Below are 226613 nucleotides of genomic sequence, written 5' to 3'. Positions count from 1 at the left end.
GCGCATCTCGCCCCCCTCCATCAACTGCCGCAGCACCTGGATCATCACCACCTCGAACAGGCGGTTGACCATCACCGTGCGACCGCAGCGCTGCTCGAATGCCTCCTCGAACAGCAGCTCCAGGGCGGCATGGCCGCCATACAGTTCGGCCAACGGCAGGCAGATGAAATCGGGCAGCGCGGCACTGATCGGGTTGAGCCTGCCGCCCTCGAAATGGAGATTGGCGCAGGCCATGTCCGCGCCATGCTGAGGATCGGTGTGGAAGCGGTGTGGCAGCGGGCGCGGATACAGCAGCAGGCTGGGAACGTCGACCTGCACCGTCTGCGTGCCATGACTGACCTGCAACGGACCGCGCCGCACCAGGTGCAGCTGGCCGGCCTCGCCCTCTCCTTCGAGACTGTTGATGCCACACAGCGCGCCGGCATGAAACACCGAGGCGGTGACCGCGAAGCGTTCGAGCAGGATGGCGAGGCGATCGACCATGACGGGACCCCAGATCAAATGGAAGGGAGCAGATACGGCAGATCGTATCGAATTCGATTGCATTGCGTCAGGGGCTAGCCACCGTGCAGGGGCAGCGCTATACAGGCGGCACCTTCCGCGCAGACCGCACCGGCCAGGGCAAAGACCATGATGCGAACCTTCCACCGGCTGGTCCTGGCACTGGTCCTGCTAATTCCGCACGTGTCGCAGGCCGCCGCGCCGCCCGCCCCGCCACGCACCTCCAGCGGTGAGCTGCAGGGCGCGCGCTGGCGCCTGGACGTGCCCGCCGGCTGGAACGGCGAACTGGTGATGCTGGCGCATGGCTATGAACCGGTCGGCGTGCCGCAGCCATCACCGATGCCGGCCAACGACAGCACCGCCAGCCTGCTTGCAGCGGGCTATGCCGTGGCGCAGAGCGCCTATGCCAGCCAGGGCTGGGCGGTGTCAGATGCGATCGTGGACATGGAACGCCTGCGCGCCCACGCCGTGTCCGAATTGAAGGACGTGCGTCGCACCTGGATTCTCGGCTTTTCGATGGGCGGTGCGGTGGCCATCGCCACCCTCGAACGCCTGCCACGTCACTACGCCGGTGGCGTGTCGCTGTGCGGGGCCAACCTGCCTGGCGAACAACTGGCCAATGACCTGCTGACCACCCTGGTGGCGTTCGACTATTTCTTCCCCGAAGCCAAGGGACTGCCCCGGCAGGGCCTGGCATCGGCGGAAGCTGCGGCACTGCCGCAGATGGAGCTCTATCAAGGCATCGCCGCCGCGCTTCAGACCCGGCCGGCCGTGGCTGCGCAACTGGCTGTACGGCTGCAGGTAAGCGTGGAGGCATTGCCGGGCACGATCAGCCTGCACGCGATGATCCTGCACGAACTGGCCACGCGCGCCGGCGGCATGCCGGTCGGCAACGTTACGACCGTCTACCGCGGATTCGGTGACGACAAGGCGTTCAACGCGGGCGTGCAGCGGCTGGCACCTGCTGCGCCGGCACAGCGATACGTGCGCGAAAAGCTGGCGTTGACCGGCGCGCTCAAGCGACCGCTGGTGATCCAGTTCAACAACAACGACCCGAGCATCGTGCCGCGCATGCAGGCGGTGTATCCGCAGCTGGCCGAGCACGCTGGCGCCACGCCATTGCCGCGCGTACTGCCTGCGGTGGGCGAAGGCCACTGCGGCTTTGCGGATTCACAGGTGGTCGAGGCGTTGAAGGCAGCAGCGGCTCCCTTCCGAGTCGCCGACCGCATCAGTGGCCGAGCGTACCCATGGTGAAGGTATAGCCGGAGCGCATGAGGAAGTCGCGCATGCGCAGTTCGGCGCGGCGCGGAGACGGAAGATCCGGCGGGCCATACAGGGCATAGACCACGCCAGCGCCCTCGATACTCTCCCGGCGCACATCACAATGACGGCTCTCCGAGGCGACGACCCAGCCATCCTTCAGTTGATCGGGGCCGATGGACTGCCCGTTCTTCAGCCGGAATGTAAGCCAGCGCACATCTGCGGTTGACCTGCTCATTGCCGACCAGCCGCATCGTGCATGCGGCCCCTCATGTCCTTGCCTGCCATTGCTGCTCCCGAAGACCAGGACTCCGACCATACCCCGTCGCAATGTCGTGGCCGGCTGAGACTGCCAGCGGCGCGCGGCGGGCCTCAGGCGTGTACGTCGAACAGCCTGCGGAATGCCTCCTGCCCGGCAGGTGTGACCTGCAGGTCGCGCCGCCCCGCGAGGCGACGCAGCCAGTGGTTCTGCAGGAAACTCTCCAGCAGTGCTTCACCCACCATGCCGGCCATGTGCGGGCGCCGCTCGGTGCAGTCCAGGCAGCCGCGGCAGTATCGCGCGGGCGTCACCTGTGGCGATCGCGCGATCAACGCTTCCAGCGGCTGCCCCACGGCGCGCAGGATGGAGGCGCCATGGGACGTCATCTGCCAATGGTCTGCAGCCGTGGAGATCGCCCCGGTGCTCAGCAGGTGGTCACAGATGGCGACAGCGTATTCACCCGCCAGGTGCCGGTAGCAGGTGCGCGCCCGGCGGAAGCCGGCATCAACTCGTACCGCTCGTGGAGAAAGCGATGGCCGTTGATCGCTGAAACGCAGGATGCCTTCCAGCATGTCGGCGACCTCGGTCGAGGCAATCCGGTGATAGCGGTGGCGTCCCTGCACCTCCACGGCCAGGATGCCGCCATCGAGCAACCGCCGTAGATGACTGCTTGCCGTCTGCGGCGAGATGCCAGCCACGCCGGCCAGCTCGGACGCCGTGTGCGCCCGGCCATCCATCAACGTCAACAGCATGGCCGCGCGTGCATGGTCACCGACCAGCGTGCCGACATGGATGAAGGAGCGGGACGTCTGGACCATGGCCGCATTGTGGCATGCCGCTTTCCGCGCATCGTTCGACCCGGATCGAAGCATGCGCGCCCCTGCAGAGGGCACAGTCATCGCCCGCACCCCACGAGCTCAGGCATGTCACCGGAAGACCTCCAACGCCGCTGCATCACCCCCTCCGTGCTCTACCCGGGAACACCGGTGGTGCTGATGACCACGTTGAATGAAGACGGCAGTGCGAACATCAGCCCGCTTTCGTCATTCTGGGCGCTGGGCGACCGCGTGGTGCTCGGCATCGGCGAACAGGGCCAGGGCTGCAGCAACCTTCTGGCACGCGGCGAATGCGTATTGAACTTCGCAGATGCCACGCAGGCGGCGCAGGTTGAGGCCATCGCCCGCGCCACCGCTCGTACCCCGGTGCCGGAGTCGAAGCGCGCCATGGGGTACGTGCATGTGCCTGACAAGTTCGCACTGGGCGGCTTCAGCCGCGTCGATTCGGTGCAGGTGGCACCGCCGGCGATTGCCGAATGCCCGCTGCAGGTGGAGGTCACGCTGCTCGCCTCGCACCGGCCCAGCGGAACGCAGGATCAGGGCTTCATGATCATCGAAGGACGGATCTGCCGGGTGCATGCGCACGAGGCGATCACCGTTGCCGGAACCCAGCACATCGACGTGCAGCGCTGGGCACCGTTGATCTACCTGTTCCGCCACTATGTGGGCACCACCACGCCGGTGGCGCGCAATTTCCGCGCTGACGATCCTTTGCCATTGCCTGCCTGAACCCTTGGCTGCGCACTGCGAACCAGGGGTTGAAGAAGCCGCTGATTCAGACGCGGGATCGACGCAGCTCCAGCGCAGCGAAGGTGTACCAGCCGAACGCCGGCAGCAGCGCGATGCGCTGGGTGAGGCCGCGATAGGGCTCCGGGTCGAATCCGGAAAGCATCAGCCACAGATAGGCCATCCCCAGCAGCGAGATGGCACGCGCAATCCAGGCCATCCGCGTCGACGCAGCAGGGCCCAGCTCAGCCAGGAACAGCAGCGGGGTCAGGATCGAGAAGATGCCGATGCCATAGAGGCCATGCAGCGGGCTGCCCGTGGTGAAGACGCCATTGCTGACCATGGACACCCCGAACAGGGTGGAGGTGAGCACCGTGAGCGCGAAACGGCGGCTTTGTGCGAGCAACGCAAGGCTGAAGACGATGATGGCCGAGCCACTGACCACCGCGCCGACCTGCACCGCCTTGGCTGGCAGCCCCGGCATCAGGCCCAGCTCGCTGAGATGCTGGGAGAGCGGGTGGTAGCCGGGCACGGTGAATGCAAAAGCGATCAGCGCCAGCATGGCGCCGAGGGGAACGTACACCGCCTGCTGGATGGCCAGGTTCCGCACTGCAGTCACCACCGCTGAAGAGAAGTGCGGCGACGTTAGCAGCCGGTCCCGCCGGGTCGCATGTGCAGTTTGGTACCCCTGCTGGCGCCAGGGGTCCGCACAAAGAAAAAAGCCCTGACCGGAGTCAGGGCTTTTCAATTGGAGGCCTCAAGCGGAATCGAACCGCTGTAAACGGATTTGCAATCCGGTGCATAGCCACTCTGCCATGAGGCCAACGTACTGCGATCAGGAACGACGCCCCTGACATGACAAAACCCCGCGATGGGGCCTGTCGGAACATGGAGCGGGAAACGAGACTCGAACTCGCGACCTCAACCTTGGCAAGGTTGCGCTCTACCAACTGAGCTATTCCCGCATAAGCCGTCATGGTACCGGAAGCCCGGGACACACACCAGCCATTTCACAACAGTTTTCACTTTTCTGACTGCGCGAAGAGCCTTGTGGCTCAACGTGCCCCGCCTTGCCGTGGCGGGAGAAAAACAAGGCCCCAACCGGGGCCCTGTGCAATCTGGAGCGGGAAACGAGACTCGAACTCGCGACCTCAACCTTGGCAAGGTTGCGCTCTACCAACTGAGCTATTCCCGCAGATTCTCCGACCTGCGTCGAAGGAGCGCTATTGTGTCCAAATTCCTTCACGCCGTCAACAGTCCGCAGCACCGATGAACCCGCCCACGAGACCTCGTTTCGCCCGCCTGTGCTGGAGCCTTGTCGCCCTGGCCTGGCTTGCGGTGATTGCTGCACTGATCAATGCAGGCTTCACCCCGGACTATTGGATGCTGCGCCACTTCGAAGGCGCAACCCTGCCCTACCCCACCGGCGCGGTCATCCAGTTCGCTGTACTGGCCGGAGCGGAACTGTTGGTCACCGTGCTGATCGTGCGTCCCTGGAAACCAGGGCGCCTGTGGCTGCGGCTGCTGATAGCCCTGGTGCTGCTGCTGGCCTGGTCGTTCCCGTGGCTGGCCGCTGCCCTGCACCAGGCGCCGGTGCAGGGCATGCACCTGCTGTGGCTGCTGCTTCTGGATGTGGGATTGCTGCTGGCGCTGTGCGTGGTGTCGCTGGCCAGTGCGTGGCGGGCGTACGGGAGGCCAACAATCGGCAAGCACGCAGGTTCGCGCTGAGTTGATGAACGCGACGCTTCGGTCGAGAAGGCGAATCGGTCATGGCAGATTTTCGGAATAGTTGCATGGCCCTGTAGCGAATGAATAACGGACAGTATGCGACCCGAGCATCTGGCGCCGGCCATGTCCCTGTTGACCAAGCGCGCCCTGATCTCCTTCTGATCAAGGACCGTCCATGCAGCAGCCGAACAACCAAGTCGCATCGATTGGACTCAACTGTGCGGAGATCGAAGCACTACATGAGGTACTGCCGGCCACTCTCCGGGGTTTGCTGATCCGGCGCGGGCGATCCATATTCAGAAATGGACGAATCCAGCTATGCCATCCCCAGGATCTTGCGATGGTGATGGACCAGATTCTGGCGCATGACGTGGATCTTGCTCCTTCCGACACGCATGCCTATGCATACTCCGCGTTCGGTACCATCTACTTCGTCCACGGGCTGCATGGCGCAGGTCAGATCGACCTTTTGAACGGTACGATCCTCTGCAAGCGATTGGCTGAGGGGCCATCCTCATCGTGCGATATCGGCCAAAGCGCGACCACTCCGTTCCGACTCCCCGACGACACGCTGGACCTCATCAGCCATGAAGGCCAGCCATTGTTCGACGCTGCCACTCTGAAGCATGGGGCCTTGGATGTCGGGCAGTGCTTTGGATTCTTTCCTGCACTTGGAATGGGCGGCATTGCGCACCTTGACTCTCTGCAGGCGGTGAACGCGCCGATTCATTTTTCAATTCTTGCCCAACTCGCCGACTTCCAACTCGTCCGCGAAGACTCGAATGGGAAGCTCTCCCCGGTAACACGACGACCATCACTACCGACTCCACATCAGATCGTCACGCGGCTTTCCCCGGAATGCCCATTCCGGATTGTTCGATACGCGGAGATTGCTGATGAAGTACCTGAGGACTCGATTTATAGCAGCAGGCGGCAACCTGCCGAGAAGCTGGATGAACTGGTCCTTCTCGCCGATGGAGACCTGATCCTCGACACCTTGGACCTGGACGACCCGCTGGCTCCATGGCGGAATGGAAACATAGGCGAGCATGCATGGTTCATCTTCGTTCGCGGCAACATGACGATCACCCGGCACATTCACAGCCTGGAGACCGACGGCGCATGTGGACTGATTGTCTCGGGTGATCTAACGACCACCAATGCCATCGTCAGCGGACAAGAAATCCGAGTCGGCGGAAATCTCCGTGTCCATGAATTGTTCTGGGGCGACTACAACCACGGACGCCTGCACGTTGTCGGAAGTACCGAGGCCGCGCTCTTCATCCAGACCGACTATTGCGTGGAGCTTGATGGCCCGATTCAGTTCCTGCGCAGGATCGACGATGTCGAAGCCATGGATGGCGATGAACTGGCGCAACTCATCGAGCCGGACTGTCTGTTCAAAGAGGACGCTCATCCAGACAGTAGTTGGTCGCTGAGTGCGGAAACGATAGTCGAAAGGCTGAAATCAGGGAAAGGCGTCATCCGGAGGCAGGGCCTGTCAGCGGCGGATCCCCTGCTGTGCACACTCAACTTGTTTGGTGATACCAATGTCAGCCCAGTGAACTTCCTGAGAGTTTGTGGCGAGGACATGTTGCCGATGGAAACTCGTGACTATCAGTTCATTCGCAGCGGCATTTCACTTTACGTGCAAGTGGACACCGAACATCCGGAAGCTGCCGCCTACATGGTGCAGATGGAAGATCTGTCACAGAGGATTGGCGCCCGCTTCGTAATGGAGCACGTTGAGACCGACGTCGGCGTGATTGATCGCCTCATGGGCCGCCGACCTGGGAAGAGTTGGGGCCTGTGGAAATACGTCTGCAATGATACGAGTCAGGACAAGGCGGAATGGAGACAAGTCGAAGCGAATGAAATCCAACCACCCCATGTTGCGCTGGTCCTCGAGGGCTGGCGATTCCTTCAGGAAGGAACGTCCAGTCGCCATTGGACAACGCAGATCATTTCGCCGCAGGACATCCGCCATCTCCTGGCGCTGGCGATATGCCAACCTTACGATGACTACGACGATGAAGATCGGTGCGGATTCTGGGTCGGCCACTGTCACGCGGCGTTTCGCCAGCAGAAGAGTGCTCCAGCCACTGAAGAACCCATACTTCGCTTGTCCCAGGAACTGCATCAACCTAACGGAACCAGCGTTATCGAGAGCTACTACTACGACATTGAGACGTGCATGGACGGAAAGGAACGGGTCCGTATCCGCCACAAGGCAGACCAGGACGCAGAAGAGGCGCCGGTCCAGATCGATCCTGTCGGAGGACCTGAATTGGCCGCCGCTTTACGGTTGTTCAAGCTCGGCGCTCGGGAAATGCGTCGCACCAACGCCAAGCTGCTCGACGGTGAGACGCCCTGGTTTGCGGATGAAGATGCGTTCGCGATGGACTATTGGAAGCAACAGGGTTACCTGACCAGGTAGATGAAGCCATCTTTCCACCAACCAGCCGCATCCCGAATCTTCTGGCTGCTTGCATTTATTGTGTGGCTGCTGATCTTCTGCGAGCTTATCCACGCTGGCTTCCAACCAGACCATTGGCCGCTGCGTCACATCGAGTCTGGTGCTCTGCCCTACCCCACAGCGTCAGTCATCACTTTCGCTCTGATCGTCCTTTTGGAGATCGCAGTGCTAGGGCTGATCGTAAGGCCATGGCGGTTCCGCCGTTTGTGGCTGCGGATGCTGATCGGCGTCTTTCCGTGGTTGGGATGGACCGCTCTTTGGGGCATGACCGCCATGCATCAATCCCTGGTGCGCGACGTGCACCTTAACTGGCTACTGGCCGTTACCGTTTTCTACCTGCTGGCGCTGCTCGTGATTGTTCCGGCCTCGGTCTGGCCACGCCTGCGAAGCTGGCTCAGCAGCTGACCCGGCACCCTACCTGTGGAACTCCACCCGCACATGCTGGCCGACGCGCGCCTTGGCGGCGCTCTCGAATTCCAGCACGCACTCCACCACCTTGGCCACGCCGCGCCCTGCGTCTTCGGGCAATCGTGCCTGCGCGAACACCGGGCTGATGCGGACCACACGTGCCACCGGCAGTGGCTTGCCCTCTGCACCATCGCTATCGATCACCACCGTCGCACGCATGCCAACCTGCACGGCATCGGTGTAGGCCGCACTCAGCTCGGCACGCACCTGCAACGGTCGCGCCGGCAACAGTGACATCGCCGGCTTGCCGGCCTGCACGAACGCACCCACGCCCGGTACCTGGCCGACCACGGTGCCGGCGTCCGGTGCGGTCAGCGACATCTGTCGCAGCTTGAGCCTGGCGTGCTCCAGCTTGTGCTGGGCCAGGTCGACCTGCGCTCCGGCCACATCCACATCGGCGCGGACGCCGGCCAGCTGCTGCCTCGCTGCGTCGGCCTGCTGGCTGGACGACACGCCTTCACTGGCGCCGGTGGCCAGGCGGGTGGCGTTGCGCTCCAGTTCGCGCAGCTGCGCCTGACTGCCCTTCAGCCGATCGGTGGCCAGCGCGAGATCGGCATTGGCCATGCCCACCTCCTGTTCAAGCAGTGCGCCATCCAGGGTGAGCAGGACATCGCCCTTGCGCACCACCGCCCCTTCCTTCACCGGCGCGGTGCTGACCGAACCATCCATCGCTGGTACCAGTGCAATCAGCCCGCCTTCCACATCGATGATGCCGCGCGCGACGGCGACGTTGTCCGCGCTGGCGGCCGTGGCAGCGGTCGGCTGCGCGGGTACGGGTGCATCCTTGCTGCAGGCACCCAGCAGCAATGCCGCGCCCAAGGAGAAGCTGAGGGAGAACAACGGCGGCATTCTGGTCATGGGCTGGGCTCTACGGTTTTGTTCTGGCGGCGGTCATCGCGGACCGTGCCGTCTTCCATGGCGATCACCCGATCCGCATGGCGGATCAGGCGTGGATCGTGGCTTACACACAACACCGTGGCCTGATGCGCGCGTGCATAGCGGTGCAGGATGTCGATCACGCGCTGGCCGTTCTCGGCGTCCAGTGCGCTGGTGGGCTCATCGGCGAAGATCAGTGTGGGTGACTTGGCGAACGCACGGGCGACGGCTACGCGCTGCTTCTCGCCGCCGGACAGCTGTGCCGGGCGCATGTGGCTGCGGTGCGAGAGGCCGACTTCGTCCAGCGCCTGCCGCGCCAACGGCTCGCTGTCGCGGTTGCGCATGCCGCGATAGCCCAATGGCAGCTGCACCTGCTCCAGCGCCGTCAGCGCCGGGAACAGGTTGAAGCCCTGGAACACGAAACCGACGTGGTGCAGACGGAAGCGCTCCACCTCGCTGCGGGTCATGTGGCTGACGTCCTGGCCAAGCGCATGCACGCGACCGCCATCAGGCGTTGAGAGCCCGGACATCAGCGACAGCAGCGTGCTCTTGCCGCAGCCGGAGGGGCCCGATACCAGGGTCAATTCGCCGGGATAGATGTCCAGCGACAGGCCACGCAGCACGGGCACATGCACATCGCCGGACACGAAGCCCTTTTCGAGTGCGTCGGCACGCAGGGTCGGGATCGCGATGGGAGCATTCGTCATCGGTGGCCCCTCAACGCAACAGCAGCGATGGATCGGAACGGACGACGCTGCGCACCGCCATGATGCTGGACAGCATGGCCATCACCGCGACCAGCCCCACGCAGCCAAGAACCACCGTCGGCGTGAGCTGTACCGGTACGCGCTGGGTCTGCGCGACCATCAGCACCACCGCGCTGAAGGCAGCGGCCAGCAGCATGCCGACACCACCGATCAGCACGGCCTGTTCGAACACCACACGGGCCAGCGCGTAGCGGCCTGCGCCGAGCGCATTGAGGGTGGCGTACTCGCGTACCGACCCGGCCACCACTGCGGCAAATGACTGGTTGGTGATCACCGCGCCGACGAAGCAGACAATGACCGCCATGAACAGCACTGCGATGCCGGCGCCGGTATCGAACAGCCAGTATTGCTGCGAACGACTGGCGAACTCCGGCGCTGTCCAGAACTCGACGGGCGTGGCGCGGCCCGTCGATGCACCGAGTCGATCACGCACGCGCGCGGCCAGCTCCGGTGAGCGCGTGCCCGCCACGAAATAGGTGCTGCCTTCATGCGGATCGGTTCCGGCGATGGCACGCGCGGTATCCAAAGACGCCAGCACGTTGACGCCGCCAAGGCCACGCAGGCCGGGTTGCGCGGCAACCACACGCACGGCCTTGCCATTGATCCACGCGCGGTTGCGGTGCAGATCGACGCCCAGCGTATCCAGGTCCGCGCTGTCGACGATCACCGCACCGGGTTCGCGCAACCGGGCACGCAGATCGGGCGACAGGATGCGCGAGAACATCATCGCGTCGCCTGCCGTGGAGATGCCGGACAGATAGACCGACACGTTGCCGGCACCCTGTGCGCTGGAGCGCCACTCGCCATCGACCCACTCGTAGGGTTCGACGCGGGTGACATCCGGGTCCATCCGCAGGCGATTCTCTACATCCGCACTGATCGCATGACCGTAGTTCACGCTCTGCGTGCCGGCAAAGCCCGCCCAGACATCGGCGCTGGATGCCTTCACGTAGATCGCGGCGGTGCCGAAGATGCCCAGCACCAGTGCCGCCTGCACGATCAGCAGCACGCCGGCGAAACACATGGCCAGCACTACCGGCAGGAAACGGCGCCACTCGTAAACCAGGGTCTTGCGGGCAAGCGCGATCATTGCGCGTCGCCTTCAGGCTCGGCTGGCAAGGGAGCACCGCCCACTGCGCGATAGAGCGATGCGAATGCAAGTACGCGAGCACCCTGCGCGCCGATCAGGTCGGCCTGCGCGGACAGCGCGGCACGCTGGGTTTCCAACCCGTCGAACTCACTGGAAAGACCAAGCTGCACCTGCCGGGCCTGTCGTACGACCTGCTGCCGGGCTGCTTCGTCGGCCACCTGCAGCGACTGGATGCTGCTGTCCTGGCGGGCAAGGCTGCCCAGTGCACCTTCCACTTCCGCCACGCCCTGCAGCACTGCCTTGCGATACCCCAGCAAGGCTGCATCCAGCTGCTTGTCGTCGGATTGATAGCGCGCACGACGTTGGCCCCAATCCCACAGAGGGATATCGATGTAGGGACCGATCGATGGGCTGGAATCGGAATTGGAGCGAGCGTTCTGGGTCAGGTTGTAGGCGTACAGGATGGAACCGCCCAGGCTCAGCTTCGGGAACATCGACGCGCGTGCACTGCCCTTTTCGGCGGCAGCCTGCAGCACATCGGCCTCGGCCAGCAGGATCTGCGGGCGGTGGCGCAGCAGATCGGCGGGTACCTGCTGCAGGGTGAAGGCGCTCAACTGCGGTGGCGTGCGGTAGGCATTCCAGGCCGGATCCGGACCATCGCGACCCAGCAGCAGTGCCAACGCGCGCGAGGCGTTGCCCGCGTTCTCATTCGCCTGTGCAATGGCCGCGCGCGTGGCCGCCCGCCGCGCGCGCAGGCGATCCAGTTCACCGGGCTCGTCCAGATGCAGGCGCTGCCGCACCAGGCCCAGTTGCTCGCCACGTGCGTCAACGGCCTGCTGCCTGCCCAGCAGATCCACCTGCGCCTGCGCGACGGAAAGATCCAGGTAGCTGCGCACCACATCAGCGATGACCGCCACCTGTGCCGCATCGCGCAGTGCTTCGGCATTTCCGTTGGCCGCCTGCGCGCCTAGACGGGCACTCTCCGCTGCGCCAAACAGGCCAAGATCCCAGATCGCTTCGACGCCTGCGTGGAAATACGTGTCGACCGCTGCGGCGTCCTGCACCTGCTTGGCACTGGCGGAGATTTCCGGACGGAAGCGCGCATCGGAGGTGCCCGACAGCAGGCGTACCGCCTGCAACCGCAGGGAGGCCTGGCGCAGGTCCAGATTGCCGGCGACGGCCTCGTCCACCAGCGCGTTCAAGCGCGCATCGGCCAGCACCTTCCACCACTGCCGCGCGTCGACCGCTACGCCCTGCCCTGCCGCGGTCTGACTCCAGACTGCTGGTACGCGATCAGGCAGATCGGGAACCGGCACCGACATGCAGCCCACCAGCATCATGCTGGTCAGCAGCGCCCCGGTACCCAGGACGATGCGTGGGACGACGGCATTCCGTTGCGCGAACGCTGCCGGGAAAGTGATGCGACTGGCCACCCGCCCGCCTTCGTGGAGAGAGAAGCCGAGGAGGCTACGCCGCGATTGTGGAGTGGACATGGAGAATCGGTCGGAGGTGCGTTACAGCGCGTGTGCGGTGCATGCATTGCGAACCCTCGGCCTTTCCACAGCCTTTCATCGGCGCCGCCAAGCTGAACGCTGGACTGTCCGCGGGCGCTGCGGCACATTGTCCTGAACGCTTCCACCGGCAGGCAATACGCTTGAAATCCGCCCTTCGCCGCACGCTCGGCATCTTCGCGACCGTACTCATCGTGGGCACGACGGCGATCTGCCTGACCACTCCGTTGGCGTCGAACGCGGCCATGCTGCTGATGGACCGCAGCAACTTCATTCCCGCGCAGTCGTCGATCTTTTCCTTCGAGCCCTACGTGATCAACGAGGGCTCGTCGAACTACTGGTTGTACGGCCAGGACCGGAACTACTACTACCACTTCACCTACCAGGCCGACGCCCCGTATCTGTACATCCCGCGGAAGAACGCCTGCGCCGGCTTCGATCGTGCGGACGTGCGAACCTGGTGCGGTGCGGGCCGAGGCAGCCCGCGCTAGCGCGATCGCAACCCCTTTCCAGTGCGCAAACGAAAAACGCCCCCTTGCGGGAGCGTTTTTCTGAATCTGGAGCGGGAAACGAGACTCGAACTCGCGACCTCAACCTTGGCAAGGTTGCGCTCTACCAACTGAGCTATTCCCGCAGATTCCGTTCGACCTGCGTCGAAGGAGCGCTATTGTGTCGGGATTGCTGCACGGCGTCAACAGGATTCTGCTGCCCCCTCATGAAGCAGCGTTCAGCTTCAGGATCACATCCGCACGCCCCGCCGATGGAAGTAGATCTGCTCGGCCAGCCGGCGCATCGGGCCGGTACGCAGCAGCGCATTGACCGGCCAGTCCCGCTGCAGGTGGTCCATTGCCCAGCGCAGCATGCGCTTGCGGTGAAAGGTGGGGGCGGCCTGACGCGCCACCTGCTCTGCGGCCGGCCCCTTGCCGCGCCGGTGCAACCCGATCGCATCACCGACCGCCCAGCCATGCCGCCATGACGAGTGGATGCCGCCGGCCGACAGCGGCGAGACGACACCTGCCGCATCACCGGTCAGGATCACGCCCGGCGCAGTGATCGGGCCATCCGGCAACCCGCAGGGCACCAGGCCCGCGCGGGTGCCGGCAACCTGGGCCGAGTGCGGAAGTCCCACAACGTCGCGCACGTGTTCAAGGAATCCCTCGATATCCGGCGCGCGTGCATGTGCGGGATCATGCCGCAGCGCCAATCCCACCTGCACGCCGGTGGGATTCTGCGCGGCCCAGCCGATGTAGCCGGGTGCGAACCGGCGGCTGACAAAGCAGTGCAAGGCATCGCCTTGCGGCAGCTGCACGCCGGCAAACTCGCGCTCGACGCCATACAGATTGTCGCGCACCTGGCCCAGGCCGGTACGCTGGGCAACACGTGATCGTGCGCCATCAGCGCCGACCAGACAGGCCGTGCGCCCCACCCCTTCAACCTGCCACGCGTCGCCGTCGCGGCAGGCGTCGGTGAACGACTGCTGCAGCCGCAGGTCCACGCCACTGGCACGCAGTTCGCTGGCCAGCCAGCGCATCAGGTTCGGCGTATCGGTGGTGAGGAAGTAGTAACCCGGCGCGGTCAGCAGCACGTTGTGCAGGTTCGGCGCATACAGGCGCACGCGTGCGACGCGTTGCACGAGATGATCGGGCATGCGCCCCAGCCAGGTCTGTTCCATCGCCTCCTTCACCACGATACCGGTGGTGTGCAGGCGTTCGCCGGGGTCGGCCTTGCGCTCGAGCACGCAGACGCGCAGGCCGTACTGAGCGGCGGCAAGTGCGCAGGCGGCACCGCCAAAGCTGGCGCCGACAATGACCACGTCGTAGTCGTTGGCAGGGGGAGTGTGAGGCATCGCGGCATCACCTTGCTGGATCCGGGAGTACAGCGTGGGATCGGCAGATGGTGAGGCGATGGAGTGGCGGTGAAGTGGGGATGAAGCCGCTCCGGCCAAACGAAAAACGCCCCCTTTCGGGAGCGCTCTTCTTGAATCTGGAGCGGGAAACGAGACTCGAACTCGCGACCTCAACCTTGGCAAGGTTGCGCTCTACCAACTGAGCTATTCCCGCTTGGGAGGCGAAATTCTACCTGTTCTGCGCAACGCGTCAAGGCCTTTTTTTCAGGCAGTTCGAGAGGTCATGGAATGCGTCATCCACGCATGGCGTGGATCTACCGCAGGCCACATTCCAGGCGATCCACGCCATGCGTGGATGAGGGATCACGCGAAGCCCCACACAGTTCATGCATGCCCAGTAGATCCACGCCATGCGTGGATGATGGCAGCGATGGGGTCAGAGCCCTTTCCTGCGGAAAGGGATCCGACCCCGGTGCTCAGTTGCCCAGCTTCTTCTGCCGCGAACGCTCGCGCGCGGCGCGCTCGTCGTCACGCAGGCTGGGCCAGGCGGCGTGCAGGTACTGCAGGCCCGACCACAGGGTCAGCACCGCGGCAATGGCCAGGGTCCAGTCACCGATATGGAATACCGGCGGGCCCATCCAGATGTCGTCGACCGGCACGTTCGGCGCCACCGAATACAGCAGGCACAGCAGCGCGACCATCTGCGCGGTGGTCTTGACCTTGCCGATCATCGCCACCCGCACCTTGGCACGCTGGCCGAGTTCGGCCATCCACTCGCGCAGCGCCGACACCGCGATCTCGCGGCCGACGATCACCGCCGCCCAGAACGCCATCCACGGGGTCGGATGACCCTGCACGATAAGGAACAGCGCCACCGCCACCATCAGCTTGTCCGCCACCGGGTCGAGGAAGGCGCCGAACGCCGACTCCAGGCCGTAACGGCGCGCGATCCAGCCATCGAGCCAGTCGGTGATCGCGGCCAGGCCGAAGATCGCCGCCGACGCGAAGTTGGTCCAGGTGTAGGGCAGGTAGAACACCAGCACCAGCACCGGGATCATCACGATCCGCAACAGGGTCAGCCAGGTGGGCAGGGTCAACGTCATGCGGCTTTATTCTCTCTCTACTCGGCCGGATCCGGCGCGGCCAACCCGTGCAGGTTAGCGTAGATGCGCGCTGCGAGGGCGTCATTGATGCCTTCCACCTTGGCAATTTCCGCTTCTCCGGCCGCTTTCAGGCCGACCAGACCGCCAAAATGCTTCAGCAGGCTGGCGCGCCGTCGCGGCCCGATGCCGGGGATGTCTTCCAGTTTGCTGGTCATCCGGGCCTTCTGCCGGCGCCCGCGATGGCCAGTGATGGCGAAGCGGTGCGCTTCATCGCGCACCTGCTGGATGAACTGCAGGGCGGGATCGGCCGCACCCGGGCGCAGTTCGCGACCATCGGGCATCACCAGCGCTTCGTGGCCGGCACGGCGTTCCACGCCTTTGGCCACGCCCACCAGCAGCACGTCTTCCACGCCCAGATCGGCCAGCGCCGCCTGGGCCTGTGCCAGCTGGCCGGCGCCACCGTCGATCAGCAGCACATCCGGCAGCACGCCCTGCTCTTCCACTGCACGGCGGAAGCGGCGATCGATCGCCTGGCGCATCGCGGCGTAGTCATCGCCCGGCTCAATGCCACTGATGTTGAAGCGGCGGTACTGCGCACGCACCGGGCCGGCAGCATCGAACACCACACAGGAGGCCACGGTGGCTTCGCCCATGGTGTGGCTGATGTCGAAGCACTCCACCCGCTTCACCGGTTCGGCCAGCCCCAGCATCACCCGCAGCGCTTCGCTGCGCGCGTGCTGCGCGGTGCGGCTGTTGATCTCGGTGGCCAGGGTCAACTGCGCGTTGCGGCTGGCCAGTTCCAGGTAGCCGGCGCGCTCGCCGCGGACGTTCCATTTCAACTGCACCTTGCGCTCGGCCGAGGCCGACAGCGCAGAACCGATCAGATCGGCATCGGGAATTTCGCGGTCAAGCAGGATCTCGCGCGGCGGCTCGAATTCGATGTAGTACTGCGAGACAAAGGCCGCCAGCACTTCATCCGGGCTTTCCTCGCCGTTGGTGCGGGGAAAGAACGGGCGGGTGCCCAGGTTGCGGCCATCACGGAAGGCCAGCAGCATCACGCAGGCCTGCGAGCCCTGCATGGCCACCGCCAGTACGTCGAGGTCGGCCGCGCGGCCGTCCACGTACTGGCGGGTCTGCATGCTGCGCAATGAAGTAATCAGATCGCGCAGTCGCGCGGCCTGCTCGAATTCCAGCGCTTCGCTGGCCGCCTGCATCTGCTCGCCGAGCTCCCGGGTCAGCTCATCGCTCTTGCCTTCCAGGAACATCGCCGCGCGGCGCACCGACTCGGCGTAGTCCGCTGCTGGCACCAGTTCCACGCACGGCGCGCTGCAGCGTCCGATCTGATACTGCAGGCAGGGCCGCGAGCGGTTACGGAACACGCTGTCTTCGCAGCTGCGCAGCTTGAACAGCTTGTGCATCAGGTTCAGCGTCTCGCGCACCGCGGTGACGCCGGGATACGGCCCGAAATAGCGGCCAGGAATGGCACGTGGACCACGATGCAGGGCGATGCGCGGCCAGTCTTCGCGGGTCAGCAGCACATGCGGATAGGTCTTGTCGTCGCGCAGGGACACGTTGTAGCGCGGCGACAGCGACTTGATCAGCTGGTTTTCCAGCAGCAGCGCTTCGGCTTCCGAGCGCGTTACGGTCACATCCATGCGCACGATCTGCGAGAGCATCGACATGATGCGCGCGTTCTTCGGACTGCCGTTGAAATAGCTGCCCACGCGGTTGCGCAGCGCGCGGGCCTTGCCGACGTACAACAGCGTGTCGTCGGCCGCGTACATGCGGTACACGCCCGGGGCGGTACTCAGCTGGGCCGCGAATGCCTTGCCATCGAAGGTCGGGACAGGAACAACGGTCATTCGCTGATCGGCACTTCGCTGAGCACGCCGCTGTCAGGGTCCAGGCGCAGTACGGTGTGGGAATCGGTTTCGGCGATCCACACCGCGCCGGCACCGACGGCCAGGCCGGCGGGGCCATGCAGACGCCGCGGCAAGGGCTGGGTGGTCAGTTCGCCGCCGCCCAGGCGCAACGTGCGCAGGCGGCCATTGCCGGTGTCGGCGATCCACAACAACGGGGCATCCGGGCTCAATGCGATCGCCTGCGGGAACTGCAGGCTGGCCTGCGCACGCGGGCCATCGTCCTCGCCGAAACGCCAGGTGCCCTGCCCGACCAGGGTCTGCACCAGGTCACCGCGCAGCTGCAATGAACGGATCGAAGAGCCCAGCGCATCGGCCACGTACAGCACCTGCTGGACCACGGCCACGGCGGTGGGCTGGGCGAACGCGGCCAGATGGCCACTGCCATCGCGCTCGTCGATGGCGCCGCTGCCGGCGCGCCACTGCAGGCTGCGCTGGCCGAGGTGGTAACTCCAGATGCGGTTGTCGCCGGCCATGGCGATGTGCAGCTGGTTTTCGGCGATGGCCAGGCCCACCGGATGATCCAGCGACACCTGCCGTGGCTGCGTCACCGGCCCTTCCACGGGGGCGCCCGGACGGCCGTTGCCGCACAGGGTGTCGACCAGCCCGGTCAGCAGGTTGATGCGGCGCACCGCATGATTGCCGGTGTCGGCCACGTACAGCGACTCGCGCTCCAGCGCCAGCGCCTGCGGCCGGTGGAAAGCGGCTTCGGCGAGGTTGCCGTCCATGAAGTCGGCGGTACCCAAGCCGAACTGACGCAGCACGCGGCCGCCATGACTGCATTCCAGGATGCGGTGGTGGCCGCTGTCGGCGATGTACAACCGTTCCTGGTTCACCGCCAGACCCATCGGGAATCGCAGCGCCTGGCGCGGTTCGGGGTGCAGCTCGCTGCCGCCACGCGAAGGGGCTGACGGCGCACCCTCGCAGAGGGCATTCAGGGCCCGCTCCAGCTCGCCGGGCACGCCCTGGCCGATCAAGCGCTGCTGTTCGCGACCCTGCGCGTCCAGCAGCACCATGGTCGGCCAGGCGCTGACGCCGAAGCGGCGCCAGCCATCCCAATCGGCATCAAGCAGCACCGGCATGGTCAGGCCCTGGCGGCGCAGCAGTTTCAGCGCAGCCGTGGCATCACGCTCGAAGTCGAAGCGCGGCACCTGCAGCACCAGAGGTTGCAGCTTGCCGGGGTGGCGTGACAGCCACTGGCTGAACTCGGCCAGCCGTTGCGCGCTCCATGCGGAAGCCGCGTTGACGAACAACAGCGCGACCGGCCGGCCACGCAGTTCGGTCAGGGTGCAGGGCGCGGCATTGAGCCAGGCGGCGAACTCGGGCAGGTCCGGGACGGGCTGGATGTTCATGACCCGATTATGCCGGAGTCGGCGTGATGCAACAGGCGTGCCACGGTGCGCTCGGCAGCAGCGTCGACCAGCGACCAGACCTGTTCGAAATGATCGCTGCCACCGGTATAGGGATCGGGAATCGCACGTTCGCCCTGCCCGCCCGACCACGGCAGGTACAGCGCCAGGCGCTCGCGCTGGGTGGCAGTGGCGAGGCGTGCGGCGTCACGCAGGTTGGCCTCGTCGGCGCACAGGATCCAGTCGAAAGCGTCGAAGTCCTGCCGCTGCAACTGCCGCGCGCGCAGGCCGCCAAGGTCCACCCCGTGTCCGGCCGCGCATGCAATGGCACGCCGGTCGGGTGGCTGGCCCACGTGCCAGTCGCCGGTACCGGCCGAATCGACCTGTACCCGCCCAGCCAGCGCCGAGGCATCCAGGCGGGCACGCAGCGCGCCTTCGGCCATCGGCGAGCGGCAGATGTTGCCGAGGCAGACGACCAGCAGCCTCATCGCGCGGCCATCGCCTGCAGCAGCGTTTCGGCGCGCTGCAGATCTTCAGGGGTGTCGATGCCCGGCGGGAAGGGTTCGGGCGAGATCGCCACGGCAATCGGGTAGCCCGCTTCCAGCACGCGCAACTGCTCCAGCGATTCCACCTGTTCCAGCGTGCCCGGCCGCATCCAGGCGAACTGCTGCAGGAAACCGGCACGGTAGCCATAGATGCCGATGTGGCGCAGCCACTGATGGCCTTCGGGCAGGGTGTCGCGGCTGCGGGCGAAGCCATCGCGATGCCAGGCGATGGGCGCACGGCTGAAGTACAGGGCCTCGTTGCGCACGTTGCGCACCAGCTTGACCACGTTGGGGTCGAACAGCGTGTGGGCATCCTCGACCGGCGTGGCCAGGGTCGACATCGGTGCGCTGCCCGCCACCAGTGCCTCGGCCACGGCGCGGATGCCGGCAGCCGGCGCGAACGGTTCATCGCCCTGCAGGTTGACCACCACGGTGTCATCGGACCAGCCCGCGATGCGCGCGCACTCGGCCAGGCGATCGGTACCCGAGGCATGCGAGGCAGCGGTCATCGCCACTTTCACTTCCGCCAGGCCGGACAATGCGTCGGCAATGCGCTGGTCGTCGGTCGCGACCCATACCTCACCTGCGCCGGCCTGCAGCGCGCGGCGGGCCACATGCAGCACCATGGGTTCTCCGCCCAGCAGGCGCAGCGGCTTGCCCGGCAGCCGCGAAGCGGCATAGCGGGCCGGGATGGCAACAACGAAGTCGGTCATGCGGGCGGTACTCGGCAGGCGCGATACAGCAGGAATGCGGCCGGCGGCGTGCATTTGCAAGCGCCGCACGGCCCCTCAGTTCGGTCGCAGCTTGTCCAGGCGATCGGTCAACGCGATCCAGAAAGCAGCAGGCATCTCGGCACGCAGCGGCACCGCGTACTGCCAGTCATTGGCGAACGCGCGGCACTTCACGGCATCCTTTTCGGTCATCAGCACCGGCAACTGGCTGCCAAAGGACAGATCCTGCGGCTGGTAGGCATGATGGTCGGCGAAGGCGTGCGGCACCACGCCGATCGCACGCGCGCGCAGCATGTCGAAGAAGCGTTGCGGATGGGCGATGCCGGCCACGGCATGCACGCGCTGGCCCGCGAAGTACGAAAGGGGACGTGCGCGCCCGCCGGCCAGCGGCTGTGCACTGTCGATGTGCAGGGCCATCGGCCATTGGCCGAAGCCACAGGCCTGGGCAGCCGCCGCTCCATCCGCCTGGCCCAGGTTGACCACCCGGAAATCGCATTCCGCTGCGCGGCTGACCGGCTCGCGCAGCGGGCCGGCGGGAATCATCCGGCCATTGCCATAGCGGCGCTGGGCATCAACCACCTCGATCTCGATGTCGCGCGCCAGCCGGTAGTGCTGCAGGCCGTCATCGCAGACGATCACGTCGCAGCCGGCGGCGATCAACGCCTTGCCCGCTGCCACGCGGTCACTGTCCACGCGTACCGGCACGCCGGTTTTCCAGGCGATCAGCACCGGCTCGTCGCCCCCCAGGGCGGTTGGCGTATCGGCTTCCACCCAACGTGCCTTGTCCGCTTGCTCACGGCCGTAGCCGCGGCTGGCGACACCGGGCTTCCAGCCTGCGGCCCGCAGGCGCTCGACCAGGGCGATGGTCAGCGGCGTCTTGCCGGTGCCGCCGGCGGTGATGTTGCCAACCACGATGACCGGCACCGCCAGCGCATGGCGCTTGCGCCAGCCACGCCGGTACAGGCGCCGGCGCAGCGCGGTGACGCCGGCATACAGCGGCGCCAGCAGTCGCATCGGCCACGGAGCCGGGCTGCCGTCGTACCAGTACGGCGGGGTCTGGGTACCTTTGCCCGCCATCAGTCCTGCCTTTCGCGGAACTGCATGTTGTGCAGGTGCTGGTACAGGCCGCCCATCGACAGCAGCTCCTGGTGGGTGCCGCGTTCAACGATGCGGCCATGGTCCATCACCAGCACCTGGTCGGCATGCTCGATGGTCGACAGGCGATGCGCGATCACCAGCGTGGTGCGCTCGGGCATCAAGCGCTGCAGCGCATCCTGCACCAGGCGCTCGGATTCGTTGTCCAGCGCCGCGGTGGCCTCGTCCAGGATCAGGATCGGTGCGTCGCGCAGGATCGCGCGGGCGATCGCCAGGCGCTGGCGCTGGCCGCCGGACAGCAGCGCGCCATTCTCGCCTACCGGCGTCTGCAACTGCTGCGGCATGCGTGCGATGAACTCCCAGGCATTGGCCGCCTCGGCAGCCGCACGGATCTGCTCGTCGGTGGCATCCATGCCATAGGCGATGTTGGCCGCGATGGTGTCGTCGAACAGCATGACCTTCTGGCCGACGATGGCCACCTGCCGGCGCAGATCGGCCAACGGATACTCATCCAGGGCAACGCCGTCGAGCAGGATGCGGCCACCGTTGGGTTCGTAGAAGCGCGGCACCAGCCGGATCAGGCTGGTCTTGCCGCTGCCGGAACGACCGACGATGGCGGTGACCGTGCCCGGCCTGGCAACGAAGCTGATGTCGTCCAGGGCGATGCCACTGTCTTCACGGTAACGCAGCATGACGTGCTCGAAGGCCAGTTCGCCGCGTACGCGCTGCACCGCGTGCTTGCCCTCGTCGCGCTCGACCGGCATGTCGATGATGCCGAACAGGCGCTCGGCCGCAGCCACACCGCGCGAGATCGAAGTCTGCACGCTGGTCAGCCGCCGCAGCGACGGAATGATGGCCATCATCGACGTCATCAGGCCCATGAACTGGCCCGCATTGAGCTTGCCGGCCAGTGCCTCGCGGGTGGACACCCAGACGATGACTGCCAGCGCCAGCGCCGCCAGGAACTGGACCACGCTGGAGGCCGCCGCGCGGGTCACTTCCACCTTCATGTTCAGCGCCAGCATGCGGTTGGCCAGGCGCGAGTAGCGCGAGATCTCGTGCTGCTGGGTGCCGTGCACCTTCACTTCCTGCTGCGCGGCCAGCGACTGCTCGGCAGTCTGCGCCATGGTGCCCATGCCGTCCTGGATGCCGCGGCTGATGCGCCGGTAGCGCTTGCCCACGTAGGACACGATCACGCCGATCAGCGGCACCACCACCAGCATCGCCAGGGTCACCTTGACGCTCATCTGCAGCATCACCGCCAGCATGGCGATGATGGTCAGGGTATCGGCCACCACGGTCTTCAGCGCATCGGCACTGGCCTGGGTGACCTGTTCGGTGTCGAAGTTCAGGCGGCTGACCATCACCGGCGTCGCCTCGGCATCGAAATGCGAGGACGGCAGATGCAGGTACTTTTGCAGCACCTGTTCACGCAGGTCGCGGACCACGCTGCGGCCGGTCTTGGCCAGCGTGTAGTCGCTGACCCAGGTGGCCACGCTGCGCATCAGGAACAGGCCGAGAATGGTCAGCGGCAGGATCACCGCCATGCGCGGCTCGGGGTTGACGAACCCGCGGTTGACCAGCGGCTCCATCAGCTTGGTGAAGTGATAGCCGGCCAGGGCTTCGACCACCATGGCGATGACCGCGCCGATCATGAACACCCAGTAGGTGCGGGTATAGCCCAGCAGACGTTTGTAGATCGGCCACACTGGCGCGTGATGGGAACTCATGGACGCACCTCTGGCGCTGTTGCAATGGCGATACGACGGAAGCCGAGCTGGCCCAGCGCGTCCTGCGCGGTGACCACGGCCTGGTAGGGAGTGCGCGCGTCGGCACGCAGCAGCACGGTCTGTTCGCGGTCGCTGCCGGCGACGGCCGCAATGGTCTGCTTGACCGACTCGACGTCGCTGCGCAGCACTTCCTGATCGTTGACGAAGTAGCGGCCGTCAGCGTTGATCAGCACGCTCAGCGAGCGCGGCGGCTCGTTGGTCTGCTGCTGGCTGGCGGTCGGCAGCTGCACCTGCAGGGTCGATCGCGCGTCGAAGGTGGTGGTGACCACGAAGAAGATGATCAGCACCAGGATGACGTCGATCAGCGGCACTAGGTCGATATGCGGCTCATCCTGGGACCGGTCGTTGCCGATACGCATCGATCAGGCCTTTGCCGTAGCGGCGGAAGACGCGCGCGCAGCGGGGGCCGGGGTCATCACCCCGGGGCGACCGTCCAGCGTATCCAGCAGCGCGCTGGCTTCCTGCTCCATCTCCACCACGTAGCCGTGGATGCGGCCCTTGAAGAAGCGGTGGAACATCAGCGCCGGGATCGCCACGATCATGCCGGTGGCGGTGCACACCAGTGCCTTGCCGATACCGCCGGCAAGCTGGTTCACATCACCCACGCCGTGGTCGAGGATGCCCAGGAACATCTGGATCATGCCGACCACGGTGCCCAGCAGGCCCAGCAACGGGCCGGCCGAGGCGATGGTGCCCAGCGCGTTGAGGAAACGCTCCATGCGGTGCACCAGATGGCGACCGGTGTCCTCGATGCGCTCGCGGATCTGGTCGCGCGGGCGGTTGCGCGCTTCCAGCGCGGCGGCCAGCAGGGCACCCAACGGTGAATTGGCACGCAGGGTCTGCAGGTGCGCCGGGTCCAGCTTGCCGCGCGCGGCCCAGTTGCGGACCTCCTGGCCCAGGCCAGGCGGCAGCACCTCGTTACGCCGCAAGGACCAGAAACGCTCCAGGACGATCGCCAAAGCCAGTACGCCCAACAGCAGCAGCGGCACCATCGGCCAGCCACCGGCCTTGACCAGTTCCCACACGTTTCAACCCTCCGGCCCAGCGGCCGCTTGTTCGATCGGCGATAGGATAGCAGCCGACCGCGCCCGCCCAGCGGCATCCCACCACCGGGCGGCGTGGATACGCTGTTCACGCAGCTGCAGGCCTTGTGCGCCAAGCCATACGCGGATCGCGCCGGACTCGGCGGTGGACAGCACTTCGGCGCCCGCCGCCTGCCAGCGCCGCACCACGTCACGTTTCGGGTGGCCAAAGTGGTTCCGGTGCCCGGCCGAGACCAGCGCCAGCTGCGGCGCTACCGCCTTCACCCAGTCCGGCGTGGAACTGCCTCCGCTGCCGTGATGGGGTACCAGCACCACGTCCGCACGCAGCATATCGGCAGCGCCCGCCAGCAGCGCCTGTTCGCCTTGCCGGCCGATGTCACCGGGCAGCAGCACCACCCCGTGCGCGCCAGCAACCCGCAGCACGCAACTGGCTTCGTTGTCGGCGCCCTTCCCGCCAACGGCAGGGAACGCGGCGGGCGGATGCAGCACCTGGAAATCGACCCCGTCCCATTGCCAGCGCAGGCCCTGTTGGCAGCTGCCGGCCGTGGCAATCGCACTGCCCAGTGGAGCCAGTACGTGCAGACCCGGCAATTGCCGGCGCAGCGCGGCGAGGTTGCCGCTGTGGTCTAGGTGGTCGTGACTGATCATCACCTGTGCCGGCGGCTCCTGTCCCAACGCCCGCAACGTCGGCAGCAGCATCCGCTCCTCGCCCTCGCTGCCGGCTGGCGGGCCGACGTCATACCAGAGTGCGTGCTGGGCGGTCCGCAGCAGCACCGCCGCGCCCTGGCCGACATCGTGCACCACCAGTTCCAGCTCACCCTGCTGCGGCCCCGACCGTGCCGGCCACAGCAACGGCAGGCACAGCAGAGAACCGGCAAGCCCGGCCCCGGCACCGCGTGGCAACAGCCACCAGAACACCCCCAGCAAGGCCGCCGGCAACGCCCAGGCCGGCGCCTGCGCCAGCCACCACATCGCCTGTGGGTGCTCGGCCAAGGGTTGCAGCAGCTGCCAACTGGCCTCGAACACCCAGGCAGCCGTGCGCCAAGGCCACTGCCCTGCCCCGGTGCGCAGGGCCTCCAGAGCGGTTCCCAGCAGAGCCAGAGGCACCACCAGCAGGCTCCACAGCGGAATGATCGGCAGGTTCACCAGCGGCCCCAGCCGTGCGCTGCCACCGAACAGTGCCACCGCCAGCGGCAGCAGAGCGACGCTGGCCACCCCCTGCCCTGCCAGAGCGCCACGCAGCATCGCGGCGAACCCCTTCGGCCGCCCGTGCGGCAGGCACCACAGCAACCACAGCACCCCACCGAAACTGAGCCAGAAGCCCGCAGACAGCACCGACAGCGGTGCCGGCAGCAGCATCGCCAGCGCGGCCAGCGCCAGCCCCTGTGCTACCGTCACCGGACGGCGGGCAACGCGCGCCAGGGCCAGCACCGCGATCATCAGCGCAGTACGCACGGTCGGCAGCTCGCTGCCTGCAACAACGGCATAGCCGGCTGCTGCCACCGCCGCCGCACAGGCCGCCGCCTGCGGTCGTGGCCAGAACCGGGCAAGCCCCGGCCAGGATCGCCAGAGCGCAGAACACAGCAATGCGGCGAAGCCCGCGACCAGGCCGACATGGAAGCCGGAGATGGCGATCAGGTGGGTCAGGCCCAGCGCGCGCAGCTGCGCCCAATCGACGTCGGACAGGCCACGCGTATCGCCCAGTGCCAAGGCCTGGATGAACCGCGCCGACGGGTGTGCGATCTGCCTGGCAATGGCGGCACTGGTGCGCTCGCGCCACGCAGGTAGACCATGCGCAGGGCGCAGCTGTCGCGTGGAATTCGAATCGCGCACGCTGGCGTTCCCTGCCAGCCCACGCAGCAGCGCTTGCCGCTCGCCATCGAAGCCCCCCGGATTGATGCGTGAACGTGGTGGTCGCACGCGCAGCGACAACTGCCAATCCGCCCCGGCGTGCAGGAGACGTCTCTGATCAAGCCCGGCGTCGGTCGGCCCACCCCGTGGCGCGTGCCAGAGCACCTGCAGCCGCTTTCCACGCAGCGTCGGCATCGCATCGGACGCATCCACCCGGAACTCGAAGCGGGTGTGTGCAGGCGTTTCCTTCGGCAGATCGATGACCTGCCCCCGGACGAGCACATCCCGCGCGGCAGAACCGGCCGGCAGCTGCGCCTGCATTGCCCAATACCCGTGGCAGCAAGTCCAGGCCAAGCCGAACAGCAGCGCAGCCACCGCGCGTCCGCGCCAGCGCAACACCCAGCCCAACGCGGCCACGACGGTCGCCGCAACAGAAGCCCACAGCGGTGGCAACACCGGCAGCAGCACGCAGACCAACGCACCGGCAACCAGAGCGGCAGCGCACGCGAGGCCAAACAAGGGCGACAAGGTCCGATCGGCTGCCATCGACACAGCGTGCCGAGGCGCGGCCTCACCCAGCCATCAGGCAACACCGTGTGGCGTTGTCAGCGCCCGGCTAGCGACGCACGCTGCCGCGGTGGAAGTTGACCCGGAAGCTCGCGCCGCCCCCAACGGCCTCGCCCACGCTCACCGTGCCGCCGTGGTGCTGCACGATCTCCTTGACCAGATGCAGGCCGAGGCCGCTGCCACCGCCAGCAGCACGCAGGCGGTGGAACGGCTCGAAGATCGCCTCGCGGTCACCGACCGGCACGCCGGCGCCCTGGTCGCTGACTTCCAGCAGGCCCTGCAGGTCCAGACGCACGCAGATGGTGCCGCGCCCGCCGCCATGGACGATGGCGTTGTGCACCAGGTTGGCGATCACCCGCCCCAGGGCGAGGCCATCGCCATGGATCCATACCGGCGTCTCCGGCGCATCCACTTCAAAGCCGTAGCCGGCGCCAACCACCAGGGGCGCAAGGTCGGCGGCCGCTTCGCGCACGACATGCGCCAGGTCCAGGCGCTGCAAGGCTGCGACGTTCCGGTCCAGGCGCTGCAGGTCGAGCAGGTGCTCGGCGACGTTGCCGAGACGGGCGACATCGGTCAGCAGCTGCGATTTGAGCTCCCCCTGCGGCAACTGCGACAAGCGCGCCTGTACCACCGCAATCGGTACCCGCAGTTCATGGGCGGCGTCGGCCAGGAATTTATCGCGTGCTGCGTAGCCCTGCTGCACCTTGTCGATCGCATCGTTGAACGCTTCGACCAGAGGCGCGACCTCGGTCGATACCAGCTGCGCGTCCAGGCGCGCACCGGGCTGGCCGATATCCAGCTCCTTGGCCTGCTGCGCGGACCGGCGCACGCCACGCATGGCGCGATGGATCACCGTCGGCATCACCAGCAGCGTGACCACGATCAACGGCAGGAAGAACCACAGGCCGATCAGCCGCAGCACCATCAATGCGCCATCCAGCAGGCCGCCCTTCGGCGCCCCGCCCACCATCACCGTGATGCGGCGGCCGTCTTCGTTGCGGATCATCACGCGCGCCACATCCAGGTACGGCGGTACCAGCGAACCCAGCTCGGTGGCACCCAGTGTCGGCAGGCGGGCCAGCAGCGGCGCGTGGATGGCAGGCAGCGTGCCGCGCTGCAGCCATGCACCGCGATCGTCCACCGCCGCGAACCACAGGTTGCCACCGGCACGCGCATCGAGCTTCTGCCAGCGTGCTTCGTCCAGCACCAGACGGCCGCCTTCGCTGTGCACCGCATTGGCTGCGCTCTCGGCCATGAACATGTCCATACCCCAGGTGTCCTTGTCGCCCCAAGTCAGGATCAGCGCGACGACGGCGAACAACACCGTGAAGGCCTGCGCCAGGAACAGCCGCCACGCCAGTCCAAGGGTGATCGAACGAATCGGTCGTGCCATCTCAGGCCTCCGCCAGCAGATAGCCGACGCCGCGGATCACGTGGATCTCCACGCCTGCCCCGGCCTGCTGCAGCGCCTTGCGCAGTTTTGAAATATGCGCATCGAGCGCATTGGACTGGATCTCATCATCGAATCCGTACACCGCCGATTCCAGCGCGCTGCGGGTGACCGTGCGCCCCTGCCGCATCGCCAGCGCCTGCAGCACCAGCACCTGCCGCCGCGGCAGCGCAACCGGCTGGCCGTCCACCTGCGCCTGCAGCGATTCGAAATCGAACTCCAGCCGGCCCAGCCGCAACCGGGGGGTCACCATCGCCGACGGTCGACGCGAGACGGCGCGGATGCGCGCCATCAGCTCTTCGATCGCCACCGGCTTGACCAGGTAGTCATCGGCACCGACATCCAGCCCCTCCACCTTGTCCGACAGCCCACCCTTGGCAGTGAGCATGATCACCGCCAGGTTCGGCCGCAGCGCACGGGCAGTCGCCACGAAGCCCACGCCATCACCATCGGGCAGCTGCCGATCGAGCAGCATCAGCTGATGCACCGGCTCACGCAGGGCGAGCGCAGCCTCGGCCAGGCTGCCGACCACGTCGGCGACCACACCCTGGCGCTCAAGCCCGGACTGCAGGGCTCGCGAGAGATCGGGGTCATCTTCGACCAGGAGAATGCGCATCGGGGGCTCGGCAACCGGAAACGGTGCCGATCATAGTGCCTTCGGCGTGCAGGTGGCGGCGATGCCAGCAGATTGCGCCTGCGCAATGTTCCGACAATGTTGCGCGCGCAGCATGCATCGCCATCCCTGCAACGCACTACATCGATGACCTCACTGTCCCCCACCCTGCTGCGCCCCCTGCTGTGCACCGTCGCTCTCTCCACGCCGCTGCTGGCCTCCGCGCAGGAACAGGCTCCGGGGGTACAGGCCGGCATCACCTTCGGCGCGACCACTGGCGCCTACGCGCACTATGACGACAAGCCGCTGGTGCTGCCGGCGCTGTCCTGGCAGGGCAAGCGCTTCTTCGCCAGCCCCGGTTCGCTTGGCATGAACCTCTACAAGGCCGACGGCCTGCGCCTGTCGGCGGTGGCGACGCCCTACACGTTGCGCTTCAAGACCGACGACGTGAACGATCCGCAGCTGCGCCGCCTGCACAGCCGGCAGATGTCGGCGATGGTCGGCATCAACGCCGACTACAGCGCCGACTGGGGCGCGGTGGCGGCCAGCGTGAAGCGCGAAGTAAGCGGGCACGGCGGCGGTGTTGAATCCAGCCTGCATTACAGCTATCCGATCCAGGCCGGCCGCTTCACCTGGGTGCCGCGCGTGGGCGTGGTGCACTCCAGCGCCCGCCTGCTCGACTACTACTACGGCATCAGCGACGAGGAAGCACTGCGCTCCGGGCTGGCGGCCTACAAGCCCGGCAGTGCCACCTCGCCGAGCCTGCAGATCGCGGTCAGCACGCCCCTGGGTACGAAATGGCGCGCAACTGGCGTCGTCGCCAACCAGTGGTTCGGTGATGCCGTCGAAGACAGCCCGATGGCACGGCGCAGCAGCCAGACCTCCGCTTTCATCTCGCTGATGCGCGCGTTCTGACCGAACCTGCATCCGCCCCACGGACAACAAGGATCCCGCATGGCCGCTGTCACCCCCACCGCCGATGCCAACGCGATCCTGCGCGCGCCGGATCTGGATAGCGCCGAGCGCGCCTACCTGGGCCTGCTGCCGGACATGGATCATGTGGACGCGTTGACCCGACGTGCACTTGGCCTGTCACGCGCTGCCGATGCTGCGCGCGGATACGCACTGTCGATGACCCTGGTCGGCCTGCGCCTGCAGGAGCTGGAAATGGGCGAGCCGTGTGCGGCCGAATATCGCCAGGCGACGCTGCGCAGCCTGCGCCAGGCCTTCACTGCGGCCTGAGCGTCCCGTCAGCGGAAGGTCGTCCAGGCCAGCACCGCAGACAGCAGTGCGACCCAGATCACGGCCTTGAAGGTGCCTTCCAGCATGTTGCCGCCGAACAGCAGTTCGATGATCGGGTTAGGCCGGGAAACGGGAGCATGGTCACTCATGGTGGCGTCCTGAGGTTTGGGAACTGCGTCACCGATGATACAAAAGCTTGACATTCCTGTTGCTGTTTCCGGTATGGTCGATGCAACGCGGCGTTCAAGGATGATCGATGCTCAAGCGTGCACTGTTTCCCGTAGTCGCCCTGCTGCTGGCCGCACTGGTCATCATGCTCTCCTGGCAGAACCGCCAGTTGCGGCAGGTCAACGAACAGATGGCGGCGCAGCTGCAGCAGACGCAGCTGGACGCGCATGGTCTTGCCACCGGCACCCGGCCTGAACTGTTGACCCTGCGGACGACGCAGCAGACCCATGTCGATATCGGTGGCGCGCGCGGCGTGCCGCAGATCCTCTACTTCTTCTCTACCGCCTGCCGTTACTGCCTGGCCTCGGTGCCACAACTGCAGCAGATCGCGGCTGCGCGAGGCAGTGCCGAGCTGGTGGGCGTGGGCCTGCCACCGTACGACCAGCTTGCCGACTACGCAGGCAAGCACGCGCTGGCGTTTCCGATCGCCGTCGACGATCAGGGCGAAGTCTCCAAGCGCTACCGCGCCACGCTGACACCGATGCTGATGGTGCTGGCCGCAGATGGCAGCATCGCCTACAAGCATGTCGGCCAGCTCGACACCGGGACGGTGCAGGCCGTCGCCAACGCAATGAATCCGGGAAGCCACACCAACTGAAGGAGATACACATGATCGGGAAGAAAACGCTGTTCTCGTCCGTCGCCGGTATCGTCATCGTTGCTGCAATGTCATTCGGGGCCGCACAGGCCTTCGCCACACCGGTGAAGACCGGCTTTGCACCGGGTTGCGTGGATACCCCCGGATGCATGTTCGGCGGCAATGGCCGCGCCGGCGGCACGCGCATCTGCTGCGTCGCCAACTGATCCCGCTTCGACACCGCCCCGCACGCGGTGACTTCATGTTCCATCGCCATTCCAAGGAGATACACATGATCGGAAAGAAGAAGCTGTTCTCGTCCATTGCCGGCATCGTCGTCGTGGCCGCCATGTCATTCGGCGCCGCGCAGGCCTTCGCCACTCCGGTGAAGACCGGCTTCGCGCCGGGCTGCAAGGAACATCCGAGCTGCCCCTATGGCAACGCAGGCTCCCACGGCCTGCTGGTCTGCTGCGACCCCATGTAACCCGCCTCGAAGCTCTGCAAAGGAGATACAGATGATCGGAAAGAAGAAGCTGTTCTCGTCCATTGCCGGCCTCGTCGTGGTGGCCGCCATGTCATTCGGTGCCGCGCAGGCCTTCGCGACCACCCCGGCCAAGGCCGGGTTCGCACCGGGCTGTGAGTACACGCCGGGCTGTCCTTACGGCGGCAACGGCCGCTGGAGCGGCGGACGCGTCTGCTGCCAGGTTCCCTGATCCACCCCATCCAGCGCAGGACCTGACTTCGGCTTCCCGGCCACAGTTCCTGCATGGATGAGGCGCCCCGTCTGCACTGGGCGTTGCACCGGGCCGTCCGATTGGGCGGCCCTTTTTTCTGCGGCCCGGATTCATCCTTGCAGACGGCGCTTGGCACGCGCTTTTCCGGTCTTCGTCGCATGCCGATTTCACAGCGCAGGCCACAGTGCAACGCTGGGCTCCCTTCTCCGGAGCACCGTGCCATGCCGATGCTTGCCCTGCTGCTGTTGATGGCCGGTCTGTGCAACCGCGACGGCGGTACCGGAAGCGATTCGCTGCGGATGCAGATCCTGCAGGCCGACGCCCAACGTGCCGCCCGCGCGCCTGCCAGCTACGGCCAGACGGACAGCCAGAGCGTGCAGATCCTGCGCCTGAGTGCGGATCGCGTACTGCAGGTGGCCCACGCTCGCGTGCACGGTGATGCCGACGGTAAACAGCGCGGGCAATCGCACGCCCGGGGAATGCTGCAACTGTGGCAGCGTGTGAATGGTCATTGGCAGCTGCAGCGCAGCGCCAGTGTCGAGCAACGCGGTTGACGCTGGCAGCAGCCGGCCAGGCTGGAACGAGCGCGGATCGCAGGCACAAAAAAACCGGCCCAGGGCCGGCTTTCATCGTTTCCACCGCTGCTCCGGCCATGCCGGGAACCGGTGGTGGGCGGTACAGGGTTCGAACCTGTGACCCCTACCATGTCAAGGTAGTGCTCTACCGCTGAGCTAACCGCCCAAATATTCCGTGCAGCCCGCAGGCTGGTGCTTCTACGTAAAAACCCGGCGCCAGGGCCGGGCTTTTCATGCTCACGACAGCCCCCTGGGGGACTTCGTGGTGGGCGGTACAGGGTTCGAACCTGTGACCCCTACCATGTCAAGGTAGTGCTCTACCGCTGAGCTAACCGCCCGTTTGTTGCTTCTGCAGCGCCGCGATTGCGTCGGTGCAGGCCGCGTATATTACGGACGACGACCGGCAAGCGCAATACTTTTGTGAAGAAAAGCCGCATTACCGCGTTCAGCCCAGGCTGGCTTCCTTCAGCTGCCTGATCTGGTCGCGCACCCGGGCGGCATCCTCGAATTCCAGGTCCTTGGCATGCTGGTACATCCGCTGCTCCAGGGCCTTGAGGCGAGCGGCCAGCTGCGCCGGACTGAGCGAACGGTAGTCGACCGTGTCCTCTGCCACCCCGGAACGGCCTTTGCCCTTGCCCTTGCGGGACTCCTTCTCGGCGGCGTCCGAGCGTGCGCCCTCCAGCACGTCGACGATCGGCCGCGCCACGGAGCGCGGAGTGATGCCGTGCTCCAGGTTGTACTCGACCTGCTTGGTGCGGCGGCGGTCGGTCTCATCGATCGCTGCCTGCATCGAACGGGTGATCTTGTCCGCATACAGGATCGCCTTGCCGCGCACGTTGCGCGCCGCACGGCCGATGGTCTGGATCAACGAGCCGGTCGAGCGCAGGAAGCCCTCCTTGTCCGCATCCAGGATCGCCACCAGCGAGACCTCGGGCATGTCCAGCCCCTCGCGCAGCAGGTTGATGCCGACCAGCACATCGAACTTGCCCAGACGCAGGTCACGGATGATCTCCACGCGTTCAACGGTATCGATGTCCGAGTGCAGGTAGCGCACGCGGATGCCGTGCTCGGTCAGGTACTCGGTGAGGTTTTCGGCCATGCGCTTGGTCAGGGTGGTGACCAGCACGCGGTCACCGGCCTTGATCCGCTCGTTGGCCTCGCTCATCAGGTCATCGACCTGGGTGCCGACCGGGCGGATCTCCACCACGGGGTCGATCAGGCCGGTCGGGCGCACGACCAGCTCGGCCATGTCCTCTCCGGCCTCGCGGAATTCATACGGACCCGGTGTCGCCGACACATAGATGCTGCGCGGGCAGCGCGCCTCCCACTCCTCGAAGCGCAGCGGACGGTTGTCCAGCGCCGACGGCAGGCGGAAGCCGAACTCGACCAGGGTTTCCTTGCGCGACCGGTCACCCTTGAACATGGCACCGATCTGCGGAATGGTCACGTGCGATTCGTCGATCACCAGCAGCGCATCAGCCGGCAGGTAATCGAACAGGGTCGGCGGCGGCTCGCCCGCGTTCTTGCCGGTCAAATGCCGCGAGTAGTTCTCGATGCCGTTGCAGAAACCGACTTCGGCCATCATTTCGAGGTCGAACTGGGTGCGCTGGGCCAGGCGCTGCGCCTCGACCAGCTTGTTCTGCGCGTACAGCTGCTCCAACCGCTCCTTCAGCTCGACCTTGATGGTCTCCACCGCCGCCAGCACCCGTTCACGCGTGGTCGCGTAGTGGGTCTTCGGGTACACGGTGAAGCGCATGAGGTTGCGCATGGTCTCGCCGGTGAGCGGATCGAACATCGTGATCTTTTCCACCTCGCCATCGAACAGTTCGATGCGCAGGGCCTCACTGTCCGACTCCGCCGGGAAGACGTCGATCACTTCACCGCGCACGCGGAAGGTACCGCGCTGCAGCTCGTATTCGTTGCGCGTGTACTGCAGCTGGGTCAGGTGATTGATCAGGTCGCGCTGGTCGATGCGCTCGCCCTTGGACAGGATCAGGCGCAGCGACAGGTAGTCTTCCGGCGCACCCAGGCCGTAGATGGCCGACACGGTCGCCACCACGATCGCATCCGGCCGTGACAGCAGGGTCTTGGTCGCCGCCAGCCGCATCTGTTCGATGTGCTCGTTGATCGAACTGTCCTTCTCGATGAAGGTGTCCGACGACGGCACGTAGGCTTCCGGCTGGTAGTAATCGTAATAGCTGACGAAGTACTCCACCGCGTTGTGCGGGAAGAACGCCTTGAACTCACCGTACAGCTGCGCTGCCAGGGTCTTGTTCGGCGCCATGATCAGCGTCGGCTTCTGTACCTGCTGGATGACGTTGGCGATGGTGTAGGTCTTGCCCGAGCCGGTGACGCCCAGCAGGGTCTGCTTGGCGACGCCGGCCTCGAAATTGCTGGTCAGCTTGGCGATGGCATCGGGCTGGTCTCCCGCCGGCGAATACGGCGAGACAAGTTGAAAACTGTCGCTCATGGTGTTGCCAGGTCTCGGGGAAGGTAAGTATAGGGGGCGTCCGGTGACGGTCGGCTGAGGGGAAGCCGGGGAGACCGGCAGGGGGATGCCCGATGGCGACCCCCATTGAAAGGGGCGACGCTCGCTCCATGACCGCGCCCTTGAAACGCCCCCCTGTCCCCGGCCCCGCCCTTGGCATGCAACTGATTGAACTGGTGACGATTATTGCCGTCCTTTCGGTATTGCTGGCGGCAGGATGGCCGACGTTGCAGTCAACACTGCTGCGCCACCGCGCCGACGCACTGCAGCTGACGCTGCATGCCAGTCTCTCCAGCGCGCGCAGCCAAGCGCTGATCCGGCGTGAACTGATCGGCGTGTGCGCCAGCGAAGACGGGCATCAGTGCACGGACGACTGGAGTGCCGGCTGGATCATCTATCGCAGTGGCCTGCGGCGGGGCCCACCAGCAACGCCGGAAGCCATCCTGGCCCATCACCGTGGCCGCGACGATGTCTCGATCCTGGCACACGCCAGCAGCGGACGGCCGCTCCTGTTTTTCCAGGCGGATGGGCGAAGCCCCGGCGCCAATCTGACCCTGCGCATCTGCGCTGGCAGACACCTGCACGGCAAGCTGGTGGTCAACAATGGCGGGCGTACCCGCAGTGAACGCAGCAACCGCGATCTGCCGTGCTGAACAGAGCAAAGAAAAGCAAAAAGCCGCGATTTCTCGCGGCTTCTGCAGTATCTGGCGCCCGAAGTTGGACTCGAACCAACGACCCCCTGATTAACAGTCAAGTGCTCTAACCGGCTGAGCTATTCGGGCGGGGAGGCGCATTGTACTGGTCGAATCCTGGAAGATCAACACCCACTACCAACAATCGGAAACCGCTCCTTCCGAGGTCTTCCGGTTGGCCTGGTCGAGGGTCAGCTTGCCGCAGCTGTCCTTGACCTGCGTACCCGAAGGAGACGCCGTGATCGTGAACGTGGAACCATCGCCCTTGTAACTCAGGTCGTATCGCGTCGCCCCGCCCTCGCGTGGCGAGACCTTGCTGGGCAGGGTGTAGCCCGAGTAGGAATTGTTGCTGGAGTGATAGCGCTCCGCACGTTGCGCGTACTCGGCCAGGTCCGCTTTGGCTACTGCACGGTGTGATCGAAGTACGTACTGCTGGTACGAAGGAATGGCGATGGCCGCCAGGATGCCGATGACGATCACCACGATCATCAATTCGATCAACGTAAAGCCCGCTGAGCGATGAGGCGCACGGAAAGACTGCATGGATGTGGATCCTCGCACAGGGGTCACTGGAGCTGCCGCCAGGACTGGCGACCGCAGGGATAAGGCAGATACAGCGACTGGCTGCCGGCGGCGCCTACCACCATCCAGCAAGAGCTGCCCCCGGGCGGACCTTCCTTGCCACTACCCAGACGCGGTATGACCGACAGGGATACGTCCTTGACCGGCGCGGTTCCCTCGGTCTTCAACGACAGGCCCGCTGTACCCGACGCCGGCTTGACACCCGTGGGTGAACCGGTCCGGACATTCTCCAGGGCAGGCGCACCGGTCAGCGAGGAAAGACCAAACAGCCAGTTCGAACCACTCGTCGAACAGCCAACGGTTTCCAGATTGGGGACATAGGTCGGCATGAACATGATGCCGCTGACCAGCAGTGGATTACCAACGAACCGTTCACCGTTGCTCGCAGGCAGGTTGATCATCCACCCTCGCGCATTGGCCGGCGCAGTCCCTGCCACAATCCTGCGCGCCTCGGCGCCCGTCGCCGGAGCATCCGCGGTATAGGGCGCCAGATTGGCCGAGGTCAAGGTCGATGTGACCCTCTTCCCGCCAATGTCATTGACCGCATACAACGCCTGTCGCGAGGTGTCGTCCTTGTCACTGTAGAACGAGAAGCTGCCCGTACCGAAATACAGCATCACACCACCCGATGGACCGGTCGCAGCGGTCATGCCACCCGTGATCGGCTGGCGGAAGTTCCGCGCGCTGCTGTCCTGGCTGACCTGGGTGGTGAATACGGGAACGGTCAGCGCCGTGTCGGAGCTATCGGTGAGGTCGAATTTCCAGATGGCGCCACGTTGATCGGCGGCGTAGACGGTATCGGCAAGACCATCGCGACCGCGCAGGTCCTGGCTGTCGCCACGCCAGCGATCCACCACCACCACGTTGCCCAACCCATTGTCTCCGGAGATATTGGCTCCCGAGGCATTGCTCTCTACCGCCTCGATCATCCGCGTGGCGCCAGACGCCATATCCACGACGAACAGTACGGCCTTGCGGCTGGCACTGTTATAGCCGTTGCCGAAGATCGCCTTCCATGCAACCGTCTTGCCTTCCTTCACCGGCACGATCACCGGCTTGCCCAGCACGAAGCCGATGTTGTTGCGCACGCCCTCGGCCAACGACATGTTCAGATCGCTGATCTCCCAGAGCGCTTGACGCGTGGTAAACGCTGCCGGGTCACTCACGTCCAGCGCAAATACCGAACGACCACCAGCGCCAGCCGTACCGACCAGTCCCGTCTGCCATGTGCTGCCGACGAGCATGTCCGAGATGGTGATTGCACCGTCGACGAAATAGCGATGGCGGAAGGTCTGATCAGCGGTATCCGGTTTGTACGGGAACAGCAGGTTGGCCATATGGCCCAGCGAGGTTGAGGGAATGTACGCAAAGCGCTCGGTCCCTCCCGTACTGTCCATCTCACCCGATGCCCCCATGCCACCATCGAAGGCATGCAGCATGCCGTCATTGGCACCGACGTACACCGTGTAACGACCACTCTTCGCCTTGGTGTCCAGGTACTTGGCATAGCTGACGGCATAATCTTCGCCGAGCTGGCGATAGCCGTAGTCATCGGTAGGCGAACTGACCACCGGCGCCGAATTGACGATATCGCCCAGCGGCGTGGTGCGGTCGCGGTACTTGCCGCCGCTGCGCTTTTCCATCGTCGTATCCGCTTTCAGATAGCGGATGGCCGTGTCGATATCAGCATCAATGGACTTCAGCTTGTCAGTAGAGCACACCAGCATCTCTGCGTACTTGCCATCCGGCTTGCTGCACAGATCGGCCAGGCTGATGTCGGCCGAACCGAAGTCAACCAGCGTACCCGCTTTGTTGGCCACGATGCGGCGACCCGTTGAAGCGAGTTTCGTTGACGCCTCCCAGGCCTCGCTGAACACAGCGACCTGGTCACTGTTGATCTTCACGGTCGACGCCTTCAGCTTGCTCGACCAATCGGTCGCACCATTGCGGATGTCATAGCTTGGCGTCACCGACAGCGAACCTGCGCCAATGCGGGCGCCGGTCATGCCAATGGTTCCCGACGACGACTTGCCGCCGGAAATCGAGGCCAACACACGTCGCATCGCCTCGGTTACATCGGCAGGCGTCTGCGCATTGATGAATTCACCACGGCTGTTGAGTGCGGCGTGCCAGATCTCATCGATGACCGTTCCATCGTCCACCGTCGACGGATCAGGGCTGCCGTTCCAGTTCGGCGGATTCTTGTACGGATCCGCCGTGGCGGCAGCATTCACGCCGTAAATCCGCCCCTGAGCACCAAGCGTGACACCGTAGAAATTCATGTGCAGATCGGCCTGGCAGTCCAGTCGCTTCCACTCCGCGCTGCCTTGGGACAACGTGCCGCAGCGCTCGTCCACCGGCACCTGCCCCTTGGGGAAGCCGGTATCGGAACGAAGCGGCGTCTTGCTGCCCGAGTAATAGGCCGCAGTGATGTCGGCCATCGTATTGCTGTAATTGTCGGCGAAGGGCAGTGTCGGCAGATTCACGGTATTGACCGCGTCCGCGTTGGCGAACGAGCCATTCGGATAGTTCTTGGAATTCGTGTAGCCATCCGTGAACAACATGCCGCCATTGCGCTGGCAGGCGCGGATGACGGGCGCGCCGTCATCGGTACGGCGGAACTGTTCGGCCAGATACTCCACAGCACGACGGTTGGGCGTGCCGCTGATCGGCTTCAATCCGTAGATCTGCTGATAGAGATCGGCGCGGTTGGTCACCAGATCATGCATCTTCACGTTCTTCAGGTCATTGATCGTGAAGTAACCCACCCGCATGTTGTCGACGCCGTACAACGCCTCGGTGGACGCACCGACAATGGCCAGCGTGCGGCTGCGGTGATACTGGAACCAATTGGCGAAGTTCTGCACCGCAGTATCGTAGGCACCATCGATGCTGTAGTTGTCCTTCTTGATCTGATAGCGGCGCAGATTGCACTTGGGCCCACAGGCCCCCTGGATCACCGGTCGATTCGCATCGTCCGACTTGTATCCGTACGGCGCCGGGGAATTCTCCGGCAGGTAGAAGGTCGCCGGGAAGTACTGCACGCCATATTGCACCGCAGAGCCGATGTCACGCGAAGCGGTGCGCCAGGCGTTGTTGCGGTAATACGCATTGTCGGTTCCCGTGAGATCGGGAATCTTCATCCCGTCGACGAACTGGAATCCCTCACCGCTGCTTGAACGGACACTGGTCATGTTGTACGTGATGTCATACCCCGCAAATCCGGAGCGCGGGTCGACACGCGCCGCCGTGGTACTGGCGGGGTTCCAGCGGGTTCCATCGGCCCTCAGCCACGGCTTGTAGCTGACTGACGGGTTGTAGTAGCTGGCGTTGTAGACGTGCGAGCGGGCGAAGCCGAAGATATCCAGCGGCGGGATCGCACGACCATACGAATAGCGCTCGTTGTAGTTGTTGTGCGCGTAAAGGTAAAGATAGCAATCGACTGAACCGGAGTTGCAGTCCTGCCCAACGCTGTAGAAGCTGCCATTGTTGTTGAAGAAGCTGCCAGTCGACGTGCTGAAGATCAACCGCCCGTCACCGCCCGGGAACATGCGCTCGAAGGTCATCGAATTCGAGTCATCCACGGCCATGATGAACGCAGGCGGTGTCTGCACCTGCACGTTCAAGGGCTCCTGCGCCAACACACCCTGCGCCTGCGCGGCCATCAGGGTATGCACCAGGTAGCCGCCAGCGGCGACAACGGCAAGGCCTACGCCCGCCAGGATCCTGCGATTTCGCGTGTTCATGGGTTCCCCACCCTCACAGCTTGAATACGGTGTCGACCGCCGAGCGCGATGTCGCGTCGGTGGCCGTGTCGCCGGCGTACGTCGTGATCTGGTAGACCGGTGTTGCGGCCTCCAACGGCTTGCCCATGTCCAGCGCCCCTTCTCCCTGGATGCAGCCCTGGATCTGCCGGACCTTCACTGCCGGCTTGCTGCCCAGCTTGGTCTTGGCGACCCAGTCCGATGGATCGAAGCCATCGTCGCAGCGTTGATCGATGTCGGCCGAGGTAACCGTCGGGCTGTCACCCGGCGACTGGCGATTGGCAATCTTCTCCACGGCATTCTCGGCACTGCGGGCGGCGCCCTCGGCACTCTGGAAGGCTACGTTGCCGGCACGGTAGCCCGATGCCATGCGCTCCTGCATGCCGGCTACCTGCATGCCTATCACGCCCAGCAGCGCCAGCATGATCAGCAGCATCAGCGCGACGTAGAGCACGGCACCACGCTGCCGGACAGGGGCAGAGAAGGTGCGGCGCGAAGACATCTTGATGGAGCGCATGGTCGTCAATTCCCGAACAGGCGGTTGCGCAACGCAACGGAAACTTCATAGGCGCCACGGTGGCGCTGGTCATAAGGATCGCCCGGCGCGATGGTCACACCAAGCACCCCCAGGTAGGTGGCTGCCGAACCCGGAGCCTGCGCCGACGCCCGCTGCGGGCTGCGCGCAAGCAGCCCCACCTGCACCATGCCGACGCGGCGCCATGCGCCAACAGCGGTCGCATCCGTCGCGGTGCTGACGGCATTGGCAACACGCTGGTCGACGATGCGGCCACTGGGCGGGGTGGAAAGCGAAATATCCGGCGTTGCGTCAAGGCCGTACAGGAGCTGCATGCTCTCGATGCCCTCCACCAGCTCCTCACCGTCACCGTAGCCACCGGCTCCGTTGGCGCGGGCGCGGTACAGGGCAGGCTCATTGTTGCCGTTGCTCGCGATGTAATACACCAGGCCATCGGCGCGATACAGCATCGTCATCGCGTTGTTGACCGAATAGCCGGTCAGATCCAGTTTCTCGATCTTGACGGTGGATCCACTGATGGTGGCCGGGAACACATCGGCGCGGGTGCAATCGGCCAGCGCGAACACGGTCGGAGTGCCGGCAGCACCCGCCTTCAGGCGCGCCATCCCTTCACTGGACACCGTCACTGTGGTTGTAGTGCCATCCACACCGACGCCTGTCACAACCGCCCCTTCCGGGCTCAACAGGCGGAGCACAAGCACATCACTGCCGGGCAGTGGCGCCGGCTTCAGGTTGATGATGCTCTTGGGCACGGATATCGCCGCACTCCACGTGCGCCCCAGGGTCAGTGTATTGGTCGGGGCGGTGCCTGCGGCCTCATACCCCTGCACCGGCACCGAGAAATCCAGCGGATCTCCACTGCCAGCGGCGATACCAAGGTTGTAGCGGACATCGCCGGTGTTCTTGATCACATGCGCCTGGTCGTTCACGCAGCCAAAGTGACCCGCCATGCGCAGGTCACGCTGCAGGAAGTCCAATGCGAAACGTGCATTCTCCTGGGTCCGGGCAGCCCCCTCGGACAGGCGTGAAGCCGCGCGGGACGCGATGAAGATCTGCGTGATGCCCAGCAGAAGGACCAGACCGATGACCATGGCGATCATCAGTTCGATCAGCGACAGGCCGCGGGCTCGTGAAGACGGACTCATGGACGCGCTCACAGGAAAGTGGTCAGGCCGAAGGTGGTGAGGCTGTCGGGCTCCTTCGGATCCCAACGCTGATCACCCCAGGTAATGGCCACGCTGACCCGGCCGGTGCTCTGGGTAAACTGGACCTCTGCGCTGGCCTTTTCACCGAGTGTCTTCACAACCTCACATTGCCAGCGTGCCACGTTGGTCTTCGGCGTCACCGCCGCGCCGGTCGGCCAGGCACAAGCACCATTGGCCGTCACCGCTCCGGCAGCGAACGAGGCCGAAGAGTAGGCCCCGCCGGCAAGCGTATCGGTGCGCTGGGCGCGCATCAGTTCGATCAGGTCGTTGGCCAGGTTGGTCGCCTGGGTCCGGTAATTGGCACTCTGTACGAAGCGCACGCTCGTGGTCTGCAGCAAGGCAAAGCCGAGCAGCCCGAACGCAAGGATCAACAACGCCACCATCACTTCGATCAGGCTGAAGCCACCCTGGGACGAACGCGGAGAGGCAAGGTTGCGGCGATTCATGAGCAGGTTCCCTTGGTCACCCGGACCTGGCCGGACTTGTTGATCGTCAATGTGCTGCGCTGTTCGCCGGCCTTGCAGGACGCCGGGGACAGCACCACCGTCTGATCGTCCGCGGCCTTGCGACGGCCACGGCCATCAAAGGCGATGGTCGCTCCCGGGGGACCAACCACGCTCAATTGCGGGTTGCCCAGGGAGAAGCGCAGCACGCTGTCATTGCTGCCCAGCACGCCATCAGCGTCGAGATCGGACCAGGCCAGCAGCCCCTTGGACCATTCACCGTCACACGCCTGGCCATCGGTACTGCCACAGAGGCCACCACCACGGTTGTTGCGGATGGCCTCGCTGCGCGCGAGGTTGGTCAACGCGATCACTTCGTTGTTGGCAGTTGCCAGCCGGTTCGAACGAATCATGCTGCGGAAGCTCGGATAGGCGATCGACGCCAGGATCACGAAGACGGTCAGGGTGACCATCAACTCAATCAGCGTGAAGCCGTTTTGCCGGCGCAAAGACATTGGACGCTCCCCAGCGTGTTGGTGGCCACGATGGCGCACCGGCCTGCCGCCGGCAAGCGGCGGCAGGATGAACGGTCAGATCCGGGCGACGGGCGTCAAACCCTTGACATCCCGCCCTCCCCCACCGGTCCGGCGCGGTCCCCGCCGCGCCGTCCAGCCACCCTCGCCTCGCTTATGCCAGTACCTGGTAGCAGGGCTGGTATTCGCCAGAGATCTTCATCCGGCGCTGCTCGACGAAGGCACGCAGCAGCGCGTCCAGGGCCTGCATCATGTCGGGGTCGCCATGGATCTGGAACGGCCCGAACTCCTCGATGCGGCGCATGCCGTCTTCCTTCACGTTGCCGGCGACGATGCCCGAGAAGGCCCGGCGCAGGTCGGCTGCCAGCGCGTGCGGCGCACGCCCGTGGTGCAGGTCCAGCGCCGCCATCGCCTCGTGGGTCGGCACGAACGGCTGCTGGTATTCCCACGGAATCTCGATGGACCAGTTGAAGAAGAACGAATCCTTCTGCGCCAGGCGATGCTCACGCACGCGCTTGATGCCGGCCGACATCTTCTTGGCCACCGCCACCGGGTCACCGATGACGATTTCGTAGCGCTCGGCCGCGGCGTCGCCCAGGGTCAGGCGGATGAAACGGTCGATCTGCTCGAAGTACGGCGCAGCGACGGTCGGGCCGGTCAGGATCAGCGGGAACGGCAGGTCCTTGTTCTCCTCGCGCAGCAGGATGCCGAGCAGGTACAGGATCTCTTCGGCGGTACCCACGCCACCGGCGAACACGATGATGCCGTGGCCGATGCGGACGAAGGCCTCAAGGCGCTTCTCGATGTCCGGCATGATCACCAGGTGGTTGACGATCGGGTTCGGCGACTCGGCGGCGATGATGCCCGGCTCAGTCAGGCCTATGTAGCGCGTCACGGTCCGGCGCTGCTTGGCGTGGGCGATGGTGGCGCCCTTCATCGGGCCCTTCATCGCGCCCGGGCCACAGCCGGTGCAGATGTCCAGGCCACGCAGGCCCAGCTCGTAACCGACCTGCTTGGTATACAGGTACTCGTCGCGCGAAATCGAGTGGCCGCCCCAGCAGACCACCAGGTTCGGGTCACCCGGGTTGAGGATGCGTGCGTTGCGCAGCAGCCCGAACACCGCATTGGTGATGCCCTCGGACGACTCCAGCTCGGCCGCGTAGGCCGGGCCCATCTCGATGGCCATGTACGCCAAGTCACGGACCACCGCGAACAGCAGCTCGGCCACGCCGCGGATGATCTCGCCATCGACGAACGCCATCGCCGGCGCATTGGCCAGGTCGATGCGCACGCCGCGATCCTGCTGTGCGACCTGGATATCAAAATCGGGGTAAAGATCGCGCGCGGCGCGCGGATCATCGGACGCACTGCCACTGGTCAGCACGGCCAGCGCGCAGCGGCGCAGCAGCTCGTGCATGCCACCACTGGAGGCGTCGCGCAGGCGCGCAACCTCGGCCCGCGACAGCACATCCAGGCCACCACGCGGGTAGATCCGCGCGTCCTGCACCGGCAGCGTCCGCGCTGCCTTTTCATTCGTTGTCATATCCACTTTTCTGCTTCCTTTAAGGTGTCCGACTGTACTGCCGCCCCCTTAAAAAGCAAAACGGCCGGGAAGCCCGACCGTTGGATAGGTGCGTCCCGCGTTCGCCGCTCCGGGACCGCTTCGGCGGCATCTGCGCCGCGCACGTGTCTGGATGCTACGCCGATGCACAACCTCCCGCAAGGACTTTCGCCTGAACGGGAAACGGCCGGGTTTCCCCGGCCGTTTCCCTTTACTGCATCAGGCTCTGACGGATCAGAACTTGTACTTCAGGGTCAGCTGCATCGACCAGCGCGACACACCGGTGTTGCCCTTGTCGTTGTTGTTTTCCTGGATGGTCGGGGTATCGGTGGCGCCGGTGAAGTTGTAGATGTACTTGCCGGTTGCCGGATCGATACCCGCGTAGCTGGCCACGCGGGAGGTGGAGTTGAAACCGTAATCTTCAATACGGCCCCACTTCTTGTTGAGCAGGTTGCCGACATTCATGATGTCCAGCGCCAGCTCACCCTTGTGCTCCTTCACGAAGCCCGGGAATTCCTGGGCGATGTGCAGGTCGAAGCTGTTCACCCACTTGGTACGGAAGGCGTTTGCCGGAGCAATCTCGCCGCGGTACTTCTCCAGCTGCGGGTTGGCGGCAAGCCAGTCGAAGAAGGCCTTCTCCATCGCCGCACCGCCGGTGAACTTGACGTCGCCCGGGCCATTCGGCACGTAGAACAGGTCGTTGAAGTAACCGGCGCCAGTGGTGGCGGCGGCATCGCCGTTCATGTCGTTGTAGTAGATGTAGCTGAACGGACGACCCGAACGACCTTCGTAGAACAGGCCCACGGTGGTGTTGTAGTTGCCGAAGAACGCCTTCTTCCAGTTGATCGAACCGGTCACGCGGTCCTTGATCGCGTAGCGCGAATCATAGGCCACGTTCTCGTTGGCGGTACCGATCAGGGTGCTGCCCCAGTTGGAGGTGTTCTGCGAGCTGGTCAGCGGGCTGACTTCCTTCGCGGCGGTGTAGGTGTAGGCCAGCGACCAGCCCCAGTTCTCGGTCAGCGGCTTGTTCAGACCGGCGGTGAACTGGCGGCTGCTGCCCTTGTCGGTGTTCTTCATGAGCAGCACGTCGCCCATGTCAGAGGGACGATTGAACTTGCCGCCCGCACCATTGCTGCCTTCACGGATGGAGCAGTTGGCGCCGGCACACGGCACGTAGCCTGCGTCATTCCAGTACAGCTCGCGACCATCCTGGCCGATGCGGGTCGCTGCAACGCCCGAAGCGTTGTACAGGTCCAGGCGCTCGAAGTAGATCGCGCTCTTGACCTTGGTGTACAGGAACTCAGCCGACGCAACGATGCCATACCACGGCAGCTCGTGATCGAAGGCGATGTTGGACTTCCACACCGACGGCAGCTTCAGGTCAGGCGCAGCGATGTCCACGTTCTGACGAGCACCGGCACCCGCAGCCGGGATGTACGGCGGATTGGTGTTCGGGGTGAAAATGCCGGTCTGGTTACGAACGGTGTACTCGGTGTAGTTCAGGCCGGTGTTCTGGTAGGCACCTGCCAGCCACACGTTCGGGGCCGCGCCACCGAACAGGCCCACGCCGCCGCGCAGCTGGGTCGGACGATCGCTGTCGAAGGTGTAGTTGAAGCCGAAGCGCGGCTGCACCAGCTTGCTGTCGGGCAGCTGGGTGTTGTCGTAGCCGTACAGTTCCATGATGCGCGGGTTGTACAGCTTCTGCGTGCCGAAGTCCGGCATGTCGACGCGGACGCCGGCCTGCACGGTCAGGTTGCTGTTGATGGCCCAGCTGTCCTGGATGAACAGACCGGTGTTCTTCAGCGTGTACTTGGCCGGGATGTCGTCGTAGCTGCCGCCGGCGCGCGGCGCACGCACAACGTACTGGTTGACGCGACCTGCAGCGAAATCGCTGAGGTTGTTGAACACATACGCGCCGTTGACGTTACGACCGTAGTAGTTCAGCAGGTCGTTGTCGGAGTAGTCGAAGCCGAACTTGACGGTGTGGTCGCCGACGTACCAGGTGGCGGCACCGAAGGCGCTCAGCTCCTTGCTCTCGACCGCGTTGACGTGCGAGTTCTGCTCGGTACCGAAGTACAGCGAGTCATTGCCGCTGGCGCCAAAACCACGGATCTGGATCTGCGGCAGGCTCGACGGCGTGGTACGGACCGAGGTGTATTCCTTGTGCGAGATCTTGAACTCGGTCGAGAAATTCTCGGACCAGTCGCTGAACAGCTCGCCCATCCAGGATTCATAGGTCTTCGGCTGCTGGTACCAGAAGGTGCTCAGCGAAACCGCGCTGTTGCTGATCTGCGGGAAGCGGACAACATTCTGCTCGAGCTTGTTGTAACGCACCGCGGCACGGTGGTTCTCGTTGATGTTCCAGTCGATCTTCAGCGCGTACTCTTCGACCTCGGTCTTGTTGGCCGGGGCGTTGAGCGAACCTGCGTCGAAGCCGTAACCGGTCGCGATCTGCTGCGCGCGGGTGATGTCGGCATCGGTGATGGTGCCCTTGCCATACGGCGAATCGGTCAGGCTGACGCCCGGGGCCGAACGCTCCATCTTTTCGTAGTTGGCGAAGAAGAACAGCTTGTCCTTGACGATCGGGCCGCCGAAGGTCATGCCGTAGGTCTTTTCGTCATCAAAACCGTTGAAGCGGACATCGTCCAGGTTCTTGCGGACCATGTCCTTGTCGCGGTACGCGTAATACACGGTGCCGCCGAAGTTGTTGGTACCCGACTTGGTCACCGCATTGATCACCGCGCCCGTACCGCCGGCAATGGTGGTGTCGTAGTTGGCGATGTCGATGTTGATTTCCTGGATCGCATCCATCGACACCGGCTGACGCTCGGTCGGCAGGTTGTTGGATTCCAGGCCGAACGGATCGCCGGCACCGATGCCATCGATGCGGATCGCGTTGTAACGGGTGTTCTGGCCACCGACCGAGATCGCACCGTCGGCCTTGCTGACCTGCGAGATGCGCGGATCGAGGCGGATGTAATCCTGGATGTTGCGGTTCACCGACGGCAGCGACTCCAGCGTTTCGCGGTTGACGTTGGTGCCGGTGCCCATCTTGTAGGCGCTGAACAGGTCGCTGCCCACTGCGGCAGCCACGACCTGGACGGCATCCAGATTGGTGGCGGCGACATCGCCGGCCAGGTTGGCGTTGACCGTGTTGACCTGGTTCAGGTTGAGGTACACGCCCTCTTCGGTCTTGGTGCCCTCACCCGGCTTGGTGATGGTGATGGTGTACGGACCACCCACGCGCAGGCCGCGCGCGTTGTAACGACCCGACGCATCGGTGGTCGCACGCGAAACGGTGCCCGATTCGGTGTGGGTGATGGTGACTTCAGCACCAGCAACAGGCGCGCCCGCATTGGACACGACCTGGCCGCCGACACCGGCAGAGGTGCTCTGGGCGAAGGCGGGAGCGGCGGCGAGCGCAGCCACGAGACCAAGGGTGAGCTTGGACATCCGGAATGGGTGAGTCATTGTTCGGTAGCCTCGATGCGAGTTGGCGATGGCGGAAAAAAAGCGCATCCAAGCAGCCTTGCGGGCGGCTGTTCGGACATTTATCTGGGGTTCCCTACCGTGAACGGCAGCTGCCGCAACGGTTAACACTAGATTAACACGCTACGCTTTCAATGTGACGGTTGTGCGACAAACGGCACCGGATCGCAACGCTATCGTGACGGAATCTTCATTCCGCTTTACGAACGTCTTCACTCGTCGATGGCGGATTGCCCGCATCGAGCACCTGCCCGCGCCACGCCAGTCCGGCAGCGGACAACAGGGTCACGGCCGCTGCAGCGGCGGCCTCGGGGCCGCATGCGGCCGGGTCCTGGTCGATCGAATAGGCCCGCGCACGCAGGGCGGTACGCAAGGGGCCGGGATACAGGCCACTCACCCGCACCGGGCTGCGGGCCAGCTCGTCATGCAGGCTGCCGATCAGCCCGCGCAGGCCGTGCTGGGCGACACCGTAGCCGCCCCAGTACGCCTGCCCCACCCGCTCAGAGGCATCCACGGTGAATACCAGCGCCGCGTCTTCACGCTGGCGCAGCAACGGCAGGCAGGCCTGGGCCAGCCAGGCCGGAGCGGTCAGGGTGACGTGCACGGCGCGGGCGAAGCTGGCCGGGTCGGCCAGCTCGAACGGGGTCAGGCCGGGAAAGTGGGCCGCGCAGACCAGCAGGCCATCAAGGCGCCCCAGCTCCTGCGCAACCGCCTGGGCCAGTTCGGCATAGTCGTCGGGACCGGCACCTTCCAGGTCCAACGGGTACAACAGGGGCTCCGGCCCAACCGCCTGCACCTGGGCGTAGACCCGGTCCAGCCTTCGTGGCTTGCGCCCCAGCAGGACCACGGTCGCCCCCGCCTCGGCGGCAGCCACGGCGGCGGCACTCCCCAGCCCACCACCGGCGCCGACAACGAGCACTACGCGATCCTGCAATGGGCGGCCATCAAGCGCCCCGTCTGCCGGTGACGTCGATGGCCAGGCGCTCATCCCTGCGCAGCCTCTTCGACGATGCGCTTGAGCTCGCCGGCTTCGAACAGTTCCATGACGATGTCGCAGCCGCCGATCAACTCACCGTTGATGAACAGCTGCGGGAAAGTGGGCAGATTGGAGAAGCGCGGCAGATTGGCGCGGATCTCCGGCTCTTCCAGCACATTGACCGTGCGCAGTGCGACGGCGCCTGCGGCCATCAAGGCCTGCACGGCGCGGCTGGAGTAGCCGCACATGGGGTATTGCGGGGTGCCCTTCATGAACAGCACGAGCGGGTAACGATCCACCTCGGCCTGGATTTGCTGCATTACCGCCACACCTCACTCCTTGCTTCGCCGGACAAACCAACCGCGATGGTCGGCTAGACTGCCCACGGTAGCTCCCATTGTAAGCCGATGGTACCGGCTGCCGCCGCCCCCTGGCCACGAACCTGTCCATGCCCGTCGAACTGCCCGCCCTGCCCTACCTGCCCTCGTCCCTGCAGCCGCACCTGTCGGCACAGACCGTGGAACTGCATCACGGTCGCCACCATCGCGCCTACATCGAGGCGGTCAATGCCGCCATTGTCGGCACCGAATGGGAAGAAGCCACACTGGAGGACATTGTCCGCCACGCCCAGGGCGCGCTGTTCGATGCCGCCGCCCAGGCGTGGAACCACGGCTTCTACTGGCAATGCCTGCGCCCGCGCGGCGGTGGCGAGCCGCAGGGCCGCCTGGGCGAACTGGTCAAGCGCCAGTTCGGCGACGGCCAGCGTCTGCGCGAAGAGTTCAATCGAACCGCGCTTGGCCTGTTCGGCTCCGGCTGGGTGTGGCTGGTGCAGCACCCCGGCGGGCAGCTCGGCCTGCAGGCCACCCGCAATGCGGGTACGCCGCTGACCGGCGACAGCACGCCGCTGCTCTGCTGCGATGTCTGGGAGCACGCGTACTACACCGACTACCAGAATGATCGTGCACGCTATCTGGAAGCATTCTGGCAACTGGTGAACTGGGAATTCGCCGAGAGCCAGCTGCGCTGAGACCGACGGGCATCCGTATCCGCCGGGCATGGCCCGGCGCTACCGGCATCACGCCTGGCCGTGGTGGATGCCCATCCTGGTCGGCCCCGCTCTGGTAAATGCCCACCTTGGTGGGCCCTGCTCTGGTAGATGCCCACCTTGGTGGGCGTTGCTCTGGTAGATGCCCACCTTGGTGGGCGTCGCCGGCCAGCGGCCGGCACTACCGGGTTCAGCGGCGCCTGCCGGCCGACGGCCGGCAGGCCTTCGGTCAGCCGTTACGCAGCGCGTGTACCGCAGGGGCCACCTGGGCCTGGCGGTCGAGCTCCAGGCCTACCTGCTCCAGCGCATCAGCCAGTGCATCGGCATCATCATCACGCAGGGTGGCGTGACCCACCTTGCGGCCGTCACGCGATTCCTTGCCGTAATCGTGCCAATGGCCACTGGCCTGCTGCAGCACCGGCGTCGGGTCGGGCATTGCCCCCAGCCAGTTCAGCATGCAGGCATGGCCGAGCATGCGGGTACTGCCCAGCGGCAGGCCGAGCACCGCACGCAGGTGGTTCTCGAACTGGGAGGTTTCGCTGCCTTCGATGGTCCAGTGCCCGGAATTGTGCACGCGCGGCGCCATCTCGTTGGCCAGCAGTTCACCGTCGCGGCAGAACAGTTCCAGCGCGAACACACCCACGTACTGCAGGTGTTCGGCAACACGACGGGCATAGCCGATCGCTGCTTCGTGCTCGACAGCGGACAGCACCGCCGGTGCCACGCTGGCCGACAGCACGCCGTCGACATGCCAGTTGCCGGTGACCGGCCAAGCCTGGAAGCTGCCATCGCGGCCGCGCACGGCCACCACGCTGACTTCGCGCTGGAAGGCAACAAAGCCCTCGAGGATCAGGCCGGTGCGCTCGACCTGCGCCCCCAGGGCCTGCCATGCCGCATCGATGTCCGCTTCGCTGCGCAGGCGGAACTGGCCCTTGCCGTCGTAGCCCAGGCGGCGGGTCTTGAGGATGCACGGCAGGCCGAATTCGGCGGCCCTGGCAGCCAGCTCATCGCGGCTGCGGATATCGGCGAAGGCCGGCAGCGGAATGCCCAGCTGCTGGAACAGGGTCTTCTCGCTCAACCGGTCCTGGGCCACCGCCAGCGCCGACGGCGGCGGGTAGACCGGCACACGGTCGGCCAGCCATTGCGCGCTGTCCGCCGGCACGTTCTCGAAATCGAAGGTGATCACATCGACTTTGGCGGCGAAGTCAGCCAGTGCCTGGCGATCATCGAAGGCACCGACGGTGAGCGGTGCCAGCGGGCCACTGCAGGCGTCGGCCGCCGGATCATACAGTTCGAAGCGCAGTCCCAGCGGCGCACCGGCCAGGACCATCATGCGGGCGAGCTGGCCGCCGCCGAGGATGCCGACGGTCAGGCTCATTGGCGCGGATCGTCGTGGGCCATCACGTCTTCGGTCTGGCGCGCGCGGAAGCTGTCCAGCGCCTGGCCGATGGCCGGCTGGTCGCTGGCCAGCATCGCGGCGGCAAACAGTGCGGCATTGGACGCACCGGCATTGCCGATGGCGAAGGTGGCGACCGGGATGCCGGCCGGCATCTGCACGATCGACAGCAGCGAATCCATGCCGTTGAGGGCCTTGGACTGCACCGGCACGCCCAGCACCGGCACCGCGGTCTTGGCCGCGATCATGCCCGGCAGATGCGCGGCACCGCCGGCGCCGGCGATGATCGCGCGCAGCCCGCGCGAACCGGCCTGCTCGGCATAACTGAACAACACATCCGGCGTCCGATGCGCGGACACCACCTTCACTTCGAACGGAACACCCAGAGCTTCAAGCTTCTGGGCGGCGTGCTGCATGGTTTCCCAGTCGGAGCGGGAACCCATGACGATGCCGACAAGCGGCGCGATCGGGTTGGGGGTCATTGGCCGTCACCTGCCTTAAAGACGTATTCTAGCCATCTTCCACGCAAGACGAAGAACCATGGATCGCAAGCTGCTCGACCTGCTGGTATCGCCCGACACCCGCCAGCCCCTGTCCCTGCTGGATGGCAAGGGCCTGGAAGCCCTCAACCGGGCGATCGCCGCCGGTTCCGTCAACCGCGCCGATGGCAACCCGCTGGCGCAGCCGCTGCGCGAAGCCCTGGTCACCCGCGACCGCAAGCAGGTGTTCCGCGTCGACGACGGCATCCCGGTGCTGCTGGCCGAAGAAGCCATCCCGACCGCACAGATCGCCGACTTCCCGGCCGCATGAGCGCGCTGCCGACGCCGGATCCAGCCGTCGTCGCGGCCGATGTCGCCCGCGCGTTGGCCGAGGACCTGGGCAGCGGTGACGTCACCGCCGCCCTGCTGCCCGATCAGCCCGACAGCGCCTACCTGCTGTGCAAGCAGGATGCGGTGATCGCAGGCCGTGCGTGGTTCGATGCCACCCATCGCGCACTCGATGCGGACGTACAGATCGAGTGGCGGGTGGCCGAAGGCGACAGCGTCAGCGCCGGCACCGTGCTGGCCCTGCTGCATGGGCGCAGCCGCAGCCTGGTCAGCGCCGAACGCACCTCGCTGAATTTCCTGCAGACCCTGTCCGGCACGGCCACCACCACGGCCCGCTACGTGGCTGCGGTGGAAGGTACAGGCACGCGCATCCTTGATACCCGCAAGACTCTGCCCGGCCTGCGCCTGGCGCAGAAATACGCGGTGCGGTGCGGGGGTGGCGACAACCACCGCTTCGGCCTGTACGACACGGTGATGCTGAAGGAGAACCACATCCGCGCGGCCGGTTCACTGGCTGCCGCTGTGTCGGCCGCCCGCCAGCAATGGCCACAGCTGCCGCTGGTGGTCGAGGTCGAGGACCTGGAACAGCTGCGGCAGGCGCTGGAAGCCGGCTGTGAACGCATCCTCCTGGACGACTTCAGCCCGGAACTGCGGCGCGAAGCGGTGCGCATCACCGAAGGCCGCATTCCACTGGAGGTGTCCGGCAGCGTCGGCCTCGGCGGCCTGCGCTCGATCGCCGAAGATGGGGTGGACTGCATTTCCATCGGCGGCCTGACCAAACACGTGCAGGCAATCGACCTGTCGTTGAAACTGGGTCCGCCACCGGGTTGAGGGTGGATTCGCGGGTCGTGATGTTGCCGGCCAACGGCCGGCACTACCGTTCTCACACCCGGCGTTCACAACGGCGCTGCGACGCTGCGGCCATCCCCCACAGGAGCCGCGCATGCGCCGGATGCTCTTGCCTGCCTGCCTGCTGCTGGCCGCGTCGCCTTTCTCGGCCGCCGCTGCCGAAGCCTGCGATGTCCCACCGCGTTTCGGCCTGAGCCCATTGGCGGTCGCCATCCGCAACACCGCCTGCAACGAGCATCGGCTCTGGTATCGCCCCTTCATCGACCGCGACGGCCGCGCCGCCAGCCTCAGTGTCACCGAGGCCGAAGGCGATCATCTGGCCGACAACGGCCTGATCGCCTGGCAACGGGTCACCAGCTACTGGCGCGAAAGCGGCACGCTCAACGCGCTGGGCAGCCAGCCCGGCGCCAGCAGCTGCCTGGCGCCGCTGGGCACGCGTTACACCGACAGCGATTGCCGCGCCTTCCTGATCGACAATCCGTGGTCGGCGGCCTTCATTTCCTGGGTGATGGTGCGTGCCGGCGTACCCGGCTTCAATACTTCCCCACGCCATATCGACTACATCCGCGCCGCCTACCAGGCGGGCCCTTCCGGCGTGCCCTACCGCCTGGTGGACCCGGCCACCGCCAAGCCTGCGCCGGGCGATCTGCTGTGCTTCCTGCGCGACCGCAGCAGCACGCTCAGTTACAGCGGATTGGTGCAGGCCCTGGGCAACGGCTCGGTCGGCCATTGGAAATCGCATTGCGAAGTGGTGGTGGCAGCCAACCTCGGTGGCGACCAGACGCTCTACCTGGTGGGCGGCAATGTCATGAACACCGTGGCGATGCGCCTGCTGCAACTGGATCGCACCGGCACGATCAAGCTGCCGCCGCCGCGCGAGCGCGACACCACCGGCATCGACCCGACCTGCACACCGGGCCGTGAGGACGAATGCAGCTTCAACCGGCAGGATTGGGCCGCGCTGCTGCAGTTGAATGCCACTGCGCCGCGGGTCGCACCGCTTCCGCCGGCGATACCCGCTGCGCCGACACCGGTGCCGCTGCAGCCGACAACGGAGCCTGGCAACAATCGCTGAGCAGATGCCGCTTGATCCGGTCGCCATTCGTCGCCATCTTTGGCGGATCGACACCTGACGGCTGATGCCATGCCCACCCTGCTGTTCCTGCTCATTGCCGGCGGTATCGTCTACTTCTTCTGGAACGCAGCGCGTTCGGCCGCCGAACGTGCAATCGAGCTGGGCCGCAACGCCTGCCGTGCCGCCGATGTGCAGTGGCTGGACCAGGCGGTGCACGCCACGGGCCTGCGCTTGTCGCGCGGGGAAGACGGACGCCTCGGCTTCGAACGCACCTTCAAGTTCGAGTATTCCTACGACGGCATCGATCGCCATGTCGGCCGCATGGTGCTGCGCGGCGACCAGCTGGTTTCATTTACCGGCCCGGGCGCGGCACGGATCAGCCAGATCCGTGCGGACAACGAAGAGGCCGAGGATGTGTAGGGGCTGAAGGTGTGCCGACCAACGGTCGGCCCCACCATTACTTGACCACGCGCAGCGTCGGACGGCCTTTCGGCGGCGGACCAGCGGGCGGCGTGTCGTCCGGCGGCGTCTGCTCATCGTCGTGCAGCAGCTCATCACTGGCCGGCGCCGGCTCGCCACCGGGAATGTCATCCGGCAGGGCCATGCCCTGCCCGGTTTCGCGGGCATATACCGCCAGTACGGCGCTGATCGGCACCTGCACCGGATAGCTGGTGCCGGAGAAGCGCGCCGAGAAGCTCACCGACTCGTTATCGATGACCAGCCGTACCACCGCGCGTTCGGCGATGTTGAGCACCACCCGGCCATCCTTGATGGCTGAAGGCGGAACCTGCACGCCGGGAACGCCGGCGTCGACCAGGATGTGCGGCGTCAGCTGGTTGTCATTGATCCATTCCACCAGGGCCCGCAACAGGTACGGTCGGTGGCTGGTCATGTGGAAGAAGTCTTCGGTCATGCGTGAAGTGTAGCGCCCGACGCCCCGGCCGGGGCGGATCGCCTGCACGCCGGTCGGCGTGCAGACGGGAAAGCGGATGGCGGATCAGCCCGGCAGATCGCGCAGTTTCTTTTCCTGATCGGTCAGGCTGCGGACGAAACCGGGGTGGCGGAAGATCCGGTTGCCATAGTCCTCGATCGCCTTGCCGTCCTTCGGCAACGGCACATCCAGCGACTGCAGACGCCAGATGATCGGCGCCATCGCGCAGTCGGCCAGGCTCATTTCCGGGTTGAGGAAGAACTTGCTGGCCTTGAACAACGGCAGCGAGGCCGTCAACAGTTCCTTCAGCCGCTTGCGCCCTGCCTCGGCCTGGGTCTTGTTGCCCAGCTGGATCGCCTGCACCTGCGGCACCCAGTCGTGCTCGATACGCAGCATGGCCAGGCGGATGCGCGCGCGCGACAGCGGGTCGACCGGCATCAGCGGCGGATGCGGATAGCGCTCGTCCAGATACTCGCTGACCACCGACGCGGCATACAGCACCAGCTCGCGCTCGACCAGGGTCGGCACCGAGTGGTACGGATTGAGATCGATCAGATCTTCCGGCGGGTTCTGTGGATCCACCGGTACGAAGTCGAAACTCACGCCCTTGGCCGCCAGCACCAGGCGCACACGGTGGCACAGTACATCGTCGTTCGAGGAAAACAGCGTCAGTGTATTGCGCATGCGTACGCTCGCCGCCATCAAAGGCTCTCCTACGACAGGAGACCGCCTGCCGTATCGGCGCCGCCAGCACCGTGCTGACGGTCGACTCCTCCCCGAGTGTGCAACCGACCATCACAAAAGCCAATAGGCCCGTTGCGATGGCCGGCCCTGGATCAGTGCACGTCCTTCCAGTATTCCTTCTTCAACAGGTACACCAGGAAGGTCAGCAGGGCCAGGAACAGGATCACCCAGACACCGAGCTGCTGCCGCTTCAGCGCGGCCGGCTCGCCGGCGTATTCAAGGAAGTTGGTGATGTCGCGCACGGCCTGGTCGTACTGCGCCGCATCGACCGAACCCGGGCTTTCGATGCGCAGGCCCGTCACCGGCGGGTCCATGCCCGCTGCTTCGGCCTTGCCATGTACCGCATGCTGCAGGCCCTGCATCTCCCACAACGGATTGGGCATGGATGCGTTGGCGAACAGCGCATTGTTCCAGCCCAGCGGGCGGCTGCTGTCCAGGTAGAACGACTTCAGGTAGGTGTAGATCCAGTCGCTGCCGCGCACCCGGGAAATCAGGCTCAGGTCCGGCGGCATCTTGCCGAACCACTTTTCGGCCTGCTCCTTGGGCATCGCCACCGGCACCGGATCGCCGATCGCCGAGCCGGTGAAGTTGAGGTTGTTCATCACCTCTTCCTCGCTCAGCCCCAGGTCCTCGCCCATCCGCGAATAGCGCAGGTACTTCAGTGCATGACAGCCACTGCAGTAGTTCATGTACAACTGGGCGCCGCGCTGCAGCGACGCCCGGTCACCCAGGTCGTTACCGGCCTGCAGGAGCTTGGTGCCGCCCTCGGCGGCCATGGCCAGGGTACTGCCCAGCATCAGGGCGGCCGCCAGGGCCAGCCGGACCATCCAGCGCTCAGTCATGCGTGGTCACCCTTTCCGGTACCGGCTTGGTCTTGTCCAGCCTTGTCCATATCGGCATGGTGATGAAGAAGGCGAAGTACAGGAAGGTCAGCACCCGCCCGACATAGGTCTCGTGTGCATCGGTACCAGGACCGGAACCGATCACCATCAGCCACGCAAAGCACACCACGAACATGCCCAGCAGGCCGCGCGACAGCCAGCCGCGGTAGCGGTAGGACTTGACCTTGGCCCGGTCCAGCCAGGGCACCAGGAACAGGATGGCGATGGCCGAGAACATCACGATCACGCCACCCAGTTTGTTCGGCACCACCCGCAACATCGCGTAGTACGGCGTGTAGTACCAGACCGGCTTGATGTGCTCGGGGGTGACCAGGCGATTGGCTTCGGTGAAGTTGTCGTGTTCCAGGAACAGGCCACCGAAGGCCGGTGCGAAGAAGATGATGAAGGCCGCGATGATCAGCAGGAAGCCCGCACCGACGCCGTCCTTGAGTGTGTAGTAGGGATGGAACGGGATGCCGTCGGTCGGCGCGTTCGGCGACCAGCGGTTGCCCTTCGGGCCCTTCTTGATCTCCACGCCATCGGGATTGTTCGATCCCACTTCATGCAGCGCGCCCAGGTGCAGCACCACCAGCAGCAGCAGGACCAGCGGCAGCGCGATCACGTGCAGTGCGAAGAACCGGTTGAGCGTGGCGTCGCTGGGCAGGTAATCGCCCATGATCCATTCGGTCAGGCCGTTGCCGATCACCGGAATGGCGCCGAACAGCGAGATGATCACCTTGGCGCCCCAGAACGACATCTGGCCCCACGGCAGCACGTAGCCCATGAAGGCTTCGGCCATCAACACCAGGTAGATCAGCATGCCCAGGATCCACACCAGTTCGCGTGGCTTCTGGTAGCTGCCGTACAGCAGCCCGCGGAACATGTGCAGGTAGACCACGATGAAGAACAGCGAGGCACCGGTGGAGTGCATGTAGCGGATCAGCCAGCCCCACTCCACGTCACGCATGATGTATTCGATGGAGGCGAATGCTTCGGCGGCATTCGTCTTGTAGTGCATGGTCAGGAAGATGCCGGTGACGATCTGGTTGACCAGCACCAGCAGCGCCAGCGAGCCGAAGTAGTACCAGATGTTGAAGTTCTTCGGCGCGTAGTACTCGCTGACGTGCTTGCGGTAGATCGGCATCAACCCCGGCGCGCGGGCATTGACCCAGTCGGCCACGCCGGTGGCGGTACGGCTGAGGATGTTGGACATCAGGCAGCCCCCTGCGGATCGACACCGATGATGATGGTGTTGTCGTCCTGGTAGTGGTGCGCGGGCACCTTCAGGTTGATGGGTGCGGGCACGTCCTTGAAGACGCGGCCGGACATGTCGAAGCGCGACTTGTGGCAGGGGCAGAAATAGCCGCCCTTCCATTGGGGGTCGTAGGGCTCGGGGCGGATTTCACCCACCATTTCCGGCGAACAGCCCAGGTGCGTGCAGAGACCGACCAGCACCGAGATCTCGGGCTTGATCGAGCGCAGCTCCGGGTTCTGCTTGAGCACGTACTCCGGCTGCTGGTCCTTCTCGCCGGACTCGGGGTCCTTCAAGCGGCCATCCAGCCCATGCAGCGCGTCAAGGATCGCCTTGGACCGTTTGACGATCCAGATCGGCTGGCCACGCCATTCCACGATCAGGCGTTGGCCTTCCTGCAGGGCGCTGATGTCGGCCACCACCGGTGCGCCGGCAAGCTTGGCGCGGGCACTGGGGTTCCAGGATTTGATGAAAGGAACAGCGGTGAATCCGACGCCGACGGCGCCCACCACGGCTGTGGTGGCAGTAAGAAAACGCCGACGTCCGGTGTTGACTGGATCGTGTACCCCATCGTTGGCCATCCGGCACTCCGATATTGATTAGGTAGCTTTAAGGCTGCCAGCGGTTCCGGTGGGGGCCAGAGCCGCATTGAATCTCGGTCGAGTGTAGCGGAACCGTTGCGCGCCACACAACGCATTGCAACAACATAGTTTGCGGGGTTGCCGGCCAGCGGCCGGCACTACCTGTTAACGGTGTGCCGACTGACAGTCGGCACCTACCTGTTCAAAGGTGTGCCGGCCAACGGTCGGCACCTACTGCTTGGTCAGGGCGGTGCGATAGCGCTCGGCCAGCTGGCCGACCCGGCGCACGTAATACTGGGTCTCGCTGTAGGGCGGCACGCCGCGATGGCGATCGACCGCGCCCTCGCCTGCGTTGTAGCCGGCAGCCGCCAACGTCAGATCACCGTTAAAGCGCTTCAGCAACCACGCCAGATACTGCACACCGCCACGGATGTTCTGCCCCGCGTCGTAGGAATCGCTGACGCCGAAGCGCGCGGCGGTGGGCGGCATCAGCTGCATCAGGCCCTGGGCGCCGGCACGGCTGAGTGCGGTCGGGTTGTAGGCCGACTCGGCATGGATGATCGCGCGTACCACGGCCTCTTCCACCCCGAATTCGCGTGCGGCCGAGGTGATCTCGCTCTGGAAGGCCGTGGTGTTCAGGCGCACGCTGCCGAAATCGACGCGCGGATTGACCCCGCAGGCGTAACAGCGCTCCATGAAGCTGTAGCGGATGGTCCGCACCGGGCCGAGGTTGGCGACCTGGGTCGGGCGTGCGCTGGTGTAGTGGCGCACCCCGTCCTGCATGTACGAATAGACCTGTCCGCTGACCATCCTGCCGCCGCGTGGACTGGCCGGCGTAGAGGTCGTTGCGGGTGCCGGGGTCGCTGCGACAGCGGGACTGGCCGCAGCGGCGGCGACCGCGACCGGATTACGCTCGGCGCTGGCCACCACTGCAGCAGGTGCCGCAGGTGCTGGTAGCGGCGCCGGCGCCGGTGTGGCAACGGGAGCACGCGCTGCCCTGCCCGCGCTGCGGGTGTAGCTGATGGTGCTGCATTGGGCACCGGCCACCCGCTTGCTGACATAGCTGGTGACACCGTCGGCGCCGAGGCACTTGTACAGGGTACCGGCGCTGGCCGGCGCAGCGGTCAGCGCAGCGATGATGATCGCCGTTATCCCCAGTCTCCCCTTCATGGCCGCGAGTGTCCCAGCTTCGCTGCGGCTTGCCAAGGGCGCCGGCTCAGACCGTGACGGCGGGCACGGCCAGGACCTGGCCAAGCCCGGCCAGGCGCTGGGCCAGTTCCTCGCGCAGCTCGGCCGGCGTGGTCCACACCGCCACCGGCAGGCGATCCAGGCTGAGGATCTGCGCCAGCATCATGCCGCGGCTCTCCGCGCCCATCCGCAACAGGCAATGTTCTGGCCCGTCGGCCTCCAGCACACCGCACCAGGGCGGAATGCGCCCGGTCAGCTCCGCCTCGCTGCCAGCCAGGCGCAGGACGGCCTGCAGCGCGAACGGCGCCTGGCTGACCGCCTGCCGCACCATCACATCCGGTGGCGCCGGAGTGCGCCGATGCAGGCCAGGCTCTGGCAGCGGACGCACTGCGCCCATCCTGTCCACGCGCAGCGTGCGCCAATCCTGCCGCCCCAGGTCCCAGGCCAGCAGATACCAGCGCCGTCCGTAGTTGACCAGGTGCTGGGCCTCGACTTCCCGTTGCGTCACCGCGTCCTGCGCGCTGCGGTATTCGAAGGCCAGCCGCGCGGCCTGCCGGCAATGCTGGGCCAGCCGCCCGAGCAGGCGCGCGTCGGTGGACGGCAGGTCGGAGAGGGTTGCGGTGGCGGCATGTACTTCGCCGGCCTGCTGGCGGCGGCGCGCCGGCACCAGCGGGTCGAGCTTGGACAGCAGGCCGCGTGCGGTGTCGTCGATGCCGGACACCGTGGCCGACGCCGCGCGCAGGGCAATCGCCAGTGTGGTGGCCTCCTCCTCATCCAGCAGCATCGGCAGCACCGGCGCACCGGCGCCCAGCCGGTAGCCGCCACCTACACCGGCCGAGGCCTGTACCGGATACCCCAGCTCACGCAGGCGCTCGACATCGCGACGGATGCTGCGCCGATCCACGCCCATGCGCTCGGCCAGCTCGGCGCCGGACCAGTGACGGCGGGCCTGCAGCAGGGAAATCAGGCGAAGCAGGCGATGGGCGGTATGGCGCATGACGGATCGCGGACAGAAGTCGTCCGCAATTGTGCCCCAGCATGGGCCCCACTTCACCACCACCTGCAGGGAGCAATGCCATGACGTCACGCCAGATCACCCTCTACCACGCCGCCCGTTCACGCTCGAGCGGCGCTGTCGCCCTGCTCGAAGCGCTGGGCGCCGACTACCGCATGCAGGTGCTGGACCTGAAGGCCGGTGCCAACCTGGCCCCGGCCTATCTGGCGATCAACCCGATGGGCAAGGTGCCGGCCATCGTCCACAACGGCGCCCTGGTGACCGAGCAGGTGGCGATCTATCTGTACCTGGCCGACCTGTACCCGGAAGCCGGGCTGGCACCGCCGATCGGCGACGCCCTGCGCGGCCCTTACCTGCGCTGGATGGCCTTCTATGGCGCCTGTTTCGAGCCGGCGATGATCGACCGGGCGATGCGCCGCGATCCGCCGCCGCATGCGATGTCGCCCTACAACGATGCCGATACGGTGCTGCAGGTGATCGAAGCGCAGCTCGCGCAGGGACCGTACCTGCTGGGCGAGGTGATGAGTGCGGCCGACGTGCTGTGGGGCAATGCGCTGGCATGGACCAGTGCGTTCGGCCTGGTGCAGCCAGCACCGGCGACGGCCGCCTACATCGATCGGATGAGCGCGATGACCGCGTTTGATCGTTCGCGGCAGATCGATGCGGAGCTGATCGCGGCGTGAGGGCACCCGGCCCGGCGCTACCGAACGGGACGGGATGCAGGTAGCGCGGGGCCATGCCCCGCGAGCGCCCAGTGCGGCGCCGCTGGCGTTGCGCCGGGCGCACGCCCTGGGATGCGGGTAGAATCGCCCCCTTTCCCGCCACCCGAATGGATTAAGCGCCATGAACGGGACGCCAGACGTCTTTCCGCCCGCCGCCCAGGGCGGCACTCCGCTCGTTGCCCTGCCCTCTGGTCCGCGCAAGCCTGACCAGGTGAAAGGCAAGCTGTACATCAAGACCCACGGTTGCCAGATGAACGAGTACGACTCGGCCAAGATGGCCGACGTGCTCGCCGCCAGCGATGGCCTGGAACTGACCGATCGCCCGGAAGACGCCGACGTCATCCTGGTCAACACCTGCTCGATCCGCGAAAAGGCGCAGGAGAAGGTGTTCAGCCAGCTGGGCATCTGGAAGAGCCTGAAGAACCAGGGCCGCGAGGTCATCATCGGCGTAGGCGGTTGCGTGGCGTCGCAGGAAGGCGAGGCGATCATCAAGCGTGCGCCGTTCGTCGACCTGGTGTTCGGCCCGCAGACGCTGCACCGCCTGCCGGAACTGATCCGCGCCCGTCGCGAGCAGCAGCGCCCGCAGGTGGACATCAGCTTCCCGGAAATCGAGAAGTTCGATCGCATGCCCGAACCGCGTGCCGATGGCGCGTCGGCGTTCGTGTCGATCATGGAAGGCTGCTCCAAGTACTGTTCGTTCTGCGTGGTGCCCTACACGCGTGGTACCGAAGTCAGCCGCCCGTTCGAAGACGTTGTGGTGGAAGTGGCACAGCTTGCGGCACAGGGCGTGCGCGAGATCAATCTGCTCGGCCAGAACGTCAACGCCTACCGTGGCCCCTATGGTGATGGCGAGCTCGCCGACCTCGGCCTGCTGATCCGCACCATCGCCGAGATCGACGGCATTGGTCGCATCCGCTTCACCACCTCGCACCCGCTGGAGTTCAGCGATTCGTTGATCGACGCGTTCCGCGACGTGCCGCAGCTGGCCAACTTCCTGCACCTGCCGGTGCAGGCAGGCAGCGACCGCGTGCTGTCGGCGATGAAGCGCGGTTACACCGCACTGGAATTCAAGTCGAAGATCCGCAAGCTGCGTGCGGTGCGCCCCGATATCTCGATCAGTTCGGACTTCATCGTCGGTTTTCCCGGCGAGACCGATGCTGATTTCGAGAAGACCATGAAGCTGATCGAGGATATCGGCTTCGACCACAGCTTCTCCTTCATCTATTCGCGTCGCCCGGGCACGCCGGCTGCAGACCTGGAAGACACGATCAGCGACGCGGAAAAGCATGCGCGCCTGTCGCGGCTGCAGGAACGGATCAACGCGCACGCCGCGCAGATCTCCGAAAAGATGGTCGGCAGCGTACAGACCGTGCTGGTGGAAGGCCCTTCGCGCAAGAACCCCAACGAACTGACCGGCAAGACCGAGAACATGCGTTCGGTGAACTTCCCGGCGCACCCGCGCCTGATCGGCCAGTTCGTGGACGTGGTGATCACCGAAGCGATGACCAACTCGCTGCGCGGGCGCGTCGTGACGGAATAAGGTGTGCCGACCAACGGTCGGCACCTAGCGAGGAATTGAGGCGTGCCGACCAACGGTCGGCACCCACCGAGGGATTGAGGCGTGCCGACCAACGGTCGGCACCCACCGAGGGATTGAGGCGTGCCGACCAACGGTCGGCAACCACCGAGGAATTGAGGCGTGCCGACCAACGGTCGGCAACCACCGCAATTGATGCCGGCCAGCGGTCGGCACCTACCGGGGTGGATGCCGACCGTTGGTCGGCGTGCTTCAATCCAGGCGTTTGCGGAAGCGCAGGATGGCCAGGGTCATCATCGCCACGATGAACACCAGCAGTGCCAGCGCGTCCGGCCACAGCTCCCACAGCGAAGCCCCGCGCAGCATGATGCCGCGTACCAGGCGCAGGAAATGGGTCAGCGGCAATACTTCAGCCAGCCACTGCACCGGCCGGGGCATGCCGGCGAACGGGAACATGAAGCCCGACAGCAGGATGGAGGGCAGGAACAGGAACAGGGTCATCTGCATGGCCTGGAACTGCGAACGCGCCCGGGTTGAAATCAACAGGCCCAGCGCCAGGTTGGCCAGCACCAGAAGCACGGCGGCAAGATAGACATCCAGCAGGCTGCCGCGGATCGGGACCTCGAACAACCACGTACCCAGCAGCAGCACCAGGGTGGTCTGCAGCAGACCGATCGCTGCGTATGGCAGTACCTTGCCGACCATCAGTTCGCTGCGCGATACCGGCGTGGCGATCAGCAGCTCCATGTTGCCGCGTTCGCGCTCGCGTACCACCGCCACTGCAGTGAACATCACCAGGGTCATGGTCAGGATCACTCCGATCAGGCCGGGCACGATGTTCACCGCTGACCGTCGTTGCGGGTTATAGAAGCTGATGACACTCACCGGCCCGCTGGCGATGCTGCCTTCGCGTAGCGGCCGCGTGTTGCTGGTCGGCCGCGTGTCCAGCGGCACCTGCGCCAACTGGATCGCCGCACTTTGCACCACCGTGTCGCTGCCATCGACCAGTACCTGCACCGCTTCGCGGCCTTCGTAGCGGCGTCGTTCGAAATCGGCGGGAATCACGATACCCACGCTGATCCGGCCCCGTCGCAACGCCTCCATCAGCTGGTCGGGCGTATAGGCCTGTGCGCGCGGGGCGATCACACCGGTGGCGACCATGTCCTGCACCAGCGCGCGAGAAGCCGCACTGTTGGCCTGGTCGGCGATGCCGGCATCCAGGTGCCGCAGGTTGAGGTTGATCGCATAGCCGAACAGCAGCAGCTGCATCACCGGGATGCCGATGATCATCGCCAGGGTGATCCGGTCGCGGCGCAGCTGGCGCAGCTCCTTGAGCATGATCGCCCACAGCCGTCGCAGGCTCATGCCGCCGGCTCCCGGCCGCGGCCACGGGTAGCGGAAACGAAGACGTCTTCCAGGTTGGGCGCCACCGGTTCGATGCTGGCCTGCGGATCGGCGGTGGCAAGGGCCTGCGCCAGCACGGCGGTATCGGCCGCGCCCTCACTGCACAGCACACGCAGCTCGGTGCCGATCTGCGCCACGCTGAGCACGCCAGGCAGCGCCGCCAGCGCGCGGCTGGCCTGCCGGGGTTGCGCGGTGGTGACGGCCAGGGTGCGGCCCTGCAGCTGCGCGCACAGTTCGGCCGGCGTGCCATCGGCTACCAGGGCACCGCGATCAAGGATCGCCAGCCGGTGGCAGCGTTCGGCCTCGTCCATGTAGTGGGTGGACACCAGCACCGTGGCACCGGCATCGGCGAGTTCGAACAGCGCCTCCCAGAAATCGCGACGCGACTCGGGATCGACCGCACTGGTCGGCTCATCCAGGAACAGCAGTTCCGGCGCATGGATCACCGCACCGGCCAGCGCCAGCCGCTGCTTCTGCCCACCACTGAGGGTGCCGGCCAACTGCACCTGGCGGTCCTGCAGGCGATACTGCAGCAGCAGCGCATCGACCCGTTGCCGCGCCTGCGCGCGTGGCAAATCCTGGATGGCGGCAAGGAATTCCAGGTTCTCCCGCACCGACAGGTCTTCGTACAACGAAAAACGCTGGGTCATGTAGCCGATGCGGCGGCGCAACGCCTCGGCCTGCGCCGGGATCGCCAGGCCCAGCACGTCGATCTCGCCCGCGCTCGGCTCAAGCAGCCCGCACAGCATGCGGATGGTGGTCGATTTGCCCGAGCCGTTCGGGCCGAGGAAACCGTATACCTGCCCACGCGGCACCTGCAGATCGACGTTGTCCACCGCCAGCAGGTCGCCGAAACGGCGGCTCAGGCCCCGCGCACGCACGGCGATGTCATCGACCGGGTTCAGAAGCGCACCTGCACCGGCAGCCCGGCGGGCAGCGCCTGCATGTCGGCACTCTCGTCGATCTCGATCTCGGCCAGGTAGCTCAACCGCGAGACGTCATCACCAGTCAACGCGTAATAGGGGGTAAAGGAAGGTTCGCTGCGGATCGACCGCACATGCCCTTTCAGTACGGTGTTGGCGCCGTCCAGCTGCACCAGCGCGGCCTGCCCGACCTTCACCTGCAGGCGCAACGGCTGCGGCAGGTACACGCGCGCATACGGCCGTTCGCCCACCAGCATCACCACCAACGGTGCACCGATCGGTGCCTGGTCGCCTTGCCTGTAGGGCAACGCATCGACCACGCCATCGCGCGGCGCGCGCAGCTGCAGCTTCTGCAGGTTGACGGCCTGCACGACCTCCTGTGCCTGTGTCGCCCTGGAGGCGGCCTGGCCCTGGGCGATGTCCTCACGACGGTTGCCGCGCTGCAGCTGCAGCCACGCCTGTTCGGCAGCACGCACGCTGGCCACGGCGTTGTCGGCGGCCGCGCGGGCCCGGTCCAGATCAGCGGCAGCCACCAACCGCTGACGGGCCAGCGGTTGCACCCGGCGGTAGTAAGCGGTGGCTTCCGCCGCCTGCGCGCGCAGCGCGGTGAGCTGTGCCTGCGCCTGGGCGATCTGCTCCGGACGCGGGCCCACCTGCAGTTCCTCGAGCTGTGCCTGCGCGCGGGCCGTTTCGGCCTGTGCGGCGTCGAGCTGGGCTGCGCCACGGACAGGGTCCAGGCGCATCAGCAGCGCGCCCGCCTTGACCGCCTGCCCCTCGCGCACGTCAACGGTACTGATCACTTCAGCCGCCGGTGCGGGCACGCTGATCCGGTCCCATTCAAGCGTACCCAGTGCTGCTGGTGGTGCTTCGCCGCACCCCGCCAGCAGGCAGCTGCCCAGCAACCCCATCCTGCGCACCCACGTGCCCACGGCCATGCGCCACCTCCTGCGATGGCGCCACGGTGCCATGCTCCCTGTGCACCCGCAATGATCCAGATCAGCGCTGGCCAATAATTGATCAGCCGCTGCCAACGCCACTGCCGCAAGGCTCGCTGCCACCTATCCACAGGTTCGTGGCAACACCGTCCACACCGCATGTGGAAAACCCTGCAGGCACTGGCACAATTTTCACCACGGCATCATCTTCCTTGTGGCACAAGCCCTGCGAAGGTCTATCCACAGGTTTCTTCGGCGCCGGTCCACACCCGGTGTGGAGAACTGTCGTCATGCCGGCTTGCGCGTTACCCTTGTCGTCCCTGACTCCATCGCGGTGGACGGCGACCCCGCCCCACCCCAAGCAATGAAAAGCATCGAGCATCGAGACTTCACCCTGTCGCCGGAAGACAACGCGCAGCTGGCCAACCTGTGCGGCCCGTTCGACGGCCACCTTCGCCAGATCGAACTGAAGCTTGGCGTGGAAATCGCCAACCGCGGCTTCGTGTTCCGCATCAGCGGCCCGGCCGAGGCCAGCGCCGAGGCGCAGAAACTGATCGAGGCGCTGTACGAAGAAGCCGCAGAGACCACCTTCGACAACCACGCCATTCACCTGCGGCTGAACGCGGCCAACATCGAACAGATCGCCGACCGCTCCTACGAAGCGCAGGACGTGGCGATCAAGGTCAAGCGCGGAACCGTGCGCGGCCGGGGTTCCAACCAGAGCCGCTACCTGCACCAGATCGTCAGCCACGACATCAACTTCGGCATCGGCCCGGCCGGTACCGGCAAGACCTTCCTGGCCGTGGCCAGCGCGGTGGAAGCACTGAACGAATCACGCGTGCAGCGCCTGATCCTGGTGCGTCCGGCGGTCGAGGCCGGCGAGAAGCTGGGCTTCCTGCCGGGCGACCTCAGCCAGAAGGTCGACCCGTACCTGCGCCCACTGTACGACGCCCTGTATGAAATGCTGGGCGTGGAAAAGGTGCTCAAGCTGCTGGAAAAGAACGTCATCGAGATCGCGCCGCTGGCCTACATGCGCGGCCGCACGCTCAACGATGCGTTCGTGATCCTGGACGAAGCGCAGAACACCACCATCGAACAGATGAAGATGTTCCTGACCCGTCTGGGCTTCGGTTCCACCGCCGTGGTCACCGGCGACCTGACCCAGACCGACCTGCCCAAGCATGTGAAGTCCGGCCTGCGCGATGCGATCGACGTGCTGCGCGACGTGGAGGGCGTCAGCTTCACCTTCTTCGAAGCCCGCGACGTGGTCCGCCACCCGCTGGTGGCACGCATCGTCAGTGCCTACGACCGCCGCGACCTGCATGAGATCCAACCTGGAGCGACTCCATGACCCGTGGTCCCGTACGACTGGATGTCGCCGTCAACTACGCCCTGCCCCGTGCCGGGCTGCCCTCGGCCGTCAGCTTCCGCAAGTGGGTGGCGGCTGCGCTGAAGGGCCGCATCCGCGAGGCCGACCTGGCCATCCGCGTGGTCGACAGCAAGGAAGGGCAGTCGCTGAACCGGCATTACCGGGGCAAGGACTACGCCACCAACGTGCTGAGCTTCCCGGCCGACGTGCCGGAGGGCCTGCCCAAGGGCGTCAAGTTCCCGCTGCTGGGCGACCTGGTGATCTGCGCACCGGTGGTGGCGCGTGAAGCCGAGGAGCAGGGCAAAGTGCTCAACGCCCACTACGCGCACCTGACCGTGCACGGCGTGCTGCACCTGCTTGGCTGGGACCACGAGGACGACAAGGAAGCCGAGGCGATGGAACAGCTGGAGCGCGAGATCCTGGCCGAGCTTGGCATCGACGACCCGTACGCGGGCGAGCGCTGAGCCGGGGACAGCGCTATCCTGCGCCTGCAACCTCCCCGGAGACATGGATGATGATGGGCGACATGGGGCCGCTGCTGGCCGGAAGTGCAATCTTCTCCCTGCTGCTGGTCGTGACCGCCAACGTGGTGCGCCGCGTCAGCGCCAACCACCCCGACGGCCGGCACTGGCTGCTGGGCACACTGGCCCTGTTGTCGCCCACCAGCCTGCTGGCAGGCGTAGCCGTGGGTGTGGTCGGGCCGCACCTGCTCAGCGGAAGTGGCCCGGTGAGCAGTACGTCGGCGATCTGGATGACCACGATGGTGCTGATCCTGATCGGCGCGCTCTCCGCACCGGTGAGCTGGCGCGTGGTCCTGCAGCAGCGCCTCGGGCGCGCAAGCGGCAGCCTGCCGTTCTTTTACGCAACGCGTGCGCAGCTGTGGGCGCTGTTCCTGCTCGCTGTGGTGTACATGAGCACTATCCACCTGGCGAGCACGAACCTGCCGGACTGGCTGCTGGAACCGGGTGCACTGCCGGTTGCGGTCCGCGCAGTGATGCAACTGGTCCACGTGGCACTGCTCTCGGCGATGCTGACCCTGCCGGCGATGGCGTTGCGCACTGTGGCCAATCGTTCGGTACGACGTGTGCGGGCGCTGCTGCACCGGACACCGCAGGGCTGACACCGCCCTTTGCAACGGGTGATGCCGTCTCGGGAGCACCAATGACCTTGATGTCCGCACTATTGCTCTCCACCCTGCTGCAGTCCGGGGCAGGCCTGATGCCCGATCCTGACCGGCCCTCACCGTTTCCCGCCAGCGACAGTGAGGCCGACATCAATACCAAGGTCGCCGAGCTGCGCGCTTTTTTCGGCAGCAGCGAGCAGGACACCCGCAACACCGTCGCCACCGCCCAGCAACGGGCGCTGATCGAGCGCCTGGAAGCCAGGCACGCGGCGCGGCTGGCGGGTATCTGGGTGGACAACGATCCGGGCTGGCACGTCGTGGTGCGACTGACCGGTGATGAACCGGTAGCAGATGAGGTACATGGCGGCGCAGATGGCCCGCAGTACGTGCACTTCCGCACCGGCGCTGCGCTGACGGAGGCGGAGATGCAGCGCCGCATGCGGGCGCAACACCCCTGGATCCGCAGTCAGATCCCGCACCTGGACGCTCTGGCGTTGGACGTCAGAACCGGCGAGCTGGTGCTGGATGTGGAAGAGGGCCATGAGTCCCGGGCAACGGTGACCACCGTTCGTGATCACCTGGAAGCGCAATTGGGCTTCCCGGTCAGGGTCCGCTGGCAGCCCGCCTCCAGTCAACGTTACCCACCCTGACCCACGCTCCCTGCTCGCCGCCCGCCTGCATCGTCGTTACCATGCACCGCTTCCATCCTGCCGACGGGGTGCTCCCGCCATGTCACCGCTGCGTCTCCTGCCCATGTTGCTGGTCGTCGCCCCAACCGCTTCCGCCGCGCCACTGGACCTGCCTGCGCTGATCGAATGCCGCCAGGGCGTGGCCGAGCACGCCGCGCTGGCACCGCTGCTGGCCGATCCGCTGAAGGCCGTGGCGCATGGCCTGCAGCCGCTGCCGCAGGGCAACCAGTTCATGAGCGAGTACCGCCTGGCCAGCCCGATCACCGTGTTCGGCCAGCAGACCGAGCGTGTGGCCGTGGCCGGCGCCAGCATCATGGCCGTGCTCGACCAGGCCGATCCGCGGCCGCTGGCCAAGCAGCTGGCCTTGGAGATCGGCTACGACCAGGACGGCAAGTTCATGGCCGGGCGCGAGCTGGTCAGCCGCGATGTGACCGACCCGAAGACCGGGGAGGCGCAGATCGAGTCGATCATCCTCAGCGTATCCACCGTCGCCAGCCACCCCGGCAGGACCCTGGCCGGCTGCACCTACAGCCTGGACCTGCCGGCCGAGGACGAGGGCCCGGCCGCCACCGCCCCGGCGGCCGACGGTCACTGACAGGCCCCCACATCCTGCTAGACTTGGGTCATCGCCCGGCCTGCCGGGTGCCTTTTTTCCAGAGATGTCAGAAGACGACAGTAGTAGCTCCTCCGTGGAGCACAGTGAAAAGAAGCGCGGCTGGCTTGAACGCCTGACGTCTGCTTTTTCCGGCGAACCCCACACCCGCGACGAGCTGGTCGCTGTCCTGCACACCGCGCAGGAAGAAGGGTTGATCGCCGCAGATACCCTGAAGATGATGGAAGGTGCCATTTCGGTGGCCGAGCTGACCGTGGGCGACGTGATGATCTCGCGTTCGCAGATGGTCTCGCTGCCGGTGGAGGCGCCCTTCCTGGAGCTGATGAAGCAGGTGGTCGAGTCCGGCCATTCGCGCTTCCCGGTGCATGGCGAAAACAAGGACGACATCCTCGGCGTGTTGCTGGCCAAGGACCTGCTGCGCGGCGTGGTTGCCGACAACGGTCCGGGCAACGTGCGTGAGCTGCTGCGCCCGGCGGTGCTGATTCCGGAAGCGAAGAAGCTCAACGTGCTGCTGAAGGAATTCCGCCTGTCGCGCAACCACATGGCGATCGTGGTGGACGAGTACGGCGGTGTCGCCGGCCTGGTCACCATCGAGGACGTGCTGGAGCAGATCGTCGGCGAGATCGACGACGAACACGACGAGGCCGAGGACTTCTCGGCGCAGATCGCCATCCAGGCCGATGGCCAGTACGTGGTGGATGCGCTCACGCCGATCGGCGATTTCAACGAGCGCTTCGGTGCCACCTTCTCCGATGAGGACTACGACACCATCGGTGGCCTGGTGACCGAAGCGGTGGGCCATCTGCCGGAAGTCGGTGACGAACTGGCGCTGGACCGCTTCATGTTCCGCGTAGCCCGCGCCGATGCGCGCCGGGTCCAGGCCTTCCATGTAACGGTGCTGGCACCGGACGCGCAGGACGACGCTTGAAGCACCGTGGCCTGATCCTGACGGTGTGGCTGGCACTTTGCATGCTGGCCACGACCCTGCCACTGACCGCGTTCGCGCAGGCGGCGCCACCGGCCGTTTCGACGGCCAGTGATGCCCCTGCCCCGCGCGTTGGTGTGGTCACCATGCAGCCCGGCACCGTGTTCTTCGAACGCTTCGGCCACGATGCCATCGTCGTGCTGGACCCGGTGAGCGGCGAGGCGATCTCGTACAACTTCGGCTACTTCGATCCGTCCGAACAGGATTTCATCGGCCGCTTCGTGCGTGGCGACATGATGTATTACCTGGTGGCGCTGCCACTGCAGCAGGACCTGTCGTACTACGACGAGACCGGCCGCGGTGCCAGCGTGCAGTGGCTGGATATCACCCCTGACCAGGCGCGCTCGCTGGCCGCCGACCTGGCCGAACGGGCCAAGCCGGAAAACGCGCGCTACCACTACGATTACTACACCGCCAACTGCGCGACGATGGTGCGCGACACGCTGGACAAGGCGCTGGGCGGCGGCCTGCACTCGCAGCTGTCGGGCCGTTCGCGTGGCAACACCTATCGCAGCGAGTCGGTACGGCTGGCGTCCCCGGCCCCGTGGATGTGGCTGGGCTTCGATATCGGCCTGGGTCCGTTTGCCGACCAGCCGCTGTCGCGCTGGCAGGAAGCCTTCGTGCCGATGCGCCTGGCCGATGCCCTGCGGCAGGCCCGCAACAGCGACGGCCGCCCGCTGGTGCAGTCCGAGCAGGAACTGCTGCCGCACCGCATCGATCCCGAACCGAAGGAATTCGCGCGCCACTGGTGGCCGTGGCTGCTGTGTGGCCTGGTGATTGCGGTGGGCGTGGTGGCGCTGCGCAGGCGTACGCGCCTGCTGGCCGGCCTGGCCTTGCCGCTGTGGCTGCTGTGCACCATCGCCGGTGGCCTGCTGGTGTTCCTGTGGGGCTTCAGCACGCACTACGCTGCCTGGGCCAACCGCAACCTGCTGCTGCTGTCGCCGCTGTGCGTGCTGCTGTTGCCGGGGGCGATCAGCCTGCTGCGGCGGCGCGTGCCCGGCCGCATGTTCAGGATCGTGCTGTGGCTGGTGGCGGTGCAGGCCGTGGCTGCCCTGGTGCTGCACTGGCTGAGCCTGCAGGCGCAGTACAACGTGCAGTGGATCGTGCTGCTGCTGCCGGTCCACGCGGCGCTGGCCTGGGTGCTGGGGCGCCGTCCTCACTTGTCGGAAACGCAGCACTGACGCACGATGGCGGGCATGTCATTGCCCGCCCCACTGCCCGCCCCTGCTGCCGCCTCCGCCGCAGCCAATCCCACCTGCGTCATCAACTGCGTCCACTACGATGACGACGGCAAACGCCACGACATCAGCCTGGATGCCATCAGCGATGTCATCGCCAGCAACAATGGTTTCGTCTGGGTCGGCCTGTACGATCCGAACGAAGACGTGCTGCTGAAGCTGCAGGAAGAATTCTGCCTGCACGACCTGGCCGTCGAAGATGCGCGCAACGCGCACCAGCGCCCCAAGGTGGAGGCCTACGGCAACTCGTTGTTCGTGGTGGTGACCACCGCGCAGATGGTTGACGAGCGCATCCAGTACGGCGAGACCCACGCCTTCCTCGGCCCACGGTTCCTGGTGACCGTTCGCCATGGCGCCTCGCTCTCGTACGCACCGGTGCGCGCGCGCGTGGAGCGCGAACCACAGCTGCTGAAAATGGGCCCCTCGTACTGCCTGTACGCCGTGGCCGACTTCGTGGTCGACAATTACCTGCCCATCACCAACCGCTTCCGCGACACCCTGGAACTGCTGGAGAAGGACATCTTCGCCGACAGCTACAAGCGCAGCACGGTGGTGCGCCTGTATGAGCTCAAGCGCGAGTTGAACAAGATGCGGATGGCGGTGGCGCCACTGCAGGATGTACTGGCACAGCTGCGTCGGTACCAGGGCGAGCTGTTCCCGGACGAAGTGAAGCTGTATATCCGCGACGTGCACGACCATGCGGTACGCATCAGCGATGTCATCGACACGCTGCGCGAAATGCTGGGCACGGCCCTGAGCGTGAACCTGTCACTGGTGACGCTGGCGCAGGGTGAGACGGTGAAGCGGCTGGGTGCCTGGGCCGCGCTGCTGGCCGCACCGACGCTGATCACCAGCTGGTATGGCATGAATTTCAGCCACATGCCGGAATTGAACCAGCCGTGGGCCTATCCGCTGATGATCGTCGCTGTCGGTGGCATCTGCGTTGGCCTTTACCGGCTGTTCAAGCGGGTGAAGTGGCTGTAGGGCGTATCGACCAACGGTCGATACCCACCGGACCGGTAGGCCACGACCGTTGGTCGTGGCACATGACCTGCCTTGGGTAGTGCCGGGGGGGGGGGGGGGCCCCCGCCCCCCCCCCCCCCCCCCCCCCCCCGCCACTACCGTTGGGAATCAAGCCACGTAGATGGTCTTGATGTTCATGAACTCATGGATGCCGTGGTCGGCCAGTTCACGGCCAAAACCTGATTCCTTGCTGCCGCCGAACGGCAAGCGGGCATCGCTCTTGACGATGGCGTTGACGAAGGCCGCGCCGCATTCCATGCGCTGGGCGAAGGACTCGCCACGCACCGGGTCACGCGTCCACACGCTGCCGCCGAGGCCGAAGCGGGTGTCGTTGGCCACGCGCAGCGCTTCGGCTTCATCCTTGACCCGGATGACCGCAGCGACCGGCCCGAACAGTTCTTCGTCATAGGCGGGCATGCCCGGCCCCACCTGGTCGAGCACGCTGGCCGGGTAGCCCGCATGCGAACCGGCGATCGGTTCGCCGCCGATCAGCACCCGCGCGCCTTTGGCGACGCTGGCCTGCACCTGCTTGTGCAGTTCGTCGCGCAGGTCGGCACGGGCCATCGGCGCCAGTGTGGTGCCGCGCTCGTTCGGGTCGCCGTACTGACGCTCGCCCGCGGCCTCGACGAAGCGCCGGGTGAATTCATCGGCCACCGCTTCAACCACGATGAAGCGCTTGGCGGCAATGCAGGTCTGGCCACTGTTGTCGAAGCGCGACTTCACCGCGGCGGCAACCGCCTTGTCCAGGTCGGCATCATCGAGCACCACGAAGGCGTCGCTGCCGCCCAGCTCCATCACCGACTTCTTCAACTGGCTGCCAGCGTTGGACGCGATGGAGCGCCCTGCCCGCTCGCTGCCGGTCAGGGTGACTGCCTTCACCCGTGCATCGCGCAGTACGTCGGCAGCCTGGTCGTTGTCGATGTGCAGCACGTCGAACACACCGTCCGGCAGGCCACCATCGCGGCACACCGCCAGGATCAGGTCGGCGCACTGCGGCACGTTGCTGGCGTGCTTGAGCAGCGCCACGTTGCCGGCCATGAACGCCGGGGCCAGGAAGCGGAACACCTGCCAGATCGGGAAATTCCACGGCATCACCGCGAACACGCAGCCGATCGGTTCATAGCGCACGTAGCTGCGCTGGGCCTCGGTGTCGATCAGCTGCGGCTTCAGATAGTCGGCGGCATGGTCGGCATAGAACTCACAGGTGGTCGCGCACTTTTCCACTTCGGCCAGGGCCTCGGCCTTCAGCTTGCCCATCTCGCTGGTCATGGCCTGCTGCAGGTCATCGCGGCGCGAGCGCAGCTGGCCGGCAATCTGCTTGAGGATCGCCCCGCGATCCTGCAGCGAGCGCTCGGCCCAGCGTGGGAACGCCTCGGCTGCGGCCTGCAGGCGCTGCTCGATGGCAGCGGCATCCATCAGCTCATGGCGGTAGGTCACCTGGCCGGTGGCCGGGTTGATGATCTCGACGGTCATGGGGGGTCTCCATCAGGTAGACCCCCATTGTGCGCCGGCCGCCGTGAGCCGGATGTTGCCGGCTCAGCCGTTGTCCTGGCGGGCCAGCTGCAGGTCGCGCTGGCGTCGCTTCTCCGCACGCGCATTGATGTACCAGCCGATCACCGCAGCGATGGACACTGCCGACACCAGCAGCGTGGCGAGCGCATTGATCTTCGGGCTGATGCCCATGCGTACCGAGGCGAACACCTTCATCGGCAGCGTGGTCGAGCCCGGCGTGGCAACGAAGCTGGCCACCACCACGTCATCCAGCGACAGGGTGAACGCCAGCAGCCAACCGGCCACCAGCGCCGGGGCGATGATCGGCAGGGTGATGCGGGTGAACACGGTCAGCCGGCTCGCGCCGAGATCCATCGCCGCTTCTTCCAGCGACAGGTCCATCTCCTGCAGGCGCGAGGACACCACCACGGTGACGAAGCACAGGGTGAAGGTGACGTGGGCGATCCAGATGGTGGCCAGGCCGCGCGCCGGGAAGCCCGGTATCGCGCCCATCGAGGCCAGCAGCGCCATCAGCGAGAAGCCGAGGATCACGTCCGGCATCACCAGCGGCGCGGTCACCAGCGCACCGAAGAACGGCTTGCCGCGGAAACGCTTGAAGCGGGTCATCACCATCGCCGCCAGCGTGCCGAGCACGGTGGCGGTACAGGCGGTCCAGAACGCGACCACCAGGCTGGTCCACATCGCATCCATCAGTGCGCGGTCGGCAAACAGGTCGCTGTAGGCACGGGTGGAGAACCCGGCCCAGACCATGGCCAACCGCGAGCTGTTGAACGAATAGAACATCAACAGCAGGATCGGCAGGTACAGGAAAGCGAAGCCGAGCAGCAGCACGCCCAGGCCCAGGCCCTTGGCAGAACGCGGGCTCATGCCTGCTTCCCTTCCAGCAACCGCTGCTGGGATCGGTTGAACAGCAGGATCGGCACCAGCAGCAACAGGATCATCGCCGCCGCCATTGCCGAGGCACCGGGCCAGTTGCGGTTGTTGAAGAACTCGTTCCACAGCTGGCGACCGACCATCAGGGTTTCCGAGCCACCCAGCATTTCCGGGATCACGAATTCGCCGATCGCCGGGATCATCACCAGCATGCAGCCAGCGATGATGCCCGCCTTCGACAGCGGCAGGGTGATGCGCAGGAATGCCTGCCACGGCTTGGCGCCGAGGTCGTAGGCTGCTTCCAGCAGTCGGTGGTCATGCTTGACCAGGTTGGCGTACAGCGGCAGCACCATGAACGGCAGATAGCAGTACACGATGCCGATGTAGGCCGCGGTCGGGGTGTCGATCAGCTGCAGTTTCGGCAGGCCCATCGAGGTCATCAGCGACTGCAGGCCGGTGTACTGCAGGAACTGGTCGAGCAGGCCGTTGCGGTCCAGGATCGCTTTCCATGCATAGACGCGGATCAGGAACGAGGTCCACGACGGCAGCACCACCAGCATCATCGCCACGTTGCGCGCGGCCGGCGACAGGCGGGCGATGGCATAGGCCATCGGATAGCCGATCAGCAGGGTGAGGAAGGTCGAGATGGCGGCGATCTTGATCGAGCTCAGGAACGCCTGCGCATAGATCGAATCACGGAACAGCGCCAGGTAGTTCTCGAGGTTGAGCTTGAGCGAGAGCCCGCCATCGACGTACTGCAGCAGCCAGGTGTACGGGGGCGAGCCGACCCGGCTGTGCGAGAAACTGATCATCAGCACGATCAGGAACGGCACGGCGAAGAACAGCAGCAGCCACAGGTACGGAATGCCGATCACCGTGGCACGCAGCCCCGGCAGCCAGCGCTTCAGGCCGGCGGCGCTCATGAGGTCAGCACCACGCCGTCGTTGTCGCGCCAGTGCACCCACACCTCGTCACCCCAGGTCAGGCCATCGCTGGCCCAGCGCTGCGAGTTGGCGAAGTTGGCCAGTACCTTGGCGCCGCTGGGCAGGCGCACGTGGTAGACCGAATGGCTGCCGAAGTAGGCAATGTCCTCGATCACGCCCTGCGCCTTGTTGGTGTGCCCTTCCGGCTCGTCCTTGCCGATCATCACCTTCTCCGGGCGCAGCGCGAACGCGACCGGCTGCCCTTCATAGCAGGTGATGCCGTGGGCGATGTAGACCGGCGCCGGGAACAGCGGCGAACGCACGGTCACGTATTCGGGCAGGTCCTCGTCGATCACCCCGTCGAACAGGTTGACCGAGCCGATGAACTCGGCAACGAAGCGGTTGGCCGGCTGCTCGTAGACCTCGTCGGGCTTGCCGACCTGCTGGATCCAGCCGGCGTCCATCACCGCGATGCGGGTGGCCATGGTCATCGCCTCTTCCTGGTCGTGGGTGACCATCACGCAGGTCACGCCCGACGACTCAATGATGCTGACCAGCTCCAGCTGCATCTGCGAGCGCAGCTTCTTGTCCAGCGCGCCCATCGGTTCGTCCAGCAGCAGCAGCTTGGGCCCCTTGGCCAGCGACCGCGCCAGCGCCACGCGCTGCTGCTGGCCGCCGGACAGCTGGTGCGGCTTGCGCTTGCCAAGATGGCCCATCTGCACCAGGTCGAGCATCTCGCCCACGCGCTTGGCGATGGTCTCGCGGCCGAGTCCGTCCTGCTTCAGGCCGAAGGCGATGTTCTGCTCCACGGTCATGTGCGGGAACAGCGCATAGGACTGGAACATCATGTTGACCGGCCGCTGGTACGGCGGCAGCGCGTCCATCCGCTGGCCATCGACGGTGATGCTGCCCTTGGTGGGTGTCTCGAAGCCGCCCAGGCAGCGCAGCAGGGTCGATTTGCCGCTGCCGGAGCCACCGAGCAGCGCGAATATCTCGCCCTTGCGGACGTCCAGGTTGACGTCATCGACGGCGACGAAGCCATCGAATTCCTTGCGCAGATCACGAATGGAGAGATAGCCGGGCACACCGGTCGCTTCGACGACGGCGGCTTCCGGCTGGGCTTCAACGGGCATGGGGGCTCCGGGAGCGGGCGGTGGACAGCGGCCGCCATTCTACCGGCCGGGGGCCGATGGGGATATGACGACGGCGGGCGGGAAGGCGCCGCTGGCCGTCCTGGAGTACCGGACCGGTGTCGGGTTTGGCCCGCAAATGGCGCACTCCAGGCGCAACACGCGCCCCCCTGCGTGGCCGTTGCCTGGTGTTTCCGCCTTGGCCTGCGGGTGCCGCGCCGAATCTGCAACGTTTTTCAGAACCGGGAGCCTTGATCGCCCGCCACTACCCCGTCGCAATCCCCAGGATCGAGGCCGACCATGGACGAACACGCGTGACATCCGCAGACACTTCTGTCTTCGCCCCACCCGCCCCCCAGCCCTCGTCAGCTGATCGGCTGGAGGTGGCCATCATCGGCGCCGGCCAGGCCGGGCTGTCACTCAGCGCGGTCCTGCAGGAGGCCGGCGTCGCGCATCGCGTACTGGAGGCGGAAACCGTGGGCGCCAGCTGGCGGCGGCGCTGGGATTCCTTCCAGACCAACACCGCCAACGCGACGATGGCCCTGCATGGCCACGCCTATGCGGGCGACGACCCGGAGGGCTTCATGGCCGCACCGGAAGTGATCCAGCGGCTCCGCGACTACGCCAGCGAAAGGTCACTGCCGATCCACGAAGGCTGCGCGGTCCTGCGTGTCACGCCCAAGGCGGGCGGCTACGCCATCGAATCCAGCCGCGGGCCGATCCAGGCCGCTGCGGTGGTGGTGGCCACCGGTGAATACGGCCGTCCCCGGATGCCCCGCGTTCCCTTTGCGCCCGGGCCGGCGCTGGCGGTACAGCACTCCAGCAACTACCGCAATTCCCGGCAGCTTCCCGACGGCGCTGTGCTGGTCATCGGCGGCGGCCAGTCCGGCGCGCAGATCGCCCAGGATCTCCGCGCCAGCGGCCGCAACGTGTATTGGTCGCTGGCCGAGCGCCATTCGCATACGCGCCGGCTGCGCGGCAAGGATTCGATGACCTGGTGGGACATGGCCGGACGCATCCACCAGCATGTGAGTGAATCGGCCGGGGTACTCGCCGGGGAGCCGGACGCGCTGCGCAAGGCCCGGACCGCAGAGTTCCCGCTGATTTCCGGCAAGGGACGCGCAGGCCTGGGCAGCTCGATCAGCCTGCTGTCGATGCACCGCGAGGGCATCACGCTGCTGGGCCGCCTGCAGGGCTTGGACGCGGACATCGCCCGCTTCGCCGATGTCCGCCCACAGCTGCGCACGGCGGTCGAGGCGACGCGGGCCGAGTACGCCTATCTCGATTCACTGGCAAGCGGGTACTACGACACGCGGCCCGAACCGCGCACTGATGATGCCCGCTACATTCCCGAAGAGGTGTACCTGCACTGGGAGCCGGACGCCTCGCCGCGCGCACTGGATCTGAACGCTGCCGGCATACGCTCGGTTGTCCTCGCCACGGGCTTCGTCGCCGAATGGCCGTGGCTGGATGTGGATGGCGTGCTGGACGAACACGGTTATCCGCTCGGCGAGTTCGGAGTCTCCCCGCAGCCCGGGCTGTTCTTCATCGGCATGCACAACCTGCAGCGGATGAGCTCATCATTCCTGTGCAACGGCGGTCGCGATGCGCGCGACCTGTTGCCCGCCATCCTGCGGCACCTTGGCCGGGCCGGTGGTGCAGCTTCCGGGAAGGGCTGAGGCCATCCGCCGGGCATGGCCCGGCGCTACCACTTTCTTCCAGCGGGCAGGACCGCTTACCTGCCGGTCTTCACCTCGGTCCACAGCCGGGTGTAGAGCTTGTCGGTCTCCGGCGTGTTGATCGAATAGGTGAACATCTTCGCGGCCACGTCGGCCGGGGGGTAGATGGTCGGGTCGGTGCGGATCGCCTCGTCCACCAGCGGGGTCGCGGTCGGCACCGGGTTGCCGTAGTGGATGAAGTTGGTGTTGGCCGCGGCCACCTTCGGTTCCAGCAGGTAGTTGATGAACGCGTAGGCCGCTTCCGGATGCTTGGCATCCTTCGGGATGGCGAGCATGTCGAACCACTGCGGCGCGCCTTCCTTCGGGATCGAATAGGCCACGTGCACGCCATTGCTGGCCTCGGCCGCACGGTCGCGGGCCTGGATGATGTCACCCGACCAGCCCACCACCAGGCAGGTGCCGCCGTTGGCCAGCGAGCCCACGTACTGCGAGGAGTGGAAATTCTGCACGTACGGGCGGATCGACTTCAGCAGGTCTGCCGCCTTCTGCAGGTCGGCCGGATCGCCGCTGTGCGGGTCCAGGCCCAGGTAGTGCAGCGCGATCGGAATCATGTCCGCCGGCGTGTCCAGGATGGTCACGCCGCAGTCCTTCATCTTGCTGATGTTTTCCGGCTTGAACACCAGGTCCCAGCTGTTGGCGATGTCGGCGCTGCCACCGAAACGCTCCTTCAGCATGTCCACGTTGTAGCCGATGCCGGTGGTGCCGATCATGTACGGCACACCGTACTGGTTGCCCGGATCCTGGGTGGCGATGCGCTTCATCACCGCCGGGTCGAGGTTGGCCAGGTTCGGGATCTTCGACTTGTCCAGCGGCAGGAACACGCCGGCCTGGATCTGCCGGCCGAAGAAGTTCAGCGTCGGCACCACCACGTCGTAGCCGCTGTTGCCGGCCAGCAGCTTGGTCTCGACCATCTCGTCACTGTCGAACACATCGTAGGTGACCTTGATCCCGCTCTGCTTCTCGAAGTTGGGGATGGTGTCTTCGGCGATGTAGTCGCTGTAGTTGTAGACGTTCAGGACCTGGCTGTCCTGTCCGCCGCCGTTGCCGCCGCCACAGGCGGAAAGCATGGCGGAGGCCAGGCCGAGCGTGAGGATACGCAGCTTCATCGGGTGCTCCAGAATGCAGAAAGGGGGGCCGGCCGGGCCGGCGACGGGTGCCAGCCTACCCCCCGGCGAGGGATTTTTCTATTCGCGGCCTTCACACGTTCAGCAGCAGGAACTCGCGCTCCCACGAACTGATCACGCGGAAGAAGGTCTCGTATTCCTTTCGCTTGACCGAGGTGTAGGCGCGGCAGAAGCGCTCACCGAGCAGGGCCTGCAGCTCGCTGCACTGCTCCAGCCCGTCCAGCGCTTCACCCAGCGAACGCGGCAGGTCGTAGCCCAGTTCCTTGGCGCTGCCGGTCACCGGCGCATCCGGCGCCAGGCGCTCACGGATGCCGAGCAGCCCGCAGGCCAGGGTCGCGGCCATCGCCAGGTAAGGGTTGGCATCGGAGCCGGCAAAGCGGCTTTCCACCCGCATGTTCTCCGGCGTATCCAGCGGCACCCGCAGGCCGCAGGTGCGGTTGTCGAAGCCCCAGTGCACGTTGCTAGGCGAGACCTCACCGAACACCAGGCGCCGGTAGGAATTCACGTTCGGCGCGAAGAACGCCATGGCCATCGGCACATATTTCTGCAGGCCGGCCAGGTAATGGGCGAACAGCGGACTGAAATCCTCACCACCGTGCTCGCCGGTGAACACGTTCTGGCCATCGCTGATGCGCAGCAGGCTCTGGTGGATGTGCATCGCACTGCCCGGTTCGTTCTCCATCGGCTTGGCCAGGAAGGTGGCATACACCCCATGGCGCATCGCCGATTCGCGCATGGTGCGCTTGAACAGGAACACCTGGTCGGCCAGATCCATCGCATTGGCGTGGGTGAAGTTGACCTCCAGCTGCGCCGCGCCGGATTCGTGGATCAGCGTATCCACGTCCAGCTTCATCGCGTCGCAGTAGTCGTACATCAGGTCGAGGATCGGATCGAACTCGTTGACCGCGTCGATCGAGTACGACTGCCTTGCCGTTTCCGGGCGGCCGGAGCGGCCCGCCGGTGGCAGCAGCGGAAAATCCGGATCGGTGTTCTTCTGCACCAGGAAGAATTCCAGCTCGGGCGCGACCACTGGCCGCAGGCCGAGCTCGGTATACGCATCCAGCACCCGGCGCAGCACGTTGCGCGGCGCCAGCTCATGCGGCTCGCCGTTCTTGGTGTAGCAGTCATGGATGACCTGCGCGGTCGGGTCGGTCGCCCACGGCACCATGCGCACGGTGTCCGGGTCGGGGCGCAGGATCATGTCCGAGTCCGACGGCGAGGTCAGGTCGTAGTAATCGTCCGGAAATTCGCCGGTGACGGTGGTCGCGAAGATGCCTTCGGGCAGGCGCGTGCCGTAATCGTGCGAGAACTTGTCGGCCGGGATGATCTTGCCGCGCGCATTGCCGGTGATGTCCGGAACCAGGCATTCGACCTCGGTGATGCGCCGCTCCTTCAGCCAGCGCAGCAGGCTGCTTTCCTGCGGGGGCGGGGGCGTGGCCGTCTTGCGCGGGCGCGTTCGGGAACTCATGGGGATTCCAGTCGATTCTGTTGGTGCTGCCGGCAAGCTTGGCCGAACGCACGGAAAATAGCGTGATAGAACGGCGTCTGCATGACACGCCACTCCGGGTGCCACTGTACGCCGAGCACGAATCGATGGCGCGGGCTGCGTGCTGCTTCGACCAGGCCATCATCGGCCCAGGCCTCGATCTGCAGGCCTTCGGCAACCTGTGCGATGCCCTGCCCGTGCACGGAATTGACCTGCACCCGATCGGCGGCACTCCACTGCGCCAGCCACCCCCCATCGGCCAGGGTGATCGCGTGGGCCGGCCCATACTGCACCTCCACCGGCGCCTGTGGGTCTTCGCGATGGTCTGCCAGGCCAGGCACTGCATGTACCTGCGGATGCAGCGTGCCACCGAGCGCCACATTCAACTCCTGGAATCCGCGGCAGATCGCCAGCACGGGAAGATCCATCGCCAGCGCCTCGCGCAGCAGCGCGAACGCAGTGGCGTCGCGCGCCGGGTCATGCCGGTTGCCGTTCCAGGTGCGGCCCCCTTCGTAATGCTGCGGCTCGATGTTGCTGACCGCGCCGGTCAGCAGCAGGCCATCCAGGCCCTGCAGCCAATCGCGCGCCGGCAGCGGCGGCTGCACACTCGGCAGCACCAGCGGTGTTGCCTGCGCAGCGTCAACCAACGCACGCACATATTTTTCCCCGGCCACCGCGAAACGATGATGGCCGAGCACGGTGCTGTCGGTGGGCAGGCCCACCCAGGGCAGGCGGCGCATGGGGAAACTCCTTGGCGTGGCATCAAGGTACGCGCCCGGCATCGGCATCGGCAAGCCGCTGCCCTCACACCACGGGCGCCCGGCTTGGGCCAAACTATCGGCGTGAAGCCCGACCGTCCTCCCCCGCTCCGACGCCCTTTCCCGCTTCTGCGAGGCCGCCGGTGAGCGCCTCCTTCCCGCCCAGCTGGTACGCCAGCAGCCTGCCCGAACCGCCCGCATTGCCGCCGTTGCGCGGTGAACTGCATGCCGATGTGGCGATACTGGGCGCCGGCTATACCGGCCTCACCGCCGCACTGGAACTGGCCCTGCGCGGCCAGCGGGTGGTGGTGCTAGAAGCGCAGCGGATCGGCTGGGGAGCCTCGGGCCGCAATGGTGGCCAGGCGCTGGTCGGCTACGGCTGCGAAGTGGACGAGCTGGAACGCCAGCTCGGCCACGAGGATGCGCGCCGCCTGTTCGACTGGTCGCGCGAGGCGGTACAGGCGATGCGTGCGCGCATCGACCGGCATGGCATCGAGTGCCATTGGGTGGAGGGCCACGCCAGCGTTGCCATCCGCGCACGCCACGAGCGCGACCTGCGCGCCAACTGCGAACACCTGCAGCGACATTACGATTACCCGATGCAGTGGTGGGAGCGCGATACCCTGCGTGGGCAACTGGACAGTCCGCGCTACCGCGCGGCGATGTTCGACCCGCTCAGCGCCCACCTGCATCCGCTGGCCTACGCCCGCGGGCTGGCCGATGCCGCGCGCGCAGCCGGGGTGGTCATCCACGAACAATCGCCGGTGACGCGCATTCAACGCGGCGCACATGCGGTGCTGCATACCGACCACGGCAGCGTGCGCGCGCCGCAGCTGGTGGTGGCCGGCAACGCCCTGCTGCAGGGGCTGGTGCCTGAGCTCGAGCGGCGCATCATGCCGGTCGGTACGTATATCGGCGCCAGCGCACCGCTGGGGGCCGAGCGCGCCCGTGCCCTGATCGGCAACAACATGGCGGTCTCCGATACGGCCTGGGCGCTGGACTATTTCCGGCTCAGCCATGACCACCGCCTGCTGTTCGGTGGCCGCGCCAGCTATTCTGCGCTGCCGCCGCCGGGCCTGCACCGGGTGATGCAGCGGCGCATGCACGAGGTGTTCCCGCAACTGGCCGACATCCCGCTGCAGCAGGTCTGGGGCGGTTATGTGGACATCACCCGCAACCGTGCCCCGCACTGGGGCCGGCTGGATGGGAATGTGTACTTCGCGCAGGGCTTCTCCGGCCACGGCGTGGCAGCGGCCGGGCTGGCCGGTGAAGTGATCGCCGAAGCCATCGTTGGCCAGAGCGAGCGGCTGGACGTGTTCAAACGGCTGCAGCATGCGCCCTTCCCCGGCGGACGCCTGCTGCGCATGCCGCTGCTGGTGGCGGCCATGTCCTGGTACAAGCTGCGGGATGCGTTGTGGTGAGCTGATCAGGAAGCGAGCTGAATCTACCGCCCGCCGAAAACTGTGAAACTCGTCGCCGCCGGTATTCCTGTGATGACTTTCTCACTTGCGGGCCGAGCGCTGAGGCGATTGCATAATCGAACGCGTGTCGATACCGTCGCTAAGAACCGGGTCCCGCGGCGAATGGATGCTGACAGGGAACGTACTGTGAAGGGGTAGTGCGATTGAACTGGTGGAATGAAGGCCTGCAGCTGAAGTTGCGTATCCGCCCGGCGGGGCTGGTCCTTGCGCTGCTGTACGCCATTGCATGCTGGGCGTCGCGCCAGTTGTCGCTCGACCAGTTCTATCTGCCGGCCGGCGTCCGCGTCGCTGCAGTGCTGTTGTTCCCCCCGCGTTGGTGGCCATACCTGCTGCTGGGCGAATACGCCTACTTTGCGCAGATGCGCGTGCCAATGATCGAGAAGTATGGGCTGGCCTGGATCGTACTTGGTTCGGCACTGCTGATGCCTGCCGTGATGCTGATCGTGCATCTCCACCGGAAGATGATGGTGACCACGAAGAATGCGTGGCTGATTTCAGTCGCGGCGGCTTCGGCGCTGTTGGTCACCGCGCTCAATCTGATGCTGGCACACCTTCTCTGGCCGACACCACCCGAGATGCCGGTGATTGCCAGCATCGCACGCTTGGTGGTTGGCGACTTCATCGGCATTCTGACCCTTGCGCCGCTCGCGTTGCTGTGGACACGACGGACCAGCAACGCCCGGTGGACGTCAGGCTTTGCCCCGCCTGCACTCGCCGCCCTGACGATGATGGCGATGATTGGTCTGTATGCCGCACAGCTGCCCTTGGACGAAGTCAATGCCAAGACGTCGATGCAGCTGCTGATGGCGCTGCCGGTCGTCGTGCTTACCTGCCTGTACGGCTGGCGAGGTGCGGCGATCGGAGTGCCCTCGCTCAACCTGATCATCGGCCTCACCACGCCCAGTCCCTACACGGGAGCATTCGATCCAGCCGCCTTCGCGACCCAGCAGATAATGGCGGTCACCGGCGCTGCACTGTTGGTGCTGGGGTCGCGCATTACCCACTACTACCACCGTTCGCGATTGGGCGAAGTGGGTGAAAGGGATGCGCTCAAGCATGCGCGAAATTCACTGGTGGCAAGCGAGCTAGATCTCCGCGAGCGCGCGCGGCACCTGAGGAAACTGGGGGACGGTATCGACACCTCGCTCAGCGAGGTGGTGAACTGGCTCAATGCTCAGGGCCATCCCACTATAGCGAACAGCCTTCTGCACATGGCTTCGGTCCATTCGCGACAGTTCAGGGAACAGACCAGCATGGTCTATCCGGCCGCGTTGGAACATCTCGGGCTCTATGTCGCCCTCCAGGCCGGCGGCGTACGTGAAAGCTGGGACCTGAGCCATCGGGTGATGCGCCCTCGCCTGCTCGGCGATCCCTGCCAGCTCAGCGTCGGCCTGCAGCTAGCCGCCTATCGCGCACTCACCGATGCTGTTTCGCTGTTGATCAACAGTGAATCAGGCCAGATCCGCATCCGCGTACGTTGCGGCCAGACAGGCGGACGCCGCGGCATCCTGATGACGGTCGCACTACTGGATTCATACCGCAACCTGTCACCGTCCACCGTTACCGCCACGGTCGAGCGCTTGGCTGGCCGGACGATTGCGTATGGCGGGACAGTGCAGTGCCATCGGAACCGGATACGGATGGCGATGGTGGAAACGGATGATTCCGCCGCCCTCGGCATGGCATCGTTCAACGCGATGGATCACGTAACGGCCTTCGGGCAGGGAAACTCGCAGACCCAGACCTGACGCCCGGGGTCTGCTCGGCCGCGTCCATCGTGGCAATCGCAGCGGCGCGGAGACCCCGACGCCGCTGCGCTCCTCACTGTCTTTACGGTGTTTCGACCGACCAGATAACGTCGCTGCCGCTGCGGTAACGCACCAGCGAGAAATCACTGGCGCTGTAGATCTGCGAGCGGGTGGCACCTGCCGGTATCTGGATCTGCTGCTGGGGCAGCGAAACCCGCGCCGCGTTGTTGCCTGCCGGCAGCACCCAGTATGTGCCTCCAGCATTGCCGATGATCAACTGCACGTTTCCGAGCAGGTCATTCACCTGTAGATAGGTGATCCCATCGCGCTGGAATCCAAACAGCTGCCAGCTGGGGTCTTGACTGAGATTGATCGCGGCAGGACTTGCCTGACCCAGTCCAGCAGTTGCCAACGGCTTTCCATGGAAGTCCGACGGACCGCCCGCGAATGCCGGGGCAGCGGCGAGAATCAAAAATGCAGTGGTCGCACCAAAACATGAAAATCGCACAGTGACCTCCAGGTCGAAGTTAACGTCAGGAACCTCCAGCAGATACTAACCGCTTCCCCTCCAATCAATGTGCCAGGCAGCGGGTACGGACGTTTTTGTCCTAAAGTTGCACCTGAAACCGCCGCTATCGGTGCCGAGCCCTCCCACGTGAGCCACCGCATCATGCCCGTCCTGCCGCAGGCCGCTGTCGATGGCGACCTGGCCGATCCGCTGCCGCAGCGCATCCTGCTCGTGGAAAATTCCCGTGCCTTCACCGGCATGCTGCGCGAAGCCATCGAACAGCGCCTGGAGCTGCCGGTGGTGGTGGCCAGCTCGCTGGCCGAAGCTGATCGCCTGCTCAGTGAAGAAGGCGGCTGGTTCCTGGTGCTGACCGGGCTGGTGCTGGCCGATGGCGACCGCGACGCGGTGGTCGAGTTCTTCCTCAAGCGCAACCTGCCGACCGTGGTGGTCAGCGGCGTGTACGACGAGGACCTGCGCAAGCGCGTGCTGCAGCAGCAGATCATCGATTACGTGCTGAAGAACACTCCGGGCAGCATCGACTATCTGGTCTGGCTGGTGCAGCGCCTGGAACGCAACCGGCGCATCGCCGCGCTGGTGGTGGACGACTCGCCGTCCGCACGCGGCTATGCCGCCGCCCTGCTGCGCATGTACGGTCATGAGGTGTACGAGGCGGCCGATGGCAGCGAAGGCCTGGCGGCGATCGAGGCGCACCCGGCGATCCGCCTGGCCGTTGTCGACCAGGAGATGCCGGGCATGCAGGGCGTGGAGTTCACCCGCCGCCTGCGCACCCTGCGCTCGCGCGACAAGGTGGCGGTGATCGGCATTTCCGGCAATACCGATGCGTCGCTCATTCCGCGCTTCCTGAAGAACGGCGCCAATGACTTCCTGCGCAAACCCTTCTCGCGTGAAGAGTTCTTCTGCCGTGTCTCGCAGAATGTGGACCAGCTGGAACTGATCGGCACGCTGCAGGACCTCGCCACCCGCGATTTCCTCACCGGACTGCCCAACCGCCGCTGCTTCCTGGAACAGAGCCAGCGCCAGCTGCCGCAACTGCAGCTGCATGGCCAGTGCGTGGCGGTGGCGATGATCGACATCGACCATTTCAAGCACATCAACGACACCCACGGCCACGAAGCGGGTGACGATGCGCTGCGCGCGGTCGCCCGTGCTGTCGGCGACCACGCGCGAAGCCAGGACCTGATCGCGCGCTTCGGCGGCGAGGAATTCTGCCTGCTGGTGCCGGACATGGAACAGGACGAAGCCCTGCTCTATTTCGAGGAGCTGCGCCAGCGCATCGCCGCGCTGGAAGTGGACATCGGCAGTGCCACGCTGCGCATGACGGTCAGCATCGGCCTGTGCTGCCTGCGGCCGCAGCGTGATGCGCTGCACCGGCTGATTTCCGAGGCCGATCGCCAGCTGTACCTGGCCAAGGCCGGAGGCCGCAACCGGGTCAGCTGCACCACGGTGGCCAGCCCGCTGCGCCCGCGCGAGGCTGCGCTGTCCTGACTGGCATGCCTTGATCCAGATCAACGCCGCCCATGGGCGGCGCCTCTACAGTCGGCCCCGACATCAGCATGAAGGGGAGCCGGGGATGGCACTACTGGTCTGGCAGGACGATCTGAACATCGGCATCGATGTGATCGATCAGCAACACCGCCGCATCATCGAAATGCTCAACCACCTGCACGTGGCGCAGACCAGCCTGCAGCGGGCAGCGGTGGGCGAAGTGATCGACGAGGTGGTGGACTACACCATGTCGCACTTCGCATTCGAAGAAGAGCTGATGGAGGAGGCAGGCTACCCGTTCTGTGCCGCGCACAAGCGTGTGCATGAGGTCTTCATCAAGCGGGTATCGGAATACCGCATGCGCTTCCAGGCCGGTGAGGACATCAGTGACGAGTTGCGCACCATGCTCTCGCGCTGGCTGTTCAACCACATCCGCGGCGACGACCAGGCCTATGCCGAACAGGTCAAGCAGCACCTGAACCAGTTTGCCCGCGAGCACCAGAGCGGCGGCTGGCTGGGCCGCACGCTCAAGCGCTTCTTCGGCTGATCAGCGCTGGCGGCGTTGCAGGGCGAGCAGCGCGCACAGGGTGATCACTGCGGTCAGGCACAGGTAGTAGCCGACCGCGACCAGCCCATAACGCTCGGCCAGCCAGGTCGCCAGGTACGGCGCCGGGGCTGCGCCCAGAATGCCGGCGAGGTTGAACGACAGCGAGGCACCGGTGTAGCGCACTTCCACCGGATAGATTTCGGCCAGGAACGTGCCGCACGGGCCGTAGGTCAGCCCCATCAGGAACAGGCCCAGGCACAGGAACGTCAGTACCAGCCACGGGCTGCCGGCCTGGAACAACGGCGCGAACAGCACACCGAAGCCGATGATCAGCAGGCTGGCGATGGCCATCGTGCGGCGCGTTCCCCAGCGATCACCGTAGCGTGCCGACAGCGGGATGCCGGCGGCGAAGAACAGCATCGCCACCATCTGCATCAGCAGGAACTGCTCGCGGCTGTAGCCGAGCACGGCGGTGCCATGGCCGAGGCTGAACACCGTCATCAGGTAGAACAGCACGAAGGTGGCGAACGCACCCAGCGTGCCCAGCAGCATCGGCAGCGGATGGTCGCGCAGCACCGTCCACATCGGCAGGCGTACCGGCGCCTTGCGCTCCAGCGCGCGCTTGAAATCCGGTGTCTCGTGGATGTTCAGCCGCACCCACAGGCCAAGGCCGACCAGCAGCGCGCTGGCAACGAACGGAATGCGCCAGCCCCATTGCAGGAAATCGTCCTGGCCCAGAAAGCGACCGAGCAGCAGAAAGATGCCGGCTGACAGCAGGAAGCCGATCGGCGCACCCAGCTGCGGGAACATGCCGTACCAGGCGCGCTTGCCCGGCGGCGCATTCTCGGTGGCCAGCAGCACCGCCCCACCCCATTCGCCGCCCAGGCCCAGGCCCTGGCCGAAGCGGCACAGCGCCAGCAGTGCCGGCGCCCACAGGCCGATCTGCGCATGGGTGGGCAGCAGGCCGATGGCGACCGTGGACAGGCCCATGGTCAGCAGCGCGGCCACCAGGGTGGCCTTGCGGCCGATACGGTCCCCGAAGTGACCAAACACCGCCGAGCCCACCGGGCGTGCGATGAACGCCACCGCGAAGGTGGCCAGGGACTGCAGCAAGGCGGCCTGGTCGCTGCTTTCCGGGAAGAACAGGTGCGGGAACACCAGCACTGCGGCGGTGGCGTAGATGTAGAAGTCGAAGAACTCGATGGTGGTGCCGATCAGGCTGGCCAGCAGGACACGGCGGGGAGAATTCACGGGTGGCGCGGCAGCGGTGATCGTCGACATCGGCAAGGCGGGTAACGGCGGATCGACCGATTCTGCCACGCTTGGCCGCCCCGCCGGGGCAATGGTTTCAGGCGACACCGACGCCAACGAATTCTTTCCGGGGGGCCGCTACGCTGCACCACCGGTCCCTGCATGGATGCTTCACCGATGGGTTCTGCCGCCCCGCAGTCATGCTCCGATTCCCCGCTGCTGCCTCGCCTGGCTGCATGGCTGGCGGTGCTGCTGGTGCATCTGCTGATGCTGTGGTGGCTGTTGCATGCGGGGCGCATCGCCTTGATCGCACACGACAATTCGCGGATCAGCCTGCGTTGGCTGCCGCCGGAAGCGCCGCCGATGAGCCCTCAGGTTGTCGATGCATCACGGCCGTCGGCTGCGCCGCACCAGGTTCGGCACGCCCCCGCGCTTCCTACTGCGCAGGCCGAGCAGCGCTCAGCGCATGTCGATCGGCAACGCAGCGCGGCTGCGCGCAACCAACCACTGAATCTGAGGCTGCCGGCTGGCAGCATCGATGGTGGCGATGGCATCACTGCCGAGGGTGTGACCGCAAAGCTGATCGGCCGCCGTGAGGTGCATGCGGCGTTCGCGCCCCGTCGCCCACCTTTCCGGATCCACCGGCAAATGACGCCCGAGCAGATCCTGCAGGGTGTTGCCCAGATGCTCGGCACCTGGCCACCGGGCTACATGGTTGACCCGTGCACGCTGGGCCAGCAGGACATGCACTACTTCCAGAACGCAGTGGAGGAAGTGGACCGGCAGTTGCTGCGCGAGGCGGTGCTGCAGGTCAGTGCAAGCTGCCGGTAGCGCGGTCTACAGCTGGATCCAGGTGGCCTTGATCTCGCTGTACTTGTCGAAGGCGTGCAGCGACTTGTCGCGGCCGTTGCCGGACTGCTTGTAGCCACCGAACGGTGCCGTCATGTCACCGCCGTCCCAGCCGTTCACCCACACGCTGCCCGCGCGCAGTTGGCGGGCTACGCGATGGGCGCGTCCAAGATCCCGCGTCCACAGGCCGGCGGCCAGTCCATAGCGACTGTCGTTGGCCAAGCGCACAGCCTCGGCTTCGTCATCGAAGCCGAGCACGGCCAGCACCGGGCCGAACACTTCCTCGCGGGCCAATGCCTGTTCCGGGCGTACCTGGTCGAACACCGTCGGCTGCACATAGCAACCGCCCGCCTCCACTTCGGCCCTCTGGCCGCCCAGCAGCAGGCGCGCGCCATCGGCTTCGGCCCGGGCGATATCGGCCAGTACCTTGTCCACGTGCGCGGCATCGACCAGCGCGCCCATCGGTGCATCGGCCTCCAGCGGATGGCGGGGCTGCATGCGTTGGCCGTAGGCGATCACCTGGTGCACGAAGTCATCGCGGATCGAACGCTGCACCAGCAACCGCGAACCGGCGGTGCAGACTTCGCCCTGGTTGAAGAAGATGCCCTGCGCCACGCCCTCGGCGGCCGCATCCAGGTCCGGTGCGTCGGCGAACACCACGTGCGGGCTCTTGCCACCGCATTCCAGCCAGACCCGCTTGAGGTTGGAACGCCCCGCGTATTCGAGCAGCCTGGCGCCGGTAGCGGTGGAGCCGGTGAAGGCCAGCACGTCCACGTCCATGTGCAGGGCCAGTGGCTCACCCACGCGTGAGCCGTGTCCGGGCAACACGTTGAGCACGCCGTCCGGCAATCCCGCTTCGGCCGCCAGCGCGGCCAGCCGCAACGCACTCAGTGGCGAGCGCTCGGAGGGTTTCAGCACTACTGAATTTCCCATCGCCAATGCCGGCGCGATCTTCCAGCACGCCATCAGCAGCGGAAAATTCCACGGCACGATGGCCGCCACCACGCCTGCGGCCTCGCGCGTGACCAGGCCCAGCTCGTGCGGACCGGTGGGGGCGATTTCACCGTACAGCTTGTCCACCGCTTCAGCGGTCCAGGTCAGGCAGCGCACCACGCCGGGAAGATCGATGCGACGCGCATCGCGGATCGGCTTGCCCATGTCCAGCGTTTCCAGCAGGGCCAGCTCATCGGCGTGCGTCTCCACCAGCGCGGCCAGCGCCAGCAGCACGCGCTTGCGATGGGCTGGGCTGGCCTGCGACCAGTGGCCTGCGTCGAACGTGCGGCGCGCCGAGGCCACTGCACGCTCGACGTCCTGCGCATCACAGTCGGCCACCGCACCCAGTACGCGCCCGTCGATCGGGCTGATGCAATCAAAGCGCGCGCCGCTGGCGGCATCCACGTAGCGGCCATCGATGAACGCTTGCGCAGGAATCGCCACGCGGCTGCGCAGGGCCTGCCAGTGGCTGCGGTCGGGGAAGTCGGCCATGGGTCGCTCCAGCAATCAACGTTCCTTGTTTATACCGGCGCGGCCGCGACCCCACCGTGATCGACCGCGCTGCGCGCTCGCCGGGCATGGCCCGGCGCTACCACAAGGTCGAGGCCCGAACGGTAGCGCCGGGCCATGCCTGCCGACAGAACCGTGACGCGGCTGCGCTAGAGTCGCACCCATCGGACCCGACGGAGCCGGCATGAAAACCCCTGCAAGCGACCTGCACGACCTGGCCACCCAGCGCCCCGATTCACTGGACGCGTACTGGATGCCGTTCACTGCCAACCGCCAGTACAAGGGCGCGCCGCGCATGCTGGTACGTGCCGAGGGCATGCACTACGAGGACGTCGATGGGCGCGCCATCCTCGATGGCACCGCTGGCCTGTGGTGTTGCAATGCAGGGCACGCGCGCCGACGCATCGTCGACGCGATCGCCGAGCAGGCCGCCACCCTCGATTACTCGCCGGCCTTCCAGATGGGTTCGCCGCCGGCCTTCGCCCTGGCGCAGCGATTGGCGGCACTGGCCCCGGCCGGGCTGAACCACGTGTTCTTCACCAGCTCGGGTTCGGAGGCGGTGGATTCGGCGATGAAGATCGTGCTGGCCCACCACCGCCTGCGCGGCGAGGGACAGCGCACGCGTTTCATCAGCCGTGAGAAGGCCTACCACGGGGTCGGCTTCGGCGGCATGGCACTGGGCGGGCTGCCCAACAACCGCCGCCAGTTCGGCCTGCAGCTCGGCGGCGTGGACTACCTGCGGCATACCCTGGACCTGTCACGCAATGCGTTCAGCAAGGGCCTGCCACGCCAGGGCGCCGAGCTGGCCGACGATCTGGAACGGCTGATAGCCCTGCACGATCCGTCCACCATTGCCGCGGTGTTCGTTGAACCCATCGCCGGCTCGGCCGGGGTGATCCTGCCGGCGCCGGGCTATCTGCAACGACTGCGCGAGATCTGCGACCAGCACGGCATCCTGCTGGTGTTCGATGAGGTCATCACCGGCTTCGGCCGGGTTGGCATGGCGTTCGCCGCGCAGCGTTTCGGGGTCACCCCGGACCTGTTGACCTTCGCCAAGGGCGCCAGCAACGGCGCGGTGCCGCTGGGAGGCGTGCTGGTCGGCGACAGCGTGCATGCCAGCTTCATGCAGGGTCCGCCACAGGCCATCGAGCTGTTCCATGGCTATACCTATTCGGGCCACCCCTTGGCCTGCGCGGCGGCGTTGGCCACGCTGGACATCTACGCCGAGGAACGGTTGTTCGAGCGCGCGATCGAGCTGGGCGAATACTGGCAGGAGCGCCTGCACGCCCTGCAGGGGTTGCCGAACGTGATCGACATCCGCAACTTCGGCCTGGTCGGTGCGGTGGAGCTGGCACCGCGCAAGGATGCCCCCGGCAGCCGTGGCTACGAGGTGTTCCGCCGCTGCTTCCACGACGGGCGCCTGCTGGTGCGCTGCACCGGCGACATCATCGCGCTGTCACCGCCGCTGATCGTGGACAAGGCACAGATCGACCAGATCACCGGCACCTTGGGCGAGATGATCCGGGCCACCGCCTGAGGCGAGGGCGGTGCTGGCGAGCAGGTACAATGGGCGGTTCCGCTCCTGCCTGTTGCCGTGCCCATGAACATCGTCGTCAAAGAAGAACTCAAGGCCTACATCGACCCGCTCACCGCCGACGAACACGAGGCGCTGGAGCGCAGCATCCTCGCCGAAGGCTGCCGCGATGCGCTGGTACTGTGGGGCGACGTACTGGTGGATGGACACAACCGCTTCGGCATCTGCCAGAAGCATGGACTGCCGTTCAACACCGTGCAGAACACCCGCTTCCAGAGCATGGAAGACGTGCACCTGTGGATGATCGAGCAGCACCTGGGCCGGCGCAGCGTTTCCGATTTCCAGCGCGGCGTGCTGGCCTTGCGCAAGCGCGACATCCTGTCCGCGCGCAAGCAGGTCGAACAGGCGCAGCTGCAGCGCGAAAGCGACGGCACCGCCGAGCCCGCCGACGAGGCCGGCGAAGACAGCCCACCGTGGGAACCGGCGCCGAAGATCAGCCGCGCCGAACTGGCCCGCGAAGCCAAGCTGAGCACCAGCCAGGTGGGCATGATCGAGCGCATCCACGCCCAGGCTGCGGCCGAGGTGGTGGAAGCGGTGAAGGCCGGCATGATCTCGATCAGCGCCGCCGCCGCCGTGGCCGACCTGCCGGAAGAAGAGCAGCGCGCGGCGGCTGCCGGTGGCAAGGATGAACTGAAGCAGGCTGCAAAGCGCGTGCGTGAGTCCAAGCGCAAGCCGCGTGCGCCGAAGCCTGAACCGGAGTCGGCGGAAATGGACTTCGAAGAGGCCAACGAGGATGAGATCGCCAGCCGCGATGCCGAGGTGCTGGCCGCGCTGGAGCAGCTTGGCGAGGATGCCCCGGCGCTGCGCCGCCGCGTGGTTGCCCTGACCCGCGAGAACGACACCCTGCGCGCACAGCTGGCCCATCTGCGCAGGCAGCTGGAAACGCTCTGAGCATCCCCCGGTAGTGCCGGCCGCTGGCCGGCAGCTGCAAGGTGCTTCCAACGTCCATGGGTTGCCGGCCAGCGGCCGGCACTACCGGGTACTCACCGGCCTGCGGGTAGACTTCGGGCATGACGTCTGCCATCGATCCGCGCCGCGCCCAGCTGCGGCGCCTGAAAACCCTCGCCCTTGGCCTGCTGCTGCTGATGCTGGCCGGTTTCGCGGTCAGCCACTGGCAGGGCGAGCGTGGCATCTGGGCCTGGGTCTCGGCCTTCTGCGAGGCCGCCGCGGTTGGCGCGCTCGCCGATTGGTTCGCGGTGGTTGCCCTGTTCCGGCGGCCGATGGGCCTGCCGATTCCGCATACGGCGATCATTCCGCGTAGCAAGGAACGCATCGGCGACAGCCTGGCCCTGTTCGTGCGTGACCAGTTCCTGGAACCGACGGTGCTGTTGGCCAAGCTGCAGGTATTCGATCCAGCCAGCCGCCTCGGCAGCTGGCTGGCCGATCCCGCGCGTTCACGGATGCTGGCCGACATGGCCCGTGGCTGGGCGCTGCAGGCGCTGGACTTCTTCGATGAAGCTGCGGTGCGGCGGCAGCTGCACAGCTTCGTGGTGCAGCAGCTGCGGCAGTGGAACGCCGCAGCCACCGCCGGCGAACTGCTGGGCCTGCTGACCGCCGATGGCCGCCACCAGCGCGTGCTGGACGAAGGCCTGCAACGGCTGGGGCGTTGGCTGGAGCAGCCGGAAGTGAAGGAGCGCGCCTCGCAGCTGATCGTGCGCTACATCCAGCGCGAATGGCCGACGCTGTCGAGCACGGTGAACTGGGTCAAGCCGATCGATGAGATCGGCGACAGCCTTGCCGAACGCCTGGCGCGCGCGGTGCTTGAGGAGCTGCAACAGGTGCTGGCCGAGCCGCAGCACCCGCTGCGCCAGGACTACGAACAATGGCTGGGCAACTACGTGCAGCGCCTGCGCGAAGACCCGGCACTGGCCGAGCGCATCGAGCAGCTCAAGCAGGAAATGATCGACCACCCTGCCCTGCAGGACTACGTGCAGGGCCTGTGGTCGCGCATCCATGCCAGCCTGCGCGGCGATCTGCAGCGCGAGGATTCGGCACTGGTCGGTCATCTGCAGCGCAGCCTGGCCTCGCTGGGTGACAGCCTGCAATCGGACCCGGCGTTGCGCGAGGCATTGAACCAGCACCTGCTGGAAGGCGCGCAGCGGCTCACCGGGCGCCTGCGCGAGGGCGTCACCACCCATATCGCGCAGACGGTGAAGAGCTGGGACGAACGTCATCTGGTCGAGCAGCTGGAACTGAGCGTGGGCCGAGACCTGCAGTTCATCCGCTTCAACGGCACCCTGGTGGGTGGGCTGATCGGGCTGCTGCTGCATGCGGCTACGGTGCTGTTCCGGTTCTGAGGGGTTCCCGGCCGGGCTGCGCCCGGCACCCGCAGAGGCGGGAGCCAGAGCAACAGCCACAGCTGGTTTCCTGCGGGATGGCGGGGCGCTGTGGGTTTGCGGGGCCGCCGTGTACCCATCCCTGGGGGCTTGGTCGCCGCATCCATGCGGCTCACACCCCGCAAACCCACAGCGCCCCGCCTTCGACCGTTCCCTCGATCTGCCTGGATCCACATGTTCGGGGACGAATGGGGCTGTCACACTTGCTTAACGAAATGCGAATGCCTATCATTTACTGATCGGTTGTACGCTTAGCCAAGCGGGGCACGGAAGCACGCGCCCACCCGCCCCTTCGCCCGTGTACATCCCCCGACCACTGGGTCGCCTGCCAGCCGCAGGTGGCGCGCCGTCGATGGGAATCACGCTGGGTGACGTGCGCGGAGCGCATGGCTGCCATGGGTGCGTTTGCCATCGCCTGTTTTTTGTCCTGCATGGAATCGCACCGATGGCTTCTCCCCTGAATACTCCCCGCCCAACCCTGCTGGCCCTGGCCCTGACCGCTGTGATGATCGCTCCGCTGGCCCACGCCGATGCACCGCTCGCTGCCGATGCGCGCACGCTGGACACGGTGAAGGTGACCGCTGACGGCGAGATCGCAAACGGCTACACGGTGAAGAACACCCGCAGCGCGACCAAGCTGGATCTGTCGCTGCGCGAGACGCCGCAGTCGGTCACCGTCATCACCCGGCAACGGCTGGATGACATGGGGCTGTTCTCGTTGTCCGACGTGATGGGCCAGGTCACCGGCGTCAGCGTGTCGGTCACCGACAGCGAGCGCATCAGCTATGTTTCGCGTGGCTACACGATCGAGAACTTCCAGATCGACGGGATGCTCAACACCTTCGGTGGGTCGATCAAGACCAACACCGACAACGTCATCTACGAACGCATCGAAGTGATCCGCGGCGCCACCGGCCTGACCACGGGTGCCGGTGATCCGTCCGGCACCATCAGCATGGTGCGCAAGCGCCCCACCGACACCTTCCAGATGAGCAGCAACCTGACCGTGGGGCGCTGGGGCAACCAGCGCCTGGAAGCCGACCTGGGCGGTCCCGTGGCGTGGGACGGGCGCATCCGCGCACGCGTGGTCGCGGCCAAGCAGCAGAGCGATTCGTTCCGCGATGTCTACAAGCTCGACAAGGACGTGTTCTACGGCATCGTCCAGGCCGACCTGACCGACAGCACCCTGTTCGAACTGGGCTATGAATACCAGTCACCGCACACCACGGGCGTGACCTGGGGCGTGGTGCCTTACTGGGGTGCTGACGGCAACCCGGCCAACCTGCCGCGCTCGACCAATCTGTCGGCGTCGTGGAGCGAATGGCCGATCATTGAAAAGACCACCTTCGCCCGCCTCGAACAGCAGCTGGGCAGCGGCTGGTCGCTGAAGGGCAACGTCAGCCATGCCGTGCGTGATACCGATGGCAGCGTCTGGTACGGCGCAGCCGGCTACCCGCGCGCGGACGGCACCGGCGTCACCGCCTACGTCTCGCACTTCAACGAACACAGCACGATGGACGTGTTCGACGTCAACGTCGGCGGCCCGTTCCAGCTGTTCGGCCGCGAGCATGAACTGGTGTTCGGGCTGGGCCAGTCCGTGCGCAAGGGCGAATCCGAAGCGACCAGCTTCGACACCAGCGCACCGGGCTACATGCAGGTTCCCGACTGGCGCAACTGGACCGGCAAGGTGCCGGTCCTGCCGGTAACACGCTACGGCCGTCTTTCCTCGGAAAACGAGCTGCGCCAGCGCGCCGCCTACATCGCCGCGCGCCTGCGCCTGGCCGACCCGCTGCTGGCCGTGGTCGGCGCCCGCTATGGCAGCTGGGAAACCCGCCAGTGGGGCTACGGCTACGACACCAACGGCAACCGCAACCGCACCACCCGCACCGGCTACAAGCCCGACGACACGCTGACCCCGTATGCCGGCCTGGTCTACGACTTCAATTCGATGTTCAGCGGTTATGTCAGCTACACCGACATCTTCAAGCCGCAGAACTACCGCGACCGCAACGGCAACTACCTTGAGCCGGTGGTCGGCGACATGTACGAGGCGGGCGTCAAGGCTGAATTCTTCGGTGGCCTGCTGAACGCCTCGGCCGCCGTGTTTGAAGGCAAGCAGGACAACGTGGCCGAGATCGATGATTCGGTGCCGCTGAACTCGCTGCCCGATGGCGGCCAGGCCTATCGCTCGACCGGCAAGGGCAACAAGGTGAAGGGTTGGGAACTGGAAACCCAGGGCAGCATCGGCGAGCAGTGGAACATCTCGGCTGGTTTCGCCCGTACCCGGATCCGCAACGCCGCGGGTGTGCTGCAACGGACCACCACCCCGCAGGAAACCTTCCGCCTCAACACCAGCTGGCGGCCGGGCGGCATCGAAGGCCGCTTCTGGCTGGGCGGTGGCGTGACCTGGCAGAGCCGCATCTGGAACAACAGCACCAAGCCGACGGCCGACTACCTGACCACCGGCCGCACCGAAAGTGCGCGCATCACCCAGGACGCGTTCTACCTGCTGAACCTGGCCGGTGGCTACCGCTTCAACGAGAACTTCAGCGCCCAGCTCAACATCAGCAACCTGCTGGACAAGAAGTACTACAACAACGTCGGCTTCTACCAGGGCGTGTACTGGGGCGAACCCCGCAACGTCAGCGTGACGCTGCGCTGGAAACTCTGATGACCTGATGGATGGTGCCGGTTCTGCGACCGGCATCCGGCCACGGATGGCCAACCCCGGCGCGCTTCGGTGCGCCAGCCTTCTCTTCATTCAACCTGCAGGACCGCCGTGGACCGCTCGCCCGCAACCGCCAGCCCCCGCCTCAGCACCTTCTTCGCCAACCCGCGATGGGGCGTGCTGTCCCGATCCCTTGCCGCCATCTTCGGCGGCTACGCGCTTGCCTCGATGACCACGGTGTTCTGTGCGCTGGCGCTGCCGGGCGCGCGCGGCCAGGCCGTGCTGACCGGCATGCTGCTGGCGATCCTGGTCGCCGCCTGCGCCGCGCTGTGGGCGTTCGCCACGCGCAGTGCGCTGCGTGCCTGGGTCGGCATTCTCGCCCCCACCCTGCTGTTGGCCGGCATTTCGCGCCTGCTGGGGGCGTGGGCATGAAGAATGGATTCCGCCAATCCATGGCCTGGCTGCATACCTGGACCGGACTGCTGGTCGGCTGGCTGCTGCTGCTGATCTTCATGGCCGGCACCGCCAGCTACTACCGCGAGGAAATCAGCCGCTGGATGCGCCCGGAGCTGCCGCGCAGCACGGTCAGCACCGACGAAGCGGCGCAGCGCGCGGCCGACTACCTGCTGGCCAACGCACCACAGGCCGAGAGCTGGTTCGTCACCCTGCCGCAGCCACGCAATCCGGCCATGCAGATGTTCTGGCGATTGCCGGCCGAGCTGGCCGACCCCAGCAAGGGCCGACGCGGCGCCTTCGGTGATGCCACCCTGGACCCGAACACCGGCACCGAGCTGAAGGCCCGCGAGACACGTGGCGGCGACTTCTTCTACCGCCTGCATTTCGACCTGCACTACATTCCCGTGCTGTGGGCGCGCTACCTCGTGGGCTTCTGCGCGATGTTCATGCTGGTGGCCATCATCACCGGCGTGATCACCCACAAGAAGATCTTCAAGGACTTCTTCACCTTCCGGAAGGACAAGGGCCTGCGCTCCTGGCTGGACTTCCACAACGTCAGCGCGGTGATGGCCCTGCCTTACCACGCGATGATCACCTACACCGGCATCGTCACGTTGATGATCATGTACCTGCCGTGGGGAGTGAACGTGGCCTACGGCACCGACCAGGATGCGTTCTACGCGGAGGCCTTTGGTGGCCTGCCCGAGGTCACCGCGCCCGCCGAAGGCAAGGCAGCCCCCCTGCCGCTGCGGCAGCTGCTGGACAGTGCCCGCACGCATTGGCACGGCACCGAGGTCGCCGGTTTCAGCGTTGCCAATCCCGGTGCCGCCAATGCGGTGATCGACATCCGCCAGCGCGATGGCAAACGCCTGTCCATCGATACCCCGGCGCTGCGCTATGACATGGTCACTGGCGCGCTGCTGCAGGAAACGCCGCCTTCCGGTGGCGCCACCGCCACCCGTGGCGTGCTGTATGGCCTGCACCTGGCCCGCTTTGCCGATTGGGGCCTGCGCGCGTTGTTCTTCCTGTCCGGCCTGACCGGCTGCCTGATGGTGGCCAGCGGCGTGGTGCTGTGGGCGGTGAAGGAGCGGCCGAAGCATGCCAAGAGCGGTCGCACCGGCTTCGGCCTGCGCCTGGTCGATGCACTGAACATCGGCGCCGTGGCCGGTCTGCCGATCGCCTTCGCCGCCTATTTCTGGGGCAACCGCCTGCTGCCGCTGGGCCTGGCCGAGCGCTCCAATGCCGAAGCGAACGTGTTCTTCTACGCGTGGGGCGCCTCGCTGCTGGCAGCCTTCATCTGGCCCAAGCGGATGATGTGGGTGTGGCAGCTGTACATCGGCGCGGCCGCGTTCGCGCTGATTCCGGTAGTGAACGCGCTGACCACCCACGCGCACCTGGGCGTGACGCTGTTCAACGGTGACTGGGCATTGGCCGGTTTCGACCTGTCGATGATCGCCTTCGGCGCCATGCTGGCCCTATGCGGCTGGCGCATGCAACGCTGGACGCCGCCGCTGACTGCCGCCGAGAAGAAGAAACGCGCGGCGGCCGCTGCAGCGACGAGGGCACCGGCCGATGCAGTGGAAGCGGAGGCCAGCGCATGATGCTGCTGGTACTGGGGTTGTCGTTCACGGCGTTCACCGCGCTGTCGCTGGCGATGGAAAAGCACCAGCAGGAACTGCACGGCAAATCCGCGGCATCACCGGCACGGCGCACGCAATGGCGGGTGCTGGGCTGGGTGCTGCTGACGGTGGCTTTCGCACTGTGCGTGGTCGACCACGGCTGGGCGATGGGCCCGGTGCTGTGGCTAGGCGCGCTCACCCTGGGTGGAATCGTGCTGGCGTTCGCGCTGTACCCGTACCGGCCGAAATGGATCGCGCCGCTGGCGATCGCGTTGCCGGTGATCGGGCTGGTGGTGGCGCTGTTGTAACCCGTGCGGTGGACCGCATCCACGCATGGCGTGGATCTACCGGACCCACGCTCGCCGGGCATGGCCCGGCGCTACCGTTCTGCGCGCACGTGGGTAGCGCCGGGCCATGCCCGGCGACGCGTCACGCCAGGCGCTTCAGCTCCCACGCACGATGGATGCGCGCATTGCGCTCGAAATCCGGGCCGATGGTGCTGGCGCTGATCTCGCGGCACTGGGCGAATTCGGCGATGGCGTTCTCTTCCAGCTTGAAGCGGCGGAAGTTGTTGGAGAAGTACAGCACGCCACCCGGCGCCAGTCGCGCGACGGCCGCACGCAGCATCTTCACCTGCTCGCGCTGTACGTCGAAGTCCTCGGCGCGGGCCGAGTTGGAGAACGTCGGCGGGTCGCAGAAGATCACGTCGTACTGGCCGCGATCGCCTTCCAGCCAGGCCATCGCATCGGCCTGCACCAGCAGGTGCTGATTGCCGCCCTGCCCGTTCAGGGCCAGGTTGTCGTAGCACCACTGCAGGTAGGTGGCCGACAGGTCGACGCTGGTGGTGCTGGCCGCACCGGCCACCGCCGCCTGCACGCTGGCCACGCCGGTGTAGCAGAACAGGTTGAGGAAGCGCTTGCCGCGCGCCTGCTCGGCCATCAGCCGGCGCAGCGGGCGATGGTCGAGGAACAGACCGGTATCGAGATAGTCGAACAGGTTCACCTGCAGCAGCGCGTTGTTCTCGCGTACCACGAGGAACTCATCGCGCTGCTCGAAACGGCCGTACTTGCTGCCGCCCTTGCCACGTTCACGCGATTTCATCGATACCTGTTCCGGCGGCACGCCGAACACCTCGCGCGCAGCGGCCAGCAGTTCATTGCGGCGGCGGCGCACGTCGTTCTCGGGAATCGCAGCGGGTGCAGCGTATTCCTGCACATGCAGGAACGTGCGGCGCTGGCCGCCATCTTCCTCGTACACGTCGATGGCCGCTGCGTATTCCGGCAGATCGGCATCGTAGGCACGGAAACAGGTGATGCCTTCGCGCGCGCGCCAGCTCTTGAACTTCTTCAGGTTCTTGCGCAGGCGGTTGGCCACCATCTGCGCGCCTTCGCTCAGCTCGCGCACCTGTGCCGGGTCGCGGCCCGGCACCGCGATCGGATCGCAGACGATCAGTGCGCATTCCAGCGCACCATTGAACATCTGGTATTTCTTGCCCGCACGCAGGCCGGTGGCGAAGGCCAGTTCGTCATTGCCGCACAGCAGGCTGGCGCGCCACTGCGGCACGGCCTTCTGCAGGGCATTGCCCAGCTTGCGGTACAGCGCCGGATCGGCGGCCAGGCGCTCGTCATACGGCGGGTTGCAGACCACCGCGCCGATCTCCTGCTCCGGGGTGGGCAGGTCAGCCACATCGGCGCGGGTGAAGCGGATGGCATGGGCGACGCCGGCAACTTCGGCGTTCTCGCGCGCGGCCTGGATCGCCACCGGGTCGATGTCGCTGCCGTGGATGACCGGCTTCAGCGCGGCAAGGCCGGCCGCTTCGCGATCACGCGCTTCGCTCTGAATGGTTTTCCAGGCAGCCTTGTCGAAGCCCAGCCAGCGGCTCGGCGGCAGGCTGCCATGGCGCATCAGGCCGGGGGCGACATCGGCCGCCATCAGCGCGCCTTCGATCAGCAGGGTGCCGCTGCCGCACATCGGGTCCAGCAGGCCGCCACCGGCAGCGTGCAGGCGCGGCCACTGCGCGCGCATCAGCAGCGCGGCAGCCAGGTTTTCCTTCAACGGCGCGTCATGCGCCGCACCGCGCCAGCCGCGGCGATGCAGCGGGCCGCCGCCGAGGTCGATCGACAGCGAGGCGCGGCCCTTGCGCAGCGACAGGTTGACGCGCACGTCCGGCAGGTCGGTGTTGACCGAAGGGCGCTCCAGCCCTTCGTCACGCATACGGTCGACGATGGCGTCCTTGATCCGCTGCGCGGCGAAACGGGCATGGGTGATCTTGTCGCCGGACACATGCGCGTCCACCGCCAGGGTCATCTCCGGCTTGATGTGTTCGTGCCACGGCAGCGCACGCACGCCGTCGTACAGCGCCTGCTCGTCCGGGCATTCGAATTCGTCGATCGGCCACAGCACGCGGCTGGCCAGCCGCGACCACATCACGATCCGCAGCGCCTGCTCCAGTTCGCCATCGGCGTTGACGCCGGCGATGGTGGCAGTGGCCTTTTCCAGGCCCAGGGCCGACAGCTCATCGGCAAGCAGGTATTCCAGGCCCTTGGCGCAGGAGACAAAAAATTTCACGGGATCGGTTCGCAGGTGGTCAGGCACGGCAGGGGGCCGGGCCATTCGGAAGGGAGGGCCGTGGACACGGCCGGCAGGCCCGCGCCGGGGGCGGCGGGGCTGCCATTGTAGTCAAAGCGGGCGGGCGCGCCGTGCGCCCGGGCTTCACAGCTGCCGCAGCAGGCGCTCGAAGGCCTGCGCAGAGGCTTCCACGTGGTGCTCCAGGCGATGGCCATCGTCCACCAGCAGCAGCTGCGCCGAGCGCGCCTGCGCCCAGGCGATGACTCCGGCGGCCGGCACCACCTCGTCATGCCAGGCCTGCACCACCGTGGTCGGCACCGGCGCGGCATCCAGCGCCGGCATCGGGCCCATGGTGGTGGGCGGCACCATCAGGAACAGGCCGGCCACCGGCACCTGCAGCGAGGCGATGGCAGAGATGTAGGCGCCCAGGCTGGAGCCGGCCAGCACCACCGGCCCCTGCGCAGCGGCAGCGGCCGTGCGCTCGATCAGGCGTTGCAGGCGGGTGCGCACATCGCCAACGCGGCTGACCTGGCTCATCGCGTCCAGGTCGGTGTAATCGGGGCGCTCATGGGTCCAGCCCAGTCGCTCGGCGACTTCGGCCAGCGCGGTGACCTTGGTCGCCTCCGGGCCGCTCTCGAAGCCGTGGGACAGGATGCAGTGACCGCGGCTCATGCGTGCGCTCCCAGGGAGCGGATCGACAGCAGAAGGGAAGGCAGTTTCATCCGGCAATGCTAGCATCGCCGCATGCCCAAACCGCTCCTGCCCGGCCTGCAGCTGCAGCCGTTGCCCTACCACGACCGCCTGCCACTGCGCGATCCATCCAGCCTGGCAATGGTGGTGATCCACTGCACCGAATTGCCCGACCTGGCGACCGCCCGGGAGTACGGCGAGCGCGTGCTGTACGACAGCGGCGCCGGCAACAGCGGGCATTTCTACATCGACCGCGACGGCAGCGTGGTGCAGTACGTGGCGCCGGAGCGCATCGCCCACCACGTGCGCGGCATGAATGCCGATACCGTGGGCATCGAACTGGTCAATTCGGGGCGCTACCCGCACTGGCTCGACAGCCGCCACCAGGCGATGGACGAGCCGTACACCGAAGCGCAGCTGCTGGCGCTGGAACAGCTGCTGCAGGCACTGGTGGCTCGTTACCCGTCGCTGCGGCGGATTGCCGGACATGACCAGTTGGACCTGGAGCAGGTGCCGGCCAGTGACGACCCGGCGGTGACCGTGGCGCGCAAGCGTGATCCGGGCCCGTTGTTCCCGTGGGCGCGGGTGCTGGCGAAGGTGCCGTTGCAGGGGTTGGGATGATGGGCAGGGCTGCCCCCTGCACCCGCACAGGCAACAGCCGAAGCAACAGCAAACGCTGGGTATCCGTGGGATGGCGGGGTGGGTCCCGCGGCTGTTGGTAGGTGTCGACCTTGGTCGACACGTAGATCCACGCCATGCGTGGATGAACGACAAATCGACCAACCCGCTTTGCTCAGGCGCCGGTGGCGACCGGGCGGCTGCTGTCGCTGACCCAGCCACTCCATGAGTCCGCGTAGATGCGTGCGCCGGACAGGCCCGCGCTTTCCATCGCCAGCAGCAGGTGGCAGGCGGTCACGCCCGAACCGCACATCAGCACCACGCGTTGCGGGTCCTGGTTGCCGATCACGCCCTGCAGCTCGGCACGCAGTTCCTGTGCATCGCGCAGGCGGCCGTCCAGCACGTTCAACGCGAACGGGCGATTGACCGCGCCCGGCACATGGCCGGCGACCGGGTCCAGCGGCTCCACCTCACCGCGGAACCGCTCGCCCGCGCGGGCATCGACCAGCCAGCCCGGCGCATGCTTGAGGCGTGATTCGATCTCGTCCGCGCTGGCAACCTGGCTGCCATCGAAGCGCCCCGGATACGCGGGCAACGCGATGACCTGGCTGCTGCCGGTCGCCAGCGGCTGGCCGGCGGCCTGCCAGGCGGCGATGCCGCCATCGAGTACGGCCACGTTCGCATGCCCGATCAGGCGCAGCAGCCACCACAGGCGCGCGGCGGCCATGCTGCCATCGCTGCCGTCATACACCACCACCTGCGTGTCGGTGCCGATGCCCCATTGCCCCAGTCGTGCGGCGAACGCATCGCTGTCGGGCAACGGATGGCGGCCATGACCCACCCGCGTCAGATCGGACAGGTCGCGGTTGAGATCGGCATGCACTGCGCCGGGAATGTGTCCCTGCGCGTAGAGGCTGTTGCCCGCCTGCGGGTCGGCCAGCGATGCACGCGCGTCGACCACGCGCACGGTACTTGCGGTCGCGCGGGCATCGACCACGCGTACCCCATCGCCCAAGGCCGCAGCCAGGGTCGCAACATCGACAAGGGTGGTCCACGGTGGGTCGATCGGCTTCATTGCACTTGCTCCAGGCGGCGACGCAGGTTGTACAGGATGGCCGCGGTGGCGCCCCAGATGCGCTGGCCGGGCCAGCCATATTCAAGGACATGGCGGACGCGGCCGCGATGGTTGATTTCGACCTGGCGCAGGTTGTCGGCAGCCATCAGATAGTCCAGCGGCACCTCGAACACCTCGGCCACTTCGCTGGGCTGCGGGACCGCCACGAAATCCGGATCGATCACTGCCACCACCGGGGTCACGCGATAGCCGGTGATGGTCACGAACGGATCGAGATATCCCAGTGCCTGCACCTGTGTCGGCGCCAACGCGATTTCTTCCTGGCTTTCGCGCAGTGCGGCAGCCAGCGCATCGCGATCATCGGGCTCGGTACGGCCGCCGGGGAAGCCAACCTGGCCACCATGTTGCCGCAGGGTTTCGGTACGCCGGGTCAGGATCACCTGCGCACCGTTGGCGCGCGGCACGATGCCAGCCAACACCGCCGCCTCGACCGGTGGGCCCGGGGGCAGCAGGTCATCCAGTTCACTGCGGTTCCATCCGTCACCTGCCGGCGGTTCGGCCAGCGGATGCAGCGCGCGCAGCAGCCGCTCATGATCGGCCAACGACCCTCGCAGCGACTGCTGCAGCTGTTGGCGCAGGGGCAGCACACGCTGCAGGATGTGGCTGCGTTCGCTGTCGCTCATCGACGACCACCGTGCGATTTCGTCGATATGCCGCCCGCACCCGGCGCAGAGCCGGTTGCGATCCAGCTTGCAGACGTTGATGCAGGGGCTTGCGACAGCACGCGCCGTTTCTTCCATTATTTGCACCGGTCAACAGTAGCGCGAATGGGCTGAATTTGGGATGGGCCCCGCACGGCTGCAGCGTGGTGCAGAAACAAAAACGCGCCGGTGGGTTCACCGGCGCGTTGATGTTGACGCTGTTTCTTCTTACTTGACGCTGATCAGCTTGATCTCGAACTGCACAGCCACGTTCGGCGGGAACGGGGTGCGCGGGTCGGCGCCGTAGGCCTGATCCGGCGGCAGCGAGACTTCCCACTTCGAGCCTGCCGGCATCTGCAGCAGGGTCTCACGCATGGCCTTCATTTCGACTTCGCTGACCTTGATCGACGGAATCTGCTGGGCCGGGCGGGCTTCGGTCGGGCGCTGGCCGTACGGGAACGGACCGGCGACTTCCAGCTGCACGGTGCTGGCCTGGGTCGGCTTGGCACCCTTGCCGGCTTCGATCACACGGTACTGAACGCCGCTCGGCAGGGTCTGCACGCCCGCCTTTGCCTTGTTCTGCGCCATGAACTGATCGCTCTTGGTCTTGTTTTCGGCAGCAGCCTTTTCGTACTCGGCCTTGGCGGCCTGGGCACGGCCCTGCTCGCGCTTCTGGAACGCTTCAACGGCCGGCTTCAGCTGCTCGGCGGTGATCGCCGGCTGCTTCTTGGCGTAGGCGTCCTGCAGACCCTTCACCACCGAGTTGATGTCCAGCTGCTCACCGCGACCGGTCAGCTCCGCCAGGTTGTTGCCGTAGTCGTAACCGAAGTAGTAGCTCAGCTTGCCCTTCTCGGACGCGATGTCCTGGGCGAAGGCATTGCCCGTCAGGGCCAGGGCCGCGACGGCGACCGCGATAGAACGCAACTTCATCAAACAGTTCTCCAGGGGTGGTAACTCAGGGACGTTCTGCGCCGCCCTGAGGCGACGGGTTAGGATAACGGCCACAACGTGTAACCGCTACTCACCACGCAGGCTATGACCTGTCTGCGTTTACAGAGTTCAATCTCACTTTTTTTTAACGTTCCAGGAGTTTCCCGTGGTCGAGGCCCCCGCTCCCCACCCGGTCGACGTCAGCGATGATGGCGCCGTCCGCACCATTACCGTGCAACGCCCGGACAAGCTCAACGCCCTCAACGCCGCCACCCTGCAGGCCCTGGCCGAGGTGTTTGGCGACGCCGCCGCCGACCCGGCGGTACGGGTGGTGGTGCTGACCGGGGCTGGCCCCAAGGCGTTCGTGGCCGGGGCCGACATCGCCGAAATGAACACCTTGAGCGCGGTTCAGGGACGTGATTTCTCCCTGCTCGGCCAGGCCCTGATGCGCCGCATCGAACGCATGCCCAAGCCGGTGATCGCCCGGGTGAACGGATTTGCGCTGGGCGGCGGGCTGGAACTGGCCATGGCCTGCCATCTGCGCATCGCCGCCGATTCGGCCAAAGTCGGCCAGCCGGAGATCAATCTCGGCCTGATTCCCGGCTTCGGCGGCAGCCAGCGCCTGCTGCGCCTGTGTGGCCGTGCGGCCACGCTGGAATTGTGCCTGCTGGGCACCCCGATCGACGCCGCACGCGCACTGGCCCTGGGCATCGTCAACGAAGTGGTACCCGCCGCCGAGCTCGACGCCCGCGTGCAGGCCCTGGCCCGGCAGCTGGCACAGTCGGCGCCGCTGGCGCTGCGTGGCCTGCTCGACGCGGTGCACGTGGGCGGCGAATGCAGCCTGGAAGGCGGCCTGGAATACGAAAGTGCGCAGTTCGGCCTGCTGTTCGCCACCGAGGACATGCGCGAAGGCACCAGCGCCTTCCTGCAGCGCCGCCCCCCCGCCTTCCAGAACCGCTGACGCCATGGCATCCCGACCCAACCCCGTGCTGCTGTTCGCCCGGGTCCAGGCAGACGATCCCGATGGTGCGCTGCAGGCTGGACTGATGGACTACGTGGTGCGGCCTGGCGATGAGCGGCTGCTGCCCGATCATCCGGACCTGCCCGACCGCCTGTGCCAGATGCAGTTGCAACTGCAGCGTGCATGGGCGGCGCGCGAACGCTTCCGCGCACGCGCCGTGCGCCTGGCCCGCCGCGAGGCCGAGCGTGATGCGCGCCGGACGCCCGCGCCGGCACCGGACGTCAAACCCGCCCTGCCTGCCGCCGCGGCCGCCATCCTCGCCCGGGCCAAGGCCCGCGCCGCCGGCAAGGAGCAGTAATGGCGACCGCGAAGAAGACCGCGCGCGCAGCTGCGCGCCGCGGCGGTACCATGCCGCGTGCCGACGTGGTGGAAATGTTCACCCGCCTGCGCGAGCTCAACCCGCATCCGAAGACCGAGCTGGAATACAGCTCGCCGTTCGAACTGCTGGTGGCGGTCGCGCTGTCTGCACAGGCCACCGACGTCGGCGTCAACAAGGCCACCCGACGCCTGTTCCCGGTTGCCAACACGCCGGCGAAGATCCTCGCGCTGGGCGAAGAGGGACTGAAGAAGTACATCGCCACCATCGGTCTGTTCAACGCCAAGGCGAAGAACGTGATCGCCACCTGCGCGCTGCTTCTTGAGAAGCACGATGGCGAAGTGCCACGCGATCGCGACGCACTGGAAGCCCTGCCCGGTGTCGGCCGCAAGACCGCCAACGTGGTGCTCAACACCGCCTTCGGCGAACCGGTGATGGCGGTGGACACGCACATCTTCCGTGTCGCCAACCGCACTGGACTTGCGCCCGGAAAGAACGTGCGCGAAGTCGAAGATCGACTGGTCAAAGCGATTCCCGCCGAGTTCCTGCTCGACGCGCACCACTGGCTGATCCTGCACGGTCGGTACGTGTGCAAAGCGCGCAAACCGGATTGTCCGGGCTGCGTGATTGCCGACCTGTGCCGGTTCAAGGACAAGACCCCCGCGGAGTGACGGCGCCATCCACGCATGGCGTGGATCGGCTGGAAAATCCATCCACGCATGGCGTGGATCTACTGCAACCGGGGCGCAATCCGCGCGTCATACGTAACCGGTTTCAATGGCAGGCCCAGCCGTGACGGGGCCTGCGGCGGATCGCCGCCGTGCGCGAACTGTCACATTTACGCAATCTTCACGTTTTAGCCTGCGCGCATCTTCCCACCTGCCTGCAAGGCTCCTCTCCATGAAACTGCATCACCAGCTCCTGACGATCGCCGTGGCTGCTGCGCTGTACGTGCCGGCCGCCCACGCCGAAGTCGCCATCGATGTGATCGGCGGTTCGGAAATCACCTTCGAAGGCCTGGTCCAGGCCGACGGCAACTGGTACGACAATGACGTCGTGGACCTCAACGGCGGTGACGCCGGCAACGGCAAGAACAGCGAATTCGAACTGCGTCGCGCCGAGCTGGTGCTGAAGGGCAAGGGCCCCGGCAACGTGGAATGGGTCGTGGGCTACGACGCCAAGGCCGACAAGTTCCTCGACACCAACGTGAAGTACAAGCTGCTGGGCAACGCCAACCACTTCATCCAGGTCGGCCAGTTCAAGCAGCCCAACAGCCTGGAAGAACTGTCCAGCACCAAGAACAACGACTTCATCTCCAAGGCTGCAGTCACCAACACCTACGCTGTCGCCCGTCGCCTGGGCGGTGCCTACAGCTACGGCCAGGACAACTGGTCGGTCACCGCCAGCGCCTTCGGCCGCGAACTGACCCGCAACCTGGCCCACGGCAGCGGCTACGGCGCGCGTGGCACCTGGGCCCCGATCAACGAGAAGGGCCAGGTCCTGCACTTCGGCCTGAGCTACGTCGACTACGACACCGACGCAGACACCCTGCGCGTGCGTGCCCGCCCGAACGCCGACCTGGCCACCGCGCGCCTGGTCGATGGCGGCAACATGACCGACACCGACCGCGTCAGCACCATCGGCGCCGAAGCGATGTACTTCCAGGGCCCGTTCAAGGCCCAGGCCGAGTACTACACCAGCAAGGCCAAGCGTTACGCCCATGACAACTACACCACCGACGGCTACTACGTCAGCGGCGTGTGGAATGTCACCGGCGAAAGCTGGAGCTACAAGGGCGGCACCCCGGGCACCGGCCTGCCGAACAACCCGGCCGGCGGCCAGTGGCAGCTGGGCGTGCGCTATGACCACATGGATCTGAACGACGGCAACCTCGCCGCCAATCCGGTGGCCGGCCGTCCGCCGATCGTCGATGGCGTGCTCGGCGGCAAGATGGACATCTGGACTGTCGGCGCGAACTGGTACTGGCGCTCGAACTTCAAGCTGATGCTCAACTACGTGATGGTCGACAGCAAGAAGTACAGCTCGACCGCCCGCGGCTTCGTCAACGACGATCCGAACATCCTGGAAGCCCGCGCGCAGTTCTTCTGGTAATACCGGAAGCACGCGTTCGAACGAAGGCACGGCCCAGGCCGTGCCTTCGTCGTTGTGGGCAGGCGGTGGCCGCGCGATGATGCCCTGCCCTGTCGACAAGGACCTTCGGGATGCCTTCTTCGCTCCGCCTGCGCCGCCTGCTTTGCGGTGTTCTGCTCGCTGCCCTGCCCGCCACTGCGTTCGCCTGTGACGATGCGGATGCCGTGCGCGAGGCCGCGTATCGGCAGTTGCCGGCCGGCGCGCTGCCGGTCGCGGCACGTTTCACCGATGCGGACAGCACGGCCTGCCGCGCGTGGCCCGCGCAGCCCGGCACGACCCTGCTGGCCGTAGCGCAATGGACCGCCCCCGCCTCGGAGGACGTGCGCGGTGGCGACCTGGACCTGTTGCTGATCGATACCGCCAGTGGCCAGCCGCTGGCCTGGACCCGCGTGGCCGATGCGGTCAGCAGTGATGCGCTGCGCTTTACCGGACTTCGCCTGGACACGGCACGCTGGCAGCTGGACCCGGCCACCCGCGCGTTCGGCGTGCGCATGGACTACAGCGGCAGCTCAGGCCCCAACCCGTTCGCGCAGACCGAACTGCAGTTGTTCGTACGCGAGGGCCGGCAGCTGCGCCGGGTGCTTGCCCCGCTGGCCGTCAGCGGCAGTCGCGGCGAATGGGATACGCGTTGCGCCGGCGAGTTCAGCCGCTTCGAGCGCACGCTGGAAATGGGCAATGCCAATGCCGCTGGCCTGGCGCCGATCGTGGTGCGCGAAAAACGCACTGATACGATCAGCGTCGCCGCCGGTGACGACTGCCATGCCACCGACACGACGGCACCCGTACAGCGCTGGACACTGCAGCCCCGCGACGGTCGCTATGCCGTTCCGGAGGCGCTGCGCGGGCTCTGAAGGGCGGGCTTGGGCACCGCCATGACGGCTGTCACGTTCGCGTCATATGACAGACGCGGGCGTGTCATGGAACCGTTATGGAATGTGCACCGAAACGTCGGGCAGCCGCCCCTCGACCACCCCAGGAGTCTCTCCCGTGATCCACGCCTTCAAGTCGCGCGCCGCCGTCGCCATTCTGGCCGCGTCGTCCGTGTTCGCCGCCAACGCCGCCGATGTCACCGGCGCGGGCGCCTCGTTCATCTACCCGGTGATGTCCAAGTGGTCGGCCGACTACAGCACCGCCACCGGCAAGAAGGTCAACTACCAGTCGATCGGTTCCGGCGGTGGTATCGCCCAGATCAAGGCAGCGACCGTGGACTTCGGTTCGTCCGACGCGCCGCTGAAGCCGGAAGAGCTGGCTGCCGCCGGCCTGGCCCAGTTCCCGTCGGTGATCGGTGGCGTGGTGCCGGTGATCAACGTTGCTGGCGTCGCCCCCGGCGCGCTGAAGCTGGACGGCCCGACCCTGGCCAACATTTTCCTGGGCAAGATCACCACCTGGAACGACCCGGCCATCGCCGCCCTCAACAGTGGCCTGACCCTGCCCAGCGGCAAGATCACGATCGTTCATCGTTCGGACGGCTCGGGCACCACCTTCAACTTCGTCAACTACCTGTCCAAGGTCAGCCCGGAGTGGAAGAGCAAGGTCGGTGAAGGCACTTCGGTACAGTGGCCGGCCGGCATCGGCGGCAAGGGCAACGAAGGCGTTGCTGCCTACGTGAAGCAGATCAAGGGCGGCATCGGCTACGTCGAACTGTCCTACGCGCTGCAGAACAAGATGTCCTACGCGGCGATGAAGAACGCGGCCGGCAAGATCGTGCAGCCGTCGGACGCCTCGTTCTCGGCCGCTGCGGCCAGCGCCGACTGGGCCAACGCCCGTGACTTCTACCTGGTGATGACCAACGCCCCGGGCGCCGATGCATGGCCGATCACCGCCACCAACTTCATCCTGGTGCGCAAGCAGCCGAAGAACGTGGCGGGCGCCAAGGCCACGCAGGAGTTCTTCCGCTGGGTCTACAAGAACGGCGATGCGCAGGCCAAGCAGCTGGACTACGTGCCGCTGCCGGACGCGCTGGTGCGCCAGATCGAGACCTACTGGACGCAGAACCTGAAGTACTGAGTTCGTTGCAAGGCGTTCCCCCGCAGGAACGGGGCCGGCGGGTCCTCTCTCCCCCGCCGGCCCCACCGGGCGCTGGATCCTTCGGGGTCCGGCGCTCTTCTTTTTTGTAGGGTTGGTCGTGAAAGGCGCTGCGCTTCCGTTGATGAGTTGCTGCGGCGATGGGCCGGGCTGCGCAGGACACGCCGCAAGTACGTCCTTGTAGGCTCGGCCACGGCATCCATGCCGTGGACGGTCCTGCGCAGCCCGGCCCACCGCCGCCTGATGGTTCATCGGGGCGCGGTGGGGTCATGGAAGGCAGGAGCGGGGGCAACGGTTACCCGGCCCTCCGCCACGCCGGGGACCGCGCAGAAGCGCAGTTGGGGCTGTCAGCCGACCCGGCAGCCAACCGTGAATCCCGCGAAACCCTTGCCAGAACGTGATCCAGGACACCTCTGTCATGGACGTCATACGGCTGTAACAAAAACATCATTTCATAGCCGCATCCGCCGACACCGTCGGCTCTACCCCGCTATGGAGTGACCATGAAACTGCACTCGGCCAGCCTTGCCGCCCTTTCCCTGGCCATCGCCCTGGGCCTGTCTGCCTGCGGTGGCGACAAGCAGGCCGCACAGCAGCCGGCCGCTGACGGCGCCGCTGCTCCGGCCGCTGCCGGCGACAAGGTGACCGCTGAGGTCTCCGGTGCCGGCGCCTCCTTCATCTTCCCGCTGGTGTCCAAGTGGTCGGCCGACTACAACACCGCCACCGGCGCCAAGATCAACTACCAGTCGATCGGTTCCGGTGGTGGCATCGCCCAGATCAAGGCCGGCACCGTTGATTTCGGTTCGTCCGACAAGCCGCTGAGCAGCGACGAGCTGGCCCAGGCCGGCCTGGCCCAGTTCCCGTCGGCCATCGGCGGCGTGGTGCCGGTGGTCAACATCGACGGCCTGGAAGCCGGCAAGCTGCGCCTCAGTGGCGCCCTGCTCGCCGACATCTTCCTGGGCAAGGTCAAGACCTGGAACGACCCGGCCATCGTCGCCGCCAACCCGGGCGTGACCCTGCCGGACGGCAAGATCACCATCGTCCACCGTTCGGATGGTTCGGGCACCACCTTCAACTTCTCCAACTACCTGTCCAAGGTCAGCCCGGAGTGGAAGAGCAAGGTCGGCGAAGGCACCTCGGTGCAGTGGCCGGACGGCGTGGGTGGCAAGGGCAATGAAGGCGTTGCTTCCTACGTGAAGCAGATCAAGGGCTCGATCGGCTACGTCGAACTGGCCTATGCCCTGCAGAACGCGATGCCGTACACCTCGCTGCAGAACGCCGCCGGCACCTGGGTGCAGCCGAACGCTGAAACCTTCGCCGCCGCTGCCGCCAGCGCCGACTGGGCCAGCGCCAAGGACTTCAACCTGGTCATCACCAACGCCCCGGGCGAGCAGGCGTGGCCGATCACCGCCACCAACTTCATGCTGATGCAGAAGAGGCCGAAGGATGCCAAGCGCAACCAGGATGCGCTGGCCTTCTTCAAGTGGGCCTTCGAAAGCGGCCAGACCCAGGCCAACGAACTGCACTACGTGCCGCTGCCGGCCGAGCTGGTCAAGCAGATCGAAGCCTACTGGGCGACCGAACTGAAGTGATGGACCCGACGGTGCCCGCCATGTGCGGGCACCGTCTCCTGCACATCGTGCTGCCCCGCCCCTTCCTGGCCCTGCCGTCCCCATGAATGCCATCGCCCAGCCTGTAGCCGCCCCGTCCACGCGTGACACGCGTGATGCCCGCAACGACAAACTGTTCCGATGGGTGCTGGTCGGCACCGTCATCTTCGTCCTGATCGCGCTGGCCTGCGCCGCACTGTCGATGCTGTGGGGCGGTCGCCACGCCCTGCAGGTGCAGGGCCTGAGCTTCTTCTTCTCCTCCGACTGGAATCCGGTCGAAAACAAGTTCGGCGCCCTCGCCCCGATCTACGGCACCCTGGTCACCGCGCTGATCGCGATGGTCATCGCCGTACCGGTCAGCTTCGGCATCGCCTTCTTCCTCACCGAAGTGGCACCGCGCTGGCTGCGTGGTCCGGTCGGCACCGCCATCGAACTGCTGGCGGGCATTCCCTCGATCATCTACGGCATGTGGGGCCTGTTCGTGCTGGTGCCGGTGATGACCGAGTACGTCACCCCGTTCCTCAACGAAACCCTGGGCGAATGGCCGATCATCGGCCCGGTGTTCCAGGGCCCGCCGCTGGGCATCGGCATGCTCACCGCCGGCTTCGTGCTTGCGATCATGGTCATCCCGTTCATCTCCTCGGTGATGCGCGAAGTGTTCCTGACCGTGCCGACCCGCCTGAAGGAATCGGCCTACGCGCTGGGCTCCACCAAATGGGAAGTGAGCTGGGACATCGTGCTGCCCTACACCCGCTCGGCGGTGATCGGTGGCGTGTTCCTCGGCCTCGGCCGCGCACTGGGCGAGACGATGGCGGTGGCCTTCGTGATCGGCAACAGCGTGCGCCTGTCGCCGTCGCTGCTGGAACCGGGCACCACCATCGCCGCACTGATCGCCAACGACTTCGGCGAAGCCACTGAAACCTACCGCTCGGCGTTGCTGCTGCTCGGCTTCGTCCTCTTCATCGTCACCTTCGTGGTGCTCGCCATCGCCCGCCTGATGCTGATGCGCCTGTCCCGCAAGGAGGGCAACTGATGTCCAGCACCGCTGACTCCCTGTACCTGCGCCGCCGCATCGGCAATGTCATCGCCATCGCGATGTCCTGCGCCACCGCGCTGTTCGGCCTGTTCTTCCTCGGCTGGATCCTGTTCACCCTGGCCTCCAAGGGCCTGGCCGGCATCAACCTGGATCTGTTCACCAAGATGACACCGCCGCCGATGCAGGAAGGCGGCCTGGCCAACGCCTTCTTCGGCAGTGCGGTGATGTGCGCGCTGGCGATCGGCATCGGCACCCCGCTGGGTGTGCTGGCCGGCACCTGGCTGGCCGAGTACGGCAACGCCCGCAAGGCCGGCACCGTGGTCCGCTTCGTCAACGACATCCTGCTGTCGGCCCCGTCCATCGTGCTGGGCCTGTTCGTCTACACCCTGTACGTGATGCAGACCGGCGGCAGCTTCTCCGCCTTCGCCGGTGCACTGTCGCTGGCCTTCATCGTGCTGCCGGTGGTGGTGCGTACCACCGACGAGATGCTGCGCCTGGTGCCTTCGCAGATGCGCGAAGCCGCGCTTTCGCTGGGCATTCCGCAGTGGAAGGTGATCGTGCAGGTGCTGTACCGCAGTGCCTCGGCCGGCATCATCACCGGCATCCTGCTGGCGCTGGCCCGCATTTCCGGCGAGACCGCACCGCTGCTGTTCACCGCCTTCGGCAACCAGTACTGGAACAGCAACGTGTTCCAGCCGATGGCCTCGGTGCCGGTGGTGATGAACCAGTTCGCCGGCAGCCCGTACGAATCCTGGCAGGTGCTGGCCTGGGCCGGCGCGCTTGTGCTGACCGTGTTCGTGCTGCTGGTCAGCCTCTCTGCGCGCGGCATCCTGCTGCGCAACCGTATCTCCCATGACTGACCTTTCCGTGGATACCGCCATGAACGACCTTTCCAACGCCGTGCCGATGCAGCGCATCGTCGTGCCGGCCTCGCACGAGAACCTGCACGCTCCGGCCCCGGTCAAGCTCGCCGCGCGTGGACTGGACTTCTACTACGACAAGTTCCACGCCCTGAAGGGCATCAACCTGGAGATCCCGGAAAAGCGCGTGACCGCGCTGATCGGTCCCTCCGGTTGCGGCAAGTCGACCCTGCTGCGCATCTTCAACCGCATCTACGCGCTGTATCCGAAGCTGGAAGCGCGCGGTGAGGTGATCCTCGACGGCGAGAACATCCTGTCGCCGAAGTACCCGATGAACCGCCTGCGCAGCAAGGTCGGCATGGTGTTCCAGAAGCCGGTGCCGTTCCCGATGACCATCTTCGAGAATGTGGCCTACGGCATCCGCCACCACGAGAAGCTGTCCAAGGCGGACATGGCCGACCGTGTCGAGCACGCGCTGCGCCAGGGCGCGCTGTGGGACGAAGTGAAGGACAAGCTCAACCAGAGCGCGCTGGGCCTGTCCGGTGGCCAGCAGCAGCGTCTGTGCATCGCCCGTGCCGTGGCCCTGCGCCCGTCGGTGCTGCTGCTGGACGAGCCGACCTCGGCGCTGGACCCGATTTCCACCAGCCGCATCGAGCAGCTGGTGGAAGAGCTCAAGCACGAGTACACCATCGTGATCGTCACCCACAACATGCAGCAGGCCGCGCGCGTGTCCGATTACACCGCCTTCATGTACCTGGGCGACCTGATCGAGCACGACCGCACCGAAGTGATCTTCTCGCAGCCGTCCAAGCAGCAGACCGAGGATTACATCACCGGCCGGTTCGGCTGATCGGCGCTGACGCTTCGCCACCTGTCCCAGCCAGGCGCGCCTGGCTCTACCTGGATTGCAGAACATGAATCTTCCCAACGACCACATCGTCAAAAGCTACGACGAAGAGCAGCAGCGCCTGGTGGCCGAAATCGTGCGCATGGGCGAGATGGCCGTCGCCCAGCTGGAGGCGTCGATGGACGTCATCGAGAAGCGCGATGAGAACGCCGCCCATCGCATCATCGCCAACGACGAAGCGATCGATTCGCTGGAACAGCAGATCAGCCACGACGTGATGCGCCTGGCGCTGCGTGGCCCGATGGCCCGCGACCTGCGCGAGATCCTCGCCGGCCTGCGCATTCCGGCCGATATCGAACGCATCGGCGACTACGCGGCCAACGTCGCCAAGCGCTCGATCGCGCTGGGCAAGGTGCCGCCGCTGCCGCAGATCCAGGGCCTGCGCGCCCTCGGCCGCCTGGCCGCACAGCAGGTCCGCCGCGCCATCGCCGCCTACCGCGACAACGACGCCGATGCCGCGCTGGAACTGCGCGAGGACGACGCCCGCCTGGATGCGCAGTACACCGCGCTGTTCCGCGAGCTGCTGACCTACATGATGGAAGACCCGCGCAACATCACCCCGTGCACCCACCTGCTGTTCATGGCCAAGAACCTGGAGCGCGTGGGCGACCATGCCACCAACATCGCCGAGAACGTGTGGTTCCTGGTGCACGGCGAACAGCCGCTGCCGCCGCGCCAGAAGCGCGACGAGACCTCCAGCGCGGGCGATATCTGATACTGCACTGCAACACCGGATTCGACTCCAGGGTGGCCGCTGTCCTCGTGACTGCGGCCTTTTTGTTGGCGCTGCAATACTTCTCACGAAAATTTGAATTCCCGGCGATGATTCGTTGAGTAGGATCGCTGCACCATCGCTTCACCACGGGCACCCGCCCACCACCCAGGAGCACGACCGATGAGCACCTCCAACAAGACGCTGTCCCTGCTGACCGCCACCGCCCTGGCCGCAGGCCTCGGCATGACCGCCTCCGCCTCGGCCCTGAGCATGACCGACCTCGCCCAGGGCTACCTGGTGGCCGGCCAGGCGGCCAAGGCCACCGACGCGAAGGCGACCGATGCAAAATCCGCCGATGCGGCCAAGCATGCCGAAGGCAAGTGTGGCGCCGACGGCAAGAGTGCTGAAGGCAAGTGCGGCGGCGACAAGGGCAAGGCAGCGGCCGGTGCGGACACCAAGGCCAAGACCGGCGGTGACAAGAAGTCGGCCGAAGGCAAGTGCGGCGAAGGCAAGTGCGGTGGCAAGCACTGACGTCCGCGCCGGCGTCGTCCACCCGCGGTCGCCGCTTCCTGCGGCGGCCGTGGGCCTGGGCCTGCGCCGTGCCCTGCTGCAGGACCTGCGCGATGCACCGGCCGGCGATTTCGATTTCCTCGAATGCGCGCCGGAGAACTGGATCGGTGTCGGTGGTCCCGCAGGTGACGCGTTGGCCGAACTGGCGGCGTGCCATACGTTGAGCTGCCACGGCCTGTCGTTGTCGCTGGGCGGCAGTGCGCCCCTGGATACCCAGCTGCTGGCGCAGGTGGGTGCGTTTCTGCACCAGCATCAAGTGCCGCTGTACAGCGAACACCTGAGCTACTGCAGCGACGAGGGCCACCTGTACGACCTGCTGCCGATTCCATTCACCGATGAAGCGGTACGCCACACCGCTGCCCGCATCGCGCGGGTGCAGGACATTCTCGGCCGCCGCATCGCCGTGGAAAACGTGTCGTACTACCTGGCGCCGGACCCGACGATGGACGAACTGACGTTCACCACTGCCGTGCTGGCCGAGGCCGACTGCGATCTGCTGCTGGACGTCAACAACGTCTACGTCAATGCCTGCAACCATGGCTACGACGCCGATGCCTTCATCGCCGGCCTGCCCGCACAACGCATCGTCTGCCTGCACGTGGCCGGGCACCTGGACGAGGCGCCGGACCTGAAGATCGACACCCACGGCAGCCCGGTGATCGACCCGGTGTGGGACCTGCTGGCACGCACCTACGCCCGCATCGGCCCACGCCCTACCCTGCTCGAACGCGACTTCAATTTCCCGCCCTACGCCGAGCTGCGGGGCGAACTGCAGACCATCCACCGCCTGCAGGCCGCGCATGCCGGAGCCGCCCATGGCTGACGCCCCCGAACGCCTGCGTGCGCAGCAGCACGCGTTCACCGCGCACCTGCGCGACCCGGCACAGGTACCGGCGCCGCCCGGCATGGACCCGCGTCGGGTGGCCGTGTACGAACGCCTGCTGTTCAACAATCTGCTGGGGTTGTTGAGCAATGGCTTCCCGGTCTGCGTGCGCCTGCTGGGCGAACCGGACTGGCGTGCACTGGTGCGCCACTATTTCGCCAGCCACCATTGCCACACCCCGTTGTTCACCGAACTGGCTGCCGAGTTCGTGCAGTGGCTGCAGGTGCAGCCGGAGCTGCCGCATCCAGCGCTTGCCGAACTGGCCCACTACGAGTGGGTGGAGACCGCGCTGTACCAGCTGCAGGCCGATCCGCTGCCGGAACCGGGCGACATCGATCCGCTGCAGGTGCCGCTGCGCCGCTCACCGCTGGCCTGGCCGCTGCTGTACCGCTGGCCGGTGCATCAGCTGGGTAGCGACGATGCACCGTCGCAACCACCGGCAGAGCCCACCGGCCTGCTGGTGCGGCGCGATGCCGATGGCGCGGTGCGATTTGCCACCCTGACCAGCCTCGCAGTGCATCTGCTGACCCTGATCGGCGAGTCCCCCGCAGCCACCGGCCAACAACAGCTGCAGCAACTGGCCGCCCTGCACCACCTCGATCCTGGGACATTGGCCGCCCCTGGCGCGCACCTGCTGCAGCAGTTCCTGCGTGCTGGCGTGATCGGTCCACTCCCCGCTTCACCCTGACGCCCCTTCCAGGAGATACACCGATGAAGACCCCGACCCTGGCCGCCGCACGCGGCCAGCTGGACCGTTTCGCCCCGTGGTTGGCCCCGCTTGGCCTGCGCCTGCTGCTTGCCTGGGAATTCTTCGAATCCGGGCACGAGAAGCTGCACGGGCAGAACTGGTTCGCCGATCTGCAGGATGCCTTCCCGTTTCCGTTCGACCAGCTGCCCGCTGCGCTGAACTGGCAATTGGCCACCTGGTTCGAACTGGTGGGCGCAGCGTGCCTGCTGTTGGGCTTCGGCACCCGCGTTGCGGCCGCCAGCCTGCTGGTGCTGACGGCTGTGGCAACGTACGCGGTGCACTGGCCGGCCGAATGGAGCTCGCTGGGCGATCTGGCGATGGGCTATGCGATCAGCGATCAGGGCTTTGGCAACTTCAAACTGCCGGTGCTGTTCATGGCGATGCTGTTGCCGCTGCTGTTCACCGGTGCTGGGCGCCTGAGCGTGGATGCGGTGCTGGCGCGCTGGTATCCGTCGGGCCCCACGGCGCGGCCTGTGCTCCGGTAGACGCCGACCCTGGTCGGCGCGCAGTGTGCCAACCAAGGTTGGCACCTACCAGGATCCCGTGCGCCCTGGTCGGCGCACGTCAGACGGTCCGGTAGACGCCGTCCTTGGTCGGCGCGCAGTGTGCCAACCAAGGTTGGCGCCTACCAGGATCCCGGGCGCCCTGGTCGGCGCACGCCGCGCGGTCCGGTAGATGCCGACCTTGGTCGGCGCCCAGGGTGCCAACCAAGGTTGGCACCTACCAGGATCCCAGCGCCCTGGTCGGTGCACGTCGCGCGGTCCGGTAGATGCCGACCTTGGTCGGCGCGCAGGGTGCCAACCAAGGCTGGCACCTACCGCGATCCCGGGCGCTCAGGGTCGCTCTGCTAGAATCCGTACATGACCGACCCCACTTCCGCACCTGCCGCCCTCCCTGTTTCCGACGTACCCCAGGCGCAGCGCGCGATGTCACAACGCTTCCGCGGCTTCCTGCCGGTGGTGGTGGATGTTGAAACCGGCGGCTTCGACAGCCAGCGCAACGCGCTGCTGGAAATCGCCGCCGTGCCGATCGAGATGGACGAGAACGGCCTGCTCTACCCCGGCCAGACCGCCAGCGCCCACGTGGTGCCGGCCGAGGGACTGGAGATCGACCCGAAGTCGCTGGAAGTGACCGGCATCATCCTCGACCACCCGTTCCGGCTGGCCAAGGAAGAGAAGGCGGCGTTGGACCACGTCTTCACTCCGGTGCGTGCAGCGATGAAGAAGTACGGCTGCCAGCGCGCGATCCTGGTCGGCCACAACGCGCATTTCGATCTCGGCTTCGTCAACGCCGCGGTGGCCCGTACCGGGCACAAGCGCAACCCGTTCCACCCCTTCAGCGTGTTCGACACGGTCACCCTGGCGGGCATTGCCTATGGCCAGACGGTGCTGGCACGCGCGGCCACGGCGGCCGGGCTGGGCTGGGATGCCAACGAGGCGCACAGCGCGGTGTATGACACCGAGCAGACGGCGCGGTTGTTCTGCACGATCGCCAACGCCTGGCCGCGGTGAAGCAGCCAACGGCGAAGCCCCTCGTGGCGAATCGGCATTGCGGGTGAGGCCGGGCAGGATGGATTCGCGGGGGACGCCGTAAACCCATCCTTGGGGGCTTAGCCGCGCCATCCATGGCGCGGATACCCCCGCGAACCCACCCTGCCCGGCCTTTGACAGTTTCCCGGGCGCCACGGGAAGATCAGAAAAGCGGGAGCAACAGCGGGTCGCTGCGCTCAATGGGTGCCGACTGTTGGTACGGCAATGCCAGTAGATCCACGCCATGCGTGGATGCTTTGCAGTGGATCAACCGATGCTCGTGCGATCCCTGCCGTCACTCTTCGCGCGGTACAACGCGCGGTCGGCGCGCTGGTACAGCAGTGCCGGGGTGCGGTCGTCGCCGTCCAGTTCCACCAGGCCGGCGCTGAAGGTCACCCGCAGGCCGGGGATGCCGGCCCAGTCCGGGTGGTCATGGAACAAGCCACGCAGGCGCGCGCACAGCTGCGCCGCTTCCTCCAGCCGGGTGTCATTGAGCAGCAGCGCGAATTCTTCGCCACCGGTGCGTGCCGGCAGATCCGAATCGCGGCTGGCGGCAGCGATCACCTGGGCCACTTCCACCAGTACCGCATCACCGATGCTGTGGCTGTGCTGGTCGTTGACGTCCTTGAAGTGGTCGATGTCCAGCACCACCAGGCACAGCGGATGGCCGCTGCGCTGGGCGCGGGCGAAGTCGCGGGCCAGCGCCTCGTCGAAGCCGCGACGGTTGGCCAGCCGGGTCAGCGCGTCTTCGCGGGCCTGCCGTTCGAACGCCTCGGCCTGCCGCGCCAGACGCTCGGCCAGCTCGGTCTTCTCCTGGTTCAGCGCCTGCAGGTGCACGGTCTGCGCCTGCAGGTCGAAGGTGGCCTCGTCCACGCGCCGTGCCAGGCGCAGGTTGCTGGCCTTGTACTGCTGCAGCAGGAAGCGGTACAGCGCCACCAGCGCGGACAGCAGCACCAGCCCGATCAGCGCCTGCACGCTGTGCCGCTGCCACCAGAACGGCTCGACAGTAAAGCTCCACACTGCTTCCTGATGCCCCCAACTTCCCCCCGGGTGCGCGGCGGCCACGTGCAGCGTGTAATCACCCGGCGGCAGGCCGACGAATTCCACGCTGCGCTGCGGGCCACGTTCCACCCAGCCGTTGTCCAGCCCCTCGAGCCGCGTGCGGTAGCGGATGCGGTCGGACATCAGGTAGCTCAGGCCCACGTAGCTCACCGCAAGCCGTCGCCCACCGGGAATCAGGTTGCGCTCGGGGCCTTCCCAGTGCACCGGCGCACCGTCGACCTGTACGTTCTCGATTGCCGCAGGCGGTGCCGGGCGTTCACGGAAACGCTGCAGCCGCTGCGGATCGACCGTGCTCAAGCCACCGGCGGTCACCACCCAGAACGTGCCGTCCTGGCGCAGGATCGCCGAGGGACCGGAGCTGCCGTTGGCCTGCGCATTGGCCATGCCGTCGATCTCGTTGTAACGCTCCACCGTGACCCGCGGCGCGCGTCCGTCGGCCACGGCGTTGAGCGTGGCCATGTCGGTGCGCAGTACTCCGCGGTTGCTGCTGATCCACACGTTGCCCAGTCGGTCGGGCACCAGCTGGAACACCGCGTCCACCGGCATGCCCTGCTCCAGGCCCACCCGTGCCAGCGTCCCCGCCTGCCAGCGGTACAGCCCACGGTCACTGCTGATCCACATCGCATCGCCGATCTGGTGGAAGCCGAACACGCTGCGGCCACCGCCCAGCGGCGCCAGGTCGATCGACTGCACCTGGTCACCGCGCAGCACGCGGACGCCTTCAATGGTGCCGATCCACAGATTTCCCTGGTGATCGTGTTCCAGCGCGGTGGTCAGGCCTCCCGGCATGCCAGGAACGGTGGGCACGGTTACCTGGTCACCCTCGATGCGGACCACGCCCTTCTGCGTCCCCGCCCAGACCACGCCGTCAGGCGCGATGCTGATCGCACGGATGTTGCCGCCGGGCAAGCCATCGGCCGCCGCGTAGTTGTGGCGAAGCCGTCCATCGGCGTGCAAGCGGTAGATGCCGTCGCCGAAGGTGCCCACCCACAGATCGCCGCCGGCATCCTGCGCCAGGCTCAGCACCGAAGGCGCCTTGCCACCGCGGTTGTGCAGCGGTATCGCGCGGAATCGACCGTCGGCGGTCTGCAGGTCCAGGCCGCTGGCGCTGCCCACCCACAGATGGCGGTCACGGTCTTCGAGCACCGTGCGCACGTAGTCGCCGCTGAGGCCATCGCGTTCGGTGTAACTGCTGAACAGGGTTTCGCGCAGGCGGTACAGGCCGCCATTGGCACCCACCCAGATGCTGCCCTCGGCGTCTTCGCGCAGGCTGACCACGCGCCCGCCGGGCAGGTTCAGGCCCGCTGGCAGGCGCTCCAGGCCATGCGCCGAGATGCGCAGCAGGCCCTGGTTCTCGGTGCCCAGCCACAGGTCGCCATGGCGGTCCTGCAGCATGGCGGTCAAATGCAGCTGGCCAGGCAGCCGGTGCACCAGCACCAGGCGATCATCCTCCACCCGGTACAGGCGCTCGCCCGCGACGATCCACAGCGTGCCATCGGGTGCGCGATAAGGCCACGACAGGCCCTTGTTCACGCCCCACGCTGCTGGCGCGCGCTGCAGTACGCCGTCGGTGTCGCGCAGCACCAGGCCGTCGAGGGTGCCGATCCAGACCCGGTCCTGCGCGTCGACCGCCATCTTGGTGAAACTCATCGCCAGCGGCAGGTCCGGCGGCGGGCGCTGGTAGACGATGCCCTTGTCCGGGGTCAGATAGCCAATGCCCTTGCCCTCGTACAACAGCCACAGGCGCCCTTGGCTGTCCATCTGCATGGACTGGATCAGCACCTGCGGCGTATCCGGTTGATGTTCCCAGACCCGCCACTGGCCGTCGCTGCCGCGGTGGCTGACATTGCCGCGCGAATCGCTGATCCACAGACCGCCCTGCGGGTCGACCAGCAGCGCGCCGATGCCGTTGTCGCGCAGCCCCGGCCGGGTGCTGCGGTCGAACACGGTGAAATCCAGGCCGTTGTAGCGCACCAGGCCTTCCCAGGTGGCGAACCACAGGTGGCCTTCCGGCGTCTGCGCGATGTCGCGCAGCGAGTTGTGCGGCAGACCATTGCGCGAGGTCCACACGTCGATGGCGTAGTCGCGCAACGGCGGCGCGCCACTCTGCGCGGCCAGTGGCGTGGCAATCGCCAGCAACAGCCACAGCACACCCACCTGCAGCAGGCGACCGATGTTCTCCGCGTGGCGCCCCGCCCGGCGCCTGCCCGCCCCCTGCCCGCCCATCAGCGCAGCGGCGGCGGCCAGCTGCGGATGCCGGTGGCGGCAGCAGACGCGAACAGGGACAGCCGCACCGCGCAGGGCGGCATGCCGGCAGGAACAGGCAGGCTCATCGGACGAAGAATGGGGAAGTACGCAGATGATAGGGCAAACCCTGTCACCGGCGTCACCGCGCCCGGGCAGCCCGGCGCAACCGGGCCGGGTCCGGGATCGGTGCCGCTACCGCGCCTCGGCGCTGGTCGACCACTGCACCACCGCTTCCAGCCCACCTTCGGGGCGGTTGCGCAACCACAGTCGGCCCCCGTCCTTCTCGGCCAGCGCGCGGGCGATGGTCAGGCCCAGGCCGGCACCGCCGGTCTCGCGCGAACGGGATGTCTCCACGCGCACGAACGGGTCGAACACCGCTTCCAGCTGGTCATCGGCCAGCCCGGGGCCATCATCGGCGATGACCACCGTGATCGTGCCCTCGCCGCGCTCGACACGTACCCGGGCGCGTTGCGCATACATCACCGCGTTGTCCACCAGGTTGGAGAACAAGCGATGCATCGCCAGCGGGCGCAGCATCAGCACCGCGCCGCTGCGGCCTTCAAAGACGACGTCGGCGCCGTCCTCGGCAGTGTCCTCGACGATGCTCCCCAGCAGTGAATCCAGGTCCAGCGCGGCGCGCTGTTCGGCACTCTCCGCACTTCGGGCAAGTTCAAGGCCCTCGCGTACCAGTGCCTGCATCGCAGCCAGGTCGCCGATCAGGCGCTCGCGCAGCGTCTCGTCGGTCACGTTTTCCAGGCGCAGGCGCAGCCGGGTCAGCGGCGTCTGCAGGTCGTGGGTGATCGCCGCCAGCATCTGCGTACGTTCGGCCAGGTGGCGCTGCAGCCGATGCTGCATGGCATTGAAGGCTTCGGCGGCGCGCTGCACCTCACGCGGCCCGCGCAGCGGCAAAGGTGCCCGCTGCAGGTCATCGCCCAGGTCCTCGGCGGCGGCCGCCAGCTCCTGCAGCGGCGCACTGGCCATGCGTGCAACCACGTAGGCCAGCACGGCAATGGCCAGTACCAGCAGGGTCAGGAACAGCGGGTCCACGGCGAGGATGCCGTTGTGCGCGATCGCCGGCGAATCCAGGGCGAGCTTCAGCAACGTGCCGTCGTTGAGCACCACGTCCACCGCCCGGCACTTGGGCGGGATGAAGGTGGGATCGCGTTCGTGTGGCGGCTTGCGGTGGCCCGGCGGCGGTGGCGGCAGCAGGTCCTGCAGCTTGGGAATGCACGAACGGAACGAGGCGAAGTGCACATGCGCCCGCGATACCGGGCCCGGGCGGTCTTCCAGTACTTCCATCAGCGCCTTGTCGGCCCGCCCGATGCGCGCGCCGGGCTGCAGTGCCCGCACGCTGGGGCCACCGATCTCCAGCAGCCGCTCGCGCAGCTCCGGGTTGCCGTCGAGCAGGTTGATGTAGCCCTGCAGGCGGTCGGCGATGCGGTTCAGGTTCTGCCGCTCGAATTCCTGCTGCCGCTTGGAACTGGCCAGCATGGTCGCGCCGATCGCGGCCACGCTCATGCCCAGCAGCAGGATCACGAACAGCCGTCCGACCATCGAGGACAGGAAGTGGCGCAGGCGCTTCATCGCGGCTTATTCCAGGTTGACGGCCGAGGCCAGCACGTAGCCTTCGTTGCGCACGGTCTTGATCAGGCCATCGGGGCCACCATCATCGGCCAGCTTGTTGCGCAGCCGGCTGACCTGCAGGTCGATCGCCCGGTCCTGCGCTTCGTAGTTGCGGCCGCTGCTGAGGGCCACCAGCTGCTCGCGCGAGAGCACCTTGTTGGCATGGGCGATGAACACCCGCAGCAGGCGGAATTCGGCGCCGGACAGCACCACCACGCGCCCGTCCGGATCGACCAGGTGGCGATGCTCCAAGTCGAAGATCCAGCGTGAGAAACGCGCACGGCGCACCGCCAACGGTTCCAGGTTGGCCGGCAGCGCTTCGGTACGGCGCAGCACGTTGCGGATGCGCGCCAGCAGTTCACGCGGCTCGAACGGCTTGGCCAGGTAGTCGTCGGCGCCCATTTCCAGGCCGAGTACGCGGTCGATCGGCTCGGCGCGCGCGGTGAGCATGATCACCGGCGTGTTCGAGCGCGCGCGAAGGTCGCGACACAGGGTCAGGCCATCCTCGCGCGGCAGGTTGAGGTCGAGCACGATCAGGTCCACGTGTTCGCGTTCCAGCAGCTGGCGCATGCTGGTGCCATCGGCGGCGGTGCTGACCTGGTAGCCAGCACGGCCGAGCTGCTCGGCCAGCAGGGTGCGGATATCGTTGTCGTCATCGACGATCAGCAAACGGTGCATCGGGTTTTCAGTCTCCATGTCGCGAATCATCCCGTGTCGGCAGCTGAACCGCATCCAGGCCAATGCGTACCACTGTATCCCCTGCAGTGCGGGATACCTGCCGATACGCAGTCTCGCAGACAGTGTTACATAGAGACACACCCCGAGGATTGAGCACAGCGTCGCTCGATCTTCACAATGCCCACCAACGCCGCCACTGCGGCCCCCAGAGTGAAGCCGCCACGTGATCTCCCGCCTGTTGCCCGCGACCCGCAAGGGTCGCCTGATGTTGATCGCCCTGATTGTCCTGATCGCCGCTGTATCCGCCTGGTGGCTGCTGCGCAAGCCTGCCGCACCGGCGCTGGCGACCACCCCGGTCAGCCGCGGCGACATCGAGCAGACGGTGGAAGCTACCGGCGTGATCGACGCCTACAAGCTGGTCAGCGTCGGCGCGCAGGCCTCCGGCCAGATCAAGTCGCTGAAGGTGCAGCTGGGCGATACGGTGAAGGAAGGCGACCTGATCGCCGAGATCGACGCCACCACCCAGCAGAACCAGGTGCTCAACGCGCAGGCCTCGCTGGACCAGGTGACCGCGCAGCGCGCAGTGCAGCAGGCCACCCTGCGCCAGGCCGAACTGGAGTTCGCACGCCAGCAGCAGATGCTGGCTGCCGAAGCCACCTCGCGTCAGGAATACGACGCCGCCGAGGCCCAGCTGAAGACTGCGCGTGCGCAGCTGCAGTCCTACGAGGCGCAGATCAAGGGCCGCGAAACCGAACTGGGCACTGCCCGTGCCAACCTGGCCTATACCCGCATCGTCGCGCCGATGGACGGCACCGTGGTGGCGGTAGTGGCCGAGGAAGGCCGCACGGTGAACGCCAACCAGACCGCGCCGACCATCGTGATGCTGGCACGGCTGGACGTGGTGACCGTCAATGCCGAGGTGTCCGAGGCCGACGTGGTCAAGATCAAGGCCGGCATGCCGGTGTACTTCACCACGCTGGGTGACCCGGACCGCAAGTACCACGCCACGCTGCGGCAGATCAATCCGGCACCGGCGTCGATCGCCAACGAAAGCTCGTCCAGTTCCAGCAGCTCGTCCAGTTCCAGCTCCAGCAGCGCGGTCTACTACAACGCGTTGTTCGACGTCGAAAACCCCGATGGCACCCTGCGCATCGACATGACCGCACAGGTATCGGTGCTGCTCAAGCAGGCCAAGGGCGTGCTGATGGTGCCGGCCGTTGCACTGGGACCGAAGTCGCGCGATGGCGAGCGCATCGTGCGGGTGGTCGATGACAAGGGCCAACCGCAGCCGCGCAAGATCAAGGTCGGCATCAACAACGGCGCCAACGTCGAGGTCCTGTCCGGCCTGAAGGAAGGCGAGCGCGTGGTGGTCGGCGAAGGCGGCGCTGCGGCAGCCGCTGGCGGCGGCAACCGTGGCGGCATGCAGATGCGGGTCGGCGGCCCGGGCATGGGGCGCCGATGAGCATGACGGCGCCACTGCTGCGCCTGCGCGACCTGCGACGCGAATTCCCGGCCGGTGAAGATGTCATCGCCGTGCTGCGCGACGTCAACCTGGACATCCATGCCGGGGAGATGGTGGCGATCGTCGGCCAATCCGGGTCGGGCAAGTCCACGTTGATGAACATCCTCGGCTGCCTGGACCGCCCGACCCGTGGCAGCTACCAGGTGGCGGGCCGCGAGACCGGGAAAATGGCGCCCGACGAGCTGGCCGAGCTGCGCCGCGAGCACTTCGGTTTCATCTTCCAGCGCTACCACCTGCTGGGTGATCTCGACGCACGCGGCAATGTGGCCGTGCCGGCGGTGTATGCCGGCAGCCCCGGCCCGGTGCGCACCGCGCGTGCCGAGCAGCTGCTGCAACGGCTGGGCCTGGCCGACCGCATGCACCACAAACCCGGGCAGCTGTCCGGTGGCCAGCAGCAGCGCGTGTCGATCGCGCGCGCGTTGATGAACGGTGGCGAGGTGATCCTGGCCGACGAACCGACCGGCGCCCTGGACACGAAATCCGGCGAAGAGGTGATGGCCATCCTCGGCGAACTGCATGCCGAAGGCCACACCATCATCATCGTCACCCACGACATGAGCGTGGCCGAGCACGCACAGCGCATCATCGAGATCCGCGACGGCGAGATCATCGCCGACCGTGCCAATCCGGCCGCGCCCAGCTACCGTGCGCAACGCGAGCCGAGCACCGGCGTGGCCCATGGCAGCAGCTGGCAGGCCGCCCGCGACCGCTTCACCGAAGCGTTCCGGATGGCCCTGCTGGCGATGAACGCCCATCGCCTGCGCACCTTCCTGACCATGCTCGGCATCATCATCGGCATCGCTTCGGTGGTCTCGGTGGTGGCACTGGGCAACGGTTCGCAGCAGCAGATCCTGCAGAACATCAGCGCGCTGGGCACCAACACCATCGACGTCTACCCCGGTCGCGGCTTCGGCGACATGCGTTCGGCGCGGGTGCAGACCCTCAAGGCCAGCGATGCCGATGCCCTGTCACGGCAGAGCTACGTCGACAGCGCCACCCCCAGCGTGTCCAGTTCGGTCACCGCGCGCTACCGCAACCAGTCGGCCACCGCGCAGATCAGCGGCGTCGGCGAGCAGTACTTCCGGGTGAAGGGCGTGAGCCTGCTCAGCGGCAGCTTCTTCGACACCGACGCGGTGAAAGGGCTGGGCCAGGTGGCGGTGATCGATGAGAACACCCGGACCCAGTTCTTCCCCGACAGCGACCCGATCGGCCAGGTGATCCTGCTTGGCAACGTGCCGGTGCGGGTGGTCGGCGTGGCCAAGAAGCAGAGCTTCGGTTTCGGCGGCAGCACCAGCCTGAGCGTGTTCGTGCCCTACACCACGGTGATGTCGCGCATGCTCGGGCAGAGCCACGTTTCCAGCATCACCGTGCGGGTGAACGATGAAACGCCGATGGATGCGGCGCAGGAAGCGATCACCCGGCTGCTGACCATGCGCCACGGCACCGAGGACTTCTTCCTCAGCAACAGCGCTGAGATCCGCGACACCATCGAACAGACCACGCGCACGATGACCCTGCTGATCGGCGCCATTGCCGCCATCGCCCTGCTGGTCGGTGGCATCGGCGTGATGAACATCATGCTGGTCTCGGTGACCGAGCGTACCCGCGAGATCGGCGTGCGCATGGCGGTGGGGGCGCGGCAGAGCGACATCCGCCAGCAGTTCCTGATCGAAGCGGTGCTGGTGTGCCTGCTCGGCGGATTGCTCGGCATCGGCCTGGCACTGCTGATGGGCGTGTTGATCGGCCGGTTCGCCAGTGATTTCCAGGTGCTGTTCTCCACCGCTTCCATCATTGCCGCCTTCGCCTGCTCGACCCTGATCGGCGTGGCGTTCGGCTTCCTGCCGGCACGCAGTGCCGCCCAGCTCGACCCGGTGGAGGCCCTGGCCCGCGAATGAAGATGATGACCCGACTGCCCTTCCCCGCTCCCTCGCGCCTGCTGCTGTCCGGCGCCGTGCTGCTTGCACTCTCCGCCTGCGCTTCCGTGGGCCGCTATCCGGTCGAAGACCCCAGCGTTGCCGCCACCTATGGTCGTGGCGATGCGACCCTCAACGCACCGGCCGACGACCCACGCAGTGGCCTGGACACCCCGGCCCGTGACGTCCGCCAGGACAACTGGTGGACCGGCTTCGGCGACGAGCGCCTCGACCGCCTCGTCGCGCAGGCGCTTGCCGCCAACAGCGACCTCGGTGCGGCCGGGCTGGCGGTGCAGCGTGCACGCCTGCAGGCCGGGCTGGCCAGCAACGCGCTGTGGCCGCAGCCTTCGTCGTCCGGCGTGAGCGGCAGCGGCAGCCGCGCCACCGACCAAGCCGACGACTGGCGCCGCAGCTATTCCACCGGCGTGTCGCTGGGGTGGGAGATCGATCTGTGGGGCCGCCTGCGCAGCCAGCGCGACATCGCCCGCTGGGAGGCCGACGCCAGCGAAGAAGACCGGCAGAACACCGCCCTGCTGGTGATCGGCGATGTCATCAACCAGTACTGGGCACTGGCCTACCTCAACCAGTCCATCGCCACCGGCCAGGCCAACCTTGAGCGGCTGCAGCGCACGCACGAACTGGTACAGGCGCGCTTCGATGCCGGTGCGGTTTCGCGCCTGGAAGTACGCCAGGCACTGCAGAACCTGCAGTCGCAGCGTTCGGCGCAGAGCGCGCTGGAACAACAGCGGGTGGAGGTGCGCAACGCGCTGACCGTGCTGCTGGATGGCACGCCGTGGCCGCAGCAGGACGAACCGCAGAACCTGCTGGAGGCGCAGAGCCCGAGCATTGCCGAAGGCCTGCCCGCCGACCTGCTCGGCCGCCGGCCCGACCTGCGCGCGGCCGAACTGCGGCTGCGCAACAGCCTGAAGACGATCCGGGTGACCGCCACCCAGTACTACCCGGCACTGAGTCTTACCGGCAGCCTGGGTTCCAGCGCCACCTCGCTGGGCGATGTGCTGCGCAATCCGGTGGCGACGCTGGGAGCTGGGCTGTCGCTGCCCTTCCTCAACCTGCAGCGCGCGCAGCTGGATACGGACGTGGCCGGCACCAACTACCAGATCGCCGCCACCAACTTCCGCAAGACGCTGTACACCGCGCTGTCGGAGGTGGACAACGCCTTGTCCGCACGCGAGCAGCTGCTGCGCCAGGTAACCGCGTCGCAGGCGTCCTACGATGAAGCGGTGGAAGTGGAACGTGCGCAGGAAGTGCGCTATCGCGTGGGCGCCACCGATCTGCGCACCTGGCTGGAAGCGCAGCAGACCCGGCGCGACGCGGAACTGTCACTGGCACGGGTGCGGCAGAGCCAGTTGAACAACGACGTGACGCTGTTCAAGGCGCTGGGAGGCAGCGCGGGGTAAGGCATCCGGAGCGCCAACCAAGGTTGGCGACCACCGCCTGCCCGGTAGGTGTCGACCTTGGTCGACACGGCAGATCAGAAAAAAGGGTCAGATCCCTTTCCCGTGGGAAAGGGATCTGACCCCGATCGGGTCTCCGCAGCTGCCGATCAACCGCGCTGGCGCACGGCCTCGAACAGGCTGACACCGGCAGCAACCGAGACGTTCAGGCTCTCGATCTCGCCCGGCATCGGAATCTTGACCAGGCCATCGCAGTTTTCGCGGGTCAGGCGGCGCAGGCCGTCGGCTTCGCCGCCCAGCACCAGGGCGATGTTGCCCTTCAGGTCCAGCTGGTACAGCGACGCAGTCGCCTCACCGGCCAGGCCGTAGATCCACACGCCCTGCTTCTGCAGGTCCTTCAGGCAGCGCGACAGGTTGGTCACCGCCACCACCGGAACAAGGTCGGCAGCGCCGGCCGAGGTCTTGCGCACGGTGGCGTTGACCGTGGCCGACTTGTCCTTGGGAATGATCACGGCGGTAGCGCCGGCAGCGGCGGCCGAACGCAGGCAGGCGCCGAGATTGTGCGGGTCCTGCACCTCGTCCAGCACCAGCAGCAGGGCCTTGCCTTCCGCAGCCGTGACCAGGCCTTCCAGCTCGTTCTCGTTGTAGGTGCGGGCGGCGGCATAGCGTGCGGCCACGCCCTGGTGGCGCACCGAACCGCCCACGCCGTCCAGCGCCTGGCTGTTGACCTTGCGCACGTCGATGCCCTTGCGGCGGGCGTTTTCCTCGATTTCGACCAAGCGCGGGTTCTTCGCACCGGCCTCGACCAGCACTTCGCGGACGTTCTCGGCGTCGTTCTCGATGGAGGAGGCGACGGCGTTGACGCCGACGATCCACTGGCTGTTCTTGCTCATGCGGGCAGGACCGGAAAGGGGGTGGCTATGGTAGAGCATCGGCGGACGCGGCGCTGCGGCGGCTGGCCGGTAGCGCCGGGCCATGCCCCGCGACCGTTGTCCGTCGCCCCCGCCGGGCAAGGCCCGGCGCTACCCGCGCGAGCGCGGCGGCCAGTGCGGGGTGTCGTGGTCGGGATGCTGGTGGGAAACGACCGTGGCCAGGAATTCCAGCGCGGCCATGTCCTGTTCCGTACGGCGTGCCGGCAGCCGGCCCAGCCCATCGACGAAGGGCAGCTTGCGCTCGACGCCGTACTGAAGGGTCGGCGGCAGTCGTTCAGGCTGGTCGAACGCACCGGCGGCCACCGCCACGCCATCGGGGGCTTCATAGGTCAACGGCGTGCCGCAGTCGGCGCAGAAGCCGCGCCGCACTACGTTGGACGACTGGAAATAGCGCGGTTGGCCACGGGTCCAGCTGAACTGCACACCGCGCACCGACACCAGCGGCGCGTAGTAGGCGCCGAAGGCCTTCTGGCACATCCGGCAGTGGCAGATCGAGCTGTCGGTCAGCTCGCCCCGCGCCTGGAAGCGGATCGCGCCGCACTGGCAGCCGCCGCTGTATTCGGGTTGGCCCTGCATTGCTGCTTTCCTCCGAAACGTCGTGCCAACCAACGGTTGGCACCTACCGGGCGAGGTGGGTGCCGACCGTTGGTCGGCACACCTTTCAGTACTTCTTCTTCGTGCGCTTGGCCGGCTTGCCGCGCTCGGGCAGCGGGGCCGGGCCTGCTTCCTCTTCCTCGCCCTTGTGCTCGACCAGGCGGAAGTCGATCTTGCGTTCTTCCATGCTGGCCTTCAGCACCAGGATGCGCACCTGGTCACCCAGCCGGTAACTGCTGCCGCGGCGCTCGCCGGTCAGCGTCTTGCGGGTCGCGTCGAACTTGTAATAGTCCTGCGGCAACTGGGTCACGTGCACCAGGCCCTGCACTTTCGAGTCGGCCAACTCCACGAACAGGCCAAAGCTGGTCACGCCGCTGATCACGCCGTCGAACTGGCCACCGACGTGTTTTTCCATCCACGCCGCGCGGTAACGCTCATCGACTTCACGCTCGGCCTCATCGGCGCGACGCTCACGCTCGGAACACTGCAGTGCCAGTGCTGCCATCTCGCGGGCGGTGTAGGTGAACTTGTCCAGCGGCTTGCCCGACAGCGCATGCTTGATCGCCCGGTGCACCAGCAGATCCGGGTAACGACGGATCGGCGAGGTGAAGTGCGCGTACGCCTCCAGCGCCAGGCCGAAATGGCCGTTGTTGTCCGGGCTGTACACGGCCAGGCTCTGGCTGCGCAGCAGCACCGATTCCAGCAGCGTGGCATCGGGACGGTCGCGGATCTTCTTCAGCAGCTTGGTGTAATCACCCGGGCGCACCTTCGACCACGGCGGCAGGCTCAGCTTGAACTCCTTGAGGAATTCCAGCAGATCGGCGTACTTGGTCTCCGGCGGCTTCTCATGCACGCGGTAAGGAGCCGGCACATGGCGCGACAGCAGGTACTTGGCCGCCTCCACGTTGGCAGCGATCATGCATTCCTCGATCAGCTTGTGCGCATCGTTGCGCACCAGCATGCCGGCCTGGGTGACTTCACCGCGGTTGTCGAGCACGAAGCGGACTTCGCTGCTTTCAAACTCGATCGCGCCACGCTTGCTGCGCGCCTTCGACAGCACCTTGTACAGCTGGTGCAGGCGCTGCACCTGCGGCAGCAGGTCGCCGATGAAGGCCTTCGCACCGGCATCGTCCTCGCCCACCGCCTGCCACACCTGGGTGTAGGTCAGGCGCGCATGCGAATTCATCACCGCTTCGTAGAAGCGCGAGCCGGTCACCTGGCCCTCGCGGTCGATCTGCATGTCGCAGACGAAGCACATGCGGTCGACCTTCGGCATCAGCGAGCAGATGCCGTTGGACAGCGTTTCGGGCAGCATCGGCACCACAAAGCCCGGGAAGTACACCGAGGTGGCGCGCTTCTGTGCTTCATCGTCCAGCGGCGTGCCCGGACGGACATAGTTGGAGACATCGGCAATGGCCACCACCAGGCGGAAGCCATCGGCGTTCGGTTCGCAGTACACCGCGTCGTCGAAGTCCTTGGCGTCCTCGCCATCGATGGTCACCAGCGGCGTGCTGCGCAGGTCGACGCGGCCGCCGATCATCGCCGGCTCGACCACCAGCGGTACCGAGGCGGCTTCGTCCAGCACCTCCTGCGGGAACTCGAACGGCAGCTCGTGGCCGTGGATCGCGGTTTCCACCACCAGCGAGGCAGTCAGCTTGTCGCCGAGCACGGCGATGATGCGACCGATCGGCGGACGGCGGCTGTCCGGTGCCTGGGTCAGTTCGCAGACGACCAGCTGGCCATCGTTCGCGCCGCCGGTCTGGTCCGGCGGTACCTGCACGTTGCGCTGGATGCGCTTGTCATCGGGCACCACGTAGTTGATGCCCATCTCGACGCTGAAGCGGCCGATCAGGCGCGTCATGCCGCGCTCGAGCACGCGGGCGATGCTGCCTTCGCGACGGCCGCGGTGGTCAATGCCGGTGACACGTGCCAGCACCTTGTCGCCGTGCATCACCTTGCGCATTTCATAGGGCGGCAGGAACAGATCGTCACCGCCCTCGACCGGGCGCAGGAAGCCGAACCCTTCTGGATTGGCGATCACCACGCCGGTGACCAGGTTCAACGTCTGGATGGGCGCGAAGCCGCCGCGGCGGTTCTGCACCAGCTGGCCGTCGCGGACCATGGCGCCAAGCCGGCGCGACAGCGCTTCGGCACGGTCCGGTGCGGTCAGGCCCAGGCGTGCGCCGAGTTCCTCAGCCGTCTGCGGCCCTTCGCAGCGTTCCAGCAGGGCCAGGATGGCCTCGCGGCTGGCAATGGGTTGTTCGTACTTTTCCGCTTCTCGGGAGGCGTAGGGATCATCGATCACCTTGCCCGCCGGTGGCAGCTTGCGACCCGTTGCCGGGCCCGGCGGCTCGGCGTTGCGGCGGCCACGCCCCGGAGGCGGTGCACCGCCTTCGGCCAGTGCGGGGAGCCAGCCCGGCAACGGCTTGCCCGGCTTGTTGTTGCGGGCAGTGCCCTGCTTGGTGCCCTTGTTGGGGGCTTCACTGCGGGACTTGCTCCCGCCCTTGCTTGGTTTTTTGGTAGTCATCGCCCTCCATGGTAGCCGCTGTGGGCGTGCAGAACGGGTCAGCGCCCGTCTTTGAACAATCGGGTGAAAAACGTTCACAAAATCGTTGACAGCCTGCGTGTTCATCTTCACAATTGCGCCTCTGGAACGCCCAGATGGCGGAATTGGTAGACGCACTAGTTTCAGGTACTAGCGGGTAAAACCGTGGAGGTTCGAGTCCTCTTCTGGGCACCAACGAAAAAACTCCTCGCTTCGGCGGGGATTTTTTTTGCCTGTAATCCGGCTGCCGCACCCATCCACGCATGGCGTGGATCTACTGAGCGCGTTGGACGCAGGAATTTCAGAAGGGTGTTGACACCTCCGTCACGGCACCCCATAATTCTCCTCCTCGACGCCCAGGTGGCGGAATTGGTAGACGCACTAGCTTCAGGTGCTAGCGGGGGCAACTTCGTGGAGGTTCGAGTCCTCTCCTGGGCACCATGTCGAGAATGAAAAACACCCGCGAAAGCGGGTTTTTTCTTGTCTGGCGTCCGGTCGGCATCACCACCACGAACGCAGCATCAGCTCCAGGCCCAGCAGCAGCAGGAAGCCGAGGAAGCAGGCACGGAACACGCGCGCACTGATGCGCTGGCGGATCACCTGCCCCAGCCACATGCCCAGCAGCGCCGGCAGCACTGCCAGCGCGCTCAACCCCAGCTGCTGCACGCCAAACGCCCCGTTGAGCACCAGCCCGGTGGTCAGCGAGATCGTCGATACGGTGAACGCCAGGCCCAGTGCCTGCACCAGCTCCTCGCGCTGCAAGCCCAGCGACTGCAGGTACGGCACCGCTGGCATGACGAACACGCCGGTGGCGCCGGTGACCACGCCGGACACCGCCCCGACCAGCGGCCCCAGCCAGCGCTCGCGCCGCTGCGGTACGCGGAACACCGGCGCCACCAGTGCGTACAGCGCATACACCACCAGCGCCACGCCCAACGCGGCGCGCGAGGCATCACGATCCACCCGTACCAGCAGCGCGGCCGAGCCCAGCGTCACCACCACCACGGCCAGCATCATCGGCCACAGCCGCCGCAGGGTGCGGCCCAGTGATGGCCCGGACAGCAACTGCCAGGCATTGGTGACGAAGGTGGGAATGAACAGCATCGAGGCCGCCGCCACCGGCGACAACGCGCCGCCCAGCAATCCCATCGCCACCGTCGGCAGGCCCATGCCGGTCACGCCCTTGACCACCCCGGCCAGCACGAACACCACCACCAGCAACCCATAGAAGCATGTCGTCTCGTTCATGCCGCCATTGGAGCCGGCGCCGCAGGCGCGCACAATGCGGTCTTCCCGCCTGCGCCTTCGGATCAGCCGAAGGCAGGGCCGAGCGGAGCAAACGACATGCGCTTGGACATTGCCGATCTGCGCCTGTTTCTGGCGGTGGCCGAAGCCGGCAGCATCACCGCCGGCGCTGCAGAGGCGAATCTGGCACTGGGATCGGCCAGCGAACGCCTGCGCGCCATCGAAACCGACGCTGGCACCGCGCTGCTGACCCGTCACCCGCGCGGCATCAGCCTCACCGAAGCGGGTGCCGCTCTGGCCCATCACGCGCGATTGATCCTGCAGCAGCAGGCGCAGCTGCGCGGCGAACTGCAGGCGTTCGCCCACGGCGCGCGCGGCACGCTGCACCTGTACGCCAACACCGCCGCATTGACCAACTACCTGCCCGCGCGGCTGGCCCCATGGCTGGCAGAGCGCCCTCGCCTGCGCGTGGAACTGCACGAACGCACCAGCAATGAAGTCGTGCGCGCGATCCGTGCCGGCCAGGCAGAGGCCGGCATCATCAGTGATGCCGTTCCCGCCGATGGACTGCACCGACATGTCGTTGCCGAAGACCCGCTGATGATGCTGCTGCCGGCCGGCCACCGCTTCGCCGCGCGGCGCTCGCTCGACTTCAGCGATGTGCTGGGCGAGACCTTCGTTGCCCTGGCCGACGGCAATGCGCTGCAGACCTATATCGAAGAGCTGGCGGCAGAGGCCGGACGCACGCTCGACGTGCGCATCCGCATGAAGACCTTTGAAGGCCTGTGCACGATGGTGGGCCATGGCATCGGCGCGGGCATCGCGCCGCGCACGATCGCGCGGCAACATCGGCGGGCCACCGGCATCGTCGCCGTTGCACTCGGCAACGCATGGGCACAACGCCGGCTGTGCGCCGCGTTCGCCGACTGGAAATCGCTCTCGCCACCGATGCGCAGCCTGCTGCTGCATCTGGATGTGGACGCGGAAGCCGGTGCAGAAAAAAATGTGTGAAATGGTGTTGACACATATCCAGCCTTCCTGCAAAATTCTCCTCCTGAGTCGCCCAGGTGGCGGAATTGGTAGACGCACTAGCTTCAGGTGCTAGCGGGGGCAACTTCGTGGAGGTTCGAGTCCTCTCCTGGGCACCATGACTCAGACAATGATCAAACCCGCGCAAGCGGGTTTTTTCATTTCTAAGCCCGCGTCGACCTGGATTGACAGCGCGCCCATCCTGAGCGCCTTCAGCAGATTCAAGTACGCCCATCCGGTACCGATATGGAAGGCAGGACTGTGAACATCTGCGCTTATGGACAAGGCAAAAAAAGACCCGATCACACTGGATGTTGCCTCGCTCTTCAACGAGATGAAGGAGTTTGACGACGCTTATGTGAAAGCGCGCAAGGCACACTCCGCCCCGGTCCTCAGCGATACGGTACTGGTCGCCCTCGGTATCGCGCTCGCCGTCCTGCTGACCGTCATCGCAATGGCCGCCATCATCAAGCAATTCGCGTATGAAGGCGACCAAGCCTTCTGGAATCCCATGGGCCTGGGATTCATGATTTTCCTCGTGGTCCTCGCGCTGTTCTGGGCAGTCTGGTTCGCACTGGATGCCGTTCACTCGGCATTGACGATGTATCGCACACGACTGACAGGTATCGATCAAGCACTCCGCCGCGACGATTGGGTCGCTGCCGCACTTCAGGAGCGGATGTGCAGTGCGCGGAAGCAAACAGCAGACGGCAAGGCTTCCACGCCCATGGAGCCCGCCGAAGCATGCGCACGTTTGCAGCTATTGATCCGCCACCTGCAGTCGGAATGCCGCGTCCGCTTGGCACGTGCCAACACTGGAGGTCTACTGGGCGCAATGGCGGGCTTGATCATCACCGGGTCGGATACGGCGCAAAAGCTCATGCAGATCAAAGTGCCGATCGAGGTCCCCTCCTACACTGTGGCACTGGCCATCGGATTCATGCTGGGCGCGATCCTGCAAACCTACTTCGCTGCCAGACTCTCACGACTGGCGGAACTGCTGGAACGGGTCGTACTGGGCCTTCAGTCGCAATCATCGGCCAGCGCGAGCCAAAACCGATAGCCCGTAGCCTGCATTTCAGGTGTGACGGCCGCCACGATATCCCTCAAACAGAAACCCCGCCTTCCGGCGGGGTTTCTGCGTTTCACTAACAGCGATCGATCAGTGCCCGCCACCGGCGGCGGCACCCGCGCCCGCACCGAAGGGCGGCTTGGCCAGCCACAGGAACGAGATGATCGCCAGGAAGATCCAGCCCAGCAGGAAGAAGATGTCGTTGAAGCCCATCTGCGATGCCTGGTGGTTGATCATGTTGTTCAGCACCGCCGCGCCATGTTGCAGGTCGCCCTGCCCCATCGCCGCCACCTGGTCCTGCATGCCCGGCTGATAGGCCGAAATGTGCTCGGTCAGGTCCGCGTGATGCACCTGCGTGCGACGTGCCCACAGCCAGGTGGTCAGCGACGCCGCGAAGCTGCCGCCCAGCGTACGCAGGAAGGTGGCCAGGCCCGAGCCGGCCGCGATCTCACGACCATCCAGGTCCGACAGCAGGATCTGCAGCACCGGCATGAAGAACAGTGCCACGCCGATGCCCATGATCAGCTGCACGCCGGCCACATGATGGAAGTCCACCTGCAGGTTGAAACCCGAGCGCAGGAAGCTGGTCATCGACAGCACCACGAACGCGATGGTGGCCAGCATGCGCATGTCGAAACGCGATGCGTACTTGCCCACGAACGGGGTCATGATCACCGGCAGTACACCGATCGGGGCTGTTGCCAGACCGGCCCAGATCGCGGTGTAGCCCATGTCGCGCTGCAGCCACTGCGGAATCAGCAGGGCCACGCTGAAGAACGCCGCGTAGGCCACCACCATCGCCAGCGTACCGGCACGGAAGTTGCGGTGCCGGAACAGCTTCAGGTCGACGATCGGGTCCTTGTCGGTCAGCTCCCAGATCAGGAACACGGTCAGCGCCACCACGGCAACGCAGGCCAGCACCACGATCTTCATCGACGAGAACCAGTCTTCGTCGTTGCCCAGGTCGAGTACCAGCTGCAATGCGCCCACGCCGATCACCAGGGTGACCAGGCCGACGTAGTCCATCTTCGGCTTCTCGACGTGCTCCGGGCGCCCCTTCAACTGGTTGCCCACCACCAGCGCAGCGAAGATGCCCAGCGGCACGTTGATCAGGAAGATCCATTCCCAGCTGTAGTTGTCGGTGATCCAGCCACCGAGGATCGGCCCGCAGATCGGCGCCACCACGGTGATCATCGCCAGCAGCGCCAGCGCCTGCCCGCGTTTCTCCCGTGGATAGATCGAGACCAGCAGCGACTGGGTGATCGGGTACATCGGGCCGGCGACGAAGCCCTGCAGCGCACGCGACAGCACCAGCATGCCCATGCTCTGGGCCAGGCCGCACAGCAGCGAGGTGATCACGAAGGCCAGCGTGGCCCACACGAACAGCTTGCGCTCGCCGAAGCGACGGCTGAGCCAGCCGGTCAGCGGCAGCGCGATCGCGGTGCTGACCGCGAACGAGGTGATGACCCACGTCGCCTGCTGCGAACTGGCGCCAAGATTACCGGCGATGGTCGGCAGCGAGACGTTGGCGATGGTGGTGTCGAGCACCTGCATGAACGAGGCCATCGCCAAGCCCACGGTGCACAGGGCCACACTGGGTGGCAGGAATCCAGCGGCCGCACCCGGCGCCGCCGGTGCGCCCGGAGAGCCGGGCGCAGCTGGAGCTTGTGCGGACATGGCCGACCTCAGCTCGCCTTGGACTGCTGCGGCAGGTTGCCCTGGATGATCGTGTGGATCACCTCATCGGCATCGTGCAGCTGCTTGGCGTACACGTCGGTGTCGAACACCGTGCCCTTGGCGGCTGCGCTCGGCAGCACTTCGCCCTTCTGGTCGCGCAGGCTCACCTCGGCCTTCATCGACAGGCCGATGCGCAGCGGGTGTTCGGCCAGCTGCTTGGCATCGATGGCGATGCGCACCGGCACGCGCTGCACGATCTTGATCCAGTTGCCGCTGGCGTTCTGCGCCGGCAGCAGCGAGAACGCCGAGCCGGTGCCCAGGCCCAGGCTGTCGATGCGGCCCTTGTACTTGACGTCGCCGGCATACAGGTCCGACTTCAGCTCCACTTCCTGGCCCAGGCGCATGTGCCGCAGCTGGGTTTCCTTGAAGTTGGCTTCGACCCACATCTGCTCGGTCGGCACCACCGCCATCAGCGCATTGCCCGGCTGCACGCGCTGGCCAACCTGCACCGAACGACGGGCGACATAGCCGGTGACCGGCGCGACGATGCCCGAACGTGCATTGTTGAGGAAGGCCTGGCGCAGCTGCGCCGCGGCAGCCTGCACATCCGGCTGGGTGGCGATCACGGTGTCATCAACCAGTGCGCGGTTGCGCTCGACGGTCTCGCGCGAACCGGCCACGGCCGCTTCGGCAGCTGCCAGCTCGTCGCGGGCGTGGGCCAGTTCTTCGTTGGAGATGGCGCCGGTGGCGGCCAGGCCCTTGCGGCGTGCGAAGTCGTCACGCACGCGCTTCAGGGTCACCTGGCGTGCGTTCAAGTCCGCCTGCGCACCTTCGACGCTGCGGTACAGGCCGCGGGTCTGGCGCACGGTCTTGGCCAGGTTGGCTTCGGCCTGCTGCAGGGCCACCGAGGTATCGGCCGGGTCCAGCTGCACCAGCAGTTGGCCGCGCTCCACGCGCATGCCGTCATCGGCGTTGATGGCGACCACGGTACCGGCCACCAGCGGGGTGATCTGCACCTGGTTGCCCTGCACGTAGGCGTCGTCGGTCTCTTCGAACCAACGGCCGAACATGAAGTACCACAGCGCCAGTGCCGCCAGCAGCAGCACGACGATCACGAACAGGCCGCGCAACAGCTTGCCGCGGCGGTTGGGGGCGGCGGGGGCCGCAGTGTCTTGGGTCTGGCTCATGGCAGGCGTCTTCAGGAATGCGAGGAATCGGAATGGGAAGCAAGCGGTGCGGCATCAGCGTCACTGGGCTGGAAACCACCGCCGAGCGCCTTGCTCAGGCGCACCGAGGTCTGCAGCTGCTGCGACTGCAGGCCGGCCAGCTGCTGCTGCGACTGCAGCAGGGTGGACTGCGCGGTCAACACGTCCAGGTAGCTGCCGATGCCAGCGCGATAGCGCTGCTGGGCCAGGTCGAACGCAGCGCGTGCGGTATCCACCGCCTGCTGCTGCGACTGCGCCTGCTGCGCCAGTGAGCGCACCGCGTTGACCTGGTCGGCCACGTCGCGCAGTGCATCGAGCACCGCCTGGTTGTAGTTCGCCACGGCCAGGTCGTACTGCGCATCGGTGTTGGCCAGGTTGGCCCGCAGCTTGCCGCCTTCGAAGATCGGCAGGCTCAGCGCCGGGCCGATGTAGGCGAAGCTGGAACTGCTCTGCAGCAGGTCGCCGACATTCGGTGCGACCACGCCGGCCAGCGCGGTCAGGTTGAGGCTCGGGTAGAACCGGGTCTTGGCGACCTTGATCTGCTTGTCGGCCGCTTCCACCCGCCAGCGCGCGGCGACGATGTCGGGGCGACGGCCGAGCAGTTCACTGGGCACCACGCCCGGCAGCTGCAGGGCCAGCGGGTTCATCGCCCGCGGGCGTTCGATCGACAGGCCGCGGTCCGGGCCCTTGCCGACCAGCGCGGCCAGCGCCGTGCGCCCGGCATCGATGCGCTGCTGCGCCGCCAGCAACTGCTGCTGTGCGGCCGGCACGCGGGCTTCGGCCTGGCGCACCTGCAGGTCGCTGTCGATGCCGGCACTACGACGCTGCCGGGTCAGCTGCAGCGACTTCTGCGAGCGCGCCAGTTCTTCTTCGGCCACGTCGTTGAGCTGCCAGGCGTAGGCCAGGTCGGTATAGGCCTGGGCGATGCCGGTGGACAGGTTCAGGCGCGCGGCCTGGGCTTCGACGGTGGCGGCGTGGGCGCCATCCACGGCAGCCTCCCAGGCGGCGCGCTTGCCGCCCCACAGGTCGATGCCGTAGCTGAAGTCGAACGCGATCTGGCTGCTGCCGGCGTAGTGGCCGCCGATTTCATCGCCAGCCATCGATTCGGGCAGGCGCAGGCCGGTGTAGCCACCGGACACGGAGAGGCTGGGCAGGCGATCGGCGCGCGCGGTGCCGACCTGCGACTGTGCCTGGCGCAGGCGCGCGTCGGCGGCGTCCAGGCTCGGATGGCCGGCCAGGCCTTCGGCGATCAGCGCATCCAGCTGCGCATCGCCCAGTGCCTTCCACCAGTCCTGAGCAGGAAAACCGGCTGCGCTCAGGTCGCTGTCGGCCAGGGTACGTTCGCTGTGCAGGCTGTCCACGTCGAGCACGTGGCCCTGCGGGTCAAGGCCACGGCTGCTTGCGCAGGCGGCCAAGGCCAGGGCCAGCGCTGAAACCAGCAGCGCGCGCCCGGAGCGGCGGAGAGTGGGATGCGGGATCGGGTTCATGGGGTTGTCAGGGAATCGCGGATTCGGGTCAGGAGGGACAGCAGCTGCGTGCGTTCGTCGGCGGACAGATCGCGCAGGGCGTAATCCATCACCGCGTCGCCGCGCAGCTTCAACCGCGCCCACAGCGCGCGGCCTTCATCGGTCAATACGATCTGCAGTGCACGCCGGTCCTGCGCATGCGGCTCGCGGCGCACGCAACCGAGCGCTTCCAGCTTGTCCAGCAGGCGGGTGACCGCGCTGGGCACCTGGTCGATGGCCTGGGCCAGCTCGTTGGCCGTGCACGGCGCCATGTTCGAGAGCACCTTCAGCCCGATGTAGTGGGTGAAGCCGATGCCGAGGTCTTCTTCGGCCATGGACGCGTCGAGCTGGCGGACCAGGCCGTCGCGCACCTGGCGCAGCAGCAGGCCGAAGCTGGGGGGAGTGGTTGCAGGACAGATCATGGGGGAGCATTCTCTTCCAAAAAAAATATTTCTCAATGGAAATATTCGATCTGGCATCAAATGCTGTGTTGCAGCAGTGGGCTGGATCAGGTGAAGGCGCCACCTTAATGGCGCCCCCAACTGGCCCGGTAGTACAATCCAGCCAATGAATGTCACATTCAAGCCACCCCCGGCCCACGTAAAGGCGGGCGAACCCGGCCCTGCCACCCTGCTGCGCGAAGAAGCACTGGATTGGTTCGAGCGCAATGACGGCCCGCCGGTCATCGCCTTCCGCTTCGACAGCCCGCAGGGGCTGGCCCGCGAAGTGGACTGGCATCACCACGTCCGCGCGCAGCTGATCTGCGTCGAACGCGGCCTGCTGACCACCCGCACCTCCCATGGCACCTGGTCGCTGGCGCCAGGTTCGGCGGGCTGGATGCCGCCGGCCGAGCCGCATACGGTCCACATCGATGGCCCCCTGCGCGGCTGGGGCATGGTGCTGGCCGCACCGCTGTGCGCCGAACTGCCCGCCGACCCATGCGTGCTGGGCATCTCGCGGTTGGCGCAGGCAGTGGCCGAACGCATCTGTGACTGGCCGCAGGACTACGAAAGCACCAGCGAACGGCAGCACATCATCAACGTTCTGCTGGACGAGATACGCGCCGCGCCGCGCCAGCGCATGCACCTGCCGATGCCGCGCGACCGGCGCCTGCTGAAGATCGCCTCGCAGCTGCTGGCCGACCCGGCCGACGAGCGCGGCCTGGCGCAGTGGGCGCATTGGGCCGGCCTGTCGCCGCGCAGCCTGACCCGCCATTTCCGCGACGAGACCACCCTGAGCTTTGCGCAATGGCGCCAGCAGGCGCGGCTGGCCGAGGCGCTGCGGCAGCTCAGCGAGGGCCGCAGCGTGGCCGACATCGCCCACGCACTGGGCTTCAGCAGCGCCAGCGCCTTCGTCACCGTGTTCCGGCGACACTTCGGGCTACCGCCCGGACGCTACCTGGCACGGGCCGGCCACGGCCTGGAACCGGGCCTTGACCCTGCACGCGGCTTGGCATCCCCCGCCGCATCCGGATAATCACTGGATTGAGAGCGGCGACCGCCGTCACCGCCTCCCGACATAGGTAACAACGCCGCATGACCGATCTTGCCCGCCCCGTGTTCCACGGTTTCGAACAACTGCCGCTGCGCGAGTACGCCGAACGCGCCTACCTCGACTACTCGATGTACGTGGTCCTGGATCGCGCCCTGCCGTTCATTGGCGACGGCCTGAAGCCCGTGCAGCGCCGCATCATCTATTCGATGAGCGAGCTGGGCCTGAATGCCGCGTCCAAGCCGAAGAAGTCCGCGCGCACCGTCGGTGACGTCATCGGTAAGTACCACCCGCATGGCGACAGCGCGTGCTACGAAGCGCTGGTGCTGATGGCACAGCCGTTCTCGTACCGTTATCCGCTGATCGAAGGCCAGGGCAACTTCGGTTCCAGCGACGACCCGAAGTCGTTCGCGGCGATGCGTTACACCGAATCCAAGCTGACCCCGATCGCCGAAGTACTGCTGGGCGAACTGGGCCAGGGCACCACCGACTGGGCACCGAACTTCGACGGCACCCTGCAGGAACCGACCTGGATGCCGGCACGCCTGCCGCATCTGCTGCTGAACGGCACCACCGGCATCGCCGTGGGCATGGCCACCGATGTGCCGCCGCACAACCTCAACGAGATCGTCAGCGCGCTGCTGCACCTGCTGGACGATCCGGATGCCAGCGTGCGCGACCTGTGCGAGCACGTGAAGGGTCCGGATTATCCGTCCAACGCCGAGATCATCACCCCGGCCAACGACCTGCGGAACATGTACGAGACCGGCAACGGCAGCGTGCGTGCGCGTGCCACCTACATCAAGGAAGCGCACAACGTGGTGGTCACCGCGTTGCCGTTCCAGGTGTCGCCGTCGAAGGTGATCGAGCAGATCGCTGCACAGATGCGCGCCAAGAAGCTGCCGTGGCTGGAAGACATCCGCGATGAGTCCGACCACGCCAACCCGGTGCGCGTGGTGCTGGTGCCGCGCTCGAACCGCGTCGACGCCGAGCAGTTGATGGGGCACCTGTTCGCCACCACCGACATGGAGCGCAGCTACCGCGTCAACCTCAACGTGATCGGGCTGGACGGCCGTCCGCAGGTGAAGAACCTGAAGACGCTGCTCAGCGAATGGCTGGCATTCCGCAGCAGCACCGTCACCCGCCGCCTGCAGCACCGCCTGCAGAAGGTCGAGCGTCGCCTGCACCTGTTGGAAGGCCTGCTGGTGGCGTTCCTCAACCTGGACGAGGTGATCCACATCATCCGTACCGAGGACGAACCGAAGGCGGCGCTGATCGCACGCTTCGGCCTGTCCGAAGACCAGGCCGAGTACATCCTGGAAACCAAGCTGAAGCAGCTGGCCCGCCTGGAAGAAATGAAGATCCGCGGCGAGCAGGACGAACTGGCCAAGGAGCGCGACAAGATCCTCAGCATCCTCGACAGCAAGGCCAAGCTGAAGAAGCTGATCCGCGACGAGCTGCAGGCCGATGCGAAGAAGTTCGGCGACGAGCGCCGCTCGCCGCTGGTGCAGCGCCAGGCCGCCCAGGCCATCGACGAGACCGAGCTGGTGCCGAGCGAGCCGATGACGGTGGTGATGTCCGAGAAGGGCTGGATCCGCGCCGCCAAGGGCCACGACATCGATGCCTCGACCCTGTCCTACCGCGATGGCGATGCGCTGCAGGGTGCAGTACGTGCGCGCAGCACCCAGCAGGTCGCGTTCCTGGACAGCGAAGGCCGCGCCTACTCCACGCCGGTGCATACCCTGCCCTCGGCACGCGGCAACGGTGAGCCGCTGACCGGCCGCTTCTCGCCAGCCGCAGGCACCAGCTTCGTGACCCTGGCCAGCGCCGAACCGGATACCCGCTTCGTGCTGGCCTCGACCCACGGCTATGGTTTCGTCACCCGCTTCGAGAACCTGATCGGTCGCAACAAGGCCGGCAAGGCGATGCTGAACCTGTCGGCGGGCTCGTCGGTACTGACCCCATCGGTGGTGGCCAACGTCGCTACCGACCGCATCGTCGCGGTGACCAGTTCGGGCAACCTGCTGGCGATCGCCGCCAACGACCTGCCGGAACTGGACAAGGGCAAGGGCAACAAGATCATCGAGATCCCCAAGGCCAAGCTCGCCACCGAACGCGTGGTCGCCATCGTGGCAATCAGCCCCGGCCAGACCCTGCAGGTCCGCAGCGGCCAGCGCACCATGGGGCTGAAGTTCAACGAGCTCGACGCCTATCTGGGCGCCCGCGCCACCCGTGGCCATCTGCTGCCGCGTGGCTGGCAGAAGGTGGAAGGGTTGTCGGTCGAATGATGGTAGGTGTCAACCTTGATTGACACGCCTTGCCCGGCAACCGGGAACCCGCCGGGCATGGCCCGGCGCTACCGGGATCGGAGCATCAGACACAAAAAAGCCGGGGCATTCCCCGGCTTCTTTGTTTGTCGGCTGGCGGGCGGTGGAGCAGCTGGCGGGCGATGGCTGGCTGGCGGTGCTCCGGTGCTGGCGGGCGACGTTGCTTTGCGCTCCTGGTAGAGCCGGGCATGACCCGGCGCTACGACAATCGGGGTCAGTGCGCCGGGGCGCCGCTGCCGTCGATCTTGCTCAGCTGGTACAGCTCCAGGCCGATGCGCTTGATCAGGCCCAGCTGCTGCTCCAGCCACCAGGCGTGGTCTTCCTCGGTGTCCTTCAACTGCGCCAGCAGCATGTCGCGGCTCACGTAATCGCCCTTCTCCTCGCACAGCTTCATGCCGGCGGCGAGGTTGTTGCGCACCGCGTATTCGGTGTCCAGGTCCTTGCGCAGCATCTCCTCCACGGTCTTGCCGGGCTCGGTGGCATGCGGGCGCATGTCCGGGTCGCCGCCCAGGAACAGGATCCGGCGCAGCAGCGCGTCGGCATGCTGGGTCTCTTCCTCCATCTCGTGGTTCAGGCGTTCGTACAGCGCGAACAGGCCCTGGTCCTCGTAGCGGCGGGAGTGGATGAAGTACTGGTCGCGGGCGGCGAGTTCGCCGCGCAGCAGTTCCTTCAGGCAGGCGATGACGTCCGGGTTGCCTTTCATGGGGGGAGCTCCTGTGAATCGATGGCGCCCATGGTGCCCCATCTGGAAATACGGTGATCTAATCGGAATCAGTCGCAGTTGCGCCTGCGGCTACAATCGGCCGACCTGCTCGGAAAGGACCTGCAATGCGTCGTACGTGGCGGTGGATTCTGGGTGTGCTGGTGGCAATCGTGCTGCTCGCGGTGCTGGTCCTGTGGTTGCTGCTGCGCGGCAGCCTGGCCGAACTGGACGGCGAGCGCCCGTTGCCCGGGCTGGCCACCAAGGTCACCGTGGAGCGCGATGCGCTGGGGGTGGTCACCATCACCGCCGGCAACAAGACTGATGCCCTGCGGGCGCTCGGCCGTGTTCACGCGCAGGAACGTTATTTCGAAATGGACCTGATGCGGCGCAGTGCCGCAGGTGAACTGTCCGCCCTGTTCGGGGCGAAGGCGATCGAAGCCGACAAGCGCATGCGCGTACACCGCCTGCGCGCGCGCACCGAGGCCCATCTGCAGGACGCACTGGGCAGCGACCCTGCGGCCGTGCGCGCCTATGTGGACGGGGTCAACCAGGGCCTGGGCAGCCTGGCGGTACGGCCATGGGCCTACCTGCTGCTGCGGCAGGCGCCCCAACCGTGGCAGGCCAGCGACAGCGTGCTGGCAGGCCTGGCCATGTACGCCGACCTGCAGGACCCCAGCAACCAGTCCGAACTGGCCCTGGAGCGCATCCGCGCGGTGGTGCCGCCAGCACTGCATGCGCTGCTGGCAAACGACGGCAGCGAGTGGGATGCGCCGCTGGCCGGCACTGCCCGTGGCAACGCCCCCCTGCCTGATGCCAGCCAGCTGGACCTGCGCACGCTGAAGGCCGCGACCGGCGCGGCTGCCGAGGATGCCGACGCGGTCGGCAGCAACAATTTCGCCGTGGCCGGCGCGCTGACCGCCGATGGCCGTGCGATCGTCGCCGACGACATGCACCTGGGCCTGCGCGCTCCCAGCCTGTGGTTCCGTGTGCGCCTGCGCTACCCCGATCCACAGGCCGCGGGTGGCCAGGTCGACGTCAGCGGATTCTCGCTGCCGGGCGTGCCGGCGGTGATCGTCGGCAGCAACGGCCACGTGGCCTGGGGCTTCACCAACAGCTACATCGACACTGCCGACTTCCGCACCGAGCCAGCGGACGCTGCAGTGACCGTGCACGAGGAACGGATCGTCGTGGCCGGCGGTGCCGACGTGCGTTTCCCGGTACGCGAAACCGCGTGGGGACCGATCCTGCACACCCACGCCGATGGCAGCGGCGACGCCCTGCGCTGGGTCGCGCAGTTGCCGGGCGCGGTGCGCATGGACTTCGCCGACATGGCACGGGCCGCCGATCTGGACCAGGCCCTGCAGATTGCCGACCATGCCGGCATTCCCGCGCAGAATCTGGTGATCGGCGACCGCAGCGGGCGTATCGCGTGGCGCCTGATCGGCGCGCGGCCTGACCGTGGCCCGGGCTGTACACCGCTGGGCTTCAATGACAATCACCGCAACCCGGGCTGCGCGCCGTGGCCGATCCGCAGCGACGCCGCGCCGAGCCTGGTCGACCCCGCCTCGCATCGGCTGTGGACGGCCAACAGCCGCGTGGTGGACGAGGCGACCTTGGCCACGGTCGGCAATGGCGGCTACGACCTCGGCGCACGCGGACGGCAGATCCGCGACCTGCTGGCCACGCAGGAGCGTTTCGACGAGCACGACCTGCTGGCGATCCAGCTCGACGACCGCGCGGTGTTCCTGCAGCGCTGGTGGGTGCTGCTGCACCAGGTGGTCGAGCACAGCGACGATCCGGCACTGAAGCGGTTGGGCACGGTCAGCAGCCATTGGGAGGGTCGCGCCGCGATCGATTCGGTCAGCTACCGGGTGGTGCGCGAGTTCCGCACACAGGTACTCGACACGTTGACCGATGCGCTGCTGGCACCGGCCCGGGCACCGCTGGGCGAGGATTTCCTGGCACCGCGCCTGGCGCAGCTGGAAGGCGTGGCCTGGCCGATGCTGCAGCAACGCCCGGCCAACCTGCTGCCACCCGCCTACACGAGCTGGGATGCACTGCTGGCCGATGCGGCGCGCCGTACCGAAGCGGAGCTGTCCGCGCAGAGGCCGCTGGCGCACCGCAGCTGGGGCGAGCGCAATACCGCAGCGATCTGCCATCCGGTCGCGCGCGCCCTGCCCGCCTTCGCCAGCCGCTGGTTGTGCATGCCGGCCGATCCCCTGCCCGGCGACCGTGACATGCCGCGTGTACAGACGCCGGCGTTCGGCGCCTCGCAGCGCATGGTGGTCTCGCCCGGCCACGAGGCCGATGGCATCGTGCACATGCCGGGTGGGCAGAGCGGCCATCCGCTGTCGCCGTACTGGGGCGCTGGACATGAGGACTGGGTGCACGGCCGCCCCACCCCGTTCCTGCCCGGCAAGGCGCAGCACACGTTGACGCTGCTACCGGCGCGATAGCGCTGGCCGGCCACGGCATGATGCCCGGGGTCAGATCCCTTTTCCTGTGGAAAAGGGATCTGACCCCATTAACGACCCCATTAACGGAGGTGGCGGCGCTCGATCAGGTTCAACAGCGGCCCGGTCATCGCGGTCGTCACCAGTGCCATGATCACCAGCACCGCAAACAGGCGGTCGCCCAGCAGGCCCAGCTCGTAGCCCAGGTTGAGCACGATCAGCTCCATCAACCCGCGGGTATTCATCAGCGCACCCAGTCGCCACGCTTCGCGCGAGGCCATGCCGGTACTGCGCGCCGCACTCCAGGTGCCCAACAGCTTGCCCACCGTGGCCACGGCGATCACCACCACGCACAACGCGATGTCACTGGTCTGCAACGCGTCGGCGCGCATGCGCAGGCCGGTCATGGCGAAGAACAGCGGCAGCAGCAGCGTCACCGCGAACGGTTCGACCCTGGCCACCAGCAGTTGCCGCAGCTGCGCGTTGGACGACACCGCCACGCCTGCAGCGAAGGCGCCGAACAGCGCATGGATGCCGAGCACTTCGGTGACCAGCGCACTGGCCAGCGACAGCAGCAGGATGCCCAGCAGCCAGCGCCCTTCGCGACCCGGCGCGATGGTCTGGCGGGCGAACCACGGCTTCACCAGTCCCAGCATCAGCGCGATGAACGCCACCACGCACAGCAGGTTGAGGCTGGCCGGCAACCAGCCGGTGGCCTGCGCTGCCGCCACGATCAGCGCCAGCAGGCACCATGCGGTCGCATCGCCCAGCGCCGCGCAGGCGATGGCAGTCTGCCCCAGCGGGGTGTGGGTGATGCCGCGATCAGCGAGGATGCGCAGCAGCACCGGGAAAGCGGTGATGCTCATCGAAATACCGACGAACAGCGCGAACGCGGTGAAACCCACGCCCTGCGGGCCATGCTGCGGGTACAGCCAGATGGCCAGGACCACACCAAGCACGAACGGCACCGCGATGCCTGCGTGGCTGACGGTGAAGGCGAATCTACGGCGCCCACGCAGCGCGCCCAGATCAAGCTCGGCACCGGCCACCAGCAGGAACATCAGCACACCCAGTTGGCTGAGCATGCCCAGCGGCCCGAGCGAAGCGGCCGGGAACAGTGCACCGTGCACCTGCGGCAGCAGGCTGCCCAGCAACAGCGGCCCCATCATCAGGCCAGCGGCCATTTCGCCGATCACGGCCGGCTGGCCGAAGCGCTTCAACAGCGCACCGGCGCCCTTGGCGACCAGCAGCAACACCAGCAGCTGCAGCAGGAACAGGCCGAGCGGCGAGGCCAGGTGATGTGCCCAGTCACTGCCGACCACGGCTTCGGCCTTGCTGGCCACCGTCGGCAGCCCGGGGCCCGCATAGCGCGCCAGCAGCAGGCCGACCAGCAGCGGCACGCCGGCCCACACCAGGTAGCGCCAAGCCCACTTCGTCGGCCTCACGGGGCCTCCGGTCTGTACGTCCATGAACATTCCCCAATGTGCAGGGGGCTGATGATACGTCCCTCGCCGCCCATGCGCTGCAGGGCTCGCCGGGCATGGCCCGGCGCTCCCCGTGTGGCTGCCGCTCGGCGCGGCCGATCAGGCCAACGCCTGCTCGTGCACGCCGGCGATGGCGCGGCCCGACGGGTCGGCGGCGGCGGCAAAGCTGGCATCCCAGGCGATCGCTGCCGGCGAGGAACAGGCGATCGACTTGCCGCCCGGCACGGTTTCAGCCGCCGCATGGCTGGGGAAGAACTGCTCGAACAGGTGACGGTAGTAGTACGCCTCCTTGGTCTGCGGCGGGTTGTGCGGGAAGCGCTTGTCAGCCGCAGCCAACACGCGGTCGCTGACCTGTGCTTCGGCGTGCGCCTTCAGGCCATCGATCCAGCCGTAGCCGACGCCATCGCTGAACTGCTCTTTCTGCCGCCACAGGATGCTGTCCGGCAGGTAGCCCTGGAAGGCTTCGCGCAATACCGCCTTCTCGATGCGGCGACCACCAAAACCGGCGCCGACCATCTTGTGCGCGGCATCGAATCGCATCGCCACGTCGAGGAACTCGCGGTCCAGGAACGGCACGCGCGGCTCCACGCCCCAGGCCATCATCGACTTGTTGGCGCGCAGGCAATCGTAGTTGTGCAGGGCATCGAGCTTGCGCACCAGTTCCTGATGGAATTCGCGCGCGTCCGGCGCCTTGTGGAAGTACAGATAGCCGCCGAAGATCTCGTCGCTGCCTTCGCCGGACAGCACCATCTTCACCCCCATCGCCTTGATCCGGCGCGCCAGCAGGAACATCGGCGTGGAGGCGCGGATGGTGGTGACGTCGTAGGTTTCAATATGGCGGATCACCTCCGGCAGCACATCCAGGCCTTCTTCGAAGGTGTATTCGAAGCCGTGGTGGACCGTGCCCAGTGCTTCGGCGGCCACCGCAGCAGCGGCCAGATCCGGCGAGCCCTTCAGGCCGATGGCGAACGAATGCAGGCGCGGCCACCACGCTTCGCTCTGCCCGCCATCTTCGATGCGACGACGCGCATAACGTGCTGCAACGGCGGCAACCAGCGACGAATCCAGCCCGCCCGACAGCAGCACGCCGTACGGCACGTCACTCATCAACTGGCGTTCGACCGCATGTTCGAAAGCCTGGCGCAGCTCGGCGAGATCGGCCGGGCGGCCCTGCACGTCGTCGTACTCGCGCCACGGCTGCTGGTAGTAGCGCACCAGCTCACCGCTGGCGCTGTCGTAGTAGTGGCCGGGCGGGAACTGGGCAACGTCGGCACAGGTATCGACCAACGCCTTCATTTCAGAGGCGACGCGCAACCGCCCCTGCGCATCATGGCCCCAGTACAGCGGCACCACGCCGACCGGGTCGCGCGCGATGAGTACACGGCCCGCACTGCGATCCCACAAAGCGAAAGCGAAGATGCCGTTGAGCTGCTCCAGCCACTGCGCCGGCGACCCGCCCTGGCGGTACAGCGCGTTGATCACCTCACAGTCCGAGCCGGTCTGGAAGGCATAGGCCTGGGCAAGTCCGGCCTTGAGCTGCTGGTGGTTGTAGATCTCGCCGTTGACCGCCAGCGCCAGCTGCCCGTCTTCGGACAGCAGCGGCTGCGAGCCGCCTGCCGGATCGACGATGGCCAGGCGCTCGTGCACCAGCAGCGCGCCCTCGTCCAGGTACACACCGCTCCAGTCCGGGCCACGATGACGCTGGCGCTGCGACAGCTCCAGCGCATGGCGGCGCAGGGAAGGAAGATCGTCACCGGCCTGCAGGCCGAAAATACCGAAGATCGAACACATGGGTGGAACTCCTGTTGTGGGGAAGTACACGGGGGGAAGGTGTTCGACCGGCCATCCAGGCCCGGGTGGGGCTGCGCCCGGGCACAAAAAAACCCGCATCGGCCGATGCGGGTTTTCTGGTGTCCGGGCGTATGTTGCTGTCTATCTAACCAGGGCGCAGTCCCGCATCGGCCGCGCACGATTATTCGCACGCAGATTATTGCGGTTGGTGTTGTTGACAGCGGTGGCCAGGCGGATCGACATGGCATCGACCCTACCCCGCTTTCCGGCACGGCGCAACCGTTGCGTTGGCAACCACTCCGCAGAGCGCATAATGGCCCGCCGTGAAACGTGCAATGGAAATGCAACACCGCAACGGACGCAACGCGGCTCTGGCCGCCCTGATCTGCCTGGGCCTGGCCGCCTGCCAGACCCTGCCCCCACCCTCGCTCCTTCCGCCGGCTCAGCAGCAGAGCCTGGAACAACGCGGAACCGACGGCAGCTTCAAGGGGGCCTTTGATACCGCGGAAACCTTCGAGCGCTTCAACGATCCGCGCGCCATCGCCTATTACGAGCGTGCCGCAGCGGTCACCCCCTGGACCTTCCACAACACCAAGGCGGAAGAAGCCCTGGGCCGGATCTGGATCTCCGGCACGCTGCGGTATGCCGACAGCCCCCACATCAATCCTGCGCCGGTGCTGCGCGCGTCCTGGCGGCGTGGCGAACGCGCCTATCTGGCGGCGGCCTACCACGGCAATCCCTATGCGTTCTACGAACTCGCCAAGGCCTATCGCCAGCGTGGCGACGCGCAACAGGCGCTGCGCTGGGACCTGCGCGGAATGATCTACCAGCGCTACCCGAGTTCATCGTCGCGACTGCCGGATGCGGTGGCCGCGCAGGGCGACAGCGTGCATCCGCTGGTTGCGCAGATCCAGCGTCGCGCCGAGCGCGGCGATGCCGAAGCGCAGGTGGACCTGGGCGCGCTGCTGGAGAAGGGCGTGGGACTGCCGCGCGATCCGGCGCGTGCGCTGCAGCTGTACCAGCGCGCCGGCGAGAAGGGCAATGTGTTCGGCCAGTACTTCGCCGGGCTGCTGCTGGGCCGCGGTGCGCCGGGCCTGGACAAGAACCCTGACGCTGCTGCCGCCTGGTTTGCCAAGGCGGAAGCACAGCAGTTCTACATGGCGGCGCCGAGCTACTGGCGCGAAGCGATCAAGCCGCCGTTCTTCAGTTTTTCGGAGTAACGCGCGCCGCTGCGCTCGCCGGGCATGGCCCGGCGCTACCCACGATCATCCGCACGCTCACCCCGGTAGCGCCGGGCCATGCCCGGCGACGCGGATCACACCAGCATCCGCACGCTCACCCCGGTAGCGCCGGGCCATGCCCGGCGACGCGGATCACACCAGCAACCGCACGCTCACCCGGTAGCGCCGGGCCATGCCCGGCGACGCGGATCACACCAGCAACCGCTCCACCAGTCGCTGGTACAGCCCCGGCAGTGCTTCCAGCTCGTCCACGCGCACGTTCTCATCCACCTGGTGGATGCTGGCGTTGACCGGGCCGACTTCGATGCACTGCGCGCCCAGGGGTGCGATGAAGCGCGCATCGGAGGTGCCACCACCGGTGCTCTCTTCCGGTGCGCGACCGGTGTGCTCGGCCAGCACCGCGCGCGCCGCTGCACGCAACGTACCTTCCGGGGTGTAGAACGGTTCGCCACTGCGGTGCCACTTCAGCGTGTACTGCAGGCCATGGCGGTCCAGCAGCGCGGTGATGTCCGCTTCCAGCTTCGCTGCATCCCAGTGCGGGTTGTAGCGGATGTTGAAATCCACCTCCAGCTCACCGGGAATCACGTTGTTGGCACCGGTGCCGGCATGGATGTTGGAGATCTGCAGGCTGGTCGACGGGAAGCTCTCATAGCCCTCGTCCCAGCGCCGTGCGCTCAGTTCGGCCAGCATGGGCGCGGCAAGATGAATCGGATTGCGCGCCTTGTCCGGGTAGGCCACGTGGCCCTGCACGCCCTGCACGCGCAGCTTGGCCGACAGGCTGCCGCGACGTCCCACGCGCAGCAGGTCACCCAGCGTGGCGGTGGAGGACGGCTCGCCGGTGATGCACCAGTCGATGCGCTGGCCACGCTCGGCGAACAGCCGCGCGACATGGCGCACACCATCGATCGCATCGCCTTCCTCATCGCTGGTCAGCAGCACCGCCAGCGTACCGGCGTGCTGCGGATGGGCCGCAACGAACTGTTCGGCAGCGATCACGAACGCGGCCACGCTGCCTTTCATGTCGGCGGAGCCGCGACCGTACAGCACGCCATCGCGGATCTGTGGCGCGAACGGATCGCTCTGCCACGCCTCGCGCGGGCCCGGCGGCACCACGTCGGTATGGCCCAGCAGGACCAGCACCGGCGCGCCGCTGCCGTGCGTGGCCCACAGGTTGTCGACCTCGCCCAGCCGCAGGTGCTCACAGGTGAAACCGGCCGCCTGCAGACGTTCACCAATCAGCGCCTGGCAACCGGCATCGTCCGGGGTCACCGACGGCCGTGCAATCAGATCGCAGGCCAGGTCGAGGACGGCGCTCACGCGCCGCCCACGCCGAAGCGCGCCTTGAAACCGTTGTCGCTGAAACCCTGGCTGACCTTGCCGTCGGCAGTCACCACCAGCGGCCGCTTGATCAACTGCGGGTACTCGCGCAGCAGCAGCTTCCATTCCGCCTCCGAATCGGCGGCCTTGCGGTTGTCCGGCAGCTGCCGCCAGGTGGTGGAGGACCGGTTGACCATCGCCGCCAGGCCACCCAGCTGGGCGGCCCATTCCAGCAGCGTTTCCGGGCTGGGTTTGTTGTCGCGGTAGTCGACGAAGGTGTACGGCACGCCGAAGCGGTCCAGCCACTTGGTCGCCTTCTTGCAGGTATCGCAGTTCTTCAGACCGTAGACGGTGGTGCTCATGCGTGCGGCCCCGTCAGTCGGCCAGGCCGCGCAGCAGGTCGTTGACGCTGGTCTTGCTGCGGGTGCGGGCATCGACCTGCTTGACGATCACCGCGCAGTACAGCGAGTGGGTACCGTCCTTGCTCGGCAGCGAGCCGGACACCACCACGCTGTACGGCGGAATGTAGCCGTAGCTGATTTCGCCGGTGGCGCGGTTGTAGATGCGGGTGCTCTGGCTGAGGAACACGCCCATGCCGATCACGCTGTGATGGCCGACGACCACGCCTTCCACCACTTCCGAACGCGCGCCGATGAAGCAATGGTCTTCGATGATGGTCGGGCTGGCCTGCAGCGGCTCGAGCACGCCACCGATGCCGGCACCACCGGACAGGTGGCAGTGCTGGCCGATCTGCGCGCAGGAACCGACGGTGGCCCAGGTGTCGACCATGGTGCCTTCACCGACGTAGGCACCGATGTTGGTGAAGCTCGGCATCAGCACCACGTCCTTGCCGAAATACGTGCCGCGACGGGCGATCGCACCCGGCACCACGCGCACGCCGCCACGGCGGAACTTCGCCTCGTCATAGCCGGCAAAGCGCGATTCGACCTTGTCCCAGAACGGTGCCGGGCGTGCATCGACCACGGCCATGTCGTTGACGCGGAAATACAGCAGCACCGCCTTCTTCAGCCATTCGTTGACCTTCCAGCCACCATGGCCATCGGGTTCGGCGACGCGGAACTCGCCGCTTTCCAGGCCATCGATCACGCGGTTGACCAGCGGCCGGGTCGAGCCTTCCAGTTCGTGCAGGGTCAGCGTGGCGCGGCGCTCGAAGGCGCTTTCGATGCCAAACTTCAGTTCTTCCACGCCCGGCCCGGCCGGCTTGCGCAGCGACTTGCGTGCGATGTTCTCGGCGCGCGCAGCTTCGGCGGTCTTGGCCGGGACCTTCTTTGCCGGCGCCTTCTTCACTGCAGCCTGTTTCGGCACGGCGGCCTTCTTCACCGCTGCGGTCTGGCCCGCCTTCGGCTCTTGTGCAGCTTTCTTCGCAGCCGGGGCAGCGGCAGTAGTCTTTCTGGCCGCGGCGCTCTTGGCAGTCGCGGCAGTCTTCTTTGCAGGCTTGGTGGCCATCAGGCGGGGTCTCCGGCGTTTCGATCAGGGTCCAGGCAGGCCAGCATTGCGTCATGCAGCTGCTGCCGGGCGGATTCAGTCAGGGGGAGGTCGTGTTCGTCACTGATCACGAAGGTGTCTTCGGCGCGTTCGCCGAATGTGGCAATGCGCGCGTCCTGCACGCGCAGTCCCTGGTTGCGCAGCACGAACGCCACGTCGGCCAGCAGGCCGGGGCGGTCGGGCGCGACCAGGGCAAAGCGGGTCGCGCCGGGTTCATCGCGGAACTCGATGCGTGGGGCGAAACGGAAGTGGCGCAGCTGGCGTGGCACCACCCGGCGCGAGGGACGCAGCCGCGCAAGGTCGCCACTGAGCGCCTCGCGCAGTGCAGCTTCCAGGTTGGCGCTGCTGCCATCGGCAAACGTATCGGCCGGGCTGACTTCAAAATTATCGAAAATCGTCTCCGACGGACCATCCAGCACGCGTGCGCGGTGGATGCCGTAACCCTTGCGGTCCAGGGTCATCACGATCGCGGCAAACAGGCCATCACGGTCCGGCGAGTGCACGAACACTTCCAGCGCCGGGTCGTCAACGCTGATCCGGCGTACCTTCACCAGCGTCTGGCCCTGCTTGATCGGCACCAGTGCGGCAGCCTGCCAGGCCAACTGTTCCGGGCGCAGGCGGATGAAACCTTCGTCAGGCATCACCGCGAACTGGCGGTCGATGGTGGCATCGTCGTAGCCCTGCTCGCGCACCAGCGCACGCACGCTGTCGCGCGCTTCGGCCACGCGCTCGGCGGCCGGCACCGGATGCTCCAGGCCCTCGCGCAGCGCGCGGCGGGTAGCGAAATACAGATCGGCCAGCAGCCGGTCCTTCCACGCGTTCCACAACTTCGGGCTGGTGCCGGCGATGTCGGCGCAGGTCAGCAGATAGAGGTAATCCAGGCGGTCGCGGCTGCCGACCAGGGTCGCGAAGCGATGGATCACGTCCGCATCGGCGATGTCCTGCTTCTGCGCGGTCACCGACATCCGCAGGTGCTGTTCGACCAGCCAGGCCACCAGTTCGGTATCCGAACCACTCAGCCCCTGCGCGTGGCAGAACGCCCGTGCATCGACCGCGCCCAGTTCGGAATGATCGCCGCCGCGCCCCTTGGCGATGTCGTGGAACAGGCCGGCCAGCAGCAGCAGTTCGGGCTTGCGCAGGCGCGGCCAGACTTCGTGGGCGATGGAGAAACGTTCATCGGCGCGACTGCTGGCGAACAGCCCCATGTTGCGCAGGACCATCAGCGTGTGCTGGTCGACGGTGTAGACATGGAACAGGTCGAACTGCATGCGCCCGCTGACCTGGGCGAATGCAGGAATCCACTGCCCGAGCACGCCCAGCCGCGCCATGCGCGAAAGCGTGTCGACCGGGCGCTGGCCACGCAGCAGGGCCATGAACTGTTCGCGCGCATCAGGGTCTGCCTGGTCATAGGCAGGCAGCAACGGCAGCGATTCGGCCAGCGCGCGCGCGGTCAACGAATGCAGGCCACGGATCTGCGGATTGTTCGCCCAGCTGGCGAACAGCGCGAAGACCTGGCCGATGTCAGCATTCGGCCAGTCGGCATCGTTGGCCGCCAGGTAGCCACGGCGCAGCGCGAACCCCACGGTCAGCGGCTCAGGCTGTGCCTCGCCATCGAACTGTTCCTCGAAACGCTGCAGCAGACGATCACTGATCCGCCGCACCACCGAAGCGGCGCGGTAGAAGCCCTGCATCATCTTCTCGACGCCCAGGCTCTCGGCATCGTCCTCAAAGCCCAGGCGCGCGGCCAGGGTCTTCTGGTAATCGAAGCGCAGGCGCTCTTCCGGGCGTCGCGCCACCAGGTGCAGGCCGAAGCGCAGTCGCGCCAGCACCGCACGTTCGCGCTTCAGCGCCGCGGCCTCGTCAGCGCCCAGGTGGCCCAGGCCGACCAGCGCTTCCAGATCGCGCACGCCAAACGCACGCAGCGCCATCCAGCCCAGCGTGTTGAGATCGCGCAGGCCGCCGGGGCCATCCTTCAGGTCCGGCTCCAGGTTGTCGGCGGTGTCGCCGAAACGCTGGTGGCGGTTGCGCAGTTCCTCCAGCTTGGCCAGGAAGAACGCACGCGGCGGCCACAGTTCGCGGTCATCCACTGCCGCACGCAGCGCACGCCGCGCCGCCTCATCGGCCATCAGCGGGCGCGCTTCGATCAACGCCGTCAGCACGGTCTGGTCGGCCGCAGCTTCGCTGCACTGCCCGCCCGAACGCACCGCGTGGCTGACCGCCAGGCCGCAATCCCACAGCAGCGCGAACAGGCGCGCGAGCGCCTCCTCATGGGCCAGCTGCGCCTGCGGATCGCCGAACACCAGCAGGTCGATGTCCGAGCGCGGGAACAGTTCACCGCGCCCATAGCCACCGACCGCAAACAGCGACAGGCCACTGTCGGCCGGCAGGCAGCGCTGCCACGCATGGCGGATCAGGTGATCGGCCGCGCGCGCGCGCAATGCCAGCAGGCGCTCGATGTTGTCGCCCTGGTCGAAGCGGCGGTACAGGCGCGTATCGGCCTGCTGCAGCGCGTCGCGCGCGGCAGCAGCCCAGTCCGGGTCGTTGAGCGACGCGGCCGGCGTGTCCAGCAGCGAACTCGCCGGCAGCATCGTCAGGAGACCTGCGACTCGCCCGGCGACAGGGTCAGCACGTCCACGCCGGTCTCGGTGACCGCGATCATGTGCTCCCACTGTGCCGACAGCTTGCGGTCCTTGGTCACCACGGTCCAGCCATCGGGCAGCACCTTGTTGTAGCGGGTGCCCTCGTTGATCATCGGCTCGATGGTGAAGGTCATGCCCGGCTGCAGCACCAGACCCTGGCCCGGACGGCCGTAATGCACCACCTGCGGCTCATCGTGGTAGACCTTGCCGATGCCGTGGCCGCAGTACTCGCGCACCACGCTGAAACGCTCGCCTTCGGCGTAGCTCTGGATCGCATGGCCGACGTCGCCCAGGGTTGCGCCCGGACGCACCGCGCGGATGCCGCGCCACATCGCTTCATAGGTGGCGTCGACCAGGCGCTTGGCCATCACCGACGGGGTGCCGACGAAGTACATGCGGCTGGTGTCGCCATGCCAGCCGTCCTTGATGACGGTGACGTCGATATTGATGATGTCGCCATCCTTGAGGACCTTCCCTTCGCTGGGAATGCCGTGGCAGATGACATTGTTGACCGAGGTGCACACGGTCTTGGGGAAGCCGCGGTAGCCGACGTTGGCCGGAATGGCGCCCTGCACGTTCACGATGTGGTCGTGGCAGATGCGGTCCAGTTCCTCGGTCGTGACACCGGGCTTGACGTGGGGGGTGACGATGTCGAGCACTTCGCTGGCCAGGCGGCCGGCGATGCGCATCATCTCGATTTCCTGCGGGGTTTTGATATTCACGCTCATGGCTCCCATTATCGCCGATCCGGCCGCAATCTGAACGAACGCCACCCAACTGGCGATCCGGGGCATGCACGGATCCGGCAAGGAACGTGAAAGCGTGATGGGCCACACCCTTTCGATCGCCTGTTTCTCACGGAATACAGACACTTGCGGTGCCTACGCTGGCCCCACTGTCGTCAAATCGGCGCCGAACGTGCCGACTTCGCGCTGTTCAACGGACCTTCGGGTCAGGGAGGTTGTCCATGCGATCCACCGTTCGTTCCCCTTGGGCTTGGGCCTTGGCCCTGCTGGTGGCTGGCCCGGCCGCCGCCGCCGACACCACTACGTTCAACGTCACCCTGGTGGTCACCAAGGCCTGCACCATCACTGCGGCCGCCGCCACCAACGTCGATTTCGGTACCGCCGCCTCCACCACCGCCACCCCGACCCTGGGCCAGGGCACCGTAACCGCACAGTGTTCGGCGCTGACCCCGTACACCATCTCGCTCAACGCCGGTGCCAATGCCGGTACGGCCAATGACGTCACCACGCGGCGGATGAAGAACACCAACGCGGCAGTGACGGCCAACAACTACGTGGGCTACCAGCTCTACCAGGATGCCGCGCATACCCTGGTGTGGGGCGCCACCACGGGCACCAACACCCAGGCCGGTATCGGCACCGGCCTGGCGGTGCCCTACATCGTCTACGGCCAGATCCTCAACCTGAGCACGGCCAACGCTGCGACCGGCAACTACCTGGATACCGTTACCGCCACGATCACCTATTGATGGAGCACGCCCGCATGGCCGGATCCCGCCCGTGGCGCGCCACCGGCGTGGCGCTGCTCGTTCTCAGCCTGCTGCTTTGGGTTACCGCGGCCTCGGCGACCAGCCTGCAGGTCGCGCCCACCAGCCTGCAGCTGGAGGCACGCCAGCGCGCCGGCGAACTGTGGTTGACCAACAGCGGCACCTCGCCGGTGAAGCTGCAGGTCCGGGTATTCCGTTGGGTGCAGCAGGACGGCAACGAACAGCTGCTGCCCACCGAAGATCTGCTGGCCACGCCACCGATGCAGGAGTTGGCCGCCGGCCAGCAGCAGCTGGTACGGGTCATGCGCGCCGTGGCCGACGCACCGGCTGCGCAGCAGTACTACCGATTGATCGTCGACGAGGTGCCCGATCTGGCCACGCGCACCGAAGGCATGCAGTTCGTGCTGCGCTATTCCATCCCGGTATTCGTGCAACCCGGCGCTGGCAGCCGGCTGGCACCGCAGCTGCACGCCCGCCTGGTGCGGCTGGACGACGGTCGCAACGGCGTGGAAGTAGGCAATACCGGCAACAGCTATGCGCAGATCGCCGACCTCGCCCTGGGCAGCCCGGAGCGGCCGCGCATCGTCCATCCCGGCCTGTTGGGCTATGTGCTGCCCGGCCAGGTCATGCGCTGGCCGCTGGAGCGCACGGCGATCGACCGCGACAACGACCAGATCACGGCCAAGCTCAATGGCGAGTCGGAACAGACGTCGCTGCCGCCACCACCGGCTCGCTGAGGCGCTGATGAGCGCAGCGCTCGGTGCGGCCCTGTCCCCGGCGGCTCATGCAGCCGATGTCTCCGGGGTCTCCGCCGATGCCCTGCTGCCGCCACCAACCCCACTCACGGCCAACCAGACGCTGTACCTGGACGTGACCCTCAACAGCACGCCGCGCGGCCTGCTGCCCTTCACCGACAACCGTGGCCGCCTGCAGGCCAGCCCCGAGATCCTGCGCCAGCTTGGCTTCAACGCCAGCGGCGCTGCCCCGGTATACCTCGACCAGATCAGCGGTGCGGTGGTGCGCTATGACGCGCACCTGCAGACCCTCGCGCTGGACGTACCACTGGACCAGTTGACCCTGCCCACGACCGTGCTCAGCCGCCCGCAGGTCCGCGCTTCCCGCGGCAGCGCCTCGCCCGGCGTCCTGCTCAATTACGACCTGTACGGCAGCCGTGTCGACAGCCTCGGCAACCTTACCCTGAGCTCTGAACTGCGAGTGTTCGGCATCGGTACCGGCACCTTCGAGAACACCGCCGTCAGCCGTCGCTACCAGACCGGAGACCGCCACTGGCGCAGCGAAAGCGTACGCCTTGATACGCGCTGGACACTGGATTTCCCGGACAAGGCGCTGACCCTGGAGGTTGGCGACTTCTACAGCGGCTTTGTCGACTGGAGCCGGCCGGTACGCCTGGGCGGCATCCAGATCGGCCGCAACTACGGGCTGCAGCCGTATCGCGTTCTTACCCCGACTCCGGCCTTCCTCGGCCAGGCGGTGGTGCCATCGACGGTCGAGCTGTATGTCGATGGCCTGCGCCAGTACAGCGGCCAGGTACCGGTCGGGCCGTTCCAGCTGGCGGCGCAACCGGGCATCAGCGGCACCGGCAGCGCGCAGGTGGTGGTTACCGATGCCTTCGGCCGCATGCAGACCCTGGATTTCAGCTTCTACGGCACCCAGCAGCTGCTGGCCAAGGGCCTGTCGGACTGGTCGCTCGGCGTCGGCCAGCTGCGCGAGCAGTTCGGCGAACGCTCCTTCGCCTACGACGACCGTACCGTGGCAAGCGCCAGCTGGCGCGGCGGCGTCAGCGACACATTCACCGGCGAAGCACATGCCGAGGGCGGCGGCGGCCTGGCTCAGGCCGGCGTGGGTGGGTGGCTGCTGCTGGGCGGCGCCGGCGTGCTCAATGCCGCCTATGCCCACAGCCGCTACCAAGGCCTGCAGGGCGGACAGTGGGCGCTGGGGTACAGCTGGAACAACCGGCGCTTCAATTTCAACCTGCGCAGCGTGCGCAGCCACGGCGACTACCGCGACCTGGGCGCGCTGCAGGCCAACCTGCCGCCCAGCATCAGCGAGCAGGCCACGGTCGGCCTGGACCTGTTGCGCCTGGGCACCCTCAGCGCCAGTTACCTTCGCCTGCGCTACCCCGATGGCGATGACAACCGTTATGCCAGCCTGTTCTGGTCACGCAGCTGGAGCCCGCGCTGGTCGGCCTACCTGTCGGTCAACCAGAACCTGGACGACAGTGATGACCGCAGCGTCTACCTGTCGCTGACCGCAAGCCTGGGCAACAACCGCCAGGCCAGCCTGTCCAGCCAGCGCAATGGCGACCGCCAGAGCTGGGTCGCCGATGTCACCCAGCCGGTCCCGGGCGACGGCAGCGCAGGCGGTATCGGTTGGCGCGCGCAGGTCCGCCACGGCGACGGCGGCAGCGGCGGCCTGGCCGAAGTCGGCATCCTCAACGATGTCGGCCGCTACGCCTTCGGTGCCTCCCGCCAGGCGGGCCTCAACTACGCCTATGGCAGCGCCAGCGGCAGCCTGGTGTGGATGGCCGGGCACACCTTCGCCGCCCGCGAAGTCGCCGACGCCTTCGCCGTGGTCAGCACGAATGGCGTTGGCGGTGTGCCGGTGCGGCTTGAGAACCGCCTGATCGGTGCCACCGACGAGCGTGGCCTGCTGCTGATCAGCCCTCTGCTGTCCTGGCAGCGCAACCGCGTCTCCATCGACACCCTGGACCTGCCGGCGGACATGCGCGCTGATCGCATCGAGGACTGGGTGACACCCCGCCAGCGCGCCGGCACCGGCCTGACCTTCAACCTGCGTTCGCGCGCGTCATTGCGGCTGATCCTGCAGGACATGCGGGGGCAACCGCTGGAGGTGGGCAGCGAAGTGCAGCTGCCCGATGGCCGCCAGGCCACCGTCGGCTACGACGGCCTGCTGTACCTAGAGGACGTTGCACCCGGCAGCGTGCTGTACATCACCAGCAGCGGTGGCCAGTGCCGGGTCCGCGTGCCGGCACCGCAGGTGGTCGCCGTCGGGGCCAGCGCGCGCCCGGCCCCGCTGCAATGCGTGCCGGAGGTGGCGCCATGAGGATGCTGCTGCTCGGCCTGCTGCTTCTGGCCGGCCTGATCGCCAGTGCACCGACACGCGCGGCCGCGACCTGCACCGCCAGCGCCGACGCGCTGCTGCCCTTCGGCAACGTCAGCAGCGGCGCGGCAGGTGCCACCCCCGGCACCTTGAACATCACCGTGAACTGCTCCACCGCCGCACTCAGCCTGATCGCCACCACCGGCATCCGCGTCTGCATCGGCCTGGGCAATGGCACCGGCGGCACCAGTACTTCGCCGTGGCGGACAATGGTCAACGGCAGCAGTGATCCGCTCAATTTCCAGATCTACAACGTCGCCAACTACAGCGAAGTCACCGGCCTGGCACCGCGCGGCACACCTCCCGCACAGGAACTGACGATGACCTACAACGTGCCGCTGATCGGCGGCTCCGGAAGCCGTACCACGCAGTTGTTCGCACAGATTCCGGCCAACCAGGTGCTGGCCTCCGGCAACTACAGCAGCACCTTCACCGGGGCCAACGTGGTGCTCACCTGGGCCTGGAACGAGGTGCTGCTGGGCACCGCCACCGTGCCGGCCACCTGCAATGGCGGTGCTACCGGCACCAACACCGCCAGCAATGCCTTCACTTTCAATGCCACTGCCACCGTGCTGCCGCAATGCGGCAGCTACCTCACCACCACCATGAATTTCGGCAACGTCACCGGCGGCATTCCCGCCAACATCGACCAGACCGCCACCCTCACCCTGACCTGCCTCAAGCGCACCGCCTACCAGGTCGGCCTGAACAACGGTCAGAACAACCCGGCCCTTACCACCACCCGGCGCATGCGCACCACCATCGGCGGCAACAGCTATTACCTGACCTACGAGCTGTACCGGGACGCTGCGCGCAGCCAGCGCTGGGGCAATACGCTCACCGTGGACACCTTCAGCGGCGTCGGCACTGGCAGCGCGCAGACACTGAACATATTCGGGCGTGTGCCTCCCGTTGCCGGACAGCCTCCGGCGGGCACCTACAACGACCTGGTGCAGGTGACGATCACCTACTGAGGGGAGCCCGCTCTACAGAATTCCCCCTGTCGGCCGATACCGCGCATCAAGTCGACAACACGGTGGATCGCAGGTGGTTCGGGCAGTACTGATCGGAGTGATGTCCATCGCCAGCACGACAGCGTGGGCCGACCCGGCGCCCGTCCCAATGCAGATCCGCCTGACCGTGGTTGAAGGCTGCGTCGGCACGGAGGGCGGCCCACGTTGCCCGGTGCCACAGCGGCACAGCGACGGCAGTCACCTGCCGCCCCAGGTCCGTGAACTGGCCCCGCCAGCGCAGGACGAGCAGGGGCATTCGCTGCCCGAACCGCCCACCACTTACTACTGATGCGCCGGCTACTGCTTCTGTTGATGGCACTGCTGCCCATGCCCTTGCAGGCGCTGGACCTGATGCCGACCACCCTGCACCTGCCGGCTGCGCAGGGGCGGACCGAGCTGTGGCTGCACAATCCTGGCCCCGGGCATTGGCGCGGCCAGGTGCAGATCTGGGCGTGGGACCAGCAACAGGATGCGGAACACCTGCAGCGCAGCGGGCAGGTGCTGGCCAGTCCGACCTTGCTGGACCTGCCGGCCGGCGCCCGCCAGCGCGTGTGGTTGCTGCCGGCGTCGTCCGCGCCTGTGGCCGCTGAACAGGCATTCCGTATCATCCTGGCACCGGCAGAACCGGCCATGCCGCGCTATTCACTGCCCCTGTTCCGCAGCGAACCGGTCGGCCCAGCGTCCCCCTGCCTGCAGGCAGAGCTGGTGGTCAACGGGTCGCAATTCATGCTGAGACTGTTGAACAGTGGCACCCGGCACGCGCGCTTGAGCGACCTTGCCTATGAGACGGCTGGCGGCCAGCGCAGCCTGCTGCTGCCCGGTCTTGCCGGCTACGTACTGGCGGCGCGCCAGCGCCAGTGGCAGCTGCCGCCGCGCGCCGATGGCTATGCAGGCGGCAGGTTCCACGCCCGCCTGCAGGACGGCACAGAGGTGATCCTGGCGGCGCAGACACCCGCAATTGCAGCGAGCCAGCCAAGCGGGCTATAATTGCCCGGATGTCCTGCCGCCCCGTGCGCGGGACACCGTCCACACCGGACGTCACCGGTGAATCCACACCTGCTGCCCCCATCCGTGCCGGGGTGCTCCGCGAGGAGTTCGGCCACGGAGGCAACAGGGAAGCCCAACCCCGGAACCTTCAGCGCTTCCACGCGTCCCGCATACCTATCCCGCGGGCGGAATCGCCGGTTCCCCATCAGGAGTTCTGCAATGCCCCAGGTCACCATGCGTCAGATGCTGGAAGCCGGCGTCCACTTCGGCCACCAGACCCGCTACTGGAACCCGAAAATGGCTCCGTACATCTTCGGCGCCCGCGGCAAGATCCACATCATCAACCTGGAAAAGACCGTCCCGCTGTTCAACGATGCGATGAACTTCATCTCGTCGGTTGCCCAGAAGCGCGGCACCATCCTGTTCCTGGGCACCAAGCGCAGCGCGCGTGAGTCGATCCGCGAAGAAGCCGAGCGTTGCGGCATGCCGTTCATGAACCAGCGTTGGCTGGGCGGCACCCTGACCAACTTCCGTACCGTCAAGCAGTCGGTTGCCCGCCTGAAGGAACTGGAAGCCGGTGAATCCGACGGCACCTTCGAGAAGCTGGTCAAGCACGAAGTGCTGGGCCTGCGTCGCGAGCGCGACAAGCTGGAAGCCTCGCTGGGCGGCATCAAGGACATGAACCGTCTGCCGGACGCGATCTTCGTCATCGATATCGGCCACGAAGACATCGCCATCAAGGAAGCCAAGAAGCTCGGCATCCCGGTGATCGCCGTCGTCGATACCAACTACAACCCGGAGCTGGTGGATTACGCGATCCCGGGCAACGACGACGCCATCCGTGCCGTGCAGCTGTACGCACGCGCCGCTGCTGACGCCGTGCTGGAAGGCAAGGCTGCTGCACCGCACGCTGCCACCGTCCGTGAAGAAGAGTTCGCCGACGCTCCGGCCGAAGAAGGCAAGCCGGCTCGCCGCGCTCCGGCCAAGAAGGCTGCTGCCGACAAGGGCGAAGCCCAGGCCTGATCCAGGCCCCGGTGGGCGCCACGCGCCCACCTTTCCTGTCCGCTGCCGATGGCGCGACGACAGGAAACTGTCACACGGGCCGGCCACCATGCCGGCCCAACCCCTTTCTTTCGTGAGGTAATCCCGTGGAAATCACTGCTTCCCTGGTCAAGGAACTGCGCGAGCGCACTGGCGCCGGCATGATGGAATGCAAGAAGGCGCTCACCGAGGCCGGCGGCAACATCGACGCCGCTGCTGAAGCGCTGCGCAAGTCCGGCGCTGCCAAGGCCGACAAGAAGGCTGACCGCGTGGCCGCCGAAGGTCGTCTGGGCCTGGCCCAGGACGGCGGCAAGGCCGTGCTGGTCGAGATCAACTCGGAAACCGACTTCGTCGCCAACGACATCAACTTCAAGAACTTCGTCGATTCCGTCGCTGCCGCTGCACTGGCATCGGGCGCCGCCGACGTGGAAGCCCTGAAGTCGGCCACCCTGCCGACCGGCCAGACCGTCGAAGAAACCCGCGCGACCGCCGTGCAGACCCTGGGTGAGAACATCCAGATCCGTCGCCTGGTCAAGCTGGACACCACCGGCAACGTCGGTTCCTACGTCCACACCAACGGCAAGGTCGGCGTGCTGGTCGACCTGATCGGCGGTGACGCCGAACTGGCTCGCGGCCTGGCCATGCATGTGGCCGCGCTGAAGCCGCCGCACAACAAGGCTGCCGATGTGCCGGCCGAGTTCGTGGAAAAGGAAAAGGAAATCGAACTGGCCAAGATGTCCGAGAAGGACAAGTCCAAGCCGGCCGACATCCTGGAAAAGATCATCAGCGGCAAGATCAACAAGATCGTCAGCGAAGTGACCCTGTACGGCCAGAGCTACGTCCTGGACGGCGACAAGACCGTCGAGCAGGTAGTCAAGGCTGCCGGCGCCGACGTGGCTGGCTTCCAGCTGCTGGTCGTTGGCGAAGGCATCGAGAAGGTGGTGGAAGACTACGCCGCCGAAGTTGCCAAGGCGATGCAGGTCTGATTCCAGCCTCACGGCTGTAATGAAACCAGAAGGAGCCGCGGGAAACCGCGGCTCTTTTTTTATGCCGGTGGGCCTGTGGGTGCCCTTCACCTGTGGGTGGCCGAATCTGTGGGTGCGCACCGCTGGTGCGCACACCAACACCTTTGCGTTGCACGCGAATCAAGCCGATACTCGGCAAAGGGAACCTGCAGTCACATAACAGGAACGAAATTCGCAGACTGTGATGCATTCCTAGGTATTCTTGTCCTAATGGAATTGAACGACCCGACATGCCTCCCGAGCTGACAGCTGCACTGGCGCTTTGCCGCAACCTCCCCTCGCCGCCCGGTATTGCCCTGCGCATCATCGAACTGGCCCAGGACCCGGAGGCGGACATCGCAACCGCTGCGGACATCATCGCCATCGACATGGCGCTGAGTGCGCGCATGCTGCGTATCGCCAATTCACCGCTGTATGCCAGCCGGCGCCGGATCGAGAACCTCGGCCAGGCGCTGACCATGCTCGGGCTCAACGCTACGATCAGCCTCGCCCTGGGCTTCACTGTCACCCAGGGCCTGACCGGCAAAGGCGGCGCCGACCACGATCTGCGCCAACGCGCCTGGAAGCGCAGCATCCTCAGCGCGCTGGCGGCCAGCCAGCTCGGCCAAGCGCGCGGCCTGCGCAGGCTGGAGGAGCTGATGCTGGCCGGACTGCTGCAGGACATGGGCGTGCTGTGCCTGGCCCAGGCCGAATCCGAACGCTACCTGCCCTTGCTGCGCGAAGCGCGCGACAACCCCGACCTGATCGCGCGCGAGCGCCAGGAACTCGGCTGCAGCCACGCCGACGTCGGTGCATGGGTGGCCGAGGAGTGGGGCCTGCCGCGCTACCTGGTGGACAGCATCCGCCACAGCGAAGACGAAGGCACCGCCGAAAATCCGTTCCAGGCCTGCGTACAGCTGTCTGGCGCGGTCGCCGACATCTGGCTGGATGAAGACGCCGATGGCGCACGCGAACGCGCCCTGCAGCAGGTCCACGACCGCCTGCAGATGGACAGCGCCCGCTTCGACCAGGTGCTGGCGCGGATCAGCGAAGCGCTGCCGGACATCGCCAGCCTGTTCGAGAACGGCCTGAACTCGCCGGCACGCGTGCGTGAACTGATCGACCACGCCCAGGAACTGGCCACCCTGCGCAACCTGCGCGAACTGCAGGATGCCGACCAGGCCCGCCGCCGCGCCGATGAATTCGAGGCTCGCGCCAAGCGCCTGGCCGACCAGGCCCATCGCGACGCATTGACCGGCGTCCTCAACCGCCGCCAGCTCGAAGCCGTGCTGGAGCAGGAATTCCTGCGCGCCGGCCGCCATGGCTGGCCGTTGTCGGTGGCCTTCATCGACCTGGACGATTTCAAGAAGATCAACGATGCGCACGGCCACCTGACCGGCGACGAGGTGCTGCGCGCCTTTGCCGGCAAGCTGCAGGGGCAGCTGCGCAACAGCGACACCGTGGCCCGCTTCGGCGGCGAGGAGTTCGTCGCGCTGCTGCCCAATACCAGTGAATCGGTGGCCCTGGACGTGATCCGCCGGGTACTGGCGAACATCGTCGCCACCCCGATGGCGGAACTGGAAGGTGGCCCGCTGTTCATCACCTTCTCGGCCGGCGTGGCCACCCAGGGCGGCTACGAGCGCTTTGCCGGCGTGCAGGACCTGCTGCGCGCCGCCGATGACGTGCTCTACCGCTCCAAGAACCTGGGTCGCAACCGGGTCATCGCACGCTCTCCGGGCGAACTGGGGCATGATGAACTGTCTGCCACTGCTGGCGCCGAGCTGGGCTGAATGGTGCGCCCCTGACGCACGGGGCACACCGGTATTTTGCGCCGCAGTGCACAAAACGCTTTGGCCGCGCGCCGCTTGCGCGTAGAATCGCCCGCGATTTCCACGCACCCGAGGTCCCTATGTCCAAGCTCGCCTATCGCCGCATCCTGTTGAAACTTTCCGGGGAGGCGCTGATGGGAGATGAGGACTACGGCATCGACCCCAAGATCATCAACCGCCTGGCCCGTGAAGTCGTCGAGGCCCAGCAGGCCGGCGCCGAAGTCGCCCTGGTCATCGGTGGTGGCAACATCTTCCGCGGTGCGGGCCTGGCCGCTGGCGGCATGGACCGCGTCACCGGCGACCAGATGGGCATGCTGGCCACGGTCATTAACGCGCTGGCCATGCAGGATGCGCTGGAGAAAGTGGGCGCAAAGGCCCGCGTGATGAGCGCGATCAAGATCAACGACGTGTGCGAGGACTACATCCGCCGCCGCGCCATCCGCCACCTGGAAAAGGGCCGCCTGGTGATCTTCGCCGCTGGCGTCGGCAGCCCGTTCTTCACCACCGACTCCGGCGCGGCCCTGCGCGCGATCGAGATCGGCGCCGACCTGCTGCTGAAGGCAACCAAGGTCGATGGCGTGTACGACAAGGATCCGAACAAGTACAGCGACGCTGTCCGCTTCGACAGCCTGAGCTACGACGAAGTGATCCGCCGCGGCCTGGAAGTGATGGATACCGCCGCCTTCGCCCTGGCCCGTGACAGCGACCTGCCGATGCGCGTGTTCGACATGGGCCAGCCGGGCGAGCTGCTGAAGATCCTGCACGGCGAGAACATCGGCACCCTCGTCCAGGGCCGCGATCCGGCCTGAGGCTGAGCGCAAGGCGACCTCCGGGCCGATTCAGGCCCGGCGGCGTCCCGTATTCGCCTATAATCGCCCGATTCCAGTTACATCCAGGACCCTGGCGATGCTCAACGACATCAAGAACAACGCGCAGACGCGCATGGCCAAGAGCATCGACGCTCTTAAGCACACCCTCACTTCGATCCGCACCGGCCGCGCAACGCCGGCCCTGCTGGACCGTGTCACGGTCAATGCTTACGGCAACGCCAGCACGCCGCTGAACCAGGTAGCGTCCGTCTCCAACGCCGACGCCCACTCCCTGCTGGTCACGCCCTTCGACAAGAGCATGATCAAGGAGATCGAAAAGGGCCTGTACAACATCGAGCTGACCCCGAACACCATCGGCACCTCGATCCGCGTCAACCTGCCGCCGCCGACCGAAGAGCGCCGCAAGGAACTGGCCAAGCAGGTACAGAAGGAAGGCGAAGGCGCCAAGATCGCCGTGCGCAACATCCGCCAGGATGCGAACAAGGAAATCGCCAAGCTGCTTAAGGACAAGGCGATCAGCGAAGACGACAAGAAGCGCGGCGAAGACGATATCCAGAAGTTGACCGATGCCAACATCAAGGATATCGACAAGGTCGTCGCCGACAAGGAAAAGGAACTGATGTCGGTCTGAAGTCGATGCCTTCAGTCCCGCCTCCCCTGCCGTCCGCCCTCCCGCGCCACGTTGCCATCATCATGGATGGCAACGGGCGTTGGGCACAGCAGCGCCGTCGCCCCCGCGTGATCGGCCACCGAGCCGGCGCGCGCGCGGTAAACCGCACCATCGAGCGCTGCCTGGAACTGGGCATTCCGGCGCTGACCCTGTTCGCGTTCTCCAGCGAGAACTGGGGCCGGCCGCAGGAAGAAGTCGATGCGTTGATGAAGCTGTTCCTCGGCGCGCTCGACCGCGAAGTGGACGAGCTGCATCGGCGCGGCGTGCGCGTGCGCTTCATCGGCGAACGCGAGCGCTTCGGTGCTGCCCTGGTCAGCCGCATGCAGCTGGCCGAACAGCGCACCGCTGACAACCGCGCCCTGACCCTGTCGATCGCCGCCAGCTATGGTGGCCGTCAGGACATCGCCCGTGCCGCACGCGCACTGGCTGTTGAAGTTGCAGCCGGCCGCCTGCTTCCCGAGCAGATCGACGAATCCCTGCTGGGGCGACAGGTGGCCCTGGCCGACCTGCCGCCACCGGACCTGTTCATCCGCACCGGCGGCGATACCCGCATCAGCAATTTCCTGCTGTGGCAGCTGGCGTATACCGAGTTGTGGTTCACCGAAGCGCTGTGGCCGGATTTCGATGCCGCGCAGCTGCAGCTGGCGCTGGATGCCTACGCCAGCCGTGAGCGCCGCTTCGGCCTGACCAGCGCCCAGATCGCCGCCCTGGCCACCGAGACGTCCAGCCCATGACCAAGACCCGAGTCCTCGCCGCGCTGATCATGGCGCCGGTCGCCATTGCGGCGATCCTGTTGCTGCCCACGCAATGGCTGGCCGCCGCCGCCGCTGCCGTGCTGCTGATCGGCCTGTGGGAATGGCTGAAGCTGGCCGACGTCGAAGACACCCTCGCCCGCACCGTGCTGCTGGTCCTCAACCTGGTGCTGATGGTGCTGCTGGTGTGGGCCGATGCTGGCACCCTGGTGCTGTTCCAGATCGCGACCCTGGTGGGCGTGGCATGGTGGCTGGGCGCGCTGGTGTGGCTGCGCTTCTTCAACTTCGGCGCGCAGCCTGGCAGTCCGGCGCGCATCCTCAAGCTGCTGGCCGGCACCCTGGCCATCGTGCCGGCGTGGGCTGCGCTGGTGCTGATCCATGCCGGCGGCGACCCGCCCGGCCATCAGGGCCACCTGTGGCTGCTGGCCGCACTGGCACTGGTCTGGGCCGCTGATTCGGGCGCCTACTTCGCTGGCCGTCACTTCGGCAAGCACAAGCTGGCACCGCGGATCAGCCCGAACAAGACCTGGGAAGGCCTCGTCGGCGGGCTGATCGCCGGCGTTGCGGTGGCCGTCGGCCTGGGCTGGCTGGCCGGCATCGATGCCGCGCACCTGCCCGGCCTGCTGGTTACCTCGGTGGTGGCCGTATTCGCCTCGGTACTGGGCGACCTGTTCGAAAGCCTGATCAAGCGCCATGCCGGCGCCAAGGATTCAGGCCACCTGATCCCCGGCCACGGCGGCGTGCTCGACCGCGTCGACGGCGTGCTGGCGGCCATCCCGGTGTTCGCACTGGGCAAGGAAATCTTCGGGTTCTGACCATGGAAGCTGCTGCAGACCTGCGCCGGGTCGCCGTATTCGGCGCCACCGGCTCGATTGGTGCCTCCACGCTTGACGTGATCGCCCGCCATCCGCTGCGGTACCAGGCCACCGTGCTTGCCGCCGGCCGCCAGGTACAGGCGCTGCTGGCCCTGTGCCGGCAGCACCGGCCCGCGCATGCGGTGATCGCCGATGAAACCCTGTATGCCGAACTGCGCGACGGCCTGCGCGAAGCCGGCCTGGCCACCCAGGCCCATGCCGGCCATGCCGCGCTGGACCAGCTGGCGGCCAGCGACGCCTGCGACACCGTGGTTGCCGCGATCGTCGGCGCCGCCGGCCTGTCCTCGACCCTGGCCGCCGCCGCGGCCGGCAAACGCATCCTGCTGGCCAACAAGGAATCGCTGGTACTGGCCGGCGAACTGCTGACCCGTACCGCCGAACGTGCCGGCGCCGAGATCATCCCGATCGACAGCGAGCACAGTGCGATCTTCCAGTGCCTGCGTTCACGGGATGCCAGCCTCGAAGGTGCCGGCGTGCGCCGCATTCTGCTGACCGCCTCGGGTGGCCCATTCCGCGGGCGCAGCCGCGCCGAACTGCAGCAGGTCACCCCGGCCCAGGCCGTGGCGCATCCGAAGTGGTCGATGGGGCCGAAGATCTCGGTCGATTCGGCGACGTTGATGAACAAAGGCCTGGAGGTCATCGAGGCCCACCACCTGTTCGGCATCCCCGGCGAACGCATCGAGGTGCTGGTACACCCGCAGAGCCTGGTGCATTCGCTGGTGGAGTTCGTTGACGGCTCCACGCTGGCGCAGATGGGCCTGCCGGACATGCGCACCACCCTGGCCGTAGGCCTGGGCTGGCCGCAACGGATCGAATCGGGCGTGTCCGGGCTGGACCTGCTCGCCCAGGGCCGGCTGGATTTCGAGGCCCCCGACACCGACGCCTTCCCCTGCCTGGCCTTGGCGTGGCAAGCGATGCGCGCCGGTGGCACCGCCCCGGCGGTACTGAACGCCGCCAACGAAGAGGCTGTTTCAGCGTTTCTTCAGGGCCGCATAGGCTTCCTGACCATTCCGACGCTGGTTGCTAACGCTCTTTCAACACTGCCGACCGAACCAGCCGATACACTTGAGGTTCTGTTGTCCGCCGACCAGCGGGCCCGCCAGCTGACCCTGAACGCCATCGCCGCCACCTGAACAGCGCACCCATCCCGTATGACGCCGCCGCCCGTGTCCGCCAATGTGAACCTGCATGACTGACTTCATCGGATCGGTCTGGTGGATGATCGTCAGCCTTGGGCTGCTGGTCACCTTCCACGAATTCGGGCATTACTGGGTCGGGCGCCTGTGCGGGGTCAAGGTGCTGCGCTTCTCGGTGGGCTTCGGCCGTCCGCTGTGGTCGCGCCGCGACCGCCATGGCACCGAGTTCGCCATTGCCGCCATCCCGCTGGGCGGCTATGTGAAATTCCTCGACGAACGCGAAGTCGAGGTCCATCCGCACGAGCGCGGCCAGGCCTTCAACCACAAGACCGTGTGGCAGCGCATCGCCATCGTCGCGGCCGGCCCGATCGCCAACCTGCTGCTGTGCATCCTGCTGCTGTGGGCGATGTTCGTGATCGGCAAGCAGGACTATTCGGCAACCGTCGGCCGCGCTACCGGCATGGCCGCCACGGCCGGGCTCGGCAGTGGTGACCGCCTGCTGCGCGTGGACGGCCGCGATGTGATCACCCTGGGTGAGGCCAGCATGGCCCTGACCGCGGCGGCGATGGACCGTCGCGATGTGACCCTGGAGGTGCTCGACCCCGCAGACCAGCTGCGCTCGCGCACCCTGCCGCTGTCGCAGCTGCCGGCCGGTTTCGATGAACGCCGGGTTCCGATCCTGGCCGGGGTGTACTGGCGTGCGTGGCTGCAGCCGCCGCTGGTGGACACCATCGTGGAGGGTTCGGCCGCAGAGGGCCACCTGCAGACCGGCGATCTGATCGTGGCGATCGACGGCCAGCGCATCGACAGCGTCGAACAGGCCATCAGCGAAGTGGGCAGCCTCGGCCGCCGCGGTGGCCCGGCGATGATCGAGGTGCTGCGTGGTGGCGAGCGCCTGGCGCTGGAGATCACCCCGCGCCAGGGCAAGGACGGCAAGGGCCAGCCCACCTGGCAGATCGGCGCGGGGTTTGCCGAGAGCTACAGCCCCGCCTACGACACCCTGCTGAAGTTCGGCCCACTGCAGTCCGTGACGGTGGCGGTGCGTGAAACCGGCAGGATGGCCGCCGACTCATTGGCCATGATGGGCCGGATCGTGACCGGCAAAGCCTCGCTGCAGAACGTTTCCGGCCCGGTCACCATTGCCCGGGTCGCCAATATTTCGGCCAAACGTGGCGTGGACTGGTTCATCCAGTTCCTCGCCCTGCTGTCGCTGAGCCTGTGCATCATCAACCTGCTGCCGATCCCCATCTTGGACGGCGGCCACCTGCTGTATTACCTTATCGAGTTGGTCAAGGGCAGCCCGCTGAGCGAGCGTGCCGTCGCCGCCGGCCAATACATCGGCCTGGCGTTGCTGGCCGGGCTGATGGGATTGGCGTTCTACAACGACATCCTCGGCCTGGTCCCGCGATGAACTTTTCCATGTTTTTGCCGTCTACAGCGTCGGCATCCCTTACCAATGAAATCGACCTTCCTACCGGACGTGACATGACGCGACTCCCCAATCGCCGCCTGCTGGCCCTCGCCCTCGCCGCCGTCACCGGCGCTCCCGCCCTGGCCCAGGCAGCCGAGCCCTTCACTGTCAGCGACATCCGCGTCGACGGCCTGCAGCGCATCAGCTCCGGTACGGTGTTCACCTACCTGCCGGTCGAGCGTGGCGAGACGGTCACCGACAGCAAGGTCGGCGAGACCATCCGCGCCCTGTACAAGACCGGCTTCTTCGAAGACGTGCAGCTGGATCGCCAGGGCAGCATCCTGGTGGTGACCGTCAAGGAACGTCCGGCGATCAACAAGCTGACCGTCACCGGCAACAAGGACATCAAGTCCGACCAGCTGCTCAAGGGCCTGTCCGACATCGGCCTGACCGAAGGCGGCACCTTCGATCGCCTGAGCCTGGATCGCGTGACCCAGGAACTTCGCCGCCAGTACAACGATCGTGGCAAATACACCGTCGACATCACCCCGACCGTGAGCCCGCTGGACCGTAATCGCGTCGACATCGCCATCGCGATCAAGGAAGGCAAGGCGGCCAAGATCCGCCACGTCAACATCGTCGGCACCGAGAAGTACGACAGCAAGGACATCCTGGAGTACTGGGAGTCCAAGGAGCACAACTGGGCGTCGTGGTACCGCCGTGACGACCAGTACTCCAAGGAAAAGCTGTCCGGCGACCTGGAAAAACTCAACTCCTGGTACCTGGACCGCGGCTATGTCGACTTCAGCATCGACTCGACGCAGGTGTCGATCAGCCCCGACAAGCGCGACATGTTCATCACCGCCGGCGTGACCGAAGGCGACCAGTACAAGATCTCCGAGATCAAGGTCAGCGGCGATACGATCCTGCCGCAGGAAGACGTCGAGCGCATGGTCGTGCAGAAGTCCGGCGACACGTTCTCGCGTGCCCTGCTGGAATTCAGCTCCGACTCGATCACCAACTCGCTGTCCAACATCGGTTATGCCTTCGCCAAGGTGAACCCGATTCCGACCACCAACCGCGCCGAGCAGACCGTGGCGGTCAACATGCAGGTCGTGCCCGGCCCGCGCGTGACCGTCCGCCGCATCATCTTCAAGGGCAACACCCGCACCTCCGACGAGGTGATGCGCCGCGAAATGCGCCAGTTCGAGAACAGCTGGTACTCGCAGGCCGCGATCGACCGTTCCAAGATCCGCCTGCAGCGCCTGGGTTACTTCGAGGCGGTGGAAGTGGAAACCCCGCCCGTCAGCGGCAGCAACGACCAGGTCGACGTCGTCTACAACGTCAAGGAAACCACCTCGGGCAGCTTCGTGTTCGGCCTGGGCTATTCGCAGTCCTACGGCATGACCACCTCGGTGCAGCTGTCGCAGAACAACTTCCTGGGCGGCGGCAACCGCGTGTCGGTCGAAGCTTCGCGCAGCAGCTACCTGCAGCGCTACGGCTTCAGCTACACCAACCCGTACTTCACCGATGACGGCGTCTCGCTGGGTTACAACCTGTCCTGGCGCGAACTGGACTACTCCGACTTCAACACCGCGCAGTACAACAGCACCAACGGTTCGGCACAGGTGGTATTCGGCGTGCCGATCACCGAGACCGACACCGTCTCGCTGATGTTCGGCATCGACAGCAACCAGATCACCACGTACGCGGGCTCGACCCCGCAGTCCATCATCGACTACATCAATGTGATCGGGCGCCGCACGTTCCACTCCTGGCGCACTGAGCTGGGCTGGGCCCGCGACTCGCGCAACGACTACTTCATGCCGACCCGCGGTACCTACCAGCGCGTGGGCCTGGAAACCACGCTGCCCGGCTCGACCGTCGAGTACTACAAGCTGAACTACCAGATCAGCAAGTACTGGCCGATCATCCCCTCGCTGGTCATCAACACCCGCGCGGAAGTTGGCTACGGCGACAGCTATGGCAATGACAAGACCGCGATGGTGCCGGACAAGGATGGCAACCTGCGCTCGGTGACCGCGTCGGGCCTGCCGTTCTACGAGAACTTCTACGCCGGTGGTACCAACTCGGTTCGTGGCTTCGAGGACAACACCCTCGGCCCGCGCGAAGTCACCAACGGCTACCCGAACGGCCAGCCGCTGGGTGGTTCGCTGAAGACCGTCGGTTCGGTCGAAGCCTACTTCCCGCGCCTGTTCGACAGCCCGTCGGCCCGTGTGTCGGCCTTCGTCGACTTCGGCAACGTCTACAACGGCACCGACAACTTCAAGGCCAACGAGCTGCGCGTCTCCACCGGTGTAGCCCTGCTGTGGCGCGCCCCGGTCGGCCCGATCTCGATCAGCTACGCGTTCCCGCTGAAGAAGAAGGACGGCGACGAGATCGAACGTCTGCAATTCACGTTCGGTGGCCAGTTCTGAGGAACGACGTTCCTCAGAACTGATCCACCTCCGGTGAATTGCCCGCGCATTTCACCTATCCCCCGCGCCGCTGGCGCGCCCCCCTTAACAGAAGGGGGGCTTTCCACCAGACGGGTCTCGAATCGCCGGGCATTGCCCGGCGTTTTCGTTATTGAAGCGCACGCTGACGCGCGGTGAGCCGAGTATGGCCCGGTTCTGCAGGCGACTGTGGACGTTGGATCCGCTCGCACGCGGAAGACTATCCGGCGATGGCGCAGGGGGCTGACCAGGACCGTTGGCGCCATGGATGGCGCCATCGAGCCCCCAGGGATGGGTTTACGGCGTGTCCTGGGCAGCCCCCTGCGCCATCGCCCCACGGATCAGCCAGGCGCCGGCTTTTGCTCCCGCATGACCGCAATGGCGTCACACGTTAAACTCCCGCCGTGAATACTCCTACCTACACCGCCCAGCAACTCGCCGATCAGTTCGGCCTGCAGGTCCATGGCGACCCAGGCACCGCCATCCATGGCGTGGCCACCCTCGCCCATGCCGGTGCCGGCCAGCTGACCTTCCTTGCCAATCCGCGCTACCGCGCCCAGCTGGCCGACAGCCAGGCCGGCATCGTGGTGCTGCGCGCCGAGGATGCCGACGCGGCTCCCGGCACCGCGCTGGTTGCCAAGGACCCTTACACCACCTTCGCCAAGATCGGCGCGCTGTTCGACATCGCCCCGACCCGCCCACCGGGCATCCATCCCAGCGCAGTGATCGATCCGCAGGCGCAGGTCGCCGCCAGCGCCCACGTCGGTCCGTTCGTCACCATCGGCGCACGCAGCGTCATCGGCGAGAACTGCATCATCGGCGCCGGCAGCATCATCGGCGAAGACTGCACCCTCGACAGCGGCTGTGAACTGATCGCCCGCGTCACCCTGGTCACCCGCGTCAAGCTGGGCAAGCGCGTGCGCATCCATCCCGGCGCCGTGCTGGGCGCCGATGGCTTCGGCCTGGCCATGGACGCTGGCAAATGGATCAAGGTGCCGCAGCTTGGCGGCGTGCGCATCGGCGACGACTGCGAGATCGGCGCCAACACCTGTGTCGACCGTGGCGCGCTGGAAGACACCGTGCTGGCCGAGGACGTCCGCCTGGACAACCTGGTACAGATCGCACACAACGTGCAGATCGGCGCCCACTCGGCCATCGCCGGCTGCACCGGCATTGCCGGCAGCGCCAAGATCGGCCGTTACTGCCTGCTCGGCGGCGCCGTTGGCGTCGTCGGTCATCTTGAAATCTGCGACAAGGTCGTGATCACCGGCAAATCGGTGGTCCGCAACTCCATCACCGAGCCGGGCGAGTATTCCTCCGGCACGCCCCTGACCGACAACCGCACGTGGCGCAAGAATGCCGCGCGCTTCAAGCAGCTCGATGCCCTGGCCCGTCGCATCCTGTCTGTGAGCAAGGAGAAAGAATGAGCCACACCCAGACCCTGCCGGACATGGCGCAGATCCAGACGCTGCTTCCGCACCGCTACCCGTTCCTGCTGGTGGACAAGGTGGTGTCGATCGACTACGAGAAGCGCACGATCGTCGCGACCAAGAACGTCAGCATCAACGAGCCGTTCTTCCAGGGCCACTTCCCGGGCCAGCCGATCATGCCCGGCGTGCTGATCATCGAAGCCATGGCCCAGGCCGGCGGCGTGCTGACCCAGTTGACGCTGGGCCGCGATGCGCAGTCCAAGCTGTTCTACATGGTCAAGGTCGACAAGGCCCGCTTCACCAAGCAGGTGGTGCCCGGTGACGTGCTTGAGATGCACGTGGAGATCAAGCGCGTGATCCGCAACATGGCCGTGTACGACTGCGTGGCCAAGGTCGACGGCGAAGTCGTCGCCTGCGCCGAGGTGCTGTGCGCCGGCACCCGCGAATGACCCTGGCTGGAGGTCCGAGATGAGCGACAACGCCCCCCTGATCCACCCCACTGCCGTGATCGATCCGTCGGCGCGCCTGGCCGACGATGTCCGCGTGGGCGCGTTCACGATCATCGGGCCGGACGTCGAGATCGGTGCCGGCACCGAGGTCGGTCCGCACTGCAGCATCCATGGCCCGACCCGGATCGGCCGCGACAACCGTTTCATCGGCCATGTCGCGGTCGGCGGCGAACCGCAGGACAAGAAGTACGGCGGTGAACGCACCGAACTGGTGATCGGCGACCGCAACGTGTTCCGCGAGTTCGTCACCCTCAACCGTGGCACTGGCGGCGGCGGTGGCATCACCACCATCGGCGATGACAACTGGATGCTGGCCTACACGCACGTGGCCCACGATTGCCACGTCGGCAACTTCTGCGTGTTCTCCAACAACACCACCCTGGCCGGGCACGTGACCGTGGGTGACTACGTGATCATCAGCGGCTTCGCCGGTGCGCACCAGTTCTGCCGCATCGGTGCACATGCCTTCCTCGGCATGGGCGCGCTGACCAATGGCGACGTCCCGCCGTTCACCATGGTCGGCACCGACTCGCTGGGCCGCCCGCGCGGCATCAACAGCGAGGGCCTGAAGCGTCGCGGCTTCGATCCCGAACGCATCACCGCCATCAAGCGTGCCTACCGCACGCTGTACGTGGCGGGCCTGCCGCTGGCCGAAGCCAAGGCACAGCTGGCCGAGCAGGCGCGCGACAGTGACGACGTCAAGTCGATGCTGGACTTCATCGAGCACACCGAGAGGCACCTGCTGCGATGAGCAGCGCGACCGGCCAGGCGCCGGCCGGCGCCGAGGTGATTTCGCTGGCCTCGATGGCCGGCAGCGTGCCTGCACACCGGGTGCTCAGCGAGCGCCCGTTGCGGATCGCCCTGGTCGCCGGCGAAGCCTCCGGCGACCTGCTCGGCGCAGGCCTGGTGCGCGAACTGAAGGCCCGCTTCCCGCATGCCGAATTCGCCGGCATCGGCGGCGATGCCATGCGCAGCGCCGGCTGCCAGACCTGGCACGATGCCAGCGAACTGGCGGTGATGGGCCTGACCGAAGTCCTGCGCCATCTGCCGCGGCTGCTCAAGCTGCGTTCGGCCTTCCGCCAGCGTGCGCTGGAGTGGCAACCGGATGTGTTCATCGGCATCGACGCTCCGGACTTCAATCTGGGCATCGAACGCTGGCTGAAACAGCGTGGCGTGCGCACCGTGCACTACGTCAGCCCCTCGGTGTGGGCATGGCGCGAGAAGCGTGCCGAGAAGATCGGCAGCAGCGCCGACCTGGTGCTGTGCCTGTTCCCGATGGAACCGCCGATCTACGCCAAGCACGGCATCGACGCGCGCTTCGTCGGCCATCCGATGGCCGATGACATCCCGCTGCACGTCGACCGGGAAGCGGCCCGGATCGAGCTCGGCCTGCCCGCCTCGGCCAAGGTGCTGGCCGTGCTTCCCGGCAGCCGCCTGGGCGAGATATCCAAGCTCGGCGAAGCCTTCTTCGAGGCCGCCTGGCAGGTATCCGAGCGCATTCCCGGCCTGCACGTGGTGGTGCCGGCGGCCAATGCGGCCTGCCGGCGCCTGATCGAAGAGCAGCTGTCACGCTCGGCGCTGCCGGTGGCCTATTCGCATGTACTGGACGGCCAGGCACGCAACGCGATGATCGCCGCCGACGTGGTGGTGCTGGCCTCCGGTACCGCCACCCTGGAGGCGATGCTGGTGAAGCGTCCGATGGTGGTCGGCTACCGGGTCAACGAACTGACGTACCGCCTGGTGAAGGCGCTGGGGTTGATCAAGGTCGACCGCTTCGCCCTGCCCAACATCCTGGCCGGCCAGGACCTGGCGCCAGAGCTGATGCAGCACGACTGCACGCCGGAAAAACTGGCCGCCGCCATCCAGCAGTGGTTCGACCATCCGCAGCGGATCGCCGACCTGCAGGGCACCTACGCGCGCCTGCATGAACGACTGCGCCGCAATGCATCGGCGCGCGCAGCCGATGCGGTTGGCGAGCTGCTGGTGCGCGGCCAGGAAAAGGCATGAGCCGCCGCCACGCCGCAGCCGCCAGCCTGGCCTTGTTCGATGGTGCCGCGGTGATCGACCCCGGCCACCGCATCGCCGGTGTCGACGAAGCCGGACGCGGACCGCTGGCCGGCCCCGTCGCGGTGGCAGCGGTGGTGTTCGACCCGCAGCGGCCACGACTGAACGGCCTGGATGATTCCAAGCAGCTGACCGCGGCCCGCCGCGAGCAGCTGCATGACCGCATCCTCGACCGCGCCCTGGCCTGGCACGTGGTGCTGGTGGACGTGGAAGCCATCGACCGCCTGAACATCTATCAGGCCACCCTGCAGGGCATGCGCGATGTGGTCGCGGCGGTGGCCCACGTGGCCGGCTTCGCCCGCATCGACGGCAACGTGGTGCCCAAGGGGCTGGTGCTGCCGGCGCAGGCGCTGGTCGGCGGCGATGGCATCGACCGCGCGATCATGGCGGCCTCGATCCTGGCCAAGGTCTCACGCGACCGCTACATGCTGGACCTGCACGCACGCCACCCGCAGTACGGCTTCGACCAGCACAAGGGCTACGGCACCCCGGCGCATCTGGCCGCCCTGCGTGAACACGGCCCGTGCGCGGAGCACCGGCGCAGCTTCGCCCCGGTGCGCGAGTGCCTGGAGGCGCCGCCGGCTGGGGCGGCCGCCATCGCGATCGCCTGAACGTTCGCCGGGCATGGCCCTGCGCTACCACGGCAACATGAACGCCCCCGGTAGCGCCGTGCCATGCCCGGCGGCAATGGCGATATCGCGCACCGTCAAGTCCTTGTCGCAACCCCCTGCCCTCGCTACCCTGACCGGGCACTCCAGCGCTTCCCGACCCCGGCGACGATTCCCGCGTCTGCACCCGGGGCCTGCGCGCTCCAACCTGGTCCGGCATGTCCAACTCCCGCTTCGTACATCTCCACGTCCACACCGAGTTCTCGCTGGCGGACTCCACCATCCGCGTGCCGGCCAAGCCGGACCAGGCTGACCCGAAGAAGGCCAAGCAGGCCAACCTGCTGTCGCGCTCGGTCGAACTCGGCCTGCCTGCGCTGGCGGTGACCGACCTCAACAACCTGTTCGCCCTGGTCAAGTTCTACAAGGCCGCCGAAGGCGTGGGCATCAAGCCCATCGCCGGCGCCGACGTGATGATCGCCGAAGAAGGCCAGGACCCGTGGCGGATGACCCTGCTGTGCCGCGACCGCGAGGGCTACCTGAGCCTGTCGCGTCTGCTGACCCGGGCATGGATGGAAGGCCATCGCCCCGAGGGCGGCGTGGCGGTGCATCCGGACTGGCTGAAGGCCGGCAACGCCAACCTGTTCGCCCTGGCCGGCCGTGAGAGTCTGGCCGGGCGCCTGGCCCTGGATGGCAAGCACGATCTGGCCGAGCAGCAGCTGGCCGACTGGCAGCGCGTGTTCGGCGACGGCCTGCACCTGGAGCTGACCCGCACCGGCCGCGATGGCGAAGAGAGCTTCAACCAGTTCGCGCTGATGGCCGCCGGCCAGCGTGGCCTGCCGGTGATCGCCAGCAACGACGTACGCTTCCTGTCACCGTCCGATTTCAGCGCGCACGAAGCCCGCGTGTGCATCTCCACCGGCCGCGTGCTGGATGACCCCAAGCGCCCGCGCGAGTACAGCGACCAGCAGTACCTGAAGTCGGCCGAAGAGATGTGCGCGCTGTTCGCCGACATCCCCGATGCGATCGACAACACGCTGGCGCTGGCCGAGCGCTGCAACATCGAGATGCGCCTGGGCACCTACTTCCTGCCCGACTATCCGGTGCCCGACGAGGAGACGCTGGACAGCTGGATCCGCAGCGAGTCGCGCAAGGGCCTGGCCGCACGCCTGGAAAAGAATCCCATCGCGCCCGGCATGACCGCGCAGGATTACAGCGACCGCCTCGAGTTCGAGCTGGACACCATCATCAAGATGGGCTTCCCCGGCTACTTCCTGATCGTGGCCGACTTCATCCAGTGGGGCAAGGCGCAGGGCATTCCGATCGGCCCGGGCCGTGGTTCGGGTGCGGGTTCGCTGGTGGCATGGGCGCTGCAGATCACCGATCTGGACCCGCTGCCGTACAACCTGCTGTTCGAGCGCTTCCTCAACCCCGAACGCGTGTCGATGCCCGACTTCGACATCGACTTCTGCATGGACCGCCGCGACGAAGTCATCGACTACGTTGCGCGCAAGTATGGCCGCGAGCGGGTCAGCCAGATCATCACCTACGGCACCATGGCAGCCAAGGCGGTGGTGCGCGATTCCGGCCGCGTGCTCGGCTTCCCCTACGGCCTGGTCGACGGCGTCGCCAAGCTGATCCCGAACATCCTCGGCATCTCGCTGAAGGATGCGATGGGTGAGGGCAAGGACAGCGAGATGGCTTCGCCCGAGCTGATCCAGCGCTACCAGAGCGAAGACGACGTCCGCGACCTGATCGACCTGGCGCGGCAGCTGGAAGACCTGACCCGCAACGCCGGCAAGCACGCCGGTGGCGTGGTGATCGCGCCCGAGCCGTTGAGCGAGTTCTGCCCGCTGTTCGCCGAACACGATGAAGACGGCCGCGGCAAGAATCCGGTCACCCAGTTCGACAAGAACGACGTTGAAGAAGTCGGCCTGGTGAAGTTCGACTTCCTCGGCCTGCGCACGCTGACGATCATCGACTGGGCGGTGAAGGCGATCAACAAGCGCCACGAGCGCGCCGGCATTCCGCCGGTGGACATCACCCAGCTGCCGCTGGACGATGCGCCCACCTACAAGGACATCTTCGCCTCGGGCAATACCGGCGCGGTGTTCCAGTTCGAATCCTCGGGCATGCGCCGCCTGCTGAAGGACGCCAAGCCCGACCGTTTCGAAGACCTGATCGCGCTGGTGTCGCTGTACCGACCTGGCCCGATGGACCTGATTCCCTCCTTCGTCGACCGCAAGCACGGGCGCGAAGACGTGGAGTATCCCGATCCGCGCACCGAGCGCATCCTGCGCGACACCTACGGCATCATGGTGTACCAGGAGCAGGTGATGCAGATGGCGCAGATCGTCGGCGGCTACTCGCTGGGCGGCGCCGACCTGCTGCGCCGTGCGATGGGCAAGAAGGTGCCGGCGGAAATGGCCAAGCACCGCGAGATCTTCCGCGAAGGTGCGGCCAAGGACGGCGTCGGCGAAGCCAAGGCCGATGCGATCTTCGACCTGATGGAGAAGTTCGCCGGCTACGGCTTCAACAAGTCGCACGCCGCCGCCTACGCGCTGGTGAGTTACCAGACGGCCTGGCTCAAGCGCCATTATCCGGCCGAGTTCATGGCCGCGACGCTGTCTTCGGACATGGACAACACCGAAAAGGTGGTCGGCTTCCTGGACGAGGTACGCAACCTCGGCCTGACCGTGCTGCCGCCGAAGGTGAACCAGTCCGCCTTCATGTTTGAAGCGTCCACGCCGGACACGATCCAGTACGGCCTGGGGGCGATCAAGGGCGTCGGCCAGGGTGCCTGCGAAGCGGTGGTGGACGAACGCCTTCGCGGCGGCGACTACACCGACCTGCTCGACTTCTGCACCCGCATCGGTTCGGCCAAGCTCAACCGGCGCACGCTGGAAGCAATGATCAACTGCGGTGCGCTGGATGAGCTGGGCCACAACCGTGCCTCGCTGATGCTGCAGCTGCCGGAAGTGATCAAGGCCACCGAACAGATGGCGCGCGAGCGTGCGTCCGGCCAGAATTCGCTGTTCGGCGGCCCCGAGCCGGGCGTACAGGCCATCCACCTGGAGCTGCAGGAAACCGACGAATGGCCGTTGCTGCAGCGCCTCAACGGCGAGCGCGACACGCTGGGCTTCTACCTCAGCGGCCACCCGTTCGACCCGTGGCGCGATGACGTGCGCGATCTGGTCGGTACCGACCTCGGCTCGGTGGAAAAGATCTGGAGCGCCAACAGCAACAGTGGTGGCGGCGAGAAGCGCTGGCGTCCGGAAGTACAGACCGTGCTTGCCGGCCAGGTGGTCGGCGTGCGCCGCAAGGGCGAGAGCCAGATCTTCATCCAGCTGGAAGATGGCCGTGGCCGCGTCGAATGCAGCGCGTTCTCCGATGCCATGGCCGAGTTCGGCCACCTGATGACCAAGGACCGCATCCTGGTGGTCAAGGGCGGCCTGCGCGAAGACGAATTCAATGGCGGCTTCGCACTGCGCATCCGCCAGTGCTGGGACTTCGACGAGGTCTGTGCGAACTACGCCACGCGCCTGTCGCTGCGGCTGGACCTGCGCCATCAGCGACCGGTGTGGGAGCGCATCGATGCCCTGCTCGACCGCCATCGCCCCGGCCGCACGCCCCTGCGCCTGGACCTGCTGCTGAAGGGCCCCGATGGCGGCATCGCCGGCATGCTCGATGTTTCCGGGCAGAGCGCGGTGCGCGTCGATTCCAAGCTGATGGAGGCGCTGCGCGCCGAACCGGCCGTGCGCACGCTGAAGGTGCGCTACAGCCCGCCATGGGCCAGCTGAGGCTGGCCCCACCCCGTTTCCGCTTTCCCGCTGCATACGTCAAGGACGATTGCCCGTAATGAAGAACCTGCTGTTGCCGATGATGGCCGCGCTCGCGCTGGCCGGCTGTTCCTCCAAGGTCGATTTCGAGATCGACAACCCGACCGATGCGCCGCTGGCGATCAGCATCGATGGCAAGGACCTGCCGGTGGCCGCGCACGCGTCGCGACCGATCAGCCTGGCTGCCGGTGAGCATCACCTGCATACCGACCGCCTGGGCGATGTGCGCTTCATCGTCTACGCCGACGGCCGCGGCGGCCTGATCAATCCCAGCCTCAGCGAGTACGTGACGGCGCGCGAGATCTATGTGACCGGCGAGGACAAGCTGAAGAACTTCGGTGTCAGCGGCCTGGGCATCGAGCTGGGCGGCGTCGAGTTCAAGGGACCGTTCGAAAAGCACCACGGCCTGTTCATCGACAAGACCTGGAACTTCGGCGTGCGCGAGCCGTTCCCCGAGGAGCAGGTGGTTGCGCACGTGGACTCGACCGGCGGCCGGATCAGCACCAAGATCTTCACCGCGCCCGAGTTCATCACCTTCATCGAGGCCAGCATGGGCGAACCCGGTGCCTACAAGCGCGAGCAGCCCGCCGGCTACGTGGCCCCGGCCTACACGCTGGAACCGGCGCCGGCGCTGCCCGCGCTGGACCCGGCCTTCGAGGCCCATGCCGGTCCGGTGCGCGACATCTATGCCCGCTGGCTGAAGGCCACCACGGCCAGCGAGCAGAAGGCCCTGCGCAAGGAAGACTTCCAGGCGCAGATGGCCTTCACCCAGGCCACCATGACGCTGGGCGCGAAGCTGCCGGTGGCGGCCAACCAGGCCTACAACGACTTTGTGACGATCCGCAGTACCGAAATGGCCCGCAGCGCGCTGGTCCTGCCCTGAACCGGCGGCCGGCGGACCGACTGGCGCCGCCGGCCCCCACTGCGCTACCGTCGGCTTCCAGACGAAGGCGTACGGGCCGTTCCTGCGCATTCGGCTAGAATTCCCCTCTTCTTTACACGACGGCTTCCGATGAATCCGAACTACCTCGACTTCGAGCAACCCATCGCCGACCTGGAAGCCAAGATCCAGGAACTGCGCAACGCCAGTGCCGGGCCGGCGGTCAATGTCGAGGCCGAAGTGCATGCGCTGCAGGACAAGCTGCGCGTGCGCACCGCACAGATCTTCCGCAACCTGACCTCGTGGCAGGTGCTGCAGCTGGCCCGCCATCCGTCGCGCCCGTACACCGCCGACTACATCCGCATCATCTGCGATGAGTTCCAGGAACTGGCCGGCGACCGTGCCTTCGCCGACGACAAGGCGATCATGGGCGGCCTGGCCCGCATCAATGGCCGCTCGGTGATGGTCATCGGCCACCAGAAGGGCCGCGACACCAAGGAAAAGATCAAGCGCAACTTCGGCATGCCCAAGCCCGAGGGCTACCGCAAGGCGCTGCGCCTGATGAAGATGGCCGAGCGTTTCGGCCTGCCGGTGCTGACCCTGATCGACACCGCCGGCGCCTGGCCGGGCATCGATGCCGAGTCACGCGGCCAGTCCGAGGCGATCGCGCGCAACCTGATCGAGATGGCCGAACTGAAGGTGCCGATCATCTGCACCGTGATCGGTGAAGGCGGCTCGGGCGGCGCACTGGCGCTGGGCGTGGGCGACCGTACCGTGATGCTGGAATACGCGGTGTACTCGACCATCACCCCGGAAGGCTGTGCTTCGATCCTGTGGAAGGATGCCGGCAAGGCCAAGGATGCTGCCGAGCAGCTGGGCCTGACCGCGCCGCGCCTGAAGGGCCTGGGCCTGGTCGACAAGGTCGTGCGCGAGCCGACCGGCGGCGCCCACCGCAACCCGACGCAGATGGCCAAGCGACTGAAGGCCGTGCTGCTGAACGAGCTGGACGCGCTGGATGCGCTGTCCACCGAAGAGCTGCTGGACCAGCGCTACAAGCGCCTGCGCAGCTACGGTACTTACGAAGCGGCCTGAGCCTCTGCTCGAGGCGTTACTTTTCTTTTCGCGAAAAGAAAAGTAACCAAAAGAAACGCTCCGCCAGCCGCGAGCCGGTGTGCTCTGCACACCGGTTCCCTGCGCTCCTCAGTCCGCCAAGGGACGGCGCGGAACTCGCTACGCTCAAACATCCGCGCCTCTACACCCTTGCCGGACCTCCGGTGCTCGGCTCGCTTGAAGGCGGATTGGGAAAGCAGAGCGAAAAGCATCCACGCATGGCGTGGATCTACTGGGTGCAGGTGTGGCGTTTGACGTTGGGTCCGCCTTTTAGCGAGCCGAGCATCGCAGGGGAATCAGGGGCGTAGAGGCGCCGATGTCTGAGCGCAGCGAGTTCGGCGCCGTCCCCTGATTCACCGAGAAGCACAGGGCACCGGTGCGTAGCACCGGCTCGCGACCTGGCGGCGTGTTCTTTGGTTACTTTCTTGCACGAGCAAGAAAGTGACATGTTCGAGAGCTCCAGATCTCAGAACGGCTTGGCCAGCACCAGCCAGACGATCGGGATGAAGGCCAGCAGCGGAATCTCGTTGATCCAGCGCAGCGCGCGCGACGACGGCAGCGCCCTGCCCTTGGCCACGCCCTTCAGCAGCCGCCCGATCCAGATGAAGTACGCCAGCAGCACCACCACCAGGCCCAGCTTGGCATGCAGCCAGCCCGCCCCGCCCGGGGCGACCATGGTCGGGAAATCCGGAATCACCTTGTAGCCCAGCCACAGCACCAGACCGAGCACGAACGCCAGGCCGAACATCGAATGGCCGAAGCGGTACAAGCGCATGCCCATCAGCTGCAGGCGCTCGACCACCGCCGGCTGCCCCGCGGTCTCGGACAGGTTCACCAGGATGCGCGGCAGGTAGAACACCGTGGCCATCCATGCCACCACGAACACGATGTGGAAGGTCTTGACCCAGTAATAGCTCTGCATGCGCTCGCTCCGGCGGCTGGCGTGGATGTCCGCCATTCTCGCATGCGCTGACGAGGCCACCGCACGTGCAACCGCCGCGACACATCGACGCATGACGTGCTGCAACGCCGTACGATAGACGCCGATTTCACGACTGCACCCGAACGCCATGGACAAGACCTACGACGCCGCCTACTTCCAGCGCTGGTACCGGCACGCCGACATCGGCGGCAGCGCGCGCTTGGCGCGCAAGGTCGCCCTCGCCGTGGCGACGGCCGAGTACTACCTCGAACGACCTATCCGCAGCGTGCTGGACGTCGGCTGTGGCGAAGGGGCGTGGCGCGCGCCGCTGCTGAAACTGCGTCCGAAGGTCGAATACCTCGGTTTCGACAGCAGCGAGTACGCTGTGCGCCGCTACGGCCGGACCCGCAGCCTGCACCTGGCCAGCTTCGGCGATTTCGCCTGGCTGCGGCCCTGCGCCCCGGTCGACCTGCTGATCTGTTCGGACGTGATGCATTACGTGCCCAACCGCGAACTGCGCGCGGGCCTGGCCGGGCTGGCCGAACTGACCGCAGGGGTGGCCTTCCTGGAGACCTTTGCCGCCGAAGATGAATTCGAGGGCGACCATGACGGCTTCCAGTCGCGTCCGGCCCGCTGGTACCGGCGCGAGCTGACGCGCCAAGGCCTGCAGGCAGTCGGGTCCCACCTCTGGCTGGGGCCAGCACTGGCCGATGAAGCGGCCGCACTGGAGCAGGCGGCCCGCTGAATACGGGCAGTGCGTCTGCTTAACGTCCGGGACAGTCGGATGCGCTATGCTGCGCGGCAACATAAGACCATACATATTCGGTCGGCATGCTCTATCAACTGCACGAACTGACCCGCAACCTGCTCGCCCCCTGGGTGCACCAGGCCCAGGCCAACGCCAAGTTCTTCGCCAACCAGGGGCACTGGTGGTCGCAGATGCCCGGCGCTGATCGTCTGGCGGCGGTCAATGAGCTGTTCCATCGCATCGGCAAGGATTACGAGAAGCCCGAATGGGGCATCAACGAAATCGAGGTCGAGGGCGAGCGCGTGCCGATCGTGGTGCACGAGGAACTCAGCAAGCCGTTCTGCAAGCTGCTGCGCTTCAAGCGCCACAGCAATGAAGCCGACCAGCTGCACACCATGCTCAACCAGCCGTTCGTGCTGGTGGTGGCGCCGTTGTCGGGTCATCACGCCACGCTGCTGCGCGATACCGTGCGCACGCTGCTGCGCGACCACCGCGTGTACGTGACCGACTGGGTCGACGCGCGCATGGTGCCCGGCAGCGAAGGCGAATTCGGGCTGGACGACTACATCGCCTACATCCAGGAGTTCATCCGCCATCTTGGCGTGGAGCGCCTGCACGTGGTGAGTGTCTGCCAGCCGACCGTACCGGTGCTGGCCGCGGTTTCATTGATGGCCAGCCGCGGCGAACCGACGCCGCGCACGCTGGTGATGATGGGTGGCCCGATCGACGCGCGCTGCAGCCCGACCGCGGTCAACAACCTGGCCACGCAGAACCCGTTGTCGTGGTTCGAGAACAACGTCATCCACACCGTACCGGCCAGCTATCCCGGTGCCGGCCGCCGCGTGTATCCCGGTTTCCTGCAGCACGCCGGCTTCCTGTCGATGAATCCCAGCCGCCACTTCAGCTCGCACTGGGATTTCTACACCGACCTGGTGAAGGGCGACCTGGAAGATGCCGACGCGCACCGTCGCTTCTACGACGAGTACAACGCGGTGCTGGACATGCCGGCCAAGTACTACCTGGACACCATCTCCGTGGTGTTCCAGGACTTCCTGCTGCCGCGTGGCGAGTGGGTGGTCAACGGCGAAAAGGTCGACCCGTCGGCAATCCGCGATACCGCGCTGCTGAGCATCGAAGGCGAGCTGGACGATATCGCCGGCCTCGGCCAGACCGAAGCGGCGCAGGCACTGTGCAGCGGTATACCGGCCGAACGCCGTGAACACTTCATCGTGGATGGTGCAGGCCATTACGGCATCTTCAGCGGCCGCCGCTGGCGCGAAGTGGTGTACCCGAAGGTGCGTGACTTCTTCGCCGCGCATGCCGAAGCCCCGGCAGCGAAGGCCACGAAGAAGAAGAGCAACGTCACCCCGCTGCGCCGCAAGGCGGGGTAGCACGCCCCTGGTGGATGCCAACCTTGGTTGGCGCTTTCGGTAGATGCCAACCTTGGTTGGCGCTCTTTCAAGCGTACTGACACCTGATGGTTCGTGCCAACCAAGGTTGGCACCTACCATGGCGAAGTGCCGACCGAGGTCGGCACCCACCAGAGAAAAAATCGCTGCCTTACAGGCGCACCAGCAGGTTCTTGGCCAGCATGCCGTGCAGCTTGCCGATGCCGCGTGCCAGGTGCATCGTCAGCAGCAGCAGCAACACACCCACCGCTGCTACCACGATCGCCACCAGCGGTGAGGCTGCCATCGGCAGCACGTTCACGTCGTTGATGTAGATGCCGGGAATGTCGCCGCTGAAGATCGCCGCCACCGGTGCCCAGATCAAGCCCAGCGACAGCGACAGCAGGGTCACCGCGATGGTGAAGTAGATGATGCCCAGCGGCAGCATCAGCACGAAGTACAGCAGGGTCAGCCAAGTGCGGCCATCGGTGAACATGTCGCCGATACGCTGCAGCCAGCTGCGGCTGCGGTCGGTGTACTGCGGCCGGCGCGGCATGCGCTCGCCCAGCAGCGCTTCCACCAGCCGCCCTTCCAGCAACGCCAGTCCACGCACCGAGCCGAAGAACAGCACGGTCAACGGGACGCCGATGATCAGGATCAGCAGGCCCAGCGACAGCGACAGACCGGTGACCACCCAGGTGAAGAAGAAGATGCCGGTGGCCAGCGACAACAGCATGTAGAACAGCGCGCCGTAGGTGTGCGGGTCCGTCACTACGCCGAAGAAACGCGCCAGCAGCGAGCGTTGCACGGGCGCTGCGGGCTGTGCCGCCGGTGCAGCACCGCTGGCCTCGGCCGCTGCACGCAGCACCGGGCCCGTGTCAGCCCGCGGCGTGCGCAGCGCGCGGTTCACCGTGAGCTCGGTTTCGCGGTAGATCTCCGCCACCTCGTCCGGTGCGCCGTAGCTGCCGGCGACATCGGCGATGACCTCGGCTTCGCTGCGGCCGGGTTGCGCCGCCAGTTCAGAGCGCAGGTATTCCTCGGCGTCGTACAGGGCGTCCTGCACCATCGCCGGATCGGCACCGTCCAGCGCCGCACGCAGCTGCGCCAGGTACTGCGGGATGGTGCTGGGCAGACGGTTGCCTGCCAGGTCCAGGTCGTTCATTGCGGTACCCCCTCCAACACGGAATCGACGGAATCACGGGTGTCGCGCCAAGCCTGGCGCCATTGCTGCAGCACCTCCCGGCCACGCGCGTTGATGCGGTAGTAGCGGCGCGGCGGCCCGCTGCTGGACGGCTCCACATGGCTCTCCAGCAGGCCGGCGCCCTCCAGGTTGCGCAGCACCGGGTACAGCGCGCTCTGCTTGCCACTGAGCACGCCCTCGCCCACCCGTTCCAGCTCCTTGGCGATCAGGTAGCCGTACAGCGGCTCACCGGCGCGGGCCAGCACTGCGAGCAGGGCCAGCGACACGGTGCCGGCGCTGAGCTCCTTCTGGAACTTCTTCAGGTGGACATCGTCCTCGGACATGACCGGCCCTCCACTACGTTGAAGTCCACAGTAGTGCGAAGTTCGGTATAGCGAATGTGTCGTTAGTCATCCTGCGGTGCGGAAAGGGGCCTTCAGGCATGATGGACGGCCGCCCGCACTTGGGCCGCAACGTTCTGCGGCAAAGCGTGCCTGCCCTCTTCAAGCCGGCTGAGCAGGGCCTGCCGACGGGCGGCCCCGAGCGGCGAGTACTGCCCGCTCACCCGAAGCCAGCCATGCACGAGCCGCAGGTGCCAGGCACGTTCATCCTCGCGCTGCGGTACCGCATCCAGCAGCAGGTCGAGGTGTTGCCACAAGGGCAGCCGGGTCAGCTGCCCGAGCAGGCCAGCCTGTGCCACCGGCGAAGGACCGTCGTGGCAGAAGGCGAGCAGGCGCGGCGGGTCCAGCTCTGCCGCCCATAGCACGGTGGCGCTGGCCAGCAACGCATTCACGGTCCGCCCCGGCTTTTCCAGTGCCTCGCGCAGCAATGCCAGACGGGCACCGCCCTCGGCCCGCACCCAGCCGCGCAGGCAGTTGCGCTGATGGCGCGCCGATACCTGGGGCAACAAGGCGCGCAATGCAGGCATATCCTCTGCCTCGGCGTGATCGGCCAGCGCTTCCAATGCTTCGCGCCATCGCGCGCGTCGACGGTGCTTGAGCTCGTCTCGCCACAACGCGATGGCCGGCGTGGCCTGCCGCTGCTGGAGCAGCCACATCGCCAACCGGCGCACGCCTCTCGAACGGTCGAATGCCGCGGTTTCGATGTGCGCATCCAAGCCGGCCACCTCGCGCTCGACCAGCGCACGTAACGCGGCACTACGTACCCCGCTCGCAGGCGCGGACAATGCCAGCGTGCACTTCGCCTCGACATCCGCAGGCTCACCGTGGTGCAGAAGATCGGCAAGTGCCAGGTGCGAGATGTGCGGATCACTGTCCAGAATCGCGCGCACGCGCAACGCTGCCCGATCCGGATGACTGTGCAGGGCAACGGCGTAGGCCATCAGCCGGGTGCGTGCGTCGGGATGGCCCAGCAGTCCTTCAAGCACTATGCGGCTGGAGGGCGATGACAACCAGGCGAACAGGGTGCCCTCGAGCCACGCCCGGTCAACGCGCTGGGAATGGCGCAGGCGCACGGCGACCGGCCAGGCCGCCAGTACGTGCTGCACCGCGCACTGCCCGAGCAGGGACATCACGCAATCCTGCGCCGCCGCACGCACTTCAGCCACCCAGTCATTGCAGCGGAGCAAGGCACAGGACAACGTCAAATGGCTGGGCACCGAGCGCATCATCTGCAACGCGGCCTCACGCGTGCGGCCATTGCCATCCGAGCCCGCAAGGAACAGTGCCGCCGTCTGCACAGTAACCGGCGCCGCTGCACAGGCTTTCAGGCAGGCGAGCAGGCCATCATCGTTGGCAGCCCACCAACTGCGCCGACGCTCATCAAGATCGAACAGCCCACGTGGCGACAACGTCTGCAACCAATGCACACGATTCCCCCCTTCATCGACGAACGCCTTCAGGATCTGGTCGATTCTGGCGCTCAGTGCGGCTTCGGGGGCCTCCGGATGCGGTATCAACATCATCTGCTTCCATTAAGGAGAATGACCATCGTGCCGCACGTACATGGACACGGCCAGCACGCGACCGTGGCGCAGGCACGCACTCTCGCGCAGAATCGAGATCTCGTTCATGTTCCGGGGATCCCATGCCGCACCGTCGACGCCTTGCCCTGACCGCCCTTGCCCTGGCCTGCCTGCTGCCCGCAATGGCCAGCGCAGCCACGCCCTACCGCAGCCCGCAGCAGATCCTTGATGCCTCCGCGGCCAGCGACTGGCGCACGCCGGACCCGGCCAACCTGCTGTACATGGACCTGCCGGCCGGGCGGGTGATCATCGAGCTGGCGCCGCAGTTTGCCCCGCGCCATGTCGCCAACATCCAGACCTTCGCCCACGAGCACTTCTGGGACGGCACCAGCATCTACCGCTCGCAGGACAACTTCGTGGTGCAGTTCGGCGATGCCGACGCCGACGATGCCGCCAAGGCCAAGCCGTTCGGCAGCGCCCAGCGCAAGCTGCCGGCCGAGTTCGAGCGCGCCAGCGCTGGCCTGAAGGTGAGCGTGCTGCCCGACCGCGATGGATGGGCAGCACAGACCGGCTTCGTCGACGGCTTCCCGGTCGGCCAGGACCCGCAGGCCGGCAAGGCCTGGCTGGCGCACTGCTACGGCATGCTGGGTGCGGGCCGCAGCAACGAGGAAGACAGCAGTATCGGTGCAGAACTCTACGTGGTGACTGGCCAGTCGCCGCGCCAGCTGGACCGCAACATCACCCTGGTCGGCCGCGTGCTGAAGGGCATGGAACTGCTCAGTGCGATCCAGCGTGGACCGGCACCGATGGGTTTCTACACCGACCCGAAGCTGCGCACACCGATCGTGTCGATCCGCCGCGCCAGTGACGTGCCCGCGGCCGAGCGCACGCCGATCCAGGTGCTGCGCACGGATTCAAAGACCTTCGCCGATACGGTCGAAGCGCGGCGCAACCGCGTGGATGATTTCTACAAGCGCCCGGCCGGGCATATCGACCTGTGCAATATTCCGGTGCCGGTGCGGTGATGCTTTCCTCGCGTGACGCGTGCTGAAGGTGCTTCACCGTTCATGGGCGTTACTTTTCTTTGTACGCAAAGAAAAGTAACCAAAAGAAACGTTCCGCCGGTCGCGAGCTGCCGTGCTTCGCACGTCGGTCCCCTGCGATGCTCGGCTCGCTCAAGGCGGACCCAGATCAAAGGCCGCAGCTGCACCCAGTAGATCCACGCCATGCGTGGATGCTCTTGCTGTTGGTCCTGACCTTCCAGTCCGCCTTGAGCGAGCCGAGCACCGCAGGTCCGGCGAGGGCGAAGAGGCGCCGATGTCCTGTAGAGCCGACTGTTAGTCGGCTGACTTCTGCGCGCCGCCCCTCGACGGACCGAGGAGCGCAGGGCACCGGTGCGCAGCACCGGCTCGCGACCTGGCGGCGTGTTTCTTTGGTTACTTTCTTTGCACGAGCAAAGAAAGTGACGCCTCCCCGCAGGCGCGGGAAAAGGCTGCCGGGCAGCGCCCGGCACTACCAGTGTGTCGGACGACGCTGCGTCGGCGCCGTCAGCCCTTCTGACTCACCGCCACGCTACCGAGAATCAACGCACCCGCAATCAGCATCTGCAGCGTCACCGGCTCGCCCAGGAACAGCCAGGCGAACGCAGCGCCGAACAGCGGAACCAGATAGGTCACCGTTGACGCGCGCGACGGGCCGATGCGGCCGATCAGGCGATAGAACATCAGGAAGGCGAATCCGGTGCAGACCACGCCCAGCGCGATCGCCGCGCCCCATGCCTTGCCTGGGATCGGACCCTGCGGCAGATGCGTGAGCGCCATCGGCAACAACCACAATGAGGCGCACGACAACGTGGCAGCGGCGGCAGCAGCCGAAGGCAGACCGGTCATGTGCCGCTTCACCAGGTTCACGCCCAGGCCGTACAGCAGCGAGGCGGCGGCACCGGCCAGTACGGCCGTGCCGATGCTCAGCCCCGAGATCTTGGCCGTGGCCAGCACCACCACGCCGGCAAACCCCACCAGCAGCGCGCCGGCACGGCGCACCCCGATCTTCTCGCCGAAGAACAGGAAGGCGATCAGTGCGGCAAACAGCACCGTCATCGCATTACAGATCGCACCGATGGCCGCCGGCGCACGCTCTGCGGCGTAAGCGAACAGCACGAACGGCAATGCCGAATTGACCAGGCCGATCGGCGCCAACCACAACCAGCGGCACGGTGGGAACTGCGCGCGTGCGCGCCACAGGAACGGCAGCAACACCAGTGCGCCCAGCACCAGCCGTACCTCGACCAGGGCGAACGGCCCGAATGAAGGCACCGCCACCCGCATGAACAGGAACGAGCAGCCCCAGATCGCGCCGAGCAGGGTCAATTCCAGCGGTGTGCGCCAATCACGCTCGGTCGCTTGGGGTATCGCATTCATGTGCTCTGTCCGTTCGTCATCGTGGCGCTGTTCCGGCCACACAGGATCAGCCGCAGACGCCCGCTGCACAAGCGCGTAGTATCGCTGCCAGCCACAAATATGGTTTGAGGCTGGACATGCTGCTACGCCCTTCCCTGCTTCCCGCCCTGGCCGTTTTCGCGGTCGCTGCGCGCCATCAGAACTTCGCCCAGGCCGCGCAGGAACTGCATCTGACCGCCAGCGCGGTCAGCCACCATGTGCGGCGCCTGGAAGAGGTGCTGGCCACGCGCCTGTTCCTGCGCCATGCACGCGGGGTACGCCTGACCGCCGAAGGCCGGCAGTTGGCCGACGCCGCCAGCGCGGCGTTCACCGATGTCGCCGCCGTCGCCCACCATCTGCAGCCGGACGCGGACAGCGTGCCGCTGCGGATCGCGACGCTGCGCTCGCTGTCGTACTGCTGGCTGCTGCCACGGCTACCGCGTTTCACCCAGGCCCATCCACACATCCGCATCGAGCTGCACACTGGCAGTGGCCTGGACCGTTACGACGAGAACGGCCCGGAGGTCGGCATCCGCTACGGACTGGGCCAATGGCCGGGACTGCATGCGCAGCACCTGATGGACGACAACCTGTTTCCCGTCGCGTCCCCGGCGCTGCCGGGAGTCGAAACGCTGCAGGACCCGGCACGCATCGCCGAGCTGCCGCTGCTGAGCGATCTGTCACCACAAGGCTGGCGCGATTGGTTCCGCCATGCCGGCGTGCGTCCGCCGTCACCGCTGCCGGCAATGCACACCTTTGCCGACAGTACCGATGCGATGCGCGCGGCGGTGTACGGCATGGGCGCGGTGCTGGCGCGCACCCACGTCGCCCAGCCGTACCTGCAGCGCTATGAGCTGGTACGCCTGCCTGGCCCTGCACTGAAGGCACGCTATGCCTATTACGTGGTGCATGCCGAAGGGCGATCGCCCAGCCCCGCCGCACGGCTGTTCATCGACTGGCTGCTGGGCCAGGCAGCGGATGAGCGCACGCCGGTGCCGGCGTTGCCGGGCAGCCTGCTGGGCCGCCCGAGCACACCCGGCTGACTGCGCCCTCACCCGATCTTTGCCCAGCGCTGGCTAGGCTGCAGGCGAACCCCACAACGTGCTTCCGCCATGGCCCTGCTGCGACTGAGAATTACCGGAACCGAAGATGATGCCCGCGCGATCAGCGACCTGCTGCTCGGCCTGGAAGGCATCGAACACGTCGAAGAGACCGACGACCTGATGCCGCACATGGACGACGATGACTCCAGCTCGGCCGGGCTGTCCGACGACATCGGCCCGGGCACCCACGAACTGGAAGTGGAAGTAGGCAACGAGAGCACCGCGCAGAAAGTGCGCGATGCGGTGCAGGAACTGGCACTGGAACTGGATGTGTTCGTCGAATACGAGACCGACGAAGGCTGAGCGTCCGCCGGGCATGGCCCGGCGCTACCCGATGCTCGAGGCACGTCGGTAGCGTCGGCCATGCGCCGTCTGCTCCGGTAGCGCCGGGCCATGCCCGGCGAATACGCGGCGCGGTTCGATCAGAGCTTGCGGCGTCGGCGACGGATCAGCGCACGGACGATCCAGGCCATCACCAGCGCCACCACGCCCACCGGCAGCAAAGCGGCCGCGGCACGGATCAAAAATGCCACGCTGGTGCTGAGAATGCTGCCCGACTCGCTCAGGGCTTCGCCGATCTCGCTGCGACTGCGCTGGCCCGAGGTGGTGTCGAAATGCATCGTCACCAGCTGGGTATCGATGCGCCTGCGCTGCTGGGCGGCGTCCTTGTTGGCCTGCTCCACACCCGCCTCGATCTCCGACAGGCGCGTGGTGATCGCCATCAGATCCTCGATCTTCAGATCGCTGCGGTCCTGGTAGGACAGCAGCCGCGCGTGCTCCTTCTCCAGCCGAGCCTTGGTCAGCGCGGTGTCGGCCACCTGCTGGGCCAGGTCCTCGGCACGCGTGTTGCGCGCCTGCAGCTTGCCGCCCTCGCCGGCCAGGCCGATCAGCGATTCCACGCCCTTCGGCGCGATGCGTACCTTGACTTCGCCACTGGGCTGTTCGCCACTGCGCTGATCCACCTGCAGCACCGCGCACTCACCGAACTTCGCGTTCTGGCACGCCTGTGCGACCTGCTGGATGCGCGGGGCGATCTGCGCTGCTTCCAGCTGCACCTGCACATCGTGCTCGTAGGCCAGGAAAGCGCCTTCCGGCGAAGCGACAGCGGCATCGGCATCGGCAGCGACTGCGCCGGCCTCCTGCGCTCGCTCACCGTTCTTGGCACAGGCCGCCAGCGCCAGCAGCAATGCCGGCACGATAACCACGCGCGTCCACACGCGAGGCGCCGTCATCGCGAGGCTCCGTCGAACGCGGTGATCGACAGCCCACCCAGCTCGACCTGTGGCAGGCAGCGCACGTTGATCGCCACCATCGGCTGGCCACTGCGCGGGTCCACCGCCTCGCTGTACGGCGCGGTGCCGCACTCGCGGCAGTGATGGTGATCGATGTTATGGGTGTTGAACTGGTAGGTCGCCACGTCGGCGATATCGGTGCCCAGCTGGAACGCCTCGCGCGGGGCGAACCAGAGCAGGCTGCCGCGGCGGCGGCACATCGAGCAGTTGCAGTCGATGACGTCCTTGATGGGGGCGTCGGCCTGCACGGTGAATGCGATCCTGCCGCAATGGCAGCTTCCCTGGTATTCCATGTCCCGCGCTCCGCTGGAGAGTCCTTGTATGCACCCATGGTAATCCTATGGCACGGGGACAAAGCAGCCCCGGGGGCCTATGCTCGAGGATTGACCCCGTACAGGAATGCCGATGCGCCCGCATCTTCTTGCCCTCGCCCTCGTCGCCGCCCTCGCCGGTTGCCAGCCGGCCGATGCCCCGACCAACGGTTCCACCCCGGCCGCCAGGCAGCAGGCCGGAGATGCGGCGGTCGACGCCGCCTTCGCCGACCTGTCCAAGCGTGCCCTGGATACCTGGATGCAGCTGTCCCCGGTCAGCGCCACCCAGATCGGCGACCACCGCTATGACAGCGAGATCGACGACCTGAGCGCGGCCGGCCAGCAGAAGACCGTGGACGCCTACAAGGGCCTGCTGGGCGAGCTGGACAAGATCGAGGTGGCCAAGCTGGGCCGCGAAAACCAGGTGGATGCAGCGATCCTGCGCAACCAGCTGCAGTCGGAAATCTGGAATGCCGAGGTCATGCAGTCCGGCAAGTGGGATCCGCAGCTGTACAACGGCGTTGCCGGCAGCGCGATCTACGGCCTGATGGCACGCGAGTTCGCGCCGTTGCCCGAGCGCCTGAAGGCGGCCACCGCGCGCATGGAGAAACTGCCGGCGATCTTCGCCCAGGCCCGCGAAAACCTGGATCCGGCACGCGTGCCGAAGATCCATGCCGAGACGGTGGCCAAGCAGAACAAGGGCATCCTCAGCATCGTCGATACCTTCATCACCCCGCATATCGGCGAGCTGCCGCAGGCCGACCAGCAGCGCCTGCAGGCCGCCATCGACGGCCTGAAGAAGGCGGTGGACGAACAGCAGACCTGGCTGGACAAGACCCTGGTGCCGAACGCCAAGGGTGACTTCCGCATCGGTGCGGAAAAGTACGACCAGAAGCTCAAGTTCGCGCTGAATTCCTCGCTGTCGCGGCAGGAGATCGGTGAGCGTGCACGCGCCGAACTCAAGCGCGTGCGCGAGGACATGTACGGCATCGCGCAGACCGTGCTGAAGGACAAGCCGGGCGCACCGGAAATGCCGGCGCAGCCGACCGACGAACAGCAGCAGAAGGCGATCGAGGCCGCGCTGGAGCTGGCCTACGCTGACAAGCCGGCGCGCGACAAGGTGGTCGACGACGCAAAGGCCGCACTGGAGCAGTCCACTGCGTTCGTCCGCGAGCACGACCTGATGACCCTGCCCGACGCGCCGGTGGACATCATCCTGATGCCGGAATTCCAGCGTGGCGTGGCCGTGGCCTATTGCGATTCGCCGGGCCCGCTGGACAAGAACCTGAAGACCTTCTACGCGGTTTCGCCGATTCCGGACGACTGGAACGACAAGCAGGTTGATTCGTTCCTGCGCGAATACAACTCGCGCATGATCCACCTGCTGAGCATCCACGAGGGCACCCCGGGCCACTATCTGGAAGGCTGGCATTCGGCCAAGTTCCCCTCCACCCTGCGCGCGGTGCTGCGCTCGGGCCTGTTCGCCGAAGGCTGGGCGGTCTACACCGAGCGCATGATGCAGGAGCAGGGGTACCTCAACAACGACCCGCTGTTCCACCTGGTGCAGCTGAAGTTCTACCTGCGCACGATTTCCAACGCGATCCTCGACCAGGGTGTGCACGTGGACAACTGGGATCGCGAGAAGGCGATGCACCTGATGACCCACGACGCCTTCCAGCAGGAAAGCGAAGCATCGGGCAAGTGGGTGCGTGCGCAGCTGACCTCGGCTCAGCTGCCGACCTACTTCGTCGGTGCGCAGGAACACTTCGACACCCGCAAGGCGATGCAGGACAAGCTGGGTGACAAGTTCAACCTGAAGGCCTACCACGACCAGATGCTGTCCTACGGCGCACCGCCGGTGCGCTTCGCACGCCAGCTGATGCTGGACCAGCCGATCGAGTGAGGGATCGGGTGTGAGTTGAATGGGAACGGCCCGGGGAAACCCGGGCCGTTTCTTTATCCGTGTGGCACAGCATCCACGCATGGCGTGGATCTACTGTTGCGCATCCACCGTGCGGTGTTGGTCATTGCTCCGCGGCTACAAAACCACCGGTCTGCCGTGCCCACAAGCGCGCGTACAGTCCACCGGCCTCGATCAGCTCGGCATGGCTACCGGTCTCGACGATCCGGCCCTGGTCCATCACCACCAGCCGGTCCATGCGCGCGATGGTCGACAGGCGATGGGCGATCGCGATCACCGTCTTGCCGCCCATCAGCTCGTCCAGGTTGTCCTGGATGGCCGCTTCCACTTCCGAGTCCAGTGCCGAGGTCGCCTCGTCCAGCACCAGGATCGGGGCGTCCTTCAGCAGCACACGGGCAATGGCGATGCGCTGGCGCTGGCCACCGGACAGCTTCACCCCGCGCTCGCCGACGTGTGCGTCGTAGCCACGACGCCCTTCCCCGTCGACCAGCGTGTCGATGAAGGCCTCCGCGCGCGCCTTGGCCACGGCCGCGCGCAGCTGCGCGTCGGTCGCATCGGGACGGCCGTACAGCAGGTTGTCGCGGATCGAACGGTGCAGCAGCGAGGTGTCCTGGGTGACCACGCCGATCTGCTGGCGCAGGCTTTCCTGGGTGACGTAGGCGATGTCCTGATCATCGATCAGGATGCGACCACTTTCCAGGTCATACAGCCGCAGCAGTACGTTCACCAGCGTCGACTTGCCGGCACCGGAGGGGCCGACCAGGCCGATCTTCTCGCCCGGCTTCACCACCAGGTCCAGGCCGGCGATCACGCCGCCCTTCTTGCCGTAGTGGAAATGGACATCTTGGAAGTGCACACCGCCACGAGTCACCTGCAGCGGCACCGCATCCTCGCGGTCCTGCACGGTCAGCGGCTGGGCGATGGTGGTGATGCCATCCTGCACGGTACCGATGTCTTCGAAGATGCCGTTGATGGTCCACATGATCCAGCCGGACATGTTGTGGATGCGGATCACCAGGCCGGTTGCCAGGGTGATCGCGCCGACGGTGATGTGTCCGCCGTTCCACAGCCACAGTGCCAGGCCACAGGTGCCGGCGATGAGGAAACCATTGACGATGGCGATGGTCAGGTCCATGCCGGTGGTGATCCGGGTCTGCGCGCGGTGCTTGACCGCCAGCTCCTGGATCGAATCGGCAACGTAGGCCTGCTCGCGGCCGCCATGGGCGAACAGCTTCAGCGTGGGAATGTTGGTGTAGCCATCGACGATGCGTCCCATCGCCTTGGAGCGCGCCTCCGAGGCGATCCAGGCCCGTTCCTTCGCGCGCGGCACGAAGTAGATCATGATCACCACGTAGGCCAGCAGCCACAGGATCAGCGGCACCATCAACCGCCAGTCGGCCTGCGCGAACAGGTACAGCGCGGTGCCGGTATAGACCACGATGTACCACAGCGAATCGACCATCTGCACCGCCGACTCGCGCAGCGAGGTACCGGTCTGCATCACCCGGTTGGCCATGCTGCCGGCGAAGTCGTTCTGGAAGAAGCTCAGGCTCTGCCGCACCACGTAGTTGTGCATCAGCCAGCGCGATCGATTGCTCAGCCCCGGCACGATGGCCTGGTTGACCAGCAGGTTGTGCAGGCCGACCAGGATCGGGCGCGCGATGACGGTGATGAACAGCATCCAGCCGAGGGTATCGGCATGGCGCTGGAAGAAGTCCGCGCCGGGCTGCTCGGCAACCATGTCGACGATGCGACCGAGGAAATCGAACATCGCCACTTCCACCAGCGCCAGCAGCAGGCCGGCGACCAGGGTGGCCAGCAGCACCGGCCACACCGGCCGCAGGTAGTGCAGGTAGAACGGCACCACGGTGCGCGGCGGCATGCGCCCGTCAATGGGCGGAAACACCGGAATCAGGGATTCAAACCAACGGAACATCGCATTCCCTCGCCATCGATAGCCGGCGGAGTATCCCACGCCGCGTGTGTACGCCGGCCGACGATCACCACCGGTTCCGCGTAGCGCCGGGCCATGCCCGGCGGATCGCCTGCAACCGCGCTACGCGCTCGCCGGACGTGGTCCGGCGCTACCCGTCCGCTCGGCCAAACGGTAGCGCCGCGCCCGGCGGCGTCATTTCACCGGCGTGAACAGCAGGTCCTGGAAATCAAAGCTGAAATCGGTCAGGTCCGAGATCGGCTGCATGCGCACCTCGCGCACTTTTCCGTCCGGGTCCAGGCTGAAATTGACGAACGCATCGGCATTGAGCGAGCGGTCGTCCCAGCGCACGATGAAGGTGTCGTGCTGCCAGTGCTCCAGGCGGCCGCTCAGCTGTGCGGTCTTCGCAAAGCGCAGGCGCAGGCCCTTGCCTTCCGCCGTCACCACCATGTCGCCATACCAGCGGTCGCGGTAGGTGGCCGCATACCCGGCCAGCGGCAACGACGGCCTGCTGCCCTTGTCACGCTCGGCCTGGTGCTTGGCCCACGCTTCGTCGGCCTTGTCCTGGCCCTTGGCCACGCCCTTGGCATAGGCATCCACCCAGTCGTGCTTTTCACCGCCAAGGTAGGCATCGAGCACGCTCAGCGTGATCGCATTGAAGGCCGCACCCACTTCCTGGTTGGTCAGCACCACCACGCCCAGCTTCTCGCCCGGCACCAGGGTCAGCCGCGAAACCATGCCCGGCCAGCCACCGGTGTGCCAGACCAGCTTCTGCCCGCGATAGTCGCTCAGGCTCCAGCCCTCGCCATAGCCGGCGAAGTTGGCCCGCGCCGGTGCCAGCTCCGGCACGCTCGGCGCCGGGATCGTCTGCGGCGTGATCATCTGCCACATCTGCTGCTGGCTCTTGGCGGTGAACAGCGCAGTGCCATCGGCCAGCTTGCCTTCGGCCAGCTGCACCTGCATCCAGCGCGCCATGTCGTGGGCACTGGAATAGATGCCACCGGCACCGGCATTGTTCGACCAGGTCAACGGTGCAACGGTGCGCAGGTCCTTGAAATCGTACTTGGCGTGGCCGACCGCAGCATTGTCGCCGGCCTTGAGGTGATCGGCGTTGTAGCGCGTGCCGGCCATGCCGACCTTGTCGAAGATGCGTGTCTGCAGGAACTGCTGGTAGCTCATGCCCGAGACGTGCTCGATCACCTGCTGGGCGACTGCATACAGGATGTTGTCGTAGGCATAGCGCTCGCGGAAACCGCCCTTCAGCGGCACCTGGCCGAGGCGCTGTACGACTTCGGCATTGCTGTAGGAGGTGGTCGGCCAGAACAGCAGGTCGCCTGCGCCCAGGCTCAGGCCACTGCGGTGGGAAAGCAGGTCTCGTATCGTCATCTGCCCGGTCACGAACGGATCGGACATGCGGAACGATGGCAGGTGGTCGATCACCTTGTCGTCCATCTTCAGCTTGCCGTCCTCGGCCAGCAGATTCAGCGAGGTGGCAGTGAAGGCCTTGGTGTTGGAGGCGATGGCGAACAGGGTATCGGCCTCGACCGGCGCCGGCTTGCCCAGCTCACGCACGCCCCAGCCGCGTTCCAGCACCACCTGCCCGTCCTTGACCACGGCCACGGCGATGCCGGGCACGTCGAACTGCGCGCGCACGCGCTCCACGGTCGCATCCAGGTCCTGCAGCTGCTGCGGGGTCGCCGCATTGGCCATGGTCGTGCACGCAAGCAGCACGGCTCCTCCGATCCAGGTTTTCATCCAGCACCATCTCCGAACAGGGGTAGCGGCCATGTGCAGGCCGTCACCGGGGTTTCGCGCGATGGTAACGGCCCCGGGTGCAGCCTGCCCTGTGCCATAGGAGGGGTGTCATGGGTGCGAACGGCCAGAGCAGCAACGGCTCCACCATCATTCCGTGCCTGCGTTACCGCGATGCGCTGGCGGCCATCGACTGGCTGCAGCGCGCGTTCGGTTTCCACGCGCAGGCCGTGCATGCCGACGGCGATACGGTGCATCACGCGCAGCTGGTATTCGGCCAGGGCATGATCATGCTCGGATCTGCCAGCAACAGCGGCGAATGGGCCAAGCTGGCGGTGATGCCCGATGAAGTCGGCGGCCGGCAGACCCAGAGTCCCTGCGTGATCGTCACCGATGTCGACGCCCACTATGCCCGGGCCACGGCTGCCGGTGCGCGCATCGTCATCGACATTGCCGACCAGGCCTACGGTGGACGTGGCTATGCCTGCGCCGACCCGGAAGGCTACCTGTGGTGGTTCGGCAGTTACGATCCGTGGCGGGCGGAACACACGCAATGACGGCACGGCAAGCGTCTGCGGCGCCGGTCCGCTGCGGTATCGGCGGCTGGGTGTTCCCGCAATGGCGTGGTGGCGCCTTCTATCCGCCAGGGCTGATCCAGCGCGAAGAGCTGGCCTATGCCAGTCGTGCGTTGCGCTGCATCGAGATCAACGGCACCTTCTACCGCACCCCGACAGCTGCCCAGTGCGCGCAGTGGGCAGCGCAGACGCCGGAAGGTTTCCGGTTCTCGATGAAGGCCCCGCGTCATCTGGTGCAGCGTCGCGACCTGTCGTCCACGATCGAGGCGGCCAGCGCGTTCCTGCAGGCGGCCGTCGCGCTGGGCGACCGGCTGGGCCCGTTGCTCTGGCAGTTCGACCCGCAGCACCCGGCCGATGCCGCGGCGCTGGATGCCTTCATGGCACAGCTGCCCAAGCAGCTGGATGGAACGGGGTTGCAGCATGCGTTGGAGGTGCGCAACGCCAGCGTCCATGGGCCGGAACTGGTGCAAGCGGCGCGCCGGCATGGCGTGGCCCTGGTGATCGAAGACAGCGACGAATCGCCATTGCATGGCGACATCACCGCGGGCTTCGTCTATGCACGGATCAAACGCAGCCAGGCCAGACTGGCCGAAGGTCTTTCCCAGCCGATGCAGCAGCGCTGGGCCACGCGCGCGCGGTGCTGGGCCCGGGGTGAGGCGGTGGACGACCTGCCCTGCCTGGCCGCACCGGGCCCTGCCGCGCCGCGCGAGGTCTACCTGCTGTGCATCGGCGCCGGCAAGGTGCGCAATCCGGCGGCGGCGATGGCACTGCAGCGGGTCATCGACGGCGCCAGCGGTCCACTGCCCACAGCAGTGTCCAGCCCAGCACGAACACCCCGCCGACGCGCAGCACGCTGAGGCCGAATGCACGCGAACCGATCCGCTGTACTTCCAGGAACGGGTACGGTGCGCTGCCCAACCACGAGGCCGTGAGCATCGCCCAGCCCAGGTAGGCCAGTGGCACCAGCAGGACCACACCCAACGCACGCCAGCGCAGGCCACCATGTGGCAGCAGCCCCGCCCAACCGGCCAGATACAGCATCGGCACCACGTAGTGCAATCCGGCATCGGCCCACCATTGCAGGCCAGTTGGCTGCCACAGCCCCTGCAGCGCCAGCAGATAGATAAGGCCGGTGACGCCGATGCACAGTGCCAGGGTGGCGGCTACCGTAGGTCGCAGTGCGCGGCCGCTGCAGAGCCAGAGGCAGCCCAGGCACACGGCCAGATTGCTGAGGATGGTGAAGTAGCTGAAGAAGCGCAGGCTCGCCACGCCGGGTCCCAGGCTGGCGCCGATGCCACGCATCAGCAGGGCAAACTGCAGCAGCAGCGATGCTGCCGCGACCAGCGCGGTCAACAGCGCCCAGCCGCGCAGCAGAAGAAAACGGGCAGCAGGCATGCACGGCTCCCTCGTGGCAACGCCGCGAGCATGCCACAGGCATCGCCCGCCGATGCGGCTTGCCTCACAATACGCCGATGAGCACACCCGACACCCGCAAAGCGCTTTGGCAGATCCACTTCTGTGTCCTGCTGTGGGGCGTCACCGCCATCCTCGGCAAGTTGATCACCCTGCCGGCGCTGCCGCTGGTGTGGTGGCGGATGCTGCTGGTGGTGGCGATGCTGGCGTTGCTGCCGCGGGTCTGGCGCGGGTTGCGCACGTTGCCGCTGCGGCTGGTGGCCGGCTATGCCGGTATCGGCGCGCTGGTGGCCCTGCACTGGCTGACCTTCTACGGCGCGGTGAAGCTGGCCAATGCCTCGGTTGCCGCCACCTGCATCGCCTTGGCACCGGTGTTCACCTCGATCATCGAGCCCTGGGTGGCCAAGCGTCCCTTCCAGCTGCGCGAACTGGCCTTCGGCCTGGCGGTGCTGCCCGGTGTGGCGCTGGTGGTGGGCGGCGTGCCCGACGGCATGCGTCTGGGCGTGTTGATCGGTGCGCTCTCGGCCCTGCTGGTGGCAGTGTTCGGCTCGCTCAACAAGCGCATGGTCAGCCATGCCGATCCGCTGACGGTCACCGCACTGGAACTTGGCGCGGGCACGCTCACCCTGACCCTGCTGGCACCGCTGATGCCGTACCTGCTGCCAGCGCTGGCCAGCCCGTTGTGGATCGTTCCCGACCTGCACGACGGCATCCTGCTGCTGGTGTTGGCCGGTGTCTGCACGCTGCTGCCGTTCGCCCTGGCCCTGGTCGCGCTGCGCCACCTCAGCGCCTACACCGTGCAGCTGGTCACCAACCTGGAACCGGTCTACGCCGTGTTGCTGGCCGTGGTGCTGCTGCGCGAGCAGCATGAAGTCACCCCGTGGTTCTACCTGGGCGTGGCGATCATCGTCGGTGCCGTGTTCCTGCATCCGCTGCTCAACCGCCGCAAGCGCGTGCAGCATCCGGAAATCCTCGGAACATCCGAAGCGCGCAACATCGCCGATTGAGCGCGTCCGCGCATTGCGTGGATCTTCCCGGCACCCGTCTCAGCGCTGCGGCCAATGCCAGGCCGGTGCATCCAGCAGGCCCTGCCCGCTCAGCAGCGTACGCCCGTATTCCTTGTGCAGGTGCATTGAATGGCACTGCGGTGCCTGTTCCAGCGCGGCAATCAAGCGCGTGGCGTGCGATACCACCCAGACCTGGCTGCGTGCACTGGCGGCGATGATCAACCGTGCAAGCGCCGGCAGCAGGTCCGGATGCAGGCTGGTCTCCGGCTCGTTGAGCACCAGCAGCGGCGGCGGCCGTGGCGTGTGCAGGGCCGCGGCCAGCAACAGGAACCGCAGCGTGCCGTCGGACAGCTCGGCCATCGACAGTGGCCGCAGCAGACCGGGCTGGTGGAAGCGCAGCGCGAGTCGGCCATCCAGTTCCTCGAAGCTGACCGTCGCTCCCGGAAATGCATCCTCGATCGTCCGCGCCAGCGCCTGCGGATCGCCGATTTCCAGGATCGTCACCCAGGCGGCGGCGAGGTCGCGGCCGTCGTGGTGCAGCACCGGGGTACGGGTCGCCATCGCCGGTTGTCGCGCCGGTGCATCGGCATCGCTGCGGAAGTGGTCGTAGAAGCGCCAACGGCGGATGTACTCGCGCAAGGTGATGGCTTCCGGCATGCGCTGCGGATCGCCCACCTGGGTGAACAGGCTGTCAAACAGTGAAAGACGATCATCCACTACATCCCAGCCATGCCCGTGCCGCTGCCGCACCAGCGCACCGCGGCGGTCGACCAGCAGATTGGCGCTGCGCAGGAACGGCCCTGCCCAGATCGCTTCAGCCTTGATCTGCGGGTCCAGCGCGAAAGCTGATCGGCTCGGTGGCGGATATCCGAGGTCGATGGCGTAGCCGAATTCATCGGTGGCGAAGCCCAGCTTGAGCCCCACCGATTCCTGGCGCGGCCCGCCCTGCAGCGGGATCTCACCGGCCAGCACGCGGCGGTCGATCTTTTCCGGACCTGCCCACAGCGCCGAGCCCAATCCACCCTCCCGCGCCAGTACCGCTGCAACACCGCCCTGCGCGGTTTCCGCCAGCAGGCGCAGCGCGCGGTACAGGCTGGATTTGCCACTGCCGTTGTCGCCGGTGACCACGTTGAGCCGCTGCATCGGCAGCACCAGCGCATGCAGCGATCGGTAATTGGCGATGGCCAGGGTCTGCAGCATGGTCGACGTCCTTGCGGTGAGACGTTGAGGGTGCCGTACGGGTATCGCAATGGCTGCGACTGCACGCAAAGGCCCGGGCCATCCACGCATGGCGTGGATCCACCGCAGCCGCGCGGGCGGTCAGGGCGCCACTTCCACCCGGTTGCGGCCGGCGCCCTTGGCCCGGTACAGCGCGGCATCGGCACGGGCCAGGGTCTGGTCAGACGTTTCACCGGGCTGGTGCTGTGCCACACCGATGCTGATGGTCACCGGGAAGCCCAGCGGCAGGTTGGACACGGCTACCCGCAGGAACTCGCATTGCAGTTCGGCGGTACGCAGGTCCGCGTCCGGCATCAGTGCCACGAATTCCTCGCCGCCATAGCGCGCGGCCAGCCCCCCACCGGCGAAGTGCGAGCGCAGCAGCGCCCCCAGTTCGGCCAGCACCCGGTCGCCGGTCGCGTGGCCCTGGAAATCATTGATGTGCTTGAAATGATCGATGTCCAGCAGGGCCACGCAGGTCTGCCGGTCGCGGCCATCGACGGCAATCACCGCCTCGTCCAGCGCTGCTGCCAGTGCCCGCCGGTTGGGCAGGCCGGTCAGGGCGTCGGTACGGCTCTGTTCGGCCAGGTCGGCATTCTGGGCCAGCAGCACATCGTGATACTCCGACAGCAGGCGTTCGTAATCGTTGCGCTCAAGCATGTGCCGCTGGATATCCAGGGCGAAACGGCGCAGCTCCATCACCACCATCACCTGCCGCGACAGCGCGGCCAGCGCTTCGGCCTTGTCGGTCGCCAGCTGCTGCGGCCGCGCGTCGAACACGCACAGGGTTCCCAGCGGCAGGCCGTCGCTGCTGATCAACGGCGCACCGGCATAGAAGCGCACATGCGGGTCGCCGGTCACCACCGGATTGTCGTGGAAGCGGACGTCCTGCAATGCATCCTCGACCACCATGATTTCCTGCGGTTGCAGGATCGCGTGGCCGCACATCGACTCGCTGCGCAGGTTCTCGGTCGCGTCGATGCCCTGCATCGACTTGAACCACTGGCGCTCGACGTCGATCAGGGTCACGGCCGCCATGGTCGTGCCACACACCGCCTTGGCGATGGCCACCAGGTCATCGAACGAGCGTTCGCGCTCGGAATCGAGGATCCGGTAGCGGTACAGCGCCTCCAGGCGCAGCGCTTCGTTGGCGGGCTTGTCGGGCTTGATCATGCAGCGTCACGTTCCGGCAGGGCGCCGCAAAGTCTAGCGGATGCGGGCGGCCAATCTGCATTCCGGTAGTGCCGGCCGTTGGTCGGCTCCCTGATGTTCATTGCCAGCACCGTGCAGTTGCCGGCCAGCGGCCGGCACTACCGGCCGTTGCTTACCAGTCCTGCTGCTGCGGCAACAGGCCGTGAAGCTCCTGCTCGGTCAGGTTGCGCCACTGGCCCGGCTTCAGTGCACCGATCTTGATGTTGTCGATACGTACGCGGCGCAGCTGGGTCACGCGGTAGCCGAACTCGGCCGCCATCAGCCGGATCTGCCGGTTCAGGCCCTGCTGCAGGATGATGCGGAAACCGAACTTGGCGATCCGCGAGGTCTTGCACGGCAGCGTCATCTGGTCATGGATGCGCACGCCACGGGCCATCGCGCGCAGGAATTCGTCGGTGACCGGCTTGTTAACCGCCACCAGGTATTCCTTCTGGTGGCCGTTCTCGGCGCGCAGGATCTGGTTGACGATGTCGCCGTTGCTGGTCATCAGGATCAGGCCTTCGGACTCCTTGTCCAGGCGGCCGATCGGGAAGATGCGCTGTTCATGGCCGACGAAGTCGACGATGTTGCCCTTCACCGTGCTTTCGGTGGTGCAGGTCACGCCCACCGGCTTGTTCAGCACGATGTACACGTGGCGGCGGGCGCCGGGCTTGCGGGCAGTGCGCACGCGCAGGGGCTGGCCGTCGACCAGCACCTTGTCATCCTCGCCGACCACCGCGCCGGTGCCGGCGGCATGGCCATTGACGGTGACCCGGCGGGCGGCGATCAGGCGATCGGCCTCGCGTCGGGAGCAGAAGCCGGTGTCGGCGATGTATTTGTTGAGTCGGCTGGTCATCGCCCCATTATCCGGCATCACCGCCCTTCCCGCCTCATGCCGTGGTCAACGGATCTTCGGTTTCGCCATCGAACACCCGGTTGCGGCCACTGCGCTTGGCTACGTACATGGCGTGGTCGGCGCGCCGCAGCAGCGCGGCCAGGTCATCTTCGGCCGGTCGCCACTGTGCCATGCCGATGCTCGCGGTCACCTCCAGAGCGGGCACCTGCAGGTCCCGGCAGGTCTCGGTGATGCGCTGGCGCAGGCGTTCCAGGCGGGTGGCCGCAACCTCACGCGGCATTCCCGGCAACAGCAGCAGGAACTCTTCCCCCCCCATCCGCACCACCTGATCCTCGCTGCGGACCGCGGCGCGTAGCGCGCGCGCCACGGCTACCAGCACCTGGTCGCCGATCTCATGGCCATGACGATCATTGATGTCCTTGAACAGATCGATATCGAGGAATCCGATCACCAGCGGCCCTCTGTCACGCTCGCCGCCCTGCAGATGCTGTGCCAGCTGGTGCAGGCCGGCACGGCGGTTGGGTAGACCGGTCAGCATGTCGGTCTCGGCGAGCTGGCGCATTTCATCACGCTGCTGGCGCAGCCGGCCAAGGCGCAGGTTGAGCGCATAGGCCGCCATCATCAGCAGCCAGGTGACCGCCAGCTGCAGGGCCTCCACCCGGTATTCCATCAACCAATGCGCGCTGGCGGCGTCGGCCACGATCAGCACCAGCATCGGCGCCAGTGCGGCCAGTCCGGCCAGCGACCAGACATCGCCGCGCAACCGGGCCCAGATGCCCATCGCCAACGACAGCGCGCAGCCGGCAATGAAGCTCCACTGCAGGACCTGTGCGACCACGACCAGTCCATCGCGCTGCAACCACGGCACCAGTGCCGCCAGCGTGAGCAGGGACCACAACACCAGCTGCTGGCCCGCGCGCGAACGTGGCAGCACGCGGTCACCGCCGTTCAGGCGCCACAGCGCCGGCAACACCAGTGCCTGGGTCGCTGCAGTCAGCGCCAGCAGCCACCAGTCACCGCGCCCGCCGACGCGCAGCCAGGGCTCGGGATAGCCGCTGAGGCCGCCCAGGATCGACTGCCACAGCACCAGCACCAGGGTGGCACCGATATACATCAGGAAGCTGCGGTCGCGGGTGGTCAGGTAGGCCATCAGCGCCGACAGCGCCAGCGCGATTGCCACGGCGATGCATGCGGCGCGCACCAGCAGCCGGGCAGTGTCGTTCTGCTGCACCGGGCTGGGCGCACCCAGCTGCAATGTGGGAACCCAGCGCGCCTTCAGCGGCGTCTGCCAGGAGACCAGGAAGGGTTCGTGGCTGCCGGCAGCGGGTACCGCCACCATGCCGATGCCCGCACGAAAGCGCGAATCGCGGGTGCGCGCATCCTGCATGTTGCCGCAGATCTCACGATCACCGTGCTGCAGCCGCACTTCGCCGGCAAAGATGTTGAAGACATCCAGCGCCTGCGGCTCGCCGGACCAGCCTTCTGGCGGTGCATTCACCCGTGTCTGCTGGCGCGGCCCGGCCAGCATCTCCGGCGTGCACGCGCGATGTGGCGTAGGTTCGGCTGTCGCGGTGCCGACCAGAAGGTAATCGCGGCCAGCGTCGACGCTGCGCGCATGGCCCAGCCACGGCAACGCCAACCACACCAGCAGCAGGACAAGCACCGCCCCTGTTTCCAAACGCACCTGCCTGCCGCCCACGCCACGTCCTGTTCCTGCTTACGTCCGCGCCCACTGCGCGTCGCCCCTGGCGGCATTATCGCAGCGGAATGCACCACCGATGTGTAGACCAAAGTGGCGGGGGTATTGGCCGGGCTGCCGCCCGGCACCCGCTGTAGTGCCGGCCGCTGGCCGGCAACCTCAACAGCAACAGCAACTGCGGGCTACCGAGGTGGGCGGGGCGGTATGGGCAGGCAGGACACGCCGTAAACCCATCCATGGGGCTCGATGGCGCCTTGCTCGTGTGCGCCGTCCTGCGCACACGGCAAGACCGGGGTTGGGCGTCCTGCCCAACCCGCCCGAGGGCCCATGGCGCCAACGGTCCTGCCTGCCCATACCGCCCCCCCCCTGACAGTGTCCCGCCATCTGGTAGATCCACGCCGTGCGTGGATGGATGTTCATACCGTTTCGAAATCAATGAATGGATTGGATGTCATCCACGCGTGGCGTGGATCTACGTGTCGACCAAGGTCGACACCCACCAACAGCAGCCGGAATCTGTCGAAGGCGGGGTGGGTCCGGTTGCGGGGGCGTGAGCGCCATGGATGGCGCGACCGAGCCTACAGGGACGTACTTGCGGCGTCCCCCGCAACCGGACCCACCCCGCCATCCCACGGAATGCAGCTGTTGCTGTTGCTGTTGAGGTTGCCGGCCAGCGGCCGGCACTACAGCGGGTGCCGGGCGCCGCCCGGCCGCAGCACCTTCAGCCGACAGCCGATGGCCCCTGCGTACCGGCCAACCGCATCGGTCGCAGGTCAGCCAGGGTCAGCCGTTCCAGCGGCTGCGGCCGTTCGATGGCATAACCCTGCAGCCCCTGCACGCCCATCCCGGCCAGCGCCTCGGCAATTTCGGTGGTCTCCACCCACTCGGCCACCACCTCCATCTGCAGTTCGCGGCCCAGCTCGCTGATCGCGCGCACGCTGGCACGGCTGACCGGATCGGTGTCCATGTCGCGCACGAACGCCCCATCGATCTTCAGCATGTCCGCCGACAGCTGCCGCAGATAACCGAACGAGGACAGGCCCGAGCCGAAATCGTCCAGCGCCACCCGGCAGCCGCGCGCCTTGACCGCGTCGATGAAGGCACGCGCCTGGCTCAGGTTACCGATGGCCGCCGTTTCGGTGATCTCGAAACAGAGCTTGGACGCCAGCGCGCGGTTGCGCTCCAGCAGGTCGCAGACGAAGGCCAGGAATCCCGGCTCGGCGATCGACTGGGCCGATACATTGACGTTGCACAGGCCCAGCTGCCGTACGTGCGCCGGGCACACCTGCAGGTGGCGGAAAAGCAGGCCGAGCACGTGCCGGTCCAGCACCACCGCCATGCCGTAGCGCTCCACCGCAGGCATGAACTGGCCCGGCAGGTGCAGCACGCCGTCACTGTCACGCATGCGCACCAGCACCTCGTAGTGCAGGTAGGACGGATCACCCACTTTGGCGATGCGCTGCGCATACAACAGCATCCGGTTCTCGGCCATGGCGCGACTGACGCCCTGCAGGCGTTCGGCCTCCAGCCGTCGCTCCTCCAGCGCCAGCCGGTTCTCGTTGAAGCAATGCACGCGGTTGCGACCGGCCTGCTTGGCCGCATAGCACGCGCTGTCGGCCGCGCTCATCAACCAGTTCACGTCCGGCGCCTCGGCTGTCACTTCGACCACGCCGACACTGCAGCTCAACTGGGGACTGCCCTCGCTGACCGGGAACGTGGCCTGGCCCAGGTTGCGGATCAACCGCTGCAGCACACGCTTGGCTTCATCCTGGTTGGCGCGGGCAAGGAACACCGCGAACTCGTCCGCCCCCAGGCGGCCGACCCAGTCGCCATCGCGCACCGCGCCGACCAGGTACTCGGCGAAACTGCGCAGCATCTGGTCGCCGGCCGCGTGGCCGAAGCTGTCGTTGACCAGCTTGAAGTGGTCCAGGTTGATGTAGCCCAGGGCATGGGTTCCACCGTCGGAGCGGACCTGCAGCAGCGATTTTTCCAGCAGGCGCTCGATCTCCCGACGATTGATCAGGCCGGTCAGGGGGTCATGGCTGGCGTGGTGCTCTATCTCACGTGCCAGGGCATGGTTCTGGCTGACATCCTCGACGATGGCGAACACCGACAGGCGGCCGCTGGCAGTGCGAACGCCGGTACCACTCCAGCGCCCCCACACCAGGCTGCCATCGCGGCGCCGGAAGCGCAGCTCGCCCGGTCGCAGCTGGCGCTCCCAGTCGATGTGGCCACTCTCATCGATCACCAGCTCGCCCTCCATCAGCAGCTCGGCCAGCGACATCTGCAGCAGCAAGTCCCGACGATGGTCGAGAATGTCGGCCATCGCCTGGTTGGCCTCCACCACCCGGCCGCCGGCATCCAGCTTGAGCATGCCGACGTTGGCTTGGTAGAAGGCAGCCCGGAAGCGGCTCTCATGCTCGGTCAGGTCCTTGCCCACCCGCCGCGCCAGGGCCACCGCCATCAGGCTGATCAGCAGGACCGACAGGCCGCCCACGGCCAGGGTCGCGATGCGCACCGCGCGGGCCATGCGCAGCAGTGCCTGCGAGAACGCCTGCGCCTGCCCGCGCAGCTGGTGGTCGATGCCACGCAGCCGATGCAGGTAGTCATCCACGGTCGCCTCGTCCAGCGGCCCCGAGCCATGGCGCCGTTGCAGTTCCTCCGCCAGCGACTGCATGGCCAGCAGGTTTGCGTCGGTCTGCCGCCACAACCAGGTGGCTTCGCGGAAGGCTCCGACGTTGCGCGCATGGCGGAACGAGAAGATCAGCCGCGGAATGTCGGCGCGGGCATTGCCCCCACGCAGAAAACCGGCGCGGGCTGTCGCCTCGTCCGGTTCGGGTTGCTCCAGCGCCTTGCGGGCCTGCAGGTCACCCAACGGAACCTGCAGTGCCGTCTGGGCATCCTGCAGATCCTGCAGATGGCCACGCGCCAGGTAACGGCTGAGCGCTGCGGTGGCGTCCTGCTGCCCCCGCGACCAGTAGCCCTGCCCTGCGATCCATGCGGTCGATGCCGCCTGCAGCTCCTGGATCACAGCCGACAGCGCGACCAAGCCGATCGCCATGCCCGTCAACAGCGCAAATCGCAGTCCCAGCCCGCGGGTCATCGGTACCCGTCGACGCTGTTGGTCCATGCCACTTCTACCCATCCTGGATCCCCCGAATGTGCTGCGGTGACAATCTCCTACGGAACCGCGCCAGCCTAGAACCGCAGATGTGTGGGCCATGCGAAACCGGACCCGGCCGGTGATCGGCAGCGGCGGCCGGGCCGCCCTGGCGCCATGCAAACAACAACGCCAGCCCGGAGGCTGGCGTTGTTCGTCTACTTCAGCGCGGCTTAGAAGCTGCGCGGGCCACGTGGCTTGTTGAAGCCATCACGACGCGGCGGACGGCTGTCGCGGTCGCCGCCGGGGCCACCCGGACCGCTGCGACGCGGAGCTCCCGGGCCACCCGGACCGCCCGGACCACGCTTGTCGAAGCGCGGCTTGAACGGACGCGACGCCGGATTGACCTCTTCTCCGGCCGCCAACGGGCGCATCTGCAGCTGCTGGCCGGACACCCAGACCTTCTGCAGGTGGGTCAGCACGTCCGACGGCATCTGTGCCGGCAGATCCAGCAGCGAGAAGTCGTCGTGGATGTCGATACGACCGATGAAGCGGCTTTCCAGGCCGGCTTCATTGGCGATGGCGCCGACGATGTTGGCCGGCTTCACGCCATGCTGGTGGCCGACCGAAATGCGGTAGGTCTCCATGCCCTGCTCCGGTGCACCGCGCGGCGGCACGTCACGGCGCGGGCGCTGCTCGAAGCCACCCTCGGCATCGTCACGACGCGGGCCACGCTCGAAGCGCGGGCCGCGCTCGTTGCGGTCGCCACGTTCCGGGCGCTCGGTGCGCTCGAAACGCTCGCGCGGCGCACGCTCTTCGCGCGGTGCACGCACCGGCGGCTGCAGCAGGAACGGGGTATCGCCCTGCATCATCTTCGCCAGTGCGGCGGCCACTTCGATGGCCGGCACGTTCTGTTCGGACTCGAAACGCTCCAGCAGCTGGCGGTAGAAGTCCAGGCCGCCCTGGCCCAGCGTCTCGGTGATGCGCGAGGTGAACTTGTTGATGCGGTTGTCGTTGACCGCTTCCACGCTCGGCAGCTGCATTTCTTCGATCGGCTGGCGGGTCGCACGCTCGATCTGGCGCAGCATGCCCTTTTCGCGCGGGGTGGCGAACAGGATTGCTTCACCGCTGCGGCCGGCACGGCCGGTACGGCCGATGCGGTGAACGTAGCTTTCGGTGTCGTACGGGATGTCGTAGTTCAGCACGTGGCTGATGCGTTCCACGTCCAGGCCACGAGCGGCCACGTCGGTGGCGACCAGGATGTCCAGCTTGCCTTCCTTCAGCATGGCGATGGTGCGCTCACGCTGGGCCTGCTGCATGTCACCGTTGATGGCGGCAGCGGCCAGGCCACGGGCCTGCAGCTTGCTGGCCAGCTCTTCGGTGCCGGCCTTGGTGCGCGCGAAGACGATCATCGCGTCGAACGGCTCGACTTCGAGGATGCGGGTCAGCGCGTCCAGCTTGTGCATGCCGCTCACCCACCAGTAGCGCTGGCGGATGTTGGCCGAGGTGGTGGTCTTGGTCGCGATGGTGACTTCGACCGGGTCCTTCAGGTAGGTCTGCGCGATACGACGGATGGCCGGCGGCATGGTGGCCGAGAACAGCGCCACCTGGCGCTTCTCCGGCAGCTTCTTCAGCACCGCTTCGACGTCGTCGATGAAACCCATGCGCAGCATTTCATCGGCTTCGTCCAGCACCAGCGTCTTCAGCTCGGACAGGTCCAGCGTGCTGCGGTTCAGATGGTCGATGACGCGGCCGGGGGTACCGACCACGATGTGCACGCCGCGGCGCAGGGCCGTCAGCTGCTGGCCGTACGGCTGGCCGCCGTACACCGGCAGCACGCGGAAACCGGGGATCTTGGAGGAATAGGACTGGAACGCCTCGGCAACCTGGATGGCCAGCTCGCGGGTCGGGGCCAGCACCAGGGCCTGCGGCTTGATCTGCTGCAGGTCGATGTTGGACAGCACCGGCAGCGCGAAGGCCGCGGTCTTGCCGGTACCGGTCTGGGCCTGGCCCAGCACGTCGCGGCCTTCCAGCATCGCCGGGATGGTGGCAGCCTGGATCGGCGACGGCGTTTCGTAGCCGATGGCAGTGACAGCCTGCATGACAGAATCGGACAGGCCGAGCTGCGCGAACTGCAGCTGCGCTTGGGTTTCTTGGGACATGGGGAACTCCGAAGGCACTGCCACGAGCATGGCAGGCGAAAAAAAAGGGGGATTCCGCGCTTTGGGCGCCCTTCTTATCGCGTGCCCTGGCGCTGCTCGGTTGGAGCTGAGGTTTTACTCGCTCAGAGCGGAATGATACCGCACTGTGCCTGAACAAGGTGTACAGGAAGCCAACGGCATGCCGTTACGGCCCGCCGTGGCGCACAATAGGCGCCCATTTTACCGCCGCGGGCCCTGTCCTGCAGCGCCTGCCCCAGGAAACCCGTTCCATGCAGATCCTCGAATTCGACCTCGACGGCGATTACGTCGAACTCAAGCAGTTGCTGAAGCTGGCCGACCTGGTCACCAGCGGCGGCGAAGCCAAGATGGTCATCAGCGAAGGCCTGGTGCTGGTCGATGGCGAGGTCGAGCTGCGCAAGGCCTGCAAGATCCGCGCAGGCCAGGTGGTCGAGTTCAACGACAGCCAGATCCGCGTCCTGGCCGCCGCGTAAGTCACCGCGTGGCCGTCAGGCCACGCGCTGGGTCAGGTGGGCGGCAATCAACTGCCGGAACGGTGCCACCCCCTGCGCTACCCGCAACCCGGCCGCCCGCAACAGGCGCGCCGGACGACGGTCGTCGGTATACAGGCTGGCAATCGCATTGGTCGCTTCATACAGCGGCCGCGCCGCCAGCCGATGCCCGCGCTGGTAGCGGCCCAGCATGCCGGCCGCGGCGATGTCCGCTCCACGTCGCTGCTGCTCGGCGATGCCCTGCGCCAGCCGCTGCGCGCTGGCCAGGCCCAGGTTGAAACCATGTGCGGTGACCGGGTGCATGCCCACTGCGGCATCACCGATCAGTGCCGAACGTTCGCCGACAAAGCGGTGCGCATACACCCCGACCAGGGGATAGGCCTGTGGCGTGGCCACCGGCTGCATGCGTCCCAGGCGGTGTTCGAAGAAGCCGCTGATGGCGTCCCCGAACGCGATCTCATCCATCGCCAGCAGCGCTTCGATCTGCCGCGGCGGCAGGGTGATCACCGCCGATGCCTGGCCTTCGTTGAGCGGCAGCAGCGCCATCGTGCGGCCATAGCCGAACCACTCCCACGCCGTGTGGTGGTGATCGCGCTCGACCTGCATCCTGCAGACCAGCATCGATTTGCCGAAGTCACGCATCTGCGCACCGATGCCGAGCATGCGGCGGGTGCCGGAGAAGCGACTGTCGGCACATACCAGCAGCCGCGCATGCAGCTCGCTGCCATCGTCCAGGCGCACCACGTGGCCCTGGCTGTCGGCGCGTACCGCCTGCACCTTGCGGCCATCAAACAATTCCAGCCCGTTCTGGCCCTGCACCGCCTGCCAGGCCGCGCGGCGGATCAAATGGTTGGGCACCAGCCAGCCCAGCGGCTGGCCATCTACCTGGCTGCTGGCGAAGGTCAGCGCGAAGGGCGAACCTCCGTTCAGCACCCGCGCGTCGCGCAGTTCGGCAACCTCGGCTTCGGGCAGGCGCTGCCACAGGCCAAGCTGTTCCAGGCTTTGCCGCGAGGCATGGGTCAGGGCGATTTCGCGGCCGTCGAAGGCCGCCTCGGCCAGGGCCTGGCGCGGCTGTGCCTCGACCAGCCCCACCTGCAGGCCAGTGCTGGCCAGCGCGCGCGCAAAGCACAGCCCGGCCGGTCCGGCGCCGACCACCACCACGTCCATCCTGCGCATGCGCGCCTCCTGCCGTTGATCCAGTCGCGGCCAGCATAGCGCTGCGTGCCTGACCGGCCTTGATCTGGATCAGCTGCGCGTCACAGCAGCGCGAACACCATCGCCAGGATCGCCACGATCGACACCAGCCAGACCAGGCTGCGCACATAGGGCACGCCGGCTGCGTACAGCGGCAGGTAGACAACGCGCGCCCAGAAGTAGACCTGCGCCGCCAGCGCGGTGGTGTCGCTGCCACGCCCGGCCAGCACCACCGCAATCGCAGCGGCGGCGAAGAACGGGAAGGTCTCGAAGAAGTTGGATTGCGCCCGCTGCAGTCGTCCAGCCAGTGGACTCAACGGCCTGGACGAGTCGTCACGTGCGGAGGCGTTCCATTTCATCCCGCGCTCGCGGGTGACCACGGTGGAGGCGGCAAAGATGTAGACGAAACCCAGCAGCATCGCCCACGCCAGCATCGTCAGTTCGGTTGTCATCATTCATCCACGGCGAAAAGTTGATCGGAGGATCGCTTGTTACTTCGGCCTAATGCGCAGGCTGCTTATAACTTCATTCCAGTAACGCACAGCCTCAAAGTGCTGCTGTCTCGTCAACCAGGTTTTGTTCTCAGGGCTGATCGGATCACCACCAACGATAGCGGGCTTAATCTCGAACAGCTCCATGCCCTTGGGACGTGAGTACTTATTCAGGTCAATCATTTTCGTCTGCCAATCGAGCAAACAGATCGGGAAGGTCGCTCGCTACCGAGATGGCATGCTGACGATCCATGCCTATAAACGGAATACGAACTATCGGCATTTCTGCATCCAATGCGTCAAACCCATATGCTTCCCCTCCGCCGTTAGAAGCGAACAAAAATATACCGGGCGCATATGTCTCGACTTCATATTCACGATTGAAATCGACCACCTCTTTTGCTTTCCAGAAAATGACGTAGTTATCGCCAATGAACCCTTCGCCACCGTCGTGCGCCCTGAGGAATTCAATGTAACTCTCGGGAAGTGCCACTCCCAAGGGTGTCGACAGACCATCAACCGCCGAAGCTTCGGCCGGACAATTAAGCCGCCCCTCTGTCAGGTGATACTTCATAGCTGTTTTTCCAGATCTTTCTGCAAGTGGCTCCACCAATAAGTCATCTGCTACCAACCCTCAGGGTGCCGATGCGCGCAGGCTGTATCCGGCCAGGCGCCAGGTCTGGTCTTCGTCGAAGCGGAACGACACCAGCTCGCGTACCGGCTGCGCGCTGTTGGCGAAACGGGTCGGGAAGCTGACGTTGATGTACAGGCCTTCGGGCACGGCCGCACCTGCAGCGTATTTCACGCGGGTGATGGTCGGCTGGCCACGCCCGGCCAGCGCGCCAAGACGCGTGCGGTCTGCCGCAAGCTGGCTGACGAAGGCCGCCTTGGGCACTGCGCGGCGGGCAACCGCCGAGGCGCCGTCCCACAACTCACCAGCCCGATTGGCGTCGACCAGTTGCGCGGCCTTCAATGCGGCACTGCCCATTTCCGCGTCCTGTTTCTGCACCTGCGCCTGCTGGGCCGGGCTCAGCGCCGGCGTGGCAGCGGTCGCCGGCTTCGCGGCCGTCGGTGCGCTCGGCGCGGGGCGAGCCGGGGCCGGTGCGGGCGTGGCCGGCGCCGGCGTTTGCGCCAGTGCAGCCAGGGGCAACAGGGACAGCAGCAGGAGCACGCGCTTCATGGACACCGCCGGTTCGATGGAAAGAACCGCAGTCTACGCCAGCGCAGTGAGTGGGCCGTCAGCGCGCTTGCACGCTGCCTTCCACCGCACCCGCCTCGGCCCGCCCCGCCGGTGCCGCCGATGCCGCGGGCAGCTGCTCGGCCACCGGCGGCTGCTCCGGCGGTGCCGGGGGCAGCGTAGCCACGTCGATCTCCGACAGCGGGCTTTCCTCCGGGCACACCGGGTCGGGGAAGCCGAAGCGCTGCTTCAGCGACTGGCCACAGCTGTTGATCGATTCCATGTCGGCACCGTCGCGCTTGCACTGCTGGTCGAACGCCACCAGGAACGCATCCTTGCGCTGCACGAAGTCGTCGCCGCAGGTACGCATCTGCTTGATCCGCTCCAGGTCGTCCTGCACGGCGTTGGTCCCGTCCAGGCCGTACTGGCGAAGCTCTTCGGCCGTCAGCAGGCGCAGGCTGCGGTTGGGCACGGTCATCATCAGGTCGGCCACACCCACCGCCACACCATTGCGCTGCAGATAATCCTTCACGTTGTCATAGACCTCGTGCAGCTCGCGGTTGAGTTCCGCGCGCGAAGTGGCCTTGGAACTGATGCGCATCATGCGGTGGATGCCGACCTTGCCGGTCAACAACCGGTTGTCGCCGGCAGCCAGCACGAACACGCAGGCGCTGTGGCAGATCGAGCCCTCGCGCACCCAGATGGTCCAGCCGGATTCGCCGATGCTGTCGCCGGCAACGATGGCCGATTCCACCTGGCCACCGCTGGAATCCAGATCCAGGATGCGCTTGTGGATCTGCAGCTCGTCGGCGACCACGGCCAGCCGCCACATCATCTCGGCAAACCCGGGGTTGATCTTGCCGTTGTAGCGCACGCGCAGCAGGCCACGCTCGGCGCACGGCGCCAGCGCCTGCTTCAGCTGTTCGCGCTGCAGGCCTTCCAGTTCAATGCCATCGCCGCCGTCGCCGGCGTAATCGGTGGTGCAGCTGACCCAGGCCTTGCCGTTTTCCAGCTGCGCCTGCGGCCAGGGCCGATCAGCCCGGCTGCGCGCCTGTGCCGGCGGTGGCGGCGCATCGGCGGCATTGATCGACACCATGTTTTCGCCATCGCTGGCCGGAGCCCGCGTGGCCTTGTCGGCAGCGGTGACGTTGCCGGGGTTCTCCAACTGGCTGCAGCCCGCCAGGGCCAGGCACAACAGGGGCAACCAGCGGAGTTTGGCGGACATCGGGCAACCGGATTCAGACAGGCAAGAACCACAGTCTACCCGTCCACGACGCGCATTCAGCGCCCGCCACTGAACCTGTTCTGACCCTCACGCACCGTCATTTCCCATTCCAGTGTCTTCCCCCTTCCCATCCACGCATGGCGTGGATCTACATGTCGACCAAGGTCGACACCCACCAAGAGCAGGCCATGCCATTTCGACAGTTCGCGGAAGTCTGTCGAAGGCGGGGTGGGTCCGGTTGCGGGGGCGTGAGCGCCATGGATGGCGCGACCGAGCTTACAGGGACGTACTTGCAGCGTCCCCTGCAACCGGACCCACCCCGCCATCCCACGGCTAGCCCGCTGTTGCCGTTGCCGTTGCCTTTGCGGGTGCCGGGCGCAGCCCGGCCAGGCCCCTCCAGCATCCATGTCCGAATATGGCGAGTACTACCGCCCGCAGGCGCCTAGACTGGTGCCATGGATACCGCACTCGCCCTCGACACTGCCGCCTGCGATCGCGCCCGCCTGGCCCGCGATGCGCGCTTCGACGGCGTATTCTTCACCGCCGTGCGCAGCACCGGCATCTACTGCCGGCCGGTGTGCCCGGCGCCGCCACCGAAGCCGCGCAACATCACCTATTTCCCCACGGCAGCAGCCGCTGCGTCCGCCGGCTATCGCCCCTGCCTGCGCTGCCGCCCCGAGCTGGCCCCGCTGGCACAACAGGCGCTGGCCGGACAGGCCGTGCAGCGTGCCCTGGCGCTGATCCATGCCGGCTTCCTGCAGGACCAGCCGGTGGCCGAGCTGGCAGGAAAGATCGGCCTCAGCGCACGCCAGCTGCAACGCCTGTTCGTCGAACGGCTGGGCGCAACGCCAGGGCAGATCCACGCAACCCATCGCCTGCTGCTGGCCAAGCAGCTGCTGACCGAAACCACGCTGCCGGTGACTGACGTGGCACTGGCCGCTGGTTACAACAGCCTGCGCCGCTTCAATACGGCATTCCTGCAGGGCTGCGGCATGGCGCCTACCGTACTGCGCCGCCAACACCATCCCCTGGCCGCCGACGATGGCGGGCTGGTGCTGCGCCTGGGCTATCGACCGCCGCTGGATTTCCCCCGCATGCTGGCCTTCCTGCGCAAGCGCAGCCTGCCCGGCATCGAACTGATCGGGGAAGACAGTTACCAGCGCGTGTTGGGCACAGCCGAGCGCCCCGCCCTGCTGCGCGTCACCGCCGACCCGAAGCGGCCCGAGCTGCGCCTGCAACTGGGCGCGGTCGACCCACGCCTGATTCCGGACATCGTGCGCCGCGTGCGCCGTGTGTTCGACCTGGACGCCGACCTGCAGCAGGTGCACGCCGCGCTGGGCGATGAACCTCTGTTGGCGCGCGGCATCGCCGAGCGCCCCGGCCTGCGCGTGCCAGGCGGATGGGACGGCTTCGAGGTGGGCGTGCGCGCGGTGCTGGGCCAGCAGGTCAGCGTGGCCGCGGCCACCACGTTCGCGCGCCGGCTGGTCGATGCCTACGGTGCGCACCTGCCCGGCATGCCGTCCGAATTCGACCGTCAGTTTCCAGCGCCGGACGTACTGGCCGACGCGCCGCTGGAATCGATCGGCCTGCCACGCAGCCGCGCCGCCACCGTGCGCGCCCTCGCCGCAGCCTGCGCCAGCGGCCAGCTGGACTTCGGGCCGGGGCAGGCACTGGAGGAATTCGTCGCCCGCTGCGTGGCCCTGCCCGGCATCGGCCCGTGGACGGCGCAGTACATTGCCCTGCGTGGGCTCGGCCAGCCTGATGCCTTCCCCGCCGGTGACCTGGTGCTGCAGCAGGTGCTGGGCCATGCACAGGGCCAGCGCCTCAGCGAACGTGCCACCGAGGCCCGTTCGCAATCATGGCGACCATGGCGCGCCTATGCCGTGCTGCATCTGTGGCACCTGTCCGGCACTTTCGTTGGAGAACCCTCATGAACCTGTTGTTCGATCGCTTCGATACACCGATCGGTGAACTGACCATCGCCGGGGATGAGAATGGCCTGGCCCACGTTCTGTTCCCGGAAAACCGCCATCCTGCGCGCGGCCGCGAGCACTGGCATTACGCGCCCGGCGCATTGCCGGAGGCGCGCGAACAGTTGCTGCAGTACCTGCACGGTGAGCGCAGCGGTTTCGACCTGGCGCTGGCACCGCATGGCACGCCGTTCCAGCTGCGCGTCTGGCATGCGCTGGCGTCGATTCCCTTCGGCCAGACCTGGAGCTACCTGCAGCTGGCGCAGCAGCTGGGCCAGCCGACGGCGACCCGTGCGGTCGGCGCGGCCAATGGCCGCAATCCGTTGCCGATCGTGCTGCCGTGCCATCGCGTGATCGGCAGCAACGGTACGTTGACCGGTTTCGGTGGCGGCCTGGAAACCAAAGCGGCGTTGTTGCGGCTGGAGCAGCGACAGGCACCGCTGTTTGCATGAGGGTTGGAGGCAGGGCTGCGCCCTGCACCCGCTACAAGCCAGAGCAACGTCAACGTCAACGTCAACGTCAACGTCCAAAGCGGGCTATCCGTGGGTGGTCGGGGCGGTGTCGGATTGCGGGGTCGCCGCAAGTACGTCCTTGTAGCAACTGTGTTGCTGGAGGAGCGCCAGCCCTTCCGGTAAACGGGCACGGTAGTGCCGGCCGCTGGCCGGCAGCC

The 226613-nt window shown here is 66.5% G+C and carries 204 protein-coding genes and 11 tRNA genes (1 of these 215 running past the window's edge); 107 read left to right on the top strand and 108 right to left on the bottom strand.

Annotated features, from left to right (window positions below; translation table 11 throughout):
• A protein-coding gene (locus J2X70_RS11240) for an AraC family transcriptional regulator (RefSeq protein WP_099783521.1) crosses the window boundary here: on the bottom strand, positions 1-483 show its 5' portion. Its footprint begins 351 nt before the window's first position; 483 of the gene's 834 nt are visible here — the first part of the coding sequence; it begins with the start codon at positions 481-483; its stop codon lies beyond the left edge, outside the window.
• 150 nt (positions 484-633) lie between these two features.
• Between J2X70_RS11240 and J2X70_RS11235 the strand changes: the two genes are divergently transcribed.
• On the top strand, positions 634-1755 hold the full coding sequence (locus J2X70_RS11235; protein WP_309910352.1) for a hypothetical protein: 1122 nt from the start codon (positions 634-636) through the stop codon (positions 1753-1755).
• Here J2X70_RS11235 and J2X70_RS11230 read toward each other — a convergent pair.
• Together J2X70_RS11230 and J2X70_RS11225 are read right to left on the bottom strand one after the other, a co-directional pair.
• A complete protein-coding gene (locus J2X70_RS11230) occupies positions 1730-1999 on the bottom strand; it encodes a hypothetical protein (RefSeq protein WP_025875177.1) in 270 nt (89 codons plus the stop codon). The two genes, J2X70_RS11235 and J2X70_RS11230, sit on opposite strands and share 26 nt — an antisense overlap.
• 134 nt (positions 2000-2133) lie before the next feature.
• Positions 2134-2838, bottom strand: coding sequence for a winged helix-turn-helix domain-containing protein (locus J2X70_RS11225; RefSeq protein ID WP_309910350.1), 705 nt, complete (start codon positions 2836-2838; stop codon positions 2134-2136).
• A gap of 177 nt (positions 2839-3015) precedes the next feature.
• Here J2X70_RS11225 and J2X70_RS11220 point away from each other — a divergent pair, with 177 nt between their 5' ends.
• Complete coding sequence (locus J2X70_RS11220; RefSeq protein ID WP_134833335.1) at positions 3016-3585, top strand: flavin reductase; 570 nt, start codon at positions 3016-3018, stop codon at positions 3583-3585.
• A gap of 46 nt (positions 3586-3631) precedes the next feature.
• Here the strand turns inward: J2X70_RS11220 and J2X70_RS11215 are convergent, their stop codons facing one another.
• From J2X70_RS11215 to J2X70_RS11200, 4 genes are all read right to left on the bottom strand, one after another.
• Entirely contained in the window at positions 3632-4330 is a 699-nt protein-coding gene (locus J2X70_RS11215; protein WP_139784925.1) for a DUF998 domain-containing protein, read from the bottom strand.
• Between the two features lies 1 nt (position 4331).
• A tRNA-Cys gene (locus tag J2X70_RS11210) sits at positions 4332-4405 on the bottom strand.
• A gap of 66 nt (positions 4406-4471) precedes the next feature.
• Positions 4472-4547 (bottom strand) — tRNA-Gly (locus tag J2X70_RS11205).
• Between the two features lie 154 nt (positions 4548-4701).
• Positions 4702-4777, bottom strand: a tRNA-Gly gene (locus tag J2X70_RS11200).
• 74 nt (positions 4778-4851) lie between these two features.
• Between J2X70_RS11200 and J2X70_RS11195 the strand changes: the two genes are divergently transcribed.
• The 3 genes from J2X70_RS11195 to J2X70_RS11185 all read left to right on the top strand — a co-directional run bounded on the left by J2X70_RS11195 (position 4852) and on the right by J2X70_RS11185 (position 8191).
• Positions 4852-5310 (top strand): hypothetical protein, encoded by a 459-nt coding sequence (locus tag J2X70_RS11195; RefSeq protein WP_309910347.1) that lies wholly within the window; start codon positions 4852-4854, stop codon positions 5308-5310.
• 175 nt (positions 5311-5485) lie between these two features.
• A complete protein-coding gene (locus J2X70_RS11190; protein ID WP_309910345.1) occupies positions 5486-7747 on the top strand; it encodes a T6SS immunity protein Tdi1 domain-containing protein in 2262 nt (753 codons plus the stop codon).
• Entirely contained in the window at positions 7748-8191 is a 444-nt protein-coding gene (locus J2X70_RS11185) for a hypothetical protein (protein ID WP_309910344.1), read from the top strand.
• Positions 8192-8200: 9 nt separating this feature from the next.
• On the opposite strand, the gene J2X70_RS11180 is transcribed toward J2X70_RS11185, so the two are convergent.
• From J2X70_RS11180 to J2X70_RS11165, 4 genes are read right to left on the bottom strand one after another with little or no spacing between them, the layout of a single operon-like run.
• Positions 8201-9112, bottom strand: coding sequence for an HlyD family efflux transporter periplasmic adaptor subunit (locus J2X70_RS11180; protein ID WP_309910342.1), 912 nt, complete (start codon positions 9110-9112; stop codon positions 8201-8203).
• Positions 9109-9837, bottom strand: coding sequence for an ABC transporter ATP-binding protein (locus J2X70_RS11175; RefSeq protein WP_049464392.1), 729 nt, complete (start codon positions 9835-9837; stop codon positions 9109-9111). Before J2X70_RS11175 ends, J2X70_RS11180 begins: the two co-directional genes overlap by 4 nt.
• A 10-nt stretch (positions 9838-9847) precedes the next feature.
• Entirely contained in the window at positions 9848-10987 is a 1140-nt protein-coding gene (locus J2X70_RS11170; RefSeq protein ID WP_309910339.1) for an ABC transporter permease, read from the bottom strand.
• Positions 10984-12327 (bottom strand): TolC family protein, encoded by a 1344-nt coding sequence (locus J2X70_RS11165; RefSeq protein WP_309910381.1) that lies wholly within the window; start codon positions 12325-12327, stop codon positions 10984-10986. Before J2X70_RS11165 ends, J2X70_RS11170 begins: the two co-directional genes overlap by 4 nt.
• A 314-nt stretch (positions 12328-12641) precedes the next feature.
• On the opposite strand from J2X70_RS11165, the gene J2X70_RS11160 reads away from it, so the two are divergent.
• Positions 12642-12989, top strand: coding sequence for a hypothetical protein (locus J2X70_RS11160; RefSeq protein ID WP_256994028.1), 348 nt, complete (start codon positions 12642-12644; stop codon positions 12987-12989).
• Between the two features lie 67 nt (positions 12990-13056).
• Here the strand turns inward: J2X70_RS11160 and J2X70_RS11155 are convergent.
• The 15 genes from J2X70_RS11155 to J2X70_RS11085 form a co-directional block, all read right to left on the bottom strand.
• Positions 13057-13132 (bottom strand) — tRNA-Gly (locus J2X70_RS11155).
• Between the two features lie 105 nt (positions 13133-13237).
• Positions 13238-14344: an NAD(P)/FAD-dependent oxidoreductase gene (locus tag J2X70_RS11150; protein WP_309910336.1), complete on the bottom strand. Its 1107-nt coding sequence runs from the start codon at positions 14342-14344 to the stop codon at positions 13238-13240.
• Between the two features lie 138 nt (positions 14345-14482).
• A tRNA-Gly gene (locus J2X70_RS11145) sits at positions 14483-14558 on the bottom strand.
• 262 nt (positions 14559-14820) lie between these two features.
• A complete protein-coding gene (pgsA, locus tag J2X70_RS11140) occupies positions 14821-15447 on the bottom strand; it encodes a CDP-diacylglycerol--glycerol-3-phosphate 3-phosphatidyltransferase (protein ID WP_025875200.1) in 627 nt (208 codons plus the stop codon).
• Positions 15448-15464: 17 nt separating this feature from the next.
• On the bottom strand, positions 15465-17309 hold the full coding sequence (gene uvrC / locus J2X70_RS11135; protein ID WP_059063713.1) for an excinuclease ABC subunit UvrC: 1845 nt from the start codon (positions 17307-17309) through the stop codon (positions 15465-15467).
• Positions 17306-18718: a nhl repeat protein gene (locus J2X70_RS11130; protein WP_032975725.1), complete on the bottom strand. Its 1413-nt coding sequence runs from the start codon at positions 18716-18718 to the stop codon at positions 17306-17308. Before J2X70_RS11130 ends, uvrC begins: the two co-directional genes overlap by 4 nt.
• Positions 18715-19203: a low molecular weight protein-tyrosine-phosphatase gene (locus J2X70_RS11125; RefSeq protein WP_025875211.1), complete on the bottom strand. Its 489-nt coding sequence runs from the start codon at positions 19201-19203 to the stop codon at positions 18715-18717. The genes J2X70_RS11130 and J2X70_RS11125 overlap by 4 nt, the downstream gene beginning before the upstream one ends.
• Positions 19200-19973, bottom strand: a complete 774-nt coding sequence (gene kdsB, locus J2X70_RS11120; protein ID WP_309910332.1) for a 3-deoxy-manno-octulosonate cytidylyltransferase — start codon at positions 19971-19973, stop codon at positions 19200-19202. Before kdsB ends, J2X70_RS11125 begins: the two co-directional genes overlap by 4 nt.
• 75 nt (positions 19974-20048) lie before the next feature.
• Positions 20049-21068, bottom strand: coding sequence for a tetraacyldisaccharide 4'-kinase (lpxK, locus tag J2X70_RS11115; RefSeq protein WP_025875213.1), 1020 nt, complete (start codon positions 21066-21068; stop codon positions 20049-20051).
• Entirely contained in the window at positions 21068-22816 is a 1749-nt protein-coding gene (gene msbA / locus J2X70_RS11110) for a lipid A export permease/ATP-binding protein MsbA (protein ID WP_025875215.1), read from the bottom strand. The genes lpxK and msbA overlap by 1 nt, the downstream gene beginning before the upstream one ends.
• Entirely contained in the window at positions 22813-23235 is a 423-nt protein-coding gene (locus J2X70_RS11105) for a biopolymer transporter ExbD (protein ID WP_025875217.1), read from the bottom strand. Before J2X70_RS11105 ends, msbA begins: the two co-directional genes overlap by 4 nt.
• A 3-nt stretch (positions 23236-23238) precedes the next feature.
• Entirely contained in the window at positions 23239-23901 is a 663-nt protein-coding gene (locus tag J2X70_RS11100) for a MotA/TolQ/ExbB proton channel family protein (protein ID WP_025875219.1), read from the bottom strand.
• A gap of 3 nt (positions 23902-23904) precedes the next feature.
• A complete protein-coding gene (locus J2X70_RS11095) occupies positions 23905-26316 on the bottom strand; it encodes a DNA internalization-related competence protein ComEC/Rec2 (RefSeq protein ID WP_309910329.1) in 2412 nt (803 codons plus the stop codon).
• 70 nt (positions 26317-26386) lie between these two features.
• Entirely contained in the window at positions 26387-27730 is a 1344-nt protein-coding gene (locus J2X70_RS11090; RefSeq protein WP_309910327.1) for a HAMP domain-containing sensor histidine kinase, read from the bottom strand.
• 1 nt (position 27731) lies between these two features.
• A complete protein-coding gene (locus J2X70_RS11085; protein WP_032975718.1) occupies positions 27732-28403 on the bottom strand; it encodes a response regulator transcription factor in 672 nt (223 codons plus the stop codon).
• Positions 28404-28547: 144 nt separating this feature from the next.
• On the opposite strand from J2X70_RS11085, the gene J2X70_RS11080 reads away from it, so the two are divergent.
• Together J2X70_RS11080 and J2X70_RS11075 are read left to right on the top strand one after the other, a co-directional pair.
• Entirely contained in the window at positions 28548-29315 is a 768-nt protein-coding gene (locus J2X70_RS11080; RefSeq protein ID WP_099783498.1) for a MipA/OmpV family protein, read from the top strand.
• 39 nt (positions 29316-29354) lie between these two features.
• Entirely contained in the window at positions 29355-29642 is a 288-nt protein-coding gene (locus tag J2X70_RS11075) for a hypothetical protein (RefSeq protein ID WP_025875229.1), read from the top strand.
• 8 nt (positions 29643-29650) lie between these two features.
• Here the strand turns inward: J2X70_RS11075 and J2X70_RS11070 are convergent, their stop codons facing one another.
• Positions 29651-29791, bottom strand: coding sequence for a hypothetical protein (locus J2X70_RS11070; RefSeq protein ID WP_162887621.1), 141 nt, complete (start codon positions 29789-29791; stop codon positions 29651-29653).
• 107 nt (positions 29792-29898) lie between these two features.
• Here J2X70_RS11070 and J2X70_RS11065 point away from each other — a divergent pair, with 107 nt between their 5' ends.
• The 5 genes from J2X70_RS11065 to J2X70_RS11045 all read left to right on the top strand — a co-directional run bounded on the left by J2X70_RS11065 (position 29899) and on the right by J2X70_RS11045 (position 31735).
• Positions 29899-30468 (top strand): TlpA disulfide reductase family protein, encoded by a 570-nt coding sequence (locus J2X70_RS11065; protein ID WP_025875231.1) that lies wholly within the window; start codon positions 29899-29901, stop codon positions 30466-30468.
• Positions 30469-30479: 11 nt separating this feature from the next.
• The gene (locus J2X70_RS11060; RefSeq protein ID WP_025875233.1) at positions 30480-30674 is read left to right on the top strand and encodes a hypothetical protein; all 195 of its coding nucleotides are present in this window, start codon (positions 30480-30482) and stop codon (positions 30672-30674) included.
• A gap of 65 nt (positions 30675-30739) precedes the next feature.
• Entirely contained in the window at positions 30740-30931 is a 192-nt protein-coding gene (locus J2X70_RS11055) for a hypothetical protein (protein ID WP_032975717.1), read from the top strand.
• A gap of 31 nt (positions 30932-30962) precedes the next feature.
• Positions 30963-31160: a hypothetical protein gene (locus tag J2X70_RS11050; protein WP_025875237.1), complete on the top strand. Its 198-nt coding sequence runs from the start codon at positions 30963-30965 to the stop codon at positions 31158-31160.
• A 242-nt stretch (positions 31161-31402) separates the two neighbouring features.
• Positions 31403-31735 carry a hypothetical protein gene (locus J2X70_RS11045; protein ID WP_033830769.1) on the top strand — a complete coding sequence of 111 codons (333 nt, stop codon included), beginning with the start codon at positions 31403-31405 and terminating at the stop codon, positions 31733-31735.
• A gap of 112 nt (positions 31736-31847) precedes the next feature.
• Here the strand turns inward: J2X70_RS11045 and J2X70_RS11040 are convergent.
• The 3 genes from J2X70_RS11040 to uvrB form a co-directional block, all read right to left on the bottom strand.
• Positions 31848-31922: transfer RNA gene (locus tag J2X70_RS11040), tRNA-Val, on the bottom strand.
• Between the two features lie 97 nt (positions 31923-32019).
• A tRNA-Val gene (locus tag J2X70_RS11035) sits at positions 32020-32094 on the bottom strand.
• 107 nt (positions 32095-32201) lie between these two features.
• Positions 32202-34226, bottom strand: a complete 2025-nt coding sequence (uvrB, locus tag J2X70_RS11030; RefSeq protein WP_032975714.1) for an excinuclease ABC subunit UvrB — start codon at positions 34224-34226, stop codon at positions 32202-32204.
• A gap of 176 nt (positions 34227-34402) precedes the next feature.
• Between uvrB and J2X70_RS11025 the strand changes: the two genes are divergently transcribed.
• Positions 34403-34897 (top strand): GspH/FimT family protein, encoded by a 495-nt coding sequence (locus J2X70_RS11025; protein WP_059063703.1) that lies wholly within the window; start codon positions 34403-34405, stop codon positions 34895-34897.
• Between the two features lie 52 nt (positions 34898-34949).
• Here J2X70_RS11025 and J2X70_RS11020 read toward each other — a convergent pair.
• The 11 genes from J2X70_RS11020 to grxD form a co-directional block, all read right to left on the bottom strand.
• Positions 34950-35026 (bottom strand) — tRNA-Asn (locus tag J2X70_RS11020).
• A 45-nt stretch (positions 35027-35071) separates the two neighbouring features.
• Positions 35072-35479, bottom strand: a complete 408-nt coding sequence (locus J2X70_RS11015; RefSeq protein WP_025875246.1) for a type IV pilin protein — start codon at positions 35477-35479, stop codon at positions 35072-35074.
• A 23-nt stretch (positions 35480-35502) separates the two neighbouring features.
• Complete coding sequence (locus tag J2X70_RS11010) at positions 35503-39264, bottom strand: PilC/PilY family type IV pilus protein (protein WP_025875248.1); 3762 nt, start codon at positions 39262-39264, stop codon at positions 35503-35505.
• A gap of 13 nt (positions 39265-39277) precedes the next feature.
• Positions 39278-39799: a PilX N-terminal domain-containing pilus assembly protein gene (locus J2X70_RS11005; RefSeq protein WP_032951805.1), complete on the bottom strand. Its 522-nt coding sequence runs from the start codon at positions 39797-39799 to the stop codon at positions 39278-39280.
• 5 nt (positions 39800-39804) lie between these two features.
• The gene (locus J2X70_RS11000) at positions 39805-40962 is read right to left on the bottom strand and encodes a PilW family protein (protein WP_025875252.1); all 1158 of its coding nucleotides are present in this window, start codon (positions 40960-40962) and stop codon (positions 39805-39807) included.
• Between the two features lie 8 nt (positions 40963-40970).
• Positions 40971-41468, bottom strand: a complete 498-nt coding sequence (pilV, locus tag J2X70_RS10995) for a type IV pilus modification protein PilV (RefSeq protein WP_025875254.1) — start codon at positions 41466-41468, stop codon at positions 40971-40973.
• Positions 41465-41980 (bottom strand): GspH/FimT family pseudopilin, encoded by a 516-nt coding sequence (locus tag J2X70_RS10990; protein ID WP_025875256.1) that lies wholly within the window; start codon positions 41978-41980, stop codon positions 41465-41467. Before J2X70_RS10990 ends, pilV begins: the two co-directional genes overlap by 4 nt.
• Positions 41981-42152: 172 nt before the next feature.
• On the bottom strand, positions 42153-43541 hold the full coding sequence (gene ppnN / locus J2X70_RS10985) for a nucleotide 5'-monophosphate nucleosidase PpnN (protein ID WP_025875258.1): 1389 nt from the start codon (positions 43539-43541) through the stop codon (positions 42153-42155).
• Positions 43542-43793: 252 nt separating this feature from the next.
• Complete coding sequence (locus J2X70_RS10980) at positions 43794-47030, bottom strand: TonB-dependent receptor (RefSeq protein WP_032975706.1); 3237 nt, start codon at positions 47028-47030, stop codon at positions 43794-43796.
• A 208-nt stretch (positions 47031-47238) separates the two neighbouring features.
• Complete coding sequence (locus J2X70_RS10975) at positions 47239-48036, bottom strand: SDR family NAD(P)-dependent oxidoreductase (protein ID WP_309910319.1); 798 nt, start codon at positions 48034-48036, stop codon at positions 47239-47241.
• On the bottom strand, positions 48033-48353 hold the full coding sequence (grxD, locus tag J2X70_RS10970; RefSeq protein ID WP_025875264.1) for a Grx4 family monothiol glutaredoxin: 321 nt from the start codon (positions 48351-48353) through the stop codon (positions 48033-48035). Before grxD ends, J2X70_RS10975 begins: the two co-directional genes overlap by 4 nt.
• A 119-nt stretch (positions 48354-48472) precedes the next feature.
• On the opposite strand from grxD, the gene J2X70_RS10965 reads away from it, so the two are divergent.
• Positions 48473-49051 (top strand): superoxide dismutase, encoded by a 579-nt coding sequence (locus tag J2X70_RS10965; protein WP_032975704.1) that lies wholly within the window; start codon positions 48473-48475, stop codon positions 49049-49051.
• 247 nt (positions 49052-49298) lie between these two features.
• Here J2X70_RS10965 and J2X70_RS10960 read toward each other — a convergent pair whose 3' ends face one another.
• Together J2X70_RS10960 and purE are read right to left on the bottom strand one after the other, a co-directional pair.
• The gene (locus J2X70_RS10960) at positions 49299-50447 is read right to left on the bottom strand and encodes a 5-(carboxyamino)imidazole ribonucleotide synthase (RefSeq protein WP_080149295.1); all 1149 of its coding nucleotides are present in this window, start codon (positions 50445-50447) and stop codon (positions 49299-49301) included.
• Positions 50444-50947, bottom strand: a complete 504-nt coding sequence (purE, locus tag J2X70_RS10955) for a 5-(carboxyamino)imidazole ribonucleotide mutase (protein WP_025875268.1) — start codon at positions 50945-50947, stop codon at positions 50444-50446. The genes J2X70_RS10960 and purE overlap by 4 nt, the downstream gene beginning before the upstream one ends.
• A 58-nt stretch (positions 50948-51005) precedes the next feature.
• Between purE and J2X70_RS10950 the strand changes: the two genes are divergently transcribed.
• The 4 genes from J2X70_RS10950 to J2X70_RS10935 all read left to right on the top strand — a co-directional run bounded on the left by J2X70_RS10950 (position 51006) and on the right by J2X70_RS10935 (position 53636).
• Positions 51006-51275, top strand: a complete 270-nt coding sequence (locus tag J2X70_RS10950) for a Trm112 family protein (protein WP_025875269.1) — start codon at positions 51006-51008, stop codon at positions 51273-51275.
• Entirely contained in the window at positions 51272-52123 is an 852-nt protein-coding gene (nadC, locus tag J2X70_RS10945) for a carboxylating nicotinate-nucleotide diphosphorylase (protein ID WP_032975701.1), read from the top strand. Before J2X70_RS10950 ends, nadC begins: the two co-directional genes overlap by 4 nt.
• 112 nt (positions 52124-52235) lie before the next feature.
• Positions 52236-53216, top strand: a complete 981-nt coding sequence (locus J2X70_RS10940) for a DUF2272 domain-containing protein (RefSeq protein ID WP_080149296.1) — start codon at positions 52236-52238, stop codon at positions 53214-53216.
• 69 nt (positions 53217-53285) lie between these two features.
• Positions 53286-53636, top strand: a complete 351-nt coding sequence (locus J2X70_RS10935) for a DUF3301 domain-containing protein (RefSeq protein WP_025875275.1) — start codon at positions 53286-53288, stop codon at positions 53634-53636.
• A gap of 37 nt (positions 53637-53673) precedes the next feature.
• Here J2X70_RS10935 and J2X70_RS10930 read toward each other — a convergent pair whose 3' ends face one another.
• The 7 genes from J2X70_RS10930 to J2X70_RS10900 form a co-directional block, all read right to left on the bottom strand.
• Entirely contained in the window at positions 53674-54129 is a 456-nt protein-coding gene (locus J2X70_RS10930; RefSeq protein ID WP_025875278.1) for a ClpXP protease specificity-enhancing factor, read from the bottom strand.
• 84 nt (positions 54130-54213) lie between these two features.
• Complete coding sequence (locus J2X70_RS10925) at positions 54214-54849, bottom strand: glutathione S-transferase N-terminal domain-containing protein (RefSeq protein ID WP_025875280.1); 636 nt, start codon at positions 54847-54849, stop codon at positions 54214-54216.
• Positions 54850-54983: 134 nt separating this feature from the next.
• Positions 54984-55733, bottom strand: coding sequence for a cytochrome c1 (locus J2X70_RS10920; RefSeq protein ID WP_025875282.1), 750 nt, complete (start codon positions 55731-55733; stop codon positions 54984-54986).
• Entirely contained in the window at positions 55726-56985 is a 1260-nt protein-coding gene (locus J2X70_RS10915; protein WP_025875284.1) for a cytochrome bc complex cytochrome b subunit, read from the bottom strand. The genes J2X70_RS10920 and J2X70_RS10915 overlap by 8 nt, the downstream gene beginning before the upstream one ends.
• Positions 56985-57605 (bottom strand): ubiquinol-cytochrome c reductase iron-sulfur subunit, encoded by a 621-nt coding sequence (petA, locus tag J2X70_RS10910; protein WP_025875286.1) that lies wholly within the window; start codon positions 57603-57605, stop codon positions 56985-56987. Before petA ends, J2X70_RS10915 begins: the two co-directional genes overlap by 1 nt.
• Before the next feature lie 231 nt (positions 57606-57836).
• A complete protein-coding gene (locus J2X70_RS10905; RefSeq protein WP_093817820.1) occupies positions 57837-58775 on the bottom strand; it encodes a lytic transglycosylase domain-containing protein in 939 nt (312 codons plus the stop codon).
• Between the two features lie 46 nt (positions 58776-58821).
• On the bottom strand, positions 58822-59790 hold the full coding sequence (locus J2X70_RS10900; RefSeq protein WP_033830759.1) for a WYL domain-containing protein: 969 nt from the start codon (positions 59788-59790) through the stop codon (positions 58822-58824).
• Positions 59791-59870: 80 nt separating this feature from the next.
• Between J2X70_RS10900 and J2X70_RS10895 the strand changes: the two genes are divergently transcribed.
• Together J2X70_RS10895 and miaB are read left to right on the top strand one after the other, a co-directional pair.
• Positions 59871-60491, top strand: coding sequence for a glutathione S-transferase family protein (locus J2X70_RS10895; RefSeq protein WP_025875290.1), 621 nt, complete (start codon positions 59871-59873; stop codon positions 60489-60491).
• Between the two features lie 160 nt (positions 60492-60651).
• Positions 60652-62070, top strand: coding sequence for a tRNA (N6-isopentenyl adenosine(37)-C2)-methylthiotransferase MiaB (gene miaB, locus J2X70_RS10890; protein ID WP_049466958.1), 1419 nt, complete (start codon positions 60652-60654; stop codon positions 62068-62070).
• Between the two features lie 249 nt (positions 62071-62319).
• Here miaB and J2X70_RS10885 read toward each other — a convergent pair whose 3' ends face one another.
• The 3 genes from J2X70_RS10885 to J2X70_RS10875 are packed head-to-tail and all read right to left on the bottom strand — an operon-like array spanning position 62320 to position 65329.
• Positions 62320-63432: an ABC transporter permease gene (locus J2X70_RS10885; RefSeq protein WP_080149299.1), complete on the bottom strand. Its 1113-nt coding sequence runs from the start codon at positions 63430-63432 to the stop codon at positions 62320-62322.
• A complete protein-coding gene (locus J2X70_RS10880; protein WP_309910312.1) occupies positions 63429-64352 on the bottom strand; it encodes an ABC transporter ATP-binding protein in 924 nt (307 codons plus the stop codon). The genes J2X70_RS10885 and J2X70_RS10880 overlap by 4 nt, the downstream gene beginning before the upstream one ends.
• A gap of 20 nt (positions 64353-64372) precedes the next feature.
• The gene (locus tag J2X70_RS10875) at positions 64373-65329 is read right to left on the bottom strand and encodes an HlyD family efflux transporter periplasmic adaptor subunit (RefSeq protein ID WP_279208483.1); all 957 of its coding nucleotides are present in this window, start codon (positions 65327-65329) and stop codon (positions 64373-64375) included.
• A gap of 364 nt (positions 65330-65693) precedes the next feature.
• Between J2X70_RS10875 and J2X70_RS10870 the strand changes: the two genes are divergently transcribed.
• From J2X70_RS10870 to J2X70_RS10835, 8 genes are all read left to right on the top strand, one after another.
• On the top strand, positions 65694-66680 hold the full coding sequence (locus J2X70_RS10870) for a PhoH family protein (RefSeq protein WP_025875300.1): 987 nt from the start codon (positions 65694-65696) through the stop codon (positions 66678-66680).
• Complete coding sequence (gene ybeY, locus J2X70_RS10865) at positions 66677-67162, top strand: rRNA maturation RNase YbeY (protein ID WP_033830754.1); 486 nt, start codon at positions 66677-66679, stop codon at positions 67160-67162. Before J2X70_RS10870 ends, ybeY begins: the two co-directional genes overlap by 4 nt.
• Before the next feature lie 47 nt (positions 67163-67209).
• Complete coding sequence (locus J2X70_RS10860; RefSeq protein WP_088100387.1) at positions 67210-67818, top strand: hypothetical protein; 609 nt, start codon at positions 67210-67212, stop codon at positions 67816-67818.
• 41 nt (positions 67819-67859) lie between these two features.
• Positions 67860-68471 carry a hypothetical protein gene (locus J2X70_RS10855; protein WP_309910309.1) on the top strand — a complete coding sequence of 204 codons (612 nt, stop codon included), beginning with the start codon at positions 67860-67862 and terminating at the stop codon, positions 68469-68471.
• A 79-nt stretch (positions 68472-68550) separates the two neighbouring features.
• Positions 68551-69105 (top strand): hypothetical protein, encoded by a 555-nt coding sequence (locus tag J2X70_RS10850; protein WP_025875308.1) that lies wholly within the window; start codon positions 68551-68553, stop codon positions 69103-69105.
• A gap of 64 nt (positions 69106-69169) precedes the next feature.
• Complete coding sequence (locus J2X70_RS10845; RefSeq protein ID WP_033830752.1) at positions 69170-70051, top strand: transporter associated domain-containing protein; 882 nt, start codon at positions 69170-69172, stop codon at positions 70049-70051.
• Positions 70048-71289 (top strand): DUF4105 domain-containing protein, encoded by a 1242-nt coding sequence (locus J2X70_RS10840; protein ID WP_309910306.1) that lies wholly within the window; start codon positions 70048-70050, stop codon positions 71287-71289. Before J2X70_RS10845 ends, J2X70_RS10840 begins: the two co-directional genes overlap by 4 nt.
• Before the next feature lie 6 nt (positions 71290-71295).
• The gene (locus tag J2X70_RS10835) at positions 71296-72330 is read left to right on the top strand and encodes a magnesium and cobalt transport protein CorA (RefSeq protein WP_051501564.1); all 1035 of its coding nucleotides are present in this window, start codon (positions 71296-71298) and stop codon (positions 72328-72330) included.
• A gap of 147 nt (positions 72331-72477) precedes the next feature.
• Here the strand turns inward: J2X70_RS10835 and J2X70_RS10830 are convergent, their stop codons facing one another.
• The 4 genes from J2X70_RS10830 to potA form a co-directional block, all read right to left on the bottom strand.
• The gene (locus J2X70_RS10830) at positions 72478-73842 is read right to left on the bottom strand and encodes an NAD-dependent succinate-semialdehyde dehydrogenase (RefSeq protein WP_088100392.1); all 1365 of its coding nucleotides are present in this window, start codon (positions 73840-73842) and stop codon (positions 72478-72480) included.
• Positions 73843-73905: 63 nt separating this feature from the next.
• On the bottom strand, positions 73906-74748 hold the full coding sequence (locus tag J2X70_RS10825; RefSeq protein ID WP_025875316.1) for an ABC transporter permease subunit: 843 nt from the start codon (positions 74746-74748) through the stop codon (positions 73906-73908).
• Positions 74745-75677, bottom strand: coding sequence for an ABC transporter permease subunit (locus tag J2X70_RS10820; RefSeq protein ID WP_032975682.1), 933 nt, complete (start codon positions 75675-75677; stop codon positions 74745-74747). The genes J2X70_RS10825 and J2X70_RS10820 overlap by 4 nt, the downstream gene beginning before the upstream one ends.
• Entirely contained in the window at positions 75674-76810 is a 1137-nt protein-coding gene (potA, locus tag J2X70_RS10815; RefSeq protein ID WP_025875320.1) for a polyamine ABC transporter ATP-binding protein, read from the bottom strand. The genes J2X70_RS10820 and potA overlap by 4 nt, the downstream gene beginning before the upstream one ends.
• A 275-nt stretch (positions 76811-77085) precedes the next feature.
• Between potA and J2X70_RS10810 the strand changes: the two genes are divergently transcribed.
• A complete protein-coding gene (locus J2X70_RS10810) occupies positions 77086-78486 on the top strand; it encodes an NAD(P)/FAD-dependent oxidoreductase (RefSeq protein WP_309910378.1) in 1401 nt (466 codons plus the stop codon).
• Between the two features lie 56 nt (positions 78487-78542).
• Here J2X70_RS10810 and J2X70_RS10805 read toward each other — a convergent pair whose 3' ends face one another.
• From J2X70_RS10805 to J2X70_RS10795, 3 genes are all read right to left on the bottom strand, one after another.
• Entirely contained in the window at positions 78543-79652 is a 1110-nt protein-coding gene (locus J2X70_RS10805) for a polyamine ABC transporter substrate-binding protein (RefSeq protein ID WP_033830748.1), read from the bottom strand.
• A 91-nt stretch (positions 79653-79743) separates the two neighbouring features.
• Entirely contained in the window at positions 79744-81138 is a 1395-nt protein-coding gene (locus tag J2X70_RS10800) for a glutamine synthetase family protein (protein WP_025875326.1), read from the bottom strand.
• Positions 81135-81896: a gamma-glutamyl-gamma-aminobutyrate hydrolase family protein gene (locus J2X70_RS10795; RefSeq protein ID WP_080149307.1), complete on the bottom strand. Its 762-nt coding sequence runs from the start codon at positions 81894-81896 to the stop codon at positions 81135-81137. The genes J2X70_RS10800 and J2X70_RS10795 overlap by 4 nt, the downstream gene beginning before the upstream one ends.
• A 200-nt stretch (positions 81897-82096) precedes the next feature.
• Here J2X70_RS10795 and J2X70_RS10790 point away from each other — a divergent pair, with 200 nt between their 5' ends.
• Together J2X70_RS10790 and J2X70_RS10785 are read left to right on the top strand one after the other, a co-directional pair.
• The gene (locus J2X70_RS10790) at positions 82097-83335 is read left to right on the top strand and encodes an FAD-binding oxidoreductase (RefSeq protein ID WP_256994051.1); all 1239 of its coding nucleotides are present in this window, start codon (positions 82097-82099) and stop codon (positions 83333-83335) included.
• Positions 83336-83532: 197 nt separating this feature from the next.
• Positions 83533-85143: an MASE1 domain-containing protein gene (locus J2X70_RS10785; protein ID WP_309910301.1), complete on the top strand. Its 1611-nt coding sequence runs from the start codon at positions 83533-83535 to the stop codon at positions 85141-85143.
• 82 nt (positions 85144-85225) lie between these two features.
• Here the strand turns inward: J2X70_RS10785 and J2X70_RS10780 are convergent, their stop codons facing one another.
• Positions 85226-85555: a hypothetical protein gene (locus tag J2X70_RS10780; RefSeq protein ID WP_235189914.1), complete on the bottom strand. Its 330-nt coding sequence runs from the start codon at positions 85553-85555 to the stop codon at positions 85226-85228.
• A gap of 258 nt (positions 85556-85813) precedes the next feature.
• Here J2X70_RS10780 and J2X70_RS10775 point away from each other — a divergent pair, with 258 nt between their 5' ends.
• On the top strand, positions 85814-87157 hold the full coding sequence (locus J2X70_RS10775; RefSeq protein WP_059063890.1) for a diguanylate cyclase: 1344 nt from the start codon (positions 85814-85816) through the stop codon (positions 87155-87157).
• An 85-nt stretch (positions 87158-87242) separates the two neighbouring features.
• Positions 87243-87704, top strand: a complete 462-nt coding sequence (locus tag J2X70_RS10770) for a bacteriohemerythrin (RefSeq protein WP_025875341.1) — start codon at positions 87243-87245, stop codon at positions 87702-87704.
• Here the strand turns inward: J2X70_RS10770 and J2X70_RS10765 are convergent, their stop codons facing one another.
• A complete protein-coding gene (locus J2X70_RS10765; protein WP_025875343.1) occupies positions 87705-88985 on the bottom strand; it encodes an MFS transporter in 1281 nt (426 codons plus the stop codon).
• Between the two features lie 147 nt (positions 88986-89132).
• Here J2X70_RS10765 and J2X70_RS10760 point away from each other — a divergent pair, with 147 nt between their 5' ends.
• Positions 89133-89786 carry a hypothetical protein gene (locus tag J2X70_RS10760; RefSeq protein WP_241655239.1) on the top strand — a complete coding sequence of 218 codons (654 nt, stop codon included), beginning with the start codon at positions 89133-89135 and terminating at the stop codon, positions 89784-89786.
• A gap of 6 nt (positions 89787-89792) precedes the next feature.
• Here the strand turns inward: J2X70_RS10760 and J2X70_RS10755 are convergent, their stop codons facing one another.
• Positions 89793-91289: an aldehyde dehydrogenase gene (locus tag J2X70_RS10755; protein ID WP_309910298.1), complete on the bottom strand. Its 1497-nt coding sequence runs from the start codon at positions 91287-91289 to the stop codon at positions 89793-89795.
• 202 nt (positions 91290-91491) lie between these two features.
• Here J2X70_RS10755 and J2X70_RS10750 point away from each other — a divergent pair, with 202 nt between their 5' ends.
• The 7 genes from J2X70_RS10750 (at position 91492) to J2X70_RS10720 (ending at position 100288) form a co-directional block, all read left to right on the top strand.
• The gene (locus tag J2X70_RS10750; protein WP_059063656.1) at positions 91492-92844 is read left to right on the top strand and encodes an aspartate aminotransferase family protein; all 1353 of its coding nucleotides are present in this window, start codon (positions 91492-91494) and stop codon (positions 92842-92844) included.
• 63 nt (positions 92845-92907) lie between these two features.
• Positions 92908-93792 (top strand): hypothetical protein, encoded by an 885-nt coding sequence (locus J2X70_RS10745; RefSeq protein WP_025875352.1) that lies wholly within the window; start codon positions 92908-92910, stop codon positions 93790-93792.
• A gap of 119 nt (positions 93793-93911) precedes the next feature.
• Positions 93912-95198 carry a DUF445 family protein gene (locus J2X70_RS10740; RefSeq protein ID WP_025875354.1) on the top strand — a complete coding sequence of 429 codons (1287 nt, stop codon included), beginning with the start codon at positions 93912-93914 and terminating at the stop codon, positions 95196-95198.
• A 484-nt stretch (positions 95199-95682) separates the two neighbouring features.
• Positions 95683-97908 (top strand): TonB-dependent siderophore receptor, encoded by a 2226-nt coding sequence (locus J2X70_RS10735; RefSeq protein ID WP_059063639.1) that lies wholly within the window; start codon positions 95683-95685, stop codon positions 97906-97908.
• 108 nt (positions 97909-98016) lie between these two features.
• On the top strand, positions 98017-98337 hold the full coding sequence (locus tag J2X70_RS10730) for a DUF3649 domain-containing protein (protein ID WP_032975664.1): 321 nt from the start codon (positions 98017-98019) through the stop codon (positions 98335-98337).
• The gene (locus J2X70_RS10725) at positions 98334-99962 is read left to right on the top strand and encodes a PepSY-associated TM helix domain-containing protein (protein ID WP_059063637.1); all 1629 of its coding nucleotides are present in this window, start codon (positions 98334-98336) and stop codon (positions 99960-99962) included. The genes J2X70_RS10730 and J2X70_RS10725 overlap by 4 nt, the downstream gene beginning before the upstream one ends.
• A complete protein-coding gene (locus J2X70_RS10720; RefSeq protein ID WP_032975662.1) occupies positions 99959-100288 on the top strand; it encodes a DUF3325 domain-containing protein in 330 nt (109 codons plus the stop codon). Before J2X70_RS10725 ends, J2X70_RS10720 begins: the two co-directional genes overlap by 4 nt.
• Positions 100289-100409: 121 nt before the next feature.
• Here the strand turns inward: J2X70_RS10720 and rlmKL are convergent, their stop codons facing one another.
• Together rlmKL and J2X70_RS10710 are read right to left on the bottom strand one after the other, a co-directional pair.
• Positions 100410-102548 carry a bifunctional 23S rRNA (guanine(2069)-N(7))-methyltransferase RlmK/23S rRNA (guanine(2445)-N(2))-methyltransferase RlmL gene (gene rlmKL, locus J2X70_RS10715; protein WP_080149528.1) on the bottom strand — a complete coding sequence of 713 codons (2139 nt, stop codon included), beginning with the start codon at positions 102546-102548 and terminating at the stop codon, positions 100410-100412.
• 144 nt (positions 102549-102692) lie between these two features.
• The gene (locus J2X70_RS10710; protein WP_025875362.1) at positions 102693-103220 is read right to left on the bottom strand and encodes an alpha/beta hydrolase; all 528 of its coding nucleotides are present in this window, start codon (positions 103218-103220) and stop codon (positions 102693-102695) included.
• Between the two features lie 72 nt (positions 103221-103292).
• Between J2X70_RS10710 and J2X70_RS10705 the strand changes: the two genes are divergently transcribed.
• Positions 103293-103859, top strand: coding sequence for an N-acetylmuramoyl-L-alanine amidase (locus J2X70_RS10705; protein ID WP_093817788.1), 567 nt, complete (start codon positions 103293-103295; stop codon positions 103857-103859).
• A gap of 172 nt (positions 103860-104031) precedes the next feature.
• Here J2X70_RS10705 and J2X70_RS10700 read toward each other — a convergent pair whose 3' ends face one another.
• The 3 genes from J2X70_RS10700 to J2X70_RS10690 form a co-directional block, all read right to left on the bottom strand.
• Positions 104032-104931, bottom strand: a complete 900-nt coding sequence (locus J2X70_RS10700) for a sulfurtransferase (RefSeq protein ID WP_032975659.1) — start codon at positions 104929-104931, stop codon at positions 104032-104034.
• Positions 104928-105731, bottom strand: a complete 804-nt coding sequence (locus J2X70_RS10695; RefSeq protein WP_025875365.1) for a CoA pyrophosphatase — start codon at positions 105729-105731, stop codon at positions 104928-104930. The genes J2X70_RS10700 and J2X70_RS10695 overlap by 4 nt, the downstream gene beginning before the upstream one ends.
• 129 nt (positions 105732-105860) lie before the next feature.
• Positions 105861-106562, bottom strand: coding sequence for an FKBP-type peptidyl-prolyl cis-trans isomerase N-terminal domain-containing protein (locus J2X70_RS10690; RefSeq protein ID WP_025875366.1), 702 nt, complete (start codon positions 106560-106562; stop codon positions 105861-105863).
• Positions 106563-106728: 166 nt separating this feature from the next.
• On the opposite strand from J2X70_RS10690, the gene J2X70_RS10685 reads away from it, so the two are divergent.
• From J2X70_RS10685 to rnt, 16 genes are all read left to right on the top strand, one after another.
• Positions 106729-107523, top strand: coding sequence for an enoyl-CoA hydratase-related protein (locus tag J2X70_RS10685; protein WP_309910292.1), 795 nt, complete (start codon positions 106729-106731; stop codon positions 107521-107523).
• A gap of 4 nt (positions 107524-107527) precedes the next feature.
• A complete protein-coding gene (locus J2X70_RS10680; protein WP_033830735.1) occupies positions 107528-107881 on the top strand; it encodes a hypothetical protein in 354 nt (117 codons plus the stop codon).
• On the top strand, positions 107881-108570 hold the full coding sequence (gene nth, locus J2X70_RS10675; protein ID WP_309910290.1) for an endonuclease III: 690 nt from the start codon (positions 107881-107883) through the stop codon (positions 108568-108570). Before J2X70_RS10680 ends, nth begins: the two co-directional genes overlap by 1 nt.
• Before the next feature lie 229 nt (positions 108571-108799).
• A complete protein-coding gene (locus tag J2X70_RS10670; protein WP_025875370.1) occupies positions 108800-110011 on the top strand; it encodes an OprO/OprP family phosphate-selective porin in 1212 nt (403 codons plus the stop codon).
• Between the two features lie 110 nt (positions 110012-110121).
• A complete protein-coding gene (locus J2X70_RS10665; protein WP_279208494.1) occupies positions 110122-110901 on the top strand; it encodes a hypothetical protein in 780 nt (259 codons plus the stop codon).
• 136 nt (positions 110902-111037) lie between these two features.
• Positions 111038-112057, top strand: a complete 1020-nt coding sequence (gene pstS, locus J2X70_RS10660) for a phosphate ABC transporter substrate-binding protein PstS (RefSeq protein WP_025875374.1) — start codon at positions 111038-111040, stop codon at positions 112055-112057.
• Between the two features lie 521 nt (positions 112058-112578).
• Entirely contained in the window at positions 112579-113667 is a 1089-nt protein-coding gene (gene pstS / locus J2X70_RS10655) for a phosphate ABC transporter substrate-binding protein PstS (RefSeq protein WP_309910286.1), read from the top strand.
• Between the two features lie 82 nt (positions 113668-113749).
• Complete coding sequence (gene pstC / locus J2X70_RS10650) at positions 113750-114718, top strand: phosphate ABC transporter permease subunit PstC (protein ID WP_033830733.1); 969 nt, start codon at positions 113750-113752, stop codon at positions 114716-114718.
• Positions 114718-115581 carry a phosphate ABC transporter permease PstA gene (gene pstA / locus J2X70_RS10645; RefSeq protein ID WP_032951813.1) on the top strand — a complete coding sequence of 288 codons (864 nt, stop codon included), beginning with the start codon at positions 114718-114720 and terminating at the stop codon, positions 115579-115581. Before pstC ends, pstA begins: the two co-directional genes overlap by 1 nt.
• 19 nt (positions 115582-115600) lie before the next feature.
• A complete protein-coding gene (gene pstB, locus J2X70_RS10640; RefSeq protein ID WP_025875381.1) occupies positions 115601-116431 on the top strand; it encodes a phosphate ABC transporter ATP-binding protein PstB in 831 nt (276 codons plus the stop codon).
• 64 nt (positions 116432-116495) lie between these two features.
• The gene (gene phoU / locus J2X70_RS10635; protein WP_025875384.1) at positions 116496-117203 is read left to right on the top strand and encodes a phosphate signaling complex protein PhoU; all 708 of its coding nucleotides are present in this window, start codon (positions 116496-116498) and stop codon (positions 117201-117203) included.
• Between the two features lie 180 nt (positions 117204-117383).
• Positions 117384-117734: a hypothetical protein gene (locus J2X70_RS10630; RefSeq protein ID WP_025875386.1), complete on the top strand. Its 351-nt coding sequence runs from the start codon at positions 117384-117386 to the stop codon at positions 117732-117734.
• Positions 117721-118596 carry a DUF692 domain-containing protein gene (locus tag J2X70_RS10625; protein ID WP_309910282.1) on the top strand — a complete coding sequence of 292 codons (876 nt, stop codon included), beginning with the start codon at positions 117721-117723 and terminating at the stop codon, positions 118594-118596. Before J2X70_RS10630 ends, J2X70_RS10625 begins: the two co-directional genes overlap by 14 nt.
• Positions 118589-119344 (top strand): putative DNA-binding domain-containing protein, encoded by a 756-nt coding sequence (locus tag J2X70_RS10620; protein ID WP_309910281.1) that lies wholly within the window; start codon positions 118589-118591, stop codon positions 119342-119344. Before J2X70_RS10625 ends, J2X70_RS10620 begins: the two co-directional genes overlap by 8 nt.
• Positions 119345-119367: 23 nt before the next feature.
• Positions 119368-119889 carry a DoxX family protein gene (locus J2X70_RS10615; RefSeq protein ID WP_309910280.1) on the top strand — a complete coding sequence of 174 codons (522 nt, stop codon included), beginning with the start codon at positions 119368-119370 and terminating at the stop codon, positions 119887-119889.
• A gap of 441 nt (positions 119890-120330) precedes the next feature.
• The gene (rnt, locus tag J2X70_RS10610; RefSeq protein WP_032951815.1) at positions 120331-120915 is read left to right on the top strand and encodes a ribonuclease T; all 585 of its coding nucleotides are present in this window, start codon (positions 120331-120333) and stop codon (positions 120913-120915) included.
• Positions 120916-121200: 285 nt separating this feature from the next.
• On the opposite strand, the gene J2X70_RS10605 is transcribed toward rnt, so the two are convergent.
• The 3 genes from J2X70_RS10605 to J2X70_RS10595 all read right to left on the bottom strand — a co-directional run bounded on the left by J2X70_RS10605 (position 121201) and on the right by J2X70_RS10595 (position 126561).
• Positions 121201-124221, bottom strand: coding sequence for a ligand-binding sensor domain-containing diguanylate cyclase (locus J2X70_RS10605; RefSeq protein ID WP_279208498.1), 3021 nt, complete (start codon positions 124219-124221; stop codon positions 121201-121203).
• Positions 124222-124434: 213 nt separating this feature from the next.
• A complete protein-coding gene (locus tag J2X70_RS10600; protein ID WP_100436029.1) occupies positions 124435-125826 on the bottom strand; it encodes an ATP-binding protein in 1392 nt (463 codons plus the stop codon).
• A 6-nt stretch (positions 125827-125832) separates the two neighbouring features.
• A complete protein-coding gene (locus J2X70_RS10595) occupies positions 125833-126561 on the bottom strand; it encodes a response regulator (protein WP_025875399.1) in 729 nt (242 codons plus the stop codon).
• 205 nt (positions 126562-126766) lie between these two features.
• On the opposite strand from J2X70_RS10595, the gene J2X70_RS10590 reads away from it, so the two are divergent.
• Genes J2X70_RS10590 through J2X70_RS10580 form a run of 3 tightly spaced genes read left to right on the top strand, consistent with a single transcriptional unit; the run spans position 126767 to position 131396 of the window.
• Positions 126767-128005: an efflux RND transporter periplasmic adaptor subunit gene (locus tag J2X70_RS10590; protein ID WP_025875401.1), complete on the top strand. Its 1239-nt coding sequence runs from the start codon at positions 126767-126769 to the stop codon at positions 128003-128005.
• Complete coding sequence (locus tag J2X70_RS10585) at positions 128002-129960, top strand: MacB family efflux pump subunit (RefSeq protein WP_025875403.1); 1959 nt, start codon at positions 128002-128004, stop codon at positions 129958-129960. Before J2X70_RS10590 ends, J2X70_RS10585 begins: the two co-directional genes overlap by 4 nt.
• Positions 129957-131396: an efflux transporter outer membrane subunit gene (locus J2X70_RS10580; RefSeq protein WP_309910276.1), complete on the top strand. Its 1440-nt coding sequence runs from the start codon at positions 129957-129959 to the stop codon at positions 131394-131396. The genes J2X70_RS10585 and J2X70_RS10580 overlap by 4 nt, the downstream gene beginning before the upstream one ends.
• Before the next feature lie 146 nt (positions 131397-131542).
• Here the strand turns inward: J2X70_RS10580 and rlmB are convergent, their stop codons facing one another.
• From rlmB to rnr, 3 genes are all read right to left on the bottom strand, one after another.
• Positions 131543-132286 carry a 23S rRNA (guanosine(2251)-2'-O)-methyltransferase RlmB gene (gene rlmB, locus J2X70_RS10575; RefSeq protein WP_049465964.1) on the bottom strand — a complete coding sequence of 248 codons (744 nt, stop codon included), beginning with the start codon at positions 132284-132286 and terminating at the stop codon, positions 131543-131545.
• Positions 132287-132415: 129 nt separating this feature from the next.
• Positions 132416-132901 carry a GFA family protein gene (locus J2X70_RS10570; protein ID WP_117309921.1) on the bottom strand — a complete coding sequence of 162 codons (486 nt, stop codon included), beginning with the start codon at positions 132899-132901 and terminating at the stop codon, positions 132416-132418.
• An 85-nt stretch (positions 132902-132986) separates the two neighbouring features.
• Positions 132987-135446 (bottom strand): ribonuclease R, encoded by a 2460-nt coding sequence (gene rnr / locus J2X70_RS10565; protein ID WP_279208500.1) that lies wholly within the window; start codon positions 135444-135446, stop codon positions 132987-132989.
• 128 nt (positions 135447-135574) lie between these two features.
• Between rnr and J2X70_RS10560 the strand changes: the two genes are divergently transcribed.
• Positions 135575-135659: transfer RNA gene (locus J2X70_RS10560), tRNA-Leu, on the top strand.
• Positions 135660-135818: 159 nt separating this feature from the next.
• Positions 135819-135905, top strand: a tRNA-Leu gene (locus J2X70_RS10555).
• 60 nt (positions 135906-135965) lie between these two features.
• On the opposite strand, the gene J2X70_RS10550 is transcribed toward J2X70_RS10555, so the two are convergent.
• The gene (locus J2X70_RS10550; RefSeq protein WP_279208501.1) at positions 135966-136712 is read right to left on the bottom strand and encodes a sulfite exporter TauE/SafE family protein; all 747 of its coding nucleotides are present in this window, start codon (positions 136710-136712) and stop codon (positions 135966-135968) included.
• 96 nt (positions 136713-136808) lie between these two features.
• On the opposite strand from J2X70_RS10550, the gene J2X70_RS10545 reads away from it, so the two are divergent.
• From J2X70_RS10545 to J2X70_RS10535, 3 genes are all read left to right on the top strand, one after another.
• Entirely contained in the window at positions 136809-137720 is a 912-nt protein-coding gene (locus J2X70_RS10545) for a LysR substrate-binding domain-containing protein (RefSeq protein WP_279208502.1), read from the top strand.
• Positions 137721-137770: 50 nt separating this feature from the next.
• Positions 137771-137857: transfer RNA gene (locus J2X70_RS10540), tRNA-Leu, on the top strand.
• Positions 137858-138015: 158 nt separating this feature from the next.
• Positions 138016-138801 carry a hypothetical protein gene (locus tag J2X70_RS10535; protein WP_218789024.1) on the top strand — a complete coding sequence of 262 codons (786 nt, stop codon included), beginning with the start codon at positions 138016-138018 and terminating at the stop codon, positions 138799-138801.
• 99 nt (positions 138802-138900) lie between these two features.
• On the opposite strand, the gene emrB is transcribed toward J2X70_RS10535, so the two are convergent.
• From emrB to emrR, 4 genes are read right to left on the bottom strand one after another with little or no spacing between them, the layout of a single operon-like run.
• The gene (gene emrB, locus J2X70_RS10530; RefSeq protein ID WP_025877622.1) at positions 138901-140487 is read right to left on the bottom strand and encodes a multidrug efflux MFS transporter permease subunit EmrB; all 1587 of its coding nucleotides are present in this window, start codon (positions 140485-140487) and stop codon (positions 138901-138903) included.
• Positions 140488-140495: 8 nt separating this feature from the next.
• Positions 140496-141674: a multidrug efflux MFS transporter periplasmic adaptor subunit EmrA gene (gene emrA, locus J2X70_RS10525; protein ID WP_025877623.1), complete on the bottom strand. Its 1179-nt coding sequence runs from the start codon at positions 141672-141674 to the stop codon at positions 140496-140498.
• An 11-nt stretch (positions 141675-141685) separates the two neighbouring features.
• Positions 141686-143179: a multidrug efflux transporter outer membrane subunit EmrC gene (emrC, locus tag J2X70_RS10520; protein WP_032975811.1), complete on the bottom strand. Its 1494-nt coding sequence runs from the start codon at positions 143177-143179 to the stop codon at positions 141686-141688.
• Positions 143176-143619 (bottom strand): multidrug efflux system transcriptional regulator EmrR, encoded by a 444-nt coding sequence (emrR, locus tag J2X70_RS10515; protein ID WP_025877626.1) that lies wholly within the window; start codon positions 143617-143619, stop codon positions 143176-143178. Before emrR ends, emrC begins: the two co-directional genes overlap by 4 nt.
• Positions 143620-143764: 145 nt before the next feature.
• On the opposite strand from emrR, the gene J2X70_RS10510 reads away from it, so the two are divergent.
• Together J2X70_RS10510 and parC are read left to right on the top strand one after the other, a co-directional pair.
• On the top strand, positions 143765-144673 hold the full coding sequence (locus J2X70_RS10510) for a helix-turn-helix transcriptional regulator (protein ID WP_032975809.1): 909 nt from the start codon (positions 143765-143767) through the stop codon (positions 144671-144673).
• 59 nt (positions 144674-144732) lie between these two features.
• On the top strand, positions 144733-146976 hold the full coding sequence (gene parC / locus J2X70_RS10505; protein WP_032975808.1) for a DNA topoisomerase IV subunit A: 2244 nt from the start codon (positions 144733-144735) through the stop codon (positions 146974-146976).
• A gap of 253 nt (positions 146977-147229) precedes the next feature.
• Here the strand turns inward: parC and bfr are convergent, their stop codons facing one another.
• Positions 147230-147718 (bottom strand): bacterioferritin, encoded by a 489-nt coding sequence (bfr, locus tag J2X70_RS10500; RefSeq protein WP_025877631.1) that lies wholly within the window; start codon positions 147716-147718, stop codon positions 147230-147232.
• A 125-nt stretch (positions 147719-147843) separates the two neighbouring features.
• Here bfr and J2X70_RS10495 point away from each other — a divergent pair, with 125 nt between their 5' ends.
• A complete protein-coding gene (locus J2X70_RS10495) occupies positions 147844-150174 on the top strand; it encodes a penicillin acylase family protein (RefSeq protein ID WP_309910269.1) in 2331 nt (776 codons plus the stop codon).
• Positions 150175-150254: 80 nt separating this feature from the next.
• On the opposite strand, the gene J2X70_RS10490 is transcribed toward J2X70_RS10495, so the two are convergent.
• Positions 150255-151646, bottom strand: coding sequence for a cation:proton antiporter (locus tag J2X70_RS10490; RefSeq protein WP_309910267.1), 1392 nt, complete (start codon positions 151644-151646; stop codon positions 150255-150257).
• A gap of 108 nt (positions 151647-151754) precedes the next feature.
• Positions 151755-153446 carry an asparagine synthase B gene (gene asnB / locus J2X70_RS10485; RefSeq protein ID WP_088100417.1) on the bottom strand — a complete coding sequence of 564 codons (1692 nt, stop codon included), beginning with the start codon at positions 153444-153446 and terminating at the stop codon, positions 151755-151757.
• Positions 153447-153787: 341 nt separating this feature from the next.
• Between asnB and J2X70_RS10480 the strand changes: the two genes are divergently transcribed.
• Positions 153788-154666, top strand: a complete 879-nt coding sequence (locus J2X70_RS10480; protein WP_309910375.1) for a sel1 repeat family protein — start codon at positions 153788-153790, stop codon at positions 154664-154666.
• A gap of 210 nt (positions 154667-154876) precedes the next feature.
• On the opposite strand, the gene dapE is transcribed toward J2X70_RS10480, so the two are convergent.
• The 5 genes from dapE to map are packed head-to-tail and all read right to left on the bottom strand — an operon-like array spanning position 154877 to position 160943.
• On the bottom strand, positions 154877-156004 hold the full coding sequence (gene dapE, locus J2X70_RS10475) for a succinyl-diaminopimelate desuccinylase (RefSeq protein WP_218789020.1): 1128 nt from the start codon (positions 156002-156004) through the stop codon (positions 154877-154879).
• Positions 156001-156366: an arsenate reductase gene (locus J2X70_RS10470; protein ID WP_025877641.1), complete on the bottom strand. Its 366-nt coding sequence runs from the start codon at positions 156364-156366 to the stop codon at positions 156001-156003. Before J2X70_RS10470 ends, dapE begins: the two co-directional genes overlap by 4 nt.
• Positions 156367-156379: 13 nt before the next feature.
• Entirely contained in the window at positions 156380-157471 is a 1092-nt protein-coding gene (gene dapD / locus J2X70_RS10465; RefSeq protein ID WP_218789019.1) for a 2,3,4,5-tetrahydropyridine-2,6-dicarboxylate N-succinyltransferase, read from the bottom strand.
• Positions 157471-160098 (bottom strand): [protein-PII] uridylyltransferase, encoded by a 2628-nt coding sequence (locus J2X70_RS10460; RefSeq protein ID WP_032975800.1) that lies wholly within the window; start codon positions 160096-160098, stop codon positions 157471-157473. The genes dapD and J2X70_RS10460 overlap by 1 nt, the downstream gene beginning before the upstream one ends.
• Positions 160099-160100: 2 nt before the next feature.
• The gene (map, locus tag J2X70_RS10455; RefSeq protein WP_080277585.1) at positions 160101-160943 is read right to left on the bottom strand and encodes a type I methionyl aminopeptidase; all 843 of its coding nucleotides are present in this window, start codon (positions 160941-160943) and stop codon (positions 160101-160103) included.
• Positions 160944-161116: 173 nt separating this feature from the next.
• Here map and J2X70_RS10450 point away from each other — a divergent pair, with 173 nt between their 5' ends.
• The 23 genes from J2X70_RS10450 to J2X70_RS10340 all read left to right on the top strand — a co-directional run bounded on the left by J2X70_RS10450 (position 161117) and on the right by J2X70_RS10340 (position 189226).
• Positions 161117-161644: a spore coat U domain-containing protein gene (locus tag J2X70_RS10450; RefSeq protein WP_025877648.1), complete on the top strand. Its 528-nt coding sequence runs from the start codon at positions 161117-161119 to the stop codon at positions 161642-161644.
• A complete protein-coding gene (locus J2X70_RS10445) occupies positions 161644-162399 on the top strand; it encodes a molecular chaperone (RefSeq protein WP_033830721.1) in 756 nt (251 codons plus the stop codon). The genes J2X70_RS10450 and J2X70_RS10445 overlap by 1 nt, the downstream gene beginning before the upstream one ends.
• Positions 162400-162406: 7 nt before the next feature.
• On the top strand, positions 162407-164746 hold the full coding sequence (locus tag J2X70_RS10440) for a fimbria/pilus outer membrane usher protein (RefSeq protein ID WP_309910261.1): 2340 nt from the start codon (positions 162407-162409) through the stop codon (positions 164744-164746).
• Positions 164743-165777, top strand: a complete 1035-nt coding sequence (locus J2X70_RS10435) for a spore coat U domain-containing protein (protein ID WP_279208507.1) — start codon at positions 164743-164745, stop codon at positions 165775-165777. Before J2X70_RS10440 ends, J2X70_RS10435 begins: the two co-directional genes overlap by 4 nt.
• 327 nt (positions 165778-166104) lie before the next feature.
• Positions 166105-166803 (top strand): fimbria/pilus periplasmic chaperone, encoded by a 699-nt coding sequence (locus tag J2X70_RS10430; RefSeq protein WP_309910258.1) that lies wholly within the window; start codon positions 166105-166107, stop codon positions 166801-166803.
• A 219-nt stretch (positions 166804-167022) separates the two neighbouring features.
• Positions 167023-167826 (top strand): 30S ribosomal protein S2, encoded by an 804-nt coding sequence (rpsB, locus tag J2X70_RS10425; RefSeq protein ID WP_025877657.1) that lies wholly within the window; start codon positions 167023-167025, stop codon positions 167824-167826.
• Positions 167827-167951: 125 nt separating this feature from the next.
• Positions 167952-168830, top strand: a complete 879-nt coding sequence (tsf, locus tag J2X70_RS10420) for a translation elongation factor Ts (protein ID WP_032975792.1) — start codon at positions 167952-167954, stop codon at positions 168828-168830.
• Positions 168831-169099: 269 nt separating this feature from the next.
• A complete protein-coding gene (locus J2X70_RS10415; RefSeq protein WP_025877660.1) occupies positions 169100-170638 on the top strand; it encodes a GGDEF domain-containing protein in 1539 nt (512 codons plus the stop codon).
• A 119-nt stretch (positions 170639-170757) separates the two neighbouring features.
• Positions 170758-171486, top strand: coding sequence for a UMP kinase (gene pyrH, locus J2X70_RS10410; protein WP_025877663.1), 729 nt, complete (start codon positions 170758-170760; stop codon positions 171484-171486).
• Between the two features lie 97 nt (positions 171487-171583).
• A complete protein-coding gene (gene frr / locus J2X70_RS10405) occupies positions 171584-172138 on the top strand; it encodes a ribosome recycling factor (RefSeq protein WP_025877664.1) in 555 nt (184 codons plus the stop codon).
• A 5-nt stretch (positions 172139-172143) separates the two neighbouring features.
• Entirely contained in the window at positions 172144-172911 is a 768-nt protein-coding gene (uppS, locus tag J2X70_RS10400; protein WP_025877665.1) for a polyprenyl diphosphate synthase, read from the top strand.
• Positions 172908-173744: a phosphatidate cytidylyltransferase gene (locus J2X70_RS10395; RefSeq protein WP_025877667.1), complete on the top strand. Its 837-nt coding sequence runs from the start codon at positions 172908-172910 to the stop codon at positions 173742-173744. The genes uppS and J2X70_RS10395 overlap by 4 nt, the downstream gene beginning before the upstream one ends.
• A gap of 2 nt (positions 173745-173746) precedes the next feature.
• Positions 173747-174937 carry a 1-deoxy-D-xylulose-5-phosphate reductoisomerase gene (locus J2X70_RS10390; protein WP_309910253.1) on the top strand — a complete coding sequence of 397 codons (1191 nt, stop codon included), beginning with the start codon at positions 173747-173749 and terminating at the stop codon, positions 174935-174937.
• A 55-nt stretch (positions 174938-174992) separates the two neighbouring features.
• Positions 174993-176351, top strand: a complete 1359-nt coding sequence (gene rseP, locus J2X70_RS10385; RefSeq protein ID WP_309910250.1) for an RIP metalloprotease RseP — start codon at positions 174993-174995, stop codon at positions 176349-176351.
• A 74-nt stretch (positions 176352-176425) separates the two neighbouring features.
• A complete protein-coding gene (gene bamA, locus J2X70_RS10380; RefSeq protein ID WP_025877671.1) occupies positions 176426-178789 on the top strand; it encodes an outer membrane protein assembly factor BamA in 2364 nt (787 codons plus the stop codon).
• Between the two features lie 422 nt (positions 178790-179211).
• Complete coding sequence (gene lpxD / locus J2X70_RS10375; protein WP_025877673.1) at positions 179212-180234, top strand: UDP-3-O-(3-hydroxymyristoyl)glucosamine N-acyltransferase; 1023 nt, start codon at positions 179212-179214, stop codon at positions 180232-180234.
• Entirely contained in the window at positions 180231-180686 is a 456-nt protein-coding gene (gene fabZ, locus J2X70_RS10370; protein WP_025877675.1) for a 3-hydroxyacyl-ACP dehydratase FabZ, read from the top strand. Before lpxD ends, fabZ begins: the two co-directional genes overlap by 4 nt.
• Before the next feature lie 19 nt (positions 180687-180705).
• The gene (gene lpxA / locus J2X70_RS10365) at positions 180706-181497 is read left to right on the top strand and encodes an acyl-ACP--UDP-N-acetylglucosamine O-acyltransferase (protein ID WP_025877677.1); all 792 of its coding nucleotides are present in this window, start codon (positions 180706-180708) and stop codon (positions 181495-181497) included.
• A 53-nt stretch (positions 181498-181550) separates the two neighbouring features.
• Positions 181551-182753 (top strand): lipid-A-disaccharide synthase, encoded by a 1203-nt coding sequence (gene lpxB, locus J2X70_RS10360; RefSeq protein WP_223482669.1) that lies wholly within the window; start codon positions 181551-181553, stop codon positions 182751-182753.
• Entirely contained in the window at positions 182750-183421 is a 672-nt protein-coding gene (locus J2X70_RS10355; protein WP_032975781.1) for a ribonuclease HII, read from the top strand. Before lpxB ends, J2X70_RS10355 begins: the two co-directional genes overlap by 4 nt.
• 215 nt (positions 183422-183636) lie before the next feature.
• On the top strand, positions 183637-187215 hold the full coding sequence (gene dnaE, locus J2X70_RS10350; RefSeq protein WP_032975780.1) for a DNA polymerase III subunit alpha: 3579 nt from the start codon (positions 183637-183639) through the stop codon (positions 187213-187215).
• Positions 187216-187273: 58 nt separating this feature from the next.
• Positions 187274-188137: a hypothetical protein gene (locus J2X70_RS10345; RefSeq protein WP_309910246.1), complete on the top strand. Its 864-nt coding sequence runs from the start codon at positions 187274-187276 to the stop codon at positions 188135-188137.
• Positions 188138-188266: 129 nt separating this feature from the next.
• Entirely contained in the window at positions 188267-189226 is a 960-nt protein-coding gene (locus tag J2X70_RS10340; RefSeq protein WP_025877686.1) for an acetyl-CoA carboxylase carboxyltransferase subunit alpha, read from the top strand.
• 484 nt (positions 189227-189710) lie between these two features.
• On the opposite strand, the gene J2X70_RS10335 is transcribed toward J2X70_RS10340, so the two are convergent.
• On the bottom strand, positions 189711-190166 hold the full coding sequence (locus J2X70_RS10335; RefSeq protein WP_025877688.1) for a CopD family protein: 456 nt from the start codon (positions 190164-190166) through the stop codon (positions 189711-189713).
• 148 nt (positions 190167-190314) lie between these two features.
• On the opposite strand from J2X70_RS10335, the gene J2X70_RS10330 reads away from it, so the two are divergent.
• Positions 190315-190911 (top strand): class I SAM-dependent methyltransferase, encoded by a 597-nt coding sequence (locus J2X70_RS10330; protein ID WP_309910243.1) that lies wholly within the window; start codon positions 190315-190317, stop codon positions 190909-190911.
• Positions 190912-190997: 86 nt separating this feature from the next.
• Complete coding sequence (gene phaZ / locus J2X70_RS10325; protein ID WP_025877691.1) at positions 190998-192305, top strand: polyhydroxyalkanoate depolymerase; 1308 nt, start codon at positions 190998-191000, stop codon at positions 192303-192305.
• 169 nt (positions 192306-192474) lie between these two features.
• Here phaZ and J2X70_RS10320 read toward each other — a convergent pair whose 3' ends face one another.
• The 3 genes from J2X70_RS10320 to J2X70_RS10310 form a co-directional block, all read right to left on the bottom strand.
• Complete coding sequence (locus tag J2X70_RS10320) at positions 192475-193464, bottom strand: sensor domain-containing protein (protein ID WP_033830707.1); 990 nt, start codon at positions 193462-193464, stop codon at positions 192475-192477.
• Positions 193461-193826 (bottom strand): PadR family transcriptional regulator, encoded by a 366-nt coding sequence (locus J2X70_RS10315; protein ID WP_032975774.1) that lies wholly within the window; start codon positions 193824-193826, stop codon positions 193461-193463. Before J2X70_RS10315 ends, J2X70_RS10320 begins: the two co-directional genes overlap by 4 nt.
• A 92-nt stretch (positions 193827-193918) precedes the next feature.
• Positions 193919-194956, bottom strand: a complete 1038-nt coding sequence (locus tag J2X70_RS10310) for a hypothetical protein (protein WP_309910240.1) — start codon at positions 194954-194956, stop codon at positions 193919-193921.
• On the opposite strand from J2X70_RS10310, the gene J2X70_RS10305 reads away from it, so the two are divergent.
• Entirely contained in the window at positions 194942-195556 is a 615-nt protein-coding gene (locus J2X70_RS10305) for a hypothetical protein (protein ID WP_309910238.1), read from the top strand. The genes J2X70_RS10310 and J2X70_RS10305 overlap by 15 nt on opposite strands.
• Complete coding sequence (locus tag J2X70_RS10300; RefSeq protein ID WP_099842186.1) at positions 195529-196431, top strand: peptidylprolyl isomerase; 903 nt, start codon at positions 195529-195531, stop codon at positions 196429-196431. Before J2X70_RS10305 ends, J2X70_RS10300 begins: the two co-directional genes overlap by 28 nt.
• Positions 196432-196953: 522 nt before the next feature.
• Here the strand turns inward: J2X70_RS10300 and J2X70_RS10295 are convergent.
• Positions 196954-197826, bottom strand: a complete 873-nt coding sequence (locus J2X70_RS10295) for a DMT family transporter (RefSeq protein WP_309910234.1) — start codon at positions 197824-197826, stop codon at positions 196954-196956.
• A 116-nt stretch (positions 197827-197942) separates the two neighbouring features.
• Between J2X70_RS10295 and J2X70_RS10290 the strand changes: the two genes are divergently transcribed.
• Both J2X70_RS10290 and J2X70_RS10285 read left to right on the top strand, forming a co-directional pair.
• Complete coding sequence (locus tag J2X70_RS10290; protein WP_309910233.1) at positions 197943-198887, top strand: LysR substrate-binding domain-containing protein; 945 nt, start codon at positions 197943-197945, stop codon at positions 198885-198887.
• Positions 198888-198956: 69 nt separating this feature from the next.
• Positions 198957-199250, top strand: coding sequence for a hypothetical protein (locus tag J2X70_RS10285; RefSeq protein WP_025877698.1), 294 nt, complete (start codon positions 198957-198959; stop codon positions 199248-199250).
• Positions 199251-199369: 119 nt separating this feature from the next.
• On the opposite strand, the gene J2X70_RS10280 is transcribed toward J2X70_RS10285, so the two are convergent.
• Positions 199370-200179: a DUF4349 domain-containing protein gene (locus tag J2X70_RS10280; protein ID WP_309910231.1), complete on the bottom strand. Its 810-nt coding sequence runs from the start codon at positions 200177-200179 to the stop codon at positions 199370-199372.
• A complete protein-coding gene (locus J2X70_RS10275) occupies positions 200176-200532 on the bottom strand; it encodes a GFA family protein (RefSeq protein ID WP_099783365.1) in 357 nt (118 codons plus the stop codon). Before J2X70_RS10275 ends, J2X70_RS10280 begins: the two co-directional genes overlap by 4 nt.
• A 112-nt stretch (positions 200533-200644) precedes the next feature.
• Here J2X70_RS10275 and J2X70_RS10270 point away from each other — a divergent pair, with 112 nt between their 5' ends.
• The gene (locus J2X70_RS10270) at positions 200645-202453 is read left to right on the top strand and encodes a DUF885 domain-containing protein (protein ID WP_309910229.1); all 1809 of its coding nucleotides are present in this window, start codon (positions 200645-200647) and stop codon (positions 202451-202453) included.
• 121 nt (positions 202454-202574) lie between these two features.
• Here the strand turns inward: J2X70_RS10270 and smrA are convergent, their stop codons facing one another.
• Positions 202575-204407, bottom strand: coding sequence for a multidrug efflux ABC transporter SmrA (smrA, locus tag J2X70_RS10265; RefSeq protein WP_025877703.1), 1833 nt, complete (start codon positions 204405-204407; stop codon positions 202575-202577).
• Positions 204408-204599: 192 nt separating this feature from the next.
• Complete coding sequence (locus J2X70_RS10260) at positions 204600-206159, bottom strand: serine hydrolase (RefSeq protein WP_059063573.1); 1560 nt, start codon at positions 206157-206159, stop codon at positions 204600-204602.
• A 110-nt stretch (positions 206160-206269) separates the two neighbouring features.
• Here J2X70_RS10260 and J2X70_RS10255 point away from each other — a divergent pair, with 110 nt between their 5' ends.
• Together J2X70_RS10255 and J2X70_RS10250 are read left to right on the top strand one after the other, a co-directional pair.
• Positions 206270-206713 (top strand): VOC family protein, encoded by a 444-nt coding sequence (locus J2X70_RS10255; protein ID WP_309910226.1) that lies wholly within the window; start codon positions 206270-206272, stop codon positions 206711-206713.
• Positions 206710-207588 carry a DUF72 domain-containing protein gene (locus J2X70_RS10250; RefSeq protein ID WP_309910223.1) on the top strand — a complete coding sequence of 293 codons (879 nt, stop codon included), beginning with the start codon at positions 206710-206712 and terminating at the stop codon, positions 207586-207588. Before J2X70_RS10255 ends, J2X70_RS10250 begins: the two co-directional genes overlap by 4 nt.
• Here the strand turns inward: J2X70_RS10250 and J2X70_RS10245 are convergent.
• Positions 207509-208126, bottom strand: a complete 618-nt coding sequence (locus tag J2X70_RS10245) for a Pr6Pr family membrane protein (RefSeq protein WP_099783359.1) — start codon at positions 208124-208126, stop codon at positions 207509-207511. The two genes, J2X70_RS10250 and J2X70_RS10245, sit on opposite strands and share 80 nt — an antisense overlap.
• Before the next feature lie 77 nt (positions 208127-208203).
• Between J2X70_RS10245 and J2X70_RS10240 the strand changes: the two genes are divergently transcribed.
• The gene (locus J2X70_RS10240) at positions 208204-209151 is read left to right on the top strand and encodes a DMT family transporter (protein ID WP_025877711.1); all 948 of its coding nucleotides are present in this window, start codon (positions 208204-208206) and stop codon (positions 209149-209151) included.
• A 39-nt stretch (positions 209152-209190) separates the two neighbouring features.
• On the opposite strand, the gene J2X70_RS10235 is transcribed toward J2X70_RS10240, so the two are convergent.
• The 6 genes from J2X70_RS10235 to J2X70_RS10210 all read right to left on the bottom strand — a co-directional run bounded on the left by J2X70_RS10235 (position 209191) and on the right by J2X70_RS10210 (position 219377).
• On the bottom strand, positions 209191-210351 hold the full coding sequence (locus J2X70_RS10235) for an AAA family ATPase (protein ID WP_218789007.1): 1161 nt from the start codon (positions 210349-210351) through the stop codon (positions 209191-209193).
• A 120-nt stretch (positions 210352-210471) separates the two neighbouring features.
• Positions 210472-211542, bottom strand: a complete 1071-nt coding sequence (locus J2X70_RS10230) for a sensor domain-containing diguanylate cyclase (RefSeq protein WP_025877715.1) — start codon at positions 211540-211542, stop codon at positions 210472-210474.
• 151 nt (positions 211543-211693) lie between these two features.
• A complete protein-coding gene (locus tag J2X70_RS10225) occupies positions 211694-212416 on the bottom strand; it encodes a pseudouridine synthase (protein WP_033830696.1) in 723 nt (240 codons plus the stop codon).
• Positions 212417-212450: 34 nt separating this feature from the next.
• Positions 212451-214115 carry a diguanylate cyclase gene (locus tag J2X70_RS10220; protein ID WP_309910219.1) on the bottom strand — a complete coding sequence of 555 codons (1665 nt, stop codon included), beginning with the start codon at positions 214113-214115 and terminating at the stop codon, positions 212451-212453.
• Between the two features lie 721 nt (positions 214116-214836).
• The gene (locus J2X70_RS10215; protein ID WP_309910217.1) at positions 214837-217260 is read right to left on the bottom strand and encodes an EAL domain-containing protein; all 2424 of its coding nucleotides are present in this window, start codon (positions 217258-217260) and stop codon (positions 214837-214839) included.
• Positions 217261-217448: 188 nt separating this feature from the next.
• Positions 217449-219377, bottom strand: coding sequence for a DEAD/DEAH box helicase (locus J2X70_RS10210; protein WP_309910215.1), 1929 nt, complete (start codon positions 219375-219377; stop codon positions 217449-217451).
• 269 nt (positions 219378-219646) lie between these two features.
• Between J2X70_RS10210 and J2X70_RS10205 the strand changes: the two genes are divergently transcribed.
• Positions 219647-219868, top strand: a complete 222-nt coding sequence (locus J2X70_RS10205; protein WP_025877723.1) for an RNA-binding S4 domain-containing protein — start codon at positions 219647-219649, stop codon at positions 219866-219868.
• Positions 219869-219883: 15 nt separating this feature from the next.
• On the opposite strand, the gene ubiM is transcribed toward J2X70_RS10205, so the two are convergent.
• The 5 genes from ubiM to J2X70_RS10180 form a co-directional block, all read right to left on the bottom strand.
• Positions 219884-221062: a 5-demethoxyubiquinol-8 5-hydroxylase UbiM gene (ubiM, locus tag J2X70_RS10200; RefSeq protein ID WP_309910213.1), complete on the bottom strand. Its 1179-nt coding sequence runs from the start codon at positions 221060-221062 to the stop codon at positions 219884-219886.
• 80 nt (positions 221063-221142) lie between these two features.
• Positions 221143-221532: an MAPEG family protein gene (locus J2X70_RS10195; protein WP_309910211.1), complete on the bottom strand. Its 390-nt coding sequence runs from the start codon at positions 221530-221532 to the stop codon at positions 221143-221145.
• Between the two features lie 214 nt (positions 221533-221746).
• Entirely contained in the window at positions 221747-222145 is a 399-nt protein-coding gene (locus tag J2X70_RS10190; RefSeq protein ID WP_309910209.1) for an SMI1/KNR4 family protein, read from the bottom strand.
• A 60-nt stretch (positions 222146-222205) separates the two neighbouring features.
• Positions 222206-222751 carry a DUF4019 domain-containing protein gene (locus J2X70_RS10185; protein ID WP_309910207.1) on the bottom strand — a complete coding sequence of 182 codons (546 nt, stop codon included), beginning with the start codon at positions 222749-222751 and terminating at the stop codon, positions 222206-222208.
• Positions 222752-222809: 58 nt separating this feature from the next.
• Entirely contained in the window at positions 222810-223973 is a 1164-nt protein-coding gene (locus J2X70_RS10180; RefSeq protein ID WP_309910205.1) for a hypothetical protein, read from the bottom strand.
• A gap of 455 nt (positions 223974-224428) precedes the next feature.
• Between J2X70_RS10180 and J2X70_RS10175 the strand changes: the two genes are divergently transcribed.
• Positions 224429-225907 carry a DNA-3-methyladenine glycosylase 2 gene (locus J2X70_RS10175; RefSeq protein ID WP_025877730.1) on the top strand — a complete coding sequence of 493 codons (1479 nt, stop codon included), beginning with the start codon at positions 224429-224431 and terminating at the stop codon, positions 225905-225907.
• Positions 225904-226395 (top strand): methylated-DNA--[protein]-cysteine S-methyltransferase, encoded by a 492-nt coding sequence (locus J2X70_RS10170; RefSeq protein WP_279208525.1) that lies wholly within the window; start codon positions 225904-225906, stop codon positions 226393-226395. The genes J2X70_RS10175 and J2X70_RS10170 overlap by 4 nt, the downstream gene beginning before the upstream one ends.
• The last annotated feature ends 218 nt before the right edge of the window (positions 226396-226613 follow it).

It is taken from the genome of Stenotrophomonas sp. 1337, assembly GCF_031455455.1.
Lineage (GTDB): Bacteria > Pseudomonadota > Gammaproteobacteria > Xanthomonadales > Xanthomonadaceae > Stenotrophomonas > Stenotrophomonas indicatrix.
The sequence above is the reverse complement of the archived record's forward strand: the minus strand, read 5'-3'. Positions and strand labels throughout refer to the sequence as shown.

Bases quoted from the DNA above. Each gene is read 5' to 3' on its own strand.
- J2X70_RS11235 (WP_309910352.1), top strand. From the start codon at position 634: ATGCGAACCTTCCACCGGCTGGTCCTGGCACTGGTCCTGCTAATTCCG.
- J2X70_RS11230 (WP_025875177.1), bottom strand. From the start codon at position 1,999: ATGAGCAGGTCAACCGCAGATGTGCGCTGGCTTACATTCCGGCTGAAG.
- J2X70_RS11225 (WP_309910350.1), bottom strand. From the start codon at position 2,838: ATGGTCCAGACGTCCCGCTCCTTCATCCATGTCGGCACGCTGGTCGGT.
- J2X70_RS11220 (WP_134833335.1), top strand. From the start codon at position 3,016: ATGACCACGTTGAATGAAGACGGCAGTGCGAACATCAGCCCGCTTTCG.
- J2X70_RS11195 (WP_309910347.1), top strand. From the start codon at position 4,852: ATGAACCCGCCCACGAGACCTCGTTTCGCCCGCCTGTGCTGGAGCCTT.
- J2X70_RS11190 (WP_309910345.1), top strand. From the start codon at position 5,486: ATGCAGCAGCCGAACAACCAAGTCGCATCGATTGGACTCAACTGTGCG.
- J2X70_RS11185 (WP_309910344.1), top strand. From the start codon at position 7,748: ATGAAGCCATCTTTCCACCAACCAGCCGCATCCCGAATCTTCTGGCTG.
- J2X70_RS11180 (WP_309910342.1), bottom strand. From the start codon at position 9,112: ATGACCAGAATGCCGCCGTTGTTCTCCCTCAGCTTCTCCTTGGGCGCG.
- J2X70_RS11175 (WP_049464392.1), bottom strand. From the start codon at position 9,837: ATGACGAATGCTCCCATCGCGATCCCGACCCTGCGTGCCGACGCACTC.
- J2X70_RS11170 (WP_309910339.1), bottom strand. From the start codon at position 10,987: ATGATCGCGCTTGCCCGCAAGACCCTGGTTTACGAGTGGCGCCGTTTC.
- J2X70_RS11165 (WP_309910381.1), bottom strand. From the start codon at position 12,327: ATGATGCTGGTGGGCTGCATGTCGGTGCCGGTTCCCGATCTGCCTGAT.
- J2X70_RS11150 (WP_309910336.1), bottom strand. From the start codon at position 14,344: ATGCCTCACACTCCCCCTGCCAACGACTACGACGTGGTCATTGTCGGC.
- pgsA (WP_025875200.1), bottom strand. From the start codon at position 15,447: ATGACGTTGACCCTGCCCACCTGGCTGACCCTGTTGCGGATCGTGATG.
- uvrC (WP_059063713.1), bottom strand. From the start codon at position 17,309: ATGACCGTTGTTCCTGTCCCGACCTTCGATGGCAAGGCATTCGCGGCC.
- J2X70_RS11130 (WP_032975725.1), bottom strand. From the start codon at position 18,718: ATGAACATCCAGCCCGTCCCGGACCTGCCCGAGTTCGCCGCCTGGCTC.
- J2X70_RS11125 (WP_025875211.1), bottom strand. From the start codon at position 19,203: ATGAGGCTGCTGGTCGTCTGCCTCGGCAACATCTGCCGCTCGCCGATG.
- kdsB (WP_309910332.1), bottom strand. From the start codon at position 19,973: ATGACCGACTTCGTTGTTGCCATCCCGGCCCGCTATGCCGCTTCGCGG.
- lpxK (WP_025875213.1), bottom strand. From the start codon at position 21,068: ATGGCGGGCAAAGGTACCCAGACCCCGCCGTACTGGTACGACGGCAGC.
- msbA (WP_025875215.1), bottom strand. From the start codon at position 22,816: ATGAGTTCCCATCACGCGCCAGTGTGGCCGATCTACAAACGTCTGCTG.
- J2X70_RS11105 (WP_025875217.1), bottom strand. From the start codon at position 23,235: ATGCGTATCGGCAACGACCGGTCCCAGGATGAGCCGCATATCGACCTA.
- J2X70_RS11095 (WP_309910329.1), bottom strand. From the start codon at position 26,316: ATGGCAGCCGATCGGACCTTGTCGCCCTTGTTTGGCCTCGCGTGCGCT.
- J2X70_RS11090 (WP_309910327.1), bottom strand. From the start codon at position 27,730: ATGGCACGACCGATTCGTTCGATCACCCTTGGACTGGCGTGGCGGCTG.
- J2X70_RS11085 (WP_032975718.1), bottom strand. From the start codon at position 28,403: ATGCGCATTCTCCTGGTCGAAGATGACCCCGATCTCTCGCGAGCCCTG.
- J2X70_RS11080 (WP_099783498.1), top strand. From the start codon at position 28,548: ATGACCTCACTGTCCCCCACCCTGCTGCGCCCCCTGCTGTGCACCGTC.
- J2X70_RS11075 (WP_025875229.1), top strand. From the start codon at position 29,355: ATGGCCGCTGTCACCCCCACCGCCGATGCCAACGCGATCCTGCGCGCG.
- J2X70_RS11070 (WP_162887621.1), bottom strand. From the start codon at position 29,791: ATGAGTGACCATGCTCCCGTTTCCCGGCCTAACCCGATCATCGAACTG.
- J2X70_RS11065 (WP_025875231.1), top strand. From the start codon at position 29,899: ATGCTCAAGCGTGCACTGTTTCCCGTAGTCGCCCTGCTGCTGGCCGCA.
- J2X70_RS11060 (WP_025875233.1), top strand. From the start codon at position 30,480: ATGATCGGGAAGAAAACGCTGTTCTCGTCCGTCGCCGGTATCGTCATC.
- J2X70_RS11055 (WP_032975717.1), top strand. From the start codon at position 30,740: ATGATCGGAAAGAAGAAGCTGTTCTCGTCCATTGCCGGCATCGTCGTC.
- J2X70_RS11050 (WP_025875237.1), top strand. From the start codon at position 30,963: ATGATCGGAAAGAAGAAGCTGTTCTCGTCCATTGCCGGCCTCGTCGTG.
- J2X70_RS11045 (WP_033830769.1), top strand. From the start codon at position 31,403: ATGCCGATGCTTGCCCTGCTGCTGTTGATGGCCGGTCTGTGCAACCGC.
- uvrB (WP_032975714.1), bottom strand. From the start codon at position 34,226: ATGAGCGACAGTTTTCAACTTGTCTCGCCGTATTCGCCGGCGGGAGAC.
- J2X70_RS11025 (WP_059063703.1), top strand. From the start codon at position 34,403: ATGCAACTGATTGAACTGGTGACGATTATTGCCGTCCTTTCGGTATTG.
- J2X70_RS11015 (WP_025875246.1), bottom strand. From the start codon at position 35,479: ATGCAGTCTTTCCGTGCGCCTCATCGCTCAGCGGGCTTTACGTTGATC.
- J2X70_RS11010 (WP_025875248.1), bottom strand. From the start codon at position 39,264: ATGAACACGCGAAATCGCAGGATCCTGGCGGGCGTAGGCCTTGCCGTT.
- J2X70_RS11005 (WP_032951805.1), bottom strand. From the start codon at position 39,799: ATGCGCTCCATCAAGATGTCTTCGCGCCGCACCTTCTCTGCCCCTGTC.
- J2X70_RS11000 (WP_025875252.1), bottom strand. From the start codon at position 40,962: ATGAGTCCGTCTTCACGAGCCCGCGGCCTGTCGCTGATCGAACTGATG.
- pilV (WP_025875254.1), bottom strand. From the start codon at position 41,468: ATGAATCGCCGCAACCTTGCCTCTCCGCGTTCGTCCCAGGGTGGCTTC.
- J2X70_RS10990 (WP_025875256.1), bottom strand. From the start codon at position 41,980: ATGTCTTTGCGCCGGCAAAACGGCTTCACGCTGATTGAGTTGATGGTC.
- ppnN (WP_025875258.1), bottom strand. From the start codon at position 43,541: ATGACAACGAATGAAAAGGCAGCGCGGACGCTGCCGGTGCAGGACGCG.
- J2X70_RS10980 (WP_032975706.1), bottom strand. From the start codon at position 47,030: ATGACTCACCCATTCCGGATGTCCAAGCTCACCCTTGGTCTCGTGGCT.
- J2X70_RS10975 (WP_309910319.1), bottom strand. From the start codon at position 48,036: ATGAGCGCCTGGCCATCGACGTCACCGGCAGACGGGGCGCTTGATGGC.
- J2X70_RS10965 (WP_032975704.1), top strand. From the start codon at position 48,473: ATGCCCGTCGAACTGCCCGCCCTGCCCTACCTGCCCTCGTCCCTGCAG.
- J2X70_RS10960 (WP_080149295.1), bottom strand. From the start codon at position 50,447: ATGAGCCTGACCGTCGGCATCCTCGGCGGCGGCCAGCTCGCCCGCATG.
- purE (WP_025875268.1), bottom strand. From the start codon at position 50,947: ATGACCCCCAACCCGATCGCGCCGCTTGTCGGCATCGTCATGGGTTCC.
- J2X70_RS10950 (WP_025875269.1), top strand. From the start codon at position 51,006: ATGGATCGCAAGCTGCTCGACCTGCTGGTATCGCCCGACACCCGCCAG.
- nadC (WP_032975701.1), top strand. From the start codon at position 51,272: ATGAGCGCGCTGCCGACGCCGGATCCAGCCGTCGTCGCGGCCGATGTC.
- J2X70_RS10940 (WP_080149296.1), top strand. From the start codon at position 52,236: ATGCGCCGGATGCTCTTGCCTGCCTGCCTGCTGCTGGCCGCGTCGCCT.
- J2X70_RS10935 (WP_025875275.1), top strand. From the start codon at position 53,286: ATGCCCACCCTGCTGTTCCTGCTCATTGCCGGCGGTATCGTCTACTTC.
- J2X70_RS10930 (WP_025875278.1), bottom strand. From the start codon at position 54,129: ATGACCGAAGACTTCTTCCACATGACCAGCCACCGACCGTACCTGTTG.
- J2X70_RS10925 (WP_025875280.1), bottom strand. From the start codon at position 54,849: ATGGCGGCGAGCGTACGCATGCGCAATACACTGACGCTGTTTTCCTCG.
- J2X70_RS10920 (WP_025875282.1), bottom strand. From the start codon at position 55,733: ATGACTGAGCGCTGGATGGTCCGGCTGGCCCTGGCGGCCGCCCTGATG.
- J2X70_RS10915 (WP_025875284.1), bottom strand. From the start codon at position 56,985: ATGTCCAACATCCTCAGCCGTACCGCCACCGGCGTGGCCGACTGGGTC.
- petA (WP_025875286.1), bottom strand. From the start codon at position 57,605: ATGGCCAACGATGGGGTACACGATCCAGTCAACACCGGACGTCGGCGT.
- J2X70_RS10905 (WP_093817820.1), bottom strand. From the start codon at position 58,775: ATGAAGGGGAGACTGGGGATAACGGCGATCATCATCGCTGCGCTGACC.
- J2X70_RS10900 (WP_033830759.1), bottom strand. From the start codon at position 59,790: ATGCGCCATACCGCCCATCGCCTGCTTCGCCTGATTTCCCTGCTGCAG.
- J2X70_RS10895 (WP_025875290.1), top strand. From the start codon at position 59,871: ATGACGTCACGCCAGATCACCCTCTACCACGCCGCCCGTTCACGCTCG.
- miaB (WP_049466958.1), top strand. From the start codon at position 60,652: ATGAACGGGACGCCAGACGTCTTTCCGCCCGCCGCCCAGGGCGGCACT.
- J2X70_RS10885 (WP_080149299.1), bottom strand. From the start codon at position 63,432: ATGAGCCTGCGACGGCTGTGGGCGATCATGCTCAAGGAGCTGCGCCAG.
- J2X70_RS10875 (WP_279208483.1), bottom strand. From the start codon at position 65,329: ATGGCCGTGGGCACGTGGGTGCGCAGGATGGGGTTGCTGGGCAGCTGC.
- J2X70_RS10870 (WP_025875300.1), top strand. From the start codon at position 65,694: ATGAAAAGCATCGAGCATCGAGACTTCACCCTGTCGCCGGAAGACAAC.
- ybeY (WP_033830754.1), top strand. From the start codon at position 66,677: ATGACCCGTGGTCCCGTACGACTGGATGTCGCCGTCAACTACGCCCTG.
- J2X70_RS10860 (WP_088100387.1), top strand. From the start codon at position 67,210: ATGATGATGGGCGACATGGGGCCGCTGCTGGCCGGAAGTGCAATCTTC.
- J2X70_RS10855 (WP_309910309.1), top strand. From the start codon at position 67,860: ATGACCTTGATGTCCGCACTATTGCTCTCCACCCTGCTGCAGTCCGGG.
- J2X70_RS10850 (WP_025875308.1), top strand. From the start codon at position 68,551: ATGTCACCGCTGCGTCTCCTGCCCATGTTGCTGGTCGTCGCCCCAACC.
- J2X70_RS10845 (WP_033830752.1), top strand. From the start codon at position 69,170: ATGTCAGAAGACGACAGTAGTAGCTCCTCCGTGGAGCACAGTGAAAAG.
- J2X70_RS10835 (WP_051501564.1), top strand. From the start codon at position 71,296: ATGGCGGGCATGTCATTGCCCGCCCCACTGCCCGCCCCTGCTGCCGCC.
- J2X70_RS10830 (WP_088100392.1), bottom strand. From the start codon at position 73,842: ATGACCGTCGAGATCATCAACCCGGCCACCGGCCAGGTGACCTACCGC.
- J2X70_RS10825 (WP_025875316.1), bottom strand. From the start codon at position 74,748: ATGAGCCCGCGTTCTGCCAAGGGCCTGGGCCTGGGCGTGCTGCTGCTC.
- J2X70_RS10820 (WP_032975682.1), bottom strand. From the start codon at position 75,677: ATGAGCGCCGCCGGCCTGAAGCGCTGGCTGCCGGGGCTGCGTGCCACG.
- potA (WP_025875320.1), bottom strand. From the start codon at position 76,810: ATGCCCGTTGAAGCCCAGCCGGAAGCCGCCGTCGTCGAAGCGACCGGT.
- J2X70_RS10805 (WP_033830748.1), bottom strand. From the start codon at position 79,652: ATGAAGCTGCGTATCCTCACGCTCGGCCTGGCCTCCGCCATGCTTTCC.
- J2X70_RS10800 (WP_025875326.1), bottom strand. From the start codon at position 81,138: ATGAGTTCCCGAACGCGCCCGCGCAAGACGGCCACGCCCCCGCCCCCG.
- J2X70_RS10795 (WP_080149307.1), bottom strand. From the start codon at position 81,896: ATGCGCCGCCTGCCCTGGGTGGGCCTGCCCACCGACAGCACCGTGCTC.
- J2X70_RS10775 (WP_059063890.1), top strand. From the start codon at position 85,814: ATGCCCGTCCTGCCGCAGGCCGCTGTCGATGGCGACCTGGCCGATCCG.
- J2X70_RS10770 (WP_025875341.1), top strand. From the start codon at position 87,243: ATGGCACTACTGGTCTGGCAGGACGATCTGAACATCGGCATCGATGTG.
- J2X70_RS10765 (WP_025875343.1), bottom strand. From the start codon at position 88,985: ATGTCGACGATCACCGCTGCCGCGCCACCCGTGAATTCTCCCCGCCGT.
- J2X70_RS10760 (WP_241655239.1), top strand. From the start codon at position 89,133: ATGGGTTCTGCCGCCCCGCAGTCATGCTCCGATTCCCCGCTGCTGCCT.
- J2X70_RS10755 (WP_309910298.1), bottom strand. From the start codon at position 91,289: ATGGCCGACTTCCCCGACCGCAGCCACTGGCAGGCCCTGCGCAGCCGC.
- J2X70_RS10750 (WP_059063656.1), top strand. From the start codon at position 91,492: ATGAAAACCCCTGCAAGCGACCTGCACGACCTGGCCACCCAGCGCCCC.
- J2X70_RS10745 (WP_025875352.1), top strand. From the start codon at position 92,908: ATGAACATCGTCGTCAAAGAAGAACTCAAGGCCTACATCGACCCGCTC.
- J2X70_RS10740 (WP_025875354.1), top strand. From the start codon at position 93,912: ATGACGTCTGCCATCGATCCGCGCCGCGCCCAGCTGCGGCGCCTGAAA.
- J2X70_RS10735 (WP_059063639.1), top strand. From the start codon at position 95,683: ATGGCTTCTCCCCTGAATACTCCCCGCCCAACCCTGCTGGCCCTGGCC.
- J2X70_RS10725 (WP_059063637.1), top strand. From the start codon at position 98,334: ATGAAGAATGGATTCCGCCAATCCATGGCCTGGCTGCATACCTGGACC.
- J2X70_RS10720 (WP_032975662.1), top strand. From the start codon at position 99,959: ATGATGCTGCTGGTACTGGGGTTGTCGTTCACGGCGTTCACCGCGCTG.
- J2X70_RS10710 (WP_025875362.1), bottom strand. From the start codon at position 103,220: ATGAGCCGCGGTCACTGCATCCTGTCCCACGGCTTCGAGAGCGGCCCG.
- J2X70_RS10705 (WP_093817788.1), top strand. From the start codon at position 103,293: ATGCCCAAACCGCTCCTGCCCGGCCTGCAGCTGCAGCCGTTGCCCTAC.
- J2X70_RS10700 (WP_032975659.1), bottom strand. From the start codon at position 104,931: ATGAAGCCGATCGACCCACCGTGGACCACCCTTGTCGATGTTGCGACC.
- J2X70_RS10695 (WP_025875365.1), bottom strand. From the start codon at position 105,731: ATGGAAGAAACGGCGCGTGCTGTCGCAAGCCCCTGCATCAACGTCTGC.
- J2X70_RS10690 (WP_025875366.1), bottom strand. From the start codon at position 106,562: ATGAAGTTGCGTTCTATCGCGGTCGCCGTCGCGGCCCTGGCCCTGACG.
- J2X70_RS10680 (WP_033830735.1), top strand. From the start codon at position 107,528: ATGGCATCCCGACCCAACCCCGTGCTGCTGTTCGCCCGGGTCCAGGCA.
- nth (WP_309910290.1), top strand. From the start codon at position 107,881: ATGGCGACCGCGAAGAAGACCGCGCGCGCAGCTGCGCGCCGCGGCGGT.
- J2X70_RS10670 (WP_025875370.1), top strand. From the start codon at position 108,800: ATGAAACTGCATCACCAGCTCCTGACGATCGCCGTGGCTGCTGCGCTG.
- J2X70_RS10665 (WP_279208494.1), top strand. From the start codon at position 110,122: ATGCCTTCTTCGCTCCGCCTGCGCCGCCTGCTTTGCGGTGTTCTGCTC.
- pstS (WP_309910286.1), top strand. From the start codon at position 112,579: ATGAAACTGCACTCGGCCAGCCTTGCCGCCCTTTCCCTGGCCATCGCC.
- pstC (WP_033830733.1), top strand. From the start codon at position 113,750: ATGAATGCCATCGCCCAGCCTGTAGCCGCCCCGTCCACGCGTGACACG.
- pstA (WP_032951813.1), top strand. From the start codon at position 114,718: ATGTCCAGCACCGCTGACTCCCTGTACCTGCGCCGCCGCATCGGCAAT.
- pstB (WP_025875381.1), top strand. From the start codon at position 115,601: ATGAACGACCTTTCCAACGCCGTGCCGATGCAGCGCATCGTCGTGCCG.
- phoU (WP_025875384.1), top strand. From the start codon at position 116,496: ATGAATCTTCCCAACGACCACATCGTCAAAAGCTACGACGAAGAGCAG.
- J2X70_RS10630 (WP_025875386.1), top strand. From the start codon at position 117,384: ATGAGCACCTCCAACAAGACGCTGTCCCTGCTGACCGCCACCGCCCTG.
- J2X70_RS10620 (WP_309910281.1), top strand. From the start codon at position 118,589: ATGGCTGACGCCCCCGAACGCCTGCGTGCGCAGCAGCACGCGTTCACC.
- J2X70_RS10615 (WP_309910280.1), top strand. From the start codon at position 119,368: ATGAAGACCCCGACCCTGGCCGCCGCACGCGGCCAGCTGGACCGTTTC.
- rnt (WP_032951815.1), top strand. From the start codon at position 120,331: ATGTCACAACGCTTCCGCGGCTTCCTGCCGGTGGTGGTGGATGTTGAA.
- J2X70_RS10605 (WP_279208498.1), bottom strand. From the start codon at position 124,221: ATGGGCGGGCAGGGGGCGGGCAGGCGCCGGGCGGGGCGCCACGCGGAG.
- J2X70_RS10600 (WP_100436029.1), bottom strand. From the start codon at position 125,826: ATGAAGCGCCTGCGCCACTTCCTGTCCTCGATGGTCGGACGGCTGTTC.
- J2X70_RS10595 (WP_025875399.1), bottom strand. From the start codon at position 126,561: ATGGAGACTGAAAACCCGATGCACCGTTTGCTGATCGTCGATGACGAC.
- J2X70_RS10585 (WP_025875403.1), top strand. From the start codon at position 128,002: ATGAGCATGACGGCGCCACTGCTGCGCCTGCGCGACCTGCGACGCGAA.
- J2X70_RS10580 (WP_309910276.1), top strand. From the start codon at position 129,957: ATGAAGATGATGACCCGACTGCCCTTCCCCGCTCCCTCGCGCCTGCTG.
- rlmB (WP_049465964.1), bottom strand. From the start codon at position 132,286: ATGAGCAAGAACAGCCAGTGGATCGTCGGCGTCAACGCCGTCGCCTCC.
- J2X70_RS10570 (WP_117309921.1), bottom strand. From the start codon at position 132,901: ATGCAGGGCCAACCCGAATACAGCGGCGGCTGCCAGTGCGGCGCGATC.
- rnr (WP_279208500.1), bottom strand. From the start codon at position 135,446: ATGACTACCAAAAAACCAAGCAAGGGCGGGAGCAAGTCCCGCAGTGAA.
- J2X70_RS10550 (WP_279208501.1), bottom strand. From the start codon at position 136,712: ATGAACGAGACGACATGCTTCTATGGGTTGCTGGTGGTGGTGTTCGTG.
- J2X70_RS10545 (WP_279208502.1), top strand. From the start codon at position 136,809: ATGCGCTTGGACATTGCCGATCTGCGCCTGTTTCTGGCGGTGGCCGAA.
- J2X70_RS10535 (WP_218789024.1), top strand. From the start codon at position 138,016: ATGGACAAGGCAAAAAAAGACCCGATCACACTGGATGTTGCCTCGCTC.
- emrB (WP_025877622.1), bottom strand. From the start codon at position 140,487: ATGTCCGCACAAGCTCCAGCTGCGCCCGGCTCTCCGGGCGCACCGGCG.
- emrA (WP_025877623.1), bottom strand. From the start codon at position 141,674: ATGAGCCAGACCCAAGACACTGCGGCCCCCGCCGCCCCCAACCGCCGC.
- emrC (WP_032975811.1), bottom strand. From the start codon at position 143,179: ATGAACCCGATCCCGCATCCCACTCTCCGCCGCTCCGGGCGCGCGCTG.
- emrR (WP_025877626.1), bottom strand. From the start codon at position 143,619: ATGATCTGTCCTGCAACCACTCCCCCCAGCTTCGGCCTGCTGCTGCGC.
- J2X70_RS10510 (WP_032975809.1), top strand. From the start codon at position 143,765: ATGAATGTCACATTCAAGCCACCCCCGGCCCACGTAAAGGCGGGCGAA.
- parC (WP_032975808.1), top strand. From the start codon at position 144,733: ATGACCGATCTTGCCCGCCCCGTGTTCCACGGTTTCGAACAACTGCCG.
- bfr (WP_025877631.1), bottom strand. From the start codon at position 147,718: ATGAAAGGCAACCCGGACGTCATCGCCTGCCTGAAGGAACTGCTGCGC.
- J2X70_RS10495 (WP_309910269.1), top strand. From the start codon at position 147,844: ATGCGTCGTACGTGGCGGTGGATTCTGGGTGTGCTGGTGGCAATCGTG.
- J2X70_RS10490 (WP_309910267.1), bottom strand. From the start codon at position 151,646: ATGTTCATGGACGTACAGACCGGAGGCCCCGTGAGGCCGACGAAGTGG.
- asnB (WP_088100417.1), bottom strand. From the start codon at position 153,446: ATGTGTTCGATCTTCGGTATTTTCGGCCTGCAGGCCGGTGACGATCTT.
- J2X70_RS10480 (WP_309910375.1), top strand. From the start codon at position 153,788: ATGCAACACCGCAACGGACGCAACGCGGCTCTGGCCGCCCTGATCTGC.
- J2X70_RS10470 (WP_025877641.1), bottom strand. From the start codon at position 156,366: ATGAGCACCACCGTCTACGGTCTGAAGAACTGCGATACCTGCAAGAAG.
- dapD (WP_218789019.1), bottom strand. From the start codon at position 157,471: ATGGCCACCAAGCCTGCAAAGAAGACTGCCGCGACTGCCAAGAGCGCC.
- J2X70_RS10460 (WP_032975800.1), bottom strand. From the start codon at position 160,098: ATGCTGCCGGCGAGTTCGCTGCTGGACACGCCGGCCGCGTCGCTCAAC.
- map (WP_080277585.1), bottom strand. From the start codon at position 160,943: ATGCCCCGGATCGCCAGTTGGGTGGCGTTCGTTCAGATTGCGGCCGGA.
- J2X70_RS10450 (WP_025877648.1), top strand. From the start codon at position 161,117: ATGCGATCCACCGTTCGTTCCCCTTGGGCTTGGGCCTTGGCCCTGCTG.
- J2X70_RS10445 (WP_033830721.1), top strand. From the start codon at position 161,644: ATGGAGCACGCCCGCATGGCCGGATCCCGCCCGTGGCGCGCCACCGGC.
- J2X70_RS10440 (WP_309910261.1), top strand. From the start codon at position 162,407: ATGAGCGCAGCGCTCGGTGCGGCCCTGTCCCCGGCGGCTCATGCAGCC.
- J2X70_RS10435 (WP_279208507.1), top strand. From the start codon at position 164,743: ATGAGGATGCTGCTGCTCGGCCTGCTGCTTCTGGCCGGCCTGATCGCC.
- J2X70_RS10430 (WP_309910258.1), top strand. From the start codon at position 166,105: ATGCGCCGGCTACTGCTTCTGTTGATGGCACTGCTGCCCATGCCCTTG.
- rpsB (WP_025877657.1), top strand. From the start codon at position 167,023: ATGCCCCAGGTCACCATGCGTCAGATGCTGGAAGCCGGCGTCCACTTC.
- J2X70_RS10415 (WP_025877660.1), top strand. From the start codon at position 169,100: ATGCCTCCCGAGCTGACAGCTGCACTGGCGCTTTGCCGCAACCTCCCC.
- pyrH (WP_025877663.1), top strand. From the start codon at position 170,758: ATGTCCAAGCTCGCCTATCGCCGCATCCTGTTGAAACTTTCCGGGGAG.
- frr (WP_025877664.1), top strand. From the start codon at position 171,584: ATGCTCAACGACATCAAGAACAACGCGCAGACGCGCATGGCCAAGAGC.
- uppS (WP_025877665.1), top strand. From the start codon at position 172,144: ATGCCTTCAGTCCCGCCTCCCCTGCCGTCCGCCCTCCCGCGCCACGTT.
- J2X70_RS10395 (WP_025877667.1), top strand. From the start codon at position 172,908: ATGACCAAGACCCGAGTCCTCGCCGCGCTGATCATGGCGCCGGTCGCC.
- J2X70_RS10390 (WP_309910253.1), top strand. From the start codon at position 173,747: ATGGAAGCTGCTGCAGACCTGCGCCGGGTCGCCGTATTCGGCGCCACC.
- rseP (WP_309910250.1), top strand. From the start codon at position 174,993: ATGACTGACTTCATCGGATCGGTCTGGTGGATGATCGTCAGCCTTGGG.
- bamA (WP_025877671.1), top strand. From the start codon at position 176,426: ATGACGCGACTCCCCAATCGCCGCCTGCTGGCCCTCGCCCTCGCCGCC.
- fabZ (WP_025877675.1), top strand. From the start codon at position 180,231: ATGAGCCACACCCAGACCCTGCCGGACATGGCGCAGATCCAGACGCTG.
- lpxA (WP_025877677.1), top strand. From the start codon at position 180,706: ATGAGCGACAACGCCCCCCTGATCCACCCCACTGCCGTGATCGATCCG.
- lpxB (WP_223482669.1), top strand. From the start codon at position 181,551: ATGGCCGGCAGCGTGCCTGCACACCGGGTGCTCAGCGAGCGCCCGTTG.
- J2X70_RS10355 (WP_032975781.1), top strand. From the start codon at position 182,750: ATGAGCCGCCGCCACGCCGCAGCCGCCAGCCTGGCCTTGTTCGATGGT.
- dnaE (WP_032975780.1), top strand. From the start codon at position 183,637: ATGTCCAACTCCCGCTTCGTACATCTCCACGTCCACACCGAGTTCTCG.
- J2X70_RS10345 (WP_309910246.1), top strand. From the start codon at position 187,274: ATGAAGAACCTGCTGTTGCCGATGATGGCCGCGCTCGCGCTGGCCGGC.
- J2X70_RS10340 (WP_025877686.1), top strand. From the start codon at position 188,267: ATGAATCCGAACTACCTCGACTTCGAGCAACCCATCGCCGACCTGGAA.
- J2X70_RS10335 (WP_025877688.1), bottom strand. From the start codon at position 190,166: ATGCAGAGCTATTACTGGGTCAAGACCTTCCACATCGTGTTCGTGGTG.
- J2X70_RS10330 (WP_309910243.1), top strand. From the start codon at position 190,315: ATGGACAAGACCTACGACGCCGCCTACTTCCAGCGCTGGTACCGGCAC.
- phaZ (WP_025877691.1), top strand. From the start codon at position 190,998: ATGCTCTATCAACTGCACGAACTGACCCGCAACCTGCTCGCCCCCTGG.
- J2X70_RS10320 (WP_033830707.1), bottom strand. From the start codon at position 193,464: ATGAACGACCTGGACCTGGCAGGCAACCGTCTGCCCAGCACCATCCCG.
- J2X70_RS10315 (WP_032975774.1), bottom strand. From the start codon at position 193,826: ATGTCCGAGGACGATGTCCACCTGAAGAAGTTCCAGAAGGAGCTCAGC.
- J2X70_RS10305 (WP_309910238.1), top strand. From the start codon at position 194,942: ATGGCGCAGGCGCACGGCGACCGGCCAGGCCGCCAGTACGTGCTGCAC.
- J2X70_RS10300 (WP_099842186.1), top strand. From the start codon at position 195,529: ATGCCGCACCGTCGACGCCTTGCCCTGACCGCCCTTGCCCTGGCCTGC.
- J2X70_RS10295 (WP_309910234.1), bottom strand. From the start codon at position 197,826: ATGAATGCGATACCCCAAGCGACCGAGCGTGATTGGCGCACACCGCTG.
- J2X70_RS10290 (WP_309910233.1), top strand. From the start codon at position 197,943: ATGCTGCTACGCCCTTCCCTGCTTCCCGCCCTGGCCGTTTTCGCGGTC.
- J2X70_RS10285 (WP_025877698.1), top strand. From the start codon at position 198,957: ATGGCCCTGCTGCGACTGAGAATTACCGGAACCGAAGATGATGCCCGC.
- J2X70_RS10280 (WP_309910231.1), bottom strand. From the start codon at position 200,179: ATGACGGCGCCTCGCGTGTGGACGCGCGTGGTTATCGTGCCGGCATTG.
- J2X70_RS10275 (WP_099783365.1), bottom strand. From the start codon at position 200,532: ATGGAATACCAGGGAAGCTGCCATTGCGGCAGGATCGCATTCACCGTG.
- J2X70_RS10270 (WP_309910229.1), top strand. From the start codon at position 200,645: ATGCGCCCGCATCTTCTTGCCCTCGCCCTCGTCGCCGCCCTCGCCGGT.
- smrA (WP_025877703.1), bottom strand. From the start codon at position 204,407: ATGTTCCGTTGGTTTGAATCCCTGATTCCGGTGTTTCCGCCCATTGAC.
- J2X70_RS10260 (WP_059063573.1), bottom strand. From the start codon at position 206,159: ATGAAAACCTGGATCGGAGGAGCCGTGCTGCTTGCGTGCACGACCATG.
- J2X70_RS10255 (WP_309910226.1), top strand. From the start codon at position 206,270: ATGGGTGCGAACGGCCAGAGCAGCAACGGCTCCACCATCATTCCGTGC.
- J2X70_RS10250 (WP_309910223.1), top strand. From the start codon at position 206,710: ATGACGGCACGGCAAGCGTCTGCGGCGCCGGTCCGCTGCGGTATCGGC.
- J2X70_RS10245 (WP_099783359.1), bottom strand. From the start codon at position 208,126: ATGCCTGCTGCCCGTTTTCTTCTGCTGCGCGGCTGGGCGCTGTTGACC.
- J2X70_RS10240 (WP_025877711.1), top strand. From the start codon at position 208,204: ATGAGCACACCCGACACCCGCAAAGCGCTTTGGCAGATCCACTTCTGT.
- J2X70_RS10235 (WP_218789007.1), bottom strand. From the start codon at position 210,351: ATGCTGCAGACCCTGGCCATCGCCAATTACCGATCGCTGCATGCGCTG.
- J2X70_RS10230 (WP_025877715.1), bottom strand. From the start codon at position 211,542: ATGATCAAGCCCGACAAGCCCGCCAACGAAGCGCTGCGCCTGGAGGCG.
- J2X70_RS10225 (WP_033830696.1), bottom strand. From the start codon at position 212,416: ATGACCAGCCGACTCAACAAATACATCGCCGACACCGGCTTCTGCTCC.
- J2X70_RS10215 (WP_309910217.1), bottom strand. From the start codon at position 217,260: ATGGGTAGAAGTGGCATGGACCAACAGCGTCGACGGGTACCGATGACC.
- J2X70_RS10210 (WP_309910215.1), bottom strand. From the start codon at position 219,377: ATGTCCCAAGAAACCCAAGCGCAGCTGCAGTTCGCGCAGCTCGGCCTG.
- J2X70_RS10205 (WP_025877723.1), top strand. From the start codon at position 219,647: ATGCAGATCCTCGAATTCGACCTCGACGGCGATTACGTCGAACTCAAG.
- ubiM (WP_309910213.1), bottom strand. From the start codon at position 221,062: ATGCGCAGGATGGACGTGGTGGTGGTCGGCGCCGGACCGGCCGGGCTG.
- J2X70_RS10195 (WP_309910211.1), bottom strand. From the start codon at position 221,532: ATGACAACCGAACTGACGATGCTGGCGTGGGCGATGCTGCTGGGTTTC.
- J2X70_RS10190 (WP_309910209.1), bottom strand. From the start codon at position 222,145: ATGAAGTATCACCTGACAGAGGGGCGGCTTAATTGTCCGGCCGAAGCT.
- J2X70_RS10185 (WP_309910207.1), bottom strand. From the start codon at position 222,751: ATGAAGCGCGTGCTCCTGCTGCTGTCCCTGTTGCCCCTGGCTGCACTG.
- J2X70_RS10180 (WP_309910205.1), bottom strand. From the start codon at position 223,973: ATGTCCGCCAAACTCCGCTGGTTGCCCCTGTTGTGCCTGGCCCTGGCG.
- J2X70_RS10175 (WP_025877730.1), top strand. From the start codon at position 224,429: ATGGATACCGCACTCGCCCTCGACACTGCCGCCTGCGATCGCGCCCGC.
- J2X70_RS10170 (WP_279208525.1), top strand. From the start codon at position 225,904: ATGAACCTGTTGTTCGATCGCTTCGATACACCGATCGGTGAACTGACC.